Source organism: Chryseobacterium sp. HNCC26DJ239, assembly GCF_057180445.1.
Window position 1 is genome coordinate 1 of record NZ_JBXUGJ010000005.1, and the last position, 230686, is coordinate 230686.

The 230686-nt window shown below is 34.2% G+C and carries 214 protein-coding genes and 1 tRNA gene (1 of these 215 cut by a window edge); 108 read left to right on the forward strand and 107 right to left on the reverse strand.

What is annotated here, in order from left to right; genetic code table 11:
• Nucleotides 1-59 precede the first annotated feature (59 nt).
• Entirely contained in the window at nucleotides 60-1850 is a 1791-nt protein-coding gene (gene uvrC, locus AC2A1D_RS11640) for an excinuclease ABC subunit UvrC (RefSeq protein WP_484044124.1), read from the forward strand.
• A gap of 52 nt (nucleotides 1851-1902) precedes the next feature.
• Here the strand turns inward: uvrC and AC2A1D_RS11645 are convergent, their stop codons facing one another.
• The 3 genes from AC2A1D_RS11645 to AC2A1D_RS11655 are packed head-to-tail and all read right to left on the reverse strand — an operon-like array spanning nucleotide 1903 to nucleotide 4647.
• A complete protein-coding gene (locus AC2A1D_RS11645; RefSeq protein ID WP_484043814.1) occupies nucleotides 1903-2664 on the reverse strand; it encodes a hypothetical protein in 762 nt (253 codons plus the stop codon).
• 9 nt (nucleotides 2665-2673) lie between these two features.
• Complete coding sequence (locus AC2A1D_RS11650) at nucleotides 2674-3756, reverse strand: putative type IX sorting system protein PorV2 (RefSeq protein WP_484043815.1); 1083 nt, start codon at nucleotides 3754-3756, stop codon at nucleotides 2674-2676.
• 12 nt (nucleotides 3757-3768) lie between these two features.
• A complete protein-coding gene (locus AC2A1D_RS11655) occupies nucleotides 3769-4647 on the reverse strand; it encodes a DMT family transporter (RefSeq protein ID WP_484043816.1) in 879 nt (292 codons plus the stop codon).
• A gap of 345 nt (nucleotides 4648-4992) precedes the next feature.
• Here AC2A1D_RS11655 and AC2A1D_RS11660 point away from each other — a divergent pair, with 345 nt between their 5' ends.
• The 3 genes from AC2A1D_RS11660 (at nucleotide 4993) to AC2A1D_RS11670 (ending at nucleotide 8092) form a co-directional block, all read left to right on the forward strand.
• Entirely contained in the window at nucleotides 4993-6621 is a 1629-nt protein-coding gene (locus AC2A1D_RS11660; protein WP_484043817.1) for an acyl-CoA carboxylase subunit beta, read from the forward strand.
• A 158-nt stretch (nucleotides 6622-6779) separates the two neighbouring features.
• Nucleotides 6780-7430 (forward strand): hypothetical protein, encoded by a 651-nt coding sequence (locus tag AC2A1D_RS11665; protein ID WP_484043818.1) that lies wholly within the window; start codon nucleotides 6780-6782, stop codon nucleotides 7428-7430.
• A 197-nt stretch (nucleotides 7431-7627) separates the two neighbouring features.
• Nucleotides 7628-8092, forward strand: a complete 465-nt coding sequence (locus AC2A1D_RS11670; RefSeq protein WP_484043819.1) for a VanZ family protein — start codon at nucleotides 7628-7630, stop codon at nucleotides 8090-8092.
• 86 nt (nucleotides 8093-8178) lie between these two features.
• Here AC2A1D_RS11670 and AC2A1D_RS11675 read toward each other — a convergent pair whose 3' ends face one another.
• Complete coding sequence (locus AC2A1D_RS11675; RefSeq protein WP_484043820.1) at nucleotides 8179-9618, reverse strand: AAA family ATPase; 1440 nt, start codon at nucleotides 9616-9618, stop codon at nucleotides 8179-8181.
• Between the two features lie 60 nt (nucleotides 9619-9678).
• The gene (locus tag AC2A1D_RS11680; RefSeq protein WP_484043821.1) at nucleotides 9679-10800 is read right to left on the reverse strand and encodes a vWA domain-containing protein; all 1122 of its coding nucleotides are present in this window, start codon (nucleotides 10798-10800) and stop codon (nucleotides 9679-9681) included.
• A 302-nt stretch (nucleotides 10801-11102) separates the two neighbouring features.
• On the opposite strand from AC2A1D_RS11680, the gene AC2A1D_RS11685 reads away from it, so the two are divergent.
• From AC2A1D_RS11685 to hutH, 4 genes are all read left to right on the forward strand, one after another.
• Complete coding sequence (locus tag AC2A1D_RS11685) at nucleotides 11103-14243, forward strand: SusC/RagA family TonB-linked outer membrane protein (RefSeq protein WP_484043822.1); 3141 nt, start codon at nucleotides 11103-11105, stop codon at nucleotides 14241-14243.
• A 10-nt stretch (nucleotides 14244-14253) separates the two neighbouring features.
• Nucleotides 14254-15735, forward strand: a complete 1482-nt coding sequence (locus AC2A1D_RS11690; protein ID WP_484043823.1) for a SusD/RagB family nutrient-binding outer membrane lipoprotein — start codon at nucleotides 14254-14256, stop codon at nucleotides 15733-15735.
• Nucleotides 15736-15826: 91 nt separating this feature from the next.
• Nucleotides 15827-18172 carry a phosphocholine-specific phospholipase C gene (locus tag AC2A1D_RS11695; protein WP_484043824.1) on the forward strand — a complete coding sequence of 782 codons (2346 nt, stop codon included), beginning with the start codon at nucleotides 15827-15829 and terminating at the stop codon, nucleotides 18170-18172.
• A 239-nt stretch (nucleotides 18173-18411) separates the two neighbouring features.
• Nucleotides 18412-19902 carry a histidine ammonia-lyase gene (gene hutH, locus AC2A1D_RS11700; protein ID WP_484043825.1) on the forward strand — a complete coding sequence of 497 codons (1491 nt, stop codon included), beginning with the start codon at nucleotides 18412-18414 and terminating at the stop codon, nucleotides 19900-19902.
• A 169-nt stretch (nucleotides 19903-20071) separates the two neighbouring features.
• Here hutH and AC2A1D_RS11705 read toward each other — a convergent pair whose 3' ends face one another.
• The 3 genes from AC2A1D_RS11705 to AC2A1D_RS11715 form a co-directional block, all read right to left on the reverse strand.
• On the reverse strand, nucleotides 20072-21244 hold the full coding sequence (locus AC2A1D_RS11705; protein ID WP_484043826.1) for a carboxypeptidase-like regulatory domain-containing protein: 1173 nt from the start codon (nucleotides 21242-21244) through the stop codon (nucleotides 20072-20074).
• Nucleotides 21245-21286: 42 nt separating this feature from the next.
• Nucleotides 21287-22111, reverse strand: a complete 825-nt coding sequence (ygiD, locus tag AC2A1D_RS11710) for a 4,5-DOPA-extradiol-dioxygenase (protein WP_484043827.1) — start codon at nucleotides 22109-22111, stop codon at nucleotides 21287-21289.
• A gap of 174 nt (nucleotides 22112-22285) precedes the next feature.
• Nucleotides 22286-22798 carry a YceI family protein gene (locus AC2A1D_RS11715; protein WP_484043828.1) on the reverse strand — a complete coding sequence of 171 codons (513 nt, stop codon included), beginning with the start codon at nucleotides 22796-22798 and terminating at the stop codon, nucleotides 22286-22288.
• A 255-nt stretch (nucleotides 22799-23053) separates the two neighbouring features.
• On the opposite strand from AC2A1D_RS11715, the gene AC2A1D_RS11720 reads away from it, so the two are divergent.
• Both AC2A1D_RS11720 and AC2A1D_RS11725 read left to right on the forward strand, forming a co-directional pair.
• Nucleotides 23054-25195, forward strand: coding sequence for a S9 family peptidase (locus AC2A1D_RS11720; protein WP_484043829.1), 2142 nt, complete (start codon nucleotides 23054-23056; stop codon nucleotides 25193-25195).
• Nucleotides 25196-25726: 531 nt separating this feature from the next.
• On the forward strand, nucleotides 25727-26746 hold the full coding sequence (locus AC2A1D_RS11725) for an LLM class flavin-dependent oxidoreductase (RefSeq protein WP_484043830.1): 1020 nt from the start codon (nucleotides 25727-25729) through the stop codon (nucleotides 26744-26746).
• 36 nt (nucleotides 26747-26782) lie between these two features.
• Here AC2A1D_RS11725 and AC2A1D_RS11730 read toward each other — a convergent pair whose 3' ends face one another.
• The 9 genes from AC2A1D_RS11730 to AC2A1D_RS11770 form a co-directional block, all read right to left on the reverse strand.
• Nucleotides 26783-27292: a hypothetical protein gene (locus AC2A1D_RS11730; RefSeq protein ID WP_484043831.1), complete on the reverse strand. Its 510-nt coding sequence runs from the start codon at nucleotides 27290-27292 to the stop codon at nucleotides 26783-26785.
• Between the two features lie 108 nt (nucleotides 27293-27400).
• Nucleotides 27401-28435 carry a dioxygenase family protein gene (locus AC2A1D_RS11735; RefSeq protein ID WP_484043832.1) on the reverse strand — a complete coding sequence of 345 codons (1035 nt, stop codon included), beginning with the start codon at nucleotides 28433-28435 and terminating at the stop codon, nucleotides 27401-27403.
• 20 nt (nucleotides 28436-28455) lie between these two features.
• Entirely contained in the window at nucleotides 28456-29103 is a 648-nt protein-coding gene (locus AC2A1D_RS11740) for a pirin family protein (protein ID WP_484043833.1), read from the reverse strand.
• A 105-nt stretch (nucleotides 29104-29208) separates the two neighbouring features.
• Nucleotides 29209-29970 (reverse strand): dioxygenase family protein, encoded by a 762-nt coding sequence (locus AC2A1D_RS11745; RefSeq protein WP_484043834.1) that lies wholly within the window; start codon nucleotides 29968-29970, stop codon nucleotides 29209-29211.
• Nucleotides 29971-30330: 360 nt separating this feature from the next.
• A complete protein-coding gene (locus AC2A1D_RS11750; protein WP_484043835.1) occupies nucleotides 30331-31005 on the reverse strand; it encodes a LytR/AlgR family response regulator transcription factor in 675 nt (224 codons plus the stop codon).
• Between the two features lies 1 nt (nucleotide 31006).
• Complete coding sequence (locus AC2A1D_RS11755) at nucleotides 31007-32101, reverse strand: sensor histidine kinase (RefSeq protein WP_484043836.1); 1095 nt, start codon at nucleotides 32099-32101, stop codon at nucleotides 31007-31009.
• A gap of 92 nt (nucleotides 32102-32193) precedes the next feature.
• Nucleotides 32194-32634, reverse strand: a complete 441-nt coding sequence (locus AC2A1D_RS11760; RefSeq protein WP_484043837.1) for a hypothetical protein — start codon at nucleotides 32632-32634, stop codon at nucleotides 32194-32196.
• 357 nt (nucleotides 32635-32991) lie between these two features.
• Nucleotides 32992-36027: an AAA family ATPase gene (locus AC2A1D_RS11765; protein WP_484043838.1), complete on the reverse strand. Its 3036-nt coding sequence runs from the start codon at nucleotides 36025-36027 to the stop codon at nucleotides 32992-32994.
• A 156-nt stretch (nucleotides 36028-36183) separates the two neighbouring features.
• A complete protein-coding gene (locus AC2A1D_RS11770; RefSeq protein ID WP_484043839.1) occupies nucleotides 36184-37392 on the reverse strand; it encodes a metallophosphoesterase family protein in 1209 nt (402 codons plus the stop codon).
• Between the two features lie 134 nt (nucleotides 37393-37526).
• On the opposite strand from AC2A1D_RS11770, the gene AC2A1D_RS11775 reads away from it, so the two are divergent.
• A complete protein-coding gene (locus AC2A1D_RS11775; RefSeq protein WP_484043840.1) occupies nucleotides 37527-38372 on the forward strand; it encodes a hypothetical protein in 846 nt (281 codons plus the stop codon).
• A gap of 46 nt (nucleotides 38373-38418) precedes the next feature.
• Here AC2A1D_RS11775 and AC2A1D_RS11780 read toward each other — a convergent pair whose 3' ends face one another.
• Nucleotides 38419-38592: a hypothetical protein gene (locus tag AC2A1D_RS11780; protein WP_484043841.1), complete on the reverse strand. Its 174-nt coding sequence runs from the start codon at nucleotides 38590-38592 to the stop codon at nucleotides 38419-38421.
• Nucleotides 38593-39019: 427 nt separating this feature from the next.
• Here AC2A1D_RS11780 and AC2A1D_RS11785 point away from each other — a divergent pair, with 427 nt between their 5' ends.
• Nucleotides 39020-39271, forward strand: a complete 252-nt coding sequence (locus tag AC2A1D_RS11785; RefSeq protein ID WP_484043842.1) for a VF530 family protein — start codon at nucleotides 39020-39022, stop codon at nucleotides 39269-39271.
• A 230-nt stretch (nucleotides 39272-39501) separates the two neighbouring features.
• Entirely contained in the window at nucleotides 39502-40002 is a 501-nt protein-coding gene (locus AC2A1D_RS11790; RefSeq protein WP_484043843.1) for an FKBP-type peptidyl-prolyl cis-trans isomerase, read from the forward strand.
• Nucleotides 40003-40365: 363 nt separating this feature from the next.
• On the opposite strand, the gene AC2A1D_RS11795 is transcribed toward AC2A1D_RS11790, so the two are convergent.
• Together AC2A1D_RS11795 and AC2A1D_RS11800 are read right to left on the reverse strand one after the other, a co-directional pair.
• Nucleotides 40366-40740 carry a YchJ family protein gene (locus AC2A1D_RS11795; RefSeq protein ID WP_484043844.1) on the reverse strand — a complete coding sequence of 125 codons (375 nt, stop codon included), beginning with the start codon at nucleotides 40738-40740 and terminating at the stop codon, nucleotides 40366-40368.
• Nucleotides 40741-41143: 403 nt separating this feature from the next.
• On the reverse strand, nucleotides 41144-43282 hold the full coding sequence (locus AC2A1D_RS11800; RefSeq protein WP_484043845.1) for a M3 family metallopeptidase: 2139 nt from the start codon (nucleotides 43280-43282) through the stop codon (nucleotides 41144-41146).
• A gap of 59 nt (nucleotides 43283-43341) precedes the next feature.
• Here AC2A1D_RS11800 and AC2A1D_RS11805 point away from each other — a divergent pair, with 59 nt between their 5' ends.
• Both AC2A1D_RS11805 and AC2A1D_RS11810 read left to right on the forward strand, forming a co-directional pair.
• Nucleotides 43342-44151 (forward strand): head GIN domain-containing protein, encoded by an 810-nt coding sequence (locus tag AC2A1D_RS11805; RefSeq protein ID WP_484043846.1) that lies wholly within the window; start codon nucleotides 43342-43344, stop codon nucleotides 44149-44151.
• Nucleotides 44152-44410: 259 nt separating this feature from the next.
• Nucleotides 44411-47842 (forward strand): fibronectin type III domain-containing protein, encoded by a 3432-nt coding sequence (locus AC2A1D_RS11810; protein WP_484043847.1) that lies wholly within the window; start codon nucleotides 44411-44413, stop codon nucleotides 47840-47842.
• 191 nt (nucleotides 47843-48033) lie between these two features.
• Here the strand turns inward: AC2A1D_RS11810 and AC2A1D_RS11815 are convergent, their stop codons facing one another.
• The 8 genes from AC2A1D_RS11815 to AC2A1D_RS11850 form a co-directional block, all read right to left on the reverse strand.
• A complete protein-coding gene (locus tag AC2A1D_RS11815) occupies nucleotides 48034-48315 on the reverse strand; it encodes a hypothetical protein (protein WP_484043848.1) in 282 nt (93 codons plus the stop codon).
• A gap of 89 nt (nucleotides 48316-48404) precedes the next feature.
• Nucleotides 48405-50282: a monovalent cation:proton antiporter-2 (CPA2) family protein gene (locus AC2A1D_RS11820; protein ID WP_484043849.1), complete on the reverse strand. Its 1878-nt coding sequence runs from the start codon at nucleotides 50280-50282 to the stop codon at nucleotides 48405-48407.
• Nucleotides 50283-50804 (reverse strand): NAD(P)H-dependent oxidoreductase, encoded by a 522-nt coding sequence (locus AC2A1D_RS11825; protein WP_484043850.1) that lies wholly within the window; start codon nucleotides 50802-50804, stop codon nucleotides 50283-50285. It abuts the gene before it with no gap.
• A 137-nt stretch (nucleotides 50805-50941) separates the two neighbouring features.
• Entirely contained in the window at nucleotides 50942-51409 is a 468-nt protein-coding gene (locus tag AC2A1D_RS11830) for a hypothetical protein (protein ID WP_484043851.1), read from the reverse strand.
• Between the two features lie 7 nt (nucleotides 51410-51416).
• Nucleotides 51417-51980, reverse strand: coding sequence for a hypothetical protein (locus tag AC2A1D_RS11835; protein ID WP_484043852.1), 564 nt, complete (start codon nucleotides 51978-51980; stop codon nucleotides 51417-51419).
• Nucleotides 51981-51995: 15 nt separating this feature from the next.
• Nucleotides 51996-52799, reverse strand: coding sequence for a TPM domain-containing protein (locus AC2A1D_RS11840; protein WP_484043853.1), 804 nt, complete (start codon nucleotides 52797-52799; stop codon nucleotides 51996-51998).
• Entirely contained in the window at nucleotides 52780-53211 is a 432-nt protein-coding gene (locus AC2A1D_RS11845) for a TPM domain-containing protein (protein WP_484044125.1), read from the reverse strand. The genes AC2A1D_RS11840 and AC2A1D_RS11845 overlap by 20 nt, the downstream gene beginning before the upstream one ends.
• Before the next feature lie 5 nt (nucleotides 53212-53216).
• Complete coding sequence (locus tag AC2A1D_RS11850; RefSeq protein WP_484043854.1) at nucleotides 53217-53828, reverse strand: LemA family protein; 612 nt, start codon at nucleotides 53826-53828, stop codon at nucleotides 53217-53219.
• Between the two features lie 75 nt (nucleotides 53829-53903).
• Between AC2A1D_RS11850 and AC2A1D_RS11855 the strand changes: the two genes are divergently transcribed.
• A complete protein-coding gene (locus tag AC2A1D_RS11855) occupies nucleotides 53904-54389 on the forward strand; it encodes a dihydrofolate reductase (protein ID WP_484043855.1) in 486 nt (161 codons plus the stop codon).
• Nucleotides 54390-54509: 120 nt separating this feature from the next.
• Complete coding sequence (locus AC2A1D_RS11860; protein ID WP_484043856.1) at nucleotides 54510-55076, forward strand: DUF2892 domain-containing protein; 567 nt, start codon at nucleotides 54510-54512, stop codon at nucleotides 55074-55076.
• Nucleotides 55077-55157: 81 nt separating this feature from the next.
• Here the strand turns inward: AC2A1D_RS11860 and AC2A1D_RS11865 are convergent, their stop codons facing one another.
• The 4 genes from AC2A1D_RS11865 to AC2A1D_RS11880 form a co-directional block, all read right to left on the reverse strand.
• A complete protein-coding gene (locus AC2A1D_RS11865; protein ID WP_484043857.1) occupies nucleotides 55158-55790 on the reverse strand; it encodes a trimeric intracellular cation channel family protein in 633 nt (210 codons plus the stop codon).
• Nucleotides 55791-55832: 42 nt separating this feature from the next.
• Nucleotides 55833-56189, reverse strand: coding sequence for a four helix bundle protein (locus tag AC2A1D_RS11870; protein WP_484043858.1), 357 nt, complete (start codon nucleotides 56187-56189; stop codon nucleotides 55833-55835).
• Nucleotides 56190-56261: 72 nt separating this feature from the next.
• A complete protein-coding gene (gene coaD / locus AC2A1D_RS11875; RefSeq protein ID WP_484043859.1) occupies nucleotides 56262-56735 on the reverse strand; it encodes a pantetheine-phosphate adenylyltransferase in 474 nt (157 codons plus the stop codon).
• 145 nt (nucleotides 56736-56880) lie between these two features.
• A complete protein-coding gene (locus tag AC2A1D_RS11880) occupies nucleotides 56881-57864 on the reverse strand; it encodes a D-alanine--D-alanine ligase (RefSeq protein ID WP_484043860.1) in 984 nt (327 codons plus the stop codon).
• Nucleotides 57865-58019: 155 nt separating this feature from the next.
• On the opposite strand from AC2A1D_RS11880, the gene AC2A1D_RS11885 reads away from it, so the two are divergent.
• The 5 genes from AC2A1D_RS11885 to murI all read left to right on the forward strand — a co-directional run bounded on the left by AC2A1D_RS11885 (nucleotide 58020) and on the right by murI (nucleotide 63242).
• Nucleotides 58020-59006 carry a PASTA domain-containing protein gene (locus AC2A1D_RS11885; RefSeq protein ID WP_484043861.1) on the forward strand — a complete coding sequence of 329 codons (987 nt, stop codon included), beginning with the start codon at nucleotides 58020-58022 and terminating at the stop codon, nucleotides 59004-59006.
• 86 nt (nucleotides 59007-59092) lie between these two features.
• Nucleotides 59093-60163, forward strand: a complete 1071-nt coding sequence (locus AC2A1D_RS11890) for an RluA family pseudouridine synthase (RefSeq protein ID WP_484043862.1) — start codon at nucleotides 59093-59095, stop codon at nucleotides 60161-60163.
• A gap of 51 nt (nucleotides 60164-60214) precedes the next feature.
• Nucleotides 60215-61165, forward strand: a complete 951-nt coding sequence (locus AC2A1D_RS11895) for a PorP/SprF family type IX secretion system membrane protein (RefSeq protein WP_484043863.1) — start codon at nucleotides 60215-60217, stop codon at nucleotides 61163-61165.
• A 54-nt stretch (nucleotides 61166-61219) separates the two neighbouring features.
• A complete protein-coding gene (hemW, locus tag AC2A1D_RS11900; protein WP_484043864.1) occupies nucleotides 61220-62344 on the forward strand; it encodes a radical SAM family heme chaperone HemW in 1125 nt (374 codons plus the stop codon).
• A 67-nt stretch (nucleotides 62345-62411) separates the two neighbouring features.
• Nucleotides 62412-63242: a glutamate racemase gene (gene murI / locus AC2A1D_RS11905; protein ID WP_484043865.1), complete on the forward strand. Its 831-nt coding sequence runs from the start codon at nucleotides 62412-62414 to the stop codon at nucleotides 63240-63242.
• Between the two features lie 39 nt (nucleotides 63243-63281).
• Here the strand turns inward: murI and AC2A1D_RS11910 are convergent, their stop codons facing one another.
• The 5 genes from AC2A1D_RS11910 to AC2A1D_RS11930 all read right to left on the reverse strand — a co-directional run bounded on the left by AC2A1D_RS11910 (nucleotide 63282) and on the right by AC2A1D_RS11930 (nucleotide 66685).
• Complete coding sequence (locus AC2A1D_RS11910; RefSeq protein WP_484043866.1) at nucleotides 63282-63881, reverse strand: nitroreductase family protein; 600 nt, start codon at nucleotides 63879-63881, stop codon at nucleotides 63282-63284.
• A gap of 328 nt (nucleotides 63882-64209) precedes the next feature.
• Entirely contained in the window at nucleotides 64210-64794 is a 585-nt protein-coding gene (locus AC2A1D_RS11915; RefSeq protein ID WP_484043867.1) for an RsmD family RNA methyltransferase, read from the reverse strand.
• Between the two features lie 69 nt (nucleotides 64795-64863).
• A complete protein-coding gene (locus AC2A1D_RS11920) occupies nucleotides 64864-65580 on the reverse strand; it encodes a DUF3822 family protein (RefSeq protein ID WP_484043868.1) in 717 nt (238 codons plus the stop codon).
• Between the two features lie 18 nt (nucleotides 65581-65598).
• Nucleotides 65599-66093: a Smr/MutS family protein gene (locus AC2A1D_RS11925; RefSeq protein WP_484043869.1), complete on the reverse strand. Its 495-nt coding sequence runs from the start codon at nucleotides 66091-66093 to the stop codon at nucleotides 65599-65601.
• A 94-nt stretch (nucleotides 66094-66187) separates the two neighbouring features.
• Nucleotides 66188-66685 carry a metallophosphoesterase family protein gene (locus tag AC2A1D_RS11930; RefSeq protein WP_484043870.1) on the reverse strand — a complete coding sequence of 166 codons (498 nt, stop codon included), beginning with the start codon at nucleotides 66683-66685 and terminating at the stop codon, nucleotides 66188-66190.
• A 203-nt stretch (nucleotides 66686-66888) separates the two neighbouring features.
• On the opposite strand from AC2A1D_RS11930, the gene AC2A1D_RS11935 reads away from it, so the two are divergent.
• On the forward strand, nucleotides 66889-68433 hold the full coding sequence (locus AC2A1D_RS11935) for a serine hydrolase (RefSeq protein ID WP_484043871.1): 1545 nt from the start codon (nucleotides 66889-66891) through the stop codon (nucleotides 68431-68433).
• Between the two features lie 472 nt (nucleotides 68434-68905).
• Here the strand turns inward: AC2A1D_RS11935 and AC2A1D_RS11940 are convergent, their stop codons facing one another.
• Complete coding sequence (locus AC2A1D_RS11940) at nucleotides 68906-69388, reverse strand: SixA phosphatase family protein (protein WP_484043872.1); 483 nt, start codon at nucleotides 69386-69388, stop codon at nucleotides 68906-68908.
• Nucleotides 69389-69501: 113 nt separating this feature from the next.
• Between AC2A1D_RS11940 and ruvX the strand changes: the two genes are divergently transcribed.
• The 8 genes from ruvX (at nucleotide 69502) to AC2A1D_RS11980 (ending at nucleotide 78382) form a co-directional block, all read left to right on the forward strand.
• Nucleotides 69502-69918, forward strand: a complete 417-nt coding sequence (gene ruvX / locus AC2A1D_RS11945; RefSeq protein WP_484043873.1) for a Holliday junction resolvase RuvX — start codon at nucleotides 69502-69504, stop codon at nucleotides 69916-69918.
• Nucleotides 69915-70487, forward strand: coding sequence for a peptide deformylase (gene def / locus AC2A1D_RS11950; RefSeq protein ID WP_484043874.1), 573 nt, complete (start codon nucleotides 69915-69917; stop codon nucleotides 70485-70487). The genes ruvX and def overlap by 4 nt, the downstream gene beginning before the upstream one ends.
• 66 nt (nucleotides 70488-70553) lie before the next feature.
• Nucleotides 70554-71117: a DUF5606 family protein gene (locus AC2A1D_RS11955; protein WP_484043875.1), complete on the forward strand. Its 564-nt coding sequence runs from the start codon at nucleotides 70554-70556 to the stop codon at nucleotides 71115-71117.
• A 200-nt stretch (nucleotides 71118-71317) separates the two neighbouring features.
• Nucleotides 71318-72091, forward strand: coding sequence for a nucleoside triphosphate pyrophosphohydrolase (gene mazG / locus AC2A1D_RS11960; protein ID WP_484043876.1), 774 nt, complete (start codon nucleotides 71318-71320; stop codon nucleotides 72089-72091).
• Between the two features lie 226 nt (nucleotides 72092-72317).
• Nucleotides 72318-73400: an FUSC family protein gene (locus AC2A1D_RS11965; RefSeq protein WP_484043877.1), complete on the forward strand. Its 1083-nt coding sequence runs from the start codon at nucleotides 72318-72320 to the stop codon at nucleotides 73398-73400.
• 168 nt (nucleotides 73401-73568) lie between these two features.
• Nucleotides 73569-77165: an Ig-like domain-containing protein gene (locus tag AC2A1D_RS11970; RefSeq protein ID WP_484043878.1), complete on the forward strand. Its 3597-nt coding sequence runs from the start codon at nucleotides 73569-73571 to the stop codon at nucleotides 77163-77165.
• 4 nt (nucleotides 77166-77169) lie between these two features.
• On the forward strand, nucleotides 77170-77403 hold the full coding sequence (locus AC2A1D_RS11975; RefSeq protein ID WP_484043879.1) for a hypothetical protein: 234 nt from the start codon (nucleotides 77170-77172) through the stop codon (nucleotides 77401-77403).
• A gap of 115 nt (nucleotides 77404-77518) precedes the next feature.
• On the forward strand, nucleotides 77519-78382 hold the full coding sequence (locus AC2A1D_RS11980) for a hypothetical protein (protein ID WP_484043880.1): 864 nt from the start codon (nucleotides 77519-77521) through the stop codon (nucleotides 78380-78382).
• A gap of 70 nt (nucleotides 78383-78452) precedes the next feature.
• Here AC2A1D_RS11980 and AC2A1D_RS11985 read toward each other — a convergent pair whose 3' ends face one another.
• Nucleotides 78453-82172, reverse strand: coding sequence for a metallophosphoesterase (locus tag AC2A1D_RS11985; RefSeq protein WP_484043881.1), 3720 nt, complete (start codon nucleotides 82170-82172; stop codon nucleotides 78453-78455).
• Nucleotides 82173-82197: 25 nt separating this feature from the next.
• Here AC2A1D_RS11985 and AC2A1D_RS11990 point away from each other — a divergent pair, with 25 nt between their 5' ends.
• Nucleotides 82198-83361, forward strand: a complete 1164-nt coding sequence (locus AC2A1D_RS11990) for a Pycsar system effector family protein (RefSeq protein WP_484043882.1) — start codon at nucleotides 82198-82200, stop codon at nucleotides 83359-83361.
• Between the two features lie 6 nt (nucleotides 83362-83367).
• On the opposite strand, the gene AC2A1D_RS11995 is transcribed toward AC2A1D_RS11990, so the two are convergent.
• Nucleotides 83368-85599, reverse strand: a complete 2232-nt coding sequence (locus AC2A1D_RS11995) for a GAF domain-containing protein (protein ID WP_484043883.1) — start codon at nucleotides 85597-85599, stop codon at nucleotides 83368-83370.
• Nucleotides 85600-85988: 389 nt separating this feature from the next.
• On the opposite strand from AC2A1D_RS11995, the gene AC2A1D_RS12000 reads away from it, so the two are divergent.
• Nucleotides 85989-87659 carry an LVIVD repeat-containing protein gene (locus AC2A1D_RS12000; protein WP_484043884.1) on the forward strand — a complete coding sequence of 557 codons (1671 nt, stop codon included), beginning with the start codon at nucleotides 85989-85991 and terminating at the stop codon, nucleotides 87657-87659.
• Between the two features lie 116 nt (nucleotides 87660-87775).
• Here AC2A1D_RS12000 and AC2A1D_RS12005 read toward each other — a convergent pair whose 3' ends face one another.
• The 17 genes from AC2A1D_RS12005 to AC2A1D_RS12085 all read right to left on the reverse strand — a co-directional run bounded on the left by AC2A1D_RS12005 (nucleotide 87776) and on the right by AC2A1D_RS12085 (nucleotide 104485).
• The gene (locus AC2A1D_RS12005; RefSeq protein ID WP_484043885.1) at nucleotides 87776-88426 is read right to left on the reverse strand and encodes a hypothetical protein; all 651 of its coding nucleotides are present in this window, start codon (nucleotides 88424-88426) and stop codon (nucleotides 87776-87778) included.
• Nucleotides 88427-88653: 227 nt separating this feature from the next.
• The gene (locus AC2A1D_RS12010) at nucleotides 88654-90045 is read right to left on the reverse strand and encodes an NADH-quinone oxidoreductase subunit N (protein ID WP_484043886.1); all 1392 of its coding nucleotides are present in this window, start codon (nucleotides 90043-90045) and stop codon (nucleotides 88654-88656) included.
• Nucleotides 90046-90174: 129 nt separating this feature from the next.
• Nucleotides 90175-91668 (reverse strand): complex I subunit 4 family protein, encoded by a 1494-nt coding sequence (locus tag AC2A1D_RS12015; protein ID WP_484043887.1) that lies wholly within the window; start codon nucleotides 91666-91668, stop codon nucleotides 90175-90177.
• A gap of 2 nt (nucleotides 91669-91670) precedes the next feature.
• Nucleotides 91671-93584, reverse strand: a complete 1914-nt coding sequence (nuoL, locus tag AC2A1D_RS12020) for an NADH-quinone oxidoreductase subunit L (RefSeq protein WP_484043888.1) — start codon at nucleotides 93582-93584, stop codon at nucleotides 91671-91673.
• A 3-nt stretch (nucleotides 93585-93587) separates the two neighbouring features.
• Nucleotides 93588-93917 (reverse strand): NADH-quinone oxidoreductase subunit NuoK, encoded by a 330-nt coding sequence (gene nuoK / locus AC2A1D_RS12025; protein ID WP_484043889.1) that lies wholly within the window; start codon nucleotides 93915-93917, stop codon nucleotides 93588-93590.
• Nucleotides 93918-93921: 4 nt separating this feature from the next.
• Complete coding sequence (locus AC2A1D_RS12030) at nucleotides 93922-94419, reverse strand: NADH-quinone oxidoreductase subunit J family protein (RefSeq protein ID WP_484043890.1); 498 nt, start codon at nucleotides 94417-94419, stop codon at nucleotides 93922-93924.
• Complete coding sequence (locus AC2A1D_RS12035; RefSeq protein ID WP_484043891.1) at nucleotides 94419-94973, reverse strand: NuoI/complex I 23 kDa subunit family protein; 555 nt, start codon at nucleotides 94971-94973, stop codon at nucleotides 94419-94421. The genes AC2A1D_RS12030 and AC2A1D_RS12035 overlap by 1 nt, the downstream gene beginning before the upstream one ends.
• A gap of 77 nt (nucleotides 94974-95050) precedes the next feature.
• Nucleotides 95051-96112, reverse strand: coding sequence for an NADH-quinone oxidoreductase subunit NuoH (gene nuoH, locus AC2A1D_RS12040; protein ID WP_484043892.1), 1062 nt, complete (start codon nucleotides 96110-96112; stop codon nucleotides 95051-95053).
• Nucleotides 96113-96201: 89 nt separating this feature from the next.
• Nucleotides 96202-97200: an NADH-quinone oxidoreductase subunit G gene (locus AC2A1D_RS12045; protein WP_484043893.1), complete on the reverse strand. Its 999-nt coding sequence runs from the start codon at nucleotides 97198-97200 to the stop codon at nucleotides 96202-96204.
• 22 nt (nucleotides 97201-97222) lie between these two features.
• Nucleotides 97223-98053, reverse strand: coding sequence for a hypothetical protein (locus tag AC2A1D_RS12050; protein WP_484043894.1), 831 nt, complete (start codon nucleotides 98051-98053; stop codon nucleotides 97223-97225).
• A gap of 7 nt (nucleotides 98054-98060) precedes the next feature.
• Nucleotides 98061-99419, reverse strand: coding sequence for an NADH-quinone oxidoreductase subunit NuoF (nuoF, locus tag AC2A1D_RS12055; protein WP_484043895.1), 1359 nt, complete (start codon nucleotides 99417-99419; stop codon nucleotides 98061-98063).
• A 77-nt stretch (nucleotides 99420-99496) separates the two neighbouring features.
• Nucleotides 99497-100006, reverse strand: coding sequence for an NADH-quinone oxidoreductase subunit NuoE family protein (locus tag AC2A1D_RS12060; protein WP_484043896.1), 510 nt, complete (start codon nucleotides 100004-100006; stop codon nucleotides 99497-99499).
• A gap of 139 nt (nucleotides 100007-100145) precedes the next feature.
• Nucleotides 100146-101369, reverse strand: a complete 1224-nt coding sequence (locus AC2A1D_RS12065) for an NADH-quinone oxidoreductase subunit D (RefSeq protein ID WP_484043897.1) — start codon at nucleotides 101367-101369, stop codon at nucleotides 100146-100148.
• A gap of 68 nt (nucleotides 101370-101437) precedes the next feature.
• Nucleotides 101438-101932 carry an NADH-quinone oxidoreductase subunit C gene (locus tag AC2A1D_RS12070; protein WP_484043898.1) on the reverse strand — a complete coding sequence of 165 codons (495 nt, stop codon included), beginning with the start codon at nucleotides 101930-101932 and terminating at the stop codon, nucleotides 101438-101440.
• Nucleotides 101933-101992: 60 nt separating this feature from the next.
• On the reverse strand, nucleotides 101993-102553 hold the full coding sequence (locus AC2A1D_RS12075; protein ID WP_484043899.1) for an NADH-quinone oxidoreductase subunit B: 561 nt from the start codon (nucleotides 102551-102553) through the stop codon (nucleotides 101993-101995).
• Between the two features lie 99 nt (nucleotides 102554-102652).
• Nucleotides 102653-103024, reverse strand: a complete 372-nt coding sequence (locus tag AC2A1D_RS12080) for an NADH-quinone oxidoreductase subunit A (RefSeq protein ID WP_484043900.1) — start codon at nucleotides 103022-103024, stop codon at nucleotides 102653-102655.
• A gap of 330 nt (nucleotides 103025-103354) precedes the next feature.
• Nucleotides 103355-104485 (reverse strand): GNAT family N-acetyltransferase, encoded by a 1131-nt coding sequence (locus AC2A1D_RS12085; protein WP_484043901.1) that lies wholly within the window; start codon nucleotides 104483-104485, stop codon nucleotides 103355-103357.
• A gap of 109 nt (nucleotides 104486-104594) precedes the next feature.
• Between AC2A1D_RS12085 and AC2A1D_RS12090 the strand changes: the two genes are divergently transcribed.
• Complete coding sequence (locus AC2A1D_RS12090) at nucleotides 104595-105284, forward strand: zinc metallopeptidase (protein ID WP_484043902.1); 690 nt, start codon at nucleotides 104595-104597, stop codon at nucleotides 105282-105284.
• A gap of 6 nt (nucleotides 105285-105290) precedes the next feature.
• On the opposite strand, the gene AC2A1D_RS12095 is transcribed toward AC2A1D_RS12090, so the two are convergent.
• From AC2A1D_RS12095 to rbfA, 7 genes are all read right to left on the reverse strand, one after another.
• Complete coding sequence (locus AC2A1D_RS12095) at nucleotides 105291-105896, reverse strand: IMPACT family protein (protein WP_484043903.1); 606 nt, start codon at nucleotides 105894-105896, stop codon at nucleotides 105291-105293.
• Between the two features lie 15 nt (nucleotides 105897-105911).
• On the reverse strand, nucleotides 105912-106937 hold the full coding sequence (gene ribD, locus AC2A1D_RS12100) for a bifunctional diaminohydroxyphosphoribosylaminopyrimidine deaminase/5-amino-6-(5-phosphoribosylamino)uracil reductase RibD (RefSeq protein WP_484043904.1): 1026 nt from the start codon (nucleotides 106935-106937) through the stop codon (nucleotides 105912-105914).
• Between the two features lie 64 nt (nucleotides 106938-107001).
• Entirely contained in the window at nucleotides 107002-108795 is a 1794-nt protein-coding gene (locus AC2A1D_RS12105) for a DUF349 domain-containing protein (RefSeq protein ID WP_484043905.1), read from the reverse strand.
• A gap of 75 nt (nucleotides 108796-108870) precedes the next feature.
• Nucleotides 108871-109611 (reverse strand): shikimate dehydrogenase family protein, encoded by a 741-nt coding sequence (locus AC2A1D_RS12110; protein WP_484043906.1) that lies wholly within the window; start codon nucleotides 109609-109611, stop codon nucleotides 108871-108873.
• Nucleotides 109612-109673: 62 nt separating this feature from the next.
• Nucleotides 109674-111446: an endonuclease gene (locus AC2A1D_RS12115; protein WP_484043907.1), complete on the reverse strand. Its 1773-nt coding sequence runs from the start codon at nucleotides 111444-111446 to the stop codon at nucleotides 109674-109676.
• Nucleotides 111447-111494: 48 nt separating this feature from the next.
• On the reverse strand, nucleotides 111495-112706 hold the full coding sequence (locus AC2A1D_RS12120; protein ID WP_484043908.1) for an ABC transporter permease: 1212 nt from the start codon (nucleotides 112704-112706) through the stop codon (nucleotides 111495-111497).
• Nucleotides 112707-112714: 8 nt separating this feature from the next.
• Nucleotides 112715-113074 (reverse strand): 30S ribosome-binding factor RbfA, encoded by a 360-nt coding sequence (rbfA, locus tag AC2A1D_RS12125; RefSeq protein WP_484043909.1) that lies wholly within the window; start codon nucleotides 113072-113074, stop codon nucleotides 112715-112717.
• 82 nt (nucleotides 113075-113156) lie between these two features.
• Here rbfA and mce point away from each other — a divergent pair, with 82 nt between their 5' ends.
• The 7 genes from mce to AC2A1D_RS12160 all read left to right on the forward strand — a co-directional run bounded on the left by mce (nucleotide 113157) and on the right by AC2A1D_RS12160 (nucleotide 117247).
• Nucleotides 113157-113555 (forward strand): methylmalonyl-CoA epimerase, encoded by a 399-nt coding sequence (gene mce / locus AC2A1D_RS12130; RefSeq protein ID WP_484043910.1) that lies wholly within the window; start codon nucleotides 113157-113159, stop codon nucleotides 113553-113555.
• Nucleotides 113556-113615: 60 nt separating this feature from the next.
• A tRNA-Ile gene (locus tag AC2A1D_RS12135) sits at nucleotides 113616-113689 on the forward strand.
• 148 nt (nucleotides 113690-113837) lie between these two features.
• Nucleotides 113838-114572, forward strand: coding sequence for a hypothetical protein (locus AC2A1D_RS12140; protein ID WP_484043911.1), 735 nt, complete (start codon nucleotides 113838-113840; stop codon nucleotides 114570-114572).
• A gap of 92 nt (nucleotides 114573-114664) precedes the next feature.
• Nucleotides 114665-114958, forward strand: a complete 294-nt coding sequence (locus AC2A1D_RS12145; RefSeq protein WP_312762217.1) for a helix-turn-helix transcriptional regulator — start codon at nucleotides 114665-114667, stop codon at nucleotides 114956-114958.
• Between the two features lie 6 nt (nucleotides 114959-114964).
• The gene (locus AC2A1D_RS12150; protein ID WP_484043912.1) at nucleotides 114965-115285 is read left to right on the forward strand and encodes a DUF3853 family protein; all 321 of its coding nucleotides are present in this window, start codon (nucleotides 114965-114967) and stop codon (nucleotides 115283-115285) included.
• 19 nt (nucleotides 115286-115304) lie between these two features.
• Nucleotides 115305-116396 carry a hypothetical protein gene (locus tag AC2A1D_RS12155; protein ID WP_484043913.1) on the forward strand — a complete coding sequence of 364 codons (1092 nt, stop codon included), beginning with the start codon at nucleotides 115305-115307 and terminating at the stop codon, nucleotides 116394-116396.
• 14 nt (nucleotides 116397-116410) lie between these two features.
• Complete coding sequence (locus AC2A1D_RS12160; RefSeq protein ID WP_123280618.1) at nucleotides 116411-117247, forward strand: toprim domain-containing protein; 837 nt, start codon at nucleotides 116411-116413, stop codon at nucleotides 117245-117247.
• 5 nt (nucleotides 117248-117252) lie between these two features.
• On the opposite strand, the gene AC2A1D_RS12165 is transcribed toward AC2A1D_RS12160, so the two are convergent.
• Nucleotides 117253-118494: a hypothetical protein gene (locus tag AC2A1D_RS12165; protein ID WP_124986345.1), complete on the reverse strand. Its 1242-nt coding sequence runs from the start codon at nucleotides 118492-118494 to the stop codon at nucleotides 117253-117255.
• 1269 nt (nucleotides 118495-119763) lie between these two features.
• Between AC2A1D_RS12165 and AC2A1D_RS12170 the strand changes: the two genes are divergently transcribed.
• From AC2A1D_RS12170 to AC2A1D_RS12205, 8 genes are all read left to right on the forward strand, one after another.
• Entirely contained in the window at nucleotides 119764-120174 is a 411-nt protein-coding gene (locus AC2A1D_RS12170) for a single-stranded DNA-binding protein (RefSeq protein ID WP_124986344.1), read from the forward strand.
• Nucleotides 120175-120229: 55 nt separating this feature from the next.
• Complete coding sequence (locus AC2A1D_RS12175) at nucleotides 120230-121303, forward strand: DUF932 domain-containing protein (protein ID WP_124986343.1); 1074 nt, start codon at nucleotides 120230-120232, stop codon at nucleotides 121301-121303.
• Nucleotides 121304-121358: 55 nt separating this feature from the next.
• Complete coding sequence (locus AC2A1D_RS12180; protein ID WP_124986342.1) at nucleotides 121359-121796, forward strand: hypothetical protein; 438 nt, start codon at nucleotides 121359-121361, stop codon at nucleotides 121794-121796.
• A 53-nt stretch (nucleotides 121797-121849) separates the two neighbouring features.
• Entirely contained in the window at nucleotides 121850-122440 is a 591-nt protein-coding gene (locus tag AC2A1D_RS12185; protein ID WP_124987375.1) for a PRTRC system protein E, read from the forward strand.
• Nucleotides 122441-122456: 16 nt separating this feature from the next.
• Complete coding sequence (locus tag AC2A1D_RS12190) at nucleotides 122457-122675, forward strand: PRTRC system protein C (RefSeq protein WP_124986341.1); 219 nt, start codon at nucleotides 122457-122459, stop codon at nucleotides 122673-122675.
• Nucleotides 122676-122797: 122 nt separating this feature from the next.
• On the forward strand, nucleotides 122798-123952 hold the full coding sequence (locus AC2A1D_RS12195) for a hypothetical protein (protein ID WP_124986340.1): 1155 nt from the start codon (nucleotides 122798-122800) through the stop codon (nucleotides 123950-123952).
• Between the two features lie 99 nt (nucleotides 123953-124051).
• On the forward strand, nucleotides 124052-124771 hold the full coding sequence (locus AC2A1D_RS12200; RefSeq protein WP_124986339.1) for a PRTRC system protein B: 720 nt from the start codon (nucleotides 124052-124054) through the stop codon (nucleotides 124769-124771).
• On the forward strand, nucleotides 124771-125610 hold the full coding sequence (locus AC2A1D_RS12205) for a PRTRC system ThiF family protein (protein ID WP_124986338.1): 840 nt from the start codon (nucleotides 124771-124773) through the stop codon (nucleotides 125608-125610). The genes AC2A1D_RS12200 and AC2A1D_RS12205 overlap by 1 nt, the downstream gene beginning before the upstream one ends.
• 288 nt (nucleotides 125611-125898) lie before the next feature.
• Here AC2A1D_RS12205 and AC2A1D_RS12210 read toward each other — a convergent pair whose 3' ends face one another.
• The 3 genes from AC2A1D_RS12210 to AC2A1D_RS12220 all read right to left on the reverse strand — a co-directional run bounded on the left by AC2A1D_RS12210 (nucleotide 125899) and on the right by AC2A1D_RS12220 (nucleotide 127114).
• Nucleotides 125899-126129, reverse strand: coding sequence for a hypothetical protein (locus AC2A1D_RS12210; protein WP_124986337.1), 231 nt, complete (start codon nucleotides 126127-126129; stop codon nucleotides 125899-125901).
• Nucleotides 126114-126371: a hypothetical protein gene (locus AC2A1D_RS12215; RefSeq protein WP_124986336.1), complete on the reverse strand. Its 258-nt coding sequence runs from the start codon at nucleotides 126369-126371 to the stop codon at nucleotides 126114-126116. The genes AC2A1D_RS12210 and AC2A1D_RS12215 overlap by 16 nt, the downstream gene beginning before the upstream one ends.
• A 203-nt stretch (nucleotides 126372-126574) precedes the next feature.
• Nucleotides 126575-127114 carry a transposase gene (locus AC2A1D_RS12220; RefSeq protein WP_124986335.1) on the reverse strand — a complete coding sequence of 180 codons (540 nt, stop codon included), beginning with the start codon at nucleotides 127112-127114 and terminating at the stop codon, nucleotides 126575-126577.
• 356 nt (nucleotides 127115-127470) lie between these two features.
• On the opposite strand from AC2A1D_RS12220, the gene AC2A1D_RS12225 reads away from it, so the two are divergent.
• The 4 genes from AC2A1D_RS12225 to AC2A1D_RS12240 all read left to right on the forward strand — a co-directional run bounded on the left by AC2A1D_RS12225 (nucleotide 127471) and on the right by AC2A1D_RS12240 (nucleotide 129926).
• A complete protein-coding gene (locus AC2A1D_RS12225) occupies nucleotides 127471-127818 on the forward strand; it encodes a DUF7222 domain-containing protein (RefSeq protein ID WP_124986334.1) in 348 nt (115 codons plus the stop codon).
• 90 nt (nucleotides 127819-127908) lie between these two features.
• Entirely contained in the window at nucleotides 127909-128523 is a 615-nt protein-coding gene (locus AC2A1D_RS12230) for a hypothetical protein (RefSeq protein WP_124986333.1), read from the forward strand.
• 369 nt (nucleotides 128524-128892) lie between these two features.
• The gene (locus AC2A1D_RS12235; protein WP_124986331.1) at nucleotides 128893-129369 is read left to right on the forward strand and encodes a hypothetical protein; all 477 of its coding nucleotides are present in this window, start codon (nucleotides 128893-128895) and stop codon (nucleotides 129367-129369) included.
• A gap of 110 nt (nucleotides 129370-129479) precedes the next feature.
• A complete protein-coding gene (locus AC2A1D_RS12240) occupies nucleotides 129480-129926 on the forward strand; it encodes a hypothetical protein (protein WP_484043914.1) in 447 nt (148 codons plus the stop codon).
• Between the two features lie 406 nt (nucleotides 129927-130332).
• Here the strand turns inward: AC2A1D_RS12240 and AC2A1D_RS12245 are convergent, their stop codons facing one another.
• Nucleotides 130333-132066, reverse strand: coding sequence for a helix-turn-helix domain-containing protein (locus AC2A1D_RS12245; RefSeq protein ID WP_484043915.1), 1734 nt, complete (start codon nucleotides 132064-132066; stop codon nucleotides 130333-130335).
• A 289-nt stretch (nucleotides 132067-132355) separates the two neighbouring features.
• On the opposite strand from AC2A1D_RS12245, the gene AC2A1D_RS12250 reads away from it, so the two are divergent.
• The 13 genes from AC2A1D_RS12250 to AC2A1D_RS12310 all read left to right on the forward strand — a co-directional run bounded on the left by AC2A1D_RS12250 (nucleotide 132356) and on the right by AC2A1D_RS12310 (nucleotide 149187).
• Complete coding sequence (locus tag AC2A1D_RS12250; protein WP_295677890.1) at nucleotides 132356-132577, forward strand: hypothetical protein; 222 nt, start codon at nucleotides 132356-132358, stop codon at nucleotides 132575-132577.
• Between the two features lie 52 nt (nucleotides 132578-132629).
• Nucleotides 132630-134993 (forward strand): TonB-dependent receptor domain-containing protein, encoded by a 2364-nt coding sequence (locus tag AC2A1D_RS12255; protein WP_484043916.1) that lies wholly within the window; start codon nucleotides 132630-132632, stop codon nucleotides 134991-134993.
• A gap of 22 nt (nucleotides 134994-135015) precedes the next feature.
• Nucleotides 135016-135234 (forward strand): class I lanthipeptide, encoded by a 219-nt coding sequence (locus AC2A1D_RS12260; RefSeq protein WP_295677892.1) that lies wholly within the window; start codon nucleotides 135016-135018, stop codon nucleotides 135232-135234.
• A 51-nt stretch (nucleotides 135235-135285) separates the two neighbouring features.
• A complete protein-coding gene (locus AC2A1D_RS12265) occupies nucleotides 135286-135507 on the forward strand; it encodes a class I lanthipeptide (protein WP_295677893.1) in 222 nt (73 codons plus the stop codon).
• A gap of 197 nt (nucleotides 135508-135704) precedes the next feature.
• The gene (locus tag AC2A1D_RS12270) at nucleotides 135705-135938 is read left to right on the forward strand and encodes a class I lanthipeptide (protein WP_295677894.1); all 234 of its coding nucleotides are present in this window, start codon (nucleotides 135705-135707) and stop codon (nucleotides 135936-135938) included.
• A 62-nt stretch (nucleotides 135939-136000) separates the two neighbouring features.
• A complete protein-coding gene (locus AC2A1D_RS12275; protein ID WP_484043917.1) occupies nucleotides 136001-139174 on the forward strand; it encodes a lantibiotic dehydratase in 3174 nt (1057 codons plus the stop codon).
• A complete protein-coding gene (locus tag AC2A1D_RS12280; protein ID WP_484043918.1) occupies nucleotides 139171-140367 on the forward strand; it encodes a lanthionine synthetase LanC family protein in 1197 nt (398 codons plus the stop codon). Before AC2A1D_RS12275 ends, AC2A1D_RS12280 begins: the two co-directional genes overlap by 4 nt.
• Before the next feature lie 5 nt (nucleotides 140368-140372).
• Complete coding sequence (locus tag AC2A1D_RS12285) at nucleotides 140373-141413, forward strand: hypothetical protein (protein WP_484043919.1); 1041 nt, start codon at nucleotides 140373-140375, stop codon at nucleotides 141411-141413.
• A 13-nt stretch (nucleotides 141414-141426) separates the two neighbouring features.
• Nucleotides 141427-143631, forward strand: coding sequence for a peptidase domain-containing ABC transporter (locus AC2A1D_RS12290; RefSeq protein WP_484043920.1), 2205 nt, complete (start codon nucleotides 141427-141429; stop codon nucleotides 143629-143631).
• 109 nt (nucleotides 143632-143740) lie between these two features.
• Entirely contained in the window at nucleotides 143741-145381 is a 1641-nt protein-coding gene (locus tag AC2A1D_RS12295; protein WP_484043921.1) for a hypothetical protein, read from the forward strand.
• A gap of 4 nt (nucleotides 145382-145385) precedes the next feature.
• Complete coding sequence (locus tag AC2A1D_RS12300) at nucleotides 145386-145757, forward strand: hypothetical protein (RefSeq protein ID WP_484043922.1); 372 nt, start codon at nucleotides 145386-145388, stop codon at nucleotides 145755-145757.
• Nucleotides 145758-145772: 15 nt separating this feature from the next.
• Nucleotides 145773-146321: a hypothetical protein gene (locus AC2A1D_RS12305; protein ID WP_484043923.1), complete on the forward strand. Its 549-nt coding sequence runs from the start codon at nucleotides 145773-145775 to the stop codon at nucleotides 146319-146321.
• A gap of 538 nt (nucleotides 146322-146859) precedes the next feature.
• Nucleotides 146860-149187: an AAA family ATPase gene (locus AC2A1D_RS12310; RefSeq protein ID WP_484043924.1), complete on the forward strand. Its 2328-nt coding sequence runs from the start codon at nucleotides 146860-146862 to the stop codon at nucleotides 149185-149187.
• Between the two features lie 63 nt (nucleotides 149188-149250).
• Here the strand turns inward: AC2A1D_RS12310 and AC2A1D_RS12315 are convergent, their stop codons facing one another.
• The 23 genes from AC2A1D_RS12315 to mobC form a co-directional block, all read right to left on the reverse strand.
• Nucleotides 149251-149934, reverse strand: coding sequence for a hypothetical protein (locus AC2A1D_RS12315; protein WP_484043925.1), 684 nt, complete (start codon nucleotides 149932-149934; stop codon nucleotides 149251-149253).
• A gap of 7 nt (nucleotides 149935-149941) precedes the next feature.
• Nucleotides 149942-151033, reverse strand: coding sequence for a hypothetical protein (locus tag AC2A1D_RS12320; RefSeq protein WP_484043926.1), 1092 nt, complete (start codon nucleotides 151031-151033; stop codon nucleotides 149942-149944).
• Nucleotides 151034-151059: 26 nt separating this feature from the next.
• Nucleotides 151060-151668, reverse strand: coding sequence for a hypothetical protein (locus AC2A1D_RS12325; RefSeq protein ID WP_484043927.1), 609 nt, complete (start codon nucleotides 151666-151668; stop codon nucleotides 151060-151062).
• A 21-nt stretch (nucleotides 151669-151689) separates the two neighbouring features.
• Complete coding sequence (locus AC2A1D_RS12330; protein ID WP_484043928.1) at nucleotides 151690-152871, reverse strand: hypothetical protein; 1182 nt, start codon at nucleotides 152869-152871, stop codon at nucleotides 151690-151692.
• Entirely contained in the window at nucleotides 152861-153721 is an 861-nt protein-coding gene (locus AC2A1D_RS12335) for a M23 family metallopeptidase (RefSeq protein WP_484043929.1), read from the reverse strand. The genes AC2A1D_RS12330 and AC2A1D_RS12335 overlap by 11 nt, the downstream gene beginning before the upstream one ends.
• A gap of 16 nt (nucleotides 153722-153737) precedes the next feature.
• A complete protein-coding gene (locus AC2A1D_RS12340) occupies nucleotides 153738-155735 on the reverse strand; it encodes a type IV secretion system DNA-binding domain-containing protein (RefSeq protein ID WP_124986307.1) in 1998 nt (665 codons plus the stop codon).
• A gap of 76 nt (nucleotides 155736-155811) precedes the next feature.
• On the reverse strand, nucleotides 155812-156705 hold the full coding sequence (locus AC2A1D_RS12345) for a DUF4138 domain-containing protein (RefSeq protein ID WP_484043930.1): 894 nt from the start codon (nucleotides 156703-156705) through the stop codon (nucleotides 155812-155814).
• Between the two features lie 4 nt (nucleotides 156706-156709).
• Nucleotides 156710-157867: a conjugative transposon protein TraM gene (gene traM, locus AC2A1D_RS12350; protein WP_484043931.1), complete on the reverse strand. Its 1158-nt coding sequence runs from the start codon at nucleotides 157865-157867 to the stop codon at nucleotides 156710-156712.
• Nucleotides 157868-157965: 98 nt separating this feature from the next.
• A complete protein-coding gene (locus AC2A1D_RS12355) occupies nucleotides 157966-158331 on the reverse strand; it encodes a hypothetical protein (protein ID WP_484043932.1) in 366 nt (121 codons plus the stop codon).
• Between the two features lie 14 nt (nucleotides 158332-158345).
• Nucleotides 158346-158960 carry a conjugative transposon protein TraK gene (gene traK / locus AC2A1D_RS12360; protein ID WP_124986303.1) on the reverse strand — a complete coding sequence of 205 codons (615 nt, stop codon included), beginning with the start codon at nucleotides 158958-158960 and terminating at the stop codon, nucleotides 158346-158348.
• A gap of 5 nt (nucleotides 158961-158965) precedes the next feature.
• Nucleotides 158966-160135: a TraJ family protein gene (locus AC2A1D_RS12365; protein ID WP_124986302.1), complete on the reverse strand. Its 1170-nt coding sequence runs from the start codon at nucleotides 160133-160135 to the stop codon at nucleotides 158966-158968.
• A gap of 10 nt (nucleotides 160136-160145) precedes the next feature.
• A complete protein-coding gene (locus AC2A1D_RS12370; RefSeq protein WP_124986301.1) occupies nucleotides 160146-160955 on the reverse strand; it encodes a hypothetical protein in 810 nt (269 codons plus the stop codon).
• Nucleotides 160956-161026: 71 nt separating this feature from the next.
• Nucleotides 161027-161755, reverse strand: a complete 729-nt coding sequence (locus tag AC2A1D_RS12375) for a hypothetical protein (protein WP_484043933.1) — start codon at nucleotides 161753-161755, stop codon at nucleotides 161027-161029.
• Nucleotides 161706-162371: a hypothetical protein gene (locus AC2A1D_RS12380; protein ID WP_484043934.1), complete on the reverse strand. Its 666-nt coding sequence runs from the start codon at nucleotides 162369-162371 to the stop codon at nucleotides 161706-161708. The genes AC2A1D_RS12375 and AC2A1D_RS12380 overlap by 50 nt, the downstream gene beginning before the upstream one ends.
• The gene (locus AC2A1D_RS12385; RefSeq protein ID WP_484043935.1) at nucleotides 162368-163027 is read right to left on the reverse strand and encodes a hypothetical protein; all 660 of its coding nucleotides are present in this window, start codon (nucleotides 163025-163027) and stop codon (nucleotides 162368-162370) included. Before AC2A1D_RS12385 ends, AC2A1D_RS12380 begins: the two co-directional genes overlap by 4 nt.
• Complete coding sequence (locus AC2A1D_RS12390; RefSeq protein ID WP_484043936.1) at nucleotides 163014-166073, reverse strand: TraG family conjugative transposon ATPase; 3060 nt, start codon at nucleotides 166071-166073, stop codon at nucleotides 163014-163016. Before AC2A1D_RS12390 ends, AC2A1D_RS12385 begins: the two co-directional genes overlap by 14 nt.
• 15 nt (nucleotides 166074-166088) lie before the next feature.
• Entirely contained in the window at nucleotides 166089-166406 is a 318-nt protein-coding gene (locus tag AC2A1D_RS12395) for a DUF4133 domain-containing protein (RefSeq protein ID WP_312081960.1), read from the reverse strand.
• Nucleotide 166407: 1 nt separating this feature from the next.
• The gene (locus AC2A1D_RS12400; RefSeq protein WP_124986297.1) at nucleotides 166408-166743 is read right to left on the reverse strand and encodes a DUF4134 domain-containing protein; all 336 of its coding nucleotides are present in this window, start codon (nucleotides 166741-166743) and stop codon (nucleotides 166408-166410) included.
• 150 nt (nucleotides 166744-166893) lie between these two features.
• Nucleotides 166894-167475, reverse strand: coding sequence for a hypothetical protein (locus AC2A1D_RS12405; RefSeq protein ID WP_484043937.1), 582 nt, complete (start codon nucleotides 167473-167475; stop codon nucleotides 166894-166896).
• 4 nt (nucleotides 167476-167479) lie between these two features.
• Nucleotides 167480-167887 (reverse strand): hypothetical protein, encoded by a 408-nt coding sequence (locus AC2A1D_RS12410; protein WP_484043938.1) that lies wholly within the window; start codon nucleotides 167885-167887, stop codon nucleotides 167480-167482.
• A complete protein-coding gene (locus AC2A1D_RS12415; RefSeq protein ID WP_484043939.1) occupies nucleotides 167875-168510 on the reverse strand; it encodes a ParA family protein in 636 nt (211 codons plus the stop codon). The genes AC2A1D_RS12410 and AC2A1D_RS12415 overlap by 13 nt, the downstream gene beginning before the upstream one ends.
• Nucleotides 168507-169949: a relaxase/mobilization nuclease domain-containing protein gene (locus AC2A1D_RS12420; protein WP_123280560.1), complete on the reverse strand. Its 1443-nt coding sequence runs from the start codon at nucleotides 169947-169949 to the stop codon at nucleotides 168507-168509. The genes AC2A1D_RS12415 and AC2A1D_RS12420 overlap by 4 nt, the downstream gene beginning before the upstream one ends.
• Nucleotides 169946-170317, reverse strand: coding sequence for a plasmid mobilization relaxosome protein MobC (gene mobC / locus AC2A1D_RS12425; protein ID WP_123280559.1), 372 nt, complete (start codon nucleotides 170315-170317; stop codon nucleotides 169946-169948). Before mobC ends, AC2A1D_RS12420 begins: the two co-directional genes overlap by 4 nt.
• 514 nt (nucleotides 170318-170831) lie before the next feature.
• Between mobC and AC2A1D_RS12430 the strand changes: the two genes are divergently transcribed.
• The 9 genes from AC2A1D_RS12430 to AC2A1D_RS12470 all read left to right on the forward strand — a co-directional run bounded on the left by AC2A1D_RS12430 (nucleotide 170832) and on the right by AC2A1D_RS12470 (nucleotide 181168).
• Complete coding sequence (locus AC2A1D_RS12430; protein ID WP_123280558.1) at nucleotides 170832-171032, forward strand: helix-turn-helix transcriptional regulator; 201 nt, start codon at nucleotides 170832-170834, stop codon at nucleotides 171030-171032.
• Complete coding sequence (locus AC2A1D_RS12435; RefSeq protein WP_123280557.1) at nucleotides 171025-173658, forward strand: ATP-binding protein; 2634 nt, start codon at nucleotides 171025-171027, stop codon at nucleotides 173656-173658. The genes AC2A1D_RS12430 and AC2A1D_RS12435 overlap by 8 nt, the downstream gene beginning before the upstream one ends.
• The gene (locus AC2A1D_RS12440; protein ID WP_123280556.1) at nucleotides 173645-174319 is read left to right on the forward strand and encodes a response regulator; all 675 of its coding nucleotides are present in this window, start codon (nucleotides 173645-173647) and stop codon (nucleotides 174317-174319) included. The genes AC2A1D_RS12435 and AC2A1D_RS12440 overlap by 14 nt, the downstream gene beginning before the upstream one ends.
• Nucleotides 174320-174323: 4 nt before the next feature.
• Nucleotides 174324-174884: an HNH endonuclease family protein gene (locus AC2A1D_RS12445; protein WP_123280555.1), complete on the forward strand. Its 561-nt coding sequence runs from the start codon at nucleotides 174324-174326 to the stop codon at nucleotides 174882-174884.
• A 63-nt stretch (nucleotides 174885-174947) separates the two neighbouring features.
• On the forward strand, nucleotides 174948-176762 hold the full coding sequence (locus AC2A1D_RS12450) for an Eco57I restriction-modification methylase domain-containing protein (RefSeq protein ID WP_484043940.1): 1815 nt from the start codon (nucleotides 174948-174950) through the stop codon (nucleotides 176760-176762).
• 9 nt (nucleotides 176763-176771) lie between these two features.
• A complete protein-coding gene (locus AC2A1D_RS12455) occupies nucleotides 176772-177050 on the forward strand; it encodes a hypothetical protein (protein ID WP_123280553.1) in 279 nt (92 codons plus the stop codon).
• An 11-nt stretch (nucleotides 177051-177061) separates the two neighbouring features.
• The gene (locus tag AC2A1D_RS12460; RefSeq protein ID WP_123280552.1) at nucleotides 177062-180025 is read left to right on the forward strand and encodes a DEAD/DEAH box helicase; all 2964 of its coding nucleotides are present in this window, start codon (nucleotides 177062-177064) and stop codon (nucleotides 180023-180025) included.
• A 148-nt stretch (nucleotides 180026-180173) separates the two neighbouring features.
• Complete coding sequence (locus AC2A1D_RS12465; RefSeq protein WP_123280551.1) at nucleotides 180174-180428, forward strand: hypothetical protein; 255 nt, start codon at nucleotides 180174-180176, stop codon at nucleotides 180426-180428.
• Complete coding sequence (locus tag AC2A1D_RS12470; RefSeq protein ID WP_123280550.1) at nucleotides 180419-181168, forward strand: ATPase; 750 nt, start codon at nucleotides 180419-180421, stop codon at nucleotides 181166-181168. The genes AC2A1D_RS12465 and AC2A1D_RS12470 overlap by 10 nt, the downstream gene beginning before the upstream one ends.
• 61 nt (nucleotides 181169-181229) lie before the next feature.
• Here the strand turns inward: AC2A1D_RS12470 and AC2A1D_RS12475 are convergent, their stop codons facing one another.
• Nucleotides 181230-182456 carry a site-specific integrase gene (locus AC2A1D_RS12475; RefSeq protein ID WP_124986295.1) on the reverse strand — a complete coding sequence of 409 codons (1227 nt, stop codon included), beginning with the start codon at nucleotides 182454-182456 and terminating at the stop codon, nucleotides 181230-181232.
• A gap of 302 nt (nucleotides 182457-182758) precedes the next feature.
• On the opposite strand from AC2A1D_RS12475, the gene AC2A1D_RS12480 reads away from it, so the two are divergent.
• The 3 genes from AC2A1D_RS12480 (at nucleotide 182759) to AC2A1D_RS12490 (ending at nucleotide 186889) form a co-directional block, all read left to right on the forward strand.
• Nucleotides 182759-184006, forward strand: coding sequence for a tyrosine-type recombinase/integrase (locus tag AC2A1D_RS12480; protein WP_484043941.1), 1248 nt, complete (start codon nucleotides 182759-182761; stop codon nucleotides 184004-184006).
• Between the two features lie 495 nt (nucleotides 184007-184501).
• Nucleotides 184502-185911 (forward strand): helicase-related protein, encoded by a 1410-nt coding sequence (locus AC2A1D_RS12485; RefSeq protein ID WP_484043942.1) that lies wholly within the window; start codon nucleotides 184502-184504, stop codon nucleotides 185909-185911.
• Between the two features lie 78 nt (nucleotides 185912-185989).
• Complete coding sequence (locus tag AC2A1D_RS12490; protein ID WP_484043943.1) at nucleotides 185990-186889, forward strand: helix-turn-helix transcriptional regulator; 900 nt, start codon at nucleotides 185990-185992, stop codon at nucleotides 186887-186889.
• Between the two features lie 135 nt (nucleotides 186890-187024).
• Here the strand turns inward: AC2A1D_RS12490 and AC2A1D_RS12495 are convergent, their stop codons facing one another.
• Genes AC2A1D_RS12495 through AC2A1D_RS12505 form a run of 3 tightly spaced genes read right to left on the reverse strand, consistent with a single transcriptional unit; the run spans nucleotide 187025 to nucleotide 189955 of the window.
• Nucleotides 187025-188077, reverse strand: coding sequence for a hypothetical protein (locus tag AC2A1D_RS12495; RefSeq protein WP_484043944.1), 1053 nt, complete (start codon nucleotides 188075-188077; stop codon nucleotides 187025-187027).
• A 24-nt stretch (nucleotides 188078-188101) separates the two neighbouring features.
• Nucleotides 188102-188962: an ATP-binding protein gene (locus tag AC2A1D_RS12500; protein WP_484043945.1), complete on the reverse strand. Its 861-nt coding sequence runs from the start codon at nucleotides 188960-188962 to the stop codon at nucleotides 188102-188104.
• A gap of 9 nt (nucleotides 188963-188971) precedes the next feature.
• On the reverse strand, nucleotides 188972-189955 hold the full coding sequence (locus AC2A1D_RS12505; protein ID WP_484043946.1) for a hypothetical protein: 984 nt from the start codon (nucleotides 189953-189955) through the stop codon (nucleotides 188972-188974).
• Between the two features lie 117 nt (nucleotides 189956-190072).
• Between AC2A1D_RS12505 and AC2A1D_RS12510 the strand changes: the two genes are divergently transcribed.
• The 7 genes from AC2A1D_RS12510 (at nucleotide 190073) to AC2A1D_RS12540 (ending at nucleotide 199049) form a co-directional block, all read left to right on the forward strand.
• Nucleotides 190073-190678: a DUF3841 domain-containing protein gene (locus tag AC2A1D_RS12510; RefSeq protein WP_484043947.1), complete on the forward strand. Its 606-nt coding sequence runs from the start codon at nucleotides 190073-190075 to the stop codon at nucleotides 190676-190678.
• Nucleotides 190679-191461: 783 nt separating this feature from the next.
• Entirely contained in the window at nucleotides 191462-191950 is a 489-nt protein-coding gene (locus AC2A1D_RS12515) for a 3'-5' exonuclease (RefSeq protein WP_484043948.1), read from the forward strand.
• A complete protein-coding gene (locus AC2A1D_RS12520; protein WP_484043949.1) occupies nucleotides 191947-193746 on the forward strand; it encodes a DUF262 domain-containing protein in 1800 nt (599 codons plus the stop codon). The genes AC2A1D_RS12515 and AC2A1D_RS12520 overlap by 4 nt, the downstream gene beginning before the upstream one ends.
• Nucleotides 193736-196153, forward strand: coding sequence for a DUF262 domain-containing protein (locus tag AC2A1D_RS12525; protein WP_484043950.1), 2418 nt, complete (start codon nucleotides 193736-193738; stop codon nucleotides 196151-196153). The genes AC2A1D_RS12520 and AC2A1D_RS12525 overlap by 11 nt, the downstream gene beginning before the upstream one ends.
• Before the next feature lie 50 nt (nucleotides 196154-196203).
• Entirely contained in the window at nucleotides 196204-197868 is a 1665-nt protein-coding gene (locus AC2A1D_RS12530) for an ATP-binding protein (protein WP_484043951.1), read from the forward strand.
• Between the two features lie 7 nt (nucleotides 197869-197875).
• Nucleotides 197876-198109: a beta propeller repeat protein gene (locus AC2A1D_RS12535; protein WP_484043952.1), complete on the forward strand. Its 234-nt coding sequence runs from the start codon at nucleotides 197876-197878 to the stop codon at nucleotides 198107-198109.
• Between the two features lie 28 nt (nucleotides 198110-198137).
• Nucleotides 198138-199049, forward strand: coding sequence for a helix-turn-helix transcriptional regulator (locus tag AC2A1D_RS12540; protein ID WP_484043953.1), 912 nt, complete (start codon nucleotides 198138-198140; stop codon nucleotides 199047-199049).
• Nucleotides 199050-199478: 429 nt separating this feature from the next.
• On the opposite strand, the gene AC2A1D_RS12545 is transcribed toward AC2A1D_RS12540, so the two are convergent.
• From AC2A1D_RS12545 to AC2A1D_RS12570, 6 genes are all read right to left on the reverse strand, one after another.
• The gene (locus AC2A1D_RS12545) at nucleotides 199479-199898 is read right to left on the reverse strand and encodes a PH domain-containing protein (RefSeq protein WP_484043954.1); all 420 of its coding nucleotides are present in this window, start codon (nucleotides 199896-199898) and stop codon (nucleotides 199479-199481) included.
• Between the two features lie 504 nt (nucleotides 199899-200402).
• Nucleotides 200403-201227, reverse strand: coding sequence for a hypothetical protein (locus AC2A1D_RS12550; RefSeq protein ID WP_484043955.1), 825 nt, complete (start codon nucleotides 201225-201227; stop codon nucleotides 200403-200405).
• 275 nt (nucleotides 201228-201502) lie between these two features.
• Complete coding sequence (locus AC2A1D_RS12555; protein WP_484043956.1) at nucleotides 201503-202216, reverse strand: hypothetical protein; 714 nt, start codon at nucleotides 202214-202216, stop codon at nucleotides 201503-201505.
• Nucleotides 202213-202464, reverse strand: a complete 252-nt coding sequence (locus AC2A1D_RS12560; RefSeq protein ID WP_273139763.1) for a DUF3853 family protein — start codon at nucleotides 202462-202464, stop codon at nucleotides 202213-202215. The genes AC2A1D_RS12555 and AC2A1D_RS12560 overlap by 4 nt, the downstream gene beginning before the upstream one ends.
• Before the next feature lie 2 nt (nucleotides 202465-202466).
• The gene (locus AC2A1D_RS12565) at nucleotides 202467-202682 is read right to left on the reverse strand and encodes a hypothetical protein (RefSeq protein WP_332652906.1); all 216 of its coding nucleotides are present in this window, start codon (nucleotides 202680-202682) and stop codon (nucleotides 202467-202469) included.
• 7 nt (nucleotides 202683-202689) lie between these two features.
• Nucleotides 202690-202929, reverse strand: coding sequence for a hypothetical protein (locus tag AC2A1D_RS12570; protein ID WP_484043957.1), 240 nt, complete (start codon nucleotides 202927-202929; stop codon nucleotides 202690-202692).
• A gap of 116 nt (nucleotides 202930-203045) precedes the next feature.
• Here AC2A1D_RS12570 and AC2A1D_RS12575 point away from each other — a divergent pair, with 116 nt between their 5' ends.
• Nucleotides 203046-203480 carry a hypothetical protein gene (locus tag AC2A1D_RS12575; RefSeq protein ID WP_332652904.1) on the forward strand — a complete coding sequence of 145 codons (435 nt, stop codon included), beginning with the start codon at nucleotides 203046-203048 and terminating at the stop codon, nucleotides 203478-203480.
• Here the strand turns inward: AC2A1D_RS12575 and AC2A1D_RS12580 are convergent, their stop codons facing one another.
• Genes AC2A1D_RS12580 through AC2A1D_RS12590 form a run of 3 tightly spaced genes read right to left on the reverse strand, consistent with a single transcriptional unit; the run spans nucleotide 203481 to nucleotide 204481 of the window.
• Nucleotides 203481-203723 (reverse strand): hypothetical protein, encoded by a 243-nt coding sequence (locus AC2A1D_RS12580; protein ID WP_332652902.1) that lies wholly within the window; start codon nucleotides 203721-203723, stop codon nucleotides 203481-203483. It lies immediately after the preceding gene.
• A complete protein-coding gene (locus tag AC2A1D_RS12585; protein ID WP_484043958.1) occupies nucleotides 203713-204222 on the reverse strand; it encodes a hypothetical protein in 510 nt (169 codons plus the stop codon). Before AC2A1D_RS12585 ends, AC2A1D_RS12580 begins: the two co-directional genes overlap by 11 nt.
• Nucleotide 204223: 1 nt before the next feature.
• The gene (locus AC2A1D_RS12590; RefSeq protein ID WP_484043959.1) at nucleotides 204224-204481 is read right to left on the reverse strand and encodes a hypothetical protein; all 258 of its coding nucleotides are present in this window, start codon (nucleotides 204479-204481) and stop codon (nucleotides 204224-204226) included.
• Between the two features lie 469 nt (nucleotides 204482-204950).
• Between AC2A1D_RS12590 and AC2A1D_RS12595 the strand changes: the two genes are divergently transcribed.
• The 6 genes from AC2A1D_RS12595 (at nucleotide 204951) to AC2A1D_RS12620 (ending at nucleotide 216252) form a co-directional block, all read left to right on the forward strand.
• Nucleotides 204951-207755: a class I SAM-dependent DNA methyltransferase gene (locus AC2A1D_RS12595; protein WP_484043960.1), complete on the forward strand. Its 2805-nt coding sequence runs from the start codon at nucleotides 204951-204953 to the stop codon at nucleotides 207753-207755.
• Between the two features lie 21 nt (nucleotides 207756-207776).
• Nucleotides 207777-210398 (forward strand): AAA family ATPase, encoded by a 2622-nt coding sequence (locus AC2A1D_RS12600; RefSeq protein ID WP_484043961.1) that lies wholly within the window; start codon nucleotides 207777-207779, stop codon nucleotides 210396-210398.
• Between the two features lie 2 nt (nucleotides 210399-210400).
• Complete coding sequence (locus AC2A1D_RS12605) at nucleotides 210401-212035, forward strand: RNA-binding domain-containing protein (protein WP_484043962.1); 1635 nt, start codon at nucleotides 210401-210403, stop codon at nucleotides 212033-212035.
• A gap of 344 nt (nucleotides 212036-212379) precedes the next feature.
• On the forward strand, nucleotides 212380-214743 hold the full coding sequence (locus AC2A1D_RS12610) for a DEAD/DEAH box helicase (protein ID WP_484043963.1): 2364 nt from the start codon (nucleotides 212380-212382) through the stop codon (nucleotides 214741-214743).
• Nucleotides 214736-215935, forward strand: a complete 1200-nt coding sequence (locus AC2A1D_RS12615; RefSeq protein ID WP_484043964.1) for a GIY-YIG nuclease family protein — start codon at nucleotides 214736-214738, stop codon at nucleotides 215933-215935. Before AC2A1D_RS12610 ends, AC2A1D_RS12615 begins: the two co-directional genes overlap by 8 nt.
• Before the next feature lie 80 nt (nucleotides 215936-216015).
• Nucleotides 216016-216252, forward strand: coding sequence for a hypothetical protein (locus AC2A1D_RS12620; RefSeq protein WP_484043965.1), 237 nt, complete (start codon nucleotides 216016-216018; stop codon nucleotides 216250-216252).
• A 133-nt stretch (nucleotides 216253-216385) separates the two neighbouring features.
• On the opposite strand, the gene istB is transcribed toward AC2A1D_RS12620, so the two are convergent.
• Both istB and istA read right to left on the reverse strand, forming a co-directional pair.
• Nucleotides 216386-217123, reverse strand: a complete 738-nt coding sequence (gene istB / locus AC2A1D_RS12625; RefSeq protein WP_484043966.1) for an IS21-like element helper ATPase IstB — start codon at nucleotides 217121-217123, stop codon at nucleotides 216386-216388.
• 18 nt (nucleotides 217124-217141) lie between these two features.
• Nucleotides 217142-218695 carry an IS21 family transposase gene (istA, locus tag AC2A1D_RS12630; protein ID WP_484043967.1) on the reverse strand — a complete coding sequence of 518 codons (1554 nt, stop codon included), beginning with the start codon at nucleotides 218693-218695 and terminating at the stop codon, nucleotides 217142-217144.
• A gap of 134 nt (nucleotides 218696-218829) precedes the next feature.
• Here istA and AC2A1D_RS12635 point away from each other — a divergent pair, with 134 nt between their 5' ends.
• The 16 genes from AC2A1D_RS12635 to moaCB all read left to right on the forward strand — a co-directional run.
• Nucleotides 218830-219216, forward strand: a complete 387-nt coding sequence (locus AC2A1D_RS12635) for a Crp/Fnr family transcriptional regulator (RefSeq protein WP_484043968.1) — start codon at nucleotides 218830-218832, stop codon at nucleotides 219214-219216.
• Between the two features lie 278 nt (nucleotides 219217-219494).
• The gene (locus AC2A1D_RS12640; protein ID WP_332655531.1) at nucleotides 219495-220550 is read left to right on the forward strand and encodes an MFS transporter; all 1056 of its coding nucleotides are present in this window, start codon (nucleotides 219495-219497) and stop codon (nucleotides 220548-220550) included.
• Nucleotides 220551-220563: 13 nt separating this feature from the next.
• Entirely contained in the window at nucleotides 220564-222795 is a 2232-nt protein-coding gene (locus AC2A1D_RS12645) for a molybdopterin oxidoreductase family protein (protein ID WP_332655533.1), read from the forward strand.
• Between the two features lie 13 nt (nucleotides 222796-222808).
• Nucleotides 222809-223384, forward strand: coding sequence for a 4Fe-4S dicluster domain-containing protein (locus AC2A1D_RS12650; protein ID WP_002978625.1), 576 nt, complete (start codon nucleotides 222809-222811; stop codon nucleotides 223382-223384).
• A gap of 10 nt (nucleotides 223385-223394) precedes the next feature.
• A complete protein-coding gene (locus tag AC2A1D_RS12655; RefSeq protein ID WP_002978627.1) occupies nucleotides 223395-223922 on the forward strand; it encodes a QcrA and Rieske domain-containing protein in 528 nt (175 codons plus the stop codon).
• A 166-nt stretch (nucleotides 223923-224088) separates the two neighbouring features.
• Nucleotides 224089-224373, forward strand: a complete 285-nt coding sequence (locus tag AC2A1D_RS12660) for a DUF6755 family protein (RefSeq protein ID WP_029292694.1) — start codon at nucleotides 224089-224091, stop codon at nucleotides 224371-224373.
• On the forward strand, nucleotides 224357-225355 hold the full coding sequence (moaA, locus tag AC2A1D_RS12665) for a GTP 3',8-cyclase MoaA (protein ID WP_374444371.1): 999 nt from the start codon (nucleotides 224357-224359) through the stop codon (nucleotides 225353-225355). The genes AC2A1D_RS12660 and moaA overlap by 17 nt, the downstream gene beginning before the upstream one ends.
• A 70-nt stretch (nucleotides 225356-225425) precedes the next feature.
• Nucleotides 225426-225719 carry a hypothetical protein gene (locus tag AC2A1D_RS12670; RefSeq protein ID WP_484043969.1) on the forward strand — a complete coding sequence of 98 codons (294 nt, stop codon included), beginning with the start codon at nucleotides 225426-225428 and terminating at the stop codon, nucleotides 225717-225719.
• A 177-nt stretch (nucleotides 225720-225896) separates the two neighbouring features.
• Nucleotides 225897-226034 carry a hypothetical protein gene (locus AC2A1D_RS12675; RefSeq protein ID WP_484043970.1) on the forward strand — a complete coding sequence of 46 codons (138 nt, stop codon included), beginning with the start codon at nucleotides 225897-225899 and terminating at the stop codon, nucleotides 226032-226034.
• Between the two features lie 71 nt (nucleotides 226035-226105).
• Complete coding sequence (locus tag AC2A1D_RS12680) at nucleotides 226106-227302, forward strand: molybdopterin molybdotransferase MoeA (protein WP_484043971.1); 1197 nt, start codon at nucleotides 226106-226108, stop codon at nucleotides 227300-227302.
• Nucleotides 227290-227616, forward strand: coding sequence for a winged helix-turn-helix domain-containing protein (locus AC2A1D_RS12685; protein WP_076781657.1), 327 nt, complete (start codon nucleotides 227290-227292; stop codon nucleotides 227614-227616). Before AC2A1D_RS12680 ends, AC2A1D_RS12685 begins: the two co-directional genes overlap by 13 nt.
• Nucleotides 227617-227646: 30 nt before the next feature.
• Nucleotides 227647-228213, forward strand: a complete 567-nt coding sequence (locus AC2A1D_RS12690; protein ID WP_484043972.1) for a molybdenum cofactor guanylyltransferase — start codon at nucleotides 227647-227649, stop codon at nucleotides 228211-228213.
• Complete coding sequence (locus AC2A1D_RS12695; RefSeq protein ID WP_124802800.1) at nucleotides 228210-228443, forward strand: MoaD/ThiS family protein; 234 nt, start codon at nucleotides 228210-228212, stop codon at nucleotides 228441-228443. Before AC2A1D_RS12690 ends, AC2A1D_RS12695 begins: the two co-directional genes overlap by 4 nt.
• Before the next feature lie 11 nt (nucleotides 228444-228454).
• Nucleotides 228455-229543 carry a ThiF family adenylyltransferase gene (locus tag AC2A1D_RS12700; protein WP_484043973.1) on the forward strand — a complete coding sequence of 363 codons (1089 nt, stop codon included), beginning with the start codon at nucleotides 228455-228457 and terminating at the stop codon, nucleotides 229541-229543.
• The gene (locus AC2A1D_RS12705) at nucleotides 229540-229980 is read left to right on the forward strand and encodes a molybdenum cofactor biosynthesis protein MoaE (RefSeq protein WP_002978650.1); all 441 of its coding nucleotides are present in this window, start codon (nucleotides 229540-229542) and stop codon (nucleotides 229978-229980) included. Before AC2A1D_RS12700 ends, AC2A1D_RS12705 begins: the two co-directional genes overlap by 4 nt.
• 4 nt (nucleotides 229981-229984) lie before the next feature.
• Nucleotides 229985-230686 carry the 5' portion of a bifunctional molybdenum cofactor biosynthesis protein MoaC/MoaB gene (gene moaCB, locus AC2A1D_RS12710; RefSeq protein ID WP_484043974.1) on the forward strand. Its footprint extends 204 nt past the window's final position, so only the first 702 of its 906 coding nucleotides appear in the window; its start codon is at nucleotides 229985-229987; its stop codon lies beyond the right edge, outside the window.

Sequence of the window (230686 nt, forward strand, 5' to 3'; positions counted from 1 at the left end):
AAGCGGATAGCGGGTATAAGCTTCTTATAAAATTGATTTTTATTGTTTATTTTTGTGTAATGAATCCTTCTTTAGAATTACAGCTTAAAACTTTACCATCAGACCCAGGTGTTTATCGTTATTACGATAAGAATGATAATCTATTATATGTAGGGAAAGCGAAAAATTTAAAAAAAAGGGTTCTTTCTTATTTCAATAAAACGCTTTCTGGGTATCGTACGAGAATTATGGTTGGGAAAATCAACCGCCTTGAAACAACTATTGTAAACAGCGAATACGACGCGCTTTTGTTAGAAAATAATCTGATTAAAGAGCATCAACCGTTTTATAATGTAATGTTGAAAGATGATAAAACTTATCCTTGGATTTGTATCAAAAATGAAGATTTTCCCAGAGTTTTTCTTACAAGAAACAAAATTAAAGACGGTTCGGAATATTATGGTCCTTACGCGAAAGTTCGTCCCGCAAAGGTACTTTTAGATACGATTAAACATATTTATAAACTTCGTACGTGCAACCTGAATTTAGCTCCCAACAAAATTGAGGATTCTAAATATAAAGTTTGCTTAGAATATCATATTAAAAACTGTGAAGGTCCGTGTGAAGGTCTGGAATCTAAGGAAGATTATGACCAGAAAATTGATGCTATTCGTGGCATTATTAAAGGAGATTTCCGTGGAGCAAAGGAATATTTGATTCAACAGATGACTCGTTATGCTTCTCTTCTTCAGTTTGAAAATGCACAATTGATTAAAGAACGACTTGATGTTTTAGAGGATTATCAAGCTAAACATACTGTAGTGAATCCGAATATTGATGATGTTGATGTGTTTGGTATGACGAGTGACGAAACAGCTGCGTATGTTAATTTCTTTAAAATTAGAAACGGAAACATTATCCAAAGTTTTACAACGGAAATAAAGAAAATGCTTGAGGAAACGGATGAAGAAATTATGGAAGAAGCACTTATTGAAATTCGACAAAAGTTTGATTCAGATTCGAAAGAAGTCTTGCTTCCTTTTCATTTGACAGTAGAAATTCCAAATGTAAAATTGATTGTTCCGAAAGTTGGTGACAAAAAACGAATTGTAGAACTTTCTGAAAAAAATGCAAAAGAATACCGTATTGAAAAACTGAAACAGGTACAAATTGTAGACCCAGAAAGACATTCGAACCGAATTATGGCTGAAATGCAAAAGCTGCTGAGAATGCCTGTTGAACCTCGTCATATTGAAGGTTTTGATAACTCAAATATTCAAGGAACGAACCCTGTTTCGGCGTGTGTTGTTTTTAAAGATGGGAAACCAAGTAAAGCCGATTACAGAATTTTTCATCCTAAAACAGTTGTTGGTCCGGATGATTTTAAGACCATGGAAGAAGTCATTTTTCGCCGGTATAAGAGAATGCTTGATGAAGGTGAAACTTTGCCTCAATTGATTCTTATTGATGGTGGAAAAGGACAATTATCTTCTGCCGTGAAGAGTTTGAGAATTCTTGGTCTTTACGGTAAAATTACAATTGTGGGGATTGCGAAACGATTAGAAGAAATTTTCTTTCCGGAAGACCCAATTCCGTTATATTTAGATAAAAAATCGGAGACTTTGAAGGTTTTACAACGCGTAAGAGACGAAGCGCACCGTTTTGGAGTAAAACACCATAGAACAAGACGAAAAAACTCTACCATAAAATCTGAACTTGAAGAAATACCAGGAGTTGGCGAAAAAACAATAGAATTACTCCTTTCAAAACTGAAATCGGTAAAGAGAATAAAGGAATCCAACCTTGAAACTTTAGAAGAAATTTTAGGAAAATCTAAAGCAAAAGTTATTTGGGAATATTTCAATGATTAAATAAAAAACGGTCAGATTCAAAAGAGTCTGACCGTTTTTTATTTTTATTATTTTACTGCGCTTTCAGAACAGTTTTTACATTTTCGCCCTTATTATCACTTGTTTCGATGATAAGATTTCCGTTCTCGTAATAGCCAATTCCCATGTCCCCATTTTCTAATTTTACTCTGTAAACATCACCTTTTCCAGTCGCTGAAAAAGTAGCAAATGGTGCAGGATTAGTTCCTACTAAAATAAATTGTTCTTTACTCAGTTGTACTTTTTGAAGTCTTGTATTGTTGAACATAAAAGCTTCAGCACTGTTGGATTGCGTTGGATTTTGTTTCGCGGCAACAGGTTCTACTGCTTTTAATTCTTGAGTTTTTTCAACAGCAACATTTCCTGAAACTGCAGGAAGAGAAACCGGATTTGCGACAGGAACGTCTTTTAAAGCTATTTTTAAAGCATCTTGATATCCTTCCTCAAATTCTTTAATGTAAGAAGCTCCTTTTTGTGAAGCCAAAACATTATTGTTGCAATCTTTAAACTGAAGAATCACTTTATTTTTAAGCATTCCGCTGTCGTTCACAACATCCGCAGTTAAAATTCCGCAAGGATTTTGATTGGCTTCAGCTGGCCATTGTGACCTGTTTAAAGGTAAAACAGTATATTTTTTCTGGCTTAATGAAGCTCTTAAGACTTTATCAAGACCATAATTATCATTTTTAAAACTTTCAAACTTTTCGGGTAAGCTAATGTATTGATAATCTGAAACTTTTTGAGCGAAAACTGCCGTAAAGCTCATTGTAAATAATGCAAATGCTAATTTTTTCATTGCTAAATCTTAATCATTTCTGAATTCTCCAATATCAAGTTTCAAAGAAAAGAAATTGGAGTAAAAGTTGGAACCGCCAATTCCTGAATTACTAATGGCATAGTCTAAAGTAAGACCTCTGTATCTTATTCCTAAACCGGCACTCGGTTGGAATGAAACTTTTCTGCTTAAATCTTCAATATCTGTAATCGACTGAAATCTGTTGACTCCTAATCTCACAAAAATCATTTTTTGATAGCCAAATTCTGCTCCCGCGTAAGGCGTAAGACTGGCAAAATCTGTAGAAAGTAAAGCTGCAGTTTTTGCAAAATCTATATTAATTCCGGCTTCTGGAAGAACATACATTGTATTGTTGATTTCAAAATTTCTACTTACACCTACGTTTAGTTTAGGCATTGTAAGTTCCATTTTATCGGTAGGAGCAGGGTTAAATTCTTCTCCGTTGACTACTGTTGATAATTCTTTCTGATTAATATTCCAGAAGTTGACCGTAGTAGTTGCATCTCTTAACATTGCTCCGATTTTGTAACCACTGTCTAATCTGTACATTGCTCCTACATCGAACCCAAAACCATATCCACTGGCAAATTTACCTACATTCCTGTAAACAATTTTTGCATTTACCCCTACATCAAGATTTTGATTTCCTCCGGGACGAAACGCGTAGGAAATAATCCCTGCATAATCAGATTGAGAAAACTGCGTGATTTTGTCATAATCAATATTCCCTTCTGTATCTATTAATTGTGTGGTATTTAAGATGTTATCAACTCCCAATCTTACTACAGAAACTCCAAAAACTCCGTTTTCCAAAACTTTTGCGTAGGCTAGATAATCGTATTTGGCAATCGATTCAAAATATTCGGCGTGCATTGCTGCACCTTGCCAATCTTTTTGAATGCCTAAAAGTCCAGCAGGATTCCACATAGGAGAGTACACGTCGTCTTGGTTGGAAATTACAGCGCCTCCCATTGCCAAACCTCTCGCTCCAGCTCCAATATTCAAGAACTCGTTGGAATATTTTCTGACAATTTGCGACTGAGAAATCCCAAAAATGAACGAGAAAACCAGTAAAAAATATTTTTTCATCATATAATTTGATGCTTATTTAAGTTGCTTTTGTTTTTTTGCTTTAATCAGACCATTTACGACAATTGCTAAAATCATCACCAAAGATGCCACGTAAAATACTGAACCCATGTGTTCTGATTCTCCAAAGATAAAAAAAGCTAATATAATTCCGTAGACTGGTTCTAAATTTACTGTTAAAATTAGTGTAAAAGGCGATATATATTTCATCAATTTTACCGATTCTAACATCGGAAAAGCAGTGAAACCTATTGCCAACAAGCCTATTAACGCCAAATCTCGTGAATTTATTTCATTTAAAGTAAAAAATTGTCCGGTTAATAAATAAATTATCATTAAAATAAACCAGCCGCAGAAGATTTCGTAAAAAATAATGTTGCCTGAACTCGTTTTTCCAAACATTTTACCATTAAAAACCGAAAATATGGTTCCGAAGATAGCACAAAGAATTCCGTATATTATTCCTTCCTTGTAATGAAATTCAGTTTTAAAAATTAAAAGAATACATGCTACGATTACCGTTCCCATAATTACTTCTGTGGCATCAACTTTCCTTTTAAAGATGATCGGCTCTAGAATTGAGGCAAATAATGTAGATAGAGAAAGGCAGCTTAATGCAATGGAAACGTTAGAAACTTTGATGGAATGAAAAAAACAATACCAATGCAAAGCCATCGCAACCCCAATCCCAGCAAGCTGAATAAACAACTTTTTGGAAATTTTGATGCTTTCTTTTTTAAAAACTCTGATATAAAGATACAGGCAAACTGCTGCAATTAGCATTCTGTAAAATACAAGAACTGTTGCAGAGGCAGTGATAAGTTTTCCGAGGATTGCTGTAAATCCCCATAAAAAGACAATAAAATGTAGCCTGAAAAGTGCCTGCTTCTTCATCTAGTGAAATTAGTTTTTGACCACTGCAAAAGTACAAATAAGAAGTTGGAAACAATCTATAATTATAGGAAGAAATAATACAAAAAAAACCCTGAAAATCTGTTCAACTCTCAGGGCCTTCAAATAATAAACTATTAAAAAAATAAACTAGGAACTTAGAGCATAAACTGAGATGTTATCTCGTTTTTCTCTACTGTAAATTTAGCAAAAGTATTGCCAAAATAAAAATGATTGATAGTTAAAGTAATCTTAATTTTCTGAAAACCATCTGTTTATGCCTGTAAAAAGGCAATTTATTTCATTTGGCTAAAAGTAGTATATTTAGACGCAATAAAATAAGATTTAATGGATTTAGAATTCAATAAAAGAGAAGATCAAAATAAACTGAAACTTTCTGAGATCAACAGAATTTTTACAGAAATAAAAAAAGGCGGTGGAGAGAAGAGATTACAAAAACTTCGTGAGGAAGGAAAAATGACCGCCAGAGAACGTATCGAATATCTTTTAGACAAAGATTCAGATTCTATTGAAATTGGAGGTTTTGCAGGCTACGAAATGTACGAAGAGCACGGTGGTTGCCCAAGTGGAGGCGTTGTCGTGGTAATGGGATATGTTTCAGGCAAGCAATGTATCGTTGTTGCTAATGATGCTTCTGTAAAAGCGGGAGCTTGGTTTCCGATTACAGGAAAGAAAAATCTTCGTGCGCAAGAAATTGCGATGGAAAACAGACTTCCGATTATTTATTTGGTAGATTCTGCGGGAGTTTATTTGCCAATGCAGGACGAGATTTTCCCAGATAAAGAAATGTTCGGAAGAATTTTTAGAAATAATGCTAAAATGAGTGCTGCTGGAATTATCCAAATTTCTGCTGTGATGGGAAGTTGTGTTGCAGGAGGAGCTTACTTGCCGATTATGAGCGACGAAGCGATGATTGTAGACAAAACGGGTTCTATTTTCTTGGCTGGAAGTTATTTGGTAAAAGCTGCAATTGGCGAAAGTATTGATAATGAAACTTTAGGCGGAGCAACTACACACTGTTCTATTTCTGGCGTTACAGATTATAAAGCGAAAGATGATAAAGATGCTTTAAATCGTATTAAAAACATCATGAAATCTATTGGAAGCTATGAAAAAGCTGGTTTTGACCGTATCGAACCTGCCGCTCCAAAAGAAAGTCCTGATAATATTTTCGGAATTATGCCGGTTTCTAGAGCAGAACAATACGATACGTTTGATATTATTAAATGTTTAACCGACAATTCTGAATACGAAGAATATAAACCAGATTACGGCAAAAGTATTATTTGTGCAACCGCGAGAATTGATGGTTGGAGCGTTGGAATTGTTGCCAACCAAAGAAAATTGGTGAAAAGCGGTAAAGGCGAAATGCAATTCGGAGGTGTAATTTATTCTGATTCTGCCGATAAAGCGACAAGATTTATTGCCAACTGCAACCAAAGAAAAATTCCGTTGGTTTTCTTGCAAGATGTAACAGGTTTTATGGTAGGTTCAAAATCTGAACACGGCGGAATTATTAAAGACGGAGCTAAAATGGTAAATGCAGTTTCGAATTCTGTGGTTCCTAAATTCACTATTATCACAGGAAATTCTTACGGCGCAGGAAATTATGCAATGTGCGGAAAAGCGTACGACCCAAGATTAATCGTAGCGTGGCCATGGGCAGATTTAGCTGTAATGGGAGGTGCACAAGCTGCGAAAGTTTTAGCACAAATTCAAGAATCTACGTTGAAAAAGCAAGGAAAAGAAATTACAGAAGAAGAGCACAACGAAATTCTAGATACGATTTCTAAAAAATACCAAAAACAGACGGAAGCAACATACGCTGCTGCAAGATTGTGGACAGATGCTATCATTAACCCAATTGATACCAGAAAATGGATTTCTATGGGAATTGAAGCAGCAGACCACTCTCCAATTACCGAGAAATTTAATTTGGGCGTAATTCAGGTTTGATTTCTTGTTTTTCCACAAAATATAATCAAGTCTCACATTTTGTGAGACTTTTTTCATTTTTGCAAGTTAATAGACATTTTAAGTACGGTTTTTGTAATCATTATTGGGCAAGGTGATGAATTGTAATTTTTATTTTTTGAAATCTTAAATGTTAAATTATGAAAATGTATTTTAATTTAGTATTTAGTTTAATAAGTTCTCTCGTTTTTTCCCAATGTAATATTCTTGGAGGAGAATCCTCAAAAGTCGGAGAAAGTATAAAACTAATGTCGGACGTTGCTGCAAAATGTCCCGATTGCTACTTCTGGAAGTTTTCTTCATCAGATGTAATTGCGATTCAAGAAAATAGTGAAGGGAAAATAGTGGTAAAAGGCTTGAAACCAGGAATTGTTAAAGTTCACCTTTCTGTAGAAACCAATTCTGGAACTCAAATATGTGAAAAAGATATTCAGTTTTTGGATGCTACTGCAGAAGAATCTAAAAAATGCGAAACTTCTATTTCAGATTTTAAACATGTTAAAATTAATGATGAAATGCTTTCCTTTTCTCCAGAAGAAATTTCAGATTTATATAATTATCAATGGAAAGCAGTTTATGCAGACGGAACGGTGAAAGAATCTTCTGTTGCTGAAGTTCAGCTTAGCAATTCGGAGAAAAACTATTTAAATGAAGTTACACTTACGATTAGAAACAAAGAAATGCTTTGTACGCAAAGTATCACAAAAACTTTCGGCAAACACTATTGGTTTCCAGAAGTGTTGAAAGTTAAACAAAAGAAATACATCCAAGGAAATTATAAGAAAGAATAGTATAACCATTATAAATAAAGGGTTTTCTATCTTTTAAGACCTATTTTTTGTTGAAGAATAGTAGTATTACTATGTATAATTATGTTAAGTAATAATAAATATTCTTAAAGTTTTTTTATTTAACATAATTGGGAAAGTTTTTTGCTTCATAAGTAAGCAGTAAAAACTAATAGCACTTCAATACGAAATAGGATTTTATGAAAAGATATTTTGCAGTGTTTATTTCTCTGTACACTTTGTTTTTGCTTTATATGATGTTTTTTGGAGCTGGGAGAGAAGCTTCCGAAATTTCATATTTACAGATACGACCATTTACCACCATCGAACATTTTTTTACAGATGATGTTGATAGTGACGATTTTCTCCTCAATATTATAGGAAATGTTTTCGTTTTCAGTCCGTTTGGATGGTTGGGTTTATGCATCAAAAAGTTCAATTCACTTGTTTTAATTACCACATTTTTTCTCGTAATCATTAGCTTGGTAGAAACCACACAATACTTTAGCGGAAGAGGTGTTGCCGATATTGATGATGTTTTTTTGAATACAATGGGGATGGGTTTAGGTTTTGTTCTTTACAAATACGCAACCTGGAAGAATATTGCCAACATCAGATTTCATTTTGAGTTGTGCGAGTACGAAAAGACTCTAGAAACTGCTTGATGAGCAAATGATGAAAAGATTTATTACTAAAATATAAGAGGCTTGAAAAAAATCAAGCCTCTTTTTAAATTTTATTTTTAAATTTCCTAAGAAAAGAAAACTCCAGTTTTGAATCTTTCTTTATTGAGTTTTTTACTTGTAGAAAGTCCCCAAAGAATAAATTCTTTCATAAATAGACGGTCTTCGTTTTTCGTTTCAGGTCTGTAATTATCGATTAAATCGTCTAGAGGAGTAATCATATTAAGTTGTTTTGTATAGTTTTCGTCGGAAGAATTATCGGTAATTTCTAAGAATCCTTTATCACTCATAAACCAATCAATAATTGGATCATAAGGTGTTTCTGCTTCTTTTTTCTGGAGTTTTTCAATTTTAGGATATAAAGCTCCGAATAAACTTTTCACAGCTTGGTCAATCAACATTTCGGCAACCGCTTCTGCGCCTTCTTGTTCGCCTTCATAAACGAGTTCTACTTTTCCTGTAATGGCAGGAATAATCCCGACAAAGTCGCTCAGTCTAACGGTAGTTTTTTCATCACCGGTAATTAAAGCACGTCTTTCTGCCGTACTCAAAAGATTTTCAAACGCAGTGATGCTCATTCTTGCACTTACCCCGCTTTTAGCATCAACATATTCGCTTTCACGGGCTTCGAAACCAATTTGTTCTAAAAGATCTTTTGCCAATTCTGGAATGTAAATTCCTTCTTTTTGTCTTTCATCAAGATCAGATTCATATTTGGTAATTTCTTTAGCGATATGAATGTTTTCAGGATAATGCGTTAAAATTTGCGAACCAATTCTGTCTTTTAAAGGAGTAACGATGCTTCCTCGATTGGTATAATCTTCAGGATTTGCAGTAAATACAAACTGAATATCTAAAGGCATTCTCACTTTAAATCCTCTGATTTGAACATCGCCCTCCTGTAAAATATTAAACAAAGAAACCTGAATTCTTGCCTGTAAATCTGGCAATTCATTAATCACAAAAATACAGCGGTTCGCTCTTGGAATCATCCCAAAATGAATCACTCTATCATCTGCGTAAGAAAGTTTGAGGTTGGCTGCTTTTATAGGATCTACATCGCCAATTAAATCGGCAACCGTTACATCTGGAGTCGCTAGTTTTTCGAAAAATCTTTCGTCACGATGTAGCCAATCGATAGGCGTTTCGTCTCCTTCTTTTTCGATTAATTCTTTAGCAAATCTGGAAATAGGCTGTAAAGGATCGTCGTTTATTTCGCTTCCTTCCACAAAAGGAATCCATTCATCCAGCAAAGAAGTCATCATTCTAGCCAGTCTTGTTTTTGCCTGTCCGCGCAAGCCGAGAAGATTAATATTGTGTCGGCTGAGAATTGCCTGTTCCAACTGAGGTATTACCGAGTTTTCGTACCCGAAAATTCCTTCAAAAACAGTTTCTTTATTAATGATTTTTGTTCTTAAATTATCTCTTAGTTCGTCTTTAATATTTTTGGTTTGATATCCTGATGCTTTTAGTGCACCAAGTGTTTTTATTTCTGGTTTTGCAGCCATTGTATTGTAATCTGATTTATTGTAAAATTAAAATAATGCTAAAATTTTCACTTGAAATTTTTATCGAATTCTTTTCTTTCTGTTGGTTTCGTAATCTTCGAAAATCATTTGTCCGAGACCGTTTAGACCGGTGTAAAAAGCTTTTCCCTGATTGGCTTGTGTAAATTCGCTCACGAAATGTTGCAAATAAGGGTCTTGCGCAATCATAAAAGTGGTAATTGGGATGTGCAATCTTCTTGCTTGCGATGCCATATTGTAGCATTTTTGCACCACATATTCATCGAGCCCGAAAGAGTTTTTATAATATGTTCCGTCGGGTTCTCTCACGCAACTTGGTTTACCGTCGGTAATCATAAAGATCTGTTTGTTGGTATTTCTTTTTCTGCGCAAGATATCCATCGCCAATTGCAATCCGGCAACGGTATTGGTGTGATAAGGTCCCACATTCAAATAAGGAAGTTCCTGTATTTTCACCGGCCATGCATCGTCGCCAAAAACGATAATGTCTAATGTATCTTTTGGATAGCGTGTTGTGATAAGCTCGGCAAGTGCCATAGCTACTTTTTTGGCAGGCGTAATTCGGTCTTCACCGTATAAAATCATGCTGTGACTAATATCGATCATCAAAACTGTGCTCATTTGTGATTGATGAATGCTGTCTTCTACAATCAAATCGTCTTCTGTAAGACGAAAATCGCCAATTCCGTTGTTAATTTGGGCATTTTTAAGGCTTTCCGTAATAGAAATTTTTTCTACAGAATCGCCAAAATTATAGTTTCGGAATTCTCCGGTGCTGTCTTCGCCATTTCCGCTTTTGTTGGTTTTGTGATTTCCGTTTCCGCTTTTTCCGAGATTTCCAAAAATCTGTTTTAAGGCTTGTTTTCTAATGTTTTGCTCCATTTTAGCGCTTAAGCCAATGCCGCTTCCTGAACCGTCGGGTTTTATTTCTTCACGAATGTATCCTTTCTTTTTTAGGTCTTCAATAAAATCATCAATGGTATAATCGGGAGTGGTAAGCTTGTATTCTTCGTCTAGCATTCTAAGCCAATCGATAGCTTCGTCGAAATCGCCTGAAGTATGGGTGAGCAAATCTGTAAAAATTTCAAGCAACCGATCAAATACAGAGAGTTCGGGTGCTTTGTAGTTTTCAAATCTGAAACCGCTTACAATTCGTTCTTTCATAAGATAAAGTTACGATATAAATTTTGAGACTTTTGAGAGATTTAGTCTATTTCACTATTTGTTAACAGAAATAACTTTTAACATCAAAAAATTAAGAAAGATTTAAAATGAATTTTCTTGTTTAGAAAAATTGGAAGATTATAAAGTAGAAAAAGCAAAAATTTCTTTAAATACCCCATTTTTAGGCTTTAAAATTCTGTTAATTTTCTCTATTGTCTCTCATTGAAATTATATTTTTATCGTAATAAAGGCTTAAAACGTAGGTAATAGTCTCTGTCTAATTTTGCCGTCAAATTAAAACAATGAAAAAAACTTTAGCCACATTACCCGTGCTTTTGTTGCCTTTGTATTTGAGCGCGCAGCAAGCAGATATTTCGGGAACGGTAAAATCTGAAGACGGAACTGCAGTTTCTGGTGTACACATTACGGATAAAAATACAGGAACTTCTGTAACTTCGGATGAAAACGGAAATTTTACTATTTCTGCGAATCCTAAAGATATCTTAGAATTTTATTTAGCAGATTATTCTTTGTACACGGTAGAAGTTTCGAAAAGAAAAAATTATTCTATCGTTCTAAAAAAGACCAATGAAAAACAAATTGACGGTGTTGTAATTACCGCATTGGGAATTGCTAAAAAGAAAGAAAAACTAGGATATTCTACGCAGGAAGTAAATACCAAACAATTTGAAACCATTACCACGCCCAATTTAGGAAACTTATTTACAGGGCAAGTTGCAGGTCTTAATGTTTCTAACCCTACAGGAATGCAGCAAAAACCTGTTTTTTCGTTAAGAGGAAACACCAATTTGGTGTATGTAATCGACGGAATTATTGTAGATGCTGAAGTTTTTCAAAGTTTAGATCCTAATAATATTGCGAATATCAACGTATTGAAAGGAGCGACAGCTTCTGCGCTTTACGGTTCTAGAGGTCGATACGGAGCCGTTTTAATTACAACGAAAGGTGCTAAAAAGAACGGTTTTTCTGTAGATTTTTCTCAAAATACGATGATTACGGCAGGTTTTACCAATCTTCCTAAAACTCAAACTGAATACGGAAACGGTTCTCAAGGTAAATATGAATTCTGGGACGGAGCCGATGGTGGTGTAAATGATGGAGACATGATTTGGGGACCGAAGTTTGTTCCAGGTTTAAAAATTGCACAGTGGAACAGCCCGATTCGTGATAAACAAACAGGGCAAATTATCGAATGGTACGGTACGGTTGCCGGAACCATGTATAACGATAAATCTCGCTACGAAAGAGTTCCTATTGCTTGGGAATATCATGATAATTTGAAAACGTTCATGAAACCGGCGATTATCAACAACAATAATTTCGCAATCAGTTATAAACACAATAAAGATTCTTACCGACTTTCTGGGAATTTTATGAATTATGATGACAGAATTCCTGAAGCTTATTTGCAGCGTTACGGAGTCAATTTTGCATCTCAAAATTATATCGGAAAGAAATTTGTGTTTGATACGAAGTTTAATTTCAACCAAACTTTTACCCCAAATATTCCGAATTACGACTATAATCCAAGTGGTCACATGTACACCATTTTGATTTGGATGGGAGGAGATGTAGACGGAAATGCGCTGAAAAATCATCTCTGGGTTCCAGGAAAAGAAGGAGTTACACAAGCCAACTGGAACTACGCTTGGTACAACAACCCGTGGTTTGGAGCTCAAAAATATAAAAACAAAAACCGTACAGACCTTATTAATGCGCAAACAAGTTTAGAATACAAAGCGACGGAAGATCTTTCGATTAAAGGAAGAATGTCTATTGTGGAAAATCATAATAAACAGGAGATTTTAAGTCCGTATTCATATTTCAATTACAGTGCGCCGAGAAGTGGAGGTTATATTTTGAACGATACCAAAACGTGGAATTTTAACTCGGATGTTTTAGCAACATACAAGAAAAAGATCTCTGAAAATTTCGATTTCGCTGTAAATGCGGGAGCATCATCTTTCTACTATAAAAACCAAGTTGATAATGCTTCAACAGACGGTTTGACGGTTCCTGAAATTTATTCACTAGACAATTCTAAAGGAGCCGTGAAGTACTACGATTACTTGAAAGAAAAATTGATTTACTCTACTTATGCAACGGTTGATATTGGTTTATACAACGCATTTTTCATCAACATTTCCGGAAGAAACGACTGGTCTTCAACATTACCGAAAGAAAACAGATCGTATTTCTATCCTTCGGCTTCATTAAGTGCAGTTATTTCTAATTTAGTGAAAATGCCGGAAACGATTAATTTATTAAAAGTTTCTGCATCTTGGGCGAAAGTGGCTTACGATTTCCAACCTTATGCCATCAGAAATTACTACGTAAATAATGGCGGAGTTACTTTCAATGGGAACCCAACTTACTATTATCCAACCACACTGAATTACGAAAATTCATTAAAACCAGAGCAAACAAAATCTTATGAATTGGGGTTGTCTGCAGGTTTGTTCAACAATAGAATTACGCTAGATGCAACGTATTTCCATACTTTAGATTATAATAATATTCTTCAGTTCCCGAGTACGCCTTCTTCAGGATTTACGAATCAGTACGTAAACGGAAACGAGTACACGACAAAAGGTCTTGAAATTTCATTGGGATTGGTTCCTGTAAAATCAGCGAATTTTACTTGGAAATCATTAATTAACTGGAGTACTTACGAAAAAACGTTAACGGAAATCTATAACGGAATGCCTAATTACAATAACATCAAATTAGGCGAAAGAATGGATAGCTATTACGATACCACCTGGCAAAAATCTCCGGACGGAAAAGTGATCTTGAACGCTACAACAGGGATGCCTACAAAATCTACAACGCCAAGTTATTTAGGACATTTCAACCCAGATTGGACTTTCGGATTCAACAACAATTTTAAGTATAAAAAACTAAGTTTAAATATCGGAATCGACGGAAGTGTAGGTGGCGTAATGCGCTCTCAAGTGGTAGAAAAAATGTGGTGGGGAGGTAAACATCCGAATTCTACAGCGTATAGAGATTTAGAATATGCAACCCCAGGAACTTATTATTTCGTTCCGGATGGAGTAAATTATAATGCAGCAACAGGAACTTACACCACACATACAAAACCGATCAGTTTCCAAAGTTGGGCGCAGAATTACCCTTATCAAGCGAGAGTTACAGAAGACGAAAGCGAATTGTTTGCGAATGTTTTCGACCGTACTTTCGTGAAGTTGAGATCAGTAGTTTTAGAATATGATTTCTCACATTTATTAAATCCGAATGGTTTTGTGAAAACTTTCACGGCAAATATTTCAGGATACAATCTTGCGATGTGGAAGAAGTCTAAAAACCTTTATTCAGACCCAGATTTTCAAATAAATTCTTCAAACGATATTCAAGATCCTTCAAGCAGATGGTTTGGGATTGGTTTTAATCTTAAATTTTAACTAGAAACAAATGAAAAATAATATCTTCAAAACAGCAGTTTTCGCGATTGGGTTATTCTCACTTTCGTCTTGCGAAACCAATCTCGATAAGATCAATGAAAATCCCAATGATCAGGCAAGTATCGATCCTCAATATTTGTTGACGTATGTTTCTAAAAATGCTTTCGGCGTTCAGGGCGATCCAATGTATGCTTCAAGAATGCTGATTGGGACGGATGGCGAAAACGTGTATCAATACATGAAATGGAACGACGCGTCATTCAATACTTACAGTACAGACCTTCTGAATACTGTAAAAATGATGCAGGAAGCCGAGAAAATCAACAACAAAAATTATATCGCAATCGGAAAGTTTTACAGGGCTTTTCATTTCTTTAATTTGAGTATGAAATTCGGAAGCATTCCTTACACAGAAGCCGTAAAAGGTGAATCTGCAATTACCCAACCGAAATACGACAGCCAAGAAACCGTAATGGCAGGAATTCTGAACGAATTGAAAGAAGCCAACGATTTAATCAACTCTTCTGATGTGATTGGTGGCGACATTATTTATAAAGGAGACGCTACAAAATGGAAAAAATTAATCAACTCTTTCCGTTTGAAAGTTTTGATGACTTTGTCTAAAAAAACAACCGTTGGAGGAATTAATATTGCCAATGAATTCGCTTCTATTGTTGGGAATCAATCTTTGATGACTTCTATTCAGGATAACGGGGAGTTGAAATTTGTAGATGTTGCAGATAGTAGATATACAACCTTCAACAGCAGCGGTTACGGATCGAGTTTGTATATGGCAAATTATTTCATCGATATGTTTAAAAACAGGCAAGATCCTAGGCTTTTCACATTTGCAGAGCAAACTACTTCTGCAAAAGAAAACGGTTTGGCAATTACCAATTTTAGTGGTTATAACGGTGGAAATCCTACTGCGCCTTATTCGGATAACGCTGCTTTAATTACGGCTAAAAACATTTCGAAAGTAAATGAGAGATTCTACAAAGATCCAACAAATGAGCCATCAAACATACTTTCTTACGCAGAGTTAGAATTTATTTTGGCTGAAGCTACCGCAAGAGGATGGATTTCCGGTTCTGCAAAAACGCATTATGACAACGCGATTAAAGCAAGTTTTCAGTTTTACCAAACTTATGTGAAAAACCCGAATCAGTATTTTACAGGTTTTAATGTAGATAATTATTTGGCGACTTCTTTGGTGGTGTACAATAATTCTGCACCGTTACAAACTCAGCTTGAAAAGATTATTACGCAGAAATATATGACGATGTTTCATCAAGGACAATGGACTTCTTATCAGGATTATTTAAGAACAGGCTATCCAAATTTACCTCTTCAAACAGGAGTTACGGCGCCTTCACGATTCAGATATCCGCAAGTAGAGTACAACTACAACAATGCAAATCTTAAGGCGGCTTTGGCGTCGCAATACGGAGGTCAAGACAATATTACTTCTAAACCTTGGTGGTTGCAGTAAGATAAAAAAACAAAATTTTAATATGTAACATAATGGAACCGTAAGATTATCATGATAACTTGCGGTTTCTTATTGATACCCTTTTATAAAAATGAACAGAAGAAAATTTTTAGAAAAATCAGGGCTTTTAATGGCGGGTTTAGGCACTTCAAGTATGCTTCATCCGGCAATCTTAAAGGCATTAACGATTGAACCAGCTTTAGGATCTACATTTTATGATGCAGAACATGTGGTTATTTTGATGCAGGAAAACCGTTCTTTCGATCATGCATTTGGTGCTTTGAAGGGTGTTCGTGGTTTTTTAGATCAAACAGCTTTGGTAAAAGAAGATGGTCATTCTGTGTTTTTTCAGAAAAATAATCAAGGGAAATATGCTGCGCCGGGAAGATTAGATTTGCGAAATACAAAATCTACCTGGATGAGTTCTTTGCCACATTCTTGGTCGGATCAGCAACATGCTTTGAATGGGATGAAGTACGATCAATGGCTTCAGGCAAAAGCTTCTGGAAGAAAAGAATATAAAGAAATGCCTTTAACTTTGGGCTATTATAATCGTGAAGATTTACCTTTTTATTATCAATTGGCAGATGCTTTTACCATTTGCGATCAATATTTTTGCTCGTCTTTAACGGGAACTACGCCCAACCGACTTTTCCATTGGTCGGGAACGATTCGTGAAGAAAAAAACGGAAAAGTAAAAGCCAACGTGTACAATGATAATATTGATTACGATAAAAATAAACAGGCAAAATGGAAAAGTTTCCCTGAAATTTTAGAAGAGCAAAATGTCTCTTGGCGAATGTATCAGAACGAAATTAGTTTACCAAAAGGAATGCCTGGTGAAGAAGAATCTTGGCTAAGCAACTTTACCGATAACCCGATTGAATGGTTTGAAAATTTTAAAGTGAAATTCTCTAAAGGCTATTACGAAAATATTCCAAATCTGATTACCCGTTTACAAAAAGAAATTGAGAAAAATCCGAATAATAAAGAACGTTTCGACGGTTTAATAAAAGAACTGGAAGAAGATAAAATTACGTATCATCCAAATAATTTTGCGAAGCTTTCGCAAAAGGAAAAAAATCTTCATGAAAAAGCGTTCACTATCAATTCAAACGACCCTGATTATTGGAAAATAGAAGTGGGAACGGATGAAAATGGGGAAAGATTGGTTGTTCCGAAAGGTGATATTTTGCATCAGTTTAGAAAAGATGTTGCAGATAAAAAATTGCCAACGGTTTCTTGGCTTATCGCACCTGAAAAATTTTCAGATCATCCAAGTTCGCCGTGGTATGGAGCGTGGTATATTTCTGAGGTTTTAAACATTTTAACGAAAGATCCTGAAACGTGGAAAAAAACAATTTTCATTATTAATTATGACGAAAACGATGGCTATTTCGATCATGTTGTTCCTTTTGCTCCGCCTGTAAACCCGAGTCAGCCAATTGATTTTAATGGTAAAGACGGTGCAGAATATGTAAGCCAAAAGCAGGAATATATGTCGACTCAAAAGCTTCGAGATAACGAAAAAATCGAAGGAAATGTAGGTTTAGGCTTCCGTGTTCCGATGATTATTGCTTCGCCTTGGTCTAGAGGTGGTTTTGTGAATTCTGAGGTTTCAGATCACACTTCTGTGTTGCAGTTTTTAGAGAAATTCATTCAGAAAAAGTATAAAAAAGACGTTACGGTTCATAACATTAGCGACTGGAGAAGAGCAATTTGTGGCGATCTTACTTCTGCTTTTAACAGAGAAGAATCGAAGATTCCAAAAATGGATTATCTAAATCAAAAAGAATTTGCGAAAACCATTAATTCAGCTAAAAATAAACCTGTTCCGCAATTGAAATGGTACGAAGAAAACGAGTTGAAACCCCAACTTCATCATGTTCAGGAAAGAGGAATAAAACCTTCAAATTCTTTACCTTACGATTATTTGGTAAATTTTGAAAATAATAAAATCGTGATGACGAATCTTGTGGAAGCTGCTGTTCCTTTAATGATTTACGACAAAAACCAATGGAAAACAGGAGCACATTTTTACTCTTACGCTTTATATTCGAAGTTGAAACTGGAGCATTCTGTTTCGGATGAAAAATATAATTTGGAAGTTATCGGTCCGAATGGTTTTGTAAGAAAATTTAATGGTGATAAAAATGGAGGAATTGAAGTTTTACTGCTCAACAAATCGGCGGACAATAAAATTGAAATTATCATTAAATCTCTTTCGGGGAAAAGCGCAAGTTTAGAACTTGAAAATTTGTACGAAAAGAAGAAGGAAACCATCAATGTACGTTCTGGAGAACAAAAAATTGTTGTTGATGTTTCTAAAATGAAAGGATGGTACGATTTGAAATGTAAAACCGCCAAACAAACTTGGCATTTTGCAGGAAGAATAGAGTCGGGGAAACCTACGGTTACAGATCCACATTGGGCGTAATGTTTTTTAGCTAAATTTATATAAAATGTGCTCAAAACAGATGTTTTGGGCATTTTATTTTTGCTTGCTTTATTAATCTTAAGATTCAAAAAATAGAAATCTTTTAAATATTATTTTTTTTCGTTATTCCGAATCAAAAAGAATGGCAAAACTGTTTCTTTTTTGATAAAATTTTGGGCTTATTTCACAGCGTTTTAAGTATGCTTCAAAATGTGTATTTTTAGCAAAATTTTTTAGAAATGATTTACGGTTTAGACACTTTCAGTTTTCACGATGTTTTAGAAATCTGTAAAGCCCCAAATAAAGCAAAGCTTAATAAAGCTGCGAAAGAACAAATCCTGAAATCTCAGAACAACGTACAGCAGATTGTAGAATCAGACCAGTGTGTTTATGGGATTAATACAGGTTTTGGACCTCTTTGTGATACTAAAATTTCGGCAGATGAAACGGCTCAACTTCAATATAATTTAATTATTTCTCACGCAGTTGGTGTAGGAAAACCTATCGATAAAGAACTTTCGAAAATTATGATGATTTCGAAGATTCATGCCTTGTCTAAAGGATTTTCGGGAGTTTCTCTTGATGTAATCGAGAGAATGATTTTGATGTTAGAGAAAGACATTATTCCTGTTGTTCCAGAGCAAGGTTCTGTAGGAGCTTCCGGAGATTTGGCGCCACTTTCACATTTGGTTTTACCACTTTTAGGTCTTGGACAGGTTTGGGTTGGAAACGAAATTTTTGAAACCGATGAGGTTTTAGAAAAAAATGACTTGAAACCTTTGGTTTTAGGGCCAAAAGAAGGTTTAGGATTAATCAACGGAACTCAGTTTATTTTGGCTCATGCGATTAAAGGTTTAGAAAAATTCGAATACCTTTTAGATTTGGCAGATATGACGGCGGCGATGAGTTTGGAAGCATACAGAGGTTCTGCAAGTCCTTTCAAGAAGGAACTTCACGAGATTAGACCATTTGAAGGAAGCAAAAAAGTAGCGGCAAGAATGGTGAAATTTTTAAAGAATTCTGAAAACCTAAAAGCGCATGAAGAATGCGAAAGAGTACAAGACCCGTATTCGATGAGATGTGTTCCACAAGTTCATGGAGCAAGTAGAAATGCTTTCGAACATTTAAAAATGATGGCTGAAACAGAACTGAATTCTGTAACCGATAACCCAATTGTACTAAGCGCAGAAGAATCTATTTCTGGAGGAAACTTCCACGGTCAATTGATGGCATTGCCTTTAGATTATGCAACTTTGGCGGCAGCAGAATTAGGAAATATTTCAGACAGAAGAAGTTATTTGTTGTTGGAAGGCAAGTACGGTTTACCAAGATTATTAACGGAAAGCTCGGGTTTAAATTCAGGATTTATGATTCCTCAATATACTTCTGCGGCGTTGGTTACAGAAAATAAAACGTTGTGTTTCCCGGCTTCTGCAGATTCAATTCCGACAAGTTTAGGGCAGGAAGACCATGTTTCTATGGGAAGTATTTCGGGAAGAAAATTCAACCAGGTTCTTGGGAATTTAGTGAATATTTTAGCGGTTGAATTAATGTTTGCTGCGCAAGGTTTAGAGTTTAGAAGACCTGCAAAATGTTCAAAAATTATCGAAGAAAACTACGCAATTTTACGTTCTAAAGTAGCAAAATTGGAAGACGACAGATTAATCGGGAAAGATATGTTGGCGATTGCTCAATTGATTAACGATAGAAAATTTGTAGTTAATTTTTAAATAAAATTTCTCCTTGATTAGCATTTTCAAAATGTTGTTTCAATGAGAAAAACTTAAACAATAAATATAACAAACCTCACAGGTTTTCGAAATCTGTGAGGTTTTAATTTTAATGATACAAGAATACTTTTTTCTTTAAAATTTAAAGTTTGAAGCTTTTTCGTTTTTTTTAATCACCTAACTGATAGTCTAAAGGAAGCAGATTTTCGATTTTATTATTGGCAAACTCGCCTTGGTTGGTAAGCATTCCTGGGTTTGAAGTGTTTCCGTCGCTGCTGATTTCAAAGATTTCACCTTCGGGGTGAAGATAAGAAGTTTGCACCACTGGAATTTTAGCTTTTACAAATTCACCTTTTTTAATTTCGTAATAATACTTTTTAAAATTAATCTGAAGCATGTAATTGTAGTCTAAAACCAGCTTTCCATCTACGTTTTTAGTGTAATCTGTTTCTGGAATTAATGTTTTGGTAATCCCAATTTTGTACGGCGATTCGTTTCTTTTTCTTCCCGCAATATCGAGAATATCGGCAGGAAAACTCAACGCATTTTTTTTATCTTTTATACTTGCTGTAAATTCTTTTAAACGTTCAAGTTCTGCTTCGGTAGGATATTTTTCGTTCGGAAATTTAGTGATTTGATTCACCACAAAACCTTCATCTTTGGTAGTTTTCGTAAAAACACTTCTGAAAAAATGAACCTGACTTCCGCTAAAAGCATTCATTCGGTTCAGCTTCATTTTATCGGTGTTTTTGGTTTCGGTAAAGAAACTTGTTCCGTAAAATTGTGTAGTTCGGTTTTCTAGATCAGAAGAAAATTCTACAAGATTGTATTTGATGGTGTATCCTAAATTTTTGTTCTCAATAATTAAAGTTTGCGGTGCTTTTACCCTTAAAATTTTGTTGTCTGAATCGTAAGAAAACTTCAACGAACGTTGGTTTTTAATTTTTACATTTTCCTGGTCTACACCGATAAAAGCGTTTAGAAAATAATTGATATACTTTTTGTAAGCTGCTTCTGTGAAAGGAATAATTTTTACTTCTTCAATACTTTGAGCTTTTAGCAAAGTTGCTTTTAGAGTTTTGTTGAAGACTTCAGAAACGTTTACAGTAAAAGTTTCATAATCATCTTTTTGAAAGACTAAAACACCCGTTTTCACATTTGGAATATTCAATGTGAAAGTTCCGTTTTGTGCAGAAGTTGTTGCAGTTTTTGTTCCGTCCAAATAAATATTAACGTCCGAAATTGGTTGGTCGATATCGTTCACCACCGTTCCTTTGATGACTTGAGCGAAAGTGCAGCAGAAAGGCAACAAGAAAAGTAAAAGTAATAGTGTTTTTTTCATGGTAAACAATATTACTCATTTTTACGTGATTAAAAAAAAGTTTTATCCAATTCTTACACTCGTCATGCTTAAACTTCCGGCAATTAATTCGTCGTTAAAAAGCTGTAAGCTTTCTGTTTTTTCTTTTAAACCTAAAGTATAAATCAACGGTAAAAAATGATCCGGTGTTGGAACAGCATACTGAAGAGCCGTACCGTGGTTTTTATAATCGATAAGGTTCTGGAAATTTCCGTCGAGAAGCCAATTGTTGGTTTTTTCTCTAGCTTCTACAGCCCAATCCCAACCTGCACCAACGGTGTTGATGTTTTTCCAATCTACCATTCTTAAGTTGTGAACAATGTTCCCGCTTCCGATAATCAAAATACCTTTTTCTCTTAGTTTTGAAAGTCTTTTTCCCAATTCAAAATGATATTGTGGCGGTTTGTTGTAATCTATACTCATCTGAATAACAGGAATATCAGCTTTTGGGTACATGTGCTTAATGACCGACCAAGCTCCGTGATCCAAACCCCAACTGTGATCTTCTTCTACAATCGGAGTTAAAATTTCGGCAACTTCATGCGCCAATTCCGGAATTCCGGGAGCAGGATATTGCACATCAAAAAGTGCTTGAGGAAAACCACCAAAATCATGGATGGTTTTTGGCATATCCATCGCCGTAACGAAAGTTCCTCTTGTAAACCAGTGTGCAGAAATACAAAGAATCGCGTTGGGTTTTTCAATTTCTTGTGCCGCCTTTCGGAATCCTTGTACAAATTGGTTTTCTTCAATAGCATTCATTGGTGAACCGTGTCCTAAAAAAAGAACAGGCATTTTTTGTGTTGCTTTAAAACCGCTGCTGATATTTTCAAGATCGTGAAGATTCATAGTATAGAAGTGAAACGTTATAAAATTAAACCACAAAAGTCTCAAAAGGAAAGTTTAAAAAATACTCGTAAAAGTTCAAAAAAATTAAACGCTTATTAACGCTCGCTTTTTTGCACTTTTGTAAAATTTTGAAACTTTAAGAGCCTTTGTGACTTTTGTGGTTTTAGAAGAAAATTAAGCTTGCTTTACAAACTGAAGTTCGCCGGCGATTTTTACTTCTTCGCTCACCATTACTCCTCCAGCTTCAAGCGCAGCGTTCCAGTTTAGACCAAAATCTTTTCTGTTGATTTTTGCCTCGAAAGAAAAACCAGCTTTTGTATTTCCCCAAGGATCTACGTTTACCCCACCAAAATCTACATCTAAAGTTACAGGTTTTGTAATTCCGTTTACGGTAAGGTTTCCTTCAACTTCGTTGTTTAAAGAAGAAGATACAAACGTAATCGTAGGATTTGCTTCTGCGTTGAAGAATTCTGCAGATTTTAAGTGATTGTCTCTGTCTGTATTGTTGGTGAAGATAGAGTTTACATCAATCGTTGCAGTTACTTTAGCGTTGTTGAAGTTATCGTCGTCTGCATCAATCTCTGCATTGAAAGTTTTAAACTGTCCTTTCACATTAGAGATCATCATGTGTTTTACTTTAAAAGTTACTTCGCTGTGCGTAGGATCTAGGTTCCATTTTGTAGCCATAATATTTTGTTTTTATTGTTATTGTATGATGCAAATGTAGGACAAGATGTATTTCGGTTTCATTGATTTAGGATAAGAAATGAAAAAATCTATAAAAATTTCGTATTCAAATGCTTTTATTTTTTTGAATTTAAAAATTCTTATTTTTGGGCGATTCAATTTTTGATTATGAAATCGCTGTTTCTGAAGTTTATTTAAAGCTTTAAAAAAGGGATGCGATTGCGTAAGATTTTAAAGAACAATTAAAAATTATTTATGAAATTAGTTAAACTATCTTTATTAATGTTGGTTTTGGGCAATTCTGCGTATGCTCAAACTCAAAAATATACAATGGCAGAAGCCGTAAACGGATTACGATCTAATCTTGCGGTAAAAAATATCTCCCAGTTTTCTTGGTCTGCAGATGGAAAATCGTACATCAACGCAGTGAAAAACGGGTATTTAATTACCGATATTAAAACAGGAAAAAAAGACACTTTGCTTTCTTTGAATCTTTTAAACAAAGGTTTGGAAGATAGTAAATTAAAAAATCTTCCGCCTGTAAAGTTTATTTCTAATTCTAAAGGATATTTTAACAGCGCCGGAAAAGTAGTTTGGATAGAAAAATCTGGAAACGATTGGAAAGCGAAAAAATCGGCAGAAACTTCTAAAAGTGCGTCAAATCTTAAGTTTTTTAATGATAATGAAACTTTTGCGTTTACCGAAGGAAACAATCTTTTCGTTAATAAAAACGGAAAAACCATTGCCGTAAGTAACGAAAGCAACGAAAATATTCTCTACGGTGCCTCAAATGTACATAGAAACGAGTTCGGAATCGATACCGGAATTTTTCCCGCTCCCAATTCTGAAAGCGTAGCTTTTTATAGAATGGACCAAACAATGGTTGCAGATTATCCAATTATCGATTGGTCTGTAACGCCTGCTGTAAACGAAAATATTAAATATCCAATGGCAGGAAAAACTTCTCACGAAGTGACTTTGGGAGTTTTTAATATCAAAAAAGAAACAACTACCTATCTTAAAATTGAAGGCGAAAAAGACCAGTATTTAACGGCGGTTACGTGGAGCCCAGATTCAAAATATATCTTTGTGGCGGTGCTTAATAGAGGTCAGAATCACATGCATTTAAATCAATATGACGCTTCAACTGGGAATTTTGTGAAAACGTTATTCGAAGAGAAAAGCGATAAATATGTGGAACCACAACATCCGCTTTTGTTTTTCCCGAATTCCAATACCGATTTTATTTGGCAAAGTCAAAGGTCTGGTTACAACCATTTGTTTCATTATAATATAGAGAAAGGTTTAATTGCTCAAATTACAAAAGGAGAGTGGTTGGTAACCGATATTTTAGGATTTAATGAAAAGAAAAAGGAGATTTTTTACACGTCTACAGAGGTGAGTCCTACAGAAAGACATTTGTATAAAATCAATTGGAATTCTTATAAAAAACACAGAATTGACACCGCAGAAGGAACACACAGCGGAATTCTAAGTGCAGACGGAAATTTCCTTTACGATTCTTATTCTAACGCGACTACGCCAAGAGTTATCAACGTGGTGAATACGTCTAGCCTGAAATCTCAGAATCTTCTTACGGCGGAAAATCCTTTGAAAAACTACGACAGACCGGAAATTAAAAACGTTAATTTAAAAGCAGACGACGGAACAGATTTGTACGGAAAAATTATTCTTCCAACCAATTTCGACCCGAACAAAAAATATCCTGCAATCGTGTATCTGTACAACGGACCGCATTTGCAGCTCATCAACAATACTTTCCCTGCTTCTGGAAATCTTTGGTACGAATATATGGCGCAAAATGGCTACATTATTTTCACGATGGACGGAAGAGGTTCTGCAAACAGAGGTTTGAAGTTTGAACAAGCTGTTTTCAGAAATCTGGGAACGACCGAAATGAACGACCAACTAAAAGGTGTTTCTTATTTAAAATCGCTTCCTTATGTTGATTCAGAAAAATTAGGAATTCACGGGTGGAGTTTTGGTGGTTTTATGACGACGAGTTTCATGCTTCGCCATCCGGAAGTCTTTAAAGTTGGTGTTGCAGGTGGACCAGTAATCGATTGGAGCATGTACGAAATTATGTATGGCGAAAGATATATGGATTCTCCTCAAGAAAATCCACAAGGTTATGCAACGGCAAATCTGTTAGATAAAACTCAGAATTTGAAAGGTAAATTATTGATGATTCACGGAGCGCAAGATGATGTTGTGGTTTGGCAACATTCAGTAAAGTTCGTTAAAGCTGCGGTAGATAATGGTGTACAAATAGATTATTTTATGTATCCAGGACATCCACACAACGTAATCGGAAAAGACAGAGTGCATTTGATGCAAAAAGTAACTGATTATTTTGATGTATATTTAAAGAAATAATTGAAAATTAAAACTCATTGTTTTACATTGACTTCGGAAACGGAGGCGTTAATAAATTTTGAAAAATTCCGTTAAAAAATCTCCATTGTTTGAGTGGCGGCAATAATTCTTTTTAATTGATGGATATTTCTTTCCGCCCGAGTTTTGAAGATTTTAGGAAGTTTTTCAAAATTTTAGCCGAGTTTCCAAGTCTTGAATTTTTGGTTCTTTTGCTTCAAGGCAAAAGAACATGAAATCAAAAGGATACGATGATATTTAAGACTTAAATTAGCATTTTTTGGTGAAAACCAGATAATTTTCAGTTTAAAATATAAAAAAGAATATTCCGGCTATTGTTGCCGGAATTTTTTTTGATGTTGAGCCACGAAGTGGCGAAATCAATAGCATAGGGTGAAGCCCTGTGAAAAAAGTAATCTACGTAGATGAAGCCCTGAAAGGGCGAAATCTATTTCAAAACCCAAGGCATTCTTATCCCACATCAATTTATTTAAGAAAAGATTCAACTAAATTTGCCTTACAAAATTGAACAATATGGAATTAGGAATTGGAATGTTCGGAGATGTTTCTTTCGACCATAACACAGGAAAATATAGAGATGCAGGAGTAAAAATCCGTGAAATCATCGGTCAAATTCAATTGATGGATGAGGTTGGGATAGATGTTTTTGCGATGGGAGAGCATCACCGTCCCGATTATGCGGTTTCTTCGCCAGAAATGGTTTTGGCAGCGGCGGCGAGTGTGACTAAAAATATCAAATTAGCAAGTGGTGTAACGGTTTTGAGTTCTTCTGAACCAGTAAAAGTATATGAAGATTTTTCTACTTTAGATTTAATTTCGGATGGTAGAGCAGAGATTTTTGTAGGAAGAGGAAGCTTTATTGAATCTTTCCCTTTATACGGATATTCTTTGAATGATTATGAGCAACTTTTTGATGAAAAATTAGAGCTTTTGCTTAAAATTAATTCTGAAGAAAATGTAAGTTGGTCTGGAAAACTTCGTGCAGAAATGAAAAACCAAACCGTTTATCCAAGAGCAAAAAACAATGGTAAACTGCCTATTTGGAGAGCCGTTGGAGGAACTCCTCAATCGGTGTTAAGCGCCGCTCAATTGGGAATGCCTTTGGTGGTTGCGATTATCGGTGGAATGCCAATTCAGTTTAGAAATTTAATTGAATTTTATAAACAGGAATATCTAAAAGCAGGTCATCCAGAGTCAGAAATGCAGATAGCTATTCATTCTCACACGTTTGTAAGTGAAGACCAAAAAGTTATTGATGGATATTTTACTACTTATAAATCTCAAATGGATAGAATTGGCTCTACAAGAGGTTGGGCGCCTTACACAAAAATGCAGTACGAAGGAGGAAGAAGCAAAGATGGTGCTTTATTTATCGGAAGTGCAGAACAAGTTGCAGATAAAATTAATTACATGAAGGAGATTTTCGGCATCACTAGATTTATTGGTCACATGGATGTAGGTGACCCGAAAGACGATTTAATGAGACAATCAATTGAATTGTTTGGAACGAAAACCGCTTCACAAGTAAAATAAAAGAGTAACTCCGCTGATAATTTCAGCGGAGTTTTTTTATGAATTTTTTAATGGAGAATAATACGCGATCGAAACTTGTGGATGAAATGGCAGCATAAAAGTTTCAAAAGCATTTTCTGAATCTACCATTTTGCTTAAAAGGTATTTATTGTCGATAATATCGATTAACAGAAGCTCGGGAGTGTAAAAAGTAATCCCCAATTTATGCTTCGAAGAATCTTCAACATTAGAACTTACCAAATCTGACCTAAAATTTTCGATAGGAAAAAAGGTATTTCCTAAACTGTCTGCAATACTTTTAATTTCGCCATTAAGTTGCGCAACATAACCAGAAATTGCCGCATCTATGAAAAAGGGCATTTTATTAGAATTTGGGTTTTTCAAAATGAGTTCCCAATAGTTTTTTACGGAATCTGCCTTATCATCAAACATTTGGTGTTGAATTCTGTATTCAAAATAAGAGGCTTCAAACACAAATTTATCCCAAGGTAATGAAGATTGCTGGTCTATTACAATGCGGAATGCGAGTTTTATTTTTGCTTTCATATCATAGATTTTAATAAAAACAGAGCAGTTTTATGAAACTGCTCTGAACCTAAACCAAAACACAAATCATGAAAATGAATGTTATCTTAAATATAAAAATTATTTAGATTAGTTCACTACAATTTTTAGATTTTCTTCAAATTTACCTTTAGAGTTTTCAACCGTTACTTTCGCAAAGTATAAACCTGAACGAAGTTGGTTGTTTTGCATTTTTATCTCTTGTTTTCCTGATGAAAGTTGTTGTCTTGTAATCAGATTAAAGACTTTTCTTCCCGAGATTTCCATAATTTCTATACTTACGGCAGATTTTTCGTCGAGGGTAATAGGGAAAATGGTTTCGTTTCTGAAAGGATTTGGGACATTTTGTTCCACTTTGAAGTTTTTATTTTTTGATGTTTCATCAGTAGCAAGTAATGCTCCGTTTACATAAATGGTATGTGTAAGAACGTATCCTGCAGATAAAGAACCTGTTACAGTACTCATTTCGTTGGTTACTCCATCAGAAAAAACATTGTCTGTAGAGTTGTACGTATACCCTGTCATTCCTTTGGTGTATCCGTAAGAAGAACCATTCACATTTACGTTATAAACAGCGCTTGAAGTTCCTTCCGGGAAAGCAATTTGTGTTACCAAAAGCGAAGTTCCGTCTGCTTTATAAATGTGTACATGTATATGCGTCGCTCTACTTTGGTACCATCCTGGGAAAATAGAGGTAAAACTTACCAAACCATTAGCATCTGTAGTTTGTCTTCCTCTTAAGAAATTATAAGCGGTATAATTTACAGTTTGCATAGACGTTCCACCGTATTGAGAGTAATATCCGTCTTTGTCGCAATGCCAAATATCTACCAAAACACCTTGGTAAGCAGCACAGTTTGCATTTACATTCATGATGTAAATGTTAATGGTAAATGGAACGCCAGTTCTGTCGCCAACAATGTTAGTTCTTACGTAACTTGATGGTGTAAGAGTAGGAAACGGGCCTTCCGTTTCTGTGTTGGTAACGCTACAGCTTAGGGTGTCTAAAGTTGCCAATTCTGCAGTTTGAGATCGTGTTGCTACTTCAGATTTAAATAAAGTAGGTGCAGCAACTGCAACTCCAGCTAAGCCAAGTGAGTTTTTTAAAAAGTCTTTTCTATCCATAATTTATTTTGTTTTATGTTTTAAATTTCAAAGAATACCAAAAGTGCGTTTTCACTTAAAGCTTCAAATTCTAACGTCTGGATTTCAGAAAGAATAATGGCATCTCTGCTTTCCATTAATCTGTTTTGAAATTCGAATGCGCCATTAATTACCATTCCGAAAATACTTTTTTGTGAATTTTGAACGGGATATGCTTCTTCCATTCTTCCGTCATAAAGCCCTACAAAATTGGGATTTTCAATGTTTTTTGAGATAGGAAACAGCGAGTTGGAACTTTCAATTGAAAGTTCTTCCACAGAAATAGCATTTTCAGAAGGCTTAGTTTTAAATTCAAATATTAAAAGGTCTGCTTTGTCTGTATCAAGGCTGTTTCTAATTTCAAAAGAAGTTTTCTGAACAGATTGAATAGTCACTACTTCGTTGGACGTGATGGTGTTTTTTAATGAATCAAGTGTAAAATTACCGTAAAGGCAAAGGATTAGCGTATTAGAGTTTTCGTTGGTTTCATATTGATAGCTTCCATCTTCATCCAAAACAACTTCTGTTACCCGAAAATGATTTCCCAACGTATTATTTTCATCAATAATTTTATGAATTATCGATTGTTCTTCTTTTTTCCAAGCTGCAAAATCTGCTTTGAAAATCTGTGATGGCGTTTGAACTAACATGCTATTGTGTTTTTAATTAAAGAAATGCAGTAAATGACTCTGGACCATTTTTTTTCTACTTCATGTTCATTTACTGCAAAAGAAAAATACTAATAAGATTTATTTCTAAGCCGAAACTTTTATCGTGTGAGCAAGGGTAAAACCTGCACTTACACTTCCTGTAACGGTAGACATTTCGTTTGATGTTCCATCGCTGAAAACATTGTCGTTTGCATTGTATGTGTAACCTGTCATTCCTTTTGTGTAACCGTAAGAACTTGCAGCATTTACTAAAGCTACGGCACTACCACTTCCTTCAGGGAAAGCTATTTGGGTTACCAATAAAGATTGTCCCGCAGAATTATAAATATGAACGTGAATGTGCGTTGCTCTTCCGCTGTACCATCCTGGGAAAATAGAAGTGAAACTTACCAATCCGTTTGCGTCTGTTGTTTGTCTTCCTCTTAAGAAATGTACAGAGGTGTAATTGGTTGTTTGCATGGTTGTTCCGCCATATTCTGAGTAGTTTCCGTCTTTATCGCAATGCCAAATATCTACAATAGCTCCCTGTAAATTGGCGCAGCTTGCATTTACATTTTGTATAGTAATGTTAATGGTAAACGCAACTCCCGTTCTGTCGCTCACGATATTGCTTTGCACCAAAGAAGATGGCGTTTTTGTTGGGAAAGGTCCTTCTGTTTCAGTATTGGTTACAGAACATCCTGTTGAAGAAGAACCAGATGAAGAGCTAGAACCAGAGCTTGTATTTGTGGTACTGTCTACAATATCATCATCACTTGCGCATCGTACCAAAATAGGCGCTGCAACAGCAGTTACACCCGCTAAACCAAGGGTTTTTAAAAAGCTTTTTCTATCAATTGTTTTCATAACATAAGGTTTTTTTAGGTTAAATATTAAAACTTTGAAAAGAGAGAAACTCCTTCGCCATTTTTCTATAACAAATATATTTTCTTTACTAAACAGTAAAAAAAAATTGAGGTAAACCCTTAAAATGTGTCGGTAAAAATGGTTTCTGGTGTGAATGTGTTTTGCTTTTTCAAATATTCTACCGCAAAAAACCGAATAGAAATCTAAGAAAACCGGTGGGGAAACTACAGAATTGCCTGTTTGGGAACTTAAGAAACTCTGAGTTGAAACAAATTTAAATAGAATACTGAAAACCTAAAGAAATTCAGAAAAAAAATAACTGAAACTTTCATTGAGCTAAAATTAATACTTCAAAGCAAATTATTTTCCAACAATTTTTATCACTTCTTCTCGGTACGTTTCACCAATCGGGATGATAAATTCACCAATGTGAATATTTCGGTTTACAATCGTTTTAATAGAAGAAATAGGAACAATATATGAACGATGAACCCGCATGAACTCTTTGTCTGAAAGTTTTTCAAAAATATTTTTCATTGAAGAACGTGCGGTAATTTTTGTGGTATCTTTCAAATGAATTTGAACGTAATCGTCCAAACCTTCAATCAAAAGAATGTTTTCAAAAGCAATTTGGTGCAGCTTGTAATCGGCACGAATTGAAAGATATTTAGATTCATTTTCCTCAGGTTTTACCTTTACTTTTTCTACAGCGGTTTTAAATCTTTCAAAAGAAAAAGGTTTCACTAAATAATCAACAGCATTTACGTTAAAAGCATCTACCGCATATTCTGCATACGCCGTCGTGAAAATAACTTTGGTGTCTTGCGAAATGTTTTTGTAGAAATCTAAACCGTTTTTTGCAGGCATTTCAATATCCAGAAAAATAAGGTCTACAGGATATTTGTTGAGGTGTTTTTGGGCATCACTCTGTTTATTAAAAACTTTTTCTAGGGAAAGGTTTTCAATTTTGGAGGCATAATTTTCAATAATTCTTAAGGCAAGAATTTCGTCGTCTAGTGCAATCGCTGTAATCATATCAGAAAAGATTAAGTTTAAGGTCTACCTGATAATTTTCGTTGGTGTGTGTTATATTGAGCGTTTGTTTTTCTGCGTAAACATTTTTTAGATGTTCAATAGTATTTTTCAAACCTACTTTTAGACTTTCTTCGTCGGTAATTTTATGAATCACAATTCTGTTGAAAACTTGAAATTCTAAAACGCCTTCCTGTACGATAACGCTTACCGATATTTTTGAATCTTCTTCTGCATTAAAGCCATATTTAAAAGCATTTTCAACAAAATTCACCAAAATAAAAGGCGAAATTTTCCATCCTTTAAGGTCACCAATTTCGGTATAAGAAAAATCTAAACTTGTATCCGTTCTAATGAGTTGCAGTGCTATATAGTCCTTTAAATAAGCAATTTCTTTTTCGAGGTCTACAAAATCTTTGCTGCTTTCTTGCACTACGTAGCGCATTACATTCGAAAGTTTTAAAATTCCGTTGGGCGCATCATCCGATTTTAACAAGGTTAAAGAATAGATAGAATTCAGAATGTTGAACAAAAAATGCGGCTGAAGTTGATATTTTAAATTCAAAAGTTCGGCTTTTGCTTTTAATCGTTCGAGTTCCTTTTTTTCGTTGTTTCTATAGATGAAAAATGAGGCTAAAAATGAAAACAAAAACGGTAATAAAGATGAAAAAATCATCTGTGAATAAGAACTTTCGTGTGGTGGTTGTGGCGGAGGAAAAGCACCATCTTTTGCCATATTGGGAGCAGAAGGAGATATATTTTCTTGGCGAGGTGGTTGCATTTCTCTTGGAGGTTGCGGCGCAGAAGTGCCAGAAAATAAATTCTTTTCTGATAAATAATAAGGCAGAAACATCATTAACCCAAAGCAAACCACAGTGCTTAAAGAAAATTCTATGTATTTTTTCTTTCCGAAAAATTTTGGAAGAAGCCAGTAAAGATTTAGATAAAAGAAAATAATGATGAGAACAAATCGTATAAATTCTCTCTGAAAAGGCTGTACTCTGAAAACTGACAATGTTCCGTCAAAATCTGGCGAAGTCACAATAGGAATCGCCAACAGTAAGGGAATGAGTATAATATGCGGAACAAATTTTTTCATCAATTTAAAAGTACTAAAAATTTAAATAGTTTTAGCTTCAGTTTTACAATTATAAAGCGTCACAACTTTATAAAATCTTAATCGATAATTTTCTACTTAAGAATTTGGTTTTTGTACGAATTTAAAAGGTCTGCAAGTTCTTGCGCTTTCATACCGTAATTATCTGGGAAAACGCCTTGTTTATGCTTCGTTTTATCATTTATTAAACTCTCGTCCAAATTAAAAAATACCTGTTTGAAGAAAACAACTCTTCTCGTGCTGAAATTTTGTACTGCTTGCCAAGGAATTAACGTTTTTCTAAATAAAGCCGTCATTTCAATTCCTCTTTCGTCAATATAAAGCATCGACGCATTGGGCAACATAGAAACTACCGAAATAATAAGCCCCAAACCAAACAAAAAGATGTTGAGTATCGCTATCCAAAGGTTTTTTTCTAAAAGAGTAATCCCTAAAATTACAAAGCTTACATTAATAACAAGCATTAGAATTTGTTTGAATTTCCCGGGTTTTAAAGTAATAGGTAATTTTTGCATAATAATTTTTATGGGTTCAAAAATATAAAAAACTGTTCTTTGCTGCGTCCTTAAATTTTTCTTGTTTAAATCTTTTTTTGAAAATTATTAATAAAAATCTCCTAAAAATCCCGCAGATTACACAGGTTTTCACAGATTAATAAAAAAAAACGTAGATTTTTAAACTTACGTGTTCTAAAATATTTTCAAAGTATTACACTAAAAAACTCATGTGACTCATGTGTTTAAAATATTACAAAAAAAATATTCTCAATCCTTTTTTGAACTTTTCAGACACAATCATTTAAACTTAAAACAGAATCAATTCTTTTGTGACTTTTGACTTCGTCGAATCTTCGATTTGCGGTAAAAATAAATCTAAAAAGTTATCAAACTTCCTCGTTCCTCATCCTTTGTAATATTCAGCGATACAGGTATTTTTTCCTTCAGTTCTTCAACGTGCGAAATAATTCCCACAATTCGGTTTTCTTTCTGCAGGTTCGTCAACGTTTCAAACACAATATTTACAGATTCTAAGTCTTGAGTTCCGAAACCTTCATCGATAAAAAAGAAATTTTTCTCAGCTTTTGCATTACTCTGAACGCTTTCTGCCAAAGCCAAAGCCAAGCTCAGCGAAACCTGAAACGCTTGTCCGCCAGAAAGGGTTTTTACACTTCGGCTTCGCCCTTCATTCAGGTAATCAATAATTTCAAAATCGTTATTTTCGTTCAAATGCAAGCTAAGCTGGTTGCGCGTCATTCGGTGAAAACGCACATTCGCATGGTCGCACAATTGCCTTAAATAAATGGAAGAAACATACTGCACAAAACCCGCTCCTTTAAAGAGATTGAGCATGGTTTTCAAATTTTCAGAACGCTTTTCGAGCTGAGCGTGTTGCTTCAAAAGATCTTCTTTTTTCTTGAATTCCTTTTCTAAACGTTCAATTTCTGCAGCAATTTTCACCACAGAAGCGGTTGCCAATTTCAAGTCATTTTCCAGCGAAGTAAATTGGGTTTCAATGGTAGAAAACTCTTCCTCGTCAAAAGAAAAATCTTTAAGTTTTGTTTCTAGTTCAGAGATTAAGTTCTTCAAAGTTTCAAATTGTACCTTGAAATTTTGAATTTTTACTCTGATTTCCTGAACATTAATTTCTTGCGCTAAAATTTGTAAAACATCTTCAATTTCGTTAAAATTTTGCTCAATTAATGCGTTTTCAATAATTTTTTGATTTTCTGAATGCTCTTTTTGAAGCTCTGAAATTCGTTTTTCAACTTGTGAAACAATGGTTTTTTGCTCGGCAAGTTTTGGCGAAATGTCTTCTCTTTTTTTGCTTAAAAGATGATACTTTTCTTCCGTTTCGAGATTTGATTTTGAAAGATTTTGGTACAAAATTTCAGTTTCTGAAAACGATTTTTCTTTAAAATTTTCCCATTTCAAAACTTTCAAATTGTTTTGATTGGTTTTTATTTGCTCTTCCTTTTTGCCTTCTTCAAGTTTGAATTCTTCCAGCGCTTTTTTATATTTTTCTAGCGTTTCTCGCTCTTTTTCTAATGTTTTTTGCTCATTTTGAATGTTTTTCGACAATTCTTCCATTTGTTTTTCAATGGCAAAAGATTCGTCTCTTCTTTGTTCAAAATCTTTTTCATTTTCAGCGTTGAATTCCTTCCAAATAAAGCTTTGAGAATGATTTTTTATTGAATTTTGAAGCGTTTTTACTGTTTCATTTTCAGATTTCAGTTGTTCTTCGAAAATTGTTTTTCGGTCTAAAATTTTCTCAACCTCAGTTATTTTTTTCTGAATAAGATTTTTTTGATTTTCAAGTGAATCAATTTGTTGTTGAATGTCGTTCAATTCAGATTGGACATCTTCAAATTCTACAATGTGAGGATGTTCCAAAGAACCACAAAGCGGACAAGATTTTCCGTCGTGCAACTCACTCGCAAAATGCGCCAATTGTTGCTGAACTTTCAACTGATTTTGTTGGTCAGAAAGAGTTTTTCTTTGCTTTTCTAGCGTTTCAATGTTGGTTTGAAAGTCAGTTTTATATGTTTCAGGATTTATTTTTAACGCTTTTAATTCTTCTAAAATTGTATCGATTTCAGATTTTTTCTGTGCCGTTTTTTGAGTTTGAATGTCTAACGTTTCTGTGAGTTTTTTTCGTTCAGAAAACCAAGTTCCCACATTCAAAAGTAAACCGGAATCCAGTTTTTTTGGTTTTAATTCATCAAAGTTTTTATGGAGAATTTCAATTTTGTTTTGAATTAGTTTTTGCTGTCCTTCAACCTCTTTTACCTTGTCTGAACCTTTTTGAGTACGGGTTTTTAGCGTTTCAATTTCTTCAGAAAATTTTAGCATTTGAAGAATTAAATTCAAATCATTTTCCTCCGTTTTTGTTTCGTTCAGTTTCTCAAATTTTGGCTGAATTTCTTCTAACTGTTGTTTTACAATTTCAAAATCTTTGTCGGTTTGCGTAAGAAGTTTAATTTGATTTTCTTTTGCAATCAATTGTTCTTTGATTTCCTTTTCAAGCTTTGTTTTTTCATTTAAAATAGGATTGAAAACTCTAAAAATGAGGTCGTATTTTTCTGTTTTTTGTTCTAAAACATCAACTTCTGTTTTCTGCTCTTTTAGTTTTTCAAAATCATTTTTTTTCTGTTTTAAATTTTCAAAATCAGCTTTTAAATTTTTAAGATTTTGATACTGTTTATTAACCTGCTCAAAAGCTTTTCGTACTTCTTCCTGCTTTTCTTTTTCGGTTTGTAAGTTTCCTTTTTGCAAAGAAATCTGCTCTTCATTTATGTCTTCAAAGCCTTTCAATTGTCCTTCCAATTGGTCTAGTTCAGAACGGTTTTTACTGTTTAGAGACGAAACATTATTGTACAAATCAAAACGTTGAAGCCCGAAAATATCTTTCATCATCGTCGTTCTCTCTGTAGCTCCCAATTCTAAAAACTCTTTGAACTGACCTTGAGGAATGATGATGGTTCTTTTAAAATTGGCGTAGCTTAAACCAATAATAGGTTCTGCATTGGAGCTTTCCAGAGGAATCCAGCTTTCATTTTTCCATTCGTAAAACTGAACAGAAGGTGTTTTTACATCCTCGAAATTTTTAGAATTTCTTTTAAATTCTCTGGTTGCACGGAATTTTCTTTTCTCAAAATTGATGAAATCAAATTCGATATAAGATTTATTCGATTTCAGATTCATCATATTATATGCACGTTTATCTCGGGCATTCAGACGTTCTGTTTCGCCGTAGAGCGCAAAAGAAATTGCTTCGAGAATAGACGATTTTCCCGAACCAACAGACCCGAAAATACCGAAAAGTCCGGCTTCGGTAAGGTTTTCAAAATCTATTTTCTGGCGTTCCTGATAAGAGTAAAGACCTTCTATGGTAAGTTGAATTGGAATCATAATGATAAATTTGATACTATAATGAGCATTGTAATTGAACCATTAAGAATATTTTAGGAGTTAAGAAAAATTAAGCCTTTGCAAGCAAAGTGAAGCAATTTATTTTCCTTACATCAACTTAACTTCTTAAATGAATCTTAATGGTTAACTCTTATTTTATCTCTCAGAAACGATTTCATTAAACAAATGAATCAAATCTTCGTTGGCTTCTTGCCCGTTGTTTTTAGATTTAAAATATTCTTGAAATAAGGTTTGAATATCTTGGCTAAGATTAATTTCGGAGGAAATATTTTCGTCTATCTCCTGATTTTTAACTTTCGGAATTAAATACACAATTCCCTCATGTGATTGATAAAGCAACTTTCTTTCCTCCGCTTTCAGATAGGTTTCGCTTTCCAAGGTAAGTTCTACCAGAGTATTTTGATTTTCATTGAGCCATTCTACCGCGTTTTCTACCGATTGGAAGGTTTTTCTTACCAATGCTTTTCCTTTTTGTAAAGCTATTTTTTCATAAGAAACGGGTTGGTTGGGTGTTGCTTCAATAATGGAAACATATTTCGTTTGCCCTGCTTCGCTGAAGCTATAACATAGAGGTGATGATGCGTAAACAACAGGTTTTTCTTCAGTTCCGATATTTTTAAAACCATGAAGATGTCCTAAAGCCGTATATTGAATTTGCTCCGGAATAATATCTGAAAAAACCAAGTCTGCATTTCCTATTTTGATGGGCTTTTCGCCTTCGGGTTCGTCTAAAAGAGGAGCTCCTTTTTTATTCATGTACAAATGCGTCATGAGGAAATTTACTCCTTTTTCGTCACAGAAATCGTTGGCATTTTTTTGCCAGTTTTCAGCTAAAGTTTTGTTGAGTTCTGCTTCTTTTTCTTCGCCAAAATATTCTTTCAAACGAATTTCATTAGCATAAGGTGTATGAAGCAAACGAATAGGAAACGGAAGATTTTTCATTTCCAATTCTAAGAAACCGGCTGCAGATCTAGAGATTTTAAAATCGTCCAGTTCAAAAGGAGCGATTTCAGCATTGGGATAGCCAATCAGAATGATGCCGCATTCTCTCGCCAAAGGGTCGGGCGCATCAATAAAACTTGGAGAATCGTGGTTTCCCGAAATAGCAATTACAGGACGTTTCCCATTGCGAGAAAGCCTTTTTAATGTTTTATAAAAAAGTTCTACAGCTTCTGTAGAAGGGTTGAAATTATCAAACAAATCTCCGGCAACTAAAACCAAATCTACCTGTTGCGCATCGGCAATTTCGATGATTTCGTTCATCACCAAAATCTGTTCTTCCAGTCTGGAGAAACGGTCGAGGCGTTTTCCTAAATGCCAATCGGCGGTGTGAAGGATTTTCATAAAGAATTAAACTTTGTCTTGTGGGATATAGGTAATCTTTTGCGATTTCATATTTCAAATGTAAGGAAGTAAAAAGGGAAAGTAAAATTTCCGAATGAAAATCTTATTCTCTATTTTTGGAAAAAACTAATATTATGAAAAATATTTTTGCAGTACTCTTTGTTTTACTTATCAGTTTAGTAAACGCTCAGAATGTTGAAAAGCTTGCTCAGGAAGTTAAAGAAGAGGGTGTTGCTTTATATCGAAGTGAAATGGCAAGTTGGTACGGAACAGACGTGTTTTTGGAGAATTATAAAAATAGAGAAAATATTGGAGGGTATTTTTCTTATATAGATGAAAATGTGCCGAAATGCATTTTTTTTTCTAAAGAATCTAAAGTAATTGGCACGATTGCATTCCCTGCAAACTATTATCCGAAAGATGCAAAAATAGATTTAGAAGAAAGAGATTTTACGGAAACCGAGAAAGAATATTTTACCATTAGGCAAAATGCAATGCAGAGAATTCAAAATGATACCATCTTTAAAATGTATCAAAATACTAGTTTTAATGTAGTGCCGCTTATTAAGAATAAAGTAAAAAAAGTATATGTACTTACTGCTCCTTCTGTAAATAATCTGGTAATATTCGGAAATGATTATTTAATAAGCTTTGATAATAGAAACGAAGTGGAAAATGTTGAACGTCTTCATAAAAGTTTAATAGTTCAGAAAATGCACGATGAAGAAGTGGGGAAAACGGTAGGAGGTTCTCATTCACATGTTTTAGAAAATTGGCAGACTATTACCCCAACAGATATTTGTACATTAATGCTTTATCAAAAATTTACCAATTGGGAAGGGTATACTACCATTTCAAAAAAATATGTAAGTATTTGGAATTCTAATGATAATCTTGCGATTATGAAAACCGAAAATTATCAGAAAATTCAAGAAAATTTAGAAGAGGGTAAAACGAAAGCCGAAAAAAAGAAAAAGTGATTTTTGCTTTTAGTTTCTAAATGCCAATCGGCGGTGTGAAGGATTTTCATGATTGTTTTGCTTCCTCTTCTTGTTGTTGAGCCAATAATTTAGCTTTGGTATTTTCGCGCATTTCTTTCAATCGATTTTTTCTTTTCAGTTCGGCTTCTTGGGCTTTCTTTTTTTTGTTATCGATTTTTTTCTTGTGCAATTTTCTGTTGGCGTCGGTGTTTCTGCTCATCTCAATTAGGTTTAGCGGTATATTTAATGTTTGCAATTTGATGAAGTAAAAATAAGGAAGAAAATGGGGAACAGGAAATTTTTCCTGCTTTCACTTTTGAGTATTTGAAGCTAAAAGTCTGTTTAATTTAAAACAAGAGTGTTTGTGCTTTCCAAAAAAATCATTTTATTACAAACAGGGTTGTTTGTCCTTTCCTGAAAACTCATTTTATTACAAACAAGGGTGTTTGTCCTTTCCGAGAAATTTATTTTATTTAAAACAGGGGTGTTTGTAATCTTCTGCAATTTTTTTTTATTAAAAACGGAGGTGTTTGTAATACAATAGAGTTGTAAGATTAAACCTAACGGGTTTCAAAAAACCGTTAGGTTTAGAGTTAGGTATTTGGTTCAGAAAATAATAGAAACGAAATCAATATCTTTACAGCATCATGGAACAACAATCTAAAGACCCACTTCACGGGAAAAGACTCGACGCTATTTTGGAAGAGTTGGTTGCGTATTATCAAGGTTTTGAAAAACTGGGCGAACAAATTAACATTCGATGCTTTACGGATAATCCGAGTATTAATTCGTCTCTAAAATTCCTTAGAAAAACACCTTGGGCGAGAGCAAAGGTAGAGAGTTTGTATCTTTTTGTCTTGAGACAGAAAAAACGTGAGGAGAAGAATAGGGAAGAGTAGGGTTGTACTGGAAGGCAAACTGTACGAAGTTTTTTTTACTAATTGCAAAAGGCTTTATGCTTGTTGCTGTAATTAATTTTAATAATTAATACTGTTTAGAAGATAGTACAAGAACAAGATTGTTATTAAAAGTTACAAAGAATTTAAACTCAATCATTCCGAACAATCATTTCAAAAAGACTATATTTGCCGGAATTAATCGTGAAAAAAACACGAAAAAAATCAAAATTATGACAATCGATAACAATCATGTGGTAGCTGTAAAGTACATTCTTCACACTATCGAAGAAGATGGATCTAAGATCCTAGTGGAAGAAACAACAGCAGAAAACCCACTTACATTTTTATATGGTGTAGGAATGATGATTCCTAAGTTTGAGCAAAATATCTTGGGTTTACAAGCAGGTGATACTGCGGCTTTCGTGATTCAACCAGAAGAAGCTTACGGTGAAAGACACCCAGATTCTATCGCTCAATTGCCTTTAGAAATGTTCAACGAAGCTGGAATTCCTCCAATCGGAGCAATTTTACCTTTAACAGATAACCAAGGAAACAACTTCCAAGCGTTTGTAGTAGAGGTTACTCCTGAAGTTGTGGTAGCAGATTTGAACCACCCAATGGCTGGAAAGAGTTTAGATTTCCAAGTTGAAATTCTAAACACTCGTCCTGCAACTGAGGAAGAATTATCTCACGGTCATGCTCACGGTATCGACGGAACAGAGGCTCACTAAGAGAAATATTTAGATACAATATAATGAATGCTCAACTGAAAGGTTGGGCATTTGTTTTTTATTATGACATATTTAACCAGATAAGTCACAAAAGAATTGATTGTATTTAAAGTTTACATGATTGCCTGTAAGAAGTTCAAAAAAGGGTTGATGTTATTTTTTATCTGTGAAAATCTGTGTAATCTGTGGGAGGTTTTAAGCACATGAGTCACATGAGTTCTTAGTTTAATGGTTTGAGCATATTTTAGAACACATGAGTTTAAAAATCTTTGATTTTTTCTCTGCTGTGTTCTAAAATATTTTCAAGTCAAGAAATATCTTTGTGACTGATGTGTTAAAAGTTTTTGTGAGTAAATAAACTTATTATAAAAACTCACCCGTCACATAAAACCAACGATTCTGTATCTGTTTAAATTGCGACAATTCGTGATGAAGCTGCTCTTTTCCGTTTTCGTCTGTGTAGAAAGCTTTAAACTCTACCTTGTTCATCGAAGGTTTACTTACGATTTCAAGTTTTGTCCAGTGGTTGATTTCTCCCCACTCTTGTAACTCTGCGGTGTTGTGAAGATGCCTTTTGCTGGGAGAAGTCGTTGCCATTAAATATTTCCCATTCGGAATGGCGAAAGCGGAAAACCGAGAGCGCATTAAAGCTTCTGCGGTAGGCGCATTTTTTTCTCCTGTATGATAAGGTTTACAGCATTCCTCATAGGTTTTTCCAGAGCAGCAAGGGCAATTCATTGATTGAAATTTTTTTTAAGATTTTTGAAACACAAAGGTACACGAATATTTTTTCTCCATTAGCACGATGTTTTTTATCAATAGGAACGGGCTTTAGCCCGTTCAATAAAAGACAAATTCGAAATTGGCTTTAGCCAAAATTAATTTCCCGCAGATTACACAGATTATCACATATTTTTATTAACTGTAAAGCGCAATTATCTGTGCAATCTGTGGGAGTTTTTTTACCGCAAATCGAAGATTCGACGAAGTCAAAAGTCACAAAAGAATTGATTGTGTTTTAAGTTTACATGATTGCGTGTAAAAAGTTCAAAAAAGGTTTGAGAATATTTTTTATCTGCAAAAATCTATGAGATTTGTGGGAAATAAAAAAAGCATTCATTTTTGAATGCTTTTCTAGAATTTATTTAATAAAACCTCTGTTTCTCAACAACGGTTTGATGTCTGGGTCGTGACCCGTAAAATCTCTGAATGCCTGATTCAAATCTACAGAGTTTCCTACAGAAAGAATGTATTTTCTGAAACGGTCCCCATTTTCTCTGGTTAATCCGCCATTGCTTTTAATCCATTCCCAAGCGTCGTTATCTAAAGTTTCAGACCATAAATAAGCGTAATATCCTGCAGAATAACCACCTCCCCAAACGTGCGCAAAGTAAGGTGTGTGATATCTTGGCGGAACAGTCGCTAAAGTGAAACCGTGTTTTGCCAACGATTGTTTTTCAAAATCTAGAACAGGGAGCAATTGGTTGGCGTTGGTTACGGTATGCCAATCCATATCCAAAGCTGCTGCAGAAACCAATTCAGTCGTCATATAACCTTGGTTAAAGGTGGCTGCTTTTTTTATTTTATCAACCAAAGACTGTGGAATAGGCTGTTTTGTTTCGTAATGTAAAGCGTAGTTTTTCAAAACGATAGGGTCTAAAGCCCAATGTTCATTAATTTGTGAAGGGAATTCTACAAAATCTCTCGGTACATTCGTTCCAGAAAGGGAAGGGTATTTCTGACTTGCAAACATCCCGTGAATAGAATGCCCAAATTCGTGGAAAATAGTTGTTACATCATCAAAACTGATTAAAGATGGTTTTCCAGGAGCTGGTTTTTGATAGTTGTAGCAGTTTACAATCACAGGTTTTGTTCCCATCAAATAAGACTGTTCTACATAATTGCTCATCCAAGCGCCACCACTTTTAGAATCTCTGGTGTAGAAATCTAAGTAGTAAATGGCAATAGATTTTCCGTTGTGGTCAAAAACTTCATACGTTACCACATCTGGATGATATACGGGAAGGTCTGTTCTTTTTTTGAACGTTAATCCGTAGAATTTTTCAGCAGCAAAGAAAACTCCTTTTTCTAAAACGGTTGTGATTTCGAAGTAAGGTTTAATCTCACTTTCATCCAAGTCGTATTTTGCTTTTCTTACCTGTTCTGCGTAGAAATTCCAATCCCAAGGTTCTAGTTTGAAACCACCTTTTTGCTGGTCAATCAAATCTTGAATATCTTTTGCTTCACGTCTTGCTGTTTCTACAGCAGGCGTTGCAATTTGGTTCATCAACTTTGTCGCGGCTTCTGGCGTTTTTGCCATTTGGTCTTGCAGTTTCCATTCTGCAAAGCTTTTTTTGCCTAAAGTTTGTGCTTTTTTAAGTCTTAAAGAAGCCAATTTTTCAATGGTTTCTCTAGTGTCGTTTCCATCTCCTTTTTCGGCTCTCATCCATGATGCTTTGAAGAGTTTTTCTCTCGTTGCTCTGTTTTTAAGGTTTTGTAAAAGAGGTTGTTGAGTAGTATTTTGTAAGGCTAAAAGATATTGTCCTTCTTTTCCTGCATTTTTAGCATCACTTGCAGCAGCAGCAATTTCGTCTGCAGAAAGTCCGTCTAATTCTTTGGCATCATTAAAGAAAACTCCACCTTGCTTTCTTGCTTCCAATAATTTGTTGGAATATTGAGTAGAAAGTGAAGCCAATTCTTGATTAATTTGCTTCAGTTTTTCTTTATCAGCAGCAGAAAGATTGGCTCCTGCGATTTCAAAATTTTGTTTGTAATACTGTAAAAGTCTTTTGCTTTCGGAGTCTAAACCTTTGTCTGAAATAGCTTTAATTCTGTTGTAAAGATTTTCATTCAGATACATTTTGTCTGAATGTGCCGCAAAAATAGGAGCATATTCTTCGTCTAAAGCCTGCAAAGTAGGATTGGTATTTGCACTCGTAAGATTTGAAAACGTAATGAGTGCTCTTTTCAGAATTTCACCACTTTTTTCTAATGCAACGATAGTGTTGTCGAAAGTTGGAGCTTCGGTATTGTTGGCAATTTTTAGAATTTCGGCGTCGTGTTGTTGCAAGCCAAAATCGAATGCGGGTTTGAAGTGTTCGTCTTTAATTTTATCAAACTCCGGAGCTTCATATTGGAGTTTACTTTTCTTCATGAAAGGGTTTGAAGCTAAAGATTCGGGTACAGAAATTTCCGTCTGAGTATCGGTTTTCTTCATGGTAGTACAAGATTGATTAAATGCCAAAACAGAAACTAACAATACTGATGAAATATTTTTCATATTTTAGTTGTTATTAAAGGTATAAAGATATTAAAAACTAAAATTACAAATATTAAAACATGAAATCTACTACAATTTTACTTTTAGCAGGGTTAATTACACTTTCATCTTGCAATGAACATAAGAATAAAGAAGAAAAAACATCGTGGCTTCGTGACGCAACGAATGAAAATAAAGGTCCCGAAGAACAAAAAACGGTAACCGGCGATTTTGATGAAATTACGGTTTCTCAGGCTATTAAAGCGGAAGTTATAAAGTCTGATGTGGAAAAAGTTGTAATCTATGCTCCTAAAAATATTATTGATGAAGTTTTGGTGGATAACAGTGGCGGTTCGCTTCATATTCATTACAAAAGCGGCTTTCATGTGAATGGTTTTAAAGACGTAAGAGCCAAAATTTATACTAAAGATTTTTCAAAATTATCTGCAGACTCTTCTGCAAGCATTGATGTTAAAGATAAATTTACGCAAGATAAAACTGATGTTGAAGTTTCAAGCGCTGCTGAGATTTCTGGTCATTTGGAAGCGAATGATTTGGGCATTGATGTAAGCAGCAGTGGTAATTTTAAAGGTCAAATTTGGGCAGTAAATTTGAATGTAGATGTATCTTCTGGTTCGGAAGTAAATATTTCTGGAAAAGCAGAGAAAGGAAACTTTAGTGCTTCGTCTGGTGCCAGTGCAAATGCTAAAGATGTTATCGTAAAAAATTTGGTTGCTGAAGCTTCAAGTGGAGCAGGGGTTTCTGTAAGTGCTTCTCAATCGATAGATGCAGATTCATCTTCTGGTGGCAGCGTTGATGTTTACAAAAAAGGAAATGTAACATCTATAAATATCGAAGAAAATAGTGGCGGAAGTGTGAGTGTAAAATAATTTAGGACCTAAATTTTTCCTCCATCGGATTGTTTTTAAGGTGTTTCTAATATTGTTTGAAGCAAAGAATTTGGATGTATTTACAAGAATGAAGTGACTGTTAAGTATTTGTTTAATTTTTGTAACTTGTTGTAATTGAAGTGTTTTGTGATTTTGTTGTGTCGTTTTTCTAGAAATTTAAAAGATAAACAGTTTTAATATTGATTTAATAAAAATAGCTTAGTAGGGTTAATTTATTTTTAAAATAATAGACCTTAAAATGAAAAAACTTCTACTATGGTGTATGGTGTTTCTATCAATAGGAATAACCGCACAAACAACAATTACAATTGGAGCGGGAGCTACTACAGGTTCATCCAGCTTCTCTTACGATCCGATCTCAAGATCAACAAGTACCACGAATGTTCACTACAGTAAATCAATACAGTTATTAACTGCATCAGATTTATCTACAGTTCCGGTAGGAGCTTTGATCAATAAGATTGCTTACTACAAAACAACGATGTATAATGTTTCAGGATCTAATTCTTGGACTTTAAATGTTTATCTAAAAAATTCGAATACCACCGCTTTGGCAGCTGGAAGTACATGGAATACCATGAAAACTGGGGCTACTCTTTTCTTTACCGAAAATATTACAAGTTCTTCATCTGCACTTCTTCCATCGGTAGGATGGGTTAATTTAGCTAATAACTCAGGAAATACATTTAGCTACGCAGGTGGTGCCATAGAAGTTTATATTGAATGGGCTCCTACAGCAGGTGTTCCTTTAGTGTCTCCTTTTACGACGGGTAATTTTTATTGGAAATACGATTCAACTCCAACAACTCAAGCTATGGGAACTACTTCTAGTAGTGTTATTGCAGATGGTTATAGTGCATGGAGCTATTCTAGCAGAAGATATCAAACGCAGCTTACCTATACAGCAACTGCATGTACTGGTGTATCTCCGGGAAATACTTTATCATCTGTTACTCCTTCTTGTCCTGGGCCTTACGCAACTATTCTTAGTTTGCAGAATAGTAATTTGGGAACTGGTGCAACTTACCAATGGTTTAAAAATGGAGCTCCCGTTTCAGGGGCGACCAACCCAATTTTTTATGAAACCGTAACAGCTGCAGATACTTATTTCTGTGCTGTAACATGTTCTGGATCTACCCAAAATTCGAATTCAATAGTTGTTGCTGCTCCTTTACCTGCGGTAACTGCTTTTTCAGAAAATTTTGATTCTTATACCGCGTCATCATTAACACATCCAGATTGCTGGTATAAAGTCGGCACGGGTGGTTCTGCTTATATTAATGCTTCGTATTCTAGTACTACTGTAAACTCATTATTAATATACTCAGGATCTGCTACTAATTTGGGTGTTGAAAGAATGACAAATGTTTCCAACCTTGGAGCGGGAACACACCGTTTTAGATTTAAAATGAGAACCAATTCAACGGGTACAGGAACAACAATTCATTTAGGGTATTTGGTGGATCCTACTGATGTTAATAGTTTTGTTAGTTTGGGCTCTGTTGTAAACTTATCTGGTTCTGTTACAGGTTTTCAAGAATATATTATAGTGCCGCCTGCGGGAACATATTCTCAATATATTGCTTTAAAGCATGCAGGAGATGTTGGATCTTCAATTTTTATAGATGATGTTTTCTGGGAGCCAATTCCTAGTTGTTCAGAACCTACAGCACCAGTGGTTACTAATGCAAGTAGCAATAGCTTAACAGTATCGTGGACGCCTGCTTCGTTTACGCCTTCGGCTGGATACGAGATTTATTATAGTACAAACACAACGGCGCCGACTTCTACAACAACACCTCAGGTTACAGGGATTAGTGGAAGCAGTACTTCAGGAGTTATTCCGGGACTTTTACCGGGAACAGTATACAATATATGGGTAAGATCAAGCTGTGGAACTTCTGGTGTTAGCGTTTGGACTGCTATGACAACTGGTAAAACAATGTGCAGCTCAGTAACATCTTTTACAGAAAATTTTGATTCATATACTGCTGGATCAACCGTTCATCCTACATGTTGGGCTAAAGTAGGAACTGGTGGTACAAGTTATGTTTACAACAATACATCAAATCCTTCTTCAGCGCCTAATTGCCTATATTTTTCTAGTTCATCTCCAACGGCTCAGGCTGTAGAACAATTAATGCCTGTTTCAAACTTAGGAGCAGGTACACACAGACTTAGGTTTAAAATGAGAGGAAGCTCTACTCTTACAGGAACGGTGGTAGAATTGGGTTATCTTACAAATCCTTTAAACCCTTCTACATTTGTTTCTTTAGGAAATGTTACTAATACTTCAACGTCGGTTACGGGACCTCAAGAATACTATATTGTTCCGCCAGTAGGTACTTATACTGATTATATTGCAATAAGAAATACGGGTGCAAATACGGCTGTACTTTTAATAGATGATATATTGTGGGAGCAGTTACCGTCTTGCATGGAACCAACTGGTATCGCAACAAATACTGTAACATCTTCATCAGCAAATATCACTTGGACACCACCTCTTACAGTTCCGGCAAATGGATATCAAATTTATGTAAGTACATCGTCAACACCTCCTGTAAGTAATTCTACTCCTACACACACAGGTGTTACAGGAACAGCTTTTACAATTCCTAATTTGATGCCTGCATCTGCTTATTTTGTATGGATGAGGTCTGTATGTTCGTCCACAGAAACAAGTGCATGGTCACAAGTACCATTTGTTCTATTTACACTTTGCCAACCTCCTGCTATATTATCTACAACAGGCGCTACAGTATGTGCTAATAATACAGCAACTTTATCTGCTACAGCTGAAAGTGGAGCAACAATTAAATGGTATGATGCTTCTTCTAATGGAAATGTATTAAATACTGGTACAACGTATACTACGCCAGTATTAACTAGTACTACAGATTATTGGGTATCTGCATCTCTATCCACAATTGGTAGTATGGGGAAACCAATGCCAGAATCAACAACGGGAAATACGGGGCTTTCAGATGTGGGGCTTATGTTTGATGTTTATAAAGAGATGGTTATTAATTCTGTAGATGTTTATCCTTACTCAGCAAGTTCTAATTCGGGGACCATTACAATTGCTGTTAAGAATGCAGCAGGAATTACTATTAATTCTACTACTGCTAATGTAATTGTTAATACAACAGGATTGCTTAATACAGTTCCTCTAAACTTTACAATTGCTCCAGGTGTAGGATATAGATTGGTAGTTACCGCAGGAACGGGATTAAGTTATTTATTGCGAGAGTCAGGAACAAACTTTTCTTTCCCTTATACTCTTACAGGATTGGGTAGTGTAACGTCTTCATATTCAGTAGGAGTTAATAGTACAAACTACTTCTATTTTTATAATTGGAAAGTTTCTTCAACTTGCGAGTCTGCAAGACAGCAAGTGACAGCAACTGTAAGTTGTTTAGGTACCGCGGAGGCTTCTCTTAAAGAAAATTTGGTAGTATATCCAAATCCGTTTACAGATATAGTAAATATTTCGAACGCTGAAAATGTGAACAATGTTTGGGTAACGGATATTTCAGGAAGATTGGTGAAAACAATTCCTAATCCCACTTCTACACTACATTTCGGAGACCTTAAACAAGGGGCATATTTGTTTATTTTAGAGTTGAAAGATGGTTCTAAGAAAACAATTAAAGCGATCAAAAAATAAGCATAAGTTTTAATTATAAACCGGTAAGTCAATTAGATTTGCCGGTTTTTTTATGCGTTAAATCTTAATTTTCTTTTGTAATAATTATGTTTTCGAATGAAATTATTGTTCAAGAAAATCATTTTTTATATCACAAAGAATAATACTCTTGCTTCTATTACAATTTGGAAACCTCACATTATAAATATTCCTTACGCAATTACAAAAATGCTGTACGCAATTGCAGATATAGCATCCGCCATTGTAAATATGTGACCCGCTATTATAAATATAGCACCCGCAATTATAAATATATGACCCGCAATTGCAAATATTGCTCCCGCCATTATAAATATAACACCCGCCGTTATAAATATAGCACCCGCCACTGTAAATATAGCATCCGCCATTGTAAATATGTGACCCGCCATTATAGATATAGCATCCGCCAATATAAATATTGCTCCCGCAATTGCAAAAATAGGTATTGCCAATATCGATATTATATCAGCTCTTAGAAATTAGAGATTAATTTTAGATTAAAGAATAGAGTTTGAAGAAAGAAAAAAGCTTTTAAGGTAATTTATTTATCAGCATTCTCCTCGTCTTCGTTAGAGTCTGCTTCCCAATCATTATTGTTAAAATTTAAACTGTCGAAATTCAGTAAATCTTCCTCCCGTTGAAGGATTTCTTTTGTAGTAAAAAGATGGATTTCATCTTCAGGATCAGATTTTGCCAATTTCCGAATAGACGCTTTATCAATGGCCATAAATCTCTTGCCCATTCTTCTCGCTGCATATTTTCTCATTCCGCTTTCGTTAAGCACGTCTACAGCCATATCTACAGCGGTTCCGAGGGTTTCTCTGTAAATATTATCTATCCCAGTATTAAGGTAATTGTATGCGTCAATTCTATTCTTAGCGCGTACAAAAATCTTTACATTTGGATAGTTTTCGCGTACTAAATCTGCGATAAATTTATTATCACTCGGTTCGTCCAAACACAGAAGTAATATTTCTGCTTCTTCAATCCCTGCAGCTCGTAAAATGGGGATTCTTGTAGCATCACCATAATGTACTTTAAAACCATAGCTTCTTAAAAGTTTTACACGATCTGCATCCCTATCCAAAATGGTGGCGCTTATTTTGTTTGCCTTCAAAAGTCTTCCAACTGTGCTTCCAAAGTGCCCAAAACCTACAAGAATAATTTTTTTCTGACTCACATTGGTATCTAATATATGGTAGTCGGTTTCGTCTTCCGAAGTTTTTTTCATCAATTTGGGCGAGATGATATAATCGTTAATGATGAGCAAAATTGGGGTAATGCACATGGTAATTGCGGTAACTGCCATAAGTTGTGCATTAAGTTTGTGATCGAAAAGATAAAGGCTGGTTCCGAAATTAATTAAAACAAAAGCAAATTCTCCTACCTGCGAAAGTGCAAATGCATAGAAAAGGTTTTGTCTAAGTTCAATTTTAAAAATTTTCCCTATCGAGAATAAAACTAAAAATTTTACAATGAGCACCGCTATTACCGTTGTAAAAATAAAAATAGGATCTTGTTGTATCACTCCAAAGTTGATTGTAGAGCCTACACTTACAAAAAAAACAGCCAAAAGAAGTCCTTTAAAAGGATCAATTTGCGCCTCTAGCTCATGGCGAAATTCACTATTCGCCAACATTACTCCCGCAATAAAAGCGCCTAAAGCTGGTGAAATGCCGATAGAAACCATTAATTCTGAAACTCCAATCACCAAAAATAGTGAAGAAGCTGTAAGTAATTCTGCCATTCCGGATTTTGAAACGTATCGTAAAAATGGGACAAAAACATATCTTCCTAATAAAATCAGAAGAATCACACCGAAAATTACCGTTCCCGCTTGAAGCCATTCGGGAAGAGTTTGGATGAGGTTTTGGATTTCGTTATCCTGATGTCTGCTTTTATAATTCGCAATAATCGGCAACAATGCTAAAATAGGGATCACCGCAATATCCTGAAAAAGTAAAGTAGAAAAAGAGGCTTCGCCAGCAACAGTTTTTAGGTAGTCTTTTTCTTGTAAAGTTTGTAAAACAATTGCAGTGGAAGACAGTGCGAAGCACATCGCAATGGCGATAGACCGATCCAATTTCCAGCCGGCCAAAGCAAAAATAGAAAAGAGAAGTACAATTGTTAACGCCATTTGGGTAAGACCAAGCCCTACAATTTTCTTTCGCATTTCCCAGAATTTTCTGGGTTCAAGTTCAAGACCAATCAAGAAAAGGAGCATAATAACACCAAATTCGCTCACATGCATAATGCCTTTTACGTCTTTTCCGGTAAGTTTGAGAACGTAAGGACCGATTAAAATTCCTCCTAAAATATAGCCAATTACCGAACTAAAACCCAATTTCCTAGCCAGTGGAACCATGATAATAGCTACACCTAAAAAAAGCAAAGTATTGATGGCGATACTCGTTTCCATTTATTGTTCTAATAGTTCTGCAAACTCTTGTTTGTGAAGAATAATTTCTTTTTTTGAAAGTTTATTGGCTTCGTAAACTACTTTTATGTGTTTTATATTAACATTAAAAACATTGAGCGATACAATTAATCCGCTAATAAGTTCTTCAATAGTGTATTTATAAGTTCCTGCTTTGGTGAAGGAGTGCTCTTTTCCACCGGTTGTTACCACGATAAAGACATCTTTTCCTTCCAACGGGTTTTCTACTCCTTCTTTAAGCCATTCGCGGTCGAAAACTTCATCAATCCAAAGTCGTAGAAGAGGAGGGAGCCCAAACCAAATAATAGGAAATTGAAAAATAATTCTTTCATAGTTTTTCAATCTTTTTCGCTCACGAAAAGCGGCAATGTGGAAATCCGGATACTCTTCGTAAAGGTCACGAAGCGTAAAATGCTGATGTCGCACGTAGAAATTAATAAGCTCAACATTAGAGTTTGAGTGTTCCAAATAGGGATGCGCAAAAACTACCAATGTATTTTTCATAAAAGCCTGTTTTCAGTAAATATAATGAAATTATGTGAAAATTTACATTGTAATTTAAATGGATATATGATTTTTAAGAAGAAATTGACAAATATTCTACTTTATTTGTGATTAAGTGTTAAAAAAATAGCAGTAACTTATTTTTTAGAAGAAAGTACTAATAATGCGCCATTCCATACTCTATGTGGGAAGAGTTCTTGTGCTTTTTCTTTATTTAAAATATTAATTGATTGAGTTAGATTCTGGTCAATAATTAACTCTTTAGAAAAGGTTTTCTTAATTTGTCCGTCAGCAATTATTAAATCAACTGATTCGAAGTTATATTTTACTTTTAAAGACTCTAAGAGTTTTTCCCCACTTATTAGTTTAAGATTTTTTTTAAAGTTAATCTGTACAATTTTTTTTGATTCATTTACAGTTGTTGATTTAATTTTTTCGGGGCTAATGAATAAATTATTGATATCAATAAACTGATGATTAACGATTGTTTTATACCTTTCTTTTTGCAAAGAATTGATTTTTTCGGTGTTAAATTGTATCTTATTTACAGTGCAAGAGTTAACAAAAAACGAAAAGATTGAAAAGTAAAATAAAAGTTTTTTCATATAAATTTTATCTAAAAGTTTGCAAATCTTCAATACACTTTTCCCTAATTTTCCAGATTTCTTCAAGGTTGTATTTTGTATTTTGCGAAGTCCATTTTGCTAAAAAATCTTTATGGATTTTTACTTTTTTGGTATTAATTTCATCAAACTCAATTTCTGTTTCAAAAAGAATTGAATCACTAAAATCTAAATATTTTGCTTTAGGTTTGGTAAAATCAAAGTAAGAATCTTCAATTTTTAAATAATTATGAGCCTCCGGAATGTAGCTTAAATCGTACTTTTTCAACGTTTCAGAAATTGATGGAGCATATATTTTATCCATTTTAAAAATTCCAAGCATTAATTTGAAATCTTTTTGATGGTTTTCTAAAGCTAATTTTCTTAAAACAGCATGTTTGGTACTGCAAGTTCCTGCATGTTCTTCAAAAACGCACCAAATATTGGTTTTGTCTTTGTTTCTACGGTAAGAAAGATGAGCTATGAAATGTGCTGCAGATTCAAAATCATAAATATTCAATTTCTGAAAATACTCAGAAACGATGCCGTTGTTTTCAATTTTAAAATTTTTCAAAGGAAAAAAATACGTTTACCAACCTCCAGATGCGCCTCCGCCGCCGAAGCTTCCTCCGCCGCCAAAACCTCCGAAACCGCCACCGCCGCCAGAACTTCCACCTCCGAAACCGCCTCCTCCGAAGCTTCCTGGGAATGGGAAAGGGAAAAATCCTCCAGGATAATTTCTTCTTCCGCGTCGGGTAATAATTACGTCGTCGTCATCGTTGTTTCCACCGCCACCACGATTGCTGATAATAATGATAAGGATGATAAAAATAATAAAGGCAATAATAATTATTTTACCTAAACCACTGTCGTTTTCTTTTTTTTCGACTGGTTTAAACTTACCTTGTACCGCATCCATTATCGCAGAAGTACCACGATTGATGCCTTCGTACCAATTTCCTTCCCGAAAATGTGGTGTTACTATGTAATCGATAATCTGCTTTGCTGTAGAAGCTGTTAAATATTGTTCTACCGCTCGACCTTGCTGAATTGAAATTTTTCGGTCTTCTGTAGCGATAAGAAAAACCACGCCGTTGTCGATACCTTTTTGCCCGATTCCCCATTTTTCTCCAATCATGGTTGCCGCAAAATTTGGGTCTTCACCATTGGTTGTGGGTATAATTACGACTTCAATTTCGGTAGACGTAGAATCTGAAAAAGCAATAAGTTTTCGGTTGAGTTCATCTGTCTCCTGTTTTGAAAGCAAATTGGAGGCATCATAAACGGGATACAACAATTTTGGCTTTTCCGGAACAGAAAATTGTGCCGATACGAAAGAGTATAAGCAAATGAACAGTATTGAGAAAAAAGAATTACGAAAATGTAATTTCATTGGGAAGTTCGTTGATGTTTTCTCCGTGTACCGGAAAATATTTTTTGAGTTCAAAACCTGTTTTCAGAATGGCATCACGTAGAGATTCAAAGAATTTCTTTTGGGCAAAACCAGAGGTAATTTCGTCATGAAGAGCGTCCCAAAAAGATTGATGTACTTTTTCGTGAATGCCTTTATCTCCGATAATCGTTAAGTATTTTTGCTCAAAATTAACATGAAAAAGAACCGCATTCAAAGCTGCGGTTTTATTCATGCAAAGTTCTTTGAAAACATCGAAGGCAATTTCTGCATTGTTGCCTTCGGTGTTAGAATCGATGTGTACCCTTATCTCTCCCGTAGAATGGTCTTCTGCGGATTGTATTGCGTCTACAAGTTGCGCAATTTGCTTGTCTGTAAGGAAGTTATTCACGATTTTTTTTACTTATCTTGAAACACTTCAGGTGCTTTTTCAGCTCCCGCATCTGCTTTGAAAGAAGGTTTTTCTTTAAAGTTGGTAAAATTAGCAATGATGTTTGATGGGAATTGCTTAATAGACACGTTATAATCTTTTACCGCGTTGTTGTAGTATACAGTTTCAGATCTGATGCTGTTTTCAATTGCAATATATTCACTTTGGAAGTTAATGTATTGTTGGTCTGCTTTCAGATTAGGATATTGCTCTACAACTGCCATCAATCTACTTAAGGCTCCAGATAATTCTCCTTGAGCTGCTTGGAATCTTGCCAAATCTTGCTCAGTCATTTTGGTAGGATCAATGTTAATTGAGGTTGCTTTTGATCTTGCTTCAATAACTTTCGTTAAAGTTTCCTGCTCAAATTTTGAATATGATTTTACCGTTCTTTCCAAATTCGGAATCAAGTTGGCTCTTTTTTGGTAAACCGTTTCTACATTTGCCCATTTGTTGTTTACTTCAGCTTCTTTTTCCACAAAACTGTTGTAGCCATTTTTACCCCAAAAGAAAATAATTGCAACAATTACTAAAAGTGCAATTCCAATAGTTCCTGCACTAAGGCAGCCTTTATTTTTCATAGTTTAAATTTTTTTAAATTTTTTGCGCTTACCAAATATACAAATTATGTGCTATTTTTGCGAAAAATATACAGAATGACAACAATTGTAGTGGCGATGGGCGAAAAGAACGAAATCGGAGCAGATAATAAGCTGTTATGGCATCTTCCGAAAGATCTGAAACACTTTAAAGATCTTACTTCAGGACATCCTGTCATTATGGGAAGAAAAACCTACGAAAGTATCGGTAAAGCATTACCCAATCGTACAAACATTGTAATTTCTCGTAAGAAAGATTGGTTTCAAGAAGGGATTTTGATTGTAGGAAGCATTAAAGAAGCGTTGAAATTTGCTAAAAAAATAGATGAAGAAGTTTTTATTATCGGCGGTGGAAATATTTACGAACAAACCATGGAAAAAGCGGATAAATTGGAAGTAACTTTAGTGAAAACCGAACTGAAAGCAGATACCTATTTCCCTAAAATAGACCCAAAAGTTTGGAAGAAAACCAACGAAATCTTCCATGAAAAAGACGAAAAAAATGAGTTTGATTTTTATTTTCAAACCTACGAAAGAATTTAATGTTTGAAGCTCAATGTTTTGAGTTTGTGAGGAAAGTGTTGCAATCATCAAAAACTTTAAACCTTAAACCTTGAACCTTACACCTTAAATTTCTTACCTTTGCACTTCTAAAATTTAATAATGAACAAAAACATAAAATTTGTAATCGCTGCCGCTATTATCGCGTTGGCTGTTTATCTGATGATGAATAGAAATATAGGATGGGGAATTGTTTTGGTAGTTCTTGCTGCCGTTCCTGTGTTCTTATATTTTAAAAACGAATATATTCTTTTGGCTTTCTGGCAATTAAGAAAGCAAAATATGGAGAAAGCTGGAGTTTGGCTTTCAAAAATTACGAATTATACGTCGCAACTTCATAAAAATCAGTACGGATATTTTCACTATTTGCAAGGTTTAACGATGTCGCAAGACAACCCAGTGAAAATTGAACCTTACATGAAAAAAGCCTTAGATTATGGTTTGAACATGAAGCATGACCGTGCAATGGCAACTTTAAATCTTGCGGCTGCCGCTCTTTCTAAAGGAAGAAAACAAGACGGACAAAGACTTTTGGATGAAGCGAAAAGATTAGACACTGCAGGAATGATGACGGAGCATATCAAAATGATGAAAGCTCAGCTTAAAATGCCAACAATGCAGAAACATGTTCACAACCCAAACATGAGAAATAGAGGGAAATTCTTCTAAAAAAGTTTCGTGATGCGAGATGCGAGTTTCGCAAATTAAAGTATAAAAAATGCACTTGAGAAATCAGGTGCATTTTTAGTTTTACATTTCAGCATTGTTTTCATACCCATAAAATTTGGGGATTTGCCAATGATATTTTACGGCTAAAGTTCGAATAGCAACAATCAGTAAAATCGTAAAAATTTGAACGATGGTAAACGATAAATCAGTTAGTTTTGTAAGAAGTAAAAAAGCAGTTCCTCCCACAATACAGGCTGTTGCATAAATTTCTTTTCTGAAAATTAAAGGAATTCTATTCAGTAAAATGTCCCGGATAATTCCGCCAAAACAACCGGTAATTGTTCCTAATCCTATGCAAATTAAAGGATGGATTCCCACATTCAAACCTTTCTGAATACCGATAATTGTAAATAAACCCAACCCGAAACTATCAAAAATAAAAAGGGTGACTTTAAAATTCTTTTCAAAAGATTTAAAAACCATTGAAAAAATACTGGTGAGAATAATAAGACCACATGTTAATAAATCGTGCATCCAAAATACTGGAATGTCTAACAATAAATCTCTCACCGTTCCGCCACCAACCGAAGTTACAAATGCAATAATAAGTACGCCAAAAGGATCGAGGCGTTTCTGCATCGCTGCAAAACTTCCCGACATCGAAAACGAAATCGTTCCCAAAACTTCTATAGCAAAATTGAACTGCTCGTGCATTTTTATAGGTAATGAATAATTGGTAATAAGTAATAAATGTAACTATAAATTTTGAGATAATTTATGTTTGTATGTTGTCATTACTTTTACTAATTCCTCGCATTCTGTGGAGAGCGGTAACAATTTTTTATTTTCAATGTATTCCAGTTCAGTAATGATTTCCAGCCAAAATTGAGTTTCATCAATTTCTTCAACAACAATACAGATTTTTGCAAATTTTTCTTTTTCCGACCTTGCTCTACACACAGCTCTATAATTTGATGCAACTGAGGTTGATGACCTAATTATTTGTTTCCTAATAATAGAAATCGCATCCGAATAAGGAAGCTCCGAAACAGTTTTGATGATTTCAATCGAAAACCTTTTGGTTCGCTCCCTGAAAATTTGGTTAAAATCCATTTGTGTTTTTTATTTGAAGAGCAATAGCATTTTGCCATTGCCCATTATTTATTGCTCATTACTCATTACTCATTACTCATTACTCATGTCCACTCTCACCGCTTCCGGAACCAAAAGTTCATATTCGCCGCCGTGATTGATGATTTCTCTTACAATACTGCTGCTGATGAAAGATTTTCCCGATGAAGTAAGAAGGAAAACAGTCTCTAGTTTTTTGTGTGCTAAAGTACGATTGGTATGAGCAATAGCTTTTTCAAACTCGAAATCAGCTGGATTTCTAAGTCCTCTTAAGATAAATTGAGCATTTTTTTCAAAACAATAATCTACCGTTAAGCCTTCAAAATGGTCGACTTCAACATTGGGGAATTCGGCAACAGAATTTTGGATAAATTCCATTCTTTTTTCCAAAGGAAACATATATTTTTTCTGAGAGTTTTGTCCGATTGCGATAATTACTTTATCGAAAAGTGCCGCTGCTCTTTCAATAATATCGTAATGTCCTAAAGTAATCGGGTCAAAAGAACCCGGGAAAACAGCAATTCTCATGCGTACAAGAGTTTTAAATTTAAGGTTTTGAGTTTAAAGTTCAATGTCATTAAACTTTACCTTTTTGAAACTAAATTTTATTTAAATTAAGATAGATGCTGAAAGCTAAAAATGCTAAACTTCCATCTTGCAACATCTGTCTTTCTTACTTTTTCAAAGCTTTTTCAACCTCGTTACCGCAAAGGTCTTTAATTGAAATTCCGTAGATTTTTGCCTGTTGAGGAAGAATACTTGCGGGCGAAAAACCTGGGTTGGTGTTCATTTCGAGCATGTAGGGAATTCCGTTCATCAAGATATATTCACTTCTAGAGAAACCGCTCATTCCAAGAGAATTATAAGCTCTTTTTGCAATTTCTTCTACACGAAGTCTGGTTTCGTCATCAATTCTTGCGGGAGTAATTTCTTCAGAAGCACCTTCGTATTTTGCTTCATAATCGAAAAATTCATTTTGAGGAACAATTTCTGTAATTCCTAAAACGATAGTTTCTCCTTTAAAATCAATAACTCCTACCGAAACTTCCATTCCGTCCAGAAAGCTTTCAATTAAAATTTCATCATCTTCTTTAAAAGCAATTTCTGTAGCAGCTAAAAATTCTGACTTTTCTTTCACCTTAGAAATTCCCAAAGAAGAACCTGATTGATTAGGTTTTACGAAAACTGGAAGACCTAATTCATCAACGATTGCATCAACATTAATATTTTCTCCTTTTCTTAGATAAACACTTTTTGCTGAAGGAATTCCGTATTTTGAAAGTACCGCCAAAGTATCTTTTTTATTGAATGTTAAAGCACTTTGGTAAAAATCGCAACCCGTATATTTTTGCCCGATTGCGTCCCAATATGCCTGAAGAATTCCGTTTTCTCCTGGAGTTCCGTGGATAATATTGAAGCAAACATCAAATTTTAAAGTACTTCCATCAGGAAGTTGTACCGAAAAATCGCCCCTGTTGAGTGCTAATTTGTTTTCGTTTTCATCAAGAAAGTACCATTCGTCTTTCAAGATTACGATTTTATATACATTATATAGGTCTCTATCTAAAGAATCGTAGATCAGTTGTCCGCTTTTCAGAGAGACTTTGTACTCGTCGGAGTAGCCCCCCATTACTACGGCTACATTATTTTTGTTCATAGTTAAATGTATCAGTCAAGTAAGGCAAATTTAAACAATTTAAGGAATGCTAAAGCTGAATTTTATAATTTTTAAAAGATAAAGGCAAAGGTTAAATAAATTCTATTCTAAAATTATTAATTATATTTGCCGTTACAAATAAAGAGTTTATCAGTATGCTCAAATCACTTTTCAACTGGAGAGTTCTCCTGAATTTAGTACTTGCAGCCGGAGTTTTCGTGGGTTTAGTTTACCTTACGTTCCGTTGGCTAGAGATTCATACCCATCATGGTGATGAGATTCAGGTTCCGAATGTAGTAAATAAATCTGTACACGATGCAGTAAAGATTCTTGATGATTCAGGACTTGAATACGAAGTAGACAGTTTTAAATATGATCCTAAATACAGACCATTTCAGGTTTTGCAGATTTATCCTGCACCAGGTTCTCGTGTAAAAAACGGAAGATCGGTTACTTTAAAGGTTAACCCAAGAAGCTGGGCTCCTGTTTCTGTACCTGATGTAATTAATAAATACTCTGGTTTAGGATTTCAACGTTTAGACCAAGTGGGTCTGAAAGTAGGCGATACCATTTATGAGCCAAGTATTCAGAAAGACGCTATTTTAAGAATTTTATTTAAAGGAAACACGATAAAACCAGGTACAAAAATTCCTAGGTTCTCGCTTGTAGATGTTGTGATCGGAAGCGGGCCAATGCGTAACATAGGAATTCCAAATGTAGTAGGTCTTACAGTGAAAGAAGCGAAAGTTGTTATTGCCAGAAATCTTTTCGAAGTAGGGGTAATCGATTTTGAAGATGGAGGAAGAGATGAAAACGATATCGTTTATTATCAAGATCCGGCTTCGGGAGACTTACGAGATCAGGGAATGCAGATTGATCTTTGGGCAAGTAAAAAAACTCCAGCAGAGTTGATGCGAAAGATAGAGGAGTTGAATTCTATGTACAGAATGAAGGTAGATACCACTTTGCCTCCTGTAAGATATGAAGAGGTGCCAAATTTTGAAGATGCGCCAGTTTCAGATCAGGTTCCGGTTAGTCCGCCCAAAAAAGAGGTTACTAAGACAGAGCCGGTAAAACAAAGTGCTGTACAAACTAAACCTGCGGCCGACAAGCCTAAAGCTAAAAAAATGATTGTACAATAAAAGTAATTTGTACAATAAAATATAATGTAAAACATAATTGGGCTTCAACGATACAATAACGTTGAAGCTTTTTATATACTTTAGAAATGATAGAAGACAACGAAGATTTTTTAGATGAAGATTTAGAAATTTCTGGCGAAGAAAACCTTGATCTAGACGAAGAAAATAAAGGGCTTTACGAGCATCTTAATATAATTGTTGATCCTAAACAGGAACCTCTTAGAATCGATAAGTTTCTGTTAATTCATCGTAATAACTCTTCAAGGAATAAAATCTCACAAACTTGTCGTGCAGGAAACGTTGTGGTAAACGGTAATCCTGTAAAACAAAATTACAGGGTAAAACCCGGAGATCAGATTTCTGTACTTTTGGCGCATCCGCCAAGAGAGAATGTAATTATCCCGCAAAATATTCCTATTAACATTGTTTATGAGGATGATGATTTGGTGGTGGTAGATAAAGAACCCGGAATGGTTGTTCATCCAGGTTTTGGAAACTGGGACGGAACTTTAGTAAATGCTTTAGCCTATCATTTTGAACAAAACGGTGATAAATCTGACTTGGACAGAGTAGGACTCGTACACCGTATCGATAAAGATACTTCTGGTCTTTTAGTAATAGCTAAAAATGAATACGCGCTAAGTTTCCTAGCAAAACAGTTTTTTGACAGAAAAACTAAGAGGTTATATTGGGCTTTTGTGTGGGGAAATGTACAAGATGATGAGGGAACAATTAGAGGTCATATCGGAAGACATCCCAAAAATAGAATGCAAATGCATACCTATGAAGACGGGAGCCAGGGTAAGCATGCCGTTACTCACTACAAAGTTTTAGAAAGATTTAGATATATGACATGGGTAGAATGCAAATTGGAAACAGGAAGAACGCATCAGATCAGAGCGCACTTCAAACATATCGGTCATACCTTGTTTAATGATGAAAGATACGAAGGTCATACCCCTCTCCGCGGAGTGAATCTTCCTAAGTATAAGCAGTTTATAAAAAATGTGTTCGAAATTTTACCAAGACATGCACTTCATGCCCATACTCTAGGGTTTATACACCCAACTACAAAAAAAGAATTGTATTTTGAGAGCCCAATGCCTAAAGATATGGCGGATGCCGTAAAAAAATGGAGAAATTATTTAGAAAACTAAAAATATATTGAGAATTTTTTTATATTTGTTGAATTGAAATCAAGATTTGTTATGAGAAAACTATATGCTATCGTATGTTTAGCTCTTTTGTCGAATGCATACAAAGCACAAGAATCACTACCATACTATCAGCAATATCTTTTGGATGGTGAGTTCCTGTTCAACCCTGCACAATACGGTAAAACGGACTATGTTCAGCTTAATCTTAACTATCAGCAACAATTTTCAAAGTTTAGCGAATCCCCAAATGTACAATCAGTAGGGATCAACGCGAATGTCTTTGATAGAGTAGGTGCCGGTATCTCTGTTTTCAGAGACAGCAATGGGCCTATTTCTGCAGGTGGTATTACAGCGGGAGCATCTTATTTTATACCGTTAAGTAGCGACGGAGAGAGAAAGGATCAGTTTTCTTTTGGTACAAGTGTTAACTTTTACAATATGAATTTTGATTATTCTAAAATTAACACAGAAGACGGTTACGACCCATTGTTGCAAGGTAACGAAAGTAACATCTTTATGGTATATGCAAACTTCGGTTTAGCAGCTACTTACAAAGGGTTATTCGGGGGGATCTCTGTAAATGATATCGCTTTAAGTAATGACGAAGCTATCGTTAATAACTATGAGCCTTCTCCAATTAAATTCTTCTTAAATCTAGGGTATGATTGGAATATTGCAGATAACATTGCTTTAACGCCTTCAGCTTTAATTAATCTGAATACCAACTCTACTAGAATGGTCGATTTTAACTTAATGGCGACATTCTCTAACGACATCAACGCATTCTCTGTAGGAGCAAGTTATAGAACTGTACAAAACAGATTCGATAGCCAAACTCTTCAAATTGCACCAGTAGTAAAAGTAAGATTAAACAAATTAATGATTGGAGCTACATATAACCTTGGTCTTTCAGATATTCAGACTTATGGTGGAAACAGTTTCATGATTGGTTTAGGATATAACTTCGATAACTTTATTAATCATAGAGGTTACAGATACTAATATGATTTAATTTGAATAAATTTGAGCTCTGAAATTTTTCAGAGCTCTTTTTTTATGATTTACATTCACATTCCTTTTTGCAAACAGAAATGCAGCTATTGCAACTTCCATTTTTCAACATCTTTAAATTTTAAGGATGAAATGCTTTCTGCAATGAAAAAGGAAATCTTTCTGCGTAAAGATGAACTTCAAAATAAAACCTTACAATCACTTTACTTCGGTGGAGGAACGCCTTCTATTCTTTCAGTAGACGAAATAAAATCTTTAATCGATGAAGTTTTAAAATATTATAGTTTTGCTTCCGATATTGAAGTTACTTTAGAAGCCAATCCGGATGATTTGGGTAAAGAATTTTTGAAAGGGATTTCCAATTCTGCGGTAAATCGTCTTTCTATCGGTACGCAAAGTTTCTTCGAAGAAGATTTAAAATTGATGAATAGAGCACATTCAGCTTCAGAAGCAGAAAGTTCCATCAAAAGAGCTCAAGATTTTGGCTTGGAAAACATCAGTATCGATCTTATTTACGGTTCGCCCACATCCACTATGGAAATCTGGAAGGATAACCTGAATAAAACCATTGCCCTAGAAATTCCTCACATTTCTTCGTATGCTTTAACCGTTGAGCCGAAAACCGCTTTAGAAAAGTGGGTAGAAAACGGAAAAGTAAAATCACCGAAAGAGGCAGAACAAAACAAAGAGTTTTTCTACATGAAAGATTTTCTGAAAGATCATGGTTTTGATCATTACGAGATTTCAAACTTTGGGAAGCCTGGTTTTCACTCTAAACACAACACTTCGTATTGGAAATACAAAGAATATTTAGGAATTGGTCCTTCTGCACATTCTTACAATGGTTCAGAACTGAGAAGTTGGAATATTGCTAATAATCAACAATATATAAAGAAGTTAAGTTCAAATCTTTTAGCAAAAGAAGAAGAAGTTTTGTCTGAAGAAGATCAATTTAATGAAATGATTATGATTGGTTTACGAACAATTTGGGGCGTAGATTTATCAAGGTTGAAAGAAAGCTTTAATGATAAAATTGTGGAACACTTTCAAACAGAAATTCAGACTAAAATTTCAGAAGGTATTTTAAAAATTGAAGAAAATCACTTAAAAATTCCTGATGAACATTGGTTTATGGCAGACGGAATTGCCTCTGATTTATTTATTGTGTAAAAATCTAAAATCTAAAATCTAAAATCTAAAATCTTTAAGTATTTTTGTGTAAAATTCAACGACGATTTTGAAAAAGAAAAAGCAGGATTATTCTCACCTTACCGCAAAACAACCCATTGGTATTTTCGACAGTGGCGTTGGCGGACTTACCGTTGCCAAAGAGATTAAAAGGCTACTTCCCAACGAAGATTTAATCTATTACGGAGATACAAAACACCTTCCGTACGGAGAAAAGTCTAAGGAAGCAATTGTAGGATATTCGGAAAAAATCACCAATTTTTTGCTTGAAAAAAACTGCAAAGCAATTGTTATTGCCTGCAATTCTGCAACTGCAAACGCTTTGAAAGAGGTTTTGGAGCTTGTTGCAGACCGCGTTCCGGTAATTGATGTTATAAATCCTGTAGCCGAAAAAGTTTCGTACGAAATTCACAATAATGTTGGTGTAATTGCAACCAAAGCGACCGTAAATTCAGGATTGTACCGTAAAAGTATCCGAAAACATAATAAATGGATTAAAGTTGATGAATTGGCTACGCCTCTTTTGGTTCCTGCCATTGAAGAAGGTTTTAAAAATCATCCGATTACGCATTCGATTATTTATAATTATCTGAGTAATGCGAAGCTTAAAAATATTGAAACTTTAATTTTAGGCTGTACACATTATCCACTTTTGATTGATGAGATTAAACAATATTATGGCAATAGAGTGCGTGTAATAGATTCTCCGAATATTGTGGCAAGTCATCTTAAAATTATTTTGGATAAACATCATTTACTGAACGAAAATAATCCGCAACCGAGTTATCATTTTTATCTTTCAGATTTAACGAAAAACTTCGAGAAAATTTCAAAAAAATTCTTCGGAAAAACGATTGACTTGGAATTAAAAGTATTATAAAAATTAAAGCTGTTTCAATGGGAAACAGCTTTTTTATTATTATTTATCTACAATTACCTTTGTAGTTTCTAATCTTCGTTTTGGTGTGTGAATGGGCTGGTTAGAGTCGTTTTCTGCTCTTTCGCCAATCGCAACTGCGAAAAGAGTTTCATATTTTTCATTTTTTAAAATCTTATCATATTCATCACACTTAATGCCTTCCATTGGTGTAGAATCTATTTCCATGTCTGCACAAGCCGATAAAAGAACGCCTAAAGAAAGGTAAACTTGTTTTGCCATCCAGTTTTTAATGTAGTTTTCTCCGTTTGGTTGAATCATGTTTTTATAATAACCAATGGCGCCTTCCGGAAGATTTTCTTGAATTTGTTTTTCAAAATCCGATACAGATTTCAGAACTTGGAAAACAACAATTACTTTACTTTCGATTACTTTTTCGGAGTTGTGAAAAGAAACGGAAGACAATTCATTTTTTATTTCCTGATTGGTAATAAAGATAAAATTCCATGGCTGACTGTTGATAGAAGACGGGCTTAATTTTAAAATTTCCTTTAATTCTTCAATCTTTTCTGCATCTACTGTTCCTGCTGCATTATATTTTTTTACCGTGTAACGGTTTTTCATTTTTTCTAAAAAACTCATTTCTAAATTTGTTTTAAAATTTGATTGGATAAATGTACGATGGATTTTTCAGAGCATAAAAAAACACCAATTGAAGACTTCTATTGGTGTGATTATTATTTTTAGCTCTAAAATTTAGAGGTAATATTTACGTAAAAGCTTGAAAATAGAACTCAAAACCAACGCCGAAAAAATTAAAATCGAGATGATGGCAAATGTTCTTTCTAGCTCTGGCTTCACAAATTTTGAGATAAAAAACAGGGTAAATGCTAAAAGCGCAAATATTCTGAGAGTTTTTGTAAAATTATTCATGGTGATTTTGAGTGTTTTTTTGTGAAACTTTTCGATGTTATGCTTCTTCGTTTATTTCTTCTCCAGCTTCTTTATTAGGTTCAAAAAAGCTGAAACTTACATTTCCGTATTTTCTGGTATCAATTAAATTCGGGTGGTCAAACTTCATTCTGCTTTGGTGTTCTACCACTAGAATTCCGTTTTCTTTTAAGTATTTATTGTTTAAAACCAAAGAAATAAGTTCGTGGTATTTCTTTTCTTCCATTTCAAAAGGAGCGTCAGAAAATACAATTTCAAAAGATTTTTTATTTCTAAATTTTTTCAGCCAATCGAAAACATCGCCACGCTGTACATTCACTTGCAAAGCCATGCCCAGTTCTGCAGCGGTAGAATTGATGAAAGCGGTATGTTTCGGGTTCATTTCAACCGAAGTAATATCGCTGCATCCTCTTGAAGCAAATTCTAAGGTGATAGAGCCAATTCCTGCAAAAAGATCGAGCACAGAAATAGACTGCATGTCGTACGTGTTTTCTAGAATGCTAAATAAAGCTTCCTTTGCGAAGTCTGTAGTAGGTCTTACATCAAAATTTTTGGGAGCGGCTATTTTTTTTGCTTTCCATTTACCGGAAATTATTCTGTACATATTTTTTTAGATTTTAGTTTGAAGGGTATAGGTTGCAATACCAAAAACCCAATATCTGATTGCTACAACCTAGTTAAGAATAAAATTCCTATTCGGAAGATTATCAAATACAATTTTCAGATTTTTTACAAATTTTTGGAGTTCAGAAATAAAAGTTTCGTTTTCTGTAGTTTCTCCATAGGCAAAAAACTTGGTTTCGTTTATTCCAAAGCCAATTTTGCTTAGCGTAAACATCACGAAATAAAGGAAATCTACTTCAGAATTTACATCCAAATTGTTGTATAAAATCACTTTTTTATCATCAATGGCAAAAAACTCACATTGGTTGTGGTACAAATTGATATGAATTTCTTTCTGACTTTTATTTTGTATTGAATTTAGAAACTTTTCTCCAGAAAAATTAAAAGTTACGGGAATAGAAAGTGCTTTTATTTTGCTGTAAAAATCTTTCGGAAAGGTATAATAAAATTGTATACTAAATTTTTTGTTTACTGAAAGCATCAATTCTTCTCTGTCTTTATCAACAGGCGTATTGTAGGCAATCAAATCATATCCCGCTTCGTGGTCATTAAAACCTTCAGGCATTAAATTGAAACTGTTCAAAGCAGACACAATTTTTATTTCTTCAAACTGTTCTTTTTCTAAGATAGAATCCAGCTTTTGAGAAATGTAATTCTCTGGAGATTCTTCGTCCGAAAAGTACGCGTTTTGTGCCACAATGCTTTTGTTTTTAGCAATTTGGTAAATTAATCCGTCTTTTGTGAAAAGTAAATGTAATACGTTCATAATTCAATTCCTGCAAATTTAGTGAAATTCTACCATTACAGCACCCGATTGATGGTGAAGTATTTCTTTGTTGTAAAAATCTAGATTTATCTGGCTTTGAAGCACATCGAAAACCATTCTTTGCAACGTTCCGTCGCCAATGCCGTGTACAATTTCGAGTCTTTTAAGATTGTGCTTTCTACAAAAATCTATTGTGTCTGTCAGTTTTTCTTTCTGAATGAAAAGGCGTTCAAAGCTATCGTAATCATTCGGATTTTTAACTAGATTTTCAAAATGAAGATCCAGAATTAAATGATTTTTACTGTGTTTTTTAGAAATATTTTTCTTCGGTTCTGCTTTTCTTTCAACGCGGATGTTTTCATACAAATCAGCATTTTTCGGCACCAGTTTTTCTTTTGGATATTGGTGTGTAAAGCCATACTCATCTTTAAAAACCACAATATTTCCCTTGGTTGAAGTTACAACTCCAGCCAAATCTTCATCTACCACCGAAACTTTATCGCCAATTTTCATGTCTTTTACCACTAATTACATAAATGCTTTACACAAATTTTCACAAAAATATTAGTGTTATTCGTGAAAATATCTGTTGCATTTGTGTTTTAATTTACATTTTGGGTCCCAATTCAATTACCTCCAAATCTTTTATTTCGTCTCCGTCGATCACAAAACGCATCATCGTTCTCATTTTATGCCAACCTTGTTTTCCACATGCACCAGGATTTAGATGAAGGAGATTGTTTTTCTGGTCAAACATTGCTTTTAAAATATGAGAATGCCCAGAAATAAAGAGTTTAGGAGCTTTTTTGCCAATTTCTTTTTTCGCCAAAGGAGAATATTTTCCGGGATAACCTCCAATGTGAATCATTAAAACTTCTACATTTTCGCAAAAAAAACGATTTACTTCTGGAAATGCGGCGCGAACTTTTGTTCCGTCGATATTTCCGTAAACACCTTTTAACGGTTTCTGTTTTTCAAGCTGTTCAATCACTTCAAAATTTCCAAAATCACCTGCGTGCCAAATTTCATCAGCTTGAGAAGCGTATTCTAAAATACGGTCGTCAATATAAGAATGAGAATCGGAAAGAAGAAGAATTTTGGTCATTTACTATTTTTTTAACCGCAAAAGATTCAAAAGAAATTATTGAAAAAGAGGAAGTTCAAAAGTTTTCAAAATGAAAGTAATCAGCTTTTTCGTCTTTTAAATATCTAAGAATGTTGTAAATCTTTTGACTCTTTTGCAGTTTAATGATTGGCAAATTTACTCAATTATACCGAATTGTTTAAATTTGGGAAAATTTTATACACATGAAAAAGAGACTTTCTTTTTTCTTATTTCTTCTTACGGTTGGAGTGGCTAATGCGCAAGTAGAAGAAAAAAAACTAGATGATTTAATTCAGAATACTTTAAAAACATTCGACGTTCCAGGAATGTCGGTGGGTGTTATTAAAGACGGAAAATTAATTTATTCTAAAGGTTTCGGAGTACGTTCGCTTACTTCAAAACAACCGATGGATGATACTACTTTGGTGGGAATTGCTTCCAATTCAAAAGGTTTTACCTGTACTGCTTTAGCGATTTTGGCAGACGAAGGAAAACTTAATTGGGACGACAAAGTTTCTAAATACATCCCTGAATTTCAAATGTACGACCCTTATGTTTCCCAAAATGTTACCGTGAAAGATTTGGTAACGCACAGAGCTGGTTTGGGTTTAGGACAGGGAGATCTGATGTTTTTTCCTGAAGGAGGAAGCATGTCTGTAAACGATATTGTACATAATGTGAGATATTTGAAACCTGAAAATCCGTTCAGAACGACGTTAGATTATAATAATGTTATGTTTATTGTAGCGGGAGAAGTTATTCACAGAGTTTCTGGATTAACTTGGGCAGAATTTATCGAACAAAAAATCATGAAACCAGTTGGGATGACTTCAAGTTTCGGAAGTTATAACAGAGCAAAATCTGTTTCAAACAAAATTGATGCGCATGCTCCTGTTGATGGAAAAGCAATCGCCGTTCCTCACGACTGGAACGAAACAGCCAACGCAGCCGGCGGAATTATGAGTAACATTAAAGATATGACGACTTGGGCGGAATGTTTAATGAATAATTTTACGACTAAAGACGGGAAGAAATTGGTTTCTGATAAAAACGTACAGCAGCTTTGGAGCCTACAAATTCCGAGTGGTGTAGCGATGAAAAATCCTTACGATACCAGTTTTTATGGTTACGGTTTAGGTTGGTTTTTGAGCGATGTAAAAGGTCATAAACAAGTGCAGCATACAGGTGGTTTAATTGGGACGGTTACTCAGTTTACCTTAATTCCGGATATGAAATTGGGAATTGTAGTTTTAACCAATCAACAGTCTGGAGCGGCTTTCAATACAATTACAAACACCGTGAAAGATTCTTACTTAGGAATTGAAGACAGAAATTGGCTGAAAACGTATGGCGACAGAATGAAAAAAATGGAAGAAGCTTTCGATAAACAAAAGAAAGATGCTTTCGCAAAATCTGAAGCATTTAAAAAAGATAAAAACCTTCAGCCAAAAGCAGAGCAATTTGTAGGAACTTACAACGATACCTGGTTTGGAGATGTTACGATTGCAAAAGAAGGAAATTCTTACAGAATTAATTGTAAAAACTCGCCAAGATTGAAAGGTGAATTGTTGCCCTACTCAAACAATACTTTCATCATTAAATGGGACGATAGAAGCTACGATGCCGACGCATTTTTGATTCTCAACTACGACGAAAACGGAAAAGCAGAATCTGCAAAAATGAAAGCGATTTCAGATATTACCGATTTCAGCTTTGATTTTGATGATTTGGATTTGAAGAGAAAATAAGATTCTTTTAAATTTTTGAAGAAATTATATCAATTAGGGACGGGCTTTAGCCCGTCTTTTTTGATGCGGAATAAGGTTGGCTTTAGCCAAAATGGGATATTATTGTTTTTGAGATAGCATAAATCTCTCCATCAAAAAATCTTTAAACCAGCCCACTTAACTTAAATAATAGATTTTGCAAGTAATTATTTGGTCGTAAAAATCAATACGGTTGTTACTATATTGATGAATAAACTTAATAGCAAAAAAAGAGTGTAATTTTTTTCTTTGATAAGTTTAAAAACTAAAAATACCAGTAAAAAAAGATTCAGTAAAATAGTTGGAATAATGGTTAATTCACCCAAAATATTCAAAAGTTGAAATGGTTTTTCCCATGTAGAATATTGGGTGAAAAATAAAATTAAACTCATGCAAAAAATACTCGCCATAAAGACAAGTATTTCAATATTTTTTTTGTTTTTAAAATCGAGCATTACATTTTAATTTTTCCTGGCTCATAAAAGAAAAGCAACTTTTTATTAGCTCCATCAAATTCAGACCAAGAATCGCAGTCTATTTGGAAACCAGCAACCCCACAAGTCGGAAAATGAAAAATACTATCCGTTAAATAATTAGCAAAATTAGAAATACCATTGTTGTGGGAAAAAAAAGCCACCGAATTCAAAGAATCATCTAAAGAATAAATCACCGATTCGAAATTTCTTTCTTTAGGATTGTAAAGTTGTGCTTCAGTTCCCATTTTCAATTGATAGGTCTGGTTGAAAATTTTACAGGTATTGAGCGCTCGTACAGCGGGGCTAGAAACAAGATAATCGATGCCGATGTTATTGTTTTTCATGTATCGAGACATCAAAATTGCATCTTCTAAACCTTTGTCGGCCAACGGTCTGTCGAAATCTTCGGTTTCTTCCGGCCAGTCGCTTTTGGCATGCCGTACTAAGATGAGTTGCTTCATAATGAGTGGTTTAATTAAATAAAATTATAAAAAATATTATTTAAATAATCAATATTTACAAAAAAAACTGTGTTTAGAATAAAATGGGTAAATTTTCTTAAATTTGCAATCTTATGAAACAGATCCTTGCAATAGACTACGGAAAGGCAAGATGTGGTATCGCAGCAACCGATGATATGCAGATTATAGCAAGCGGTTTAGATACTGTAGCCACAACTTCCTTGATGGATTTTTTAAAGAAATATTTCGCTGAAAACCGGGTAGAAGCTATTGTAGTAGGTTTGCCGACAGATTTGAAGGGGAATCTTTCTGAAGTAGAAACCGATATCTTAAAATTTATAGAAAATTTTAGAAATGAGTTTCCAGACATACACGTTCATCGTTTAGATGAAAGGTTTACCTCAAAAATGGCTTCGTTTTTTATCTCTCAAAGTGGGAAAAATAAAAAACAAAGAGAGCAAAAAGGTTTGATAGATAAAGTAAGTGCAACTATCATATTGCAGAATTTTTTAGAACAAAGAACAAGATGATTTTACCAATACGAGCATTCGGGGATCCTGTGTTAAGGAAAGTAGCAAAGGATATAGAGAAAGATTATCCTGAGTTGCAGGAGCTTATCGATAATATGTTTGAAACCATGTACAGCGCCAACGGAATTGGTTTGGCAGCGCCACAAATTGGTTTAGACATCAGACTTTTTATCGTAGACGTTACGCCTTTGGCAGAAGACGAAGATTATGAAGATATTGCCGAAGAATTGAAAGACTTTAAAAAAGTTTTCATCAACGCTAAAATTCTTGAAGAATCTGGCGAAGAATGGAAATTTAATGAAGGATGTCTCTCTATTCCAGACGTAAGAGAAGATGTGAAGAGAAAAAGTACAATCGTGATTGAATATTATGACGAAAATTTCGTTAAACATACAGAAACTTTTTCCGATATTAGAGCCCGCGTAATTCAGCATGAGTATGATCATATCGAAGGGATTCTTTTCACCGATCATTTAAGTGCTTTAAAGAAAAAACTGGTGAAAGGAAAGCTGGTTAAGATTTCGCAAGGCGATGTGGGAATTAGCTATAAAATGAGATTCCCTAAATAAAATTTAGAATAAAGAAAATAAAAAATAGGTAAAAGGCAGGTGTAATGCTGCCAAAAAAACAAGATTATGCAGTTAGAAAAAATAATTTCAATCTCGGGAAAACCGGGACTTTTCAAATTGGTTTCTCAGCTTAGAAACGGTTTTATTATTGAAGATGTTACGACTAAGAAGAAAGTGAGCATCGGAAACTCAAGCCAGGTAAGTTTGCTAGACAATATTGCAATGTTTACATTCGATAAAGAAGTGCCGTTATTTGAAGTTTTCGAAAATATTGCTAAAAATTACGATTATAAAGAAGCAATTTCTCACAAATCTTCAGACGCAGAGCTTAAAGATTTTATGGGAGCTTCGTTGCCAAACTACGATACAGAAAGAGTTTATGCTTCAGACATCAAAAAATTGGCTCAGTGGTATAATATTCTTCACAAAGCAGGATACATTACTCCTGAAAGCTTTGTAAAAGCAGAAGCTGAAACTCTTGAAGGAGAACCAGCAGAAGTTGTAGCAGAAGAGAAGCCAGCTCCAAAAAAAGCTGCAGCTCCAAAAGCTGAAAAGCCAGCAACTCCAAAAGTAAAAGCTACTTCAGCTCCGAAATCGGCTCCAAAAACAACACAATCTAAAAAAGGATAATCTTTTTAGAAATTCAATACAAAACCTCGTCAGAAATGATGAGGTTTTTTGTTTGTCATTGCCAGCAAAGCGAAGCAATCTGTTGAGGATATTTGTGCAAACCGAACAGATTACTTCGCTATGCCTCCTCGTAATGAAGGCTTAGATTAAGAAGTATTTTCATTAAATTTGCCTTAACCTTAACCTCAACCTCAACCTCAATGAATACCAAACAGGAAAAACTAGAAGCATTCGGAAGATTGTTAGACATCATGGATGATTTGCGTGAAAAATGTCCGTGGGACCAAAAACAGACTTTGCAAACGCTTCGCCATCTTACTTTAGAAGAAACGTATGAGCTTTCTGATGCTTTGTTGCAGGAAGATTTAACGGAAATTAAAAAAGAATTGGGCGATGTGTTGCTTCATTTGGTATTCTATGCAAAAATTGGTTCTGAAAAAGGAAGTTTTGATATTGCCGATGTGATTAATTCTTTAAATGAAAAATTAATCTTCCGTCATCCTCACATTTACGGCGACGTTGAAGTGAAAGATGAGGAAGAAGTGAAGCAAAACTGGGAAAAACTGAAATTGAAAGAAGGAAATAAATCTATTTTGGGTGGCGTTCCTAAAGGTTTGCCGAGTTTGGTAAAAGCATACAGAATTCAGGATAAAGTAAAAGGAATTGGCTTTGAATTTCATGATGCGGAAGATGCCTGGAAAAAAGTAGATGAAGAAATCCAGGAGTTTCATGCTGAAACTGATTTAGATAAAAAAGAGCAGGAGTTGGGCGACGTATTTTTCTCGTTGATTAATTATGCGAGAATTTCTGGGATAAACCCCGATTCTGCTTTGGAAAGAACGAATTTGAAATTTATTTCAAGATTTCAAAAAATGGAACAGCTTGCAGCTGAAGCAAATTTAAAATTAGGAGAGCTAACTTTAGAGGAAATGGATGTTTTATGGGAAAAAGCGAAAAAGGAAATGCTGAAGTAATCAAAATAAACACTAAGATTTGTGTTCTTTGTGAAAAATCCTAGTGTTCATAGTGGTTAAGTATAGTGAAACTACTAGAGGAAATATTTATGACGAAAGTCGCTAAAAAACAAGAACGCGCGAATTCTTAAACCAATTTATTGATTATGCTTTGCACCTTAAAAATGAAAAGTTTATTTAATAAATCTTTACGTTGAAACAAATAAAATCAATATTTAACAAGTAAATGAAAGTTCAAAACCCGATTGCCAATCGTTTTCAATACCTTATCGAAATCAAAAAAACAGAGCGCAAGTGGCATTTTCCCTTGCTTGCCGCGTTGTGTATTGGTACACCTTTGCTGATTGGTTGGTTTTCTGGAAAGCCGAATTTTGGAAGTCTTTCGAGTTTGGGTGCATTAACGATTTTGTACTTTACACAAGCTCCCATAAGTCAGAGAATTATTCATTTGGCAGTTTGTGCTTTTGGGATGATTTTTTCATTTACGCTAAGTTTGTTTTTCAATTTTAATATTTATATTGGTGCTTTAGCGTTGGGAATTGTGGCTTTTCTGTCGCATTTTATCACCAACTATTATAAAATTCCACCTCCTGGAAATTTCTTTTTCATCATGGTTGCGGCAATGGCGAGTAATTTTCAGTTCGATTTGGAGATGATTCCCACAAGAATTGGGTTATTTGCGATGGGAGCTATTCTTTCTTGTTCTTTTGCGTTTATTTATTCGGTTTTTGTTGAAAAATCGGCTGTAATAAGTCTTCCGAGGAGAACTTTCAGAAAAAAAAGATATACGAAATTTGTTGAAAGTGGTATTATCGCAGTTTTCATGACGCTTACCTTAATAATTGGTCATTTATTAAAATTCCAAAACACGTATTGGATTTCTATTTCTACGATTGCTATCATTCAAGGGCGAAGTTTTGAGCACGTAAGACAAAGAAATTTGCATAGAATTATCGGAACTTTTGTAGGTCTTGGTTTAGCTTCAGTGATTCTTTATTTTAATCCAGAAAAAATTACGATGATTGTAATCATCATGATTTTACAATATATTGTTGAACTAATGATTGTGAGAAACTATGGTTTTGCCGTTGTTTTTCTCACGCCACTCACGATTTTGTTGGTAGAAACAGGCAGTCTTGTGCATCATAATGTTGCGGAATTAATGGAAGCAAGATTAATTGATACCATTATTGGAAGCTTAATGGGGCTAACTGCTGGTTTTTTTCTCTATCACCAACAAACGATTGATAATCTTGAAAAAAGTGTGAGATTTTCTTTTTTTCAGTTTAAAAAATTAAAAAAATCTTGATTTTTTCTTTTATACTCTTGTTGATAAAATAAAGTAACAGTGGTTAATTTTAATATATTATGCTAATCTTTTCTAAATATTTGATGATTAATTAATGTAAATGTAATTTTTAGAACAATTTTGTATTGTAAAAAAATATATTTTTGCATTCTATTAAGATAGAATTTTATGAAAAGAAATTTACTATTCTCAAAAACGGCTTTAGCGTTTTTGATGGCTCTTTTCTCTGTGTGGGGATGGGGGCAAACTACGATTGCTTTTAATGGCGCAGAAGATTCTGGTTCTACAATCTCATTAAGTAGCGCGGGAACTTGGTCTTCATCGACAACTAATTCAGGAACTCCTGCAGAAAGAATAAAGACAGGTTTAAAATCTTTTCAGTCTGGGCAAGGTGGTGCTTCTGGTTCTGCAACTTATACATCGACTTTAATTACAAATGCAATATCTGTTTCTGGATATTCGTCTAAATTTGTTGAGCTTTGGAATTCTTCAATTTCAACTACAACAGGAAACGGTATTGATACCACTGTTGATAAATTAGAAGTATATGTGTCTGAAACAACAACGTTTTCTTCGACACCTGATGTTTTGATTAATGCGACAGGAGCAAATAGTAATATTAGATGGGGTATGAGTGGTACAGGTGTTATTACAACAAATGCAGGAACGCAAGCAGTACAGTCATACTCATCAACTTCAGGTAGTGGTGAAACAAAGACAGGAGCTAATGCTTTTTCAAAAATAATTATTAATATTCCAGATTCTTGGGCAACTCTTTATATCAAAATTGTTGCGGTAAATAATGCTTATCAAGAATTTTGGTGTGTAGATGATATTGCAGTAAAAGGAACTGTTTCTTCGTCTAATCCTAATCTTTCCATTTCAGGATCAGCATCAAACGGTTCTTCATGTTTAAATACAGCGAATACACCCGTAACGTACACAATAACTAATAACGGCACAATCGATGCAACTGGAGTAAGTGTTTCATCTAGTAATTCTCAATTTGTGCTTTCTGCTTTATCTTCTCCTACTATTGCTGCAGGTGGAACTGCAACTTTTACAAGTACATTTACCCCTACTTCAACAGGAACACAATCTTCGACAATTACGGTAAGTAGTACAACGTCAGGAAGTAATTCTCCAACATATAGTATTAATGGTACTGGTCTTTCTTCTGTAACAGGAGTTGTAACAACATCTGCTGCAACATCAATTGCTTACACAGGAGTAACTCTTAACGGAAATGTTACGACGGTAGGTACTTGTCCTGCTTCTACAGAGAAAGGTTTTGTATACGGAACAGCAAGTAATACTTATGGAGCGCCTATCGCAGTAGGCTCTTCGGTGGCAACAGGAACATATTCTTACGATTTAGGTTCTTTGTCTAGTGCTACGACTTATTATTATAAGGCGTATGTGAAAGATGCTAATGGAAATTATGTTTATGGTACTGAGCAGAGTTTTTCGACATTGACACCTGCAACACAAATTGCATTTGTAAATGTTCCTTCAAATGGAACTGCTAATTCTAATTTGGCTTCTTTTACAATTGAAGCTAGAACAGCTTCTAATACTGTTGATACAGGCTATTTAGGAACAGTTACTGTGACAAAAGCAAGTGGTTCAGGTGTAATGTCTGGTTCTACAACAAACGTGAGTTTTACCAATGGTATTGCAACTTTCAGTGATGTGAAGTTTGATACTGCAGATACGTATACACTTTCTGCAACTTCAGGAAGTTTTTCAACAATTACTTCAGGAAATATTGTGATTTCTCCAATTTATTCAGGCGTTGGAAGGTTTGAAAAAATTTCAAGTTTAGCATCTTTAACGGATGGAGATTATATTATTGCCGATGCAAATGACCAAGTTATGGCAACCAACTTGATCACAAGTGGTGCTAGTGTGACAGTCGGTTTAAATGCTGTAAATAATATTGTTGTTAATCCTGCGACGACTTCTGTATGGAATATTCTTAATGTTAATGGTTCGTATACAATTAAGAATATTAATAGTTCTAATTATTTAAATTACGTTAGTAGTACAAACTTATCTACTGTTGCATCAGTTACTAATAATCAGCAAAAATGGAATATTTCATATCAATCTGGAGGATATTTTTCAGTTTCAAATGCGAGCGATGCTACTAGATTATTGAAATATAATTCACAATTAGGAACGCCAGGTTTTAAGGCCTATACATCTTCTACAGTTGCTCCTGAAGTAAATTTATATAAAAGAATTGCTGTTACTACTTGGAACGGTTCTTCTTGGTCAAATGGTTTGCCTACGGGTAAAGATGCCATCATTGCAGGAAACTATTCAACAACAACTCAGCCGATATTTACGGCAAGAAATATCACAATCCAAAATGGGGCAGTTTTAGAAATTACCTCTGGTAATACCATCACAGGAGAAAATGTTATAGTAGAAAACGGAGGTAACCTTATCCAAAGATCAGGTTCTACTTTAACTTACAGTGGTACATTTACCGTAAACAAAACTGGAGCAAGTGCAGCAAACAAATATGCATTCTGGGCTTCGCCGGTAGCGAACCAAAATTTAACAACGATTTTTGGAGCAACGACACCACAATTTATTACTGAATACAATACTGCAACAAATTATTTTGTGAATGCAGGTACAACTTCTGTTGTGGGGAAAGGATATTCTATTAAAAATCCGATGGCCAATGCTGCGGTATCTTTTGTAGGAACTCCTAATAATGATAATTTAACATATACATTAAACACCTCAAGTTTTGGTTATAATCTTGTAGGAAATCCTTATCCTTCAGACTTGAATTTGGTTGATTTTTACAATGCAAACTCAACGAAAGTTGGAAGCACATTCTATTTCTGGGATAGCAATAGTGATCCTGTAACTACTCAAGCTGGAAATACAACAACCAACGTTGGATACGCAACTTACAATCCGAATACACAAGTTTGGGCACCTGCACCAAATGTTTTGGTAAATCCTACAGGTAATGTTGCTAAAGTAGCGCAAGGTTTCTTTGTACAAGCTACAAATCCTTCAGATACTTCTCTAAGTTTCACAAATGCCATGAGAACAAGCGAGGCAGGTTCTTTCTTCAATAAAAACAATTCTTCTTTGGAAGGAAAATATTGGGTGAAATTAAGCTCTTCTTACAACACAAATAACACTTTTGTTGTGGCGTATGTAAATGGTGCTTCAAATGCTTTTGATGCATACGATTCTAAAGCTTTAGGAACAGGTTCTGATGCATTTTACACTTTTGCAGGTTCTGAAAAATTGATTATTCAAGGGAAGGGAAGTTTCAATACTTCAGATGTTGTTCCGGTGGGAGCAAAACATTTTGAAACAGGAAATTTCACTATTTCTTTAACTCAAAAAGAAGGAATTTTCAATAACGGACAGGCAATTTATTTGCACGATATGCTTTTAGGTACGTATACCAATCTTCAAAACACATCATATAATTTTACAGCAAACGCAGGTGAAGTTGCCGATAGATTCGAGATTGTTTATCAACTAGGAACACTTTCTACTTCTGAAGCTCAAAAAGGTGGTTTCGAAGTGTACAGACAAGGCGACGATTTCTACGCGAGAAATACTAAAAACATTGAAAAAATTGAAATTTTTGACGCTGCAGGTAGAAAAGTTCAGGAAATCAATGCTTCTTCTCAATTGGTGAAAATTCATGTAGATGCAAAAGGCTTTTACATTATTAAAGCAAAATCTGCAGGTAAAGAATACACAAAAAAAATAACTTATTAAGACAATGAAAAAATTATTCATCATAGGTACATTACTTTTATCCACTTTTGCATTTTCAAATGAAAGCAATCGATATGTGTACGACGAGGTAGAGACTACAGAAGATGCAAGTCTTGCAGGTGATTTTCCTGCCGGTCCGGGAGATCCAGCTCCAATTGATCAGTACATTCCAATTTTGGTTTTGGCTGCTGTTGGTTTAGCTGCTTTCTACGGAAAAAAGAAACATATTTCAGAATAATCTTAGATTCAATATCAAGCCTTCAAAGTTTTCTTTGAAGGCTTTTTTTATGCTGAAAAAAGAAATACATTTGATAGACCATATTCTCTTAAAGTTTAAACCTTAAAGAAAACCTATGAAACTTACTTATATTCTTGCAATTTTCATATTTAGTTGCAGTCCCAAAAACCAAGAAAAGGCGATAACTAACGAATTGAAAACTGAATTTTCGCTTCCGAAAAAGCTAAAAGAAGTCTCTGGAATTGCACTTTCGCAAGATCAAAAAACGATTTGGGCGATTGAAGATTCGGGTAATAAAAATATGGTCTATGGTTTAGACAGACAAGGAAATCTGATTGCAGATGTTTTGGTTGAAAACGCTGAAAATAACGACTGGGAAGATATTACAAAAGATAAAGCCGGCAATTTTTACATCGGTGATTTTGGCAATAACGACAATGACAGACAAAATCTTTCTATCATTAAATTAGATTTAAAAAACAGCGCACAAAAATCTACGAAAGTAGTTCAGACTACAAAATTTCATTATGAAAGTCAAACCGAATTTCCTCCTAAAAAATCAAACTTACTGTACGATTGCGAAGCTTTTGTAGAAAAAGACGGCTACTTTTATCTCTTCACAAAAAACAGAAGCAAAGGTTTTGACGGTACTTTTCTCGTTTTTCAAGTTCCAAACAAAGAAGGTGATTTCGAAGCGAAATTAGTTGGGAAATTAAAGTTAGAAGGTGGGTACAACGATGCTGCAATTACTTCGGCTTCTCTCAATTCGGATAATCAGATTGTGCTTTTAACACATAAAAATATTCATATTCTTTCTGGGTTTAAAGCAGATGATTTTAATTCAGCTAAAATTCAAAAAATATCTTTAAAACACGAGTCGCAAAAAGAAGCGGTGGTTTTTATTGATGACAAAACAATACTTATCGCCGACGAAAAAGATAAAAATGAAGGCGGAAATATCTATAGTTTTTCGCTTTAATTAATAAAAAACCTTCAAGACTTTAAAAATCTTGAAGGTTTTGTTTTGTACAAATATTCTGTAAAATATTTTAGAAACTCATTCCTACACCGCCAGAAATTCTACCGCCATCAGAACCTGTAAAATAATCGAGGTGCGCAGAGAACATATCTAAAACTCCAAGCCAGAAACCTGCGCCCACTCCTTGATGCCATTTGTTCGAGATTTCGTAGTCTGTCCACACTCTTCCCACGTCATAACCTACCAAAACCCCCATGTTTGTTGGGATAAAATTGTTTTTAATGCGCCCAAAATCCCAGCGAATTTCTGCGCTGTTCAAGAAGGATGATTTGCCTGAAAATCTTTCATTTCTGTAGGCTCTAAAACCGGATCTTCCACCAATACTTGCTGCTTGATAAAACTCAAAATTATTGTTGTTCAGAATGATCGCATTCATAGAATTAGCAAAAACAAATTTTCCGTTTTTATCTATTTTTTTGAATAAGTTTAAGGTTCCTTGGTAAGAAACAAAGTTTTGGTTAAACTGTGATAAATTGGTTTTCCAACCTGCATTTAAGACAAGTTCCATCCCTAAAGTTGGGAAAGAATTACTATCTGTATTTTTGAAACTGAAAGTGTAATTGGCTCCCGCAAACTGTTGCCCGTTGAAAACTTCTGGGTTGATGTCTTTAGAAACAGCTACAATTCTGTCTTCATTTCTTTGTACTTCAGAATGCTCAAAAGTCAGCTGAACTTGATGTTTCAAATTGAGCCAGCTTTTCTTTGAGATTGAAGGTGCAAATTTTATCTGCGAAATTCTTACACGGTTGTAGTTTTTATCATCTTCATCCGCATTGTACGGAGATTCGTTTCCAAGTCCGAAAAATGTTCTGGCAAAATGTGGTGTGGTGTAAAGTGCATCAATTTGTGCATCCCAACCTGCTATTGCTTTTTTAAAAATTCCTTTATAACCTAAATTGAACCCACCTGTTGCTGTGTAAAGATTTGCACTAAGCGCATGTCGTGAAGAGAATGGGTCTCTAATGAAATTATTTACAGTATAATTGGCCACAAAGCCTAGAATAATACCATCATCCGGGTTGTAATTAGCGTTCGGATATCTCGCAAAGAAATTATATTTTGGATGTTTCCAGTTGTAGGTGTTAATTTCGTAATCATCTCGAATGCTTTTGTGTGTTCCTTTAGTTTCGTAGGTGTTTTTTTGTGATTTATAATCGTAAATTTTCACACGGCTTCCGTTGGCAACTTTGTAAACATCATGGTTATATCCGCCGATTAATCGAATGTTTATTTTGGTTTTAGCGTTTCCGGTAACTTCATATGTATCATCATCTTCAAGACCGTAAATCCAGATTTCTTTGGTTAGTTTATCGTTGTATGTTTTTTCAAAAACCAAATTTTCTGAATTTTTTTTCTCATTCAGTTCGTATATTTTTACCGTTACAAGACCTTTCATGTCTTTAGAAACAACAAATTTATCTTTGTTTACAGTTCCGGCAAGTGGTACTTTTTCTGATAATGCAATTACATATTGAGTAGCGTACAAATCAAGCTTCTTTTTTCTTTCTTTTAATTTTTGCTGAATATCAAGAACTGTTTCATCTTGTACTTCTTGAGGTAAATTTTTGAATGCGTTATCAATATCTGCATCCGAAATGTGTTCTTGGATAAATTTCGCTTGGTTGTGCCATTGTTTTTCTGTGGCGCTTCTCAAAAAGATTAGGTCTAGAGGGTATCCTTCAGTATTCAGCCATTTTACGCTTTTAAGATCTTCTTTAAAAGATTTCATGTGGCGAATCATTGGGATATTCATAATAAACGTAAAAGCAGCGCCGTCGTACTTACTAAAAGCCTGGTCGTGATCTCTTGGGATGGGTTTATAGACTACGTTGTTGCCGTTTTTGTATTCAGCCCATTTCCATTGGTCGTCGTGTCTGTCCCAGTCGCCAATTAGCATATCAAAAAGTCTTGCTCTGATATATAAATCCTGATCTACAGAATAATTGCTGTTTTTCTGTAAATTTTTTATAACATCTAGTGTAGAAACCACATCGGTAGCGTTGTCTAGCGAAGCTAAAGTTTTAGAATCGGAAGAGAAGCGCTCTTCTATCATGTACAATTCGTCGCCGTAAGTTTTGTTGAAATCACCAAGTTGTTTTTGTTTAGGAACGTAATAAAGTTTTGGGTCGCTATGAAAAAGCCCTATCTTATCAGACAAATTCCCGATAGCAAAAGGAGTGTAAGGGTGGCTTGTAGTGTAGAAATCGAGTAAAAATCTTTCTGGAAATTTGTTTTTTAAATCGTCTGAAAAACTGTTTTTCTTAAATCCTTGATTATTCAAAAATCTAATAGCGTTTTTCTTTAATCCACGCATTGCAAATTCTTGTCCGTCTTCGGTTTCAATTCTTAAGCTGTTCGACTGGTTTCCGCCACCTTCTCGAATCGGCGTGAAGCCTCCATTTAAAGTCGAAAGATTAGCGACTTCTGCTTGTACAGGTATACCATAATATTCTCTATACAAATCTCCCCAAAGCCAACGGTAAAATTTGCTTTTCTGAGTCTTTTTAGAATCATACACAGAAGCCGTAAAGTTGGATGGAAGTGTCGTAGGAAAGTTGTTTACAAATTCTCCAGGTTTATTTTGAACCTGAATATGAGAAAGACTTTCCGACTGATTGTTTTTTGTTGAAAAAAATTCAACATCTGCACTTTTGTCTGATCTTAAATTTAAAACTGCAAAACCGCTCCCTCCATAAGCAAAATCGGATTCTGAAGTAATCGTAACTGGATCTGTCTTTGAACCCGCTCCGCTAATGATTTGTCTGATGTTTTTTTCGGAATGATACTGAAGATTATGATCATGACCAGAAACCAAAATTACATTTTTATTGTCTTGAATAATGTTTTGTATTCTTCCTGCAAAGTCGTCGTAATGATTATTGCTTATGTCTTCCATACTTGCGCCAGATGCACTTCTTAAAGTAGTAAGTATACTTGCAACACCAGGAATGGGAACTTTACCGTTAAAAGCCGAAAGATGCGACTTTGCAGAGTTGAAGCCTGCATGCACTCCTGAACTGATAACTGGGTGATGCAACGCTACAATTATTCTCTTATTTTGATTTTTTACGATTAAGTCTCGGAATTCATCGTAAAAATCTTCCCGAGTTTTTATGTCGCAATTTTTGTTGATCCCTACATACTTATCCCAATCAATTAGCGCCCATTCGGAGTTTATTACAATTAGCTTTATATCTTTTGTGAGGTCTATTGCATCAATGGGGCAAGAATTTTTCGGTAGAAAAGATTTTTTATCATTTAAATAACTTTTAACGAAATCTTCCTGCGCTTTCAATCCTTCTACACCGTGATACCAATCATGATTTCCCGGAATAACCAATGTTTTACCTTTAAAATTTTGGGTAATGGCAAGTTGGTTTTCCAATTTTTGTTTCGCTAAAGGGTAATCTTTATCCGTTTCTTTTGGCATTCCGAGAGGGTAGATGTTGTCACCTAAAAAAATGAGCATAGAATTTGAATCTGCTGCTGCAAGTTTGTTTTTTAAAAGATTAAGTGTTTGTTGTGATTGTTCTTCATTGGCGTTTCCTGCATCACCTAGAAGAAAAAGCTGAAAATCTGATTTGTTTTGTATTTGAGCCGAAGAAACTTCGTTCAACTTTTTTCCCTTGTGAACTTTGTAAGTGGCACAAGAGTATAAAAGCAGGGAAAATAGAATGATGCCGAAAAAAGGACGGCTATTTTTTAAAGATGAGGTTAAAGATAAATTCATACATTTACATTAAGAAAAATCTGCAATGAATATTTTAGATAAAGCTAAAAACTACGTAGAAAGCTTATTCAAAGATAAGTTATCTTCGGTTTACTTTTACCATAATTTTATTCACACTTCTTTTGCTGTACAAAAGGCAGAAGAAATTATCAAACATAGTGCTATTTCTGAAAAAGAAAGAGAAAAAATTGTTTTGGCACTCTGGTTTCACGACGTGGGTTTTACCGATTGCAATGCAGAAGGTCATGAGGAAAGGGGAGCTGTAATTATGCAAGAGTTTTTAAAAAACGAAAATTATCCTGAAGATTATATTCAGGAAGTTACGGCGCTTATTCTCTCAACTCAAAAATATCATCAACCTGAAAATTTAAAGGAGATGATTATGAAAGATGCAGATTTTAGCCATTTCTCGAGTCCGTTTTACAATGATACGGCGGAAGCGCTTAGAAAAGAGTGGGAACTTACAGGAGGTCCTTGTTTTTCTACAGAAGATTGGAATGTAATGAATCTGGATTTTCTAAAAAATAAACATACATACTTTACCGATTACGCTAAGGTTTCTTGGGAGCCTTTAAAGCAAAAAAATATCAAAAAAATAGAAAAGAAGTTGGAAAAAGAAGAAGGCAAGAAAAAAGAAAAACCAGAAAAAAAGGAAGAAAAATCAGACAGAAGTGTCGATACGCTTTTTAGAGTTACTTTGAATAATCATACAAGATTGAGCGATATTGCAGACAGCAAAGCCAATATTTTGCTTTCTGTAAATGCTATTATTATTTCGGTTTGTCTTTCGGTTTTGGTTCCAAAGTTGGATACGCCAAAAAATACACATTTAATAATTCCTACGTTTTTGCTTTTAATTTCAAGTGTTTTAACGATCATTTTTGCCATTCTTTCTACAAAACCGAATGTTACCAAAACACGTTTTACACCGCAAGATGTTTCTGATAGAAAAGTGAATCTTTTGTTCTTTGGAAATTTTGAGCAGATGCTTTTTGATGATTTTCAAACATCGATGCGAGATTTAATTAAAGACAGAGAATACATTTACGATATGATGGTGAAGGATTTGTACTTTTTAGGAAAGGTTTTAGACCGAAAATACAAACTGCTTTCTACAACGTATAAGATTTTTATGGCAGGAATTATTATTTCTGTACTGTCTTTTGCTTACGCTTTTCTTACGCTTTAATTACGTTTACGCTAAAGAAACTCTCATCGCTAAAAGCCCGGAAGCGCCTTGTAGATCCTCAACACGAAGAAGTTCTACGTCGTTTTTCAGAATAAGATTTTTCTGAAGTCGAGAAATGTACCCAAGATATTCTTTTTGGTTTTCCATTCCGAAATAGACGATGGTGATTTTTCCCGGCGAAGTTATTCTTTTGTTAGAATCTTTAATTTTTGCTTTTTCTAAACGTTTTTTAATGATTTCGTAGAAAGAATTGTGCGCTCCATCTACATCAAACCTTTTTTCGTCCATACGAAAACGTACATCGATTCGTTCGTTGTAAACAAAAATCATGGAAGCAATTTCTAAGTCTATAGGAAGCTGCTTTCCAAATTTTTTAAACTCCTGTTCTATTTTGCAAATCGTTTCCAGCTGCCAAAAACGTAGTTTACTTAGATTTTTAGAAGAGTATGGTAACGTAGGATTTAGGTTTTGACCAATATATAAATTATGCTCTACTCCGTCAGATTTAAACCTTTCAAAATAATGAGGGTATATTTCCTGTGCTTCGATTTGGCTTTCGTCTAGAATATCGGCAATCTTTCTGTTCACTAAAGTGATAGATTCGTCTAATTTTTTTCGGTTTGAGTAGAAAAGACTGTTTACAGAATATATTTTGGAGAAATAATCTTTAATATTTTTATCCGAATGCAGCTCTAGCTCAGCCTGTAGCAAAGGGTGAATTTCCTCGTTCAGTAAACGTTGAAATCTTTGTTCGGTATCTGCTTTGAAATCATTGTTCAGTTCGTTTTCAAATAATTCTAAGGCAAATAAATATTTGTCTTGGTCTTGTATTTGTGTGCCGGAAAAAATGTCGCAAAGGGTTTCTATTTGCTCGTTAAGATCAGCCAACATAAGATTAAATCGTTTTTCTGAAGAAGATCTGATATCTGAAACTCCAAAAAGCGGACTTAAATTTTTGAAGCTAATTTCTTTGAGTGTATAGAGTTTTTTCTGAATGGATGCATTGAAATATTTTTCTGCTTCATTTTTGAATTTCCACAATACAGATTGATGAATACTCGTGTATTCACGCTGAATAATGGCTTCAATTTGGTTTTCTCTTTCGTGTTTAAAACGGTTGAGAGAAAAAATCAGAATGTCGCTCATAGAATCCAGTTTTCGCAGTTTTAAACCATTAAAGCTTCCTGCGATCTCGGAAGTAAATTCCATTAAAGCTAAAACCTCGCCTTCATGAATGATGGGGATTACCATGAAACTTTTGATGTTGTTCTTGGTAAGAATCTCAAAATTTGGAGAATTTTTTATTTCCTCATCAAAGTGATCAACATCGGAAATTGCAACTGGTTTGGGATTGTATTTTAAATTTTGAAACGCCATCTTCCGCATTTCTCCGTCGTACAGATTAATCCAAAAGTCTAAAAGATAGCTTGTTAAAATATTTTCATACACCGGTAGTTTTTCTAATCTTTGGTGTTGATGATCCATCAACATTAATCCAAAATTAAGCTGCGGTACATCAAAATATGATTTGAAAATTTCCTTTAGATTTTCGTTGGGTAAAGGGTTTTCAGGATCAATCTTAATCATGGTAGATTTCAGATCAGATAGAGCAACTTCAGTAGTACAGTCTACGAGCGAAAAAATATTAAACCCTTTCAAAGACCACGAATGTGGAGGGAAATGTTTTTTCCAAAGGCTTATGTCATCTATATTTTCTAAAAGAATTTCTAGGTCTTTATCGCTTGGAAGGTGGGTTGTTTCCAATGGGGTAATTTCTGAAAAATCTGAATTTACCGTTATTTTATAATGTTTTATAACACCATTTTGGTCGGGAATGTCGTAGTAAAACGGAATATTAATTTTAATATCTTTCCTGAAATAGACCTGTATTATAATGCAGCAAGAAAGGATGTAGATTTCATCTGTAGACATTTCTCTAAACTCAAGGTTGAAATTGTGTCCCGCATCTGCCAAAATTTTTCTAAACCTTTCGGTGTAATTAAATGTAATATTTGATAAAGGTATACTAGCTGCTTTAATCTCATTATTAGTAAGACCAGTAGGGAAGAGGTCTGCTAAAAGAAGCCTGATTAAATCTTCGTGCTTGCTGAGAAGGTTGAAATCTTGTGAACCTTCAATAAGTTCAGGGAATTTCTTAAATCGCTCGATAATAGATTCGGCGTAGTTTACTCGATATTCAATTCTGTCGTTATGACGAATGTGTTCTAGTACATCCAAATACTTTTTGAACGATAAAAAAACATGAAACGGGCTCTCTTCCTGCAAAAATTGTGACACTAAATAAAATTGGAGACTAAAGGTAGGAAAATTAAAGAAGATTTTAAAAATAGATTTAGTTTAAATATAAATAATTTTGAATTCAGCAAAAATAAAGGTTTAAAAACGCTGTGTAATCGATTTGTTTTCATTTATTGGCTAAAATAAATCAATTGTAAAGAGATATGAATGTTAAATTTGTAAAATTTTTTAAAATTATCATAATTGTGTGAAGATCTTGTTGTACCTTTGCACCGTTTCTTGAAAAAACCTAGGTTTTAAAAGGAATAAAAAAGAAAAAAAATTTTAAAAAAAAGTGCTTGTTCTAAATTTAAGAGCACAGAGGAATTATGAGAAAAATACTATCCTATGCAGTTCTAGCATCTTTGTTGACGGTTGTTTCGTGTAGAAACGACGATGGGGAGATGCAAAATGGCCAAGAAGAAGGCCTAATTCTAAACAGCGATGCAAAAGCGCTAAGCAAAAGAATCCTTTTTGATAATGCCGGAGTACTAGACATGAAACCTAGTTCGGGTGGCAAAACAAATGTTGCCGGAAATTTTCCTTTGGTACTTGTTGCTGAGGTAGCTCCGCCTTCGTACAATGGTAAGACGCTTCGTGCGACACACATTGCTTTGGAGGGTAATTACGCCTATGTTTCTTACAACACCGAAGGTGAAACGTATTTAGGTGCGGTAGAAGTAATTAATGTAAGCAATCCAAACTCTCCACAATTGGTAATGCAGGCAATTTTACCTAATACAGACGTAAGCTCTGTACGTTATGATGATGGTAAATTGTACATCGCAGGTTCTAAAGATATTTATGCTTCAGGAAACGCAAACCCAGCTTTTGTTGGAAGTATGGCTTTAAATGGAGGAATGCTTGGAACTTCTTTTCAGCAAACATTCATTCCTGGTAAAGTAGCCACAGATGTTACATCTTTTGGGTCTAAATACTATGCCGTTTCTGGTACTTCAGGGGTTTTAGCTCAATTAAATAAGAGCAATCAGCAAGTAGAATTTTCTATTCCTTTGAATGACTTAAGAGCTTTAGGATATAATGATAATAAAATTGTTGCGCTAAGCGGAACTGATGGAGTGAAAGTTTATAGCGCAAACGGTCTAAACCTTATTGCTTCTTTCAATACCAATACAGACATTGCAAATGCAAAAAGAACAATAGATTTTATCGACGGTAAACTTTTAGTTTCTTCAGGATATAATGGAGTAGGAGTTTACAATCTTACATCAGGAGCGTTAGTACAGCAGCTTAATGTACCAACATCTGTTGTGGGTGTAGATCAGGCAGATATTATGAGTAATGCCGTTTCTGTAAACCAAGGTCGTGTATTTGTAGCAAATGGTGGTGCAGGTCTTTATGTGTACGAACCGGGAACTACAAATTTAGCTTTAAAAGGATCACTTAGTTTAACAGGTTCTTCAAACTATGTAGTAAGTAAAGGTGAATACATCTTTGTTGCAGGTGGAACAGGCGGTTTAAAAATTATCAAAACAGTAGCTCCTGCAAACGGAGGGATGAACTGTTCTCAGTACCCAGAATATACTGGAAATGATTGGTTAAATGTAAACTCTGGTCAAACTCTTGAATATTCAGGAACAAAGAGCCTACAAGGAATGAATGTAAACGAAAGCCTTACTTGGTGCGGTGCCCTTACTGTTTCGCAAAGTGTAAACATCAACAGCAACGGTACGTTTAATATGTACGGAACTTTCTATCAAGGATCTCAATCTAACCCGTGGAATTCTCTAAATGTAAATGGAGGTTCATTATTCAACCTGAATGGTAACTTTACAACGTACGGACACATGATCTTGAATGCTAATTCTACATGGAAAATTCAAGGAAATGTAACCATCTTTGGAAATCTTACCATGAACAACAAATCTAAAATTGAGTTCATCGGAACCAATTCTTCTATTACCATTAACGGTACCCTTACAAGAAATGGAAACACAACTGTTACCGGAACGTTTACGGACGTGAACAATAAGTTTTAACCAAATACAACTTTATCATATAGTAAAGACTGCTTGAAAAAGCAGTCTTTTTATTTTCACATCATGATATAAATAAAAAAATGCAATCTAAAAGACTGCATTGTACATTTATTTTCTTATCCGCCCATTTGTTTCAGTTCTTCTTCGGTCATAATATTGTAACCTTCCGGAACATCTATTTTGAAGATGGATGGATCTACTTTTTTAGTAAAAGATGTTGCTGTAAAATTCATCGTCATGCCATCATCACTGGTAGAAAACTCTAATGGTATACCGAGATCAGCTTTTACAAACTGTTGTTGTCCTACCAAATTGGTAACGATATCTTTTGTAGTCCAAATTATTAAAGTTTTCCCTTGTTCATTTTTTTTAATGTATTTTTTGCAGTTAAACCCTAAGATGGTTTTGGTTTCGGCAGTTGCAACAATCTCGTCTTTTTGGCTTTCTTCATTGTTTTTTACATCATCAATTTTGGTCGCAATTTTGTTTCCCATCACTTCCATCAAAATGATGCCTTTATTTAGTTTTGCATCAATAGAGGTCTTCATTTTCATCATTTCTCCCATTTTCATCTCCACTGCTGTTTTATCTTTTATGAAATACAACTCCATTAAGGATCCCTGTAACATGGTTGCTGCATTTGCCATTTCGGGAGAGTCTCCGGTAATTTCTATTTTATAAGAAATTTGCCCTTCTGTAGTCTGAGAAAATAGTTTAGAGGTAGAAAGCATTAGTATAAATGCTAAAAACATGGATTTTATTGTCATGGTCATAAATTTAAGTGATAAATATACAGCTTTTTGTTTTTGAAAGTATTCTAATTTCTCATTAAAGAATAAATATAAACTTATGAAAATTGCTAAAAATAGGGTATAGAAAAGTTTATATGAAAACAGAACTCCGGAGGAGTACAATCTAAAAAAGAACACGTTTAAACCAAAAAAAAGATGCAATCTTAAGACTGCATCTTTTATATTTTGAATCGTTTATTTTCTTATCCTACAAAAGCGAAAACTTTAGCAAACAAATCTGGGAAAACCCCCAAGATAATTAGAGAAGCGATAACAAATACGGCTACAATATTGTACGTAAGTGTTGCTTTTTCTGTTGTTTTGAAAGTAGTTTCTTTAAAGAAGAACATGGCGATAATTAATCTTAAATAATAAGCAATTGATATTGCCGAACCTAAAACTGCTACCAATACAATAAAGACATTATGATCGTTCCCTAAAGCCTGTGCAAACAGTCCAAATTTCCCCATGAAACCTGCTGTTAATGGAATACCCGCCATTGAAAGTAGAGAAACCGTAGTTACTACTGCCAATAAAGGCTCAGATTTTGCCAATCCTTTGAACGCTTCGTAAGAAGCCTCTCTTTTGATTTTCTCAACATAAATTAGACACATGAAAACTCCTACCGTTGCTAAAGAATACGCAAATAAATAGAAAGCTAACGTGTATGTAGATAAAGCATTCATCCCGAAGAATACCAAACCGATATAACCTGCGTGCGAAACTGATGAATACGCCAACATTCTTTTTGCATTGGTTTGTGCAAGACCCATTACGTTTGCCAAAAGTAAAGTAATGATGATGAACACGCCTAAAATGTTAATCCACTCTTCAGTTACTCCAACAAAGCCAATGCTCATCATTTTAAATAAAGCAAAGAACCCTGAAATCTTTACAACACTTGCCATAAAAGCAGTGATTAAAGAAGGTGAACCATAATATACATCTGGGCTCCACATGTGGAACGGTGCTAAAGCTACTTTGAAAGACATCGCACAAAGCATCATAATTACCCCAATGATAAACATAATGTTTGTAGGATGCGCAATACTGAAATCCTGAATATTCATTAAATCAAAACTTCCAACACTTCCGTAGATTAAAGCAACACCGAAAAGTAAGAAACCTGTTGCAAATGCTCCCATAAGGAAATACTTAATCGAAGCTTCGTTGGATCTAAGATCAGTTTTATTCGCTCCTGCCATTACGTATAATGGGATAGATAGAATTTCAATACCGATAAACAATGTTACCAAATTCTGGAATCCGAAAAGGGTAATACCTCCGCAAAGTGCGAAAAGCATTAAAGCATACAATTCAGATTGGTGGCTTCTGTGATTGCTGAAAGCAAAACCTCCCAAGAAGAAAAGTAATAATGTTATTACCAATGATATTTTGGTAAATAAAGCAGCATTCACGCTATAGTTATACATTGTTTTGTATTGATTGAAGAATTCTGCCTGTGGCATAAAACTTACAACCAGCGCAATAATAAGCCCTAGAATACCGATGTATCTTGCTAATTTTCCTTTTTCAAAAACTCCTGAAAACAAAGCAGCAACGGCCGTTAGGAAAACAATAATTAAAACACTCATAATTTATTTTTGAGATTTGAAAGTTGTAGTAAGTATAAAGTCTAGATGGTGAAATTGCTTCCTAAATCATTTAAACCTGTACTTTCTTCTTCCTTCTTAATTTTTTATTTCTTATACTCTTTTTATCTTTTAGCTAATCATGGCTGTGTAGATAAATCTCACAGAACTTCCTACCATATCAATAACCGGTTGAGGGAAAATACCCAACACGATTACAAATACAGCAATACTAGCCAATACTGAAAACTCAACTGCAGAAAGGTCTTTTGCAGTAGCTAAAACCGCATCATCACCTTTACCAAACATTGCTTTTCCGTAGAATCTTAGCAAGTAAACAGCACAAAGAATTACTGTAAGACCTGCAATGATACATGCTAAAACATTAAAGCTGAAAATTGATTTAATCAAGATAAATTCTCCAATGAAACCATTCGTTAATGGAACCCCCATTGAACCTAAAATTACAATAAGGAAAAGAATCGCAAATTTAGGAGCTACTCTTGCTAAACCTCCCATTTGTCTGATGTCTCTAGATTTAAATCTTTTGTATAAAATATCACAGCAAAAGAAAAGACCAGCAACGTTGATACCGTGAGCAAAAGTTTGTACCAGAGCTCCTTCAGCTCCTTCTACTGTGAATGTTCCATTTAATGTAACTACTGCTGAAGCAAAAATACCTGCTACCATCAAACCTACGTGAGAGAATGATGAATAAGCGATAATTCTCTTCATATCCGTTTGGATAATCGCAATTAATGCACCGTGTACAATCCCTACAATTGCTAAAATAATTACAATCTGACCACTGATTCCGAAGATTGCAGAAGGTGTGATAGGTAATAGATAACGCATTACACCGTAAATCGCCATTTTAAGCATAATACCTGATAAAAGCATTGAGCCTTGCGTTGGCGAATATGTGTACGTATCCGGTTGCCAAGTATGGAAAGGAAATACCGGAAGTTTAACCGCAAAAGCAAAGAAAATCATCCAGAACACAACAATTTGTTGAGTTTCTCCTAAGTTAGCATTATATAAATCGGTAAGAGCAAAAGATGCCGAGTGAATTCCAACATAAATAATTCCTGCAAGCATAAATAATGACCCTACGAAAGTATAAACAAAGAATTTTGTTGTGAATTCGAATCTTTTGTTTTCTTGCCCCCAAAGTGCTGCAATAAACCAAATAGGAATTAACGTTACCTCCCAAAAAATGTAGAATAACAAGCCATCTAGAGAAGTAAATACTCCTACAAGACCAAATTGCATCATCAAAATAAGCGCATAGAAAGTATTTCTGTAGCTTACATTTTCATTAAACGAAGATAAAATAATAATTGGTGTAAGAATGTTGGTAAGAAGCAAAAGCAACATACTCATTCCGTCAATTCCAAAGTGTAAAGTACTTTTAATAAATTGCGACCAAGGATATGTGATCTCGTACTGAAGTTTGCTATCTACCGTAGCGCTATAATCAAAATCTGATACAGCGTAGAAGGTAAGAAGCATTTGTACCAAGGCAATTGCCAATGCTACATATTTACTTGAAGCACTTTTCCATGCAAAGATCAATCCCGAACCTACAAGAGGTAAAAGTAATAATGTTAATAGTAAATAAGACATTATTATTGTAATATAAAGTTAACAATCAATATAATTCCCACAGCTAAAGACATGATCAGAATGTACGTTTCTACATTTCCGTTCTGTACTCGCTTCATAGATCTACCGCTGTCTTCAGCGCCTTCACCTACAAAGTTTACAAAACGATCAAGAATACCTTTATCAAACATTTTTCCGCCGCGGCCAAGACCTTCAACAGTTTTTACAATTAAAGCATTGTAAATTTCGTCTACATATAGTTTTTTAGCTGAAAGCTTTTCCCATCCTGTATATTGCTCCTCCGGAAGTGCTTGTTTTTTCTTGTTTACGTAAACGTTTTTCACGATAAACCAAACACTAAAGAACATCGCAACTGTTAATCCCAAAAGAATCATTTCAGTACCAAAAGGAACTCCAGATAAAGTGGCTTCCATGTGCTTGAAGCTTTCTTCTGTAAGTACAGGTTTTAGCCATTCCATTAATTTAGCATAATGACCATGACCAATGAAGTGTGGAAGGTTGATGAAACCACCTAAAACTGAAAGTGCAGCCAATACGATTAATGGTAAAGTCATATTAAGCGGACTTTCGTGTAAATGATGTTTTTGCTCTTCAGTACCTCTAAACTCTCCGTGGAATGTAAGATAATACAATCTGAACATATACGTTGCCGTCATCGCTGCTAAAACAAATAAGATTACCCAATACACAGGGTTCTTAGCAAATGCTGCAACCAAAATTTCGTCTTTAGAAATCATCCCTGAAAGTAAAGGGAATCCTGAAATTGCTAAAGTTCCGATTAAGAAAGTAGCGTGGGTAAGAGGAATGTATTTCTTTAAACCTCCCATGAAACGCATATCTTGCTCGTTGCTCATGGCGTGAATTACAGATCCTGCTCCTAAGAACAACAAAGCTTTAAAGAAAGCATGTGTCATTACGTGGAACATTGCTGTAGTATAAGCTCCCAATCCTAAAGCAATAAACATAAACCCAAGTTGAGAAACTGTAGAATATGCCAATACTTTTTTGATGTCGTTTTGACGAAGAGCATAGAAACCAGCCAATGCTGCTGTTAAGAATCCGATAAATAAAATACCTCCTTGTACAGTTGGTGCTAAAGTAAATAAGAAGTTTGATCTTACTACCAAATAAATACCTGCTGTAACCATCGTTGCTGCGTGAATTAGCGCTGAAACTGGAGTTGGTCCCGCCATCGCATCAGGAAGCCAAGTGTATAAAGGAACCTGTGCCGATTTTCCGGTTGCTCCAATAAATAAACTCGCTGTGATGAAGATAATGATTGGGCTATCTAGTTCAAACATTCCTGCGTTTTGTTTTACCGAAAGATAATCTACTGCGTTCGTTTGCGAAGCAATCATAAAAATACCAATCAATAAAGCAAGGTCACCAATTCTGTTCATGATGAAAGCTTTTCTTGCCACTTTACCATATTCTTCATTAGTATACCAGAAACCAATCAATAGATAAGAACAAAGACCTACACCTTCCCATCCGATGAATAAGATAAGGTAGTTGCTTCCCATAACTAAAAGTAGCATAGAGAAGATGAAGAGATTTAGATAAGTAAAAAACTTATAGAAACCTTTATCGTGGCTCATATAACCAATAGAGTAGAGGTGAATTAAAGATCCAATCCCAGTAATAATCATTACCATCATTAAAGATAGTTGATCAATCTGGAATCCGAAATTAATCTGAACTCCGTTTACTCTGAACCATTCGAAAGCCTTTACGATTACAGGCTGACTTTCTGAATCAAAATTTAAAAAAAGACTTACCGCGATACAGAATGGTACAAAAACCATTGCTGTCGCTAAAGAACCAACTACAATTTTAGGAAGATTCTTCCCAAAAAGCCCGTTGATGAGAAACCCTATAAGAGGTAAAAGTACTATTGCATACACTAAATTTTCCATTCTTTATCCTCTTAATTTATTAAATATACTTACGTCTACAGAACGGGTGTTACGATATAACATCGCAATAATTGCAAGACCTACCGCTACTTCAGCAGCAGCTACAACCATGATAAAGAATACCAAAAGTTGCCCGTCTCCATTTCCGTTATATGCCGAGAATGCAGCCAGTAAAAGGTTTACAGAATTTAGCATAAGCTCTACACAACCTAGCATTACAATTGCATTTTTTCTTAGCAATACTCCTAAAACACCTAGGCAAAAAAGCACAGAGCAAAGTGCAATGAAGTATTCTAAGGGAATGCTTTGCATAAATGTATTTACGTCTCCCATAATTTTATAAATCTTTTTTACCGATTAATACCGCACCTACAATACCAGCCAAAATTAGGATGGAAGCAAGCTCAAACGGCAAAACATATTCGTTGAATAATAATCTTCCCAAGTTTTTTGTAAGACCTACACCTTTATCTACATTGGCAACAACTACGTGCTTTTGTTCAATACCTCTGAAAAGTCCTAAAATACCAATTAAAAGAAGACCCGCTGTAAAAACTCCAACAAATTTTAAAGTATTAGACTTCTTACTTTCGTCTTCCTTATTAAGGTTTAGCATCATTAAGATATAAAGGAAAAGTACCATGATTGCACCGGCGTATACAATTACCTGAATAATTGCCAAGAATTGCGCATTAAGCAAAACATACATTCCAGCGATAGAAAACATGGTTACGATGAGCGAAAGGATCGCGTATAAAGGGTTTTTAGCAAATACAAAATATACAGCACTTGCTACCGCCAGAAACGCTACCAGGAAAAATAAAAACTGATCCATTATTTTACAGCATTTTTTTGTTTCTCGGATTGTCTAGGGGTAATATCAATCCTTTCATTTATCTTTTCTACCAATTTATCTTTACCGTAGATGAACGATCCTCTGTTTGTTTCTACATCTACCAATCTGTCTGTAAGATAAATCGCAGATTTAGGACAAGCCTCTTCGCACATTCCGCAGAAAATACATCTCAACATATTAATTTCATATACTTCGGCGTATTTTTCTTCTCTGTAAAGGTGCTTTTCTTCTTTGGTTCTTTCTGCAGCAGTCATTGTAATGGCTTCAGCAGGACAGGCTACGGCACAAAGACCGCAAGCTGTACATCTTTCTCTGCCTTCTTCGTCTCTTTTCAAAACGTGATGACCTCTCCAGATTTGCGCTCTTGGTTTATCTACTTCAGGGTAAGGATAAACTGGCGGACCTTTTACAATATTTCTTACTGCGTGCTTTAAAGTAATCCCCATTCCTTTAAAAATAGCAGGAAGGTAGATTTTCTCAGCAAGAGTCATTTCTTTGTTTGAAACAACTTTAGATCTGTTCGTAAGTTTCATTTAATTATTGATGTTAGATGTTAGACGATAGATTTTAGACTAATCTTGTCTGTTATCTTAATTAATTTTCAATTTAATTAGTTTCCAAAAGCTAAAATTACAGCTCCGGTTACCATTAGGTTTACTAATGCAAGTGGGATTAAAGTTTTCCATCCTAAGTGCATCAATTGGTCGTATCTGAATCTTGGAAGCGTCCATCTGATCCACATAAAGATTAAGATACCGATTATTGTTTTTGTTAAGAATGCAACGATACTCAAGATTCCTGCAGTGTTTTCACCCCAGTTTTGAGTAACCCATTCAATTCCTGGATAGTTGTATCCACCGAAGAATAGAACTACCATGAATGCATTAGAGATAAACATATTCACATACTCACCAAACATGTAAAGACCTAGCTTCATTGAAGAATATTCTGTAGAATATCCTGTAACCAATTCAGATTCACATTCAGGTAAATCGAAAGGGTGTCTGTTGGTTTCTGCAAGCGCAGCTACAATGAATACCAAGAATGCGATAGGTTGGTAGAAGATGTTCCAGTTCATTCCATCAAGCTCAATTAAACCCCAAAGTTTACCTGTTGCCTGAGTTTCGGAAATCATTTTTAAATCTAAACTTCCCGTCATCATTACAATTGAAAGCAAAGCCAATCCCATTGCTAATTCGTAAGAAATCATCTGAGATGATGCTCTAATAGCTCCTAATAATGAATACTTGTTGTTTGAAGCCCAACCTCCAATCATAATACCGTAAACTCCGATAGAAGCCATCCCGATAATATATAGTACACCAACATCGATGTTGGCAACCTGAAGGTCGAAAGAAGTTCCTCCAATGTTCAAGCTTTTTCCCCAAGGAATTACCGCTCCGGTAATTAACGAGATAAACATTACCAAGGAAGGTCCTAAAATAAATAAGAATTTTTCTGCGTTTGCCGGGGTAAAATCTTCTTTAAAGAAAAACTTACCACCATCTGCCAACGGCTGAAGAAGACCGAAAGGTCCTGCCTTATTAGGGCCAATTCTATCTTGCATGATGGCTGCAACTTTTCTTTCTGCCCAAGTAGAGTAGGCTGCAATCGTTAAAGAAAGCAAGAAAAGTGCTAATACAAGTATAAGTTTAAATGTAATTAAATCCATTTTTTATATTGTTTGAAATTTGAGATTTGAAATTTGAGATTTAAGCAATCCTGATGTTCAAATTTTCAAATTAAATAAATTTTCAAATTTTATTTTTCGTCTTTTTCGCTAATCTCTTTTGCCATTGGATTGTCTAAAACTCTTAGCTCGTCTTTTGGCTTTTCATAATGGTTTAGAGAGATTACCGAATGTCTGTCGATATGTCTTGGTCCTTCAATGTTCCAATCGCTCAAGTTTTTTCTTTCGAAACGGCAAGTATCACAGATAAATTCTTCAACTTCTCCCCATTGATCTTTTCTTGCAGTAACCCTTACAATCTCTTCACCTTTCATCCAAACGACAGCTTTTCCTGAACATTTATCGCATTTGCAAGAAGCATTCATAGGTTTTGTAAACCAAACTCTGCTAGAAAAACGTGCAGTTCTATCAGTAAGAGCTCCAACCGGACAAACGTCGATTACATTTCCGATGAAGTCGTTATCTAAAGCTTTGTTTAAGTAAGTAGAAATTTCAGCGTGATCTCCTCTGAAAAGGATTCCGTGTTCTCTTTCGCCAGTTAATTGGTTTGCAGCCAATACACATCTTGCGCAAAGAATACAACGGTTCATATTCAATTTGATATGAGGTCCTAAATCGTCTGCTTCGTAAGTATTTCTTTCAAATTCAGTTCTGGTTTCAAGGTTTCCGTGTTCGTAACCAAGATCTTGAAGATGGCATTCACCTGCTTGGTCGCAGATTGGGCAATCTAAAGGGTGGTTTACCAATAAAAATTCGGTAACGGCTTTTCTACCTTCCTGAGCTTTTTCAGAAGTAAGATTTTTTACTTCCATTCCGTCCATCACGTTGGTTCTGCAGCTTGCTACCAATTTTGGCATTGGACGAGGATCTGCTTCAGACCCTTTAGAAACTTCTACAAGACAAGTTCTGCATCTTCCTCCACTGGTTTCCAGTTTGCTGTAGTAGCACATTGCAGGAGGTACAGATTTACCACCGATTTGTCTAGCAGCTTCCAAAATAGAAGTTCCAGGCAAAACTTCAGTAGTTTGTCCGTCGATTGTTATTTTAAATTTTTTAACCTCTTCGCTCATAATTATACTTTAAGCAAATGCTTTATTTAATTTTTTTAGTATTAAAAGTGTATCCAATTCCAAAATTAATTTGGTAGAATACAAAATCCTGACTGGCTTTATCAGGTTTGTTATTAAGAGTGGTTTTAATATCCGGCATGTTAATATAGCCAAATTTTCCTTCTACTCTTGCCATAATGTGCTTCCAAAATACAAAATTGATATTCGTACGCGCATCTAAGCCAAATCCTGCCACATGAAATCTATCGCTTCTTTCGTTTGCAAATAATTTCACATTACTTTTAGGAAATAAAATCCCGGTTCCTGCTCCATATGCCCAATAGATATCAAAATCTTTTTTATCTAATAGGTTTTTATATTTTTCAATTCCGAAGTTTACATAGTTTAAACCATCGGTATGCTCAAAAGTCAAGAATTGTTCGTCAGCTAAGTTTACCTGACCATTCTTTACCATTGCAGCATATTTTGGATCTGAGATATTTCCGTTAAAATCTACCGTCTGATTCTGATCCATCACATACTTCATGTGGTCTGTTCCTACTACAATCGCTAGATTATCTTTAATAAAATAAGATGCTCTAAAATTGAATTGCGGCTTAGAAATTTGTCCTGGATCTATATATGCAATACTCAATTCTGAAGGTCTATCATGTGCCACAACATTGTTCAATGTAAAATCGTAGCCATCTCCTCTAAATCTGATATCAGAATTACTAAATCCGGCTCTGTTCCATCCCCAAAAGACAAACATAGAGCCTTTTTTAAAAGGATTAACCTCTTTTTTTTCTTCTGTAATAGCCTGTCCAAAAACTAAATTCGACAACATAAGACTTACAGCCACCAACTTCTTCATTTAAAACTTAAGCGTTTTTTTCAACTGCAGGGATTGGATCTGCATAATGCGCCAATCCGTAGTTTTGGGTTTGTGATAATTCTGGGTTTTTAACGTGCCATTCAAACTCATCTCTGAAGTGACGAATAGCTGCTGCAACTGGCCAAGCCGCTGCATCTCCTAATGGACAGATTGTATTTCCTTCAATTTTTCTCTGGATATCCCAAAGCAAATCGATGTCTTCCATCTTACCTTCTCCTTTCTCGATTTTCTTTAAAATCTTGTACATCCAACCCGTTCCTTCACGGCAAGGAGTACATTGTCCGCAAGATTCGTGGTTGTAGAATCTCGCTAAAGTCATGGTATGTTCTACCACACATTGGTCTTCATCCAAAACGATGAAACCTCCTGAACCCATCATTGTTCCGGTAGCGAAACCACCATCTGCTAATGATTCATAGTTCATATATCTTGGTTCTCCGTTTACGGTTTTCAACAATAAATTGGCAGGAACGATGGGAACTGAGCTTCCTCCTGGGATACAAGCTTTTAGTTTTTTACCGTCTTTAATACCGCCACAATATTCATCAGAGTAAATGAATTCTTCAACCGTAATGGTCATGTCGATTTCATAAACTCCTGGTTTGTTGATGTTTCCGCAAGCTGAGATTAATTTTGTACCTGTAGACCTTCCAACTCCGATTTTAGCATATTCTGCACCTGTAATTTCTATAATTGGAACAATTGCTGCAATAGATTCAACGTTGTTTACTACGGTTGGTCTTTCCCAAAGTCCTTTTACAGCTGGGAAAGGTGGTTTTAGTCTTGGGTTTCCTCTTTTACCTTCAAGAGATTCTAGCAATGCAGTTTCTTCACCGCAGATATAAGCTCCACCACCTCTTTGAACATAAATTTCACAATCGAAACCTGTTCCTAAAATATTTTTACCTAAAAATCCTGCTGCTTTTGCTTCTTCAATAGCTTCTTCCAAAATATCCGGAATCCAAGAATATTCTCCACGGATATAGATATAAGAAACATTTGAACCTAAACAGTAAGACGAAATAAGCATTCCCTCAATTAATAAATGAGGAAGAAACTCCATTAAATATCTGTCTTTGAAAGTTCCAGGTTCAGATTCGTCGGCATTTACCACCAAGTGTCTTGGTACGCCTTCTGGTTTTGCCAAGAAGCTCCATTTCATCCCAGTTGGGAATCCTGCTCCACCACGACCACGAAGACCAGAGGTTTTTACTTCTTCAAGAATTTCGTCTGGTGTCATTTTCAAGGCTTTTTCAGCAGCTTCGTAACCACCGTTTTTACGGTAAGTTTCAAAGTAGCGAATGCCTTCTATATGTGCGTTTTTAAGTAAAAGTTTTTTACTCATTGTTATATGCTTTTGGCGTGTGGCTTCTAGCTTTTGGCTATCTGCTGCGCGCCTTTTTTAATTAGTTTAAATTTTTTTTAGCCTAAATCAACCTGTCCTTCTCTACAAAGGTCAAGGATTTCGTCTACTTTTTCTATGGTTAAATTCTCGTGAAAGAATTTTCCTAATTGCATCATAGGAGCGTATCCACAAGCACCAAGACATTCTGCAGGTTTTAGGGTAAACATTCCGTCTTCGGTAGTTTGCCCATCCTTAATGTTTAGTTTTGTTCTGATGTGGTCTAATATTTTTTCACTTCCAGAAACCATACAAGGTCCTGTTCTACAAACTTCTAGAACATATTTTCCTACAGGTTTCATGTTGAACATGGTATAAAAAGTAGCAACTTCATATACTTCAATTGGCTTGATACTCAATAATTCAGCAACATAATCCATCACAGGAACGTCTAACCATCCTCCGAATTCTTTCTGTGCCAAGTGAAGAACAGGAATCAATGCAGATTTTTGTCTGCCTTCAGGATATCTTGCGATAATTTTGTGTACCTGTGCTAAACTTTCCGGTTTAAAAGCTATTGTTTCGCTCATATTTAAAGATTTTAGATTTTAGATTCTAGATTTTAGATGAAAAAATCGTAAGCTAAAAATCTTATCATTTTTTATAATTTATCTTGAATAATTCTTTTAGATTAATTTAAACTTTATAATCTAAAATTTATAATTTCAATTATGCGTCTAATTCTCCCGCAATAATATTCATACTACACATGGTTACAATCGCATCAGAAATTACAGAACCTGTAATCATTTCTGGATAAGCTTGGTAGTAGATAAAACAAGGTCTTCTGAAGTGAAGTCTGTAAGGGCTTCTTCCGCCATCACTTACCAAATAGAATCCTAATTCTCCGTTTCCACCTTCTACAGCGTGGTACACTTCACCTTTAGGAACATCAGTTTCTCCCATTACAATTTTGAAATGGTAAATTAACGCTTCCATTTTTTTGTAAACGTCTGCTTTTTCTGGAAGATAAAAGTCTGGAACGTCTGCGTGGAAATCTCCTTCTGGAAGGTTTTCGTATGCTTGTTTAATGATTTTGATTGATTCCCAGATTTCTTGTTGACGAACCATGAAACGGTCGTAAGTGTCTCCTGCACTTCCTACAGGAATAATAAAGTCGAAATCTTGGTAAGAAGAATATGGTTGTGCAATTCTCACGTCATAATCTACTCCTGCTGCACGTAAATTTGGACCTGTGAAACCATAGCTTAATGCTCTTTCTGCAGAAATTGCTCCTGCTCCGATGGTTCTGTCCATAAAGATTCTGTTTCTTTCTAATAGATTACAAAACTCTTGGAATCTTGGTGGGAAAGTTTTTAAGAAATCTTTTATTAATTCATGGAATTTTGGTGTGAAATCTCTTTCAAAACCACCAATTCTACCCATGTTTGTCGTCATTCTCGCTCCACAAATCTGCTCGTACATATCGTAGATACGCTCTCTTTCGATGAACATGTAGGTAAGACCAGTAATTGCTCCAGAGTCCATTCCTGTTACTCCATTACAAATAAGGTGATCACCAATTCTTGCCAATTCCATTAAGATAACACGCATATAATCTACACGTTTTGGAACTTCTACACCGATAAGTTTCTCAACTGTCATGTGCCATCCAAGGTTATTGATTGGCGCCGAACAGTAGTTCATACGGTCTGTAAGAGTCGTAATCTGAGCAAAATTTCTTCTTTCAGAAATCTTTTCGAAAGCTCTGTGAATATAACCAACCGTTTGCTCTGCGTGAAGAATTCTTTCCCCATCCATCGTTAAGATATTCTGGAAAATCCCGTGTGTTGCAGGGTGAGTTGGTCCTAAATTGAGGGTATATAATTGTCCGTCAATTTGTTCCTTGCTTTCGTATTGGTTAAGTATATTAGATAATGAATTGTCTTTCATAGTATATAATTGATAATTGATAAACGATAATTGATCAATAATCAATCATCAGTAATCATTTATATTTTTTATCTTCCGAACATCTGGTCGTTCTTATCGGTTCTTGTACCGTCTTCGAGGCGATATTCTTTTAACATTGGATGATATCCTAGATCTTCCATATTCAGAATAGCTCTCAAATCAGGATGTCCTTTAAATTTAATACCGTAGAAATCGAAAGTTTCTCTTTCCATCCAGTTGGCTCCGGCATACAATTCTACCAAAGAATCTACTTCAATATTTTCTCTGCTCATAAAGATTTTCAGACGAATTCTGAAGTTAGTCATCATATTGTGAAGGTGATACACTACGCCAATTTCTTTTTCAGGAAATTCTGGGTAATGGATTCCACAAATATCTGTAAGGAAATTAATTTCTAAAGATGAATCTCTAAGATAATGGATGATTTTCTTAATATCTTCCTTCTTTACTTCCAAAGTCAACATTCCATAAGGTTCTGAACTGCTAATTACAGATTCAGGAAATTCTCTTGAAATGGCTTCTAATACAAATTCGTTTGTCATATCTATCTATAGGTTTCAGGTTGGTGTTTCAGCGAATACTGAAAACTTGAAACAAAATTTTTAGTTGCTAATATTGTAAGAATCAAGCAAAGCCTGATATTCTGGAGTGTCTCTTCTTCTAATGCTTTCACTTTCTGCTAAAGCTTGTACCTGCATTACTCCTTCAATAATTTGCTCAGGCCTTGGCGGGCATCCAGGAACGTAAACGTCTACCGGGATTATTTTATCAATACCCTGTAAAACAGAATAAGTATCGAAAATACCTCCACTAGAAGCACAAGCTCCAACAGCTACAACCCATTTTGGTTCAGCCATTTGAGTGTAAACTTCTTTTAAAACCGGGCCTAATTTTTTTGAAATGGTTCCACAAACCATCAACATATCTGCTTGTCTTGGTGAGAAAGAGTTTCTTTCCATTCCAAATCTAGAAGCATCGTAAGTAGGGTTTAGCGTAGCCATAAATTCAATACCGCAACAAGAGGTTGCAAAAGGCAAAGGCCATAGAGAATATTTTCTTGCCATCCCAATCACACTGCTCAATTTCGTTGCGAAAAAGCCTTCTCCTTCAAATCCTTCCGGAGCAGGTGCGTCTGTTCTTATTACTGGTTTGTTATCTGACATTTTATTTATTTGATTTTAGATTTTAAATTTTAGATTTCAAATTCACGAAAAATTCAAAATCAACATCTAAAATTTTTATTTTAAAATTTATAATTTTTTTTATTTATCCCAATCTAATGCACCGCGCTTCCAAACGTAGAAAAATGCCATAAAGAAAATAGCAACAAACGTAAGTACAGCGATGAATCCTTCAACTCCGAATTCTCTGAAGTTTACAGCATATGGATAGAAAAATACGATTTCGATATCAAAAAGTACGAAAAGTACAGCTGTAAGGAAGTATTTAATTGAAAACGGGGTTCTTGCATTCCCTTCAACAGGTACTCCACATTCCCAGCTTTGGTTTTTTACAGAATTTCCTTTTTTTTGTTTTGGGCCTAGAAAGTGTGCTCCAAGTAGTGAAACTGCCACAAATCCTACAGCTACTGCAGCTTGAATAAGGATTGGGATGTAATTTTCCGGTAAATTCATTTTTACATTATTATCTCAAGATGCAAATTTAATCAATAAACAAGAAAGCATGAAATTAATCATGAGAAAAGTCAGTTTTATTTTTCTAAAATAGATAATTTAGAATTATTAAAAATAACCTATTTCCTCATTTTTTTTAGAACAGTAAATGCAATAAAAGAGATGTACAAAAATAATACGCTTGCATAAGCTATGCTAATTATTGTGCTGTTTCTACTGTCGAGGTCTGGAGTGAAAAGATTGAAGCCGATAAAGCCAAAAACCAATATTCCGAAGATAATAAGATGTGGTTTCATAAATGTAATGAGGTTTTCTTTTCAGATTTTTTGGTTAAAAATTCAATTCAAACGAGAAGGTTTTTCTTCTTTTATGGTTTACTGGGTCGTAATCTTGCCAAAGAAGTTGTATGCTCTTGTTTTCTTCTAATTCTGGGTTGGTTTCGAGGTATTTAACACCTTTTTTTCTGAAAATATCATAGATTTCCTTAAAGATGATAGAGGTTACGCCGCGTCTTTGATAATCTGGATGAATGCCGATTAAGTAAAAATTGGCTCTATCGTTTTTTCTTCCTGCCTGTAAAAAATGCCACCATCCGAAAGGTAAGAGTTTACCTTTAGATTTTTGCAATGCTTTAGAATAAGAAGGCATTGTAATTGCAAAAGAAATAAGACTTCCTGTAGAATCTGTTATACATACAATAAAGTCTTTATCAATTAGTTTGAAATACTTTTCTTTATACGTTGTTCTCTGTTCGTCAGAAATCGGTGTGTAGGTAGATAGATGCTTATAAGTTTCGTCTAACAGATCAAACATTGGGTCTACATACTGTAAAATTTCTTCTTTATTTTGAAATTGTAAGACTTTAAGCTGGTATTTTTCTGAAATTAATTGGTTGAATTTTATAATCTTTTCTGGCAAAACTTCCGGGAAGATAATTTCAAATTCTACCCATTCTTTTTCTTTGGTAAAACCGTATTTTTCTAAATGTTTAGGATAGTATTCGTGGTTATATATTCCAATCATGGTGGCAAGTCGGTCGAATCCCATGGTGAGCATTCCGGCTTTATCTAAATTGGTAAAACCCATTGGTCCCTCAACTTTATTAATGTTTTTTTCTTTGGCGTAAGAGATTGCAGTATCTAGCAATGCTTTAGACACTTTGTCATCATCAATAAAATCAATCCATCCAAATCTTACTTTTTCAATTCCTAGTTCTTTTGCTTCTTTGTGGTTAATCATTACAGCAATTCTTCCCACTAGATCATTGTTTTTAAAGGCTAAGAATTGTTTAGCTTCAGAGTATTGTAAAGCCGGGTTTTCGGATGGTTTCCAGATGTTTAGCTCGTCATTAATAAAAGACGGAACGTAGAATGGGCTGTCTTTGTAAAGTTCCATTGGGAATTTCACAAACTGTTTTAGCTGCTTTGCACTTTTTACCTCAACAATTATAATTTCAGACATATCATCAAAAAAAGTAATAATCGGCAAAGATAATTAATTAAGAATAATTCTTTGGCACAATTTTTATTTGTTATATTGTTAACTTTAGTTTAAAATATTAAGTAAAAAAATGACTGGTTATTATATAATTATCTTGGTTACGATGCTTGTAAGTTGGTTGGTTTCTTCAAGATTGAAATCAAAATTTGAGCATTATTCTCAGATAAGACTTAGAAACGGACTTTCTGGTAAAGAAGTTGCTGAAAAAATGCTTCGAGACAATGGAATACATGATGTGCAAGTTGTTTCTGTTCCAGGTCAGTTAACAGACCATTATAATCCTGCGAACAAAACGGTAAATTTATCAGAAGGGGTATATATGCAAAGAAATGCAGCTGCTGCGGCCGTTGCAGCGCACGAATGTGGTCACGCAGTACAACATGCGGTTGGATATTCTATGTTACAATTAAGATCTAAACTTGTACCTGTTGTAAGTATAAGTTCAAACTTAATGCAATTTGTAATTATGGGAGGTCTTGTTTTGATGGCAATGAGCGGAAGTAAATTAGTTCTTACCATTGGCGTAATTATGTTTGCGTTAACAACATTATTTGCCTTTGTGACACTTCCTGTAGAGTATGACGCAAGTAATAGAGCTATGAAATGGCTGAAAGATACAGGAACGGTTACAGCAGAAGAATATGTCGGTGTACAGGATAGTTTGAAATGGGCGGCAAGAACTTACGTTGTTGCAGCAATTGGTTCTCTAGCGCAGCTTTTATACTGGGCTTCTTTGTTAATGGGAGGTAGAAGAGATTAATGAAGTTTAATCTTCAAATTCAAAAGATACATGTTGCATCTCAGAAAGTTTTTCTGAGATGTTTTCTTTTTCAGCGAGTTTTAATGAAGCTTTGATGGTACATTGCTCAAAAGTCTCAAAATTTAAAATTTTAGCATCGAATTTTGAAAGCAAAGTAAAAATAACGTTTTGTTGGTCGAAGTTGAAAGTAATGTTGATTTCCGCCTCTAATTCTTTGGTAATGATTTCGGCTTCTTCTAAGGTGATTTTCGCAGATTCTTTATAGGTTTTCACCAATCCCGAAACACCAAGTTTTGTCCCACCATAATATCGGACAGAGATTACTAAGACATTCGTAATTTCATTCGCTAAAAGTTGATTGTAAATTGGTAAACCCGCACTTCCAGATGGCTCTCCGTCGTCGTTTGCGCGATAATTTTCTCCATTTAAACCCATTCTAAAAGCGTAGCAATGATGCGTTGCTTTCGGATGTTCGCTTCTTATTTTTTCAAGTGCTGATTTTAGTTCAGTTTCATTATTTACAGGGAAGGCAAAACCAATAAATTTGCTCCCTTTTTCTTTTAAAAGGACGTTTTCTACAGGTTTTGAAATGGTTTTGTATTCGTGCAGCATTAATCGGGCAATATTTTAGTTTTTATTGAGGTAAAACTCAATAGTATTATCTCGGAAATCTTCTGTTTTAAAAGATGTTTTGTCGAATTTTGGAGCTTTAGTCCCGTTTTCCAGGAAAAGGTTTTTGTTTTTAATAATGATGCTTTCGTCCCAAAGATTAGCGTCAATAAATTGTTGTAAAACCAAACTTCCACCTTCGATAATTACCGATTGAATTTGGCGTTCGTGAAGTTTTTTCAATAAATTTTCAATGAAATTTTCTCTTGAGGTTTTAATGAATTTTACATTTTCGCTCTCATCATCTCTTAAAGAATTGAAAACCAGAGTTTCTGCTTCATTATTAAAAATATGATAGTCTTGCGGAACTTTCAAATCAATATCAATTAAAATTCTAATCGGATTTCTTCCTTTCACTTCTCTAGTCGTTAAACTAGGGTTGTCTCGAAGAGCAGTCATCGTTCCAATTAAAATGGAATGTTCATTACTTCTTAATTGATGTACAAATTGTTTTGTAAGACTATTACTGATTTGCGTTGGCTGGAAATCTTTATCCATAAAACGATCTGCAGATTCTGCCCATTTTAGGATAATATAAGGTCTGTTTTTTTCGTGGTAGGTAAAGAATCTTTTGTTTAAAGTAATACATTCTTCTTCCAAAACACCAGAAACAACTTCAATTCCCGCATCTTGAATGATTTTTTTACCTTTTCCATTTACTTTATCATGAGAATCCATCGCGCCAATAACTACTTTTTTGAAACCTGTTTCTACAATTTTCAGAGCGCATGGCGGTGTTTTTCCGTAATGAGCGCACGGTTCTAGCGAAACGTAAATTGTAGATTCTTTAAGCAAATCTTTATTTTCCACAGAATTAATGGCGTTAATTTCGGCGTGTGGTTCTCCCGCTTTTTGATGGTAACCTTCACCGATAATTTTTCCGTTGTGCACAATTACACTTCCCACCATAGGATTGGGGTAGGTTTTGCCTAAAGCTTTTTTGGCAAGCTCAATGCATCTTCTGATATAGAATTCGTGATTCATTATGTAAAGTAAAAAGGCGAAGTCAAATTTCTTTGCTCCGCCTGTATCAAGTTTTTTTTAATTTTTATTCTCCACTTATTATACTGTGCAGATTTTGTTTCAGCGTTTCAAGATGCGCTTTTTTGTCATCTATTGTATTGTAAGTTTCTCTAAGGAGAGGGTTTTCTCTCGATGGTTTGTTAAAGAAAGCAAGGTTGTTTTCAAGTTTTACTATTTCAGCTTCAAGTTCAGAAATTTGTGTTTTAATTTTTCTTGCTTTATCTGTAAGCTGATTTTCAGAAAGGCCTTCTTCTTTAAGCTCAAGTTCATTAATTTTGTTGAGTTTCAGTTTTTCTCTCAGTGCCTTATTAAATTCAGAGTTGATAGAGATTTTATCTCTAGGAACTTTTCCAATGTTGTTCCATGCGGTTTTGATGGCTTCAATCTTTTCTACACTTCCTTCTTCATCAGAAACTGTTTTTAGTTCTTCTAGAAGAGCTTTTTTGTTTTTATAGTTTTCTTTCCAGTTATCGGTAGAAACATTACTTTTTTCTCTGTAATTGTTGAAGAAGGTGTTGCATGCATCACGAAACTCGTCCCAGATTTTATTGGTCATGCTTTTGGGTACGTGTCCTATTTTTTTCCAGTCGTCCTGAAGTTTTTTGAATAGAGGTACGGTAATATCCCATTCTTCGCTATTCATATTATCTTTAGCGGTTGCAATAAGCTTCAGTTTATCTTCAAGATTGGTTTGTTGCGAACCTTTTAATGATTTGTAATATGTATTTTTAGTAGTGTTGAAGCTTCTAAGTGTTGTTTTGAAGTCATTCCAGTTCTGGTTGGAAAGTTTTCTTGGGACGCTTCCTGTTTTTAAGAAATCTGTACGAAGGTCTTCCACTCTTTTTATGGCATTTTGCCAATAATTGTGGTTGGTGTTTTCTGTTGGCTGAGAAAGTTTTTTAATTTCTGCAATAATGTTGTTTTTTTTCTCAAGATTAGCAGTTTGCTCAGCGTCGATGGCAGCAGAAAGTTCAGATTTTCTTTCGTGAATTTTGTTTGAGATATCTTTAAATTCTTCCCAAGTTTTTTCACGGAATTCTTCTGCAACTGGTTCTGCTTCTTCTTTCCAAAGTTTATGAAGATATTGAAGCTCGTTAAGTGCTTTTTGAATTACAGGTTCGTTTTCCAGTTCTTTAGCGCGGTCAATAATATGCTGTCTTTTTTCAAGATTATGAGCGTATTCCTGCTCAAGATATTCTTTATTTAGATCTAACATCTGATAAAACTGGTTCAGATGATGGAAATAATTATTGTTTAAAATCTTAAATTCAGATTTAGCAACTTGCCCTGCTTTAGACCAGTGTTCTTTAATTTCTCTAATCGATTTAAAGAGATTTACTCCCGGTTCTGAAGTGGTGTAAAGATTTTTTAACCTTTCAATGATTTCCTGTCTGTGCTGAAGATTTTTTTGTTGTTCTTCGTCTTGATGCTTTTGGAACTCATCATGTTTTTCTCTAAAAATATTTACTAAAGCTGTAAATCTAGATTGAGAAGGGTGGTGATAGCTGAAATTTTCTGGTGCATTTCCTGCATCAGTAAATTCGTGTTTTTTATCTTCAACCTCGTCATGAATGTGGTGATTTGCTTTTTCTTTCAGAAAGTTGAACCTTTTGTACTGTTCGCCTGCGTGCGCACTATTGATGATGTTTTCCATCTCTTTCAGTGCGTCCTGAAGATTAATTTCTTCATGCTCGTGTACGTCGTGTTCAGAATCATCATGGTGATGGCTCTCTTCCTTTTCAGAAGTGGTAATTACCTCTTCCTGGTTTTCCTGGATTTTCTTTTCTTCGTTTTCAGAAAAGTTATTTTCTGTAGTCATAGCAAATCTTTTATGTGTTTGGGAGTTATAATCTTTTAAATTAATGAAAAAAGCATAACAGAGTACTAATTTATGCTATTTTTTTTGATTATTCCAAATTTCCCATGCTTTTTCTGCTTGTTGCTCAAGCATATAATAGCCGTTGGTTGTTTTTGCGCCTTTTTCGGCAGCTTTTAGGATGAATTTTGTGTAGTTTGGGTTGTAAATCAGATCAATAATAAGATGTTGTTCTGAAAGTGCTTCAAATGGAAATTTCAAACAATCTTCGGTGTTGGGGAAAGTTCCAACAGGAGTGGTTTGAATAATAAGTTGATGATTTTTAACGGTTTCAGAATCAATAGTATCAAAATTAAATTCTCCTGAGCTTCTTGCCACAGTAATATTTTTAATTTGATGTTTGTCTAAAACATATTTTACCGCTTTTGCCGCACCTCCGTTTCCTAAAATGATTGCAGATTGATGGTAAGGTTTTAAATGAAGCATTAAAGTTTTTTCAAAACCCGTGGCATCTGTGTTATACCCTGTTTTAATTCCATTTTCAATCTTTACGCAGTTTACAGCTCCAATTTTTTCAGCTTCATCACTTAATTCATCAAGAAAATCGATGATTTTTTCTTTATAAGGAATAGTAACATTGAAACCTAAAAGTTCAGGATCGGAGAAAATATTTTGAACATCTTCTAAATTCTGTAAATCAAAAATATCATACGAATGCGTGTTGAGCATCAATTTCTGGAATTTATTCTCAAAGTACTTCTTTGAAAAAGAATACGAAATATTACGCCCGATAAGTCCCAGTTTTTTTTTGGTTTCCATACTTCAAAATTAAAAAAAAGACCGAACAAATGTCGGTCTTTTGGATATTAAAATTAGTGATATTACTCAATAATAAATTTCGTGGTAAATTTATCTGTTTTTAGAATGTAAACTCCTTTTTCAAGTTCTCTTACTTCTAAATAGTTTGAATGAACGAATGGCTTGTTGATTTTTTTTACTCTTACTCCGTTCAAATTGTAAATTTCTGCCGTTTTTATTTGCTCTAGATTTTCACCTTTAATGAAAACTAAATTATTTTTTACCGGATTTGGATATATTTGATAGTCGTCTTTTGTTTCTACAACATCATTAGTACTTAATGAAGCTGTGCAAGTCCAAGTTAAATCGTCCATTGCAACTCTGTTAGAAGTTGTGTTTACAATTGAGATGATTGCGTTTCCAGAAACATTAATATTACTAATAGTGGTAGTTTGTGCTGTAGAGCTGTAAGGAATTGTTCCAACGGTGTTTCCATTAACCTGAACAGTTAAATTTCCTGGACTATCACTGAATTTCAATTGAGAGGTAAGTGTTAAGCTTCCAACGCCATTGGCAATGGTTGAGCTGGTTAAGTTTCCGGTTCTTACCATAATCGCTCTTCCGTTGATGGTTTGGTCGGTTCTTGCTGCAGTTGCTGTCCAAGTAATACCATTGTTTGTCCAAGTTCTTGTGGTGTATTGAGAATCATTTGCAGGAATTGTCTCAAAAGTTTCTGTTCCACAGCTTCCTCCTGAAGAAACAGCGGTTGTAGTTTCCGTAACGGTATTGCTTTGTGAAGAAAGATTATTTGCAGCATCTTTCGCAATTACATAGAATGTGTAGGTTGTAGAGGCTGTAAGACCAGAAACCGTAGCAGTTGTTCCTGTAACAGTTGTATACAGTGTTCCATTTACATAAACGTTGTACCCAGTTACGCCAATATTATCTGTAGAAGCTGTCCAACTTAAAGAAACTGAGTTGCTTGTTGCTCCTGTTGAAGCAAGGTTTGTAGGCGCGGTTGGAGCTTGTGTATCTGTAGTAGGAGTTCCCCATATTGCATTTGCATAGGTAGGATTATCGATAAAAGGATTTCTGTTTCCCTGAAACGTGTAAGAAGCATTGTTTCTTGCAATTTCTGCAGCAGAAACGGGGTCTGCGTTGTGCCAAATTAAAAGCTGATTCAACTCCCACGTTTGAAGTCCAGGATAAGCTGAAGAACCAAGCATATCACCTGATGTAAAAGTAGAAAGTTGTGATTCGTACCTTGTTACGAAATAGAAGATCATTCTTGCTACATCTCCTTTGAAAGCATCAATAGGTTCAAAAACTGTTCCTGTATATCCTGTAGAGGCTGAAGTTCCTCTTTTAGAACCGTTTTGTGATGTGTAATTGGCTGTTCCTACAACACCAAAAGGATAATTGCTTCTTATGTTGTTTACATATCCATCGGTTGCTCTAATGAAATGTACATCAGAAACCATCGGTAAAGCATCATTAAATAAACTTTGAGGTACAATATGTTCTCTATTATAGCAGTCGCCTTCAGAGTTATAACTACCACATTGGTTTGTTCCAATATTGAAATTGTAAGGATCTGAAGTTGTAGGTTTTTCTGAGTAAATGTCGAGAATTGTTCCGTCGTTCTCGTAATAATAATCACGATCAGTAGTTTGGTAGGCAATCCAAAGATCGCTGTAACTTCCTGGAGTATGGCCAGTTGTTATAATGTTTTTAAGTGCCGTCTTAAGGGTAGCTCCCGTAAGACCATTTGCAGAGTCGTAATAGCCTGCAGGAGCCTGTGCATTTGCGAAAATTACAACAAAGCTAAAGGCTAAAAAAGATATAAATCGCTTCATTTTCCTAAATTTGGGCGACAAAGGTACGAAAATTAAGTGTCTGATATATTAACTTTTAGTAATATACCCTTTACTGATTTTTGAAAATGCCCAAGAGATAAGAAGACCAAATGAAAGTGCTGTAGCAGAAACGATAAAATAATTATTCCATTCAATTTTTATAGGGAAAGGAAGATCTCCTACTACTTTAAATAAACCGGTAGATTCTTGGAAGAGACAAAGTGCTGTTCCTAATATTAAGCCTCCAAGTAAACCCATACAGACGATAAGTACACCGGTGTAGAAGTAGGTTTTTCTTAAATGACTCATCGGAAAGCCTAGAGAAACTAATGATCTTGCCTGTTCTCTTTTGTCCAGTTGCAGTATAATAATGGCACCTGCAAGATTGAAGGTTGTAATGAAAATAACCAACCCGAAGATGAGATAAATAAAGATTTTTTCGGTATTAATCATCTTCCAGAATGCGGCATTTTCTTCTGTTTTTGTACTTACCGTTATGTTTTTTCCTAAAACATCCATCAGCTGATCTTTTACAGAATCTGCTTTTTCGGGATTTTTAAGTTTAATTACAACAGTGTATGCAGAGTTTTTTGGGAGGTTTAATAGTTCTTCAGCCAAACCAATGGGCGCGATAATATAACTGTCGAGCTGCTCCTTTCCTGGGAAAGTTCCTGTTACAAATATATTTCGGGTATTATAAATGTCTTGTTCGTTATTAATAAGACCTTTACCTGGTTTTGGCATGTATAGTGTGGCAAAATCTTTCTCAGATTCTGTATCAACAGGTACAGAAAGTCTATAGGCAAGAGAGGTTTCAAGTAAAACTTCATCATTGTACTGAAAACTTGGATAGCTTCCGTAGGTAACTGTTCTGTGAATGGGGTTTACTTTTAAATAGGTAGAATCTACACCGCGTAGGTAAGCAATGTCACCCTTGCCATTAAAATTAATGTAAACTTTTTCTTCTATAACTCTAGAGAAACTTGCAATTTCTGGGTTTTTCTTTAATTCAGATAAAATTTTTGGTGCGTCTTTTAAAAGTTTCCCCGACGTACTTTTTATAGTAAGATCTGCGTGTAAATCTTTTACTAAATCTTCATTAAAATCTTCAAGCCCAGAAAAAACTGAAATAATTACAAACATTGCAGTTACAGCCACGCTCATTGCTCCCACAGCAAGCCATGTGATAAAGGTAACCGCGGTGCTTCCTTTTTTAGAAATGAGGTAGCGGGACGCAATGTAAAATGCAATGTTTTTCAAGATGTTTATTAAAGAATAGGGTTGTCTCCTTCACCACGTAGTTCTCTTTCAAGTTTTTCTACGTCGTCAAGCGAAGTGTCTAAATAAAAATTAAGATTAGGAATTACTCGTACTTGCTTTGCCATTTTTTGGCCAATGAAGTTTCTGTATTGAGCTTTGTTTTCCTCAATTTCCTTCATTACTGCATTTCTGTGTTCCTGTGGGAAGATGCTTAAATATATTTTTGCAATACCTAAATCTGCCGTTACTTTCACATCTGAAACGGATACAAGGATACTTTGTTTGCTGTCTGCCGCTTGTTTGCGGAAAAGCTCTGCAAAATCTTCCTGAATGATTTGGGCTACTTTTCTTTGTCTGTTACTTTCCATAAATGTTGCAAATTTACTACTTTTGTTTTAATTGGTATTTTTAAATATACCAAAGAATTAATTTTATTTAATTTTACATTTTATGAAACTTGAACATATCGGTATTGCAGTAAAATCTCTTGGTTTTTCAGACGAGTTATTTGCTAAATTATTAGGGAAAAAATCTTACAAACACGAAGCTGTGGAAAGGGAAGGGGTTGTAACTTCTTTTTATGAAGCTGGTGAAGCAAAGATTGAACTTTTAGAAGCATCGAAAGAAGAAAGTCCTATCTCAAAATTTATTGGAAAGAAGGGAGAAGGTATACATCATTTGGCTTTTGGAGTGGAAAATATTTTTACTGAGGTTGAAAGATTGAAAAAAGAAGGATTTGAATTTATTTCAGAAGAACCAAAAGAAGGAGCTGATAATAAGTTGGTTATCTTTTTGCATCCAAAATCCACCAATGGTGTTTTGGTAGAATTGTGTCAAGAAAAGCAATAAAAAATTTTGTAGAGACAGAAATTTTGTTATTTTTGCACTCACAAAATTCACCAATTTTGCGGTCCTATAGCTCAGTTGGTTAGAGCACCTGACTCATAATCAGGTGGTCCCTGGTTCGAGCCCAGGTGGGACCACTCCTTTAAATCAAGCACTTACAGATATGTAGGTGCTTTTTTTGGCTTAAATAATTTGTTGAGTATAACATTAGTACAACAAATAGGCGGAAACAAAATTACTTAAAATTTCATTTCTTTTCAGATATTTGCCTTCAAAAGATAATCAATGGAAAAATATTTGTTTGAATTTCACGCTTTGATTGGAGACTTTAGAAATAGATTTAAAGAAAATTTTGATAGATTTCTTAACTCCAGATTTTTTTGGATTTTCAACCTGTTTTTTATTCCTGCCTATTTTACTTATCAAAATATAATTCTTTATACCGAAATTAAAATTGTTTTTTATTTCTATGTCTTCTTCACAATCTTAGTTTTGCTGTTATTGATTCCTCCGGTTTATTATCAGGTCAAAGGAAAAGATTTTTTTGCCCTGAAGAAAAAATATTTGAAAACAACTTATAAAAACGAGCCAACTGAAACTGTTAAAAATATAAGTCAAGACATTTCCAAAGTAATAGATGTGGAAAAACTGGATTTGTTATACTCGGTTGTACTGGAAAATAATCTTTTGGACTCTTCATTAATTAATCCTGAAAAAATCAACAGCTTAGATTTTGACTGCTTTTCCAAATCATATTTCACCAAAGCTTTTCAATCTTTGTCACGGACAAAGTCTTGTGATAATCTGATATATTTAACCTGCGACCAAAAAGTGGCAGGATATATTATTCACGAACTGTTCAGACCAATTCTAGGAATTGAGACCAAGATTCTTTGCGATTATTTTTATTATTATAAGAATGATGGGTTCCGAAAAGTAAATTATCAATCCATCAATGCCACTTCCAAGCGGAAAGAAATCAAGAAAATACAAGCAAAAATCTCTGAAATTTTGAGGTAAAGTTATGTTTTGAAAAAATAAAGTTATGCTACATAACTTTTGCTCTTTTCATCCTGTTCTACCTGTCTATTTTCGTGTCAAATTTCTACAATATGACACAAATCCAATTACAACAGGAACTGAACGAAATCAAGAAACTGGTACATCAGAATTACATCAATAACAAAGAAGTTTTCAATAGTTCGGAACTGATTTCATATCTTAAAATCTCCGAAAGTCTTTTGTATAAACTTACTTCCCGCAAACTTATTCCCCATTGTAAACCTACAAATGGAGTACTTCTGTTCTTCAAAGAAGAAATCCACGAGTGGATTAAACAGCATCGCATATATACAATTGAAGATGCCGAGCGGATGATAAAAAACCATAGAAGAAACCATAAATAATTTTCTATGAATTTATCTTGTTTAAAACAAAAACTCGTATGGCAAATGACAGGAGAAGAACTGTCGGAACTTATCAAATACGAGCTTCAGAATGGAACTCAAAATCTTAACTCATCATCACAATCCGCAAGCAAAAGCATCGAACAAAAATATATTTATGGTCTGAAAGGCATTGCAAAATTATTCGGTTGTAGTGTTTCATCAGCAAGAAGATTGAAGCAGAGCGGAAAAATCAATGATGCGATTATTCAGGATGGGCGAAAAATTATTGTAGAGGTAGATAAAGCTTTGCAATTGGTGAAAAATCACAAAATCGGAAGTCGATAATTTTTCTTAGTTATTCAAAATGTCACTTTACAATAAAGATTCAAAAATCATCCGTAAAGAATTTCATAATGAAAATCTTCAGGAACGAATTCGTATAGGTAATCATTTTGTTGATGATTTTATATTTGATGACCATCAGATTGTCGATATTCCAATTAATGCGCTTCGTGTGATTTTTAACATTGTATCAATTATCAGTAATGAACAATTCCGTCCGGAAGACCGACCGAAGCAACTTTCTCTTTTCGATGAAGAGTTTGAAACAGAAAATAATGTTTTTGCTTCAATGAAAATCAGAAACAGTAAAATTTCACCAAGCGGTTCAATTAGACAAGTGATTGAAGCCTATGAATTTTTGGCAAAATTCAAAATGGGATGGTACAAATCTTTAAATTCAAAAGGAAAAGAAATCAGAACTTTTGGAGGGCTGATTTCTACGCCAAGCTATGATAAAAGAGGTTATACAAGCTTTTTAATTAGCAGTTATTGGCTGAAAAAACTCATTGTAATCCCTGAATATAACTATGTTTTGTATAATTTGGTGTATAACATCAAGAATAATAAACATATCCTTTTTGCGATTTGGCTTTCCAAAATTCCTGAAAGCGGGACAAGTCTGAAACTTGAAACATTCAACAAAAAGTTTGGATTGAATTACAAATCTGCCAATGATTTTTGCTTCAAATTTCTGAAAGCGATACGAAGCAATCTTGATGAGTTCAGCAATGTATCTTTTCATTACAAATATCAGTCTGAAATTATTTTTATCCATCCCTATTTCACAGAAAACATCTTGGATTTAAAATCAATTTCCGAATCGAAAGAACATATTAAAATCACGTATCGACTGAATTATTTTAAAAGGAAGTACAAGATTAAGCAAGAAGAATATTTGCTTTTTTCTTCGCAGTATCGACAAATTCCGCAAACACGGGATTTGATTGAAAAATCCTATCAATTCTTTATTAGAGAAAATAGAAAGAAAAAAATAAAATCGACGTATTTTCAAGGAATTGATTTTCTGAAAGCAATTCAAGAAATTTTGATTGAGTTGTATAAAAACACAAAAATGGGAAAGCTTTTGCCCAATGGTTATCCTGTAATTGTATAAAAAAACGAATAAAAATGAATTGCAAAGAAATAAAAGAAAATGTGAGTATAAGAACAGTTTTGGAGTCATTCAATCTGTTTCCTGTCAAAGAAAATCATAAAACCGCTTTTTATTTGGCTTTGGATAGAGACGAAAAAATACCAAGCCTTTCTGTGAATTTTGTGAAAAACAGAGCATTTGATTTTGGAACAGGAAAAAGTTACGATGTGATTTCGATTGTTCAGCAGATGAAAAAATGTTCCGTTTCCGAAGCATTGGATTATCTTGGTCAATTTGATTTTTCAGTTAGGGAAAATCAATTGAAGTCTGAAAATTTAAACGAAAAGCCCTATGAAATTCTCAATGTGTCGGAAGTGCGGCACCCTGCATTAATTCAATATCTGGAATCCCGAAAAGTCATTGAGCAAAAGCATTTGGTGAAAGAAATCCGTTACAAAATGAATGATAAAAGGTATTTTGGGATAGGTTTTTTCAATAATTCAGATGGATTAGAAATCCGGAATCTCTATTCCAAAATCTGTTTGGGAAAGAAAAACATTACTTTGATTAAGAACGAAAATCTAAACAACGAAATTGCCATTTTCGAGGGATTTTTCGATTATCTTACTTACCGGAATTTAGAACAATCTGACCATTCAACTTCGGATTTTCTAATTCTAAATTCCACGGCAATGCTTTTCAAAGCTGAAGAATTGCTCAAAGATTATGATAAGATTTATCTTTTTCTTGATAATGATTCTAACGGCAAATATGTTACTTCAATCATCATCAATCAATATAAAAATGTTGAGGATTGTTCTCTGCTTTACAGAAATTTTAAGGATTTGAATGAGTGGTATTGTAAAGAGTAATTTTTTTACTCCACCACCCACTGCACATTCCCGTTAACAGCTTTCAAAACATAATTTCCCGATGCAGGCGGAGTAGGAATATTTACGTAATCCCTTGTTCCTGTTTCTCCTGTCGCTGGATTGTAAACCAATATTTTTGAATAAGAAGAATCTGCAATACTAATATACGTAGGATTGATTTGAAATTTCCCGTTAATTCTTAACCAACGTTCAGAAAAATCACCGTAGATAAGCGTGTTTGTTCCGACAGGAGAATTAGGCAGATTTCCTGAAGAATCAAAAGTATGGTTGTGAATCATCAGTTTATTACTGCTGTTGAAAGCCTGCGAATACAATTGCGAGCCTGCAACCCAGTTCCCGATGATGACATTATTTTTCCCGGACATTCTTACACCTGCAGACCTTCCAATCACAATATTACCAAAAGGCTGATTGGCCAATCTCAAAGCATTGCTCCCAATCGCCGTGTTGTAAGATGCTTTTTCCGTTCCGATGCCTTCAGACATTGCTTGCTGTCCAATTGCGGTATTTTGCTCACCAATCCAATTGGAGTTCAATGCACCGAATCCAAGCGCAACACTATGGTCACCTTTGAAAAGATTCCCGACATTGAAACCAACGCCTGTGTTGTACTCGTTTTCCAAAGTTCCAACAGTTCCGGAAGACATTCTGAAAGCATTATTTCCGATGGCTACCGTTCCGTTTCCCGAGGTTAAATTTTCGAGTGCATTCAGTCCGATTCCGATATTGTTTTGTCCGGTTTGGTTCGGATTCATATTGCCAATAAAATAAGAATTTGTTGTTGCATTGAAACCAAAAGCACCGTCTCTCGTTCCTTGTTTTGTGGCGGAATCTCCAGTGAACGAAATAAATCTCCCTGCGTAATTTCCTCTTTCAACGACATCATATAAAGTGTCTTCAGGATTTCCGGTACGCTTCCATTGAGTTCCGTTAAATTCATAAAGCCCAACCGATTTTACCCATTCTACCTGCCCGTTTGCATCTGCAGAATCCGTAAAATTTTCCGTAACATAGATAACTGCTCCTTTTTGTTCGGAAGTGTAGTTTTTAGATTTGAGTTGTGATGCTGTAATTCTCGGAACAATCAAACCATCCAAAACATTCGTTTCCAATGGTTTTCCTACGACATCCAAGGTTGCTTTCGGTTCTGTGGTGTTGATTCCGACCTGCGAGAATGTTTGTAATGATGCTAATGACAATGATAGAATAAGGAAGTTTTTTTTCATTTTTCTGGTATTAAAATCGTGTTGCAAAATTCAGATTTAATTTTAAAAATTTTAGCCAAATGTTTGATATGATGGATTTTAAACCCTTTGTGAATACAAAAAGTTATCAATGACCTGATAAATCGAAATTCAATGAATCCTTATGACAGTTCACTGGTTCTTTGTGAATAGTCGGAAGACAATTTTATCTAAAAAACAAAAAAAATCGTGTTCATTCAGAAGGAAATAGGTTTCATTTCGGAAAAGCACTCATTCGGAATTCGGAAAAGCACTCGCTGGAGTTAAAGAAATCTTAAAACCTCAAGAATTTCAAGACTGTTTTCGGAAAAGCACTCATCCCGAGATTTGGAAACTCATAAAAATTGTGGAAAAGCATTAAATTTTGTGGATAACTATCAGTTTTACCCATCATCTGAAAAACCAATTCGGAAAAGCACTCATTCGTAAAACGGGGAGTTTTCGGAAAAGCACTCATCTCAATTTCGGAAAAGCACTCATTTGTAATTCGGAAAAGCACTCATTCCAAAAGTAGCTCAAACCACTTGCTGTAAGATGATACAGCGAATCATTAAAAGTATATTTAAAAGTAATTAAAAGTCTTTTTTTATTTAAAAGGAAATTGTGGATAAAGAGTTTTGCTTTTAAAAAGAAAAAAATAGGCGAAAAATTGAAAGTAATCGAATTTAAATTCAATCTTTTCAAAAAAAATTAAACACTTGAAAAAGACCATTTCCCTCAATGAATTTTCATTAATTTTCCATTGATAAGAGCGTCTTAGAACTGCTTCCTAAATGCGGTTTGGCTTTTACGTTTGCAAATGTAGGACAGCATCATTCACTCAAAAAAATCTTTTTGGGTTTCTACAAAAATTCTCTCCGCTTCGCTCCAACAATTTTTCCAGACACTCCTGAATCCTTCGGACAAAAAGATTTCAAGCCCGATTCGTACCAGTTTGCTTTTAGCTGAATCGAATCGGGTTTTGTGTGTCTGATACTGTCCTGTAATCATCGGCAAAGAAAAAGCCGGAACCTCAGTTATACGAATCAATTCAACTCAAGACGTTCTTTGACATCAACGGAAAAAATAAAAAAATACAACAAAAAATAATGCTTTTCCAAATGGGGAAAAAAAGTAAAAAAAAAGAAAGCCGAGTGTCCTCGATACCAAATCAATTCACTTGAAAAAATTCTAAATCATCACGAGAACAAACGTGAGCAATCTGACAAAAACAAATAACAATCAATCATTAACAATTAAAATCGAAAAATTATGAACACCATTATCGGTAGAGTTACCAAAAACGCAGAAATCAACATTACTAAAAATGAAAAACAGGTCGTGAACTTTTCAGTCGCCATCAACGACAGCTACAAAACCAAACAGGGAGAAATAAAAGAAGAAACCACCTACTTTAATTGCTCGTATTGGATAAGTCCGAATGTAGTCAAAATCCTTACCGTAGGAGCTTTGGTGGAACTGACCGGTAAAGTAAGCTCAAGAGCTTGGATAGGAAAAGACGGAGAAATCAAGTCGGGACTGAATTTCCACACTTCCAACATCAAACTTCACGGAGGTGGAAAAAAAGAAAATTCTCAAAATCAGTCCACTGAAAAACCCAAAGGAAAACCCCAAAACAGCAAAACATTAACGGAAGAAACGGAGGATGATTTACCATTCTAAACACTTATTTCATTCAGTTTAAAATCAAAAAATTAACAACATTAAAATTTACACAATGGCACACAATATCAATTACAATCAGAGAACAGGACGTTATTCATTTTTCAGCGTACAGCAAAAAGCGTGGCACGGTTTAGGGCAAATCGTGGAGGATTATCCGACAAGTGAAGAGGCTATAAAATTTGCTGGTTTGGACTACGAAGTCGTAAAATCTCCCTTGTTTACAAAAGGTTCAAGCCTTATCGAAACAGAGGACGGTGTAAAATTAGGAAGCAGTGAGTTAGAAGTTTCAGACTATTTTGCCAATATCCGAACCGATAACAATGCCGTTTTGGGCGTAGTCGGCAAAGATTATCATATCGTGCAGAATTGCGAAGCATTTAGTTTTTTCGACTCTATTGTAGGCAGTAACAAAGGGATTTTGTATGAAACCGCAGGAGCATTGGGCAAAGGAGAACGTATTTTTATCACAGCCAAATTACCCGATTACATCCGTGTTGGCAATGGCGATGATATTACTGAAAAATACATTTTCTTAACGACTTCGCACGATGGAAGCGGAAGCATTACAGCCGCTTTCACGCCTGTAAGAATTGTCTGCCAAAACACGCTGAACGCTTCACTTCGCAATATGACCAATGTGGTCAGAATTAAACATACTTCGGGAGCAAAACAGCGGATTGAGACCGCCCACAAAGTAATGGGATTAGCCAATACGATGAGCAACCAATTGGAGGGAATGTTCAATGAATGGTCAAAAATAAGGATAAGCGATGATGATGTAAAGCAACTCATTCAAGTTTCGCTTTGTCCCAACAAAAAGACCTTGGAATTACTGAAAAAAGGAGACGAGGACGAAGTTTCCACAATGTTTAAAAACACGGTGGAAGATGCCTTTGCCTACGCAATGATGAGCGAAACCCAACAAATGGAAACTACAAAAGGTACTTTGTTCGGAGCGTACAATGCGGTAACAGGTTACTTTCAGAATGTCCGCAAATACAGGGACAACGAGTCCAAATTACAGAGCATTGTAATGGGTGGAACAGCACAACTCAAATCACAGAAAGCGTTTGAATTGTGTACCGCTTTTGTAAAGGACGGTGCAGAAATTTTCAATCTTAATTAAATACAATCAACGGCTACCGCTTTAATCGGTGGTAGCCTTTTTAACAAATTTAACAATGAAAACATCACTCACCCCCACAGAATATTTACTGATAAAAGCAATGACCAACAGCGAATGGGACGACTGCGATTTTGCCATTATCCATATCACAGACGATTGGAAGCAAACCCAAAAGAAAAGATTGGAAGCCGTAAAACCATTGGAGAATGATTATGATTTGAAATGGCTGAATTATACTGATACGAATATTGAATTTTTTAAATTTTCGGAAGAACATTATCCCGAAATACAAAAGTGGCTTTCGGAAAGAAGCAGGATTTTCATTGAATTGGAAACAGACGACCTAAAAAGACTTTTACAGCCCGAAAACTCATTAAACTGTTATCAAATGCAGGTTTACAAAAACGGAAATGCCATTTACAATGCTTTCGGAAAACACACCAGCGAGGAATTTTGGACAGAAGAATTTTCATTATGGGAATTATGCCAATAAATTCAATGTTCAGATTCAAAATCTCAAATTTCAAACCTCAAATCAAAACAATTATGCAGACCAATTTTTTCAGACAGATAGCCAAAATGGACTTGACAGGAGACTTACAAATCACGCTCCGACCGACCATAGAAAACAGCTTTGTCCTTTCCGTATTGCTCAACAATGAGCAATGCGGAGACGAAGCAAGGAAAATGATACCGCCTTTAAATCTTCGGGGAACAGCCGAAGAACTGGACAACGGATTTTTTGAAAGCATTGCAACGCCTTTACAGAACGCTTCGGGATTAATGGTAGATATGGAAAGTTTTATGAAACAACTTGAAGAAGCCAAGAAGAAATCCGCAATGGAAAAGGAAAAATCCGACAAAAAGAAAAAGGAAAAGGAAGCCAAAGAGAAAAAGTACAAAGAGGCGTTCCAAAAAGCCGAAAACCTCGAAAAAGAGGGCAAATACAAAGAGGCGTGGTCGGCACTTCCAAAAGCTTCGGAACACCCCGATTTTGCCGAACAAATCCGCAAAAAACAAAACGAATACGAAAGACATTTTGCACCCAGTCTTTTCGGAATGACGGAAGAGCCAAAACCCGAACCGCCAATTTCGGAAGATGATTATTCAGATGATGAAACAGAAGTAGAATATTAATAAAAAAAAGAGAAATATGTTACTTGCAACGCAATTAGAAAGGGTTTTTATCCTCAAAGACAACGGACAGGAAATAAAACTGACAGACCCCGAACCGAAATGGAGCGTAGAAGCGGTGATGAATTTTTACGCCAATACTTACCCAATTTTAACCACCGCCAAAGTTTCCGCACCGAAAATCAATGAAGATACCGTGCAATACCGATTTGAAAGCGTGATGGGAACGAAAGGGTAAATTTTGGTTGATGGTTAATAGTTGTCGGTTGATGGTTTAAAATTTACAGCCAAATTCCGACAACTATAATCAAAACTTATAACAAACAATGAAAATCATTCATCAATTATCAATTATCTTTTATGAATTATGCAACGAAAAATTATATCGGGAAAAATCAATCTTCCCGAAGAACAAAAACAAAGGCAACTGCACCGACAATTGGGCGAGTTCGCAGAATGGATGAAGCGACCAAAAGATGCAGGCGAGATACGCAAAGACAAACAGAAATCCGTACCAATAGCAATGCTTCCAACGGTTTTCTAAGATGTACGTTTATCCCGAAGCTGAAAGAAAATCAGCCTGTGCAGAATTTTAAAAATCTTAACACATTGGAAAGGGATTTTTACAAGTCCCTTTCCCAATTATCTGAACATTACCAATTGGAAGTGAAATCGACTACAGATTTTGAATTTCCTTACAACATCGCATTGGCGTTAGATGATGTTCAAACACAACTGAAAAACAAAGTGAAAAATTGGCAGGAAATCCGATTGATACAAGACCAAAATAAAATCTACTTTACAAGCGAAGAACGCTATAATACAGGGCAAACCTTGTATTATATTCCAATCATTCCATTGTACCAATTATCTAAAAATAAAAATCGAAAACAGGCTGTACAGCTCTTGCAAGCCGTTTGTTCGTATCTGTACCACATTGTGGAAGTTCCGTATTACAGACAGCAAAGCACCTATTTGTTTTGGATGTACGAAATGGTAGCGGAATGGCTCACTTCAGATGAAGAAAACGAAGATGCACCGATTTATTTGTCGGAAATAAAACAAGCGGAACAATTAGGCGATTTTATGGAGCAGAAAATATACAGCCCTCATCATATGGGCCGTTTCAAAGAGCGTTTGAAAAACTTCAAAGCCCAAGATACTTTTGATAATGACTGCTTTTTGCTGGCAAGTAAAATCTTCATTCTCTATCAGCAATATCCGAATGCTACCATTTGCCGAAATGCGCACAAAAACGCAGAAGTAGACGATTACGAAAGGGATAATGTCTTGTCAATGGACAAATACATTTCCTTTTGTGCAGATGCCAAAGGCGAATTGTTTCAAAGCCTTTTTGAAACCATTAACTCTGAATTTCAAGAATGCGCCATAATAGAAGAACCCATTATCACTAAAAAATTTGACGGAAGCAACATTACCAACAACAATCTTGATTTTGAAAACCGATTGTTTCCGCTGATTGAAGAACTGATTTACATTCTGAATAGTTTTTAGCTGAAAGCAATTTGCTGATTGCTTTTAGCTTTTTAATCAATGATTTATAGAATGGATGATGAAAATAAACATCAATTAACAATACAAAAAAGACCAAAAATGAAAGACATCACACAAGACTTCGGAACGCTTTACCACCCAACATCGGCACTGGTTTTTTATCAGTCCGATGAAAGACACAAAGATACTTACGTGGAGCATTTTGATATGGACAAAAACGGCAATCCAATCAACGCCCATCCTTTAACCGAGAGAGAAGCCAAAGTATTGGCAAAGGCATTAACGCTGAATACTAAAAAAGAAAAAAGCAGGGATTTTCTCAAGCCAAAAGGCATTTTGCCGACCAATATTCTGCATATCAATCCAAGCGAAAACGGTTCTGTGATGTGGTTTACCAAGGCAATGAAAAGACCGCTTTATTTTACTGAACGTTTAGAAATCTCCAACGGAATTGCCGAAGTTCCTGCAATGATTTGGCTGGCAAATAAACGAAGCCTTACCGTTTTTGCACTTACCAGCAACCGCAGACCGACCGAGAAAACCCAATTGTACCACGCTCCGTTTTTCAATGTGTACGACAACGGCAAAGTCTGTATGGGAACGGTGGATGTGAATATTCAAAAATCCGCTTCGGTGGAGGAATTTACGGAGAAATGGGAAAACTATTTTTTCAATTCTTATTTCAGCCATCTGATGAACGGTCACAATCCGATAAATGGAAATTGTGTAAACCTTTGGAAAAGTCTTATTAATACAGAAAAATTCTTTCCAAAAGAAACCTTAAAGACCACAAACAAAACCTTAAAAAATCTACTATAATGAATAGCTTAATTAATAAAACACATCTTCCCCCTTTGGGGGCAAGGGGGCTTGTCCATTTTACCGACAATTCTCTCATCAATCCTACCAATCCGATTTCGGTAAACCTAATCGGAGCAGGCGGAACAGGTTCGCAAATGCTTACTGCGTTGGCAAGGATGAACCACGCTTTGACGGAACTGAACCACGCAGGTCTATCCGTAAGACTTTGGGATGATGATGTGATTTCCGAAGCTAATTTAGGCAGACAACTTTTTGCGGACAGTGAGTTGGGATTGCATAAATCAGTAGCTTTAATCAACCGAACAAACCGATTTTTCGGAACGGATTGGAAAGCGGAAACCATAAAATTTGAAAAAGACGTTTTAGGAAAATTGCAAGACAATATGAAATCAGAAATTTACATTTCTTGTGTGGATAGTGTAAAATCACGATTTGACATCGCAGAAATTTTAAATGAATTGAAGATAGATAAAGGGCATTACAGAAATCAATGTAAATATTGGATGGATTTTGGAAACAGCCAATTTACAGGACAGGTTTTGCTTTCTACAATTGGAAATATCCGACAACCCAATTCCGAGAAATATAAAACGGTTGAAAATTTACCTTTTGTAACCGAAGAATTCGGAGAACTGTTAAAACACTCCGAAACTGAAGACGATACGCCAAGTTGCAGTTTGGCAGAAGCACTGGAAAAGCAGGATTTGTTTATCAATTCGGTTTTGGCACAAATGGGGAGTTCTCTTTTATGGAATCTTTTCCGCAACGGACTTACTGAAAATAGAGGCTTTTTCCTTAATCTGAAAAGTTTCTATTCACAGCCAATTAAGCTATAATTTGAATAATTTTTGTCACCTGATTAAACCCCAAAGTTTGGGGCGGGTGGCAAGAATGCAATTCCTCCCTTTGGTCGGAATCGCATTTTTGCAGTTGAAAGCGGATGCAACCCCATTTAAAAACATTGCCTTTTCATTTCGCCAGTAAATGTTTTGAAAAAAGGTTGCGGAGTGTTTTTATTCTTTGAATTTTAAAAGGAATTGATTTGAGAAATTCTTAATATCGAATCTATTTCGGGTAAATATAAAATATTCTAAAATTCAAGTCAATGAAAAAAATAGTATTTATTAGTCTAAACTTTTTGTAATTCTTAAGTCCTTATCTACTATATAAGGAAAAAAGTCTTCTGATAATAATTCTGTAATTCTATTCTCTGTTTCCGTAAACATAATAGAAAGTTGGTTGTCGTTAAAATGATTCTCTATTCTCTCTTTTTTGTCTAACCGAATCGGTTTGTCTAAATTTATCTCAAAAATACTAAGATTATTTCTATCAAGAAAGGTCACTTTGTTTTCCATAAATAAAGTATGACAAAAATTTCCTTTATAAAATTCTCTGACTTTACTGGTTGCTTCAATCCAGCCGCAATATGCTTTAATAGGGGTGTCCCCATAAATCCAAAAGCTATCTTTACCGTCATAGAAATATGATTGGGAGTAAAAGCGCAGAGATTTTTTTTGAGGTTATTTCGCCAAATTTCCGTACCGTTATCTAAGATTTCTTTTGTGACAGGAGATTTGAAATGATAATTTTTTCTCATTCTTATACAAAATTTTGCTGATTTTATCGCGAATATATAAGTATTGTTAAGTAGACTTATCTAACAATAATTTCTTACCGTATATTTCAAAAACATAATTTGTTTTGCAATTTTACAGGAATGAAATTGTACGGCATTTTTGTAATGCTTAAACCCCAAAAGCTATGATTCAGAAGTTAATTATTTTGAGCTACTTGCCGAATTTAATTCCAAACAACTTTTAAGTCTTTAAACTCCAGATTTGACCTCATTTTTTCAAACGTATTTCTATCTAATTGTGCTGTCGTTCTAAATCTGAACATTTTTATAAACATTGGTTCACCCTGTACATCTTTAAAGGAAAAAGTAAGTTTTACAGGAACATTTTTTGTTAAGGTCGGATATGGCTTGCTGGACTTGTATAAATCAATCTTATATTCATTTCCCTCGACATCTACAACGGCAATATCTTCGATAGTCAGTTTTTTATTCTCGTCTTTGGATTCGATGAGAAATGTAATTTCAATATTTTTCCCTGCTTTGTTCCCTGTTACCTTAGTTATTTTGAAAGTCGAATTTTCTTTTTCGGTTTCGAGAATGGGTTTGTTAATATCAAGTACTTTTTTCAGGTATTCGTTTTCGGAAGTCAGAACTTTGTTTGTCGATTGCAAAGCTTCATTTTCTTTTTTCAAGGCTTCACAATTTGTTTGACCGTATCCGAGTGTTGCAAATACTATTGCAGATAAAAATAAAAATCGTTTCATATCATCTATGTTAAATCCTTTGTTTAAGGGAGTTCAAATGTACAAATAATATTGTTTTTTATCAATTGGTTGAATGGAAAAAACGGCTTTTTATTTTCCTTTTATCCTACCGTCAGTTCGTTTTCAGTTTGCAAAAGTATAAATCCCGTTTCTGCTCAAAAAAATCTTTTTGGGTTTCTAAAAAAATTCTCTCCGCCCAGCTCCAACAATTTTTCCAGACACTCCTAAATCCTTCGGACAAAAAGATTTCGAGCCTGCATTCTATTCTTCCATTCCGGTTTTGACTGAAATGGGATTTCTATCGTCAGAAAGCAATGAAAAACGACAAGTCGGTCGGATAAAATATCAACTTTATTATGAAAACAAAAAAGACACTTTCAAATTTTTTCAAAAATTGCTCAAATCCTGAACTCTTCAAAAAAGTATGGAAACAAGGAAATGTTCCTTTTGAACAGGTAAAAAAATATCCCAACGATTATTATGCAGCGAATACAGGAGCCGTTCTAGGAATGATTTATTATGCCGATACCTGCAAGTTTGCCAAAAAGAATGTATGGCTGATTCTCGAACAATTATCAGAATATGAAGCCGAAATCGGGGAATCTTTAAAAAAGCCTTCGGATGTAGAGCACTTCCAAAATTGGCTTTCGTGGTTCGCTTGGGAAAATATGATGTATGAACTCATTAACTATTTAGAAAAATAAACAGCAGGGGTAAAACCCTGTTTCAATACTTATTTAACATTAAAATTTTGATTCTTTATGAATCGCTTTGAAAACAATAAAAATATACGTATGAAAAATTTACCTACATTAAAAACTATCTTTTCTCAGTTGGAAGATGAAAATATTTCCATTTATGATTACAAGGAAAATGATAAACTTTGCGGCTATGAACTCAATACCTATACGCACAAAGGTGTAAATCAGATTCTGTTTCTGGATTTCCGTGATACGGGATTAAACCCTAAAAGTCCTAAAGATTTTATGGCGGTTTTTTCCAATCGGATTGCTGATATTGATACGGATGAAGAAATTGAAATCAACCGTCAGAACAGAAATTACAGAAACTCTTTTTCTATTCGGGAATCTTTGGAGGATTTTGAAGAATGGAAAGGAAATTTGGAATCATTGGTTAAAAAAATCATTATGCTAAAATCTATGCAGACATTCGCCATCGAAAAAGCTTTTTTCATCAACAATCAGAAAATCAATACTACTGAAGAATTAGCTTCTTATGTTACAAAATTCGGAAAAGAGAATGTTTGTAAATATATGTCTTACGCCAAATGTATCGAACTGAAAGATTCAAAGCTTGATACCGAAACAGGTTTTATACTTTGGGCTTGTGAAGATGGGAGTTTCATTTCCGAAAGCGGATACCATTATGATATTGATTGCTTTTTATGAAATTTTTTATAAAAAAAACGAGGCTGCCAAAAAAGCAGCCTCTATTATTATCGTCCGAAAAAATGTTTCAAGTAAAAATCTTCTTTAGAAACCTCTTTAAAGGTTCTTTGAAAATAAACCAGCCAACGACGATAATAAGCAAGGCAAGAGATATTTTTCTTGCATCATTATTGTCCGTAATAGTACCTATGAACGAAAACAGGAAGATGTAAAACGCCAAGGAACTGTAAATCACAAATTTTATAATTCTTTTCATCACGAATGATTAATGGTGTAAAGATAGAAATATTTTCTAAACAATAGTTATATTATTTTAAATTGTTTTAATAGGTAAAAAATAGTATTTTTGCAGGATAGTAAAAACATCAAATGAAAGAGGATACGCAAAAACAGCTTTTTACCGATATTACAAGACGTAATTTTTACATCAAACAATTTTTCAAGATGAATGAAATCCCTATTCATCTTTTGGGTGATATTAATAACCCATTGATTGTAAATGAAGAAAATATTGTACTGAGTTGCTTTGCTAATAATTTCAATTTGATATTTAAGGATAATTCGTTTGAAGGCAACGAAGTTTTTTCCATTAAATTGAAAAATGAAGCTGACTTATGCAAAGACAGGCTGGAATATTGGATAAAAACAGCGAATCATCGTAAAATTTATCTTTTCAAATCTGAAGAAGGAATGTATTACAACAGATATATTAAAGAATACAACGGAAAATTGGCACTATTCAGCCCTTCAAAAGAGTTGGCGTACTATGTTTTCCAAAGACAAAAAGCTGTTGAAATGGTTCAGAATCTTAAAAAAGACAAGATTCATCTTTCAATTGTTTACTAGAATTAAGAAGCGATAATTTCTGAAAATTGAATTATCGCTTCTTAATAATACTTTTGTGAATAATTATTTTTTGCCTTCGGGCAAGTTGGCTAATTAAATTGTGAATAATTATGGGTGCTAAAAAAGCAACAAAGAATATGTTGGTGAAAACCGATAAGGTTTTGATTGACGAATTTAAAATATACAGTTTCACTTACTACAAGGACAATGGATTGTTGTCGTTGTTTTCATTCCGGCACTTTCTTGTGCTGGTTCTTCTTAATATAGAAAAGAAGTTTCTGAAAAAATTCAAATCCATAGATTCTCCGAACGAACAGTATCTTAATTTTTACAAAAAGAGAGGGACGAAAATTCATAGTTTGAAAGAAGAAAGAATATTGGAAAATATTAATTTTTTGCTTCCTATGAATTATGCCCAGCTTTTCTATGATTTGATGCATACTTATTATATCAATGAAAAGTCGGATTCTTCCAGTTATTCCATTTCGATGTTTTTTGAGTTTATTGTTTCTTTTATCAAGCAAAATGAGCTGAAGTTTTTTGAAGTGGAAATGTAATTCAACATTTCTGTAGTTCAATAATTCTATATTTCTTTAGTTTCACAATTACATTATTTAATATTCTTATAAAGATGCGATTTTGGAATGACATATTTCAATAATACAATAATTCCATTTTTGTAGGGTTCCATAAATATATCATTGTTGAATTACATATTTCCATAATTGTATAATGTTGTAAATCAATAGTTCTATAAAAGTTGAATGCTGTGTTTATATAATTATATAACTGTTTAATTCTATATTGACAGCATTCTGATATTCCTAATTTTGGAAAAAAAACATCATTTAAAATTGATTTTTTTGGAGGTGCAAGATGTCCTTTTGGACGTCCATTTTCTGCGAAAATGTTTGGTCAAAAGTGTGTCTTGCCCATCTTACGAAGGGATGATACGGTTAATTTCTAAGAATCAGTAACATCGGTAACCTTAAGATTTTCAATATTTCTCTCAATTTCAGCTTTTCTTTGTTTTATGAAATCTGTGGGGCGGATACCATTTATTTCCTGAAAAAGGTCAGAGAAATTTTGGCGAGAACTTATTCCGCATTCATCAGCTAAGCCTTGTATTTTCAGACGAAGATATTTAGGGTCATCATATATCAACTTAGTAATATAATTAATTCGAAGAGTAGAAAGATATTTATTAAAATTCATCTCCTTAGTATCATTTATAAATTGAGATAAATAGGAAGTATTTGTATTTAATTTTTCTGCAAGTAAAGCGAGCGAGAGTCCTTTTTGATTAAACTCTTTACTATTTTCAAACTCTTTAATTTTGTTTTGTAAATCGATAAAAATATCATTACTCAATATTGATTTTCCATAAGTTGAAATGTTTTCATAAGATAGCAAAGTCAGTTCATTATGTTGTTGCAGTTTTGTTTCTATTTCGTGGTATCTTATTTTTATTTGCTGTGCATTTTTATAATATTTCCAGGCTAATAAAGCAACTATGGCCAAAATTGAGATAAGGATTATTATTGTACCTAATCCCCATTTATTACTAGCTTCCAATTTTTTTTTAGATTCTTCTAAAATTTGTCTATCATAATCTTTATGGATTTTCGCCGACAAATATTTAAAATCTTTACTCAAAATACTATCAGCTTTTAATAGTTTTTTTGAGTACTCCAGCTCTTTTTTAGAATCTTTTTTATTTTGATAATATTTTATTAAGAAATTGTAATTTTCTAAAAGTTCTGGAACTATGAATTTTCTTTCTTGAAAAATAGAGTCTACTTTTTCAAATTGTTTTATTGCTAGGTTCTCTTTTCCTGATTCTAAATAGCTCTTCCCGATGTAAAAATCTGAAACAGAAGACCAATAAAAGTCATCATTTTTTCTTAAGACAAGCAAGCTTTTTTGCAAAAGGTTAATAGCAGCACTATAGTTCTTATTATGATATTCAGAAATTCCTTTACACTTTATGAGATAGTTCTTTTCAGAAGGAAATTCATTAGATTTTGAAAAATTAAGCCCAATATTAATGACTGAGTCTGCCTTCTGATAATCTTTTATATTCCTGTAGCATACGGCAATTTGATGCAAACTATTAAGATAACCTTTGGTGGAATTATATATGATATATTTATGATAATTTCCTTTTGTCTTTGGTTCAAAATAATTGATGCATTCTTTGAAATGTTCAATAGCTTCATCATAGTAACCGAGATAACTTTTTATCAATCCCATTTGATAGATTATTTTATATTTAAGATAATCGTCATTTCCATTCTTTGAATATTGATATGCTATTAGGTATTCACTTAATGCAGATTGATAATTTTTTTCATAAAAATAATATAAACTCCCTTTATATAAATATGCAGATGATAACAAGTCATTATTTTCAGCCTTTACTGCGGCTGCGATTGAACTGTCAGCATACTTTAACTTCATCTGCTTATTAGAAGAATGATATGAGTAGTCTTCATACGCCTGCTTCATTTCTGAATAATTATTTTCACTTTTAGCCCTTTGTAGATAAATTTTTACATATCGAAGAGCATTTTCATCATTTTCATTGAAATTTTCATACGTTTTTCCCAATTCTTCATAGCTACTTTGTCCATTCAATTTTTCATAATTGAATAAGAAAAGAAAAAAAATGGTTAAGATGAGTTTTTGTAAGGTCATTTTTATTAATATGACTTGTGTTCTTTCATACAAAAATAACCATAAAGACATAATAACAGCAAAAAAAACAAATTTTATAGTAAAATAATCTTACTTATTAATATTATGATATTTAAACACTTACGATTTAAAACTTGTCCTAGTTTAAGTATTAGGACGTCATTTTACTTAAATTTATGTGTAAGGACTTATTTGTGTTTTGATAAACATCCAAGAGCAATACTTTAGCCAAAGAATTCTAATTAATCAAAAACTCCCGGCCGGGATAAACTTCAAAAAATAATATTAAATGAAAAAGTTTATCTCAATAGTAACAGTTTTAATAATTACATTATCAATATCAAGTTGTAGAGAAGCTGAAGAACTATCCGAAATACCAGAAAATAATAAGGTACAAAAATTTATTTCTAAGGCAGAATCTGCTGATTCTACGGAATCTCATAAAGAAGGGGAATCGTCAAACTTGACAGAAGATGAAGGCGAGCCCAAAAAAGACAAAATAAAATGGTAATATCATAGATATAAGTCAGAATATGATGCTGATTTATAAAATAATAACTAGAATGGTTAAAAAAAGGTTTATACAAATATTTAAATTATTCTTTATTTTAATATTTGTAGATAGTAATGCACAAAGTTTAAAAGGCCATATTTTTTCAAAAGAAAACAATACGACAATTTCAGATGCTGAAGTGATAGCTAGTAAAAATGGAATTAAGAAATCTACTGTAACAGATAAGGATGGTTACTATTATTTGCAATTACCTGAAAATGGGGATTATACATTAGAAATTTTTTTCAATAAGCAAAAGGCATTAAGCAAAAATATTTATATAAGTGGTAATAGTATTCTGAAATTAACTATTTCTAATAGTAAATATTATGATATCCAAGCTGTCAATATTGCAAAAAAAAACAAATTAATTGAAAGAAAAATAGACAGAACCGTATTTAATGTAGAAAATTCAATATTCTCAACGGGTTCTGATTTGACTCAAGTATTATCTGGAACACCTATGTTATCAGTCACTGATAACGCAGTTTCGATTGTAGGAAAGAGTGGTGTATCTATTATGATAAATGATAAGCTCCTAAATTTAAGTGGGACAGATCTAATAAACTATTTGCGATCGCTACGTTCTGACGATATAGCAAAGATTGAAATTATAACTGCTCCTCCGGCTAAATACGAAGCTCAGGGAAATAGTGGAATTATTAATATTATTCTTAAAAAAAGCTCAAAATTAGGATTGAACGGTATTTTAAGCAGTAATTACAACCAAACTAGTTATGTTGGTAATGCAAACAATATAACATTCAATTATAATTCAACAAAAGTTACAAGTTCTTTACGCCTAAGACAATACTATAGACCTTCAAAAGCAACTGAATTTATAGATATCATTGGAAGTAATTCTATACTAAGTGCAGATAACAGAGTAGATTTATTTAAAGGGACAGGTGCAAATCTAAACTTTGATTATAAATTAAGTTCAAAGTCTAATATTGGTTTTATCTACGATATAGTAAAGTCATATTCGAACATGGAAATTAACAATACATCTATTTACAAAACAAATATTCTGCAAGATTCAATATTGACAACATTTTCAAATCAAAAAAAGCCAACATTAACACATTCATTGAATGGATATTACGATTACAAAATTGATTCGTTAGGTAAAAAACTTAGTCTAGCCGCAAATTATTTCTCAAATAATCCAGAGGCAACTGTCAATTTTTCTACCTTGACAGATCAGTCCCCTGATTATCAAAAGATAAGAAATACAAGTAATCTTGATTATTATATAATATCTGCTCAGTCAGACCTTTATCTTCCATTTAAATGGGGAACGATTGAGACCGGCGCAAAATTCACATATTTTAATAATAATTCAAATGTTCAATTTTTTTCTTACGAAAATGATAATTACAATATTAATAAAGATAAAAGTGACATTTTTAAATACATTGAAAACAATGTGGCGACTTATATAAGCATTACTAAAAACTTGAACGAGAAGTGGTCAGCAAAAGCAGGCTTACGTTATGAGTATTCCACAATCAATGGAAACTCTGAAAGTTTAAATGAAAGAAATATAAATAAATATGGGAAATTTTTTCCTACAATCTATTTAGAATACAAATTAAATGACGATAACAACCTATCTATCAATTATTCAAAAAGAATAAACCGTCCAAATTTTACAGCGTTAAATCCTTTTAGATGGTATTCTAATCCCTATTCATTTTATACTGGAAATCCATTTCTTTCCCCTTCCTATAATCATAATGTCGAAATATCTTACTTATTTAAGAATAAGATTTCCTTTACCATTTATGGTCAGAAATTAATAAACGGCTATGGTAAAGTAACTACAGTAAACGAGGGACTGAAAGAAGTGAATTATATGAACTTTCTTAGACAATATGATTTAGGTCTCAATACAAGCCTTTATAGTATTTTAACAAAATGGTGGGAAAACAATACCAATATTATCAGCTTCTATTCTAATTCTAAATCATCAATTCCTGAAATAATTCCGCAAAAAGGTTTATCAGTATACTATACAATCAATAATACATTTACAATAAATAAAGAGAAATCAACTCTGTTCCTTTTGAATTTTTATCATTATTTATCTAATAAGCAAGGCAACGTGTATGCTCAGAGCATATCCAATCTTTCTGCTGGAGTAAGGTTCTCTTTAATTGAAAAAAAACTTAAAATCAATGTGATGGTAGAGGATATATTAAAAGGAACCCAAAGTAAGGGAAAAATTTTCTATGATGATTTCACTCAGTTTTACAATAATTATTATGATGGAAGACGCCTAAGTTTAAACGTCACTTATTCATTCGGAAATAAAAATGTAAAAGCAAATAATAAGCAGATACAATTAGATGAGAAAAGTCGAACAAACTAAATAATATCCAATCTTAAAAAATATGAAAAAATTAAAAATTAATCCTTTATCATTAGATAAGCAGACAATTGCTCTATTAGACGAAAAGCAGTTACAAGAAATTAAGGGTGGAAAAAACTACCCCTCACCTTGTCCAGCAGGAGCCACCACAGCAAATCCTCCTGACAGTAATGCTGGATGCGGAGCAGGTGGATCTGCCTGTGCTCAAAATTATAATTACATGTACAAGAATACATTATAGGGGGAAGCTGAAAAACCTTAAAGAGTAGGCGATAATTAAAACATTTTTTTTATGAAAAAATTAGAACTAGACCCATTGTCATTGGACATGGAAACAATTGCTTTATTGGATGAAAAGCAGTTGCAGGAAATTGTTGGTGGTAAGGCGCTTGCTCCAGCTGGATCTACTGGTTGTGGAACGGGTGGTAGTACTTGTGACAATTCTGGAACAGGAGCATCTACTGGATGTGGTTCAGGAGGAAGCACATGTAGTGTTACTGAAACAGCTGGCTAATAAAAAACAAGGGTATTTGTCAAAGACATTACCCTTGAATTATGCGATATCTCTATCGCTGATGACATTTATCGGTGTATGTTATGTATACAAAGTTGTGCTTTAAAAATTGTTCTCAACATTATTAAATAAATAGCATATTAAAAAAAGGGGAAGCAGAAAACCTTAAAGAGTAAGCAATCATTAAATCAATTTTTATGAAACAATTAGAATTAGACCCATTGTCGTTAGACAAGGAAACTATTGCTTTATTAGATGAAAAGCAATTGCAGGAAATCGTAGGTGGTAAGGCTATAGCACCTGGAACATCTACTGGCTGTGGTACTGGAGGAAGTACTTGTGGAGCCGCTCAGTTACCTCCTACTAGCGGGGGATCTACTGGATGCGGTTCAGGAGGAAGCACCTGTGCTACGCAGAGTTTAGCTGACTAGCCTTATGAAGAGGCTGTTTTTACAGCCTCTTCATTTTAAAAAACAAATATCGAATATTACGAATGGAGAGTAACGAAAATTTTTTACTTGATTATTGCTGTCTGAGAATGCCTTCTCAACCTATAGATACCTTTGTTGATTTTAATGAACAAATCAAAAATATAAATCTAGACAGTCACGAAGAAATTGTAAAAGTGTTAAAACATATTTTTGCTAATAAATATTATAAGGAAGCTATATATATAGCATCAAAAGAGCTTTATAGAACTTTTATAGAAGTTGAACTTCACAATTTCGACAATAAGGATTATGCAAAAAAGTTTCTTATTACATTTTTCAAATATCTCTCAAGAATGTCTACCAGATCAACTCCTTATGGTCTTTTCTCTGGGACTTCTTCAATCTCCCTAAATAATGAACCAAGCGATATTCAATTCACCGACGATAAAAACAGATTAATTTGTAGGCTCAACATCCACAAATTGACAAATATGATACGAAATATCAATCCTCTAGATGTTGAATTAATTGATAAAATAAAATTTTATACTAATAATACACTTTATATTATAGAAAATAAAGGATATTTTATAGAACAGTTTGATAATGGTCGGTACATAGCATCTAATCTTACCTCAGTACGAATTAGTGAATATCTCGAAAAAATGATTGAATGCGGTAAAAAAGGAGCGACAGTAAATGAACTGGTTAATGAAATATCAATTCCTAATATTAGTACACAACAAAAACAGGATTATGTAAAAAAGATTATTCAATCTCAAATACTTGTCAGTGAACTTTTACCAAGTGTCTCAACAGAAAACTTTATAGAAGATCTTATTAGTATTATAGATGCCAAAGAAATTAATATAACACAAATTAGTGAACTTAAAGAAATTTATAATGTGATTAAAAATTTATCGCATATTGATGACATTCCTAATTTTAGAAATTATATTGAAGAGAATCCTCAAAATGGTATTATTTCGAAAGATTTTTACAAACTAGATCTTTTCTATAATTTAAAAACAAAAAATTTAAATAGAGAAATCATTAATGAAATTAACAGTACTTCTTACGAGTTGTTACATATGTTTTCTCCCAAAACCTCTCCATATTTGACCAATTTTATAACTTTATTCTATAGTAAATATGAAGAAAAAGAAGTTCCTCTTAATCACGTATTAGATAGTAATTATGGTATCGGATATGAAAAGGTAATAACTGGTAATGCAGAGTTTACACCTCTTTTGGAAGGCGTTCCGATTATGTCAGATCCCAACTATGAGTTAAAAATCCCTTACGGTGATTTTGAGATACTAAGAGAAAAAATATTTATAAACCACTGTAAAACAGGTGGTAAAATAATCAATATAACCGCAGAATTAGAGAATCACTTATCCTCTAAAGTAAGGCTCTCAGAAAAAAGTCATAGCCCAAGCAGCTATATTTTTGGTAGAATTTTATCTGACTCTTTAGAATCTTTAGATAAAGGAGATTATAAGTTTTTTCCGATTCAATGTCATGCACCTTTTGCAGGTAGATTATTGACAAGATTTGCCCATGGTGATAAGGAATTAGAAAAGCAGGTAAAAGAAATTGCGAAACTTGAACAGAAAAACAACCCCAATGTTATTTTTGCAGAAGTGTTGACGATTCCTGATGATGATTATGCCAACATTGCATTATATCCTACTATACGGGAATATGAGATACCATTTTTATCCAATTCAAAGTTAGATAAGGAGCATCAAATTAATACCAACGATCTACTAGTTTCTATCAGAAACAGAAGGGTTGTTTTAAGGTCAAAGAAACTTAACAAAGAAATTATTCCTTGTCTTTCTAATACATATAATACAACATTAGCCCAACCCCTATATAAGTTTCTTGCTGATGTTGGAAGTCAAAACACTAGACTCGGATATTTTTGGGATTGGGGTACATACCAAAACGAATCGTTCCTTCCAAGAATTGAATATAAAAAGGTTATTATTAGCAGAGCAAGATGGTATATAAAGAAAGAAAAAATAGATTATAAAGATAATTTTTCAATAGAGAAAGGAATTAGAGATATAATAAAAAAATATAATTTACCATCTAATATTGTTTTATCCTCTGGGGACAATGAACTTCTTTTAGATCTCAATAATAAAGTTTGTCAATATATTTTATTAAAAGAAATCAATCACCAAAATGTTATTTTATTTGAAAGCATACAAGACGTAAAAAATTGCTTTATTAAAGACAATGGGAAAAGCTATGCGAGCGAAATTGTTATTCCCACAATTAATAGTAAAGCAATATATAAATCAGTCAACGCAACTATGGAAAAAACTAAAATTAAAAGAGTTTTCTCGCCTGGTTCTGAGTGGTTGTATGTAAAAATTTATTCTGGCGCAAAAAATATTGAAGATATTCTTACAGAGGTAGTATCTGATTTTGCGACAGATTTAATTAAACAAAGAATTATAGATAAATGGTTTTTTATTAAATATAATGACCCGGATTATCATATCAGAGTGAGATTTCATTGTTCAGAGTCCGAAAGAGAAAATCATGAATGGTATCATATATTAGAAAATCTACAAAAAAAAGTTCATAACCTAATAAAAGAAGAACATGTCGTAAAAATTATCGCAGATACTTACGTGCGAGAAATAGAAAGGTATGGTATTAATACTATGGAACTAAGTGAAAGAATTTTCTTCCATGATAGTGTCGCTGTATCAAGTTTTATCAACCTTATCGCAGGTGATGAAGGTGAAGTTTTAAGATGGAAGTTTGCTCTTGTAAACGTTAATAAACTTTTTAATGATTTCGGTTACTCTACGCAAGATAAGTTAAGACTAATTAGCACCTTAAGTGAAAATTTCTTAAATGAATTCAGCTATAATAACTCTGAAAACTATACAACCCTGTCAAGAATTCTAAGTAGTAAATATCGAGAAAACAGAAAAGTAATACATGATATTATTTTTAAGGAAGAGAACTCTCAATATTTAGAAGCATTTATGTGCTTTAATAAAAGAAGTACAAGTATCATGCTAGAGGTATCTAGACATCCAGAACTTTCGCAGACAACGAAAGACCATCTTTTAGTTAGCTATATTCATATGACCCTGAATCGTCACTTCATGATTAACCAGAGACGGCAAGAATTAGTTATATATTATTTCCTTAAAAAAGAATATGAATCTGCAATTGCCCAATCAAAAAACAATGTAATCATATGATAAAAGAAGAAAAAGTTAATAACGCAAAACTAATAGATAGTATAACAGAATCAATTGAAAAATATTCTCATGAAGAAGCATTAAACAATGCATCATACGAAACAGGTCTTATGGGATATTCTCTATATTATTTATATCTATCAAAATATAAAAATAATTCAAGTTATGCAGAAATTGCAGAAAAATATTTCAACAAAGCATTAGCCTCTTTCAATCCTAAAACATTCCATCGAGTGCATGGTACTGATTCATTAGATTGTCATTTATCTCATATTGGTAGATATCTGATCTTTTGTAATAACAACAACCTACTTAATGTCTCTAGTGAAGACTATCTTTTGAAATTAGATAGTATCTTATTTGATTTAATGAAAAGTAAAATAAGCATTAAAGACTTCGATTCAGGAACTGGAGCGATGTCCGCAGGATTATATTTTTTAGCTCGGTTAAAGAATGGAGCTGATGTGCAGGAAAAAATCTCCCTTCTGATTCATAGTATTAGTGATTCTGCATATGAAGATGAGCATGGTGACTATTACTGGAAATGTCCTTCTTTATATAATAGAGTATATTTAGGAATTTCACATGGCTCATGTCTTATAATTTCATTTCTTACCTCACTCTATGAAATAGGATTGGAAAGACATCTTTGTGAAAGGATAATACGAAAGGCAACCTCTTTTCTTATTAGACAATACAGAAAATCTCCATATAAAGGACTTTTCCCTAACCAGATAGGAGATAAAATAGAGCCAATGCAATTTGCTCTGTGTTATGGAGATATCGGAATTGGCTATACACTATATAGAGTTTCTACAGCATTAAATGACAAATCTATTTCAGAATTATCCAAAATAGTCCTAGATGATTGTCTTTTGAGGACAAAAGAAGATGATCTTACCCTTGATGCAGGAATATTCTATGGAGCGTCTGGACTTGCAATTACATTTGATAAGCTTGCAAAACTGTCTGGTGATGAAAGATTTGCAGAAAAAGCAATGTATTGGAATAAAAAAATTCTTGAATATGCTATCCATTCCAATAATTATGCTGGCTTTAAAAGCAGACTTACTGATGAAAGCATTATCTGGGAAATTTCATTCGGATGGGGAATTATTGGGGTTGGTGTTTCTTTAATGTACTTCTCTGATAAAGATCTTCCCTCTTTCGCAGATCTCACTTTTATTGCATAATTATTATGAAAAAAGAGACAATGACATATCGAACAGAATTAGCCAATTTCATTTCCGCTATACCAACTTTTCCCAACTCATCTACCGGCTCAAATTTACAGTATAATACAGGAAAACTGATTAAAATTTTGCAAAAAAAAGAAGTATTCGAAGTATGTAATATAGATGATTTTCAATTTGAAGAAGTTAATAGAATTGACATAGAATTGGGAACAATCGTTTCTGATATCCTTAAAGAAGTTAATCTTGAACAATCGTTAATACAGTATTTAGAAATTGAGAAAAAAATTGAAAACAGCTTCTCAGATAATCTTTATTTATATGCAAAACAGGGAGCGCTATCAGTAAAATCACTTTACTATTATAAAACAAAGGATTTTCCAAAGGCGATGACGTTCACATTAGAATGTACCGTTTTAAATGACTATCTCGTCCAACAGGGTGTCTATACGCTGAATTTAAGATGTTTTGAGCAGAATAAAAACATTTCTAGAATATATTTTAGAGACCATAAAGACGAGGATGGATATAAACTTATATTCAATTTGCTGAATTATCTTTTTAATGGAAATAGCACAAAACTTTTCGGCAATATTTTTAATCATAAGGAGTATTGGTTAAAATTACCAATCATTCGAGAAACCTATGCATATGAGCTTTTCATGATGATTACAGAAGATATAATAAAATTTAATATTAACAATACTGAAGAGTATTTACCTGACTATTGGTATGCGGATTTAGATTTTGAAGTAAACACTCCAGAAAGACAAATTATATATAATTGGATCTATATCAATAAACAACGTAAGAATTTAAATTACAAGGAATATTTTGACTGCTTGATATATTATTTCCAGCAACCGATTAATCAATTTTATGATATATTAAAAATATCATTATTGATAGATCTTCATAAAATGGTAAAAAAAAATCCAAATGTAGACATCAAAATTTTTAATAAAAAGATTGTTGATTTTATGAAAAATAAATTAAGCTCACATATCTCTTTACAAAAATTACTTATTAAAAATATTTTCCAATAATAAAAGATTGCTTATGAAAATCATTATTCAGCATGATCAGATGGATTGTGGACCAGCCTGTCTTGCAATGGTCGCAAGTAACTATGGAAAAAATTATACTCTACAATATTTACGTGACTATTCATTTATCACTAAGGAAGGCGTTTCCCTTCTCGGCATTGTTGAGGCCTCAAAAAAGATCGGTTTTGAACCTATCCCAGTTAAACTGACATTAGAAAAGCTTGTAAATTCTAAAGATTCATTACCATGTATCCTTTATTGGGGAAAAAATCACTTTGTTGTTTTAAAAAAGATTAAAAGGAGACCGTGGTCGTCCGAAATTGTTTTTCAGATTGCAGATCCTGGACATGGTCTTATCTTAATAAAGGAAATAGAGTTTTTAAAATATTGGATTTCTAATAATAACATGGGAATTGCATTGTTTTTAAAGCCTACAGAAGTTTTTTACGAAAAATCTGTACCGGAGGAGAAAAAAATTACACTCAATTATATCTTTAGATATCTAACGCCTTACAAAAAACAGCTGTCATTGATGGTCTTGCTTTTATTCTTGGGCAGCTGTATTACATTGATTTTTCCTTTCTTAACTCAAGCACTGATTGACAAAGGTGTTAATGCAAAGAATCTTAACCTTATAGCTATAATACTTCTATCTCAGTTGGCTCTATTTCTTGGATCGATAACAATCGAAGTTATACGGAACTGGATTATGCTTTTTGTGGGTACTAAATTAAGCATTACAATTATTTCAGAATATTTGAAAAAAATGTTACAGCTCCCAATAAAATTCTTTGATACAAAGAAAATGGGCGACTTCAATCAAAGAATACAAGATAATGAGCGTATAGAAGAATTTCTTACCTCTCAGAGTCTGCTTACATTTTTCTCAGTAATAAATTTTTCCGTTTTTTTTGGAGTACTACTATATTATAATTTCAGTATCCTTATCGTCTACTTAATTCTAACAGTACTTGCTGTAGGATGGTCTTTTTACTGGCTTAGAAAAAGAAAAGCTTTGGACTATCTCCGTTTTCAGCAACGTGCAGAAAATCAAGAATCTGTATTTGAAATTATTAAAGGAGTCACCGAAATGAAACTCAATCAATTTGAGGATTTTAAACGCAATCAATGGGAAGCTGTACAGCAGAAATTATTCAAAGTTAATATTAAAATTCTGAAGCTTAATCAAGTTCAACTATCTGGTTTTGAATTTTTGAATCAACTAAAAAATATACTTGTAACGTTTTTAGCAGCAACTCTCGTTGTTGAAAATAAAATGACTTTAGGTGGATTACTAAGCGTATCTTATATAATTGGACAAATGAATTCTCCTGTTAATCAATTGATAAGTTTTTTTAGATCACTTCAGGATGCGAGATTAAGTTTGGAAAGGCTGAATGAAGTACAAAGTTATCCACCTGAAGAAAATCCGGATCAAGTAAATATTCTTTCTGAAAGTTTCAATAAATATCCAGAAGTTAAAGGAATTAGATTTGACAATGTAAGTTTTCAATATGGCGGAGACAAATCGCCATATGTACTAAAGAATATAAATCTAATTATTCCTGACGGAAAAATCACTGCAATTGTAGGTGCTAGTGGTAGTGGGAAAACTACTCTTATGAAACTATTATTAAAATTTTACGAACCAACAAGTGGGAATATCTTTTACAATAATGTTAACATTGAAGATATTTCGGCTAAAGATATACGAAAAAGTTGTGGAGTAGTTATGCAAGATGGCTATATTTTTTCAGATAGTATTGAGAGGAATATTATTACTGGAGATAAAACACCAAATGTAGATAAACTTCTTAATTCCGTCAAAACAGCAAATATTAAGGAATTTATTGATTCTATGCCTTTAAATTACAATACAAAAATTGGAGCTTCAGGAAATGGAATTTCTGGAGGACAAAAACAAAGAATATTAATTGCTAGAGCAGTATATAAAAATCCCCATTTTATTTTATTTGATGAAGCTACCTCTGCATTAGATGCAGAAAATGAAAAAATAATCCACGACAATCTTCAATCTTTTTTCAAAGGTAAGACTGTTATTATTGTAGCTCACAGATTGAGCACCGTAAAAAATGCAGACCAAATTATTGTCTTAAAAAATGGAGAAATTGTAGAGCAAGGTAATCATCAAAGATTGGTTGAGAGAAAAACTGATTATTATAATCTTGTAAAAAACCAATTAGAACTGGGAAATTAACCGTCCTAATTCATAAATTATTACAAATGTTAATTAACAAATTATAAAACTGTTTACATTTTTGTAGTGCGCAATACACGAATGTAAATTACTTAAACACTTTAACAAAATGAAAAACAGAAAACGTTTGATGATTGTTGCAACATTAAGTCTTTGCACAATCGCTACTTCTTGTAGAGAGGAGTTACTTTCCACAAATGAAACATCGGAGGTAAAAGGAATATTACAGGATGCTACGGTAAAAAATGGAAGGTTATATTTTCCTAACAAAGAATCTTTACAGTTTCATTACGACAAAATCAAAAATGAAAGTGAAGAAAAAATCGCTGAATATGTTGACAACAAAGATTTTATATCTCTCCGTCCAATTCTAACAGACAAAAATGAGAGCATTATAGGAAAGAAATTGAACAGACGACTTAGTAAAATGCGTGAACGAGCAAAAAACTTTGCTAATAGTACTTCTGCAAAGTATATTTCACAAGTAACCAGTGATGAAGAAATTATTGACGATATAGATGATTTGGAAGAGCTTATCGGTGATGATGCCTACGGAGCATTTCTCAATGACCAAGCTGAAATCCAAGTTGGACCAGAGATTTATAAATATACAGATGTTGGTTTATTTGTAGTAAATGAAGAAAAATATGCTACCTTAGAACCTTATTTGTTAAGCAAAAATATCTCAACAGATTTATTAATTCCTACTGAGGAATCTGCCCGAATAAGTTATATCCAAATGCAACCTTGTAACCAATTGAGTACAGTTTATGACGATATTAATTATTTTAATGCTGTAGAATGTGGTTCTGGCGGTGGTGGATATAATCCTGGTGGTGGAAATACTGGTGGCGGAAGTAATCCACCAGTTACAGACCCCAACGTTCAAATGATGAATTATATTAATGGACTTCAAAACTGTTCTCCTAAGAATGGATTGTTTGATGGTATATTTGGTGACAGCGATATATGCATTGATAAATATGAGAGTAAATACAGAGTTAAGACAAAAGCTTATAACTACAATTATTTTCTGGTTTATAATCTAGGAGTAAAAGTTAAACATCAAAAGAAAGGATTTTTGGGAATCTGGAGTAAAGAGAATTGCCAAGAAATAAGACTTGGTGTTATATCCAGCCAATTTTCATATGATTACTCTAGCCAGTTCCAATATCCAGCTACACAATATGGAATTACAACTATCTACAATAACAACAGTAGATTAATGTTTGATGCCAATTTAAACTGGTCTCAGAATGGATTAAACATTGTCGGTTACTCTACACAAGGTTTTCCGAAAATTTTGCAGGATGACATCGTGATCGAACAATTTAGCAATAATCAATATATCAATCAAGCAATACAAGCTGGGAATAAGCAATTGACGGCGGATAAACTGAACCAACACTTCTGGAATTATATTGTTCCACAAACAGGTCAATGGTGGCAGAATCTCGGGAAAGGAACTCCTGATGCGAATAATATAACCTATACATATAAAGCCCCGACTTTGGGAAAAATTTTAATTCAAAAAACATTATACCGACATTCGTATAATGATGATAAATTAGAAAAATCTTTTGACTGGGGCTTCCAAATTGGATTTAAAATGGGTGATGATGGAAATATCTCTCCTGACACAAGTGGAAGTGCTCTAAAAAAGCCTCAAGAATTTAGAGTTCTGATGTACGGAATTGCAAAAAGAAATGGTGCTTGGCACGGAAGCAAAATTAATACTATAAATAACTAAAATTATGCGAACCACATTATTACTTGTTTTTATATTACTTCTAAGTTCTTGTGAAAGAATTATAGAACAAAATCAATTTAATAATGAACAAAGCAACTATACGTCGCCATACCAGGGAACTTGGTATGGCACTTATAGTGGTTCGGGAGTCAATTCTGCTTTTACATTAAAAGTTTATAAAGCCGGTAATGTAGAGGTTATAGGAACTTCTGGGAATTCTAGCGAAACTTTTTATGGTCAGGTTTTAGACAATGGTTCCTTAAATTCTGTATATTCACAATCCTCAGGATTTACTCTTTATGGCAACTTAAATACTAAGAATGGTACTTGGAAGCAAAATGATTTAGCGGGTAACTGGAAGGTAACAAAACAATAAATTTTAAGAAAAACTATGAAAAAACTATCACTTGCATTATTGATTATTTCATTTTCAATGATGAATGCACAGGAAAACTCAGTAAAGAAAAATTCATTTTTTGGAATTCAGGCGGGCTTGTTTGGAGCCAATATTTATAATGAGACCTTACTCTCCAAAGAATTTGCCTTACGAAGTGAAATTGATTTTGAAGCATCCATATGGGGAGGGGATTTGTACTCTAAAACAGGTTTTGCACTAGCTCCGGAACTATCAATATCACCCAAGTGGTATTATAGTCTAAACAAAAGAGAAAATAAAGGAAAGGATACTAATTATAATTCTGCAAACTATATCTCTGCGAGAGTTGGTTTTACTCCCGATTGGTTTGTTATTTCTAATGTTGATGGGATAAAAGTTAATCCAATGTTATCCATTGTACCAACTTGGGGCTTACGAAGAAATTTTGCAAAGAATTTTAATTATGAATTTCAAGTTGGCTTAGGAGTTGGCAAAATTTTGAAGCCCGGTTATGATATTCAGGCAGTGCCAAATCTAAGTTTCAGGATTGGTTACGATTTTTAAAATTTTGACTCTGTATAAAGAATACAGAGTTTTTTATTATTAAGCAAAAAAAACTCAACAAAAAATGATTAGAAAAATCAAAAAAAAGGATTAAAGATAAAATATTCTGCAGGCACATTAAAAGTCAGTAAAAAAAAGAAACTTTATTACATAAATTTTTTTTTTAAAAGACCAGATTTGGAGTCTTATAAAAGTTTTACCATTCTCACTAATGTAGATTTCCAAACAACAAAAATACAGAGAGATATAAATTTTCATATCTCACAAAAAATCAGAAACACGCATCTGGTTAATTTAGTTATAAAACTCGACAATAAAATAGTGTCACTAGATTTATTTATCTCCGAAGAAAAGCAAGGGATAATGTTGGATGAGCAATTTTTTGACTTTATGAATGAGAAAATATTTTGTTTAGAATGAGGTGGAAATATAGCTAATGTATATTTCCTCTAACTGCGCAAATTCAATGCGCAGAAAAGCTGTTGATTTGCAAAATATTCAGCAAAAACACTAATTAATAATACAAATAAATTAAGAAATGAAATTAATAGATAATTTAGGCTTAAAGAACTTTAGGATATTTGATGACATCGAAGGTTTTTTCGAGGAGATTTCCGCAATCAATATATTAACAGGAGCCAACAGTTCAGGCAAAAGCACAATCATAAAGTCTTTGCAGATGCTCAAAAATAGCGTCAAAGAAGGTAATCCTGTTTTCGACTTGGATTTAACAAAGCAGGAACATTTGCTGGGAGATTTTGATGATATTTTATACAATAAAAATAACAAAACGGTAGAAATATCCTTGCCTTTTACTTTTTTGGGCTTGACTAATCTTTATACTTCGTTGTCCTTTGCTGTACAGGATGCACCTAATAATCATAAAGCAAAATTGAGAGGTATTAAAATTCTGGATAATGTTGATAAAACAACATTATTTTCTTTCGCCTACAGAGATGCAACAAAAGAGGAAAAGGAAGTTTTCCTGAAGAACTTTGAAGCAGAAAAAAGAGCGAACGAAGAAGTCATAAACGCTACACCAGAAGATGACGAAAATTGGTTCTCACCAAGGAACTCCTGGTTTTCTCTACCATATGATCCACTAGAGGGATATATCGATTATCAAATTAACTACGTAAAGTTGAGAAAGGAATTGGATAAAGTTGTTGCTTTTTATGAAATGTATCTGGAAACATATAATGGATTTTGCTGGATTGAGAAAATGGATGAGACTGCTATAGAAGGAAATATGTCTTTCGTACCATCTTTACTTATTAGTTCTTTCAAAAATAATGTAACAATTGATGAATGGAAAGCGTTCAGCTCCAGCCTTCCGAAAGAGACATTAATAAGCAAGCGAGAGATTTGCGAAAGTGACTACGAAACAGACGATTACTATCCTTCTCCAACAAACGAGGAGATTCTTTATTACAGGTCGCTTGAAATTCTACGGAAAAACTTGAGCTGGAAAAGTGTAGATAAAGAGAAAGAAGTATATGATGTTATTGAATATTGTTTTAAATCTGCGTGGAATGGCTTAATTAACAGGATTTCTACGGTTAATTATTTGTCTGCTGTTAAGGAACAAAATTCAAGAATTTATAATTCATCAGGTGACTCGCACTTTATTAATTTATTGAAAGATTTTAAACACTATAATCTCCAGTATTCTGCATTTGTGAATGAGTATTTACAGAAATTTGAGATAGGTACAAGCACCGAGGTAGATTATCAGCTGAAATATCAGTTGATCTCCATAACTATTACAACTTCGGACGGTGTCAAGCGTGACCTTGTTGATTTTGGATACGGCATCAAACAATTGATTTTAATTTTGATACAAATTGCTGTTCTAGGAGAAAAAAATAAAAGAACAAGAGAGGAATTTGATAATCAGGATGGACCATTTTACAAAACGTATCATCTTCCCAGCTTGTTGATTGTAGAGGAACCGGAAGCCAATCTGCACCCGAAATGGCAATCATTATTAGCGGAGCTGTTTGTAAATGCGAATGAAAAATATAACATTCAATTTTTTATAGAAACTCATAGCGAGTATTTGATTCGCAAATTCCAGACACTGGTAGCTGGCAAACAGTTTGACGGAGAAAAAATAAAAATATTTTATTTAAGGAATTACCAAAAGATTGACGACGCTAGTAAGCGTATGTCCAGCTTCCATATACAGAAGGATGGGAGCATTGACTATAAAGTATTTGACAGCGGATTTTTCGATGAAGGAGAAAACTTAGAGTTAAGTCTGTTGAATATACAACGCGATAGTTTTATTAAAGACTTCAACGAATTAAAAAATCAGAACATTGCTGACAGTATGAAGATTAGTAATCTGGAAAACAAGATTGACGAGTATGTTTACAAGTTGGATATTCGTACATCTCAGCAGATTATAGTTCAGCATTTCAATACGGCCAAACTGTTGGATTTATCGGTGAAGTATTTAGCTTCCGGTCAGTACCTGCTTGATAATATTAACGATGATGACGATTTTTCTCCTGCTATTTTACAATTTGGAAGAGCTGTGGAAAATGAGTTGAAAAATATCTTTTTAAGCATTGATCCCGAAGGAAAATGGATGATGGGCGTAATGCAGGGATCGTTAGAAAAATTCAAAACAGGTACTTATAATGTCAATCCTTGCAGCAACGCAGATTTTGAACAGTTAGTAATAGAGCTGGGAAACAAATTTAATAATCCTATGAATCTGAAAATTGAACTGCTGCAAGATCTTAGAGAGATTAGAAATTCTGTCGCCCACGCCGGTGAATCTAAATCTAAGCAGGATGCACTAGCTTACCTGCAGCTTGCGAAAGAATTTCTGGAGAGTTGGACCAATGAAAAAAAGTAAAAATTATGCAAGAAGTTAACTTATAAAAAAAAAATCCCAAATGCAGATGCACTTGGGATTTTTTTATTTTTTAGAATTACTAATCTCCTTATTATACTCAAAAATTTCCGTGGCTTCTTTATCCCAATATTTTCTTGGAAGAAGAATGACTGTGGAAAACAAATCCCTTTTTCTGTCATAGCTATCAATCCGTTCCAATCTTCCGGAGTAATCCCGGTCAGCAACAGGATTTAGAGAATAGGGCAAAATCGTGTCCGTTTTGGCAATGTAGAAAATGCTGTAATTGTCCTTTGTCGCAATTTGGAAACGCTTAAATTCTTTCTTTCCGTACAAAACGGTATCTGAAATATTCTTCCTTTTGTCATAATCAAAAATCGGAATATTCACCCAGACCGCTCCGAACTTCTTTTTATACAAATCTTTCGGAATTTCAGTTTGAAATTTCTCTTTAAAAACCAAAGATTTCGCATCCATCATATTTCCAGCATTAAAGTAAATAGAATCCCGAATGTAATAAACACTGTCAATTATTTCCGGAATCTGAATATTGGGAACCAGTTCCACAATATCCGAATTTTCGTAATTGACTTTGGAAATCATAATCTGTTGATGGTCATCCAAACCTTTGGAAGCATTGTAGTAAATGTTTGTCAGAATATCGATGCCACCTTTTTCACTTTGGATTTTTCCATCTTTTTCACAGGATGCAAAAAGTATAAGCATCGAAATCCAAATAAAATTTCTCATTATTCAATTACATTTTTCGGGAATAGTTCTGCTGATTTTTCACTTCGTTGGTTTCAGAATGGTTTTTCTGAAAAGACTGTTCGTTGGAATTCATTCGTTTCATTTTATTGTCGTAGAGATTCAGCATTTTGTATTGCGGGTTCAGAATCGCTTTGCCTTCCGTTATTTTATTGCTTTGGTCGGAGAATTTTACGGAGACGATATTTCCCTTTTCAAGCGACTTTTGGGTAATTTCCTTATGCTTTCCATTGTCAAAAACAAGATTGGATTTTTCCATAATTTTTGCCACATCAATTCCGTAATTCTTGTTGAAAACCTGCAGTTTGAAATTACTTTTTTCGTTTTTCTCTTCGTTCAGTTTTAGTTTCACAAAAGCTTCCTCATTCTGATTGTTTTTCTGATTGAAAATCTCCGTTTTCACCGCTCGTCCTTCCAAAAGATTGATGGCTTCCTTTGCCGTGAAATTCCCTTTTGCTGAGAAAGTATGGGATAATTCAACCCCTTTATTTTCATTTTTCAGGTTTGCCTGAAATGTATTAAGATAGACAGAATCATTGTTGGCGGAACGCTGAAAATTCAGTTTAAAATTCACTTCATTACTCTTGAAAGAAGCTTTTTCAGAGGAAATATTAATTGAAAATTCTTTCTCTTTTGAGTTTAATTTTTCAGACAGTTCTTTTTGCATCAACAGATTATCTCCCATTCCAAGAAATTTGATTTGGTCTTTCAGAGCAATAAAATTTTTGTCCTCTTTATGGACATAATTGATTTCATTTTGCGCATTCTGATTTTGTTGATTTTCCTTAGTTTCAGTAGTTTCCTTCTGATTACCGACGGATTTTTGCACTTTTTCATATTCCGATTGCACGGTTTCCAGAACGTTTCCTTTTTCGGTTTTCTCTTTCGGAATGTCGATGGAAGTCCCGTTGATGCTCACTTTTAGGCTTTCTTTTTCATCCAGTTTTTGTCCCGCTTTCTGAATTTGGGTGGCAAGATTATTCGGTGTGGACATTTTCTCAAAAAAAGGTTTTTCCTGTTTCGGAAGCTCGATTTTTACCTTTAAATCGGCTTTTTTGGTTTCAAAGATGTTGTTTTCCATAATGATTTGATTTATAAATTAAAAGTTTACCAATAAAGGTTTTGATTAATGATTTGAGAGGATAAAAAATGATTTCTAACGCTGAATTTCCGGTCATTGATTCCAAGCAAAAAACAGATTTTGCTTTTGCTGATTTGATGATGACTTAACTGAATCTCAATATTTTTGTATTGAATATTGAGAAAAGATTTTCCATTGTTATGAATCGTTTGATACGAAATTCCCTTATCCAAAAGTTCAAGATATAAAGCCACCAAATCAAAATTTCCCTGAGAGTGAAAGAAATTCAATCTTGGAAGAAGCGTTTTATTTTCAGTAAATTTTTGCTTTAGAAAGGTCTTCAAAAACGGAATGCTTTTCATTCCTGCGATTACAATCCGGGCGTTTTTAAAGTAACTTTTATTTTTGATTTGAAATAAAAGCATCGCTTCCTTCAGATTTCTAAAAAAGTAAAGCTGATGGACCATTGCATCATCAAAAGGCTTGATAATGAGGAAGAAATCCGTTGTTTCCACATTCGTCAAATCCCGGTAGAGAATACACCACGAATTTTCGATTTTGCCTTTGAAATAAAGATTTCCATTGTCACACACTGTTCCGCCGAAAAGTTCGATAGTATCTAATTCCAGTTGCATAGTGATACCGTTTTTAAAAAATTATCGTCCCCTTTTAAAAGCCGATGATTGTGATTTTTCCTCTTCAATAATTTCCTCTTCCTTTTTGCGGTTGGCATCTTCATAAGTGTCACGGTCATTCACGTTCAGTCGAACCGTGTCATCATTCTTTTCCTGCTTCTGATGTTCAGGATTTTTGGATTGGATATTGGAAATTTCTTTACTCACGACATTCAAATCTGAAATAATCTTTTTGTTATCCGGATATTGCTCCGCTTTGGATTGCAGAAAACCCTTCAGTTTTTGGAGTTCATCGAGATACTTCCAGCTTTCCAACTGCTTTCGGTTGTCTTCCTGCATTTTTGCCAGCTTCTGAATTCCCTTAATCAGCATAAAAGTGATTCCGCCGTCAATCATTACCGAAGTAATCAGCAATGCTTTTACGGAAGAAGACAGTTTTTTGTCATTATCCGCTTTCGGACTGAGTTGGATGGTGGTTTCATCATCCAGTTTTACTTCTTTTCCTTTTCGGAGTTGTTGCAGCTGCTTTTCGGATAAGGTTTTGCCGTTAACCGTTTGCAATTCATATTTCGTGGTATCCAAATCTTTGATGGTTTTATCCTTCAAATCCAGCTCGAAAATTTTAGACTGAAACTGCTTGTTTTTTCCCTCAAAAGGACGAATCAAAAACAGGTTGTCATATCTTGAAATGTCTTTGGTTTCCCCATCAATTTCAATTGTGAAGGTCAATTTTTCAATTCCTGTTTGGTTGATTTGGATTTTATCTCCGGGCTTAAATTCTTTGAGAATTTCATCTAATTTATTCCCGAAAAACAAAGTCTTACCTCGTTCGTTTTCAATTTCGACAAAAGTTGTCTTTTCATTGTCCGGATTATGGTTGAAATTCCCTTTTCCAATGTGCGTAATTGTGCCGTAATCTGCCATTACCTTGTACAGGTTAGTGTTTTTGGAAGAAATCTCAAGCAATTCTGCCGAAGACAAATCTTTATGATTGAAGATGTCTTTAGTATAGGCATTCACATTCAACTGGTCATCCTTGATGCTGAACGTCAGTCGGTTTTTTTCATTTTCTGCAATGAGAATCCCGCCTTTTAAGAAATTTTGTATTTCATTGTCGGAAAGCTTTTTTGAAAATTGATTGTTTTCGGTCATAATCCCGAATTTCTTCAATTCATCGGTAAGTAGGTTGGTATTATTTTCCATTGTTATAATCTGCTAAAGCATTGTTGGTTTGTATTAAATCATTTAAAAACTGAATAGGGTTGATGTATCTTCCATTTTCCTTTACTGCGAAATGCAAATGTGGAGCAGTACTTTTCCCCGTATTTCCGCTGACAGCGATAATATCTCCGGCATAGATGATGTCGCTTTCCGAGTAAAAACTTCGGGTAAGATGCATATAAACGGTTTCAAAATCCTTGTGCCGTATTTTGATGTAGTTTCCTGCACCGTCACTGTAACCGGCTTCGCTGACAATGCCATCCAAAACCGCATACACATAATCGCTGTTTGCCCGAAGGTCAATTCCTGCGTGAAACTTGCTCACTTTGTCCACAGGATGAAAGCGGTTGCCGTATTCGGAAGTGATGAGCATCCTTTTGAGAGGCATAAAAACGATTTGTTTTTCGGTAAACCCGTTGTTATTGTCCGTAATCAGGCTCAGTCGTTTGTAACGGACTTTCTTTTCTGTAAAATCTTCAGTTTCTTTCAAAGGAAAATCCTCTTCAAAGTCTGATTCTGTGCTTTTTTCAGTGTTTGTTTTATCATTTTTTGTTTGTGAAGATTCGGGTTTTGGCTCTTCTTTGGGAATTTCTTTTTTCTGTTCTGTCGATTTGTTTTCTTCAGATTTTGTTGATGCTTCCGCTGTTTTGATTTCTCTTTTCTGTTTGCTGTTTCCCTCGATATGATACGAGAGAAAATTTCCGCTGAAATGGTTTTCCGAGAATTGAGAAACTTGTATGCTGTTCAGCCTGCTCCCATAAGAAGCCGTGTTGAACTGCGAAAAATATCTGGAAAACAACAACAAAGGAAAAAGTAAGATGGCTTTTTTCATTTTTTTGAAATTTAAATTAATTGGACGTTGAACTATTACCAAACTCCTTTACAATCAGTTCCACTTCACGGTTGATTCGCAGAAAATTGGACATCAGAACTTGGTTCTTATTGTCGTTTCCGGCTTCGTCTCTGAAGCTGTAATAAACAGGAAGCTCCACATAATTTTGTTCTTCCGTTTTGATGGCTTCCATATCCAGATTGATTTTTCCGTGAATGGCGGAAGTTTTATATTCTTCCGTTTCGTTGTTCTCATCACGAGCAATGATTCCGACCATTTCTCCGGTTTTCAGTCCAGCGATTTTTCCCGCAGGAATCAGATTGTCCATTTTTTCCTGAATAGAAATCGTCGTCTGATTATTATTGATGGACATTGACTGTGATTTCTGCTTCACTTTTCCAAAGACTTTTTCCAGCCAGTCGAGCGTGCTTTTATCCCTTGCGCTTCCGCTGAGGATATTTCCGATGATGGCGGTAATCGTATCAGCCACTTCCTTTTTATAAAATTGCTTGAACTGCGGAATTTCTTGCAATCCCAAAAGAACAGCGACTTTATTGCTTCTTGCCGTGGCAATCAGGTTGTCGATTTTATGGATGTAAATCGTTGGTAATTCATCCGCAATAATTCCGCTCGGAAGATTTCCTTTGGAATTGATTTGCTTCAAAAGCCGGTTCAGGACCGTTGAATACAAAGCTGAATTAATATCCTGCGTATTCGGGTCGGAAGCCAAAACCACAATGGTCGGATTTGAGGGATTTGAAATATTAAGGCTCACTTCATCGCCCGAAAATACCCAAAAGCTTTCTTTGGTCGCCAATCTTGACAGGAAGATTTTCAAGGTTCCGATTTGTCCTTCCAACTGGTCAAAAGCCTTGTTGTCATACGCCGATTTGAAAGTTGAAAGCAAAGAATGCAGTTCGATATTTGTGAACAACGTATCAAAAATCTCATCATAGCTCCGGTTCATAAAAGACAAGAGATGCGGAAGTGTGGAAAATTTCCCGTTCTCATATTTTGCCAAAAATGCAATGCACGAAGCCAGAAAATTGATTGCGGATTGCGTGAAAAACTGGTCGCTTCCGCCACCCGAACCGCCACCTTTTTGCAAGGACGAAACCATTGCTTCCGCCATTTCCTGTGCTTCAGACAACGTCGAAAGGTATTCTTTTCTGAGTGGATTGACCCGCCTGGATTTCTCGACTTCATTCAGGTTGATGACCACAAAATCATAGTTGTAACCTTTATCATTTTGCCTTTTCAGTCGATAATGGTAATAGGCGATTTTTCCCAAATCGGGATATTTGTAATCATAAATACATAGACAAAACCCTTTCTGAATCAGCTGTCGGATAGCCGGATTGATGACACCGAATGATTTTCCGGAGCCGGGTGTTCCAATAACCAAAGTTCCTCTGAACGGATTGATATTCACCCAGCCTTTGTTCATCCGTTTGTTATAGTAGAACAGATAAGGAATGTTGATGGAAAAATCGGTACTCACCAATTCTTTGTTCTGGTCAAAAGATTCTTCTTCAATGTTCCACCGGTCTTTTCCGAGCTTATGCTTCATAATCTTGCTGATATTGTCTGCTCCCAAAAGCGTAATCAGCACGCCTAAAAAGGACAAAAGCGCATAGATTCCCTGATACATATTAAAATGCGGAGCTAAAGAAATTGCCTCTTTTCTGAAAGTATCCTCGATGAACATCAACGAGCCGAACATCATCAGCAAACCCGCAATAATCGGCAGAATAATGGATTTTGCAATGTTGATATTCTGATTTTTCTTCGGCTTGGTTCCGATGGCAATCAGAATAATCAATACAATTTCTGCAAACTTCGCATTGAGCGGAGGAAACAAAAATGGCATTTTGGCGAAGGATTTCAGAAGTTTCGGAAGGATAGGAATTTGAGTGCCTCCGAAAAATAAAATCGCACATTCCGTCAGCACAAGCATATAGACAGCTTTCTGAAAAAAGCCGTAAATCTTTTGTTGTTCTTTGCTTTCCTGCATAATTTTTTGTTAGAATTAAAATTGCATATTGCTTCTGGCTTTTAGCTATTTGCCAACCGTCAAAAGCAAATGGCTGTTAAAATGTATCTGCTTCCAGAATATCGGAGTATTTCACTTCCAGATTGATGGTTCGTCCGCTGATTTGGTTTTCAATCAAGCGAATGTTCAGAATCTTGTTATTGGGAAAAGTGAATTTTTTGAAGACAAAAATATTCCGGTAGGATTTTTTGAAACGTTTCAAATCATACAGACGAAAAACAGGCTCAATATCAATAGACTGAACGTTGGTCGCTTTGTAGATTTTCTTGTCATCGATGGAAAATTTCAGCTTGTCAATATCATACGAGAGATTGGTTTTGTTTCTAAAGCTGATGTCCAGAAATACATAATCTCCGAAAGTACAGGCATTATTCAACTGTGAAATCAGCCCCAAATCCTTATTGGTTCGGACTTTCCGGTCTTCTTTCTTGCTGATGAGTTCCATTGCGTATTTCCTTAATTCCACATTGGACATCTTGAAATCTGGGAATTCCAAAGCTTGCATATCCTCCGGAAGAACTTCTATATTGCTGATGATATTGCCGTTTTGCTCATTTTCAGAATACACCAGTTGGTATTGTGCCATAAAGGACTGTCCGACAATCGTAACCACGCCTAATTCCTGATTTTCACGATAATCAATGGGAATGTCAACGGTTTTTCTGAGGCTGTCGTTCACAAAATGTTTCTCCTCCTCCATTTGCTGGATTTTGATTCGGACGACATTTTCAGCAGGCAAATCACCAATCAGCTTGTTGGTGCTTAAATCTACAAACTGCACCGGTTCCGGACTTCGGAAATGGAGATTCACATCTTTGGAGATATTGATTTTCGGAAGCCTGTTTTTGTAGATTTTTGAAACGGCAGTATTTTGTGCAAACGAGTAAGCCGGTAATAAAAGCATTGCCAGCAAAAGTATAAGATTTTTCATTGTTTTAAGGTTGAGTATTGGTTTTGTAAATGTTCTTTTTGCGTTTTTCAAGTTCCTTGTTATCAATCAGATAGACAAAAGAATTGTACTTGATTTTGGCTTTGTTGGTTCGGATGATGTCGGCAATGGTTTTGGAAGTGGACTGATAAATGGACGAAATGGTATTCGTGAAAAAATCCGTACTTCCGCTCGAAAGATTTTGTCCCTGCACAATATTCTGTCCCATTGTCCGAGTCATCTCCCTAAATGCCGAACTCGGTACATACAAGCCTTCCATTCCGTCAATATCATAGATGTTGAGATTGATGGGAAGAATCTCGTTTTGATGCATCACGGAGACAATGTGCAGATTGACCCTTTGCAGAGAAAACCCGCTAATAAAGGCATATAAAGGCGTTCCTTTCGTGATTTTGGCATTGCCGACATACACATCTTCCAGAAGACGAATTCTGATTCTGCTTCCGAGGAAACCTTTGGTGTTCTCGTCAATCACCGCTTTGATAAACGAGCTTTCCTTCTGCTTATAAATCGAATTGAAATCTGCACTTTTGGAAGCTTTGGTCACTTTGAGTGTCGAATTGAGGAAGAAATCAACCTCCTTATCGTTTTTCTTCATTCGTTCCAAAGCTTTTGCCTGCTCTTTCAGTTCGGGATTATTGGCTTTTTCGATGCTGTCCATCAGCATCATCTGCTCACGCATCAGCGACATTTGCTGTTGTTTCCAATCGGAGACTTCATTATTTTTCACATCAGAACTTCCTGATTTTTTCGGATTGACATTGTCGCCATTCAGCATTTTCAGCATCTTCATACTGCGTTCGTACTGTTCGTCTTCCCGTTGCCGGCTTTGCTTTCCGTCCATTGCATTGTAATAGGATTGCTGACGGGATTGCCTTGAAAGATTGTTGAGTTTTTCCTTTTCACGGGCGTAATTAAGACTATCAACATACCTTTTCTGACGGTCGGATAAATTGTCGTCAAACGATTGCAAGCTGTCCTTTTCATCTCCGAAGCCGTCAATCATCGTTCTTCCATCGGTTTTTTTATCAAAAAAATCGGCATAAGCATCGGCTTTTCCTTTAATATCAGAACGTTCGCTAATGTTTCCGAAATCGGTGGAAATATCCTTGCTCTTTGCCAATTGGCTTTTGTCCTTCGACATTCCGTCCGAGAACTGGTTAAAAAAATACCCTATCATCAGAACGAAGGGCAAGGCAATCAAAGGAAGAATGTATTTGGGTTGTTTTAAATTCAATTTTTTCATCTGTTCTGTTTTTTTAGATGGTATTTGTCGAGCAGGTATTTGATACGGATGCTGTCCGAGGAACTCAGCACGGTTTTCCTGCGATAATAGTCCAGCTCTTTCATCGCTTCCCTCATATCCATAATGTTTCCGGCTTCTCTGATGGGAGTTTCAAATGAATTAGTAGCATCTTTGAAAATGTTTTCCTTTTTCATCTTCTCATACTTCGGAACGGAAACTTTCTGAATGTAAATAAGGTTTCCGATGGAGAAAATAACCGAGAACGTTATCAGTCCGAACATTATATAGAATGCTTTTCGGGGCTGTTTTTCTGCGAAATTTTCTATTCTTTTCCAAAAAGTGGATTTTTTTTTTGTAGTCATTATTTCTTTTTCCATTATCTGAATTTTTCTTTGACGGATATATCCGAGTTATCCAATGTTTTCCATTTTTCAATCAGTGCACCGTGCGGATTGTTGGGAGAGCGGGGAACGTCTTTGATAAAGCCTTCCGTTACCAGTCTCCGGACGATGAGCTGTGTTTTCCGGTTGATGGTCTGCGTTCCGTAATAGATGAATTTGAGGTTTTGTTCATCAAGTTTAATACTATCTGCTTTCACGGTCATCACGGAATTGGAGGAGATAATTTGATTGTAAAACCCTTTTTCCTTCAGGTTCATATATTCTTTCATTCCGCTGTCATCAATCAGATACAAAGCTTTTTTTGCCTGCTCCTTGATGTAATCGTCATCTGCAGAAAGCGTGAAAAACAGAGAATGAAAGAGGTCAATCTGTGCCTTGTATTCAACAGGGCGGTTCAGTAATAAGTCGGTTTGCTTGACCAAAACCGGAACGCCGTTGTCCAATACATAAATGGATTTTCTCGCATCCTGAATCTGCTTGTAGGAAAACACAAATCCTGCAATCACGATGACCACGGACAATACAATACAACCGATGGAAGTCACTTTATTGATTTTTATTTTTTGTTCGATATTTTTTACAACTGCCATAGATTTTATTTTAAAAGTGAAGTTCCCTTAGTTGCAATAGCCATTCCTGCACGTTTCATTTTAGACATTGCACCGGCGTTACTGCTTCCTGAAGGGATGATGTAATTGGCTAAAGTCGGAACACATAAAATGCCGACTGCGGTAATCAGAAAACAGACAATGACCAGTCCGAAAGACATTATGCCGCTTCCAGAATACGTGAGCAGCAAATCCATATTTTTGATACTGCCATCATTATTAATAATCTGGTCGTAGCGTTCAATCTCTGCTTCAAAAGCAAACAGCTGTAGTAAGATTCCGATTTTCAGGACGATGAATGCGACAAATCCGTACAGATTAATGTTGATAAACCGTGCCACCCATTGCGAAAGAAAACTTGAAAATGCCGGAAAAACGGACAGACCTACCGGAATAGGACCGACAATAATCAGAATTGTGGAAAATATCAGCTGGATAAAGAAAACCCCATATACACAAACCCTTAAAATCCATAAGCCAATCAGTTCCAGCATACTCGAAATAGCCAGTTGAAGCCCAACTTGTAAACGGAGGTAAAGTTCGTAAATAGGACTCATCAAGCTAGTCAGTCCATCGCCGACCATATCCAGACCTTCTTCTATCAGAGATTGGTCACCAGCTTCCTGCTGTTCTATTTCTGCCTGCGCTTTTGCTTGTTCTTCGATGATTCGGTCAACCACCTGCTGTTGTTTTTTGAACCGTACCCAACGAAGGGAATTGAGTTCTTGCTGGCTTTGGACGAAACTGCTTTCGGAAACGTCCTGCAACTTCAACAATGGCGTTCGGATTAATCCGACAAATCCCACCCAGTTCATAATTACGAGTCCGATGGCAAAAGGTTTGAGCATCGACACGATTTCCCATTCCCGGTCTCCGCTAATCATTTGCCAGCCGATGTTTCCGAGATAGAGCAACGCTCCGATTCCCGCTACAGCTTGACCGAACAAGATAAACTGCCCATATTCAGCGGTCATAAAGCTGTCGTACAAAGGCAGGAACTTTTCTGTAAACCAACCTTCCAATACGCCTTCGCCCTGCAAAAAATCCATTGCTTTTTGGTAATACTCATCAGAATGGGTATCTTGCCCGAAAGCAAGGCAGGGAATGAAAAAAAGCATTAAAAGGATAATGCTTTTTAAATAAATTATTGATTTCATTTTTTTTTAATTATAAATGTCCCGTCATCATATCGACAAAGATTTCGGCATCACGCCGTTCTTTGGTGATTTTGTCAGGATGTTTGGTTTTGTAATTTTTGAGTTTGGCTTCTGCTTTCAGGCGGTTTTCGCCCTGTTTATTAAGGTAAGCGAGATATTTTTGCATTTTCCGCCATTCGATAAGGCAATCGTGGTAGGCCAAAATCCGTTTTCCTCTCGGCATATCCACTGTTTTAGCAATGTTATACTTATCTTGAATCGCATCAATCTTTCGTTTGCATTCCCCGATAATGCCGTATTGGTTGAACCGTTCCCAAGCCTGTGGCGAAGTAAATCCCCATTCATACGGAATTGGCGAACCAGGATTAAAATTGTCAAGACTTTTCAGCATATCTTTGTAATACAGCACATACAATGGGTCGGCAGAAGAAGTAGCACTCGTGTAATGATAAAATTCCTTCAGATTTTCATCATAAGTATTTTGGGATTCATCCTGGATTTCTTTGGTTCTGTCCTGCTGAACGAGTGTACTGGCATATCTTTGATTTTGCAATCCCCACGGAGAAAGCGGACGGATGTCGCTTCCGCCTTTGTACTGGCGGTTTCTGCTGGGAGCAAGCCAGCCCCAAACCATTGCATAGGCATAGTTGACCTGTATCCCGAAAATATACTTCGGCTGTGGTTGCCAATCTCCCCATTGATAGAAAACCTGACGTTTTTCCTGTCCTACAATGTGTTTGTCTTTGATTCTTTTAATTGTTTGTCCCTTAAAGCAAGAAAGACTGAATAGTAGCAAAAGGAAATTTAAACTATTTTTCATTGTTAAAAATTTTGTTTGAAAATTAATAGGTGTATTTGGCGGAAAGCCAATTGCCAAAAGCAAACAACCATTTACCAACCGTTGAGATTGTAGTTGTAATTATTGATGATATTCTGAATCATCGCCCTGTCCTGATTGTACCAGCCGTTCAAAACGCCGATATGCCGGAAATAGGGTTTCTTTTCGGCATTCCGGAGAAAATTGATGATGTGCACCGTCCATCCGTTCATTATCTTGATTTCGTGCTGGATTTTCGAGAGAATTTTTTGGCGGTCATAGCTGTCCATCAGATAATCGTTTTCTTCATTCAGTACGCTGCTGCTGATATTTTCATACGAGTTCATAGCGTGCAGATAGAGTTTTGAATAATAGTTGGTGATCAAAAGAGAATACTCGGGCTTTTGCGCGGACAGCTGGAGCATCTTTCCCATATTACCCAATAATTTTGAAAAATCATAATAGATAGCTTCCAACTGTTTCCCCTGCTTCAAAGCGGAATTAACGTTTCGTAATTGGTTGTAAATATGATTTTTTATCACGACCACTTGAGTTACCTTTTCCTTGATGTCATCATAGGATTTCCGTTGCTTTTCGTAGGAATTCTGATACAGCTTTTCCGAAGCTACACGCACTGCCTGATTTGCCGTAACCTGTGCCTGCAATTCGAGATTGTAATAGAGCTGATAGTAATATTGTGCATTGCCTTTGACGAAAAATAGCAAAGGCAACATCAACAAAAATTTTTTCATTTTAGTAAAGATTTGCTTTGTTAATGATATCCTGAATGATTTTTTTATCACGGTTAATCCAATTTTGGAAAAGATTATTTCTCAATTTCATTTTCCTTTTGACGTTAAGGATTTTCTGTAAGGTTGCATAAGATTGCTGTCTCAAAGTTTTGATTTCATTTTGAGCATAATCCAAAAGGATTTTCCTTTCGGCTTTTTCCATTCCGTTGATGGTTCCGTAAGAAAGTACAATGCCTGCCATTAATCGGATGTCCATCTGAAGCTGGTCAATGAACTCGTACTGTCCTCCCAAAGCGAGCGGAATCCAGATTGGAGCATCAGACAGTTCATTGTAAATCTTGGACTGGATTTCGTAGATTTTGTCAATCTCCCTCACGATGTTGACCGAAGTCGGAATTGCCTGAATTGCAAAAGACAGATTGTTCAGCCGGTTTCGGATTTTTTCGTTGACTTCTTTGTATTTTGTCCATTGTTCCTTGTTGGCAGATTCCAGTCCCAGATTAGTTAGTTGCTTGTTTCTCATTTCTTTCTGTTTTTCGTTTTCCTCCATCGTCTTTTGGATTTCGGAATTGATGAGATAATAGCAGATGTAGTTGCCTTGTGCTTTTAATGAGATAGAGAAAATGATTATCGAAATACATAACATTTTGATATAAAAATTTCTCATAATCCTAAAGTTCCTGCGTTATTCAAAATCTGCTCGAAAATAGCTTTGTCGGTATTGACATAAGTTTGAAACGGATTGATGGACTTCCAAAATCCCTTTTTCTTGGCTCTTTTAATTGCCCATCGAACATTGATCAAATAGACATTCATTAGACGGGTGTTGTTTTCAATATTGAATAACAAACGTTTGCGGTCTCCAGATGTAGCGAGGTTCAAGTCTCCGCTAGTGAGTAAATCTGCAACATCAGCATAAATATCCGTGGCTTTGTTGGTGACCAGCTGGACGGATTTATAGGCAAAAACACTGTATTCTGGAGCATCTTGAACTTCGGTGTAGATGCCGTTTACGTTCGTAATGATCTTGTTGAGATTGTTGTAAATATTCTGAACCTGAATTCCATTTTTCAATGTTCCGTTCACTTCTTTCAGTCCTTTGTACACCTTGTTCTGAATATCGTTCGCTAAAACCATCTGTGTTGAAACAAATGCCTGTGCCTGTTGAAGCTTGTTCATTTCGTCCACGGTTTTTTCCTGCTCGTTTTTAATCTGTGTGGCATACAAAGCCATTGCAGGAGCAGTTAAAACGTCAATGTATGGTGTTTGTGCTTTGATGAAGCATAGCATCCATACCAAAATAAATGTGCTAATTTTTTTCATAGGTTTTGTTTTTGGATTTAACGAGTTGTTGTAGATTCATATCGTGATTAAGCAATTCCCTTTTCAAAGTTTTGAAGAAGTCTTTTCCTTTGTTCTGCTTTTTGAAAGAATGGTAAAATGCAATCAAATTTTCATCAATCGGTTGCCGGTAAAGATTGACCAATGCTACTAAATTGGGAAGTCCATCATTTAATTTTTTGATGTCTTCCACAAATTGTTCAAGAGCTTCTTGATAATTTCCGAAGGTTTGGACATAATATTCAATCGCTGATTTCTCGGGTTTTTCAGTCGTATAGGTCAGATATTGCTGCAGGGAAACCTCGTTTCCATACACTTCGCCCTTGCTTCCACGTTTGAGGTAGAACTCCTTGAAACGGCTTCTGCCAGACTTGTTGTTCAGATTGTTAATCGTGAAAATCTTGCTTTGTTCCACATCGTTCAGGGAAAGAAGTTTGGCAATCTTGTCAAAATTGTCAATGAACTTGGTCTGGTCAAGCAGAATGAACGTATCGGAGTTGTTGATAATGGAATCTTTGACGATGGCATTTCCGATGATGTCATCCAGTTCCTGCGTTACGACCACCGCTTCACCCCAGAATTTCCTAACTGTTTTGTAGAGATAGAGGATGTATCCACCCATTAATTTTGAGGCGATTGCCTTCCAAGCTTCCTCTATTATGAGGGCTTTTCGGCGGTCTTTTCGCAGTCTCATTTTTTGGATAAAGGTGTCCATAATAATGAGCGTTACGATGGGAAAAAGTTTCGGATTATCCTTTACATTGTCAATTTCAAAAACGATAAAAGGCTCGTCAAATAATGAATTATCCGCACTTTCGTTGAGCGTTGTTCCGTATCGTCCGCCTTTGTAAAAGTCTGCCAAAACATAGAGAAACGTTCTGAGATTGAACTCACTTTCAGCAATCCTGAATTTTTTATTGGATAGATAAATCGGCAAAAATTTTTCAGAATATTCATAAAAGGTATTGAATGAAAGCTCCTTTACAAAGAGTTTTTCTTCCAGTTCGACCACTTTTTTAATCAATGCTTTTCTGAAAGCCTCATTCCATTCTTCCGTATTAATGTCAGGTTTTTTGATGATTTTTCGGTTGGATAATACCAACTGTGTTTCATCATAAGCCTTTCGCTTTTTATCATCTGATAAAGTTTCGTAAGCCTGATGGATTCTGTCGAACAAATATTCATCATAATTTTCATTATCCAGATTTTTATCGGGATGATACTGAATTGCCAATCTTCGGAAGGCTTTTTTGATGTCTTCTTTTTCTGCGGTCATCGGGATTCCGAGAATGTGATAATAGTTTTCATTTTCCCGAAAACCATTTTCAAAGTCAGCATATATTTCCTCTTCATAGATATTGTATTTCTTCAAATAAAGAATCAGTTCGGTAGAAGATTTATGCTCGTACCAATCGGTTCCGCCATTGAAAAACTGATGGTAATATGCCAATAACAGATTATCAAGGATGGATTTTTGTGTTGTACTCATCGAAGAATCTGCACCTTGCCAAATCAAAAAAATCAGATTTCCGAGAAATTCTATTTTTTCGATATTGAACTCTTCTTTGTCCATCACAAAAGGATTCATTGTGATAGGCTTTTCCTCGGTGTACTGGATGTATTTTCCGTTTTTGTATTTGGCGGTTCCTGAATAAGAATCTCCGGTATCCACGATCACGACATCATAATTGTAGGTCAGATACTGCTCGACAATATTATTCATCAAAAAGGATTTTCCGCTTCCAGAAGGTCCCAAAACAAACTTGTTCCGGTTGTTGATTCGGTTGGTTATCATCGGCAAATCCGAAGTGTCCACTTTTAAAGGAACACCCTGTCTGTCGGTAAACCGCAGATAAAAATTGGAATGTTCATCTACGGGATAGCTTTCTTTAAAAAAAAAACACAACGAGGCTTCACTCGTCGTGGTAAAAAGGTCGTATTCCTTCAGTTCATTGGCATTTCCGATGAGCGAAGTCCTGAATAATTCCAATTGATTGTAGGTGTTTTTACTGGTAATAATCCCTTTTTGGAACAATTGGTTTTCAACCATTGACTGCGTTTTTTCCATCTCTTCTTGTGTTTTGCAACAAGCAATCAAGGAATAATGGGCATCGACAATCAACTGTCCGTCTTTGGCAATGTTATCCAATAAAAGCGTGATTTCTTCCGCACAGATTTTATTGAGCGGTTCATTTTGAAAGCCTTCGTGCTTGTTGCGTTTATTGGCTAAGAATTTTACCCGCTCCGTCTGCTCGGGAATTACGATGATTTGGTTGTAGATAACCGTTTCGTACAAATCCAAATCATTCAGAAAAGCGAAATTATCGACTGCCGTATTTTTGGTTGCACCGTTTCCGCCTAAAGTGGTGTAAGCCGAAATATCATTGGGAAGCTCAATATTTTCAACATCTACAAGGGAAATGGCTTTTACAAAAGATGTTCCGATTCTTAGATGGCTGTCCATTGAGCGGAGATTGTCCATCGCTTTGGTCGATTTTCCGAAGTTCATTGATAATGTGGAGGAAATATAATACTCAAAATCCTTTTCAAAAAGGTAATTTGGTTCAAAACCGTTCTCTTTCAAGAGCATAAATACTTTTTCTGATTTGTCCCGAAGCTCTTTGTACCTTTTGTCGGAATATTTGTACTGGTTTTTCTTTTTGCTTTGGTCGATTCTGTGCGTGAAGACCAGGAGCGTGTCGATGGTTTTGTAAAGTCTGCCTTCAAAATGGTCGGAATAGGTCTGCTGGAGATACTCTTCGTGCGGTTCTGTATGATAGATTTTCTTATCGAAAATATCCAGCTTCTGAACGATATGCCCTTCACCGATAATGCTGATGATATTGAGCAACACCGAATGGTATTTGAGATACAGCTCACGGTCTGCGGAATATTGCGTGACCAGATTTTTGATTTTGATGGCGACAATGGGATTTCCGAACTCGCCGATGAGAACATCATAAGGCGTTCCCAACTTGGAGCCGTAGTCGTAACCGATGTAAGGAAGACTGAAAACTTTCTTTTTCATTTGTAGATATTATTATTAAGTTTCCGCTTTTTGAAAATGTTGTTTTAATTTGATTCGGATTGGAAGAATGTGAACTTCATTGCGGTTGACGGTTTTGTTGTATAAGCCTTTGGATTTCTGAAGCCGGAAGACGTTCCACATCAGTCCGCCACCGATTCCGAAAGCCAGCGCAATGCCGATGAAAAATCCGATGACCTTGCTGAGAATCACGCCCAGAATCATCGTTCCGACAAAGCTTCCGCCTGCGTAATAGATGTATTTTCCTTTCAATCCTTTGAAAACAAGAGGCTTTTTCAGCCCCTTGTATAGGAAATAGGTTCGCTCTTCCATCATCTTAGATTCCGAAGAACGCCTGGATTACCGTTGGAACGAGCAAAAGGAAGATACACGCTCCGCCCCAGCCAATCAATTCTTTGTTGACGTCTTGGTCGCCGTTGTTCCATTTGTTATAAATTCGGACACCTCCGACAATCCCGACCACAGCTCCAATCATCTGCACGAGATTGGAAACCGGTTCTACATATGCTTCAATGTCGGAAGTGGCTGTGGTAATAGCTCCGGCTCCTCCCGATTGTGCAAAAACAATATTGGATGCCAACAGCAATGCTGCCGCAAATAAACCTTTGGTAATGTTTGATTTTCTGAATGTTTTTATGATGTTCTTTTTCATTTAGAATGTTTTAAAATTTTGATTAAACGATATTTGATGGTTGTTTCCTGTTTGTGCTCGTCCGGACTTTGCACAAAAAAATTCCTGAACATTCTGCAGAATATTCAGGAACCGAAACAGCACCATCAGTGCTTTCTTATTTACGAATTGTTAATAAACTAAACTTGATTTATAAAAATTCTGACCATTGTCATTCCCAATCACGATGTGACTGTTTGCTTTCTCGAAGAAATTACGAAAAGCTTCATCCGACAGTTTTGCCGGGATGATTTCCTTCGATTTCGGAGTGGTTTCCTTTTCGCTGATGCCGATGGCTGAACCAATCTTGGAAAGAAACGATTGTTTTGTTTCTTTTTCTTCCAAAGTTTTTGTTTCCTCTGTTTGAGGATTCAAATCCTGTGTATTTGGTTTCTGGTTATCAGCATTGGAGAAGTATTCAATCTCGTTTTCTTCTTCGTAGCGGTCTTTGTGATTGTTTTGGTCATTGCCGGACAACAATAATTCCTCATCATCAAGTTGATAAGAATTGGGCGTATCAAGGTCTTCGACTTCCTCTTCACGGATGTTTTTTACCGGTTCAGATTCGTTTTCCAAAATCGCTCCGATGCTTATAAGTTCGCCTTCATTTTCATTGTGGACAACAATCGGTTTTTTTATAAACAAGTCGTAAACAATATTTCCAGCATAGTACAAAAGGTACAATATGCCGGTAATCAGTATGACTTTTCCCATTGATCTATGGTTTTAATTGTTTGATAATCGAATCAATATCCTTCGAGTTCAGAAAATAATGGACCGCAAAACTGATAAATTCACTCACGGAAATTCCGTCTGCACGCAGACTGACCAATTTCCTGTAATGCGCATTCTGAATCCGAATCATTCTTCCGGCCTTGTCGCTTTGCTTGTAAGTAGCGACAAAATCACTGATAACGGATTGTAAATCCTCATCAATTTCAGAATGTCCAGCTTCGGAATGCTGTGTCTTTTTTACGGTTTTCTTTTTTTCTGATTCCGAAATATTAGATTTCGTTTGATTATTTTTTGTATTTACATTTGTGTTCTTTTCAGTTGCGGTTAGTTTCAGATTTTTGGAAAGTTCTTCTTTGTCCTCATCCGTGACATATTGGTCTAAGATTCCCATAAGTAATAAATGAGTTCATCAAAGGTTTCCTTAACCGCCATTTTCTGCTCGTATGTCAATAATTTGGTATTGATTTGGAGCAGGCATTTCCGTGTAAATACCGGCTTACCGATAACCGTTCCGAGTTTTCCGAATTCGTCATCCATTACAGATTTCAGTTCGTAATGGTCGTCCTTTCTCATATTGCTTTTAATAAAGAATAACTGCGCATTCACTTTGATTAATTGCAACAAGTTGAGAAACAGAACGGTGGACATCATCGTCACGTTGGAATATTCAAAAGGAATCACCACCACATCGCTGTATTGCAAAACCTGTGTGTAATTGTTCTGGATATTGCCTGCGGTGTCGAATAAAAATATTTCTTCGCCGGCTTTGAGCTGGCTGAGGATTTTTTCATTTTGGGTAAGATGGATATTTTCCTCCGAAATTTTCTCGACTTCATAGAGATAATCTCCGGGAAGCTCTTTGTCTTCCGACCATTGTCTGTAAAAGGAACGCTGAAAATCAAAATCGATGACATTGACCTTTTTATCGGTAAACAGGGAAAGATAATTGGCAAACGCAATGGCAAGCGTGGTTTTTCCAACACCGCCTTTTTGATTGGCAAAAGTGATAATCATCTCTTTTTTTTCTTTTTCCTGCGGTTATTTTCGTGTTCTTCGTTTGTCGGTGATGCTGTTCCCGGAATATCAAAAACGGAAGATAATTTGAGTAATGCTTCCGGACTTGACGAAACGGGAACCTGCACACCGCTTACAACAGGATGTTTTCCGGAATTTTGGGGATGAAGGTTTTGGGACAGATAAAGATTGAGATAATAATCTCCGACCAATTCTTTTAAATTGAAAATGACATTTTCGTTTTTATTGATAACATACAATGCATTGGCAAAGCTGATAATGGCTATCTTATCGCCCGAATGTTCTGCATTTCCAAAATTCCGGATGTAATCCTTTGTTACATCTCTTGACTCTTGCCAGATTTTGTAAGACGTTTTTGAAGTGGGCTTCAAAAAAATCATACAATCGTGGACATTGCATTTGTACTCGTCTTCCAAATGCTTTTTAAATGCTTCCTTTGTTTCGGTTGTTACATTAGAATTGGTCAGAATGTCAAAGAGCTTTTTATCTATCGCTTCGGAAGTGAGCTTGAAGAGGTCTTCCATTTTCATTACTTCACTGCCTTTGTAAATCGTATTGGTATGATGGTCGATGATGGTGTAGCCGATTGGTATTTTATCATCCTTTAGTGAGAAAACAACGTCAATTCCGAATTTCTTCTTGATCTGGAATTGGAGTTCCGATTGGTAGGAGGTGTATTTTTGTTTTTCGTCCGAGACTTTGAAAGCCTGATTGGAATAAACCTCTTTGTATTTTTTGAACAGTGCAAATATCTGTTTTTTTCTGTTATCGTCAAATATTTTTTCAGAAAAATTAATTGTACCGATGTCAATATCTTTCAGAAAGACTCCGTTTTGGGTAATTTTCAGCCGGTTCTCCTTTTCATAGCAACCGTAGCCGCTGTTTTCCAACAGCTTCTGAAGCTGGCTGAGATTGCTGTAATTGTAATCTAAAAGCTTATCCAGTTTTTGGTGAACATCGGTTCCGTAAAGTTCTTTCAAGGTTTCCTGTAAAGCGGTTTGACTCTGGTATTTCTCAAAATCACGGTCGATGCGTTTTCCGGTTTCTTTATTCACCCTTGAACTGACAATGTGAACGTGATTGTTTGCAGTATCATTATGAAAAACCACTATAAAAGGCTGTTTTCCATAACCCATTTTATCCATAAACTTGTCGGCAATGTCGGACAATTGATCTTTTGAATATGTCCTTCCCTGAGCGGAAATCGTACAGTGAAATTGCGGATTCTGAATCCGTTTGTTATTGTTTGACAGGGCTTTGAAATAATTCTTGACATCCTGTGTTCCGGAAGAAGAATTGATGTAAGGAGGAAAGTTTTTCATCGACAGAAGCTCGCCTTTTCCGTTATCAATCTTCTTGTCGTTATAAGAAACTCCGTTGAATTCCTTTGACGATTTGTTGAGTATTTTGACAATCATTTGGCAAGTTCGGTGTAGATTTTTTTGATGATTCGGTTTTGCTCGGTTTTCAGACTATTAAGTTCTGAAAGTTTTTGGTTGTAATCATTGAGAAGTTCTTTGGATAGGTATTTCTCTGTATTGATGAAACGGGCAATCTGATTGATATTATTCTCAATCTTAGCGAAAATATTCCCTTGCTTTTCGATGAAAGCCATAATCTCTTTTCTGTCATTTTCAAGCATTTTCCCTTCAACCGTATTGATGATGAAATCGGATAAATAAATATTGGATTTATTACAGTGCGATTGCCATTGGTTTTTGAGTTCCTGCGAAAGACGGAGTGTGATGCGGGCGGTTTTGGTGCGGGTGGGGTATACTTTTTTCATTTGTTAATTGTTTTTCACCAGAATTTTGGTGATTGGATTTGATTAGCAAACGAGAAAGGTTTTCTCCTAAATTGGAATATCAAAAGTAAGATTTTATCACTAATAATTGTTGACAATTTTGTACCAAATTTGGTATGTATTTGGGACAAAATGTTCAATGCGATTTGACTAAAATTTGAGAATAAAATAGAAAGAGTTAATGTTAAAAATAGTGGAATAATTTGAATTTGACAAAGAAAACAGCAATATAGTTAGCCGATATTTGATGCAAAAAAACAAGTTGGTGCTTTTTTTTCACAAGTATTTCTTTGAAATAACATTTTTTTCAGGAAATAAGGATTTCCTACTTTTTTAAATTGGGTATAATTTCAATAAATAAATCTTGATTTCGACAAGAGAAAAAATTCGAGGTTTACTGCAAAGCAGGGGTTAGTCACAATAAAGGCTAAAATAAATTTCCGACAGGGTCTTTTAGATTGAAAAAATCAATATCTTTACAAAATATGCAATTTATATGAGTAAAAAAGCAATTAATAGGTTGAAAGTAGTACTTGCAGAAAAGAATTTGAGTAGTAAATGGCTATCTGAGCAGTTAGGTAAAAATGAAGCTACTGTTTCAAGATGGTGTACAAATGAAGTACAACCGCCGCTAAAGACTTTTGTAAAAATTGCAGAAAAATTGGATGTTAAATTAACCACATTGTTCAATGACTAATTACAATAATAGCACTAAAATTCCTTTTAAGGTTTCGGCAAGAACTGCTAGGCTTATTGGAAGGGAAAATATAGCTTCTTCCAAAGGAGCAATTATTGAATTGGTCAAAAATGGTTATGACGCTGACAGTAAAATTAGCATTGTATATTTTGATAATAAATTTTCAACGGTTTTAAATGAAATAACTGAAGAATATGTAAGCGAATTAAAGTCTTTAGGAATACCAGAAGTCGAAATATTTGAATTATACGAAAGGGATATTGAAACCGACAATACTTATGTAATTAAAAAAGATGTTGATGAAGAAAAAAAGAAACAGCTCAAAAACACAATAGCTAAGTTTTGTTCATTATACATTATTGATACTGGAGAAGGTATGACCCAAAAAATCATTCGTGATTATTGGATGACTATAGGAACGGACAACAAGGCAAATGATGTTTTTACTAAGTCTGGTAGGGTAAAAGCAGGTGCTAAAGGAATTGGTCGATTTGCCCTTGATAAATTAGGTGGTATTTGTGAGATGACAACAATATTTAATCCAGAAGTACACGAAAACGATGTAGATGAGAATGGTGCTGCAACTGATTACTCGGGCTATAGATGGATTGTTAATTGGGAAGATTTTGAAGGAGAGTTTAAAACAATAGACAAAGTTGATGCAGAGTTGATTGGCATAAATGCAAATTCAATAATTGAAGAAATTGAAGCACAAATACCATCCTTGGATTTATCAAAAATTAATTTTGAAGAAAGTGCTCAATTTGGGACGATTTTAAAAATATCAAATCTAAGAGATAATTGGGAAAATTTTTATGTCGACCAAGTTTTCACCGATTTAGAAGTACTTGTGCCGCCAAAAGAAGTTGGGGAGTTTGAAATATATCTTTTTAGTTCTCTGGAGCAAAATAAATATGGAGAAGTCTTAGGTTCTGTCTGTGATGATTATGATTATAAATTAGTTGCAAAGGCTGATGAAAATCAAAATATTTCAATTACAGTTTATCGTGAAGAGTATGATGTTGAGTTAATTCCAAATGGATTTTTTCAGAGAGAAGCGATGAAGAATGAGCCTTATAGAAAAGAAGATTTCCTCCAAGGATTTTGGAAAAAGGAAACATCATTTTCTCAAATATTGATGGGGTTTAAAGAACGTGACGAGGATAATACGTTTGACAATATTGGAGTTTTTGAATTTACATTTTACTTCCTAAAAAGAAGCTATTCAAGCGATGACGCAAGCCGTTTCTTTTACAAAGGATTTATGTCAAATAATCGTAAAGATTGGTTGAATAAATTTGGAGGAATTAAACTATTCAGAGATAACTTCAGGGTAAGACCATACGGAGAGGCAAAAGATGCAGCGTTTGATTGGTTAAGTTTAGGTAATAGAAAAGCGGCAAGTCCTGCGGGTGTAGCAAAACCGGAAGGCGGATATAGAGTTGAGCCGGAAAATGTGGCTGGAGCTGTAAAAATTTCAAGGTTAACCAACGTAAATTTTGAAGATAAATCAAGCAGAGAAGGTTTGCAGAATAACAAAACTTTTGATGTGTTTAAGCAACTTTTAGCAGGGATAATTAATGTTTTTGAAGACGACAGGGCATTTATTGCAAGAGAAATGGATGCGTATGATGATGAAAGATTTGGAGCAGAAAGGGATAGAAAAAAAGCTGAAGATTTGGCTAAAAAAATTGTTGCAGATTCTCGTGAGAAAAGAAGGCAAAGGGAAGATAATCCTAATAATGCTGCTACCAATGATAATACATCCGAAGAACAACAAGCAAGTGATAGAGAAAAGGAGATTTTAGCAATTGAGATAGAACGTAAAGAAGAACAAATCGAAAAACTTAAAGATGAGCAAAAAGTATTAAGAGGATTAGCAAGTAGTGGTATTGTCTTGGCTTCTTTTAGCCACGATTTAAGCAAATTGAATGATGTATTGAGTTCAAGAACGGATAAATTAAAGGAGCTTATTTCTGAAAAAATTAAAGAAGAAGATTATGAACAATCTGAAAGAAGAAAGAATCCTTTTTCTCAAATAGAACGAATAAGAACGCAGGATATAAAACTTCAAAATTGGTTAAATTTTTCATTAGGGGCTACTCGAAAGGATAAACGAAAGAGACCACAGGTTTTCCTGAAAAATTATTTTAATGAGTTCAAAGATGATTGGATAACTGTTTTAGACGAAAGAGGTATTCTTTTAGAAGTTACAGAAATAGAAGATATTGAATTAAGAGTTTTTGAGATTGACCTTGATAGTATTTTTAATAATTTATTGGTCAATTCTATTGAAGCGTTCAATTTGATGAGAGAAAATAGGCAAAGACAAATCCAAGTAAAAGTTCATTCTAACGGCAGGGAAGTAATTTTTGATTATTCTGACAATGGCACAGGATTATCCAAGGATATTGAAAAACCAGAAATTATTTTTGAACCGTTATTTACTACCCGAAGAAATCCGCATACTGCTGAAGAAGAAGGTACTGGATTGGGAATGTGGCTAGTTCAGTCAATTGTGAAAGAAAACGATGGAAATCTAAAACTATTGTTCCCAGAAAATGGGTTTGGTTTAAGAGTTTCCTTTCCTATGAAATATAAAAGACAAAAAGATGGACAAGTATAAAATACTCTTTATTGATGAGGAAAAAGACAGCTTCGATGATTTTCTAGATTACGTAGAAAAATCACCAAGGGCAGGAGAAATTGCTCCGCTAACACAGCTGCCTTTGGCAGATTTAGATTCGATGATTGAAAAAATCATTGAAACATCACCAGATGCAATCATCACAGATTTCAATTTGAATGAAAAAAGAATTGATATAGATTATAACGTTCCGTATAATGGAACAGAACTACTTGAAGCGTTTCTTTCCATTAGAGCAGATTTCCCATTTATAGTGTTAACTGCCTTCGATGATGTTGCAATTAATCAAACTGATGATGTGAATAAAATATATGTAAAAAATATTTTACACAAGTCAAATAAAGAAGAAACGACAAAGGCAAAAGCCACATTTTTAGACAGGGTAATTGCTTCAATAAATCATTATCAATCAAAATTAAAAAATGCGGAAGAAGAGTTGATTCAATTATTGGAAAAGAAAAAAGCAGGGAAAGCAAATTATGATGAAGAGCAAAGAATCATAGAATTGGATGGTTTCATTGAAAAATCAGTTGACAAGAGTTCTTCGATACCAAACGAGTATAAATTGTCTTCAAATACTGACAGATTAGGTGAATTATTAAGCAGGGTAGATAATATGATTAATAAGCTAAACAAGTAAGATAATGGCAATTGATTTTAGAACCGACACCCCACAAAGGACTTGTAAAAAGACATTTGCAAACTACCGTAGTTTCAAGCCGTATCTTAGAACGGATTTTAGGAAAAAATGTGGTTATACCGATTGTAGTGATTTTTGGTTTGGAGGTCCGAAGACTTTTCATATTGACCACTTTAAGCCGAAAAGTAAATTTCCCGAACTTGAAACATCCTATTCTAATTTGGTTTATTGCTGTTCTTATGTGAATGTACTAAAATCAGATGATGAAAATGAGTATTTAGATCCTTGCGATGTAAACTTTAATGAACATTTTGATAGGGACAATGATGGAAATATTTTTGCTATGAAAGGGTCGGCTACTGCAGTCTATATGCACAAAAGTTTGAAATTGTTCTTAAAGCGATATCAGATAATTTGGGCGTTGGATAAATTGATTGAAAAAATTGACCTACTCGGGGATGTCATCGAAAAAAATGTGAACGTTTCAAATGAAGTTAAAGATGAATACATTAATCTAAATATTGAATTTCATAAATACAGAAATTTTTTAAGTAAGGAACAATAGATTATTCAGATGAACCCAAAGGTTTTTAAATTCCTCGAATCATCTGCTCTACCTCCAAAAGAAGTGGATAAACTAATTGTGTCTGCTTTCATTGAAATTAATGGATTAAATTTAATAAACAATCAGCTTCTAAGAAACTATTCTATCTCAAAGAGAAAATCGACAAAAAGAGAAAAGTTATTACAGTTCATTGAAATTGTACAAAGTGAAATAGAAGATTTTAATATCGAAAAACTAATCGAACTCTTCGAGTTCGTAATTTCCCCTTCAGACAGGATTGTAAATGGAGCGATATATACACCTTCAGAAATTAGAGAATATATCGTAGCACAAACATTTCGCAACCAAAGAAATAATCTTAGTGAAGTTACAATTGCGGATATTGCCTGCGGTTGTTCCGGATTTTTATATAATTCAGCTAAAGAACTAAGAAGAATAACTGGAAATACTTATCAAGAAATTTTTCAAAATCAAATTTTTGGCTTAGACATTCAGGAATATTCAGTAACACGTAGTAAATTATTATTGTCATTGTTGGCTTTATCTGAAGGAGAAGATGTAGAAGTTTTTCACTTTAATATACATCAGGGAGATGCTTTGCTTTTTAATTGGCAAGAGCATTATTCAGACTTTGATGGCTTTCAAATCGTAGTCGGAAACCCGCCTTATGTTTCAGCTCGAAATCTTGATGATAACGCTAAAGAAAATGTGAAACTTTGGGAAGTTTGCACTACCGGAAATCCGGATTTGTATATTCCTTTTTTTCAAATTGGGTACGAAAACCTTGCAGAGAATGGTATTCTTGGCTTTATCACAATGAATACTTTTTTCAAAAGTTTAAACGGTAGGGCGTTAAGAAACTATTTTGAAGAACGTAATGCAGGAATAAGAATTGTAGATTTTGGTACCAATCAAATTTTTAAATCGAAAAGCACATATACTTGTATTTGTTTTCTTGAAAATTCAAAGCGAACCTATATTGAATACTATAAATCAGAACACAAAGAATTACCAACAAATAGAAATCAATACAGCAGAATCAATTACAGAAATCTTGATGCAAAAAATGGTTGGAACTTAAATGATAATGAAATTATCTCACGTATTGAAGCAGTAGGAAAGCCTTTTGGAGAAAAATATAAAACACGACACGGCATAGCTACGTTAAAAAATGACATTTACATTTTTAAGCCTGTTGAAGAAGACGAAAATTTTTATTATCTCCAAAACGGTATTGTTCACCCAATTGAAAAAGGAATTTGCAAGGACATTTTGAACTCCAATAAACTGAGCAGAGATATAAATTTCGATGAGGTAAAAGAGAAAGTTTTGTTTCCATACGACGGCGAAATTAAGCCTAAAGCTCTTGAGGAAGAGATATTGAAAGAGCAATATCCTTACGCCTATAAATATCTGAAGAAGAAAAAAGAAGATTTGGCGAAGCGGGATAAAGGTAAAGGTAAATATGAAAAATGGTTTGCTTTTGGAAGAACACAATCATTAGAAAAGGTTGCCAATAAATTGTTTTTTCCAAAGTTTTCGGATAGAATTCCCAGTTATCTAATCAGTAATGATGATGATTTGCTGTTCTACAATGGTCAAGCAATTATAGGTCATTCAGAAGAGGAAATGCTGTTGGTAAAGAAGATTTTAGAATCACGTTTATTTTGGTATTATATCAAAACAACAAGCAAACCTTATTCATCAGCATATTATTCCTTGAACGGAACTTATATCAAAAATTTTGGTATTCCGGAATTTACTGAAGATGATATTGATTTTCTAATCAATGAACCTAATCAGAATATAATTGATGCTTTCCTGGAAGATTATTATGATGTTCAATTAAATGAAGAGTTGATTACCGAACCAATTTAAAAGTGTGAAATGGATAAGCAATTAGTGAACGACTTAAAGCAAATAATTGAAGCATTCAACCAATCTTTGTCAGTGCATTTACCTGCATTGAAAAACGAAGTTGTGACTCTTATTGATTGTAAATCTAAAGATTCTACAGAAATTGAACATTGTTTAGACACGCTTTTATCACTCACAATACACGGAATTGGCGATGATTTGTTTATTCAGCTTTTAGAATATTACAAAACAGTTGATGAAGAAGGGGCGATGTTCTATTGGAATGAATACGATGATAAAGAGGAGTAAAACAATCGTTAATGAATGATATTTCTAACGAACATATAAACACCTTCCGCTCGCTCTTCCAAGGACGTGAAGACGTATTCGCTGTTCGCTGGGAAAAATCAGGAAAATCGGGCTATATGCCTTCTTATCATTATGATCCATATCACTATCGCATCCATAAATCGAATGGTGGAACTTTTGCAAACTATCCACACAAAAATTATTTACCACTTACCGATAATGAACTCCAAAAACACTTAAACGGCGTTCAGCAAATTGGAGTTTATCCATTACTACCAGATAATACTTCTTGGTTTTTAGTGGCTGATTTTGACAAACAAAATTGGAAAGAAGAAGCCGTAAATTTCTTAGATGCTTGTAAAGAAAAAAACATTCCTGCCTATTTGGAAAGGTCCCGTTCGGGAAATGGCGGACACGTTTGGGTATTTTTTGATAAGCCATATCCTGCAATCAGAAACAGGAAAATTTTCATTTCTATTTTAGAACAATCGGGAGCTTTTTCAATGTTTGACAAAAGTTCAAGTTTCGACAGACTATTTCCCAATCAGGATTTTCTTTCGGGAAAAGGTTTAGGGAATTTGATTGCTTTACCGTTTTTCAAACCTGCAATGGAGAATGGAAACAGTTGCTTTGTCAACCCTGAAACTTTTGAACCATATCCTAATCAATGGCAATTTTTGAATGAAATTAAACGAACTTCAATTGAAGAATTGGATAAATTATTTCAGGAAATTTCAACAACGCAAAATCAGCCAATTTCTAAAAACCATAATGACAAACTATCCATTACACTTCAACATAACATTCGTATTCAACGAGATGGATTGACAACACCACTCATCAATTTTCTGAAAGAAGAACTGAATTTTGCCAATTCGGAATTCTTCATCAAGCAAAAATCAGGTAAAAATACTTTCGGAACAGAACGATATTTTAAACTCGTTGAAGAAACAGAAAATGAAATCATCATTCCACGAGGATTTATCGGAAAAATCCTTCGATTTTGTAAAGAACAAAACTTAGATTTTGATTTTCAGGATAACCGAAAATCAAAAAAAGAAATTCCTTATTCGTTCAATGCTACGTTGAGAAAGCATCAGCAAAAAGTTATTGAAACAATTTCAAAAAAGGATTTTGGAGTTATCGTTGCTCCGCCCGGTTCGGGCAAAACGATAATGGGTTTAAAGATTATTGCAGAGAAAAAACAACCTGCCTTAATTGTTGTGCATCGTAAACAATTATTGGAACAATGGCAGGAAAGGGTTCAGGCTTTTCTCGGGATTCCGAAACACGAAATCGGCATTATAGGTCAGGGAAAAACAAAAATAGGCAAGCAAATTACCATAGCGACTATCCAAAGTTTACCGAAACAAATAGAGCAAATCCAGAATCAATTCGGAACTATTTTAGTGGATGAATGTCATCATATTCCTGCCGAAACTTTTCGCAATACGATTGAGAAATTAAACACATTTTATCTCTACGGATTGACAGCAACTCCGTTCAGAAAATACAATGATGACAAACTGATTTTTGCTTTTCTTGGAGAAATTATTTCAGAAATTAGTAGCAACCAAATTGAGAACTTCAAACACGCTCAAATCATTGTCAGAAATACTAATTTGGATATTCCTTTCAATTCCAAAACGGACAACTTTGAAACACTTTCAAAAATACTGGTTCACGATTCTGAACGAAACAAATTGATTCTGAACGACATCAAAAACGAACTTTCCCAAGGAAAACGAATTGCTATTATCACAGAAAGAAAAGAGCATATTGATACACTTTACCTTTTCTTGAAACAATCTTACGAAGTCGTTACTTTAAATGGAGATGATTCTGATGCCAACAGAAAATCGAAATGGCAGACTTTACAACAAGGCAATTTTCAGGTATTGATTACCACAGGGCAATATTTTGGAGAGGGTTCGGATTTGTCGAATATCAGTTCCTTGTTTTTGGTGTACCCTTTTTCTTTCAAAGGCAAGCTGATTCAGTATATCGGACGTGTGCAACGTTCGGAAATCAATCCGACAATCTATGATTATCGGGATATCAAAATTGATTATCTGAACAAACTGTTTTTAAAACGCAACACTTATTACCGTCAGATTGTAAGGCAAGCAAGTCTGTTTGACGAACCGACCGAAATTATTCCAGAAAGACAGAGTTTCATTATAGAAAAGCAAATAAAAATAGCCATAGAAGATTTGGATTTCAGGTACGGCAATGTTGGTTTTGAACACATTGATAAAGAAAGTAACCAACGATTTGATTTTGAAATCGAAAACGAAGAATTCAGACCAGAATTTGAAGTGTTGAAACCTTATTTTATCAAGGTTTTGAAATCAAAAATGGTTACGATTGATGTTTATGCCGAAATAGAAAGTGGAGTGATTTTGTCGCAATTAGCAACATCATCAGACCTTGAAAATATCAATAAAGAAATCGTTGAAAGCGTAAAATTTCAATTTTTGAACAAAAGTTTTATCAGTCAAATTCCTACATTAAAACAAAATATCCTCTCCACAAATGAGCTTGCAAAAAATCAAAATATTTATTCTGATACCGAAAATATTTTAGAAGATTTATTGAAAGGGAAACAATACAAACATTCACAGCACATTCAATTTTTAGCCGAAAAACACGAACGAAATATAATGAAACTGCGGTTTGTTTTACAGCCGTTTTCATTCGTCTTTCTGTTGGCAGGAGAACAAAACTATCACGTCATTTTAGAAACATTAGACACCGAAGAAGCAACCTATATTTGGCATACCGACAAAAGTAAATCGGTTTTGATTGACACCGTAAAACAAATTGACAAAGAATTGAACATCATCAGAGAAAAAGGGCGACAAACTTATTTGGAGACCAATCCACAAAACTTTTCAAGAATTGTTCACGATTATTCTGATGACAATAAAGGTTTTACTATTTGGAAAGGGTTGCTAGAGCAAACATTATCTTAATTTTTTATGTACTCATTAGGTTTTTGTCTTTAACAGTTGGCATTATGATTTAATAAAACCAAATAATAAAACAAAGGAAAGAGAGATCTTGTTCAAAATAACAATATCGCAGATATTTTGTATATTCGTATAGTAAAAGATACTTGCAATGACTAATAGAGAGAGAAAACAAATCAGAAAAAGAGTGATTTCTGCTTCTGGCCACAGAAGTTTGAGAAGATCAGCAAGAAGAGCATCTCTTAATGCGCAAAGAGCATCAAGAGTTTTAGATATTCCATATACTATTTTGAAAAGTGGCGTTATTTATACCGTTCATAAAGATAAATGGGTAGAAGCAGGAAAAGTTGATAAAATTACCTCTGAAAAAACAGGGCTAAGAAAAGGAAGCAAGCTATGTCTGTAAAAAAGAAACTTCGCCTTTTCTGTGGTCCCAATGGTTCTGGAAAGTCGAGTTTGTATGAAGAATTTAAAAAGCATAATTATAATTCTGGAGTTTATATTAATTCCGATGAAATTGAAAAAGAAATTCTTAAAACAGGGTTTCTCGACCTGGATTCTTTCAATTTAAAAGTAAGTCAGCAGGATTTTGATCATTTTCTAAAAGAAGAAGATTCTGTGACACTTCTTAAGAAATCAGAAGAATCAAATCATTCTATTGACATTTCTTTAAAAGAAAATATCATCGTTGACAAATCCAAAGATACTCATAGCTATGAAGCATCGTTAATATCTTCCTTCATCAGAAAAAAACTGTTAGAGAAGGAAGAAACTTTTTCTTTCGAAAGTGTTATGAGCCATCCATCCAAGCTCAATGAACTTAAATTGGCTAGGGAAAAAGGGTATAGGATATATCTTTATTTTGTATGTATTGACAATCCGGATATTAATGTTTCCCGCGTTGAAAACAGGGTTGCAAAAGGTGGCCACAAAGTCGATAAAGCAAAAGTGAAATCAAGATACACACCTACTTTAGATAATGCTTATGATGCCATTCAGTTGTCAGACCGGGCTTATCTTTTTGATAATTCCAACAATATGAAGATGATTGCAGAAGTGGATAATAAAGTTATGACATTATATGTAGATGAAGAGGATATGCCTAATTGGTTCGTGGAATATATTATCAATAAAATAAAGTCGTAGATATTACAACTATACGACAAACTCCCAATAATTGGGAGTTTTATGATTGCGTAAAATTTCATTAAAAAATATTTTCAAGTTGTTTATCAACTTCATTATCCGAGAAATCTTCAAGGTAATTTTCTGTAGTCGTAATACTTTGATGTCCAAGAGATTGTTTTATTGTATGGATATTAACTCCGTTTCTTAAAGCAGCTGTTGCAAAAGTATGTCTGGCGGTATAGAAAGTAATGTTTTTTTCTATCTCGCATAATTGAAGAAGTTTTTTCAACTGTTTATTGAAATACCTTCTTACCGAATCTTTCCTGTTATTCAATTCATCATCTGTATATTCTGATTTATCTTTTTTCAAAATAGGAAAGATATAATCTGTATCATAGATTCTGTACATTTTATAAAAATTCAATAGTTCGTCAACAAATCTATTATCAGGTAATTTTACCTTTATATTAATCTTCGTTTTGTTTCGGGTGTATGTAAATTTATTATCTTCAAGTTCAGACCACTTCAATTCGGCTAAATCAGTGAAATTCATTCCACGGGCATAATAGCTGAATAAGTAAATATATCTCGCATTTTTTGCAGATGGAAGAGTAGATATATCAAAACTTATAATTTTATCAAGTTCAGCTTTTGAAAGTGCTTTCTTAATTTTTTTTCTTTTGAATTTTGAAATTTTATAGTCTGAAAATGGATAAAATTTATTAGAAACAATTTTACCGCTAATCGCTTTATTGTAAATCATTCTAATATTTCTCATATAATTGGCAATACCACCATCATTAGCACCATTTTTTCTTAGAAAGCCTTCATACTCGATCAGAAATTGACAATCAATATCCTCAAATCTATATTTACCAATATTTTTCTGGAATTTTCTTAAAGAAACTAAAACGCCTTCGATAGAGTTTCTGTAACTGATTTGTCCATTGTCTTCCAGTTGTTTCATAATTTTTTGAGTAAACTCTTCGAAAAGCTTAGCTTCACTTTCATCATTCCGAAAGTAATTATCAAACTGAATTAACGTAACGATTCCGAAGTCTTTTCTAACCTTCTCTAAAATATCGGTCGCCTTATCCTTCAAACTTCTTAAAGATGAATTAAAAGCAAGATGATTTCGAAATTTAGAATTAAACTCACCGGTTTTGTCATCCCATTCATTTATTTTACATTTGTAAGGAGTGGAGTAAAACTTGGATTTTCTGTTAATTGTCACTCTCAAATAGATGGGGAATGATCCATCTTGTAAAGAATTTTTCTTGCAAATAGTTTTGATACTTGGTTTCATATAATGTATTTTAAGTATAATATTAGTACAACAGTTTGTTCTAATTACTCAAATCAGATGAAGCCAAATGTAAAGTTTGAAAAACGTAAAATGAAGATAATCAGTGTATTTGAAGCTAAATACAGCTATATGAAAATCCCACTTTTGCATCTCATAATCAGGTGGTCCTTGGTTCGAGCCCAAGTGGGACCACTAGCTGCAAAACCCCTCCCACAAAGGTTTTGCAGCTTTTTTTTAAGCTTCAAGATAACGGTAGTAAACATGTAAAGTAACTTTAAAAGTAACTTTAAGATTTACAACCTATGAAAAAAAGAATCTCTGCGAGAATAGAAGTTCGCAACGGATGTTCACGAACAAGTGTATTTATTTCTCCTAAAAATTACAAGTCTTTAAAAAGTAAAAAAGATCTTGAAAAAGATTGGTTTGTTGAATGTAAATTCTACGATCCTGAATTTCAAGAAAAATACCCTAATGGTTTTCAATTTCGAAGAAGACCTGAAAAGCAATCTACTTTATCTGAACAAAAAGAAATCATGAAACATTATGTTCAGATAATGGAAAGAGAGTTGGATGTCAATAATTTTAATCCAATCTCGAAAACCTACATGGCAGATAATTCAAAAGTACTTAGTCCTACTACTGATTTTAAATCCGCAGTTGAAATAGCTCGTTTAAAACTAATCGGTTCCGATAAGCATTTAAATGAGGTTAGAATTGCTATTTCAAGATTTTTGAAAAGTGTTGATGCTTTAAATTATTCATATATTAATGTTGAAGAAGTAAAAATTTGGCACATTAAGAATTGCTTAGATCATTGTGGTTTAAGTGATAGCTATTACAATAAATTCAGACAATATTTAAAAGATGTTTTTAAAGAACTTGTAGAGCGTGGCTGTATCGATCATAACCCAGTACGGGATATTTCCAAAAGGAAAACCGTTTCTAAGATTCGAGAGCTTATTTCTGATGAAAAACTAAAATATATTGACAAGTTTTTGATGCGAGAACACTATAATTTTTATAGATACAAGGAGATTTTTTATCGTTCTGCATCAAGAAGTAGTGAACTTTTTCGACTTCAAAAAAAACATGTTTTTTTGGATAAACAAGAATATATTATTCAAATTCAAAAGGGAAAAGTCTATAAATGGGTTGTTAAACCTATCAATATCGATGCTTTAAAGTATTGGAAGGAAATTTTAGATTTGTGTAAAAGCGATGAAGATTTTCTTTTTTCAAAAAATTTAGAACCTGGAAAAACTCCAATTTCTTCTAGGCAGATTACCATTCGGTGGAATACGCATGTCAAAAATGGAACGAATATTAGAGATTGCAAAAATCAAATAATAACTGTAACTGAAGATTTCTATGCTTTCAAATACATGTATCTAGATAAATTGGATGCTTTACAACAGAATTCTAAAAACATTTCTTTTGATTTTAATCTTGCTCAGACAGCCGCAGCTCATACCAGTGTAAGTACAACAAATATTTACACAATTGGGCACAAGAAAAGAGAAAATGAGATTTTAAAAAATATAAAGATCTAATATTTTTTTTCACGAAATATTTCTCTACCAATTCAAATTTAGAAGAGTTGTTTTCTTGTAACCTAATCAAAATTGCCCTAGGTTCAATATTTTATTTTCATAATCAACCTAATCAAAATGTAGATAGGTTGCTATTATTGACCTAATCAAATTAATACGAGGTAGTTTCTCAAACCTAATCAAAATTAGGCTAGCTTCAATACTGTATTTTCAAAGTCAACCTAATCAAAATGTAGATGGGTTGCTATTATTGACCTAATCAAATTAATACGAGGTAGTTTTTCAAACCTAATCAAAATTAGACTAGGTTCAATATTGTATTTTCAAATTCAACCTAATTAAAATATTGATAGGTTGATGCTTTTGACCTAATCAAAATAACATGAGCTTATTTTCTTTTTTATTTTCTGCATCATTATTCATCAGTTTTTAGTTTGAAAAATTCATTTTACAAAATAATAGTATTGAAAATCAAATTGTTGATATTTTATTCTATTGGATTCTATTTATAATATTAGAAGGTTTAAAAATAATACTCTATTCCAGCAATTGTTGTCTGAGTTTATTGATATTAAAGGAGAAGAAGATAATACAGAACTCATTCGTCCAAATAAAATCAACAAAGAATATAAAATTGAACAAAATGATTTATCCAAAGAACAATACGAATTATTAAACCAGAATTTTATTGAAAGTGAAAAAGGCAGTATTCTCACTCATATTTTAAATGCCAGATTGATTGCTATTTCTCCTTATTTATCGCCTTTCTACGATGGTGAAGAACCTTCTTTAAAGGAATTTATTGAAAACTCACCGAAGTTGAAAGAAACGATGGGGTTAATTCGTCAAAATAAAGAAGATTTACCCAATTCTGGACAAATTATTTATTCTGAATTGGCGGTAGCAGAGTTTCCAAAATTGAAAGAATATTTAATTGAAGAAGTAGGTTTTAAACCTGAAGAAATTGGAGTTATTACAGGAGCGACCAGTAAACTGCAAAGAGTTTCTATTCAGGATGATTTTAATGCAGGAAAAGTAAAAGTAGTAATTGGGAGTGAAGCCATTCAGGAAGGAATGAATCTTCAGTTAAAAACAACCGATACCTATTTGCTTTCACTCCCTTATAATTTCACCTCATTACGGCAGGTTGAAGGACGTTCCTGGAGGCAGGGAAATGAAAACTCAAATGTGAGAATGAATTTCATGTTGACCAATGACAGTATTGATGTGTTTATGCTTCAAAAACTTCAATCGAAACAAGCAAGATATTTAGAAGCGATGAAAAAAGGAGCTGATGTGTTGGATATTTCAGACATCAGTACTCAAGAGTTGAAAACCTCCATCATTACCAATCCTGAAACACGAGCCAATATTGAAATCGAACTTTTATCTAAAAAATTAGAAAATGAGAAATCTAAATATTTATCTGATTCCGCCTTTGTCCTTAGAAAATATGAAGATTTTAATAAAGTAAAAGAACTGGTTACCAAAGCGGAAGCAGCTTACAAAAGAATTGAAGGCTATTCTAAAGAAGAAAATGGAAGCTCTGAATATTGGCAAAGTCAGTTACCTCACTATCAACATACGATTGATTTGCATAAAAAACAAGTTGCAGAAGTGATAGAAATCTTAGCTTCAAAAGGTGTGAATGTTGCAGAAATTGAAAACCAAGTACAAACCACAGAACAAAAACTTTTAGAACTCGACGAAAAATTGGAAAATCTACCAGATTTACGATTAGAACTGGTTTCCTTGTATCAACTCGAAAAAGAAGAAAGGTTACGGAAAAACGAGCATTTGGATTTTGTTAAGGAACGAGAAGAGGAAAATAAGGAGCTTTTTAATATGAAAAATGATAAAGAAATTGTTGTTTTACCACTAGAGAAAGTTGTTAGAGGGAGGTAGTTTTTATTGAAATATTATTCTAATTTTATTTTTTAGATTATTTTTGAATAAAAACTTATGAATCGCCAATTTTTACGGATGTCTCTTTTATTAAGGGTTCTTTTGGAGCACAATGGTAAACTGAAAATTGAAGAAATCAAGGAAAAAGTACTCAAAAAATTTGAAGCTTATTCTGAAGTACCTTCATTAATGATAGATAAATATCCTACCAGAACCTTTAGTAATGATATTAAAGCTTTAAAGGATGCCTGGAAAATAGAGATTAATGTAGATAATTACAATCGTTATTCCGTAAACGCATCTTTTGAGGAGGATGGTATTTTCCAGAATGACCTGATCAATTCAGCTATTTTTCTGTCTTCTCTAAATTCAGATATGATGCTTCCAAGCTATGTAATTCCGGAAACGAGAAAAAATACAGGGCTTAAGCATTTTCACATGATTTCTGAAGCTATTCAAACTGAAAGAAGTCTTAAAATATCTTATTTTGACTACATTACAGAACAGGTAAAAATAAAAGAAATCTTCCCATATAAAATTAAACAAAAAGACTTTAAATGGTATGTTTTGGCAACCGATGCGTCTGACGTTCCTTTTAAAAGCTATGCTTTAGAGAGAATTAAAAAGATTGAAGTTTTGGATAAACACAAACCGAAAGAAGAAAAGGAAATAAATTTTGATGAGCCTTACAAAGATGCCATAGGAATGTTTACCGATGGTGTTTCTGAAGAAATTATTTTAGAATACGACCTTCGTGATGGGCATTATTTGGAAGCAAACCCAATTCATCATTCTCAAAAAGTTATCTCTAAAACGGCAGACAGAATTCAGTTTCAGTTTTTTGTAAAACCAAATAATGATTTTCTGATGGAATTGCTGAAAAGAAGCTGGTCTTTGAAAGTGGTGCAGCCAGAGAGTTTGAAAGAGAAAATGATGGTGTTTTGGAGGGATGCGATGGAGAGGAATAATAATTGGTAAGTTAAATGAACAAAAATTCCTTACTTTTGGCAGTAAGGAATTTTTGGAATAGCTGGCACTTATTTTTTAACCCCTAACTGTCAGATGAAGTTGTGGCTATTACAAATGATATGATCTGCCAATTTTTCTAATTTATTATTTATTTAATAATTCATAAATCCAATTAATAAAAATATTGCGATTATCTCTCTTGTTCTTTTCAGATTTCTTATACCAGTCATTTGTGACAAAATATTTTTGATTGTTTATTTCAATAGATTCTTCATAATATCTTCTTGAACCATTTTCAAAAATCTTATTCTTATCAAGAATCAAAATAGGCCTATAATGTCCAAATAACTCCAAGCATCTTGCTCGATCAGTTAAATTTGCTAAATTCTCTTCGAATAATAAGTTTTTCTTCATAAAATTTAAGGCTTGAAAAATAAATTCATTATTTTTAAGGGTTGATATTTTTTCTAAATCTGCATTTAGAAATAAAATATTATTCTTTTCAGTATTATTATCTAAAAAAGTTACCCATTTTTCTTTAATAGCTTTATCTGCTATGTTTATATATTTCTTATTCGGTGGTTTTATTTGGATTTTGTGCTGCATTTTTGATATCGAATCTTTGTAAATTTGAAAACAAAGAGCTTTCATTATTTCTTGAACTTCTTCATTTAATTTATCCTGTCTTTTGGGTTTATCCATTAAATAATTCAAATAATTAGGAATAATTGTAATATTCCATAATGAGCTGAAAAAATAAGGATTATGAGTAGTATTTTCCCAAATATGAGAAATTGTATAATTGATAAAATTACAATTAGTAGTACTTATTAAATGACCAGTTTCTATCTCAATTGCATTTACTAACGCTTGATTTCCTGTAGGGTCCAAAAAAACGGATACATTTTCATTATTTATATCTTTAAATTTAAAATTATCTGATAAAACTAATTCGTTTATCTGTTTTTTAGTTTTATTTTTCAAATATTTGTTCTCTGAAATAAATTTCCCTTTCATGTTTGCAGTATACCTAATAGGAAGTTTATTTTTTTTATTAATTTCATCTAAGATAAAATTTGTCCTATTTTCTACAGATTTTTTGCTTACAAAATAGCATGACTTAATAAAATGTTCGATAAAATTACTTTCATTATGATTAAAAAGCGCTAAAAGTTTAGTTGTCCCATTAAATTTCATATTTACTTTTTTATTCACCCAAATCTACAAACTCTTTTCCAAATCCATCACATTTCCGTGAATCGTTCTCACATAATATTCTCCTTTAAATAAGCAATCAAAAGGTGTAGCGACAATCTCAATTTCTAAAAACTTGCAGTCGATATAGTTTCTTTTAAAAATAATGAGATACTCTTCCAACTTGGGAAATTCAGTGATGGCTCTCTCCCAAATTTCTTTACAAAGGAAATTCATTTTCGAATCTGAATGATAGGTTTTAAAATTTTCGTCCTGACCAAAAATTATTTTTCCACCACCGGAGTTGGCAAATGCGGAAATGCTTTCAAACAGATTTTCTATCGTTCGGTCAATACTGTAAGGAATAAAATCTATTTCTTTAAAAGATTGAGATTTCAGTTTTTCAATCTCATTTTTTTCCAGTTCAAATTTTTGATAGTCTATTATAAACTGATCTTCTTCGAAAGTATTTTGGTTAAGAATCTTATAATAAGTCTTTTCAACCAATCTTCCAGCTTTTATTTTTTGTCTGAAATCGTCATTCAGCGTATGAAAAGCTGCAATTAAATACATTGTATCTTTTTTGTCTGAGACACCAGATTGATTAAAATCTTCATTAATTCTCATAAAAATTTGAATTCCAGAATCAAAAGCGTCTCTCTTCTTCACATAAACTCCAGACGGATTTTGATAACGTTTTTTGTTCAGAATTACTTCATTTTTGTGCATGAATTCTTTTGCGGCTTCTACATATTCAAACGCAGTTTTTCGGGCTTTAGAGAAATTATCATTCGTGAAATATTGATGATGTAAAGTTTGTAATCCAGCAGAATTTGTCTTGTATTTGCAGGTTACAACATAAGTAATTATGGGCATTTTTGTATTCATGATTTTAATTTAAAGTTTTTGGAGTAAATCTCTGATAAATTCGTCTTTGCAGTTTTCATTGCATACAATTTCTTCGAAAGTGGTTTGTTCATCGGTTTTTTTCATGCCTGAAGAGCCCCGAAAGTACAGATTGCCTGTTTTTGAGTAAATTAATTTTAGTTCAATATTAAAATCAAAGAAATATACCGTGTAGAGATTATTTTGAATCATCACTTTTGGTGTGTATTCATACTTTAGTTTACCGTAAACAGACTGAAGATGAAGCATCGCTTTTCTTGCTGAAGCAGTGTATTTTTCTTCAATAAAAAGACTTACCATACACCTTCGGTTGTATATTGAAAGGAGTTTTCTTTCAAATTCGAAAAACAAATCGTTTGCAATAATTTCCTTTTCTCTTAAATTGTTTTCTGTGAGAAAAATTTTTCTGAATTGATGATGTTTTTCCTTTGTATTAAACTGAAAACTTGAATAGAGTCTTGCAAAAGTTGAACGTTCAAAATTGGTATTCAATCTGCTTAAAATAGTCTCCTCTACAAATCGATTGACAGGAACATCAGAATTTTGTAATTCATAAACTGCGATAAAATTGTCTTTTTCATCAGTGATTTCCAGTTTTACTATGCCCAAAAGAAGAAAAGTCTGTTTTAAACTCATTTTTCTTTCGGTTCGCAATTCATTGGCTTTTCTGAATTCTCTTTCCGTGTAATTATATTTGATTTTGCATTCAGAAAGCTTGGCAAAATCAAGAATTTTATTATCATACTGACTTTTCTTTAAATCTTTAATTTCAATCAGTTCAGATGATTCTTCATTTTTGAAGTCTGAAACTGTGATTATTTTTTCAGAAACTAAGATTGAAATAATTTCAGATAAATATTCTAAAGCAAAATTTCTTGCTTTAAAAAAATCATAATCTTCAAACTCTTGGGTTGTAAAGTTTATTCTAGCTTCAATAAACTCAGGTATAAAAACCCGATACGCAAACTTTTTCATTTTGTTCTGTTTTTAAATTTGTAATGCAAAGAAAAGCGTAGGTAACGCCGAAAATAAGCAGAGCTAAAAAAGTATTTTATTTTTTTAATAAATTAGATCAAAAATTAGACGAAGATAATGCGACTCTGGACAATACAAAGCCTTGATTGGTATCATCATTTTCTTGAGAATGGGATTATTCATGGAAATAGAAAGTATATTGATGAAGATTGGGAATTTTGCTTACCAAGCTATGAATGGATGATGTCTAAAATGGATGAAAAGATTGGAGTTCGCCCCTTTCCTGAGTGTTTTCCTGTTTGGGGATGGTATCAGTACGATAATGCTTACAAAAAGAAGCCTGATCTAAGAAATGCTGGATTTTTGCCCAAAGGAACGAAAGGAGTTCGGCTAGAAATAAACAAAAATGAAAATAATGTTTTACTTTCAGATTTCATTCTTTGGAATATTCCTTTTGGTTATCAGAGTTATATTGGAGCAAATGAAGAAGATAGTGAGTCCTTTGAAAAAATGCTGGAAGAAAAAAGTCTTGATAGAAAGCGTTTTGAAGATTTGCCAACAATGATTCAGTCAGAAATTATAAAAAGTTGGGATAAAGTACTCGATTTAGATTTTGATGATTCTTACTACACTATACTTAAAGCCAATAAATCTATTCAAGCAACTTTTTGGTCTTTATCTTTTGATGAAGTTGTTAAAGTGGATGAGTTTGTGGCTCGGTGAGATTATAAATTCATAAAATATTTTGTACGTCTCTCTAAATAATTTTCCTATTTCTCAAAATAATCGCCAATTGAAACAAAGTTTTAGCTTTAAATTGCTTCCTAAGAAGGTTTAATCTTTTTTCAATCGTACTTTTGCTTACACTTATACCATGTTCTTTAAACAAAGAAATGGGGATGTCTTTGACTTGTAGTCCTTCAGATAAATAATTTACAATTAACAGATCACGTTCGTTCATAGTAGAATTTATTCAATTTTTCAAAAGTATTAAACAAATATCCTGAATTTTTACGGAAACCCATAAAGAATATTTACCATAAGTTTTTATCTTTGATAAAACTTTAAACCGTGAAAAAAGATTGCTTCCGACTGCTGTTTTTTTCAGCTCATTTCCCTTTTCTCAATATTTTCAAAGCTCAATTATTCTACAAAATAAAATGATTTCTTTTTTAACCCAGCCACCTTTCGTCCAAGTCCACCAATATCTTTGTCACCGAAAATAAGGAAAGCTTGCACCTTTCAACGGTAGGCAAAACAAAAAATTAATACACAATGTCAAAATTTTATTGCAAATGGTGTGGGAGCAAATACTCCAGCATCTCAAGTTTAACATCTGGTTTCTGTTCAAAAAATCCTGAAGGGAAGAAGCATGCACTTTACGAGGGTTCTGAAAAATCTCAGTATGTATGCAAATGTTGCGGAAGCAAATATTCAAGCTTAACAAGTTTATGTTCTGGGTTTTGTTCTAAAAGTCCAACCAAGAAACATCAACCAGCATTATAGATGAGGAATTTTACAGCTATCGACTTTGAAACCGCTCAAGGGTATCGTCACAGCATTTGTCAGGTTGGGTTGGTAAGAGTAGAAAACGGGTTGGTCACGAAAGAGATCAACCTTTTGGTGCAGCCACCAGAAAATTATTATTGGCCGAAGTTCACAGAAATTCATGGGATAACACCGATGATGACCAGAAACTCTCCCACTTTTGACAGATTATGGCACCAAATAGAACCTTACATTAAAGGGCAGACCGTTGTAGCGCACAACGGTTTGTCGTTTGATTTTCCGGTACTACAAAAGACTTTGGAATATTATGGCATGACCGCTCCGGCTTACCAAAAAGAATGCACCTACAGAATTTTTAAACAAAATCTGGCAGCACTCTGCAATGAATATCAAATTTCCTTAAACCACCACGATGCACTGAGCGATGCGAAAGCTTGTTCGGAGTTGTTTTTAATACATTTAAAAAACAAAAATAATAACCTGTGAGTAATAATATTTCTATCAAAAGCATACAAGAACTTTTAGAGTATCATTTTTTTATTCCTTCATATCAAAGAGGATACCGATGGACAGAACGTCAGACAACTGATCTCTTATATGATATCAGTGATTTTATCGATAAAAAAGACAAAAGCAATCAGAATTGGTACTGCCTTCAGCCTGTTGTGGTAAAAAAGAATTTCAAAAATGACGACAAGAATCTATTGGAGGACTTAAAAAAGATTCTTGAATATAAAACTGAAGAAGAGGCCTATTCTGAAACTAAAAAAATCCTTGATGACTATAATAATCACAAACAATGGGAGGTTATTGATGGGCAGCAAAGGCTTACAACTTTATTCCTAATTTTAATGTATCTTAATACTAAAGGAGATAAGCAATACTCAATAGATTATGAGACACGTAAAGACAGCGAAGTTTTTCTTCAGCAAATAAAAGATAAAAACTTTGAGGATGCAGAAACAAATATTGACTACTATCACATTTTTAATTCTTATTCAACAATCGAAAATTGGTTTAAAAATAATATTGATGCTAAAACTGATTTTAGAAAAGTATTACTCAACGACGTCAAAGTTATATGGTACGAAGCCTCTGGAGATTCCATCGATATTTTTACGAGAATTAATAGCGGTAAAATTCCTTTAACGAATGCTGAATTAATTAAAGCCCTTTTCCTGAACAGTTCTAATTTTAAAAATATCGAAGGACAGATTGATCTTGAAAAATTAAGATTAAAGCAACTCGAAATTGCTTCAGAGTGGGATAGGATTGAGTATGCTCTTCAGAATGATTCATTTTGGCTTTTTGTAAATCAAACTGAGAACCCATTGGCAACAAGAATTGAATTTATTTTTGATTTAATTTTTAAAATTGAGAAAGAGAAATCTCAAGCAAAAGATTTTGAGAACTTCGGAAACGACAACTATTCAACTTTCAGATTTTTTGCAGAGAAATTTAGGGTATCAGATAAAAAAGTGATTGAAGATAATTGGAAACAAGTGAAGATGTATTTCCAAACTTTGGAAGAATGGTTTACTGACCGGGAGTTATATCATAAGGTAGGTTACTTAATAACAATCGGTGTCTCAATAAAAACACTTTTAAGTATTAAGGAAAATGTAGGCAAGTGCGAATTTCAGGAGCAACTTAATATTAAAATTTCTGAAAAAATATCAAAAGTAAATTTTGAAAAACTGGAATATAATGGAGGTTTAGTTCGTGAAGTTTTATTGCTTCATAATATTCAAACAATGCTCGATAATAAAAATGAATCGTCTCGTTTTCCTTTCGACAGATTTAAAAAAGAATTTTGGGATGTTGAGCATATCCATGCAATTGCGACTGAGGTTAAGGTTAAAAAAGAGAATCAAGTTGATTGGCTTAAAAACAACTTAATTAAAGGAAAAAATAAAAATCAAGATCAGATTTTAGAGAAATTCTCCGAATCAGTTGATGATGAAGTATTTCAAAAAATAATAGATTACGTTTTGGGTGAAGAAGATAATTCAATTTCCAATTTATGTCTACTTGACAGAGGAACAAATCGATCTTACAAAAATGATGGTTTTAAAGAAAAAAGAAGAAAATTAATCGAAAGAGAGATGGAAGGTACATTTATACCTATCTGTACTAAGAATGCTTTTATGAAATATTATTCTTCAAATGTTGCCGATTTAGAGCTTTGGAATGAAAATGATAAAATTGCTTATTCAAAGAAGATCAAAGATATTTTAGACCAATATCCACTACAATTAGAAAAAGAAGGAAATGATGAATAATTCAAAACAATTTACTTTAAATAAACTTCTAAATCAATATAAAGTTGAGATTCCAATTATTCAAAGAGATTATGCTCAGGGAAGAGAAGGGAAAGAAGAATTGAGAAACAGCTTTTTAAGCTCACTACACTCAGCCGTTACAAAAAATAAAGATTTGGAATTGGATTTTGTTTATGGAGATTTGAGAGATGGAATCTTTAAACCTTTGGATGGGCAGCAACGATTAACAACGTTGTTTCTGTTGCATTGGTATGCTGCAATAAGAAATTTATCATTAACTGACAAAATGAATACTCTTTCAAAGTTTACTTACGAAACAAGAACTAGTTCGAGAGAATTTTGTGAAAATTTAGTTAGTAAAGGAATTATTTATGATGAAGCCAAATTAGTGTCAAAATTAATTGTTGATAGCTCTTGGTTTTTTCTTTCTTGGAAAAATGATCCTACAATTCAATCCATTCTTACAATGCTGGATGCTATTCACGAAACGTTCAAACATGATTATGAAGATTTATGGAATAAGCTAGATAAAATTTCTTTTCATTTTATAGAACTTCAAGATTTTGGACTTTCTGATGATTTATACATTAAGATGAACGCAAGAGGAAAACCTCTAACCGATTTTGAAAATTTTAAAGCAAAGTTTGAGCAATACATAAGATCTGAAGTTTTTAAAAAAGACGAAAATGATAACGATATTTATGAAAATGGTGAAAGAATTTTACTAAAAGCTAATTGGGAACAAAATCTAAAACCTGAAGAAACATTTGCCCATAAAATTGATACAACATGGGCTGATTTATTTTGGAACTATAAAAATTTAGTTGGTGAAAATAATGTTTACGATGAAGAAATAAAAAATATAATTCGAGTACTTTTCACTCAACAATACGCTGTCCAAAACTCTCAAGATGAAAATTTAGATTATTTAATAGGCACACAAACTGCTAAACGAAGAAAAGATTATTCCGAAAATATTTCATTTAATAAGTATCAAGAACTAAATGTAATTACTGAGAGTAATGTATCCAACCTAGTCAATATATTTGATGAATTGGTCAATGGTAATAAAAAAATAAAGGCTTATTTAAGTGAAGATTACAAATTTTACTTCGATGAACATAAAGTCTTTGAAAATGTATTAAAAAACAATTTTTCGAACAACCAAGAAAGAGTAATGTTTTTCGGCTATACTAGTTTTTTGATACAAAATAAGAATGAAAGAACAGGAATAGAACAATGGATGCGAGTATTGTTTAATTTAGTTAACAACACAATTATTGATGGTTCTGATGATATTTCTAAAGCTATAAAATCTATAAAAAAACTTTTACCCTATAGTGCTAAAATTATTCAGTTCTTAGTTGAAAATCCTCAAATTGATTTTTTCTCAAGTTGGCAAATATTGGAAGAGAAAATTAAAGCATCTCTTGTAACTAAAAATAGTAGGTGGAAAAATAAAATAGAAAGTACTGAAAAGTTCACTTGTTTTAATGGTCAAATAGGTTTTATTCTTGAGTTTACAAGTATCATTGATTATTTCCGAGAAAAAAACAACTTGGATTGGAATGATGAGGAAGATGATATTTATTATAAAGTTTTTGAAGATTATGCGGATAAATCCATTGCCGTATTTAATGATAAAAATGAATATGACGTTGATTATGTCTGGGAAAGAGCTGTTTTGACAAAAGGTAACTATTTGTTGCCCGCTTCATCTTCAAGACGTAATTTTTTAACATCAGATAGAAATATAAGAGATTTCAGTTGGAAAAGATTACTGAGAATTACTGATGAGAATAAAAAAAGACGGAATTATGTAAAAAATGTTCTTGATGATAATCTATTTAATATTTCTGAAATCGAGCAATCTTTAAAGAGTATATGTGAATATAGAACAAATACTTGGAGGGACTATATCATTTCCGATTCAAAATTAATTAGTATTTGCAATCAAGGATTTATAAGGTTTGAAAATGAGCATAATATTATTCTTTTGGCTGAATCTCAAATGAATCACTATCACACTGAAATGTACACAACATCCCTATTTCATAAATATTTTGAAGATAATACAGAAAAATTTACACCATTTAAAGTTGGTTATAGTTGGTCAAGAAGTTCTAATGAAGATGCTTTTATAAAATTAAGTGAATTTATTTTAGATGAAAAACAGTACGAAATCCACATCTATTATTGTAATAATGATGAGCTCAAGTATCCTTATGAAATAGCATTCAAGAGTTCTAAATCAGGTAATGTAATCGATCAATCTCTAGAAAAAATACTATTGAATCTTGAATTTAATTGGGAAGAAAAATACAATGGTTACTTTTTCACCAACGATAATGAAATAGAATTAATGCAAAAAATTTATAACTTAATTGGGAAACTGAAAGAAATTTAACCCCGCCACATCTTGTCCAACTCCCCATCTACCTTTGTCAAAAAAACAGCATGACGACAAAAAGGCAAATCCTTGAGAATATTGGGAAAGTGTATGAGAAAGCGAAAGATTGCAAACTGGAAGAAAGCTTCTTCAACAGCTTAGAATCTGAACTTACTTTTCTTTCCCAATATTTTAAATCCACTGAGATGCAATCATTTTTTATTGCGGTGGTTTTTACCACAAATTACAAAGGGGATACTGCGGATTTAAATAATTTAAGTGAATATTTCAATTGTAATCCGTTACGGATGCTGGAGTTTCAAGGAGATCTTGATATTCTTTGTAAGAAAGGTATTTTTCATAATCAGAAATCTACCCGAAGATTAAAATTATCTGCAGCCGGAATTCAATATACTGTTGAGGAAAAAGTTTCGGATGCTATTATACATGGCTTAGCGATCCCAGATTTGAAAAAAGAAAAAGCATCAAATATTACAGATTTGCTGGAGGAAATCTATCTTCTTGGTGGGCAAAGAGATGAAGAAAAGATAAGTACATTGGATTTGTTTCTTGAACTTCAGGAATTACTTCAGAAAAATAATCATCTGCCTCTAATCAACTCAATCAATAAAATGGAAGTTGACCTAGAAGATTCTTATCTCTTTTTTTACATGGTTTGGAAATCAATTACAGGCAATCAAACGACAGACATTGGTCGAGCATTGGAAGGTATTTATGATGCGAAATCTCAAAGATTTGATGTGATGCAAAAGTTACTTTCAGAAGAACATTTTTTAGTCAAAAACAATCTACTGGAAATTGTTCCGGCAGACTTCTTTAACGATACTGAAATGAAGCTTACCGATAATGCTCTTCAAATGCTCAATGAATGTGATTTAAAATTTTTTGGAAACAAAAAGAAGCTTAATAATGTGATTGAACCTTCAGAAATTGCAACCCTTGAACTGATTTTTGATGAAGAAGAAATGAGTCAGCTGAAAACATTGAGCAAACTTCTGCAGCAAGAAAAATTTGTCGAAACCCAACAAAAACTACAGGAGAAAAATCTTCCCAAGGGAATTACGGTCTTACTGCATGGCTTTCCCGGAACAGGTAAAACGGAAGTGGTGATGCAGCTGGCAAAATCTACAAACCGGAAAATTATGAAAGTAGACATAAGCCAGACCAAATCTAAATGGTTTGGAGACAGTGAGAAAATCATCAAGAAAATTTTTACAGACTATAAATCTTTTGCAAAAGATTGTGATCAGATACCTATTTTGCTTTTCAATGAAGCCGACGCAATTATTTCTAAAAGAAAAGAAGTAGATTCATCGAATGTAGCCCAAACGGAAAATGCGCTGCAGAATATTCTACTGGAAGAGCTTGAAAATTTTGAAGGTATTTTAATGGCGACCACCAATCTCGCAGAAAATCTGGATTCTGCTTTTGAAAGAAGATTTTTGTTTAAAGTTAATTTTCAAAAACCAAGTAGTGAAGTCAGGGCAAAAATCTGGAAGTCAAAGATTGCCACCTTGAGAAGTTGGCAGTATAATAATTTAGCAGAAAAGTTCTATTTCTCAGGCGGACAAATTAATAATATCATCAGAAAAATAAACATTGAGGAAATTATACACGGAAGTTCAGTTAACTTTGATAGGATAGAGCAGTTTTGTAGAGAAGAATCTTTCAGAACACTACCCTCAACCATCGGATTTATCAACATTAAATAATTACAAAATGCCAAAAATTACCAGCATGGGCATTAAACTCATTAGAATTTGTCCCAAAAATCCATTCATCATTGAAATTTCAGACAATGCAGGCATTTCATGGGCGGTAAGATTTTCCGGATCTAATCAAGTAGGGGAATTCCAAGATTTATTGAGGCGTGGTGAAACTATTTTTGCACTCACTTCCACGGGAACGTTCAGGTCTGTAGATTCCGGAGCCTACTGGATGAAAATTTCGTGATTTAAATCAATATTAAAAAACAAAAACTATGGCAAAACAGGAGCAAATGCTAAGGCTTCAATACATCAAGGAAATTTTACAAATCCGTGGAAAAAGAGGCGCAACATATAGAGAAATTGATGAATTTATTGAAAAAAAATTTATTGAAAAAGACAGAGATTTTAACTTTTCCGAACGCACCTTTAACCGTGACAGAGATGCTATGGAAAAGGTTTTAGCAATAAAAATTGTTTACGATTTTAGTCGCAAAGTCTATTTTATCGAAAATGAAGAACTTACCAATGCTGAAGAATCCGTTTTTGATAATCTTCTTTTGGTAGAGGCTTACCGGGAAGCCAAAGCTAATTCTGAAATCATGATTTTTGAACCCCGAAAATCGCGTGGTCTCGACCTTTTACACGGAATCATCCATGCCATTATGCATCAGAATGTCCTAAGCTTTACCTACACTAAATTTTGGACAGACGAAACATCGCACAGAGTTGTAGAACCTTATGCCTTAAAGGAATTTCAGCACAGATGGTACCTTTTGGCAAACGAATTTAAAGCCGAAAAGCTTTTCATCAAAACCTATGCTTTAGACCGCATCTCAGACATGGAAATTAAAAGCACAAAATTCAAAAAACAAAAATACGATGTAAAAGAAGCCTTCAGAAACAGTTTCGGAATTATTTCCGCCGAAAAAGAACCTCAGGAAATTATCCTTTCTTTTGACTGGGAACAGGGAAATTATATAAAATCTCTGCCGTTGCATCATTCACAAACCATCATAAAAGAAGAAAACGGAAGAACTTTTTTCCAATATTTTCTCTCGCCAACCTACGATTTTAAAAAAGAGATTTTGTCTTTTGGAAATAGGGTAGTGGTGATTGAACCGGAGGATTTTCGGGAGGAGCTTATTTGTGAAGTAAAGGAAATATTGAATTTATACAATTCTTGAATTACCTTTAAAATGACCTAAAAACAGTTGAAACACCGTCAATAAAGCTATTTACAAATCGAACAGGTGTTAATATTCACTTATTAACACCTGAGCTTTGCCCGATTACGCAAGCCTGACATTGCAAATATACAAAAAACACTCTACAAGATAGAGTGCTTCGAAATTGGAATCGGCATTGAAATATCGCTACCTATCTGAGCAATTTCTTTTTTTGTAAAATACCCTATACAAAGGTATTTTTAGCACAGTGAGCAGCCGTACTGGTCTCTCTGTAATGTAAAGATACGTATTTTATATTTCTTTTTTCCGAAAAGTTGTGAGCATAAATTAAATACGGTCTTTTATCATTGTCGTTTAAGAACTACACTACAATTTAAATACAAATTTTCATATTTTTTCGAGAATTTTAAAATTCAGCTTTTCTTATCAACGTTCAGTCAAAATTTTTAATCTCATCTCCTCCGGCTTACTGATTGATATTCTCTGAGTGATTTCACCTGTTGAAATAAGTAGGTTTCCATAATTTAGAATTTTACCGAAGACTGATTTTTGAAGTTCGATTCCTTCAATTTTTTCCAAAGAAATATCTAAAATTGTTTTGCTAACAATTCCGGAAGAAATACAAAGATGTCGGTCAGTTAGGTAAATTTTGGTTGAAAATAATTTAATCATTGCGTAAGCTCCCTTACAAAATAAAGCAACCAGTAATAATCCAACGATTTGAGTGAAACCTCGAAAAAATAAGAGTGGAAGAAAGCCTATGACACCAATTAGTGTAAAGAGAAGCGGAATGATATAAAGATTCCAGTGTATTTTTGCTTGGTAAAGAATATTCTGAGAATTCATAGTGGGTGCAATTTAGAAATAAAATTTCGTCTAGGAAATTTTTAGAGAAGATAAGAATTCAATTGATCAGATGTAAGTTTTGGTCTTTATATTTTTTTTCTGCATTCAAATTTTATCCACATTTCCCTTTTAATAAAAAAGAAACTTTTTATTTCCTTTTATTATACTTTTACTGATAGGGGTAAAGCTTTATGAATAAGGGGCTTTGATGTGTTTTGCTGGAAGTGAAATTCCGTAATTGGGGTAGTGCAATTCCGTATTTCTAGTAGTGCAATTCCGTAAATTAGGTTGGTTTTCTGGTAGTGGAAATCCGAAATAGAAGGGATGAAATTAAACTATGTTTGCTCATTTGAGGAAATGGTAGTAGAAATCCGTGATACTGGTAGTGTAATTCCGAGAAATTCATTAAAACATTTTTGATTTTAAGACTTTGTTAACTTCAAGTAGTGGAAATCCGTATTAACGGTAGTGAAAATCCGTAAAGCTGGTAGTGCAATTCCGAAATTATAAAATTAAGGGATAGCCATTTGGAAGTAGTTGTCCTGCTTTTGTCTGGCGGTATTGTACAATCATAATTTTTTGTATTTGTCTTAGAAATTCCTTGCCCTCAAATTCGGATGTTTTGATTTTTTTGAGACGACAGTTTTTTACAAACTCCTTATAAGCGGATTCTATAAGGATCTTTGTAGATGAAACTTTGGTGTATTGAAATGAAAATTGAATCATTTCTTCTTCATTAATATTAAATCTTTTTCTTAGGTAATTTAAACGATAGGTATCATTGGGAATGTTTTCTTTTTTATTATCGAGTTCAAAGCCAATAAACGTTTTATTTTGAATGGGGGTTATGAAAATATAACCATTTTGATTTTTATACTGAAAACTAAGGTTATTGTAAGTGTTAAGATTGCTCCGTAAGGGTTTTAGAAATAGTTTGCAAAAATCATTAGAAGTTTTGTAGTTTAATCCAAATTTTTCATTCATAGTTGATAGTTTTAAGGTAATTCCAGTTTGGGGAATTTTGGTTAACCAAATGGCAAATAGAATGTGTTTATTGTTTGGAATATGATACACCAAATTATAAAGAACATAATTGTATTCAGGAATTACAATAAGTTTTTTAAGCCAATAGGTACTGATTAAAAATGAAGTATATCCTCTTTGGTCGTAACTAGGAGTGGAGATTAATCCGCCAAAAGTTCTAATTTCTTTACCTTTTGAATTTACCGATTTGTACCAACCCATTCTGAATTTCACCAAAAATTCATACGCAGCAATAACCTGTTTGGTAGAATTGCTTGGAGAAATTCTGTTATTGCGAATTTTCATAGCCACAAAAGTGTTATTTTCGGTTTCAAATTCTTCGTCGAATAAAGTTAATTGCTGTGGACGATCTTCTGGACGAAATTGTTCACTACTAATGGTAGAAATGATATTAAAAATAACCCTGAGTGCATTGATCGGAATATGGCTATTTGATGATTTTCAAAAAGAAACTCGTCAAAGAAGGTATTTCCAATTCTAATGCGGTCTTGTTTTTTTTCAGAATCAAATATTTTTCTGATGATTTTGTTTTGGTTGTCAGCACTCATTAATTGAAATTTTTAATCAAAGGATATTGGACTTTTAATATTGGGAATGGTCTTCAATGAAATTTTTTCAGAATTTGAATCCTTATTATCCATCATAAACGGAATAGCATTTTTCAAAGTCATCTTCCAGTTGGTAATCGGTCTTCCAATACCATTTTTCCAATCTTTTGATACCCATTCATCATACTTGGTTTTAATTTTTGAATCTAATTCAGAATTATACATGGCTAGAGTTTGAACATATTTTACAAATTCTTCAAAAGTTGGAATATTGCTGTTCCGTTGAATTTCTGTTAATTTCAGGTTGGGTTCAATGACAGGCGGCTCGACTGTTATTTTTACACGAAGTTTATCTTCTTCTAATTCTGGAATTTGATTTACTTTTTTCTTCTTTTGTATTGGTTTGTTTTTTATTTCTTGATTGGTTCTAATTTCAGGGCTGTTTTGAAAATTTCCTTCTGTGATAATATTGTATTTACAAGGAATTCCATTTTGTACCTGAACCTGAATAAAACCAGCATTTTTCAATTTTTCTCTTGCAGCTTTTATGGTGTTAATGGCAATTTTCAGTTCTCTGCTTAGTTTTACATCAGAAAGAATAAATTCCTGTTGCTTATTATTTGACCATTTATTGATTAAAAAAAGAAACAAAGAGATGGAAGAAGAACCAAGCGGAGAATTTAGATTGTACTTCCAAAATTTTGAAATTACATCAGATTTTTTCATTTCTTACCATTTTCAGCAAAGAGTACTAAAGCTCGGTCAACATCTATCACAATGGTGTTTTTGTTCTGATAAATAGCTTCATCAATATCTCCGGAGTTTTTGATTTTTTGAGCTTTATCTCTCGAACATCCAAAGATTTTTGCAATTCCTTTGATTCCGTATTCATACTTTTTTGCTATCGGACGGTTTTGTAATGATAAAAATTCTTCGACTGTTAAATGGGCAATGAGTGTATCTTTTGTTATCATAATTATTTTTTTCTAACTTTTAAAGAGTTGTGGAACTGAACTTCTATTTTTCTTTTTAAATCATTATTAATTGTTTTGGAAATTTGCTTATCCTGGACGGCTCCCACACCGTCCAAGAAAGCTTCTACTTCAGCTTCAAGATTGGTAGCTAAATTTATTATTGTTCTTAATTGTGATCTCATGTTTTTCGCTTCAATCACCGTTTTATTGTTTGACATTAGCACATTAGTTTTCATGACTTTCGAAAATTTCCTCATCATTCCAGCCTGTATGTTTTCTAATCACATTGAGGATATCTTCATTTTTTACTCTGTTTTGAGATTTTCTTCTAGCAAAAGCACATACTCCCGAATCTCGAATTCCTGTTACTAGGATGAGTTTATCTCTTAAATTTCTATCTTTGAGAATTGTACTAAATACATTATCTTTTACTATTCGTGTTTTTAGTATATTTGTTTCCAACATATTGTTAAGGCATTTTGTTGTAGCAAAAGTAAACAAAGTTTATCTTTAAATAAGGTAAAAATAAACAAAGTTTATTTGTTGATGTTTATTTTGTTGATATTCAGGGATAAAAAATTATGGTGACTAAGAAAGATATACAAGAGTTTATTTTTTATAAAAAAAGTAATGGGGAAGTAAGTTCTCAGGAAGATTTTGGTTTAAAAATAGGTTATCAGAGTAAATCAGCATTTTCGCAAGCATTAAGTAAAAGCCCAATTCCTGATGAAGTATTTGGTAAAATAAACAAAGTTTATCCTGAGTTTCAAGATTGGACTAAGAGGAGTGAAGAACCCAAACAAGTACTCATAAAAAAAGGAAGTACTTTTGAAGAACTTCCTGTAAGTGAGCAATTAGGCGTAATTTACAAATCTATTCAAGATCTTACCAGAATGATTGAAACTAAAACGTCTATTCAAGATGAGAAAATAATCAGAGTGATGGATTATTTGGAGGAATATGTTAGTCCAATTTGGGAACATATAAAAGTCGAAGAAACTGCCAAGAAAAAATAATTAATTAAGATTAATTTTTAACATCATGATTCCTTGCTTAAATCTTTGAAGGCAGGTTTCATCGTCTAAAGTCGCAAGTTTTAAAATTTGAACTTGTTCCATCAACAGAATTGAATTTTTAATTTGTTCAGTAATCACTTGGTGATTGTCTATATATTCCTCAAACTGAATTTCTCCTATTTTATATAAATGTCTATTTTTTTTAGACATTTTTTTTAGCAAATTATACTCTCTATCTTTCATATTTTCCATTTTGAGTAAGTATTTGTTCTTTTAAAAAAGTATTTTCCTGTTTTAGTTTTTCAAATTCCAATTTTACATCAGAAATGAAATCAGTATGTATAGATTCTTCTAAAGTAATTCTTCTTACGTATTTTAAGAGAAAAACCTGTGCTAAACCTGCTAGAATTGAGATGATTCCAGTAGTTATGCTGTTAAATCGTAAGAAATCAATTTTAAATCCAAAAGTAGGAGCAAAATAGATCAATCCAGTGTAGAAAAAAATCGCTAAGGGAAAAAAATACAATCTTGGATTAGGTTTGAAATGTGCAGCTAAAATAATAATTGAAGGAGAGATGTAGAGCGTCGCTAGCCAAATATTTGTAGTGATTAGAACCCCAGTTGAATCTTTCATCTCAATAATGGAAGGGAAAAACCATTTAAGAAAAACATCTAAACAAGGAAGTAAAGCCGATATTATTAATAATATTGACCCTATTATAGTAGTTTTTGACTTTTTCATTTTAGCGTCTTGGTGGAACGCTTTTGGGATCTCCTCCATCTTCATTTTCTATCAAATCGATAGTTCTTGCAGTAGTATTGGTCGTTGGAACAATCGCTGAGTCCTTTTTAGGAACGAACTCCAATTCTACTTTTTTGTTATTAATTTCTTTCTTTTGGTTTACTTGTTCTGTATTCAAAATTTCGTCTTCTTCATTGTTTGTACAAGATAGAAAACTGAAACTAATCAATACACTTAAAAATATAAATTTGTTACTCATGAAAATAATTTGGTTGCAAAATTACAAATTATTTATGCGTAATATTTTTGCTGAAAAACATCAATCAATTGATTGGTTTTTTCGGTGTGCAAATGTAGGTATTTCTTCTAAATAGGAAAAATATTATTTGAAATATCTACTATATTGTATTGCTGTTCAATAATTTGAGAGTTAATAATAATTTTGATTTGTTATAATGTTCTTGAAGCTTTGGTATTATCGAAAAATATTTTTAAAAGAATTTGATGCTTGTTTGTGACATTCATAAATTAAATATTTGTTTAAATTTTCAATAAGTTATTGAAGTCTACTTAACTATTGAAATGAAGAAGTATTCCAAAAAAATGAGATTGGGTTTTAATAAAAATGATGCTATGGAGTAGAATTATTGATTCTCCTGAATTATGGCTTGTGGTGATTTTTTTCCTAAATTTATACGCTCAATCATTTGTGAGATGATATACTAAACATGAAAAAAACTGACATCCAAGATAAGCTCAAAAGTTTAGCTCAGAATATAGACCAAGACCAATTTATTTATGATTTTTTACTGGCTTTTGGCTTTTCAAAAACGACTATTACCCGTTTAAAAAAAGGAGATTACAATCTTTCTAAAAAGGAAGGTGAATTATTTTATAAAGGAAAAATTTTCTTTAAAGTTACTACAGGTGATCAATTACATAATACTATTGATGAGCTTTGGAAAGATGATAAAATTGCAAAACAAAAACCTCGTTTTCTTTTTGTTACTGATTTTAATTTAGTATTAGCAATTGATACTAAACTCAAAGTGCCTAAAGAGATTCCTATTGCAGATTTGGGCGAGCTAATAGATTTTTTCCTACCGCTTTCAGGTGCAGAAATCTATAGGGTCACTACCGATAACAAAGCAGATAGAGATGCTGCTTATAAATTAGGGGAGCTCTACGATTTATTAGTTGCAGATAATCCTGATTGGGTGGAGAAAGGAACCCATCAACTTAACCTGTTTCTCTCCCGATTGTTGTTTTGTTTTTTTGCGGAGGATACCGGAATATTTGAAACCAATAGTATTTTTACAGAAACATTGGTGAATAACACAAAACCAGACGGTTCCGATGTAGATGATTTTTTGGATATTCTTTTCTTAAAGTTGGATTCGAAACCTAATAGCGCGGTTGAGTTTCCCGATTATCTCAACGGTTTTCCTTATGTAAATGGCGGGCTTTTCCGTGACAAAATAGATTGTCCTAGATTTTCCAAAAAAGCACGACAAATTCTTATTGATTCTGGTGAGTTGGAATGGGCAGATATTAATCCCGATATTTTCGGTTCTATGATTCAGGCGGTGGCAGATCCTGAAGAACGTAACAATCTTGGGATGCACTATACTTCGGTGGTTAATATCAAGAAACTTATCAAACCTTTGTTTTTAGACGAATTGTATGAAGAGTTTGAGAAAAACAAAGACAATGCACGAGCTTTGGATAAGCTTTTGGTACGAATGTCTAAAATTAAATTTTTTGACCCTGCTTGTGGAAGTGGGAACTTTTTGATTATCACTTACAAAGAATTGCGTAATCTAGAAATTGAGATCATTAAGCAGTTAATAGATTTGAATTCCGGAGTTGTTGAAGAAAAGCAAAGTGTACAATCTAAGATAGGTTTTGGTGCAGACGGAGCAAAAACAATTGTTCCTGATGTGCAGTCTAAAATGAATTTCTCGGGAGCACAGTCTAAAATTTATTTTACAGAAATCTCACTTACCCAATTTTACGGTATAGAGATTAAAGATTTTGCACACGAGATGGCTATTCTTTCACTTTGGTTGGCGGAACACCAAATGAACCAAATCTTTGAAACTGAACTTTTAGACAACGGTCGGTCTAAACCGATACTTCCTTTAAAAGAAGCAGGAAACATTGTTGCAGGAAATGCGGCAAGAATTAATTGGGAAGAAGTTTGCCCGAAAAACGAAGGTGATGAAATCTATATTATTGGAAATCCGCCATATTTAGGAAGCAGAAACCAAGACTATGAACAGAAAACGGATTTGGAATTAATTTTTAAAAAAGATTATAAAAATTTAGATTATGTTTTTATTTGGTTTTATAAAGGAGCAAAATACATTGAAGATATAAATGCACAATTAGCTTTAGTATCTACCAATTCAGTTTGCCAAGGAGAACAAGTTTCATTATTCTGGCCAAGAATATTTAATGAAAAAATAGAAATAGGTTTTGCTTATCAATCTTTTAAATGGACTAATAATGCGAAAGGAAATGCGGGAGTTACAGTAATTATTGTAGGATTAAGAAATGCTTCTGCAAAACCAAAATTACTCTTCACAGAATCTGTTGCAAAAGAAGTGAAAAATATTAATGCTTACTTACTAGATTCTCCTAATATTTATATATTTCCTAGAAATAAATCTATCTCCGGATTTCCTGAATTACCTAAAGGAAATATGCCCTATGATGGAGGCTTTTTAATTTTTGAAGATAATGAGAAAAATGATTTAGTCAATGAATATCCTGAATCATTAAAATATTTTAAAAAGTTGTATGGTGCAAGTGAATTAATGAAAGGAATTAATAGATGGTGTTTGTGGATTAAAGATGAATATCTTGAAGAAGCATTAAAAATTGATTTCATTAAAGAAAGGATTGATAAAGTAAGAAAAATGCGTTTATCAAGTAGTGATTCTGGCGCTCATAAATTAGCTCTAACACCACATCGATTTAGAGAAACAAGAGAAACAACAACTAGTTCCATAGCAATTCCCTTAACGACTTCTGAAAGAAGAGAATACATACCAATGTGTATTATAGATAATACTTACATTGGAACAAATGCTTTGAGTATTTTGTATGACTGTGAGGCATATCTATTCGGTGTTCTCCACTCCAAAATGCACATGGTTTGGGTAGATGCAGTGGGTGGTAAATTGAAAACAGATTATCGTTATTCTGCAAAATTGTGTTACAATACTTTTCCGTTTCCACCGCTTACTGCGAAACAAAAAGAAAGCATAACCATGTATGTATTTGCTGTTTTAGACGAGCGTGCCAAGTTTCCAGAGAAAACCATGGCCTGGATGTATAATCCAGAAACCATGCCTGCTAGTCTTAGAAATGCACACCAAGAATTGGATTTGGCAATAGAAAGAGTGTACAGATTGGCGGCTTTCAACTCAGACGAAGAACGCTTGGCGTATCTTTTTAAAATGTATGAAGAAATGACCAATAGAGAAACTTTGTTTGCGAAGGAGAAGAAAAAGAAAGGAAAGAAATAATAATTTTATATAAAAACAGGAATGCCAATATTACACGACATAATAGATTGGGTAGAAAACAAGCCTTCATTTTGGCAAGTAGCTATTGACCGATTAATCCGAAATAATGAACTAACGACTACTGATGTTTCTGAATTAAAGGAAATATGTAAGGTTGATTTTAAACTTTCTGAGTTTGAATTTGATCCTGTTAACTTTGATGACTTGAGAGATTTTGCAGATAGTTCTGTAAATGATGGCAACATTATACTTTCCAAAATCAAAAACATTGATAACATTAATGCTTTATCTAAATCTGGTGAATTGGAATTTGCGCCAAATGGACTAACTATTGTTTATGGAGATAATGGTTCAGGGAAATCTAGTTATGTAAGTATTTTAAAACATTCTTGTAAAACAAGAGGTCAAAAACCTAGAATAAATGACAATTTGTTTGACCCAGCTTGTGCAGGAAATGATAAAAAAGCAGATATAGAATATACTTCTGATGGGATAAATTTCACAACTGTCAATCTTATTAATGAAACAGTAAGTGAAAACACGTTAAAAAAAATTGATGTATTCGACACCTTTAGTGCAAATCACTATATCGAGGGAGAAGATGAAATAGCTTTTATGCCCCAAGGGTTATCTATTGTAGAAAAATTAGCAGAAGCTGTAAAAAATGTTGAAGCACAATTAACCCTAGAGCTTTCCAATCCATCAATGCGAAAGTTTGATTATGAATTATTAGAAGTTCCAGAAGGAACGACTGCAAAATTATTTCTTGAGAAACTAAACTTAAACTCAACTTTAAATGAATTACGAGCAGAATCAATATGGAATTCTACAAAAAATGCAAGAATTGAAGCTGTTGAAAAGGAAATTGATAAATTAAAAGCAACTGACCCTAAGAAAAGCTTAAAGTCCAATGAAGAAAAAATCAACCGGTTTGAAATTTTAGCAAATAAGTTTCAAAATCTGGAAAATAACTTAACAGGTCAAGCTCTAAATAATCTGAAGGAGATATTAAATAATTTTTGTGTTGCTAAAGAAGCATTAAGGGAATCATCAAACACAGCATTTTCAGATTTACCAATACAAGGTGTCGGAAATAATGCTTGGAAAATTTTATGGGAAAGTGCAAGGAAATTTTACAACGAAAGTACTCAAACAGAAAGTTTTCCCAATGTCTCAGATGGTAGTAGTTGCCCACTTTGCCTTCAAGATTTAGAAGATGAAGCCAGAGAAAGATTTACAAAATTTGAAGATTTCGTAAAAAATGATATTCAAAAATCATTTGACGAAGCTAAAGAAAAATATGAGTCAGCAATTTATAATTTGAACAGACTTGATTTTAATTTTGAAGAACAGACCCCTATATCTCTTGAATTAAATGAGCTAATTGAAAATTACTCGGAAAAACAAGCCGAATATCTAAATATACTTTCAAAGCAAAAGGAACACATAGTTGGATTATTTAATTCAATGAAAACCATTGAAGACATTAATGCAATTGAAGTTGACAGAACTCCTAAAACGTTAATTAAGGAATTAAATAAATCCTTATCTGAAGTGAATGAAAAATTAAAAGTTCAATCTATTGATGAAGATTTAAAGCCTTTATTTAAAGAACTAAATCAATTAAATGGTGAAAAGAAAATTTATGAGCATAAACCAAAATTAGCTCGTGAAATTTATCGTCAAAAAAGAGTTGGCTTGCTAAATCAATGTGTGGGAAAGTGTAATACTCGAACAATCACAACATTAAGTAATGAACTAACAACACGCTATATAAACCAGAATCTTAAACAAAATTTCAAAACAGAATTAAACAAACTCGGTTTTAAAAACATTAAGATAGAAACTGAAACAAAAGGACAAAGAGGAAAACAATATCACTATTTAAGACTTGATGAAAACAACTCAATTAATATTGCTCTAAAAGATATTTTAAGCGAGGGAGAACACAGGTGTATTTCTTTAGCTACATTCTTGTCTGAGTTGTCAATTTCAGAACATAAAAGTGCAATTATTTTTGATGACCCTGTTTCTTCACTTGACCACAAATGGCGAAATAAAATAGCGAAAAGAATTACAGAAGAAGCTCTTGAAAGACAAGTAATAGTATTTACACACGATATTTCATTTCTTTTAATGATTCAAGAACACTCGGAGAGTTTAAATTGTGCTTTAGACATAAAGAGTCTTACAAGGAAAAAGACAGAAACAGGACTAATAGCTAGTAGCCCCCCTTGGGATGCTTTACCTGTTGGTAAGCGTATTGGATTGTTGAAAAGTGCATATCAACAACTAGAGAAAATTGAAAGAACAGAAACTGAAGAAGTTTATAAAGAGCGAGTTAAAGTTCTGTATGGAAAACTTCGAGAAACTTGGGAACGATTTGTAGAAGAGGTTTTTTTAAATGGCGCAATTCAACGATTTAGTAGAGCTATTCAAACTCAAAGGTTATCAAAAGTTATAGATTTAACAGAGGGTGATTACGAACTAGTTGATAGCAATATGGGCAAATGCTCCACCTATTTTACAGGACATGATACAGCAGGAACTTTGATTGAAGAAATGCCTGACTCTACTGAATTTCTTGCTGACTTGAAAGTTTTAGAAGATTACATTAAAGAAATTAGAAAAAGAAGACAATAAATATGGAAAAGCTATTAGAAAATTTATTATCTCTTTCTACCGAAAACGAAGTCGTAGAATTTAAGACTGCAGAGAACCAGTTTGACAAAGATAAATTAGGCCGATATTTTTCTGCTTTGTCTAATGAAGCAAATTTGAACGATCAGGAGTTCGGGTATTTGTTGATGGGCGTAAAAGATAATAAAACAGTTGTGGGAACAGCCATCAATAATAATCAAATCAACGATTATAAATTAGAAATTTCAAACAATACATCTCCACGCAACAGCTTTTCAAACGTATATGAAGTAACAAAAGATGGTCGCCGAGTTTTAATCTTTGAAATTCCTGCTGCACAAAAAGGGCAGCCAGTTTCTTGGAAAGGACATTATTACGGTAGAGATGGAGAGAGCTTAGGCGCTTTGAGTGATTATGATCGAGATAGAATAAAAGCACAAACCAATCAAAAAGATTGGAGTGCCGAAATTATAGAAAATGCAGGTATTGAAGATTTGTCCAAAACTGCTATTGATTTTGCAAGAATCCAATACAAAGAAAAAAATCCCAAACTAAAAGACGAAATAGATACTTGGAGTGATGAACTGTTTTTAGATAAAGCGAAAGTTACCATAAAAGGAAAAATTACCAATACTGCAATTTTACTTTTAGGAAATCCCGAATCAGAACATTTTATTAATCCGGCGACAGCAAGAATTACTTGGATATTAAAAGACAAAGATAATGTAGAGAAAGATTATGAACATTTTTCGTGTCCTCTTATCAATGTTACCGAACAGATAGGAGCAAAAATCCGTAATTTAAAATATAGGTATATCAAATCCGGAACTTTATTTCCTGATGAAGTAGACCAATATGATGCTTATATCATTCGAGAAGCATTACACAATTGTATTGCTCATCAGGATTACACTTTAGGTGGGAAAATAATTGTTGTTGAGAACGAAGATGGTTGGATTTCCTTTACGAACTCAGGAACTTTTATTCCTAAAAGTGTGGAAGAAGTGGTTACTAGTGATTCTCCTGAATCAAAATACAGAAATACTTTTTTGGTTGGTGCAATGGTCAACTTAAACATGATTGATACCATTGGAAGCGGGATAAAAAGAATGTTCCGAATCCAAAAAGATAAATTCTTTCCTCTTCCAGATTATGATTTTTCTAATAATAAAGTGAAAGTTACGATTATAGGAAAAGTAGTTGATATCAACTACGCTCGAAAGTTAGCCGAGCTTCCCAATCTTTCTTTAGATGAAATTATTTTACTGGACAAAGTTGCAAAGCACAAAGCTTTATCAGATAATGAAGTAAAAGCCTTAAAAGTAAAACATTTGATAGAAGGTAGGAAACCTAATTTTCATATATCTTCAGATGTTGCTGCCATTACAGGTGAAAAGGCTGATTATATGAAACAGAGAGGTATTGATAATCAATATTGTCAAAAGATGATTATAGAGTATCTATCAAAATTCAAAAAAGGTACCAGAGCTGATTTTGAAGAATTGCTTTTAGATAAACTTCCTGATATTATAGATATTAACCAAAAGAAGGATAAAATAAAAAATAATTTACAAGCTCTTAGAAAATTAGGAAAGATTGAAAATGTGGATAAAATTTGGATGTTATCAAAAAAGAATTAGACGTGATTAGACGTGTTTTTATACAAGTATTAGACGTTATGTATTAATAAACCATTGTAAATAAGCTATATATTACGTCTAAACTTAGTGCAGAAAAATATTTTAGATAAACTTTAGACGTTTTTTAGACGTGAAAATAATATTTAAAACATCTAACTTATTCATTATCAGTTTTTAAACCATGTCTAAAATAGAAATAAAATTTAAAATTAGATAAACTTTTAGACAAACTTTAGATTATATAGACATCAATAGCAATCAAAAATTAAAAAACTGTGGCATACTCAACCCAATTGCAAAAAACAATAGATGAACTAAAACTCAGCAAAGAGAATATTCTCTATATGACCATCAAAAATGTATATATAGACGAAATGCGGGTTGGTTTTAAAAATGTAGAATACAGAGATTTAACAGATTTTTATCTGAATAAATTATATAAAAAAGATAAAGGCGGAAAGTATTCTGAACCAAAACCTATTACCCATCTGTTGTTGCAAGGCGGTTATAATCCCGACAGTCCACGTGTTTTAATTGAACTAAAAGGTTGGGTGATTAATAAATCGGGCTATCCAAAAGGATTGGATTCAAAAGGTCATGAATTATTTTCAGATACCATAAATTTGCTTTTAGGACTAATCGTTTATGATTCAAAAGCAGATCAAGAATACCATAATCCGATAGCTCAACAACCAAAAGAACAAGAAAAAAAAGAACAAGGAAAAATGGAAATCAAGCATCCAGAATATATAAAACCAATCAATTTAGTAAATGTTACTTATGACCAAACAGGCAAAAGTAAATCTACAGATGAAATGGGAATGCGAGAAATGCAGGCAAAAGCATTTGCTTCAAGAACGGCACAATATCTTTTAATAAAAGCTCCTCCGGCATCCGGTAAATCTCGTGCCTTGATGTTTTTAGCACTAGACAAATTGCAAAATCAAGGAATAAAAAAAGTAATTGTTGCTGTTCCGGAACGTTCAATTGGGAATTCGTTTGCACCTACAGAGCTATCTAAATATGGATTTTTTACGAATTGGGAATATAACCAGCGTTTTAATCTTTGTACAGCAGGAAGTGACAAATCTAAGGTAAAAACTTTTTACGAATTTTTAGAATCCGAAGAAAGAATTTTGATTTGTACGCATGCTACTTTAAGATTTGCTTTTGAGGGCTTAAAAGAGGAAGATTTTAATAATTGTGTTGTTGCTATTGACGAGTTTCATCATGTATCTGCTGATGGAGAGAATATTTTGGGAAATGTTTTGCGAAATATTATGGCAAAATCAAATGCTCATTTAATTGCTATGACTGGATCTTATTTCCGTGGTGATAGTGTTCCAGTTTTAGCTCCTGAAGACGAAGCAAAATTCACCAATGTAACCTATAACTATTATGACCAATTAAATGGATATGAGTATCTGAAATCTTTAGGAATTGGTTATCACTTTTATCGAGGAAGGTATTATAAACATGATGAAGAAAAGGGAATGTCTGCTTTAGAAGAAATTTTAGACGAAAATCTGAAAACAATCATTCATATACCAAGTGTAAATTCGGCAGAATCTTCAAAAGAAAAATTTGAAGAAGTCAATCACATTATTGACTGTATTGGTGATTTAGAATATCAAGACACTGAAACGAGAGTTTTGTACGTAAAAAGTAAACGCTCAGGAAGAATTTTAAAAATTGCTGATTTAGTAAATGATAATCAGAAAGAGAGAGATAAAATCGTAGCCTATTTACGAGGTGTGAAAACAGATGAAGATATTGATATGATTATTGCGTTGGGGATGGCAAAAGAAGGTTTCGATTGGCCTTTCTGTCAACACGCATTAACAATAGGATATAGAGGCTCTTTAACTGAAATTATACAAATCATTGGTCGAGCAACTCGAGACAGTAATAATAAAAATCATGCGCAGTTTACCAACCTGATTGCCCAGCCTGATGCAGTGGATGATGACGTGAAATTGGCTGTGAACAATATGTTAAAAGCAATTACAGCGTCGTTGCTGATGGAGCAGGTTTTAGCACCAAATTTTAAGTTTAAACCGATGGATGATCCTGATGAAGAAGGTGATGATGAAAACACTATTAAAATTCGTGGATTTAAAAAGCCAACCTCGCAAAGAGCAAAAGATATTATAGAATCTGATTTAAATGATTTAAAGGCGACAATCTTACAGGATGATACGATGTTGAAAGCTATGCCAGGGAATATAGAACCTGAAGTTATTAATACAGTATTAATTCCTAAAATTATTAGAGAAAAATATCCTGATTTAAGTGCAGAAGATGTGGAAGCTATTCGACAGCATGTTGTCGTTGATTCGGTTATCAAAAATGGAACTGTAGAAGACCATGGCTCTAAAAAATTTATTAGAATGGCGGGTAGTTTTGTAAATATTGATGATATTAATATTGATTTGATTGACACTGTAAATCCTTTCCAAAAAGCATTTGAAATTCTCTCTAAAAGTGTGACTTCGTCAGTATTAAAATCAATCCAGGATACAATAAATATCACAAGAATAGAGATGACTGAAGAAGAAGCAATCGCTTCATGGGAAGGTATAAAACGCTGGAAACAAAATACTGGAAGTGTACCGGACATCAATTCTTATGATCCTAAAGAGCAGAGATTGGCTCAAGCTTTATTATTTTTACAAGATTTAAAAAGAAGAAAAGCGCAAAATGGCTAAAAGTATAGATGATATTTTGAACGATGATGAATTTGGCTTATTAGATGCGAAAGTTCAGAAATCGGAAATTAAAACAGATGAAGACCGGCTTATTGAATCTTTTGAAGAGATAAACGATTTCTTTGAAAAAAATAGACGCGAGCCTCAACCAACTTCCATGTCGGAATATGCTTTGTTTTCTCGTTTAAAAGAATTTAAAGCTAATGAATCACGTAAACAATTATTAAAAACTTTTGACCGTCATAATTTGCTCGGTGAAATAGAAATCAAAATAGAAACATTGGATGATATTTTCAATGATGATGATTTAGGATTATTAGATAACGAAGGCGATAATTCAATTTTCGAGTTTAAACATACTCCTTTGAAGGGTAGTCGTGATAAAGCAGATTATATTGCTCAAAGACAAGCTATGTCAGAAAAAGAATTTGCTAGATATGATCTAATGTTCAAACAGGTTCATAAAGAATTAAAAGAAGGTAAAAGAAAACTTCTCGATTTTAAAAATGCTGAAGATAATTTGGTAGAGGGGAATTTTTATTTAATAGATGGTTTATTGTGTTATTTAAAGGTTTCAAAAGCGGAAAAAGTTTTGAAAGAAAATAAATCTGGTGACAGAATGAGACTAGAGGGGCGTACCGTTACCATTTTTGAAAATGCTACTATTTCAAATATGCTTTTCCGTTCTTTAGGTAAAGCTATTCACAAGAATGGTAAATTGATAACTAATCCAGATGAAAATATCGAACAACAATTATTCAATAATGCAGGCGTAATAAAAGAGGAAGATATTGAAAGTGGTTGGATTTATATTCTGAAATCAAAATCAGATAATATAGAAATTCAAAATATTCAAAATTTATATAAGATAGGCTTCTCTAAATTGCCCGTGAAAGAGAGAGTAAGAAATGCAAAAAAGGAAGCAACTTATCTTTTTTCTGATGTTGAAATTATTGATTCTTTTGCTTGTTATAACCTCAATATTCATCAATTTGAAAATCTAATTCATCGTTTCTTTGCCGAAGTTTGCTTGAATATTGACTTGTATGATAAAGAAAGTAATCGCTACATTCCGAGGGAATGGTTTTCAGTGCCCTTAGAAGAAATCAATACAGCTCTAGATTTACTAATCAGCGGAAACATAATCCATTATAAATATGATGTTGCTAAGAAGCAGGTAGTTTTGAAGTAAGATATCTATATTGTAAAATTGTAGTTGATTAATTTGATTCATATTAAACTTAATTATCTTTAAAGTCAAACGTTAGGCACATGTGGGATTCATTTAATACTTATGGAGGAAGTTGTCAAAATTCCTTTGAAACACTTTGCAACCAGCTTTTTGAAAGATTTCTTTTAAAAGAATATCCAAACTCGGTTGACGAATTTAAAGTAATAAATGGTGCAGGTGGTGATGGAGGCATTGAAGCTTATGGTAAATTATCAAACGGCAATTTTATTGCCATACAATCTAAATGGTTTAAACAAGCTGTAGATACTAATGTGTAAATTCCAGTGATATTGACCACCTTTTTTCAGTTTAAAGTGATCACTCATTTTTGGTGCAAATTGACCACCTGTATTTTAGGGTAAAAAACTACTGTTTTCATGTTGTGTTTATTTTACCAAATTTAGGTAAAATTTAGGCTTTGTTCAGCGTTCTTTTTTTTCTCATAGATTCTCCTTTTAGCTCAAGACGGTGTGCTTTATGGATGAGACGGTCTAAAATAGCATCAGCAATGGTTTTTTCGCCAATAATGTCGTACCAACCCTGGACAGGGATTTGTGAGGTGATGATTAATGAGCCGTTATTGTGGCGGTCTTCAATGATCTCCAAAAGAGTAATCCTGTTGGTGCTATCGAGTGCCTGAAGCCCAAAATCATCAAGGATAATGACATCCTGACGCTGTATTTTTGCCAATTCACGAAGGTAAGAACCGTCTGCTTTTGCTATTTTTAACTTAGCAAAAAGTTTGGAGGTGTTAAAATAAAATACCTTGAACCCTTCTATACAAGCCTGATAACCTAGTGCCGTACCCAAAAAACTTTTACCCACACCTGTACTTCCTGTGATTAAAATGTTTTCATTTTTGGATACAAATTCACACGCTGCAAGTCGTAAAACAAGATTTCGGTCTAAATTTCGGGAGTCATCAAAGTTGATCTCTTCAATATTCGATTTGTAATGGAATTTGGCATTTTTAATGCTTCTGTCGATACGTCTGTTGTGCCTTTCATCCCATTCTGAGTCTACAAGCATGGCTACAAACTGATCTATTGTAAAATGATCTGTTTTACCAGTTTCAATAGCTGTTCTAAAGGCGTTTTGCATGCCATAAAGCTTCATTTGCTTCATCTTTGTTAAGGTAGCTTCATTCATTTTTTTATGATTTTCAAATTAACGATAATAGTTTTTTCCTCTAATGTTACTGTGCTCCGGAAGCTTATTTTCATGATTTTCTTCGGGGTTAAAGCCGGGGTCATCCAGATTGTTTTCCAGTATCTTTTGTACGGCTTTATAGCTGTATGAATTAAATTCCAAAGCACGCTTGCAGGCATTAATAAGCCTTTCTTTTCCTACTTTTCTTTCAAAACTCAAAATACCAAGGCAGCTTTTATAAGCTTGTTCGGGATAGTTTTTACTCTCCAAAACCTTCAGAATGTATTCGCTCACAATAGCATCTATTTTTCTTCCCTTGTCTATAAAATGTTCTTCATTCCATTCAGATATATACCTGTGCGTGCTTGATAAGTGATCTACAACGGTGGTATAAGCATAAGGTTTGTAATTTCTTTGATGCAGAGCGATTCTGTTGTATTTGTAATAAATTTCAACGCTACTGGAGGTGTATAAAATTTTCACCATCTTTCTAATGTATTGGTGAGGCACACTGTAATAATTTTTGTCGGCAGATAGTTGTACATGCCCATTTTGCCCCACTTTAGCGTGTGATTGGGTTTTAATTTCAAACCTTTGCTGAGGAAGTGGCAGAAGCTCTTTTTTCTCGTCTTCCAGAAATAAATCTTTACGGGAATAGGGTCTGGCTGTAAATTTTTTGGCGTTATGGGTATCGAGTAATTTTCTGATTTGATGATTTAAACTTTCTAAACTACCACAGTCCGACTCTTTAATAAAAGCATAAATTCTTCGGTACAAAATCTTAACAGCACCTTCTACCAAGGCTTTATCGCGGGGTTTATAGGCTCTTGTGGGCAAGATTGTGGTTTCGTAATGCTCAGCAAAATCGGCTAAAGTTTCGTTGATGGTAGGCTCGTAGCGATTGCTTTTGATGACCGCAGATTTTAAATTATCAGTAACGATTGCCGCCGGAACTCCCTGGAAAAAATGCAACGCATTTTCTATAGATTGTACAAAATCTGCCTTTTGCTGGCTTAAAGACGCTTCTGCATAGGTGTATTGACTGGAGCCTAAAATGGCAACGAAAAACTGAATCTCTTGAGTCTGTTCACCATCTTTCTCCTTTATTTTAAGCGTTTTTCCTGCATAATCTACGTACATCTTATCTCCTGATTTATGCTGTATATGCATCACCGGTTTTACATCTTTACTCCAAATCTTGAAGTGATGCCTGAATTGAGATGCTTTAAAGCCATCAGGGTTTTGGGAAATATATTTCTCCCACATATGATGGATGGTTACCCCTACTTTACTCAGTTCTCTTTCCATTCCTGGAAAAAATTTGAGTAACGTTTGCATTTTTGGGCTTATTTCTTCAGTTTTTGTATACGCAAAGAGTGTTTCTAATTCAGAATCTGTTTTGGATTTTAATACTTCTGGGCTTAAAGAAAGGCTTTCGTACAGCGCAATATACTTTTTCACTGTATTTCTCGATAGAGATAAATATCGGCTTATAAAGAGCTTGCTTTTGCCTTCGGTGTGAAATTTTATCACTTTTCTAATTTTGTTCATGTCTGTAATTTTATTAGCCATAGTTCCGTTTTTTTTAACGAAGCTATGAGGTTTAAAAACATGAAAAAATCAGTAGTTTTTCTTTGAATTTTTTCCCTTAAAACAAGGTGGTCATTTTCAACCGAAATAAGGTGGTCAATTTACTCCGAAAATACATGGTCAATTTGACCGTTTTTTCCATTGTAGAACTGGATTTTTTTAAAACCTTGTTGAAAACCAATAATACTTTTGCTTATGAATTGATGATGTTTTACGCAGAGGAACTGCACTGGTCTGAACAAAAGATGGCAAGTTTATTTCAGTTGTCTGTAAAGAAACGTTTTATCGTTAACCTTTTATATCTTATTGATCATTTAGGACTTGATAAAGACAATGTTTTAAAAGCTGAACTAACCAAGACAGATTTGGCGGCATATATAGGAACAACCTATGAAACTATGCACCGGGTAATTTCAGAAATGGTAAACGAAAATATCCTCATATTTTCAGGAAAACGAATAAAGATTGCAGATTTAGAGAAATTGAAGTTAGATTTTGTTTAACTTTTATATTATCATCATTTAACACCTTTTTTGAGGTGTTTTTTTTATAGGTACTAGATTAAAAGGGAAATTTCAAATCATTTTTAAAATATGATGTAAATCATATAAAATACAAGTTATTGTTAATCAATTAGGTATTTTTTATTATTTACATCATTTATTTTGAATGATTTCAAATAAGACATCTGTATCTTATTTAAAAATTGGTTATTGTATCTTTGTTTAAGAAAAAAAAGTGGTTCTTGATTGTAAGTGAGTTATCATTTAAAACTTTGCACATGTTCAGTATTTTTACAAATATAAATAAGAAAGCATTTTTCAATGCTATTATTGCAACGTTCGTTGTAATTGCTATCACAGTGATAGGCTCTCTGAATTTACAGAATTTTGACGCAGCCTTGATCATATACTTTTTCGGAACAATAAGTATGACCTTTGGCGTAGTTTACCATCATTCTGTTTGGAAGCAGCGTCCTGCTACACAAAAGTATTGGAAACGCACCTGGGAATTTATCCTCAGTAAAGATTATCCAATCTATATGAAAGAGGTGATTCGTCTTTCTGTACGCAACATTCTCTTTCAAAGGTTTATTATGCCAAGAGGAAGAATGCGATGGCTAGGTCACTTTCTTTTAGCAACGGGATGTTTAATTTCTTTCGGAGTTACTTTCGGGCTCACTTTTGGCTGGATGCACTTTACGTTAAAAGCTGGAACAACGAATATGTATGAAACTCATATGATGGGGATTACAGTAATGACTTTTCCACTTAATACTGTGATGGCACTTATCCTTTTCCATATTTTGGTTTGGACTGCTATTATGGTGATAATAGGTTGCTTAATTATGATGCACAGAAGATTTGTAGACGAGGGATTAATCGCAACACAATGGTTCGAAAGAGATTGGCTTCCATTGATTTTACTCGTTGCAGTTTCCGTCACTGGTTTGGGAATTTGGTTTGATTACTCTTATCTCGAAGGAAAAATGAGCCAGTTTATGGCAATCACACACGCAATTACGGTTGCAATGTTTCTGATGTGGATTCCGTTCGGGAAGTTTTTTCACATTTTTCAAAGACCGGCACAAGTTGGTGCAAATATCTATAAAATAGAAGGAAAGCGCCGTGGAATGCAAACTTGTCCACACACAGGCGACGAATACACAACTTCAATGCACATCGAAGATTTAAAAGAAATAACCCAGGAAATGGGATTCGATTTAGAAAATGAAGAGGGGAAAAGTTATTTAGATTTCAGCCCGGAAGGAAAACGGGCAATGCTTGCAAAAGCACATCTAAAAGCACGACAAGAATCTGGAACTTATTTTGGTTAAAATTTAAAATAAAATGGCAAAATTACCTGTAACAGCCGACGAAATCATCAATGTTTTCGGACCGCACAAACATTATCCAAACAAAGGTACAGTGAGGTCTAATCCTCAAAATCCTGATGCTTTGGTAAAAACGCATTGCTGTTTTTGTGGTTTGCAATGTGGCATTCAATTAAAAGTAAAAGACAAAAAAGTCGTAGGTTTTGAACCTTGGAACGATTTCCCTTTTAATGAGGGTAGACTTTGTCCAAAAGGTGTTCAGCGCTATATGCAGGATAATCATCCGGACCGTTTGCTTTCGCCATACAAAAGAGTAGAAGGTAAAGGTTTTGTGCCGATAGAATGGGATGAAGCGTACGATGTTGTGATTAATGAAATTAAAAGAATACAGGAAAAATACGGAAAAAATTCTTTCGCAATGTTGTCCGGCGTTTCTCTTACCAATGAGAAAAGTTATATGATCGGGAAATTTGCCCGAGTTGCTTTGAAAACCGCAAACCTCGATTACAACGGTCGTCTTTGTATGGTGAGTGCAGGTGCAGGAAACAAAAAAGCCTTTGGAATGGACAGGTCTTCCAACAGTTGGGCAGATTTGGCGCACGCAGAAGTCATCATCATTACCGGAGCAAATGTGAGCGAATGTTTCCCAGTTTTAACCCATAAAATCTGGGAAGCTCGTGATAACGGAGCCAAATTGATTGTCATCGACCCACGTCAGATTCCGATTGCCAGAACTGCCGATATTCATCTGCCATTGAGACCCGGAACCGATTCTGCATTGACGAATACAATGTTGAAAGTTTTAATTGATAATAATTGGCTGGATAACGATTTTATTCATAATTACACTTCAGGATTTGAAGAAACTGCCGAAGCTGTAAAAGATTGCACTTTGGAATGGGGAGAAGAAGTAACCGGAATTCCGAAAGATTTAATTTATAAAGCCGCAGAAATGTGGGGTAAAGCCAAAACCAGTTTTCTCATGCACGCTCGTGGAATCGAACATCATTCTAAAGGCGTTCAAAATGTTTCAAGCTGTATCAATTTAGTTTTAGCAACCGGTAGAATCGGGAAACCTTATTGCGGTTACGGAACGATTACAGGGCAAGGGAACGGACAAGGCGGTCGTGAACACGGTCACAAATGCGACCAACTTCCAGGAAACAGAGACATCGAAAATCCCGAACATCGAAAATTTGTTGCCAATGTCTGGGGAATCAAAGAAGAAGATATGCCCGGAAAAGGTTTAAGTGCTTACGAAATCATCGAAGCCATCAACCGAGGCGAGATTAAAGGTTTACTTTCAATTTGTTTTAATCCTTTGGTTTCTTTGCCAAATAACAGTAACGTTCGTGCAGCATTAGAAAAATTAGAGTTTTACGCCGGAATTGATTTCTTTTTATCAGAAACTTTGCGCCACGCCAACATTATTCTCGCTGGTTCATTGCAGGAAGAGGAAGAAGGAACAACAACTTCTGCAGAAGGTCGCGTTATAAGAATCCGTGCAGTAGTTGACCCACCGGGAAAAGCAAAACGGGACAGCGAAATTTTAATGGAACTCGCCAGAAGATTAGGCGAAGGAGATAAATTTAATTATAAAAACAGCGAAGAAACTTTTAATGAATTAAGAGTTGCATCCAGGGGAAGCGCTGCAGATTATTACGGAATTACTTACGAAAGAGTAGAAAAAAATCTCGGAATTTTCTGGCCTTGTCCTACCGAAGACCATCCCGGAACACCGAGACTTTGGGAAGACAAGGTTTTCAATACCAATGATAAAAAAGCGCATTTCAACCCAACGCCTTATAAAAAACCAACCGAAGAACCAGACGAAGATTATCCGATTGTGTTGACAACGGGTAGAGTTGTAAGCCAATATTTAAGCGGTTCTCAGACAAGAAGAATTGGGAAATTAGTTGATTTGTATCCAGAACCGTTATTGGAAATTCATCCAAAACTGGCAGCGAAATATGGCATCGAAGAAAATGATTTAATTAAAGTTTCTACAAGACGAGGAAGCGCATTATTTCCTGCAAATGTGGTGGAGACCATCAGACAAGACACTGTTTTCATTCCTTATCACTGGGGCGGAGTCAATTCTGCAAACCAATTAACGATCGATGCTTTGGACCCGGTTTCAAAAATTCCCGAGTTTAAAGTTTGTGCCTGCAAAGTGGAAAAAACAGGACGAAAAAAAGGTGAAAATTCAAAAGAATTTGCCAACCAAAGTAGAGATATTCAATATTAAATTTTAAAAAATTATGGCGGAGCAATTTGAAAAATTTAATGATATGGAGTTTTTCGTGGATATGCAGCGTTGCATCGGCTGTCACTCGTGCGAGATGGCTTGTGCGGAGTGTGAAACCAACGGAGAAACCTCGATGATTCATATTCATTATGTTGACAGAGCAGAGACGATTCAGACCACAGTTCAGGTTTGTATGCACTGCGAAGACCCGATTTGCGCAAACGTTTGTCCGGCAGACGCAATCACAAAAGACGAATATGGAATCGTACACACGGCAGATACTTCCAAATGCATCGGTTGTGCCAATTGCGTCATCGGTTGTCCGTTCGGAGTTCCACAGATTCCGGACCAAAGCGCAATGCTGATGATGAAATGCAACATGTGCTACGACAGAACAAGTACTGGACTTAAGCCAATGTGTGCAACAGTTTGTCCGAGTGGCGCATTAACCTTTGATACCAGAGAAAATGTTGCGAAGAAAAGACCAAACAGTTCGCCAGTCAACCGCTTTATCTTCGGGAAAGAAGTCGTGAATACCAAAGTGAATATAATGATGCCGAAAGGCAGCGAAGAATTAAAAGTTTTTTAATCATAGTACTATGTCTGAAGATAATAAAAAAATCCCCGCCTGGAAAGCCGATTTTCCCATCAAAAAACGAGAAGCAGCTTACGTTTCCCGCAAAGAATTCATCAAACTCATTACCTTTTTTTCTGGGACTTTAGCATTAGCAAATGTGGCGATTCCGGTGTTTAATTATTTCAAAAAAGAAGAAAAACTCGGCGAATATTTCGTGGGATTGACCACCGACCTTAATATTGGAGGAATGCGGACTTTCTACATCAACGAAGATCACAGAAATCCTTACATGCTTATCAGATTAGCCGAAGACAAATGGAAGGTTTTCGAACAAAAATGCACGCATCTTTCGTGTTCCGTTCTATACAATCACGATGAAAAAGTAATAGAATGTCCTTGTCATCACGGTTTTTTCAACCCCGACGATGGTTCTGTCATTCAAGGTCCGCCACCAAGACCTCTTCCCCAATTAACGGTTGTCATCAAAGATGATAAAATTTTCGTGACAGATTTCATCAAAGAAGCCAAGGAAACGCACGGCCACGGATAGAACGATGATTATTTAGGCAACAATTTCCGCATTTCACTCCCAGACCTACGAAAGTGGTTCGAGGAAGTCAATCTTTTTTGCATAGGCTTTTCTCAACGAAAAAAGGATTACCCTTAAGCCGGGTTGCAACAATTCGACGGTTCAAAATAAATTAAAAAATAACAAAATGTCAATACGAAAGAAACCCATCAAAAAAGTAACATTCCGCGTCAACGAGATGTTGGTTGCCATCATCAGCATTTACATCTTGTTGGTCAGTATGCAGATGTGGCTTTTGTTCGGAACAATTAACAAAGCTTTAGACAAAGAACATATCGATTTTGCTTGGTATTCCGCAATCGGTTCTGTTGTTATATTTCTGTGTACTATTTTCTTTTTGAGATATGTACCCGATATTCCGACTGGACAAATCAAAAATTCAGAAGCTGAAAAAGATGACAAAGCCTACTGATTTACTCGATTCCTTCGGACGAAAACACGATTATCTCCGACTCTCGATTACCGATAGTTGCAATTTCCGATGTCTGTATTGTATGCCCGATGAACCGTTCAAAAGCACACCATCCATCGAGTTGATGAACAGTCAGGAAATTTTTGAAATTTCCAAAATTTTCGTTCAACAATTTAATATCAATAAAATCAGAATTACGGGTGGCGAACCTTTGGTAAGAAATGATTTTGAGACCATTATTAAACAACTTTCTACATTGGGAGCGAATATTGGGATTACAACCAATGGTGTGCTGCTTCATAAATATTTTGATTTGCTTGCTGAATGTGACATCAAAAATCTCAATATCAGTATCGATTCGCTCGACCGGGAAAAGTTTAAATATATTACAAAAAGAGATCTTTTTCAAACGGTTTGGGACAATATTAAAGAAAGCATAAAACGTGGGTTCAATGTAAAACTAAATGTCGTTGTAATGCGAGGTTTTAATGAAGACGAGATCCCAGAATTCATCGCACTTTCTCATCATTATCCGATTGAGTTGAGGTTTATAGAATTTATGCCTTTCACAGGGAATTCTTGGGAGAAAAATAAAGTCATTCCGATTTCCGAAATGCTCACTTTGGTTTCAGAACATTTCACTTTCGAAAAGGTGGAAGACCATAAAAATGATACGTCCAGAAAATACAGAATTGATGCAGAAAGTAAGGGCGTTTTTGGTTTGATTTCCACAATGAGCAACTCATTTTGTGCTGGTTGTAACCGAATCCGCATCACATCCGACGGAAAAATGAAAAATTGTCTTTTCGGCGCAGATGAATTTGATTTGTTAAAATCTTTCAGAAATAATGAAAGTTTAACTGAACTGATCAAATTGGGAATCATCAAAAAACATAAAGAAAAAGGCGGACAATTCTCCGAAATGGAAAATGTAAACAACCAAAAAATCATCAACAGAAGTATGATAAAAATTGGCGGATAAAAATTTTGCCAACCGATAGGATTAAAAAAACATAACGATAAGATTTCAAACAATTCATAAGTAATTACCAATGAAAAAATTATCCAATTTGATTACGATTGTGATGATTGCAATCACAATGTTACAATGCAAAATATCTGAAGCAACCAATCCAGCGACCGATAATTCTGCAAAAAATTCTCAAAAACATTCTGAAGAAAAAGAAAACCACAAACACGACGAGAAAGATGATTTAAAATATGTGAGTAAAGAAATAAAAGTAACGAGGGATGTCGTAACACCATTGACTTTAACGGTCGATTCTTTAAAAAAAATGAAAGTCGTAGAACTGAAAGATTTCAAAATTGTTTGCCAGACAGGATAGACCAAAGATAGCGTAGAATCTACAAAAGGAGTTTTGCTAACCGACATTTTGGAAAAAGCAAAAATCGCATAACAAGAGCATAAAGACCGCAATTTCTACATCGTTGCAAGAGCTTCAGACGATTACAAAGCCACCTTTTCCTGGGCAGAATTATTCAACAATCCGAATGGTGAAAAAGTGTATGTATTATTTGAGCAAAACGGAAAACCGCTGAAAGAAAAAGGAGAAATGATTGTTGTAAGTCTGAACGATACAAAAACCGGTCCGCGCCACGTAAAATGGCTTAAAAGCATCGAAGTAACCCGCGTGAAATAAGTCGAAATTGTGTAAGAAATTACCTTAAAGACTTCCATCTTCCATCATCAAACATTCAACATTCATCAAAAATGAACCATTTCATCTCCGTTTCCGAAGCTAAAAAAATAATCGAAACACAAATTTTTCGTACAGAAAAAGTGACGCTCTCAATTTTAGAAGCACAAGGTTCTTACACCTCAGAACCGATTTTTGCAACATTAGATGTTCCGTCTTTCGACAATTCTGCGATGGATGGTTACGGATTTCGATTTGATGATTTGGCAGATTTTTCAGAATTAAATGTCACTGAAATTATTCCAGCTGGGATTTCAAAAATCGATTTTGTTTTGAATAGAGGAGAAGCCGTGCGCATTTTTACGGGAGCAAAAATTCCTGATGGTGTCGATACCGTGATTATGCAGGAAAAAACGACCAGAATTGTCGACCGAATTCAATTTAATGATGATGAAATTTCAAAAGGTGAAAATATTCGTTTGAAAGGTTCTCAAACCAAAGTCGGAACAAAAATAATTGAAGAAAATACGTTGGTCAATCACGCAGTCATCGGGTTTTTGGCAGGATTTGGAATTGAGAAAATAGGAGTTTACAAAAAATTAAATATAGGACTTTTGTATACCGGAAATGAGTTAGTAGAAATAGGAAAACCACTTCTGGATGGCGAAATTTACAATTCTAATACGTACACGCTTCAATCAGCTTTATCTGAAATCAATCATCAGTTTTCGTTCGTCTATCACGTAGAAGATACTGAAGAAGCAACTTTTTCTGCTATAAAAAATGGCTTAGAAACGGTGGATATTTTATTAATTACTGGTGGGATTTCTGTCGGAGATTATGATTATGTGAAACCGGCTTTGGAAAAAATAGGTGTTTCAGAATTATTTTATAAAATAAGACAGAAACCCGGAAAACCTTTGTACTTCGGAAAACTTGAAGAGAAATTTGTTTTTGCGTTGCCCGGAAATCCCGCTTCTGTTTTTTCCTGCTATCATCAATATGTGAAGCCGTTTTTGCTCGGTTGTTTTGGACGAAAAGAGTTTGATGAAGAACAAGATTTTGCCATTTCGGAATCTTTTGCAAAGAAGAAAAACAAGGATCAAACCCAGTTTCTGAAAGCATTTTACACAAAAGGACAAGTGCTCATTCTCAACGCACAGGAATCTTATAAAATGGATTCTGTAGCACAAGCCAACTGTTTGGTGGAGTTTCCCGAAGGCGCAACTGAAATCAACATCGGAGAAAAAGTCAAAATATGGAAAGTCTGAAAATCAAGGGCAGAATCTGGATTGAAACCGAATCCGGACTGAAAATCGGCATCGGAAGAGCCCGACTTTTAGAACAAATTGACGAGTTGGGTTCCATCACAGAAGCCTCAAAAATTTTGGAAATTCCGTATCGAAAGGCGTGGGGAATTGTGCGGGACATCAACGCCAATTCGTCCAAAGAAATCGTCATCAAAGAAGCAGGTGGGAAATCCGGTGGAAAAAGTTCACTCACAGATTACGGAAAAAAAATCGTGGAAAAATTCAAAACAGCCGAGGAATGTTTTATGAAATTTTCTGAAGATGAGATTTTTTGATGTTTAAAAATTTTAAATAAAATCAAAAAAATGAAAGCCATCATTTTAGCAGGAGGCAAAAGCTCCAGAATGGGACAAGATAAAGCCTCGATGATTTTGGGCGGAAAAACCTTGATACAGCACATTATCGATAATTTGTCTTTTGTTTTTGATGAGATTTTTATTTCAGGAAATCATTCAAATTATTCAATTTCGAAGGGCATTATTAAAGATGTTACAACACAAAAAGGTCCGATGGGTGGAATTCGCTCCGCCTTAGAATTTTGCCAGGAAGATATTTTTGTTTGCAGTTGCGATATGCCCTTCGTTTCTTCGGATTTGATTGAAAATATTCTTCAAAAAAAAGTAGAATACAGAATTAATGTCGTGCGTTTTGGCGAAAAAATATATCCGGTTGTGGGCATTTATCCTTTTTCTATTCTGAATGATTTAAAGAAAACCATCGATAGCGGAAACCTCAGAATGACGAGCTTTCTGGAACAGCAAAACGCTCATTACATAGATTTTGAAGACAGTTTTGAGCATCAACTTTTAAATATAAATACGCCGGAAAATTTTAAAACTGCGGAAAAAATTATTAAATCTAAATTAAAATGAAACTAAAAATATTTGGAAAACTGGCCGATATTTTCCACGGAAACGAATACGATTTGGATTCTGAAAACGTAAAGTCTGTTTCAGAATTAAAAGTAAAACTCTTCGAAAAATTCCCGGAATTGAAAGAATCAACTTTTTTAATTATCGTAAACGGCGTGAAAGCAAACGATAGCAAAATCATTTCCATACCATCAGAAATTGCCTTGTTACCGCCATATTCGGGAGGATAAAATTTAAAATTATGATGAATTTAGAAAGATACAACAGACAAATCATCCTTCCGGATTTTGGAATTTCTTCGCAAGAAAAATTGTTGAATTCTTCTGTGTTGGTGGTTGGTTCGGGAGGTTTAGGTTGTCCTGCGCTTCAGATTTTGGTTTCTTCGGGAATCGGGAAAATCGGGATTGTAGATTTTGATGTGGTTGAAATTCAAAATCTGCATCGCCAGTTTTTGTTTGATGAAAAAGATATTGGTTTCCCCAAAGTTATCGTTGCCGAAAAACATCTGAAAAACAGAAATTCCGAAACCGAAATTAAAATTTTTAATGAAAAAATAACGACCAAAAATGTCATTCATTTAATTGAAAATTATGACGTTATCGCAGATTGTACCGATAATTTTGCAACCCGATATTTGCTGAATGACGCTTGCTATCTGATGAAAAAACCTTTGGTCTATGCATCTCTTTTTCGAGATGAAGGTCAGGTTTCGGTCTTCAATGTGGAGAAGGAAGATCAAATGACCAATTATAGAGATTTATTTCCGGTTCCACCCAATCAGAGTGAAGTTCCAAATTGTAATGAAGCGGGAGTTTTGCCTACGCATTCGGCTGTTATCGGAACTTTTCAGGCGAATGAAGTCATCAAGTTATTAAGCGGTTCAGCCGAGACTTTGATTCATCAGTTACTGATTTTTAATACCAAAAATTATCAATCAATGAAAATTAAATTTAATGAAAATCAAGAAAATGCGGGACCAAAAACCATCGAAGAATTTCAAAATTTTGATTATGAAGAATTCTGTAGTCTTAATAAAAATGATGAAATAAATTCATTTTCAGAACTTCAATCGTTTTTAAATCATGACAAAAGCATTTTGATCGATGTAAGAGAAGAGGACGAACAGCCTAAAATTTCTGCAATGAAGATTTTAGAACTTCCATTTGGCACACTTGAAGAAAATTTGGAAAGATTGAATGGCTATACATCGATCTGTTTTGTATGCGTTTCAGGAATCAGGAGTCAGAAAGCGGTAAAACTTTTAAAAAGTCATTTTCCGGATAAAGAAATAAAACATTTTAAATCAGGCATAAAATCAATTTTACAATGAAAAAAATCAAAGATATTTTTATCGAAGGTCCTATCAATCCAATATTCGTTGCTGAAAGCATTACCAAGCATACGGTCAAAACCACGATTGGCGGACACAGTATTTTTCTTGGTCAGATCCGCGAAGATATGATTGACAAGAAAAAAGTTCAAGCAATACATTTTACAGCTTACAAAGAAATGGCTCTTGAAAAGGCACATGAGATCCGTGAAGAGATTATTGCAAAATATGGGTTAACCTGTGCACATATTTACCATTCGTTGGGGGAAATCAAGGTGGGTGAAATCTGCCTCTTCGTTTTCACTTCAGCTGCGCATCGTAAGGAAGCCATCAACGCCTGTGATGAAATGGTTGATAGGATTAAGAAAGAAGTTCCTTTATGGGGCAAAGAAATACTGGAAGATAACTCTCACACTTGGAAAGAAAATAAACAATAAGTATATGGTTAATATTACTCATAAAAATAATACCCTCAGAAAAGCTATGGCTGAGGCTGTACTGAGCGTTAGTTCACAAGAAACGATTGATGCGATTGTCAACAATTCTGTTCCGAAGGGCAATGTTTTTGAGATGTCAAAAACGGCGGGATTATTTGCTGCCAAAAAAACCAGTGATGTTATTCCTGATTGTCATCCTATTCCGATAGAATATACTTCCATACAATTTGAGATCAGAGATTTGGAAATTTATATCACATCTGAAATTCATACCATTTATAAAACCGGGGTAGAAGTCGAGGCGATGCATTCGGCTTCTGTAGTGGCTTTGACGATGTACGATATGCTGAAACCGATTGATAAAAATATCGAAATCAGAAATATCAGACTGATCGAGAAAAAAGGTGGTAAATCAGACCTCAAGGATTCTGGAGTGGGAATTAACGCTTCCGTAATAGTTTGTTCAGACAGTATTTTTGCAGGGAAAAAAGAAGATAAAGCAGGAAAGGCGATTATTTCAGCATTGGAGAAAAACCTCGTAAGTATTGATGATTATATCATTATTCCTGACGAGATTGTGGAAATTCAAAGCAAAATAAACTTTTACGTCCAAAACGGAATTTCCCTTGTAATAATCACAGGAGGAACAGGACTTTCGAAAAGAGATGTTACTCCAGAAGCTGTTCGTCCATTATTGGACAGAGAA

What these genes read in the sequence shown, in the direction of transcription:
- uvrC (WP_484044124.1), top strand. Translation starts at nt 60, where the DNA reads ATGAATCCTTCTTTAGAATTACAGCTTAAAACTTTACCATCAGACCCA.
- AC2A1D_RS11820 (WP_484043849.1), bottom strand. Translation starts at nt 50,282, where the DNA reads ATGGAAACGAGTATCGCCATCAATACTTTGCTTTTTTTAGGTGTAGCT.
- hemW (WP_484043864.1), top strand. Translation starts at nt 61,220, where the DNA reads ATGATTTACATTCACATTCCTTTTTGCAAACAGAAATGCAGCTATTGC.
- AC2A1D_RS11915 (WP_484043867.1), bottom strand. Translation starts at nt 64,794, where the DNA reads ATGTACAGAATAATTTCCGGTAAATGGAAAGCAAAAAAAATAGCCGCT.
- AC2A1D_RS12320 (WP_484043926.1), bottom strand. Translation starts at nt 151,033, where the DNA reads ATGGAAAACAACATCTTTGAAACCAAAAAAGCCGATTTAAAGGTAAAA.
- AC2A1D_RS11920 (WP_484043868.1), bottom strand. Translation starts at nt 65,580, where the DNA reads ATGAACGTATTACATTTACTTTTCACAAAAGACGGATTAATTTACCAA.
- AC2A1D_RS12275 (WP_484043917.1), top strand. Translation starts at nt 136,001, where the DNA reads ATGGAGAGTAACGAAAATTTTTTACTTGATTATTGCTGTCTGAGAATG.
- AC2A1D_RS12300 (WP_484043922.1), top strand. Translation starts at nt 145,386, where the DNA reads ATGCGAACCACATTATTACTTGTTTTTATATTACTTCTAAGTTCTTGT.
- AC2A1D_RS11675 (WP_484043820.1), bottom strand. Translation starts at nt 9,618, where the DNA reads ATGGCTGCAAAACCAGAAATAAAAACACTTGGTGCACTAAAAGCATCA.
- AC2A1D_RS12180 (WP_124986342.1), top strand. Translation starts at nt 121,359, where the DNA reads ATGAAAACATCACTCACCCCCACAGAATATTTACTGATAAAAGCAATG.
- AC2A1D_RS12225 (WP_124986334.1), top strand. Translation starts at nt 127,471, where the DNA reads ATGAAAACAAAAAAGACACTTTCAAATTTTTTCAAAAATTGCTCAAAT.
- AC2A1D_RS12000 (WP_484043884.1), top strand. Translation starts at nt 85,989, where the DNA reads ATGAGAAAAATACTATCCTATGCAGTTCTAGCATCTTTGTTGACGGTT.
- hutH (WP_484043825.1), top strand. Translation starts at nt 18,412, where the DNA reads ATGATTTACGGTTTAGACACTTTCAGTTTTCACGATGTTTTAGAAATC.
- AC2A1D_RS12570 (WP_484043957.1), bottom strand. Translation starts at nt 202,929, where the DNA reads ATGTTGGAAACAAATATACTAAAAACACGAATAGTAAAAGATAATGTA.
- AC2A1D_RS12245 (WP_484043915.1), bottom strand. Translation starts at nt 132,066, where the DNA reads ATGACCTTACAAAAACTCATCTTAACCATTTTTTTTCTTTTCTTATTC.
- AC2A1D_RS11955 (WP_484043875.1), top strand. Translation starts at nt 70,554, where the DNA reads ATGCAGTTAGAAAAAATAATTTCAATCTCGGGAAAACCGGGACTTTTC.
- AC2A1D_RS11665 (WP_484043818.1), top strand. Translation starts at nt 6,780, where the DNA reads ATGAAAATGTATTTTAATTTAGTATTTAGTTTAATAAGTTCTCTCGTT.
- AC2A1D_RS11760 (WP_484043837.1), bottom strand. Translation starts at nt 32,634, where the DNA reads ATGCAAAAATTACCTATTACTTTAAAACCCGGGAAATTCAAACAAATT.
- AC2A1D_RS12005 (WP_484043885.1), bottom strand. Translation starts at nt 88,426, where the DNA reads ATGACAATAAAATCCATGTTTTTAGCATTTATACTAATGCTTTCTACC.
- nuoF (WP_484043895.1), bottom strand. Translation starts at nt 99,419, where the DNA reads ATGAGTAAAAAACTTTTACTTAAAAACGCACATATAGAAGGCATTCGC.
- AC2A1D_RS11745 (WP_484043834.1), bottom strand. Translation starts at nt 29,970, where the DNA reads ATGAAAACAATTGATAGAAAAAGCTTTTTAAAAACCCTTGGTTTAGCG.
- AC2A1D_RS12515 (WP_484043948.1), top strand. Translation starts at nt 191,462, where the DNA reads ATGAGGAATTTTACAGCTATCGACTTTGAAACCGCTCAAGGGTATCGT.
- AC2A1D_RS11725 (WP_484043830.1), top strand. Translation starts at nt 25,727, where the DNA reads ATGGAATTAGGAATTGGAATGTTCGGAGATGTTTCTTTCGACCATAAC.
- AC2A1D_RS12145 (WP_312762217.1), top strand. Translation starts at nt 114,665, where the DNA reads ATGACACAAATCCAATTACAACAGGAACTGAACGAAATCAAGAAACTG.
- AC2A1D_RS11785 (WP_484043842.1), top strand. Translation starts at nt 39,020, where the DNA reads ATGGAACAACAATCTAAAGACCCACTTCACGGGAAAAGACTCGACGCT.
- AC2A1D_RS12265 (WP_295677893.1), top strand. Translation starts at nt 135,286, where the DNA reads ATGAAAAAATTAGAACTAGACCCATTGTCATTGGACATGGAAACAATT.
- AC2A1D_RS11805 (WP_484043846.1), top strand. Translation starts at nt 43,342, where the DNA reads ATGAAATCTACTACAATTTTACTTTTAGCAGGGTTAATTACACTTTCA.
- AC2A1D_RS12560 (WP_273139763.1), bottom strand. Translation starts at nt 202,464, where the DNA reads ATGATAACAAAAGATACACTCATTGCCCATTTAACAGTCGAAGAATTT.
- AC2A1D_RS12065 (WP_484043897.1), bottom strand. Translation starts at nt 101,369, where the DNA reads ATGAAAGACAATTCATTATCTAATATACTTAACCAATACGAAAGCAAG.
- AC2A1D_RS12700 (WP_484043973.1), top strand. Translation starts at nt 228,455, where the DNA reads ATGATGAATTTAGAAAGATACAACAGACAAATCATCCTTCCGGATTTT.
- AC2A1D_RS12695 (WP_124802800.1), top strand. Translation starts at nt 228,210, where the DNA reads ATGAAACTAAAAATATTTGGAAAACTGGCCGATATTTTCCACGGAAAC.
- ruvX (WP_484043873.1), top strand. Translation starts at nt 69,502, where the DNA reads ATGAAACAGATCCTTGCAATAGACTACGGAAAGGCAAGATGTGGTATC.
- AC2A1D_RS11695 (WP_484043824.1), top strand. Translation starts at nt 15,827, where the DNA reads ATGAACAGAAGAAAATTTTTAGAAAAATCAGGGCTTTTAATGGCGGGT.
- AC2A1D_RS12380 (WP_484043934.1), bottom strand. Translation starts at nt 162,371, where the DNA reads ATGAGAAATTTTTATATCAAAATGTTATGTATTTCGATAATCATTTTC.
- AC2A1D_RS12460 (WP_123280552.1), top strand. Translation starts at nt 177,062, where the DNA reads ATGAATGATATTTCTAACGAACATATAAACACCTTCCGCTCGCTCTTC.
- AC2A1D_RS12030 (WP_484043890.1), bottom strand. Translation starts at nt 94,419, where the DNA reads ATGGATCAGTTTTTATTTTTCCTGGTAGCGTTTCTGGCGGTAGCAAGT.
- traM (WP_484043931.1), bottom strand. Translation starts at nt 157,867, where the DNA reads ATGTCGAAGGACAAAAGCCAATTGGCAAAGAGCAAGGATATTTCCACC.
- AC2A1D_RS12080 (WP_484043900.1), bottom strand. Translation starts at nt 103,024, where the DNA reads ATGAATTTACCGGAAAATTACATCCCAATCCTTATTCAAGCTGCAGTA.
- AC2A1D_RS12410 (WP_484043938.1), bottom strand. Translation starts at nt 167,887, where the DNA reads ATGGGAATCTTAGACCAATATGTCACGGATGAGGACAAAGAAGAACTT.
- mazG (WP_484043876.1), top strand. Translation starts at nt 71,318, where the DNA reads ATGAATACCAAACAGGAAAAACTAGAAGCATTCGGAAGATTGTTAGAC.
- AC2A1D_RS11810 (WP_484043847.1), top strand. Translation starts at nt 44,411, where the DNA reads ATGAAAAAACTTCTACTATGGTGTATGGTGTTTCTATCAATAGGAATA.
- AC2A1D_RS11765 (WP_484043838.1), bottom strand. Translation starts at nt 36,027, where the DNA reads ATGATTCCAATTCAACTTACCATAGAAGGTCTTTACTCTTATCAGGAA.
- AC2A1D_RS12250 (WP_295677890.1), top strand. Translation starts at nt 132,356, where the DNA reads ATGAAAAAGTTTATCTCAATAGTAACAGTTTTAATAATTACATTATCA.
- AC2A1D_RS12195 (WP_124986340.1), top strand. Translation starts at nt 122,798, where the DNA reads ATGAATTATGCAACGAAAAATTATATCGGGAAAAATCAATCTTCCCGA.
- AC2A1D_RS12640 (WP_332655531.1), top strand. Translation starts at nt 219,495, where the DNA reads ATGTTCAGTATTTTTACAAATATAAATAAGAAAGCATTTTTCAATGCT.
- istA (WP_484043967.1), bottom strand. Translation starts at nt 218,695, where the DNA reads ATGGCTAATAAAATTACAGACATGAACAAAATTAGAAAAGTGATAAAA.
- AC2A1D_RS12590 (WP_484043959.1), bottom strand. Translation starts at nt 204,481, where the DNA reads ATGAGTAACAAATTTATATTTTTAAGTGTATTGATTAGTTTCAGTTTT.
- AC2A1D_RS12355 (WP_484043932.1), bottom strand. Translation starts at nt 158,331, where the DNA reads ATGACTACAAAAAAAAAATCCACTTTTTGGAAAAGAATAGAAAATTTC.
- AC2A1D_RS12565 (WP_332652906.1), bottom strand. Translation starts at nt 202,682, where the DNA reads ATGTCAAACAATAAAACGGTGATTGAAGCGAAAAACATGAGATCACAA.
- AC2A1D_RS11930 (WP_484043870.1), bottom strand. Translation starts at nt 66,685, where the DNA reads ATGACCAAAATTCTTCTTCTTTCCGATTCTCATTCTTATATTGACGAC.
- AC2A1D_RS11910 (WP_484043866.1), bottom strand. Translation starts at nt 63,881, where the DNA reads ATGAGTTTTTTAGAAAAAATGAAAAACCGTTACACGGTAAAAAAATAT.
- AC2A1D_RS12165 (WP_124986345.1), bottom strand. Translation starts at nt 118,494, where the DNA reads ATGAAAAAAAACTTCCTTATTCTATCATTGTCATTAGCATCATTACAA.
- AC2A1D_RS12210 (WP_124986337.1), bottom strand. Translation starts at nt 126,129, where the DNA reads ATGGAAAACAAAGTGACCTTTCTTGATAGAAATAATCTTAGTATTTTT.
- AC2A1D_RS12015 (WP_484043887.1), bottom strand. Translation starts at nt 91,668, where the DNA reads ATGTCTTATTTACTATTAACATTATTACTTTTACCTCTTGTAGGTTCG.
- AC2A1D_RS12470 (WP_123280550.1), top strand. Translation starts at nt 180,419, where the DNA reads ATGTCTGTAAAAAAGAAACTTCGCCTTTTCTGTGGTCCCAATGGTTCT.
- AC2A1D_RS12200 (WP_124986339.1), top strand. Translation starts at nt 124,052, where the DNA reads ATGAAAGACATCACACAAGACTTCGGAACGCTTTACCACCCAACATCG.
- AC2A1D_RS12340 (WP_124986307.1), bottom strand. Translation starts at nt 155,735, where the DNA reads ATGCAGGAAAGCAAAGAACAACAAAAGATTTACGGCTTTTTTCAGAAA.
- AC2A1D_RS12575 (WP_332652904.1), top strand. Translation starts at nt 203,046, where the DNA reads ATGGTGACTAAGAAAGATATACAAGAGTTTATTTTTTATAAAAAAAGT.
- nuoL (WP_484043888.1), bottom strand. Translation starts at nt 93,584, where the DNA reads ATGGAAAATTTAGTGTATGCAATAGTACTTTTACCTCTTATAGGGTTT.
- AC2A1D_RS12290 (WP_484043920.1), top strand. Translation starts at nt 141,427, where the DNA reads ATGAAAATCATTATTCAGCATGATCAGATGGATTGTGGACCAGCCTGT.
- AC2A1D_RS11895 (WP_484043863.1), top strand. Translation starts at nt 60,215, where the DNA reads ATGAGAAAACTATATGCTATCGTATGTTTAGCTCTTTTGTCGAATGCA.
- AC2A1D_RS12440 (WP_123280556.1), top strand. Translation starts at nt 173,645, where the DNA reads ATGGACAAGTATAAAATACTCTTTATTGATGAGGAAAAAGACAGCTTC.
- AC2A1D_RS12190 (WP_124986341.1), top strand. Translation starts at nt 122,457, where the DNA reads ATGTTACTTGCAACGCAATTAGAAAGGGTTTTTATCCTCAAAGACAAC.
- AC2A1D_RS12495 (WP_484043944.1), bottom strand. Translation starts at nt 188,077, where the DNA reads ATGAAATTTAATGGGACAACTAAACTTTTAGCGCTTTTTAATCATAAT.
- def (WP_484043874.1), top strand. Translation starts at nt 69,915, where the DNA reads ATGATTTTACCAATACGAGCATTCGGGGATCCTGTGTTAAGGAAAGTA.
- AC2A1D_RS12390 (WP_484043936.1), bottom strand. Translation starts at nt 166,073, where the DNA reads ATGAAAAAGAAAGTTTTCAGTCTTCCTTACATCGGTTACGACTACGGC.
- AC2A1D_RS12090 (WP_484043902.1), top strand. Translation starts at nt 104,595, where the DNA reads ATGACTGGTTATTATATAATTATCTTGGTTACGATGCTTGTAAGTTGG.
- AC2A1D_RS12255 (WP_484043916.1), top strand. Translation starts at nt 132,630, where the DNA reads ATGGTTAAAAAAAGGTTTATACAAATATTTAAATTATTCTTTATTTTA.
- AC2A1D_RS11795 (WP_484043844.1), bottom strand. Translation starts at nt 40,740, where the DNA reads ATGAATTGCCCTTGCTGCTCTGGAAAAACCTATGAGGAATGCTGTAAA.
- coaD (WP_484043859.1), bottom strand. Translation starts at nt 56,735, where the DNA reads ATGAGAATTGCTGTTTTCCCGGGTTCTTTTGACCCGATTACTTTAGGA.
- AC2A1D_RS12395 (WP_312081960.1), bottom strand. Translation starts at nt 166,406, where the DNA reads ATGATGGAAGAGCGAACCTATTTCCTATACAAGGGGCTGAAAAAGCCT.
- AC2A1D_RS12455 (WP_123280553.1), top strand. Translation starts at nt 176,772, where the DNA reads ATGGATAAGCAATTAGTGAACGACTTAAAGCAAATAATTGAAGCATTC.
- AC2A1D_RS12260 (WP_295677892.1), top strand. Translation starts at nt 135,016, where the DNA reads ATGAAAAAATTAAAAATTAATCCTTTATCATTAGATAAGCAGACAATT.
- AC2A1D_RS12545 (WP_484043954.1), bottom strand. Translation starts at nt 199,898, where the DNA reads ATGAATTCTCAGAATATTCTTTACCAAGCAAAAATACACTGGAATCTT.
- AC2A1D_RS11740 (WP_484043833.1), bottom strand. Translation starts at nt 29,103, where the DNA reads ATGTTAGTTCAAACGCCATCACAGATTTTCAAAGCAGATTTTGCAGCT.
- AC2A1D_RS12170 (WP_124986344.1), top strand. Translation starts at nt 119,764, where the DNA reads ATGAACACCATTATCGGTAGAGTTACCAAAAACGCAGAAATCAACATT.
- AC2A1D_RS12285 (WP_484043919.1), top strand. Translation starts at nt 140,373, where the DNA reads ATGAAAAAAGAGACAATGACATATCGAACAGAATTAGCCAATTTCATT.
- AC2A1D_RS11980 (WP_484043880.1), top strand. Translation starts at nt 77,519, where the DNA reads ATGAAACTTACTTATATTCTTGCAATTTTCATATTTAGTTGCAGTCCC.
- AC2A1D_RS11840 (WP_484043853.1), bottom strand. Translation starts at nt 52,799, where the DNA reads ATGAAATTACATTTTCGTAATTCTTTTTTCTCAATACTGTTCATTTGC.
- AC2A1D_RS12325 (WP_484043927.1), bottom strand. Translation starts at nt 151,668, where the DNA reads ATGCAACTGGAATTAGATACTATCGAACTTTTCGGCGGAACAGTGTGT.
- AC2A1D_RS12365 (WP_124986302.1), bottom strand. Translation starts at nt 160,135, where the DNA reads ATGAAATCAATAATTTATTTAAAAAGCATTATCCTTTTAATGCTTTTT.
- rbfA (WP_484043909.1), bottom strand. Translation starts at nt 113,074, where the DNA reads ATGGAAAGTAACAGACAAAGAAAAGTAGCCCAAATCATTCAGGAAGAT.
- AC2A1D_RS12085 (WP_484043901.1), bottom strand. Translation starts at nt 104,485, where the DNA reads ATGTCTGAAATTATAATTGTTGAGGTAAAAAGTGCAAAGCAGCTAAAA.
- AC2A1D_RS12060 (WP_484043896.1), bottom strand. Translation starts at nt 100,006, where the DNA reads ATGAGCGAAACAATAGCTTTTAAACCGGAAAGTTTAGCACAGGTACAC.
- AC2A1D_RS12480 (WP_484043941.1), top strand. Translation starts at nt 182,759, where the DNA reads ATGAAAAAAAGAATCTCTGCGAGAATAGAAGTTCGCAACGGATGTTCA.
- AC2A1D_RS12115 (WP_484043907.1), bottom strand. Translation starts at nt 111,446, where the DNA reads ATGAAGCGATTTATATCTTTTTTAGCCTTTAGCTTTGTTGTAATTTTC.
- AC2A1D_RS12465 (WP_123280551.1), top strand. Translation starts at nt 180,174, where the DNA reads ATGACTAATAGAGAGAGAAAACAAATCAGAAAAAGAGTGATTTCTGCT.
- AC2A1D_RS12660 (WP_029292694.1), top strand. Translation starts at nt 224,089, where the DNA reads ATGTCAATACGAAAGAAACCCATCAAAAAAGTAACATTCCGCGTCAAC.
- AC2A1D_RS12595 (WP_484043960.1), top strand. Translation starts at nt 204,951, where the DNA reads ATGAAAAAAACTGACATCCAAGATAAGCTCAAAAGTTTAGCTCAGAAT.
- AC2A1D_RS12140 (WP_484043911.1), top strand. Translation starts at nt 113,838, where the DNA reads ATGGAAAAATATTTGTTTGAATTTCACGCTTTGATTGGAGACTTTAGA.
- AC2A1D_RS12420 (WP_123280560.1), bottom strand. Translation starts at nt 169,949, where the DNA reads ATGATTGTCAAAATACTCAACAAATCGTCAAAGGAATTCAACGGAGTT.
- AC2A1D_RS12550 (WP_484043955.1), bottom strand. Translation starts at nt 201,227, where the DNA reads ATGAAAATTCGCAATAACAGAATTTCTCCAAGCAATTCTACCAAACAG.
- AC2A1D_RS12205 (WP_124986338.1), top strand. Translation starts at nt 124,771, where the DNA reads ATGAATAGCTTAATTAATAAAACACATCTTCCCCCTTTGGGGGCAAGG.
- AC2A1D_RS12050 (WP_484043894.1), bottom strand. Translation starts at nt 98,053, where the DNA reads ATGAAGAAGTTGGTGGCTGTAAGTCTTATGTTGTCGAATTTAGTTTTT.
- mce (WP_484043910.1), top strand. Translation starts at nt 113,157, where the DNA reads ATGAAACTTGAACATATCGGTATTGCAGTAAAATCTCTTGGTTTTTCA.
- AC2A1D_RS12385 (WP_484043935.1), bottom strand. Translation starts at nt 163,027, where the DNA reads ATGAAAAAAATTAGCACATTTATTTTGGTATGGATGCTATGCTTCATC.
- AC2A1D_RS12645 (WP_332655533.1), top strand. Translation starts at nt 220,564, where the DNA reads ATGGCAAAATTACCTGTAACAGCCGACGAAATCATCAATGTTTTCGGA.
- AC2A1D_RS12270 (WP_295677894.1), top strand. Translation starts at nt 135,705, where the DNA reads ATGAAACAATTAGAATTAGACCCATTGTCGTTAGACAAGGAAACTATT.
- AC2A1D_RS12330 (WP_484043928.1), bottom strand. Translation starts at nt 152,871, where the DNA reads ATGGAAAATAATACCAACCTACTTACCGATGAATTGAAGAAATTCGGG.
- AC2A1D_RS11750 (WP_484043835.1), bottom strand. Translation starts at nt 31,005, where the DNA reads ATGATTACAGCGATTGCACTAGACGACGAAATTCTTGCCTTAAGAATT.
- AC2A1D_RS12315 (WP_484043925.1), bottom strand. Translation starts at nt 149,934, where the DNA reads ATGAGAAATTTTATTTGGATTTCGATGCTTATACTTTTTGCATCCTGT.
- AC2A1D_RS11730 (WP_484043831.1), bottom strand. Translation starts at nt 27,292, where the DNA reads ATGAAAGCAAAAATAAAACTCGCATTCCGCATTGTAATAGACCAGCAA.
- AC2A1D_RS12500 (WP_484043945.1), bottom strand. Translation starts at nt 188,962, where the DNA reads ATGAATACAAAAATGCCCATAATTACTTATGTTGTAACCTGCAAATAC.
- AC2A1D_RS12220 (WP_124986335.1), bottom strand. Translation starts at nt 127,114, where the DNA reads ATGAAACGATTTTTATTTTTATCTGCAATAGTATTTGCAACACTCGGA.
- AC2A1D_RS12110 (WP_484043906.1), bottom strand. Translation starts at nt 109,611, where the DNA reads ATGGAAACCAAAAAAAAACTGGGACTTATCGGGCGTAATATTTCGTAT.
- AC2A1D_RS11685 (WP_484043822.1), top strand. Translation starts at nt 11,103, where the DNA reads ATGAAAAAAACTTTAGCCACATTACCCGTGCTTTTGTTGCCTTTGTAT.
- AC2A1D_RS12370 (WP_124986301.1), bottom strand. Translation starts at nt 160,955, where the DNA reads ATGAAAAATAGTTTAAATTTCCTTTTGCTACTATTCAGTCTTTCTTGC.
- AC2A1D_RS12415 (WP_484043939.1), bottom strand. Translation starts at nt 168,510, where the DNA reads ATGATTATCACTTTTGCCAATCAAAAAGGCGGTGTTGGAAAAACCACG.
- AC2A1D_RS12525 (WP_484043950.1), top strand. Translation starts at nt 193,736, where the DNA reads ATGATGAATAATTCAAAACAATTTACTTTAAATAAACTTCTAAATCAA.
- AC2A1D_RS11775 (WP_484043840.1), top strand. Translation starts at nt 37,527, where the DNA reads ATGAAAAATATTTTTGCAGTACTCTTTGTTTTACTTATCAGTTTAGTA.
- AC2A1D_RS12235 (WP_124986331.1), top strand. Translation starts at nt 128,893, where the DNA reads ATGAAAGAGGATACGCAAAAACAGCTTTTTACCGATATTACAAGACGT.
- AC2A1D_RS11825 (WP_484043850.1), bottom strand. Translation starts at nt 50,804, where the DNA reads ATGAAAAATACATTGGTAGTTTTTGCGCATCCCTATTTGGAACACTCA.
- AC2A1D_RS12680 (WP_484043971.1), top strand. Translation starts at nt 226,106, where the DNA reads ATGAACCATTTCATCTCCGTTTCCGAAGCTAAAAAAATAATCGAAACA.
- moaA (WP_374444371.1), top strand. Translation starts at nt 224,357, where the DNA reads ATGACAAAGCCTACTGATTTACTCGATTCCTTCGGACGAAAACACGAT.
- AC2A1D_RS12070 (WP_484043898.1), bottom strand. Translation starts at nt 101,932, where the DNA reads ATGACAAACGAATTTGTATTAGAAGCCATTTCAAGAGAATTTCCTGAA.
- AC2A1D_RS11990 (WP_484043882.1), top strand. Translation starts at nt 82,198, where the DNA reads ATGAATATTTTAGATAAAGCTAAAAACTACGTAGAAAGCTTATTCAAA.
- AC2A1D_RS12585 (WP_484043958.1), bottom strand. Translation starts at nt 204,222, where the DNA reads ATGAAAAAGTCAAAAACTACTATAATAGGGTCAATATTATTAATAATA.
- AC2A1D_RS11890 (WP_484043862.1), top strand. Translation starts at nt 59,093, where the DNA reads ATGATAGAAGACAACGAAGATTTTTTAGATGAAGATTTAGAAATTTCT.
- AC2A1D_RS11870 (WP_484043858.1), bottom strand. Translation starts at nt 56,189, where the DNA reads ATGGATTTTAACCAAATTTTCAGGGAGCGAACCAAAAGGTTTTCGATT.
- AC2A1D_RS11705 (WP_484043826.1), bottom strand. Translation starts at nt 21,244, where the DNA reads ATGAAAAAAACACTATTACTTTTACTTTTCTTGTTGCCTTTCTGCTGC.
- AC2A1D_RS11770 (WP_484043839.1), bottom strand. Translation starts at nt 37,392, where the DNA reads ATGAAAATCCTTCACACCGCCGATTGGCATTTAGGAAAACGCCTCGAC.
- AC2A1D_RS12075 (WP_484043899.1), bottom strand. Translation starts at nt 102,553, where the DNA reads ATGTCAGATAACAAACCAGTAATAAGAACAGACGCACCTGCTCCGGAA.
- AC2A1D_RS12670 (WP_484043969.1), top strand. Translation starts at nt 225,426, where the DNA reads ATGAAAAAATTATCCAATTTGATTACGATTGTGATGATTGCAATCACA.
- AC2A1D_RS12185 (WP_124987375.1), top strand. Translation starts at nt 121,850, where the DNA reads ATGCAGACCAATTTTTTCAGACAGATAGCCAAAATGGACTTGACAGGA.
- AC2A1D_RS12605 (WP_484043962.1), top strand. Translation starts at nt 210,401, where the DNA reads ATGGAAAAGCTATTAGAAAATTTATTATCTCTTTCTACCGAAAACGAA.
- AC2A1D_RS12475 (WP_124986295.1), bottom strand. Translation starts at nt 182,456, where the DNA reads ATGAAACCAAGTATCAAAACTATTTGCAAGAAAAATTCTTTACAAGAT.
- AC2A1D_RS11715 (WP_484043828.1), bottom strand. Translation starts at nt 22,798, where the DNA reads ATGGCTACAAAATGGAACCTAGATCCTACGCACAGCGAAGTAACTTTT.
- AC2A1D_RS12335 (WP_484043929.1), bottom strand. Translation starts at nt 153,721, where the DNA reads ATGAAAAAAGCCATCTTACTTTTTCCTTTGTTGTTGTTTTCCAGATAT.
- AC2A1D_RS12150 (WP_484043912.1), top strand. Translation starts at nt 114,965, where the DNA reads ATGAATTTATCTTGTTTAAAACAAAAACTCGTATGGCAAATGACAGGA.
- AC2A1D_RS11790 (WP_484043843.1), top strand. Translation starts at nt 39,502, where the DNA reads ATGACAATCGATAACAATCATGTGGTAGCTGTAAAGTACATTCTTCAC.
- nuoK (WP_484043889.1), bottom strand. Translation starts at nt 93,917, where the DNA reads ATGGGAGACGTAAATACATTTATGCAAAGCATTCCCTTAGAATACTTC.
- AC2A1D_RS12345 (WP_484043930.1), bottom strand. Translation starts at nt 156,705, where the DNA reads ATGAAAAATCTTATACTTTTGCTGGCAATGCTTTTATTACCGGCTTAC.
- AC2A1D_RS12215 (WP_124986336.1), bottom strand. Translation starts at nt 126,371, where the DNA reads ATGAGAAAAAATTATCATTTCAAATCTCCTGTCACAAAAGAAATCTTA.
- AC2A1D_RS11735 (WP_484043832.1), bottom strand. Translation starts at nt 28,435, where the DNA reads ATGGATAGAAAAGACTTTTTAAAAAACTCACTTGGCTTAGCTGGAGTT.
- AC2A1D_RS12105 (WP_484043905.1), bottom strand. Translation starts at nt 108,795, where the DNA reads ATGACTACAGAAAATAACTTTTCTGAAAACGAAGAAAAGAAAATCCAG.
- AC2A1D_RS11860 (WP_484043856.1), top strand. Translation starts at nt 54,510, where the DNA reads ATGAACAAAAACATAAAATTTGTAATCGCTGCCGCTATTATCGCGTTG.
- AC2A1D_RS12435 (WP_123280557.1), top strand. Translation starts at nt 171,025, where the DNA reads ATGACTAATTACAATAATAGCACTAAAATTCCTTTTAAGGTTTCGGCA.
- AC2A1D_RS11645 (WP_484043814.1), bottom strand. Translation starts at nt 2,664, where the DNA reads ATGAAAAAATTAGCATTTGCATTATTTACAATGAGCTTTACGGCAGTT.
- AC2A1D_RS12445 (WP_123280555.1), top strand. Translation starts at nt 174,324, where the DNA reads ATGGCAATTGATTTTAGAACCGACACCCCACAAAGGACTTGTAAAAAG.
- AC2A1D_RS12405 (WP_484043937.1), bottom strand. Translation starts at nt 167,475, where the DNA reads ATGGGAAAAGTCATACTGATTACCGGCATATTGTACCTTTTGTACTAT.
- AC2A1D_RS11865 (WP_484043857.1), bottom strand. Translation starts at nt 55,790, where the DNA reads ATGCACGAGCAGTTCAATTTTGCTATAGAAGTTTTGGGAACGATTTCG.
- AC2A1D_RS11755 (WP_484043836.1), bottom strand. Translation starts at nt 32,101, where the DNA reads ATGAAAAAATTTGTTCCGCATATTATACTCATTCCCTTACTGTTGGCG.
- AC2A1D_RS12155 (WP_484043913.1), top strand. Translation starts at nt 115,305, where the DNA reads ATGTCACTTTACAATAAAGATTCAAAAATCATCCGTAAAGAATTTCAT.
- AC2A1D_RS12635 (WP_484043968.1), top strand. Translation starts at nt 218,830, where the DNA reads ATGGTCAATTTGACCGTTTTTTCCATTGTAGAACTGGATTTTTTTAAA.
- AC2A1D_RS11650 (WP_484043815.1), bottom strand. Translation starts at nt 3,756, where the DNA reads ATGATGAAAAAATATTTTTTACTGGTTTTCTCGTTCATTTTTGGGATT.
- istB (WP_484043966.1), bottom strand. Translation starts at nt 217,123, where the DNA reads ATGAATGAAGCTACCTTAACAAAGATGAAGCAAATGAAGCTTTATGGC.
- AC2A1D_RS12690 (WP_484043972.1), top strand. Translation starts at nt 227,647, where the DNA reads ATGAAAGCCATCATTTTAGCAGGAGGCAAAAGCTCCAGAATGGGACAA.
- AC2A1D_RS11690 (WP_484043823.1), top strand. Translation starts at nt 14,254, where the DNA reads ATGAAAAATAATATCTTCAAAACAGCAGTTTTCGCGATTGGGTTATTC.
- AC2A1D_RS12555 (WP_484043956.1), bottom strand. Translation starts at nt 202,216, where the DNA reads ATGAAAAAATCTGATGTAATTTCAAAATTTTGGAAGTACAATCTAAAT.
- AC2A1D_RS11965 (WP_484043877.1), top strand. Translation starts at nt 72,318, where the DNA reads ATGAAAGTTCAAAACCCGATTGCCAATCGTTTTCAATACCTTATCGAA.
- AC2A1D_RS12305 (WP_484043923.1), top strand. Translation starts at nt 145,773, where the DNA reads ATGAAAAAACTATCACTTGCATTATTGATTATTTCATTTTCAATGATG.
- AC2A1D_RS12310 (WP_484043924.1), top strand. Translation starts at nt 146,860, where the DNA reads ATGAAATTAATAGATAATTTAGGCTTAAAGAACTTTAGGATATTTGAT.
- AC2A1D_RS11670 (WP_484043819.1), top strand. Translation starts at nt 7,628, where the DNA reads ATGAAAAGATATTTTGCAGTGTTTATTTCTCTGTACACTTTGTTTTTG.
- mobC (WP_123280559.1), bottom strand. Translation starts at nt 170,317, where the DNA reads ATGAAAAAAGTATACCCCACCCGCACCAAAACCGCCCGCATCACACTC.
- AC2A1D_RS12230 (WP_124986333.1), top strand. Translation starts at nt 127,909, where the DNA reads ATGAAAAATTTACCTACATTAAAAACTATCTTTTCTCAGTTGGAAGAT.
- AC2A1D_RS11655 (WP_484043816.1), bottom strand. Translation starts at nt 4,647, where the DNA reads ATGAAGAAGCAGGCACTTTTCAGGCTACATTTTATTGTCTTTTTATGG.
- AC2A1D_RS11680 (WP_484043821.1), bottom strand. Translation starts at nt 10,800, where the DNA reads ATGAAAGAACGAATTGTAAGCGGTTTCAGATTTGAAAACTACAAAGCA.
- AC2A1D_RS12655 (WP_002978627.1), top strand. Translation starts at nt 223,395, where the DNA reads ATGTCTGAAGATAATAAAAAAATCCCCGCCTGGAAAGCCGATTTTCCC.
- AC2A1D_RS12430 (WP_123280558.1), top strand. Translation starts at nt 170,832, where the DNA reads ATGAGTAAAAAAGCAATTAATAGGTTGAAAGTAGTACTTGCAGAAAAG.
- AC2A1D_RS12535 (WP_484043952.1), top strand. Translation starts at nt 197,876, where the DNA reads ATGCCAAAAATTACCAGCATGGGCATTAAACTCATTAGAATTTGTCCC.
- AC2A1D_RS12490 (WP_484043943.1), top strand. Translation starts at nt 185,990, where the DNA reads ATGTCTCTTTTATTAAGGGTTCTTTTGGAGCACAATGGTAAACTGAAA.
- AC2A1D_RS11800 (WP_484043845.1), bottom strand. Translation starts at nt 43,282, where the DNA reads ATGAAAAATATTTCATCAGTATTGTTAGTTTCTGTTTTGGCATTTAAT.
- AC2A1D_RS11940 (WP_484043872.1), bottom strand. Translation starts at nt 69,388, where the DNA reads ATGAAGCAACTCATCTTAGTACGGCATGCCAAAAGCGACTGGCCGGAA.
- AC2A1D_RS12295 (WP_484043921.1), top strand. Translation starts at nt 143,741, where the DNA reads ATGAAAAACAGAAAACGTTTGATGATTGTTGCAACATTAAGTCTTTGC.
- AC2A1D_RS12095 (WP_484043903.1), bottom strand. Translation starts at nt 105,896, where the DNA reads ATGCTGCACGAATACAAAACCATTTCAAAACCTGTAGAAAACGTCCTT.
- nuoH (WP_484043892.1), bottom strand. Translation starts at nt 96,112, where the DNA reads ATGGATTTAATTACATTTAAACTTATACTTGTATTAGCACTTTTCTTG.
- AC2A1D_RS12400 (WP_124986297.1), bottom strand. Translation starts at nt 166,743, where the DNA reads ATGAAAAAGAACATCATAAAAACATTCAGAAAATCAAACATTACCAAA.
- AC2A1D_RS12580 (WP_332652902.1), bottom strand. Translation starts at nt 203,723, where the DNA reads ATGAAAGATAGAGAGTATAATTTGCTAAAAAAAATGTCTAAAAAAAAT.
- AC2A1D_RS11975 (WP_484043879.1), top strand. Translation starts at nt 77,170, where the DNA reads ATGAAAAAATTATTCATCATAGGTACATTACTTTTATCCACTTTTGCA.
- AC2A1D_RS11780 (WP_484043841.1), bottom strand. Translation starts at nt 38,592, where the DNA reads ATGAGCAGAAACACCGACGCCAACAGAAAATTGCACAAGAAAAAAATC.
- ribD (WP_484043904.1), bottom strand. Translation starts at nt 106,937, where the DNA reads ATGAATCACGAATTCTATATCAGAAGATGCATTGAGCTTGCCAAAAAA.
- AC2A1D_RS12600 (WP_484043961.1), top strand. Translation starts at nt 207,777, where the DNA reads ATGCCAATATTACACGACATAATAGATTGGGTAGAAAACAAGCCTTCA.
- AC2A1D_RS12510 (WP_484043947.1), top strand. Translation starts at nt 190,073, where the DNA reads ATGCGACTCTGGACAATACAAAGCCTTGATTGGTATCATCATTTTCTT.
- AC2A1D_RS12010 (WP_484043886.1), bottom strand. Translation starts at nt 90,045, where the DNA reads ATGAGTGTTTTAATTATTGTTTTCCTAACGGCCGTTGCTGCTTTGTTT.
- AC2A1D_RS12035 (WP_484043891.1), bottom strand. Translation starts at nt 94,973, where the DNA reads ATGAAACTTACGAACAGATCTAAAGTTGTTTCAAACAAAGAAATGACT.
- AC2A1D_RS12240 (WP_484043914.1), top strand. Translation starts at nt 129,480, where the DNA reads ATGGGTGCTAAAAAAGCAACAAAGAATATGTTGGTGAAAACCGATAAG.
- AC2A1D_RS12280 (WP_484043918.1), top strand. Translation starts at nt 139,171, where the DNA reads ATGATAAAAGAAGAAAAAGTTAATAACGCAAAACTAATAGATAGTATA.
- AC2A1D_RS12505 (WP_484043946.1), bottom strand. Translation starts at nt 189,955, where the DNA reads ATGAAAAAGTTTGCGTATCGGGTTTTTATACCTGAGTTTATTGAAGCT.
- AC2A1D_RS11935 (WP_484043871.1), top strand. Translation starts at nt 66,889, where the DNA reads ATGAAAAAGAGACTTTCTTTTTTCTTATTTCTTCTTACGGTTGGAGTG.
- AC2A1D_RS12530 (WP_484043951.1), top strand. Translation starts at nt 196,204, where the DNA reads ATGACGACAAAAAGGCAAATCCTTGAGAATATTGGGAAAGTGTATGAG.
- AC2A1D_RS12620 (WP_484043965.1), top strand. Translation starts at nt 216,016, where the DNA reads ATGTGGGATTCATTTAATACTTATGGAGGAAGTTGTCAAAATTCCTTT.
- AC2A1D_RS12610 (WP_484043963.1), top strand. Translation starts at nt 212,380, where the DNA reads ATGACCATCAAAAATGTATATATAGACGAAATGCGGGTTGGTTTTAAA.
- AC2A1D_RS11855 (WP_484043855.1), top strand. Translation starts at nt 53,904, where the DNA reads ATGACAACAATTGTAGTGGCGATGGGCGAAAAGAACGAAATCGGAGCA.
- ygiD (WP_484043827.1), bottom strand. Translation starts at nt 22,111, where the DNA reads ATGAATCTTCACGATCTTGAAAATATCAGCAGCGGTTTTAAAGCAACA.
- AC2A1D_RS12540 (WP_484043953.1), top strand. Translation starts at nt 198,138, where the DNA reads ATGGCAAAACAGGAGCAAATGCTAAGGCTTCAATACATCAAGGAAATT.
- AC2A1D_RS11885 (WP_484043861.1), top strand. Translation starts at nt 58,020, where the DNA reads ATGCTCAAATCACTTTTCAACTGGAGAGTTCTCCTGAATTTAGTACTT.
- AC2A1D_RS12045 (WP_484043893.1), bottom strand. Translation starts at nt 97,200, where the DNA reads ATGAGCGAAGAGGTTAAAAAATTTAAAATAACAATCGACGGACAAACT.
- AC2A1D_RS11925 (WP_484043869.1), bottom strand. Translation starts at nt 66,093, where the DNA reads ATGAAAATTGGCGATAAAGTTTCGGTGGTAGATGAAGATTTGGCTGGA.
- AC2A1D_RS11660 (WP_484043817.1), top strand. Translation starts at nt 4,993, where the DNA reads ATGGATTTAGAATTCAATAAAAGAGAAGATCAAAATAAACTGAAACTT.
- AC2A1D_RS11985 (WP_484043881.1), bottom strand. Translation starts at nt 82,172, where the DNA reads ATGAATTTATCTTTAACCTCATCTTTAAAAAATAGCCGTCCTTTTTTC.
- AC2A1D_RS12160 (WP_123280618.1), top strand. Translation starts at nt 116,411, where the DNA reads ATGAATTGCAAAGAAATAAAAGAAAATGTGAGTATAAGAACAGTTTTG.
- AC2A1D_RS11850 (WP_484043854.1), bottom strand. Translation starts at nt 53,828, where the DNA reads ATGAAAAATAAAGGCTGCCTTAGTGCAGGAACTATTGGAATTGCACTT.
- AC2A1D_RS11830 (WP_484043851.1), bottom strand. Translation starts at nt 51,409, where the DNA reads ATGAAAAAACTTTTATTTTACTTTTCAATCTTTTCGTTTTTTGTTAAC.
- AC2A1D_RS12175 (WP_124986343.1), top strand. Translation starts at nt 120,230, where the DNA reads ATGGCACACAATATCAATTACAATCAGAGAACAGGACGTTATTCATTT.
- AC2A1D_RS12685 (WP_076781657.1), top strand. Translation starts at nt 227,290, where the DNA reads ATGGAAAGTCTGAAAATCAAGGGCAGAATCTGGATTGAAACCGAATCC.
- AC2A1D_RS11970 (WP_484043878.1), top strand. Translation starts at nt 73,569, where the DNA reads ATGAAAAGAAATTTACTATTCTCAAAAACGGCTTTAGCGTTTTTGATG.
- AC2A1D_RS11880 (WP_484043860.1), bottom strand. Translation starts at nt 57,864, where the DNA reads ATGAACAAAAATAATGTAGCCGTAGTAATGGGGGGCTACTCCGACGAG.
- AC2A1D_RS12705 (WP_002978650.1), top strand. Translation starts at nt 229,540, where the DNA reads ATGAAAAAAATCAAAGATATTTTTATCGAAGGTCCTATCAATCCAATA.
- traK (WP_124986303.1), bottom strand. Translation starts at nt 158,960, where the DNA reads ATGGCAGTTGTAAAAAATATCGAACAAAAAATAAAAATCAATAAAGTG.
- AC2A1D_RS11720 (WP_484043829.1), top strand. Translation starts at nt 23,054, where the DNA reads ATGAAATTAGTTAAACTATCTTTATTAATGTTGGTTTTGGGCAATTCT.
- AC2A1D_RS12650 (WP_002978625.1), top strand. Translation starts at nt 222,809, where the DNA reads ATGGCGGAGCAATTTGAAAAATTTAATGATATGGAGTTTTTCGTGGAT.
- AC2A1D_RS12615 (WP_484043964.1), top strand. Translation starts at nt 214,736, where the DNA reads ATGGCTAAAAGTATAGATGATATTTTGAACGATGATGAATTTGGCTTA.